This window comes from Actinophytocola sp. NPDC049390, assembly GCF_044466355.1.
GTDB lineage: Bacteria > Actinomycetota > Actinomycetes > Mycobacteriales > Pseudonocardiaceae > Actinophytocola.
Genome location: NZ_JBITMQ010000004.1, coordinates 222579 through 448101 on the forward strand (window position 1 = coordinate 222579; position 225523 = coordinate 448101).

Below are 225523 nucleotides of genomic sequence, written 5' to 3' on the forward strand. Positions count from 1 at the left end.
CCTCAACTGGTTCGACGCCCACCTGCGCTAGTAATGGCACGTGCCCGCGACCTCGTTGTCCCACCTGGAGTTCGACCTCCTGTGGGAGCACCTCGGCTTCACCGAGCAGCCCTACCCGCTGGCCGTCCGCTCGTTCGGCGAGACCGCCGACGAGCGCGCCGCCCTGCGTGACCAGGTGCGACAGTCCCTGCGCGACAGGGGACTCCACGACGGCGCCGAGGTAGCGCCCGCGCTGGAGGAACAGCTCGCCGTGCTGGGCAGGCACACGTTCAGCGTCGACGGGCGGCTGTCGGTCGGCGAGCCGCTGCGGGTGCTCGCCGCGTCGGACGGCGCCCGCGGGGTGCTCGCCGCCCAGTCCGACGACGAGGTCCGGCTCGCCTGGGTGCGGGAGGCGCGGCTCGTGCCCGCGGTGATCGCGCTGGTGCCGGACCGCGCACCGGGACCGGGCGGGACGGCGCGGCTGCCGAAGGACGTGTTCGACGCGGCCGTCGACGAGTTCGCCGTCAGCGGCTACGTCGGGATGGAGCGGGTGCTCGCGAACGGCGGTGTCACCGGCCGCGACCTGCGTGCCGTGGTGACGTTGCTGGAGTCACCGCGTGCCGGTGGCGGTCAGGTCGCCGCGAACAGCGTCGACGCGGTCGGCCGTCGCACGAGGACGCCGGTGCTGAACTGGTTCGACACCGAACCCGGCCGGTACCTCGTGCACAGCGAGGTGACCGGGGACCGGGTCGAGTGGCTGACGATCGCGCCGGCGGACACCGCCAGGATTGAGCAGCGGCTCTCGGAGATGGCGGCTTCGCTGAACCACCCGTGACCGACGTGCCGACGCGTTACTGTGACACCTGCAGCCGATCCGTCATTGGGAGTGCCGTATGACCGAGCCGAGGGCCTTCCCGGGCGCGGCCGCCGGTGCGCTGGTACCGGTCGCCGACAAGGTCGACAAGACGAAGGAACAGGCGCTCGCCGGTTCGCTGACCATCGACATCGACGCCGCGAGGGCGATCCTCGCGCAGCTGAAGCGCCTGCGGGCACGCGCGGGCGAGCTGGTCAGGGACGGCGTCGAGCTGGACATCCCGCTGCGGTTCGGCGACAACTGGGTCGGGCAGATCATGTCGGAGCGCCTGCGCACGGTCGCCGTCGACCGTGACGGCGGGGTCACCCCGGTGCTCCGGGAGTTCCACCGGTTGCTCGACGCCCTCGCGGTCACGGTCGAGCTCGCGGCGGGCCTCTACGAGGCGACCGAGGAACGCGCGATCGACGACCTGCGGCGCGCCGCCCGCCAGTTCGGCGTGACGATCGAGGAGTGACCATGGACCAGGGCATCACGATCGGGGGCTGCTACCCGCCGTTCTGGCCGCGGCCGCCGCTGCCACCGGTCGAGGAGCCGGTGCCGGAGTCACTCGACGAGCAGGTCGAGTGGATGACGTGGTCGCATCCCGAGCTCTACCGGATGGTCCACCAGGGCATCGACACCACCGGTGCGATGGCGGTGTCCGCGACCTGGGCGCGGATGGGCCAGGAGCTGTCCGAGATCGGTGACGAGCTGCAGCGGCTGCTGTTCGCGACCGCCGACGCGTGGCAGGGTGACGCGGCGGAGCTGGCCAAGGAGAGCGTCGCCGGGCTCGCAGAATGGTCCGGCGACACCGGCACCCGTGCGACCGAGGTCTCCGGGTGCGTCACCATCCAGGTCGACAACGTCACCACCGCCCGCAACGACATGCCGCCACCGCCGTACCCGATCCTGTACCCGGCGGAGCTCCCCTCCCAGGTGACCGCGTTCACCACCGGTGACTTCCAGCTGGCGAAGCCGCTCGTGGGCGACCCGCTGATCTACGTGACGCGGGAACGCGAGCTGCACGAGCAGGCCGCGCGGACCATGGAGCGGTTCCAGGCGAACTCGCGGGACGTGTACGCGACACTGCCGCAGTTCGCGCCGCCGTCACTGCGCAACGTGCCGTACCGCCCGCCGCAGGAACCGCCGCCCCCGCCGCAACCACCGCAGCCGCCGGTCCCGACGCCCACCCCGGTGCCACGCGGCCCGGGTGGCGGTCCCGCGTCCGGTGGGCGCGGCACCCCGGGTGGTCCGTCCGGCACGGCGGCCCGCAACCCGACCGCGCCGCTCGCACCGGGTGCCGGCACGGGCGGCGCGGAACCCGCGGCCCGGCCCGCGGCCGCGTCGTCGGCACCGGCCAGACCGGGCGCTGCGGCGCCGGGCATGGCGGGCATGCCGATGGGCGGTGGCGCCGGTGGCCGGGGCGGCGAGGACACCGAACGCAAGAGCAACCCGTACGTCGAGGAGGACCCCGACATCTGGGGTGCCCACGACGAGCGCGTCGTGCCGCCGGTGATCGGGGAGGTCAACCGCCGTGCGTGACCCGGCGTCCGGGTGGATCCAGCTGAACGTGGTCGAGCTGTACCTGTTGTGGACCGCGATGGACCTCGGCCCGACCCCCGAGGTGCTCGACGTGCTGCACGTCGGCCGCACCAAGGCGCGTCGAGCCGAGCTGGTCGACGAGGCGTCCGGTGCGCTCGCCGACCGCGATCTCGGCAGCGTCGAGGCACCGGCTCGCGACCTGGCGGGGATGCTGCGGTCGCTGGGCACCCCGTCCACCTCGCTCGACATGCGGGTCTACGGCACCGGTGCGCCGCTGTTCGCGTTCGCCGCGACCGGTCCGTCCGGCGCCGCGGTCGCCGCACGGGTCGGTGACGAGGTCCGGCTGGGGGCGGTCCGCGCGACCGCGCTCGCGTCGTCGCTGCTCGGCTCGCTGTCCTACCTGCCCGCGGGCACCAACCGCCCGGCGAACGTGAGCGTCGCCGACTACGAGGCCGCGTGCGAGGAAGGCGCGGCCGAGGGCGTCTCCGGGTTCACCCGCGCACTGCACGCGGCGGGTGTCCGCGGGGACGAGGTCACCTCGTTGACCCAGGCGCTGACGACCCGCACCGGCGGCGGCCAGCTCGGCGCCACCGGCCGTGCGCGCGCGTTCAGCCTGGTCAACTGGCTGGACACGCCCGAAGGCCGGTACGCGCTGCGTCGCAACGGCGCCTGGATCACCCTCACCCCCGCCGACACCGGCCGGTTGACCGCGATGGCCGAGGAGATGCTCGCCGACGTGCGGTGATCAGCGGTTGGCGAGACCGTCGATCCGCAGCGTCGTGGACTCGTCCCGGTGGGTCCCGGTGCTGCCGACGTGCTTGTCGCTGATCTCCGTGCCGTTCTTGAGCACGTGGTAGAGCGCCATGCCGTGACCGCGGCCGAGGTCGTAGTCCGTCTTGAGCCATTCGAGGACCACGCCTGCCTTGGTGGTCGCGTCGTAGCCGCGCTGCGCGGCCTCGGCCAGCAGCTCCGCGGGGGTCTTGCCGGTCTTCTTCTCGATGCCGTCGAGGTAGGCCTGGAAGGACATGTCGTGTCTCCTCTGTCGTCGTCGACGGCAGTCTACGACAACTTTTCCTGTCCGGACAACTTTATTTTTCGGTAGTCGCCGCGACGGGTAGTTCGCTCCAGGTACGCGGGTTCGCCCTCACCAGGGCCGCGGCCAACGGCTGCCGAAAGAGCAGGTGCCGGAACGACTGCAGGCCATCCCCGAAGACCTCGGGGGAGGCGATGACGGCGGACGTGGTCGCGAGCGCTTCGGCGCGGATCGGGGCCTCTCCCTCCAGGATGGGCAGCCACTTCCATCGCCCGCATCCCGGGCAGTGCGCGCCGGTGGACTCGCCGTTCAACTCCTCATGTCGCGCCGTGACCGCCACGGACAGCTGTGCCGGGTCGTACCAGGCCTCGTCGGTTACGGACGGGATCAGTTGCATGACCCCGGTTCCGCCGCTCCTGGGCTTGTGGACCTCGCGCAGCTTGACCGCGAAGCGCCCGGAGATCTCGCGGGCCACGTCGGCCGCCAGGCAGACGACGTCGAAGCGCCAGTTGGGCATCCACACGCTCGCCGAAGGGAACTTGCTGCCCTGAATCGTGAGCGGGCCGCTCTGGGGCCGCAGCGGGGTGCCGCACGAACGACACCAACCATCGGGGCCGTACATGGGATCCAGGCCGTAGGACTCCTCGGGCCACGGCCACCCCGGTGTGAAACGACAGAACAGAGCGACCCACCCGTCGTCGGACATGGTCGCCATTATGAGTGCCCTTGGTGCGATTCGAACGCACACTGGACGGGTCCTGAACCCGTTGCCTCTGCCGTTGGGCTACAAGGGCGTGCGGTTCCGGGGATTCGAACCCCGACTGGACTGGCCCTCAGCCAGCTGCCTCTGCCGTTGGGCTAGAACCGCGTGACGCGTACGGGGCTCGAACCCGTGTTTCCGGCTTGAGAGGCCGGCGTCCTACCACTGGACGAACGCGCCGTCGGGTGCCCGCGAGTCGAACGCGGTGTCTCCTGATCCCAAGTCAGGTGGGTTGCCGTCTCCCTCGCACCCGCTGCAAAACCCACTCCCGCACCGCTGTGCAGTGCGCCGATCCCAGCCCCTGCCAGGGATCGACGTGGCACAGCAGCGTGGGCGTGCCTGCCCGCAGCCGCGCGCCGTGGCCCGGGTTGAGCCACGCCCGCAGACCGCGGTACCGCCGCGCGTCCCGGCCCGTGTGCCAGCCGCCGGACGGCGTCCTGCGGTAGGTCACGTAGCCCTCCGGTCGGAGCGGGCCGCGCATCACCTCCTCCTTCCTTCTTCACGCGAGCACCCCTGGCAGGATTTGAACCTGCGACCTCGCCGTTCGTAGCGGCGCGCTCTTTCCAGGCTGAGCTACAGGGGTTTGAAAAAGTCCGGCCGAATTCCGTGGAAATGGCACGGCAAATAAAAGAGCCGCCCGTTCCGGATTTCCGGAGGGCGGCTCCCGCGTGGGCCTACAGGTAGGTCACGATAGGGAGCCTGGTGGCTGAAGTCGCAGCTCAAGCGGTCGTTCGAGGAGCAGCAGGCAGCTGCGGAGGATCCGCTGCGGTCGCCGCTCTACCCGAGTCATGACTACTCCTCTAATCGGTGGTGACACAATGATCGCCGATGGCCGGGTTCGCGTCAACGATTTATTGGAAATCGGCGCTCGGCCCTGCCGAATGCGCTGATTGACGTCCTCGTTACAGTGGCACGAGCGCCACCGACCGACGGGACGGATGATCATGCCGCGGCTAGCTTTCGAGGAGCCGAAGGGCGGTCCGGCGACGGAGTCCGCCAAGCACCGCCGCGAGATCAAGCGCGACAACGTCGTGGTGGTGCTGAAGGCGGCGACCTTCGCGTTGATCATCGCGCTCGTCGGGGCCGGCATCCTGCTCGCGACCGCGGGTGGCGAGGAGCCGAGGGCGGAGGCGCCCTCGGTGCCCGAGATCGAGGCGAGCCACACGCCGTCCGTCACGGGCACCGCGCCGCCGGTGGCGGAGATCCTCGTCCCCGAGGTCCGCAGCGAGACCACCGAGATGAGCGTCCCGCCCACCACGACCACCACCAAGCCGACCCGGCCGGGTAACCGGCCGCCGGACCGGGACGACCAGGCCGTCGTGCTCGGTCGCCCGTGCGACACGCCCGGGGCATACGCGTTCACGGAGCGCTACGAGCCCGCCGTGTGTGTGCAACGTCGCGGCGGCAAGGCGGTCTGGCGTCCACTCTTCGGATAGGTTCAGACCAATCCGGTGTGTAACCGGTCGGCCGCGAAAAGCCACACATTCTCGTGTTTGTCACCCGTTCGGCCTAATTGATGTGGGCGCAGCGCACATTTGACAGCGCATACGTTGCCGGTTTTCCGTTATCGCTTCTCAGTGGGAAGAAAGTAACCGAAAACGTTATTTGACTCGCTGACCCGTGGTGTTTACCGTTCCCCGCGGGGTCCGGGGGTGCGTGTTGCGGCGCCCGATCAAGAGCAGAGGGAACGCCGGAAGGAAAGCGGACCGCGGTGAAGAAGACGTCCATCCGGCGCAGCCGGGCCGTGTCCATCCGGACGCGCGTGCTCACGCTCGCACTGGTGCCGTGCATCGTATTCCTGCTCGCCGGTGTCGCGGGCGCCGGGTATCTGATCTATGACGCGGCGCAGACGCGCAATTACTTCCAGTTAGCCAGCGAAGCACAACGCCAGTCGCTGCCATTGATCGTTTCATTGCAGGAAGAACGCCGCCTCACACTGCGCCGCCTCGCGAGTTTCGGCACCTTCCAGTCGGACCTGATCAAACAGCGCGGCCGCACCGACGCGCTCGCCGGCGCCGCCACCTCGAGCCTCGCCGAGCTGTCGGAGTTCGCGCCGGACTCCGTGACGCGCGCGGTCACCCGGTTCACCGAGCTGATGGGCGAGCTGCCCACGATGCGTGCCCGCGTCGACGGCGGCCAGGTGTCGGTCTCCGAGTCGTTCTCCCTCTACAACGAGATCATCGACCAGTTCATCGACGGCACGAAGGGCCTCGCGCAGTTCGCGCCCGACGCCGAGATCTCGTACCTGCAGCTGGTCGTGGCGCCACTGCTCACCAGCGCGGACCTCATGCAGCGCTCGGACGCCCTCGCCGCGGCGAACCTGGTCGGTGGCGGCCTCACCAACTCCGACTTCGCCGTCTACCAGGGACAGGTCAGCTCGTACCACCTGCAGCTCGAGTCGACCATCCCGCTCTCCGAGCCGGACGTGCAGGCGCAGTACCGGAAGCTGACCGGCTCCCCGTCGTGGCTGCGCCTGATGTCGGTCGAGGAGGTGCTGCTCCGCGGCGACATCAACCTCCCGATCAGCGAGGACCTGTGGCGCTCCGCCGCCAGCGAGGTCGGCGACACGCTGATGACCATGGTGCAGGCGCAGAGCAGGCACACCAACGACCTCGCGCTGTCGAAGGTCAACACCACGCTCGCCCAGTCGATCATCGCCGGTGTGCTGGTGCTCGCGCTCGTGGTCGCGGTGTTCCTGTTCGCGCTGCGGCTGTCACGCAGGCTCATCGAGCGGCTCGTCCGCCTGCGGTCGGAGACCCTCGACCTCGCCGAGAAGGGCCTGCCCGAGCTGGTCGAGAAGGTGCGGACCGGCACCGACGTGAGCGTCGACGACGAGATCAGGCTGCGGGACTACGGCCGGGACGAGATCGGTGAGGTCGCCGACGCGTTCAACAAGGCGCAGCAGACCGCGGTCGCCGCGGCCGTGCAGGAGGCGAAGACCCGCGAGGGCACCAACAAGGTGTTCCTCAACATCGCCCACCGCAGCCAGGTGATCGTGCACCGCCAGCTGAAGACGCTGGACGAGGCCGAGCGCCAGCAGGAGGACCCCGAGCAGCTGGAGCTGCTGTTCCAGCTCGACCACCTGACCACCCGCCAGCGCCGCAACGCCGAGAACCTGATCATCCTCGGTGGCGGCCAGCCGGGCCGGCGCTGGCGCAACCCGGTCAGCCTGGCTGAGATCGTGCGCGGCGCCGCCGCCGAGACCGAGGACTTCGCGCGGGTCAAGACGGCGAAGCTGCCCGCGCTCACCGTGATCGGCCCGGTCGTCGGCGACCTCGTGCACCTGCTCGCGGAGCTGATCGACAACGCCACCACGTTCTCCCCGCCCGCCGCGCGGGTGGACGTGCGCGGCAACGTCGTCGGCCGCGGCGTGGTCCTCGAGATCGAGGACCAGGGTCTCGGTATCGAACCGGCCCGCGCGGACGATCTCAACGACATGCTGGCCAACCCGCCGGACTTCGGCATCATGGCGCTCTCCAGCGAGCCGCGCCTCGGGCTGTTCGTGGTCGCCCGCCTCGCCGCGCGCCACGGGATCTCGGTCGCGTTGCGGGAGTCGGCGTACGGCGGCACGCGGGCCATCGTGTTCGTGCGCAACGAACTGCTCGGCCCCGACTCGTCCGCACCGCGTGACGAGAAGCCGGCCGAACCGCAGGAGCGGCCGGCCGAGCAGAAGACCGAGACGAACCTCCGCCCGCTCGACCTGCCCGCCACCAACGGCGAGCCCGCGGCGAACGGCGCGACGGTCCGCCTGACCATCCCGGGTGCGGTCAGCCTGCCCGACCTGCCGCCGCTGCCGGTGGTGGAGCCGAGACCGGGCGAGGACCTGTTCCGCCCGCAGAAGCCGGTGGACGCCGAGCACGAACCGAGCCAGCCGCTGCGGTCGCCGAGACACGCCGAGCCGGAGACCAGCGAGCCATCGCAGAACGGCGCGCCGACCGGCGGGCCGACCACCGGCCGCCCGCCGCTGCCCAAGCGGAACGCCCACACCGAGCACGAATCGAGCCAGCCGGTCCAGCGCGAGCCCCGGCACGTCGAGCGGAACGGCGCCGTGTCCGACCGGCCGCGGCCCGTCGAGCTGCGCAAGGTCGCGCCGGAGATCAACCGGCCCGCGCCGAGGGACGGCGACACCCGTGCCCAGGCACAACCCCAGGCGCCGGACGTGGTGCAGGGCATGGCGCCGGGCAGGCCGCCCCTGCCGCAGCGCCGTCGGCAGCAGAACCTGGTGCCCCAGCTGCGTGAGGACACGCCGCCCGCCTGGCCGCAGCAGTCGGCGGGCGAGACGGAGCACAATCGGGAGGAGACTCCGGAACAGGCGCGCAGCCGGTTGGCGGCGTTCCAGGCGGGCACGCGGCGAGGTCGGGACGAGCCGCTGCCCGGGGAGATGACGAACGGGAACGACAGTGTGGGGAGCGCACGAAATGGCCAACACCGCGGTGAATGAGCTCGACTGGTTGCTCGACGAGCTGGTCAAGCGAGTAGCGGGCGTGGACCGTGCCGTCGTGCTCTCGGCGGACGGCCTGCTGATCGGCCGGTCCAGCAACCTGTCGACCGGCGACGCCGAGCACCTGTCCGCGGTCGCGTCGGCGTTCCAGAGCCTGGCCCGCGGCACCGGCCGCCACTTCGGCGGCGGTCAGGTGCGGCAGACGCTGGTCGAGATGGACCACGCGTTCCTGTTCGTGACCGCGGCCGGTCACGGCGCCTGCCTGGCGCTGCTCGCGGCGGAGAACGCGGACGTCGGCATGATCGCCTACGAGATGAACATGATGGTCAAGCGCGTCGGCGCGGTGCTCACCGCCAAGCCGCGGGAGTTCATGGAGCGTCCGGTGCCATGACCACGGGGGACGAGGAGTGGTTCGACGAGGCGGCCGGGCCTCTGGTCCGGCCCTATGCGATGACCGGTGGGCGTACCCGGTCGGACACCCTCGGTCTCGACCTGATCACGCTCGTCGTCGCGATGCACACCGCCGACGATGCCGACGTGGAGCCGGAGTACGCGGGCATCCTGTCCGCCTGCCAGTACCCGACCTCGGTGGTCGAGGTGGCCGCGAAGGTGGACCTGCCACTGCAGGTGGTCAAGGTGCTGTTGAGCGACCTCATCACACAACGGCTCATCATGTTCCGCTCGCCCGTCGCCCCCGGTGCCGAGCCCCCAAGCCAACACGTTCTGCAGGCGGTCCTCGATGGCATACGAAAACTCTGACCGGACGGCGAGAGCCACCAAGATCGTGATCGCCGGCGGCTTCGGCGTCGGCAAGACGACGATGGTCGGCTCGGTCAGCGAGATCGCGCCACTGCGCACCGAGGAACTCATTACCGAGGCCTCGGAGGGCGTGGACGACCTGTCGGGCGTCGAGCAGAAGCGCACCACGACGGTCGCGCTGGACTTCGGCCGCATCACGATCAGCCCCGAGCTGATCCTCTACCTGTTCGGCACCCCGGGCCAGGACCGCTTCTGGTTCATGTGGGACGAACTGGCCCGCGGCGCCATCGGCGCGGTGGTGCTGGCGGACACCCGCCGCCTGGACTCCTGCTTCGGCGCGGTCGACTTCTTCGAACGACGAGGGCTGCCGTTCGTGGTCGGCGTCAACTGCTTCGACGGCGCGTACCGCTACGGCACAGAAGAGGTCCGCCAGGCCCTCGACCTGGACAACCACGTCCCGGTCCTCCTGTGCGACGCCCGCGAACGCGAGTCAACCAAACAGGTCCTGATCGCACTGCTGCAACACGCGATGGCAGAAGCCCGCATGGCAGGCACGGCCAGCTGAACCACCCGATCCGGAAAAGGCGCGCTGAAGTCCCAAACCGGGCGCCGGGCGCTAGCCCACACAAGACGACCTGCCTGCCATCCCGGAGACTTACTGGTCGGAATCGGAAGTTCTTCGGGGGCTGAGGCGCGTTCGGGGTTGGCTGGCCGCGTGACCCGGTTCGGTGTCTCGAAAGTGCCCTTCGGGACACCGGGCATGTCTCGAAAATGCCCTTCGAGACGTTCAATGACCCCATGGCGCCCTTCGAGACATCAGCCACGTCCCGAGGGGCACCTTCGAGACATCGGCGCCGGACCCGCCACGCCGACGTCGCCGCCAACCCCCGAAAGACTTCCGAAACCGACCACTTACCCGTCCGGCGAGGACACCTCCACAACGGGGAAAACGATCAAGGTAGAAGCACCAAAAGTCCGCTGACCAGCGGAAACGCTGCACCCAGTACGTAACCTCAACCCCCACCCATTCCCGGGGGCCACCCGCCATGCCAGCCTACCGGCAACCACCGACAAAACCCGGGCGCGGCGGGAAACTGTGGACAACCCACCCACCTGTGGACAAACGAGTGCCGCAGGACGTGCACGCCCCGCGGCACTCCGAGTCAGGTCACTTGCCGAAGCGGTCCTTCGCGTTCCGCATCGCGTCCGAAGCCTTGTCGCGGAGCTCGTCGACCTGGCCGGACGAACCCTCGGCCTGCTGCTGGTCGTCCTGCTGCTCGTTCTGCTGCTTGCCGAACTTGTCCTTGGCCTGGCCCATGAGTCCCTGGGCCTTCTCCTTCGCCTCGTCGAACTTGCTCATGCCGGGCTCCTTCCCTGCGTGGGGTCGATCCGCGCACGGGCTGCCCGGCCTGCTAGCTGGGAAAACCTCGGCTCACCGGATCGTGTTCGGCCGCCGCGACATGACACGCGCCGTAGCCTTCCGCGCGGGTGACGACCCGCCCGCGAGTGATGCGGAGGGCCACTTCCGTGGCGTCGCTTACCGCGGGCACACCCAGGGCGGCGGCCAGCTTGCCGGTGCCGTCGCACACGACGCGTAGCTTCGGCCACGCGTACTCCGGGAACGCCTGCCGCAGGCACCCCGCCAGCTCGGCCACCGCCATCCGCGCCAGCGGGATCAGCTCGCGCGGCGCGCCCGACACCAGCACCGCCGTGACCGTGGCGTCGGCCGGCGCGGCCCGCACCGCGTGCTCCGCGGCCGCCGCCCGGTGCAGGCCCAGCACCGCGACGACGCCGTCTTCCGCGAGCGACACCTCCGCGCCCCGCACCGAATCCCACGCGACGGGCGGTGACCACGGCTCGTCGACCGTCCGCGCCGGTGTCGTGAACGGCAGTGCCTGCCACTCGTCGTCCACGTCGAGGTACGCGAGCTGCGCGCACGCCGCCACCACGTTGAACGGCTCCACGAACCCCGGCGCGGCGGCCGCCAGCCTGCTCGCACCCTGCAACATCGTCAGCACGGTCTCGGCGACCCGCACCAGCCGCCCGTCCGGCCGCAGCCTCTCCAGCGCCAGTCCGAGCAGCACGGCGTCGAGTGCCATCAGCTGCGCGTACGGCTGCCGGGTCAGCTCCTCGGCCACGACCTCCGACAACGCGTCCCTGTCGAGCGCCACCTCCCCGGTCGCGGGCAGCCGCGCGAGCCACGCCCTCGCCAGCGCGGCGAGCGCGTCACCCGTCGTTCGGCCGGGTTGCGCGACCGTCGACGGCGCCCGCTCGGCCAGGTCCGCGAGCACGGCGAAGTACAGCGCGCGCTTGCCGGGGAAGTTGGAGTACACCGCGCCGCGGGTCAGGTCGGCCCGTTCGGCGATGAGGTCGATCTTCGCGTCCCGGTACCCGCGCTCGGCGAACTCCTCCCGCGCGGCGGTCAGGACGAGCGCGCGGTTGCGCTCCTGTGACTCCGCTCTGGAGAGGCGGCTCATGGTTGACAAGATACGCTGATCATTCAGATGATGAGATCATATGATCTGAACATATGGAGTGTGCATGTACGAGATCGACCTCAGCGACCCCGCGGTCATCACCGACCCGTTCACCGCCTACAACCGCGCCCGCGAGGCGGGGCCGGTGGCGCGGCTGAACGTGCCCGGCATGCCGATGTGGGCCCTGACCGGGCACGACGACGCCCGCGCGATGCTCACCGACCCGCGGTTCGCGATCCGGGCGGCGAGCTTCGTCGGCATCCCGGGCGTGCCCGACAGCTACGGGACCTACCTGCGGACGATGTCCGAGATGGACGGCCCGGACCACCTGCGGCTACGGCGCCTCGCCGCGCCCGGGTTCACGGCACGCCGCGCGCAGGACTTCCGGCCCGTCGTCGAACCGATCGTCGACAAGCTCCTCGCGAGCCTGCCGTCCGAGCCCGACCTGCTCCGCGACTTCGCGCGGCCGTTGCCGATGCTCGTCATCTGTGAGCTCGTGGGCATCCCGGAGCCGGACCGCGCCGCGTGGGTCGAGTGGGGCGCGATCGTCGCGTCCGGTGACGGCGCGCGGTTCGGCGAGGCGATCCCCGGCATCATCGAGGGCGCGAAGGCGCTGGTCGCGGCACGGCCGGAGACCGGTGTGGTCGCCGACCTCGTCCGCCAGGAGGACCGGCTGACCGACACGGAACTGGTGTCGCTCGTGTGGCACATCGTGCTCGCGGGCCAGACCCCGGCGAACCTGATCGCGAACGCGGTGGCCGACCTGTGGACCCGGCCCGAGGACCTGGCGGCGCTGCGCGCCGAGCCCGCGCTGTGGCCGGGTGCGGTGGAGGAGCTGATGCGCTGGTGCGGACCGCAGCTGCTGACCGTGCCGAGGTTCGCGGCCGAGGACGTCGACCTGCACGGTGTCCGCGTCGCGGCGGGCGAGATGGTGACCGTCGCGATCGCCGCCGCCAACCGCGACCCGCGTGTGTTCGCCGACCCGGACCGCTTCGACCTCCGGCGCGGCGCGGCGACGCAGATCGGGTTCGGGCACGGGCCCCACTTCTGCCTCGGTGCGGCGCACGCGCGGGTGCAGACGGAGGTGGCGTTGGCCGCGCTCGTGTCCCGCGGACTCACGCTCGCGGGTGAACCGGTGCGGGCGATGGACCCCGGCACGTGGCGTCTCGATGAGCTGCCGGTGCGCATGGGCGTGTGAGCACCGCGGTTTCCGGGTAAGTCGGCCTCCAACCAAACACAGGAGGTCGGACCCCATGATCCTGCGCCGGATCGCGCGTCCGATGCTGGCGGCCGTTTTCGTGTCCGGCGGCATCAACACGCTGCGCAACCCCAAACCCCGCGTCGAAACCGCCGGGCCCGCCGTCGACAAGGTCGCGAACCGGGTCCGGGGCAGGATCCCGGACCGGGCCATGGACCGGGTGCCGGACAAGGTCGTCGACAAGGTCCCCACCGACACGGAGTCACTGGTCAAGATCAACGCGGCCGCACAGGTCGGGGCCGGGATCATGCTCGGCATCGGCAGGTTCCCCCGGCTCGCCGCGCTGGTGCTGGCCGGCAGCACGGTGCCGACGACGCTCGCCGGCCATGCCTTCTGGGAGAAGAGCGACCCGGCGGAGCGGGCTCACCAGCAGGTCCAGTTCCTCAAGAACATGGGTCTGGTCGGCGGTCTCCTCCTCGCGGCGGCCGACACCGGCGGCAAGCCGTCCGCCGCGTGGCGGGCCAAGCACGCGGCCCGCTCCGCCGCGGCCACCGTGCAGGGCACGGTCAGCTCGGTGCTGCCCGGATGACAGCTCAGGTTCGTGGGGGCGGGGGCAGCTGCCAGCGGCGGGTGATGGCCAGGACGCGCAGCACCGTGCCCACCGCGGCGCCCGCGATCGCGGCCGGGACCTGGGGGAGACCCAGCTCCACGGCCACGACGAACACCAGCGCGGACAGCATGGCGACGGAGACGTAGACGTCCTTGCGCACCAGCACGGCCCGCTCACCGGCGAGCACGTCACGCAGGATGCCGCCGCAGGTCGCGGTGAGGATGCCCATCACGACGGCGACCGGCGCCACCACGCCCTCGTCCCGTGCGATCAGGGCGCCGACGACCGCGAACGCGCTGATCCCCAGCGCGTCCAGGAACAGCAGTGTCTGCCTGCGCCGGGGCCCGGCGCCGACGAACCACATCAGCGTCGCGGCGCCCACGCAGACGTAGAGGTAGCCCGGCGCCTGCAGCCAGAAGACGGGCCGGTCGAGCGCGAGGTCGCGCAGCGTGCCGCCACCGATGCCGGCCACCGTGCCGAGCAGGGCCGCCGACACCAGGTCGAGCCGCCGGTCCCGGGCACGGACCGTGCTGCCCATCGCGAACGTCGCGACACCGACGTAGTCCAGAACCGCGGTCAACACCACGTCCGGCAGTCTCACATGGACGGTGCGGGCCGGAAGCATCCCCACCACCCCGTTCGCGCGTCACCAGTACCGAAGCGGTGTCGATACCGTGCTTCGGTGCGGACGGAGGTCGGGCGATGACGGACAGGATGCTGACGGGGCTGGTGTCGGACGAGGCCGCGGCGGCATACGACCGGTTGCACGAGGCCGTGCACCTGCCGGTCGGCGCCGGTCCCGGCCGGTTCGACCCCGACGACAGCCCGGCGCGGGAGCTGCTCGACGCGGGCCTGATCACGTTCGCGGGCCACGGCGACGGCCGCCGCGCCCGCGCGGTGCACCCGTCGATCGCGCTGCGCAGGCTGCTCGACCGGCAGCACCGGCACCTGACCGTGCTGCAGTCCGGCCTGGCCGAGACGTGGCAGCGCTTCGCCGCGCTGGTGTCCCCGGTCAGCGGCCTGACCGACGGCGACCTGGACGGCGAGGACGTCCGCGCCGTGCGCGACCGCGCCGAGATGGCCCGGCTCGCGGCGGGGCTGTACCGGTCACCGCGCAGGTTGCTGCGTGCCACGTTCACCGCCCGCTCCGGCAACGAACCGACGACCGAGGGCCTGCTGCTGCCCCCTCCCGACTCGATCGCGGCGGGTGTGGAGTTCCGCATGCTGTACGACGCGCAGCACGCGGCGGACAACTGGGGTTCCTACAGCATCGAACAGTCCGTGCTGGCCGGCGAGCAGGCGCGGGTGCGTCAGACGGTGCCGCTGAAGATGATGCACGTCGACGACACGGTCGCCCTCGTCACCATCGACCACAGGGGTGCCCGCGGTGCGCTGCACATCGAGTCCCCGGCCCTGCTGAAACTGCTGGCGGAGTGGTTCGACGCGATGTGGTCCGCGCCGGACACGACCCCGATCGGCGGCAAGGTGCCGGACGAGCTGACGCCCGCCCGGCAGAAGGTGCTGACCCTGCTCGCGTCCGGGCTGACCGACGAGTCGATCGCCAACCACACGGGGACGGCCGTCCGCACGGTGCGCAGGCACGTGAGCGCGATCCTGGAGATCCTGCAGGTGGACAGCCGGTTCGCGGCGGGCGTGGCCGCGGTACGCCGCGGCTGGCTATAGCCGGGCGCACCGAGCCGGACTCGCGGGATGGCCGAAAGGGGACATTGACCGCAAGAGCACTCGTGGTGGTGACGCCGTGACCCGATGCTTGCTCCGTGATCGCGGAGGGAGTCAGGATGCGCGGCGTCACCGATTCCGGGTGAGGCTCGGGGCTGCTACTGGTCGCGGCGCCTCCGGCGGGTGAACAGGAGCAGCCCCAGGCCCAGCGCCAGCACCACCACGCCCGCGATGACCATCTCCGTCACCGCCGTCACCGCCGTCACGCCGGTCCGCCCTGCGGCACGGGTGTCACCGGCGCCGTGACCTGGGCGGTCACCGTGTCCGTCGCGTCGAGCGTGGTCCGGCACGTCGTCGACTCGCCCGGTGTCAGGATCGCCGGGAGGCAGTCCATTGTGGACACCTCGTGTAGCGTGACCGGGCGGGTGTTGGGCGCCGTGACCGCGTACGTCACCGTGGGCGCACCGTCCACACCGGACTCGCCGTCGGAGCCGCCCACGCCCGGTGCGCCGTCCGCGTACTCGAAGACCTGTGGTGACGGCGCCGCCGACGCCGTGCCGGCGGAAGTGACGCTGACCACACCGGCGGCGAGCAGCGTCACGAGGGCAGCGGAAACCCTGCGAATCATTGACACACCCAATATGTCCCGAGACCGCTGGTGCCCGAGTCCGACCCCCGACAGTCAGTGACGACGGTGGCCAGCGGTGTGCCGTGCCGTGCGACGTGGACGATCTTGCCACGGTCGTCAAATTCCGAACCGTGTCTTGACAGCGACCGTCCGTTCCGATTGTGTGCTCAGGCCAGGTCGGACTGTAATGCGAATCACCCACGCCGGAAGTCAGGGCGGACAGTAATGGGCAGTGGGGCCCAGGAGACGCGCGAGCGCGACTCCACGAGATGGCGCATCGACAACTGGAACCTGCGGACGAAGGTGGCGGCGGTCCTGCTGCTGCCCGCAATCATCGCGCTCGTGCTCGGTGCGGTCCGCGTGCAGTCGCGACTGGACGAGGCGAACCGGCTGAGCACGATCCGCGACCAGATGGCGGTGCTCGGCGAATCGTTGCGGCTGGCGGATCTCGTCGTCGACGAGATGGTCACCGCGGTGATCAACGACCGGGGTGACCGCCCGCGCCTGCGCACGCAGCGAGCGGCCGTCGACCGGCAGGTGGTCACCGTGCGCGAGGCCGTGGACTTCGCGCGGCTGCCCGCACAGGTCGACCGGACGCTGTCCGACGCGCTCGGCCGGCTCGCCGCGGTGCGCGTCCAGACCAGCAACGACGTCGGTGACCCCGTCACGGACCTCGCCGCCTACCAGGAGGTCGTCAACGGCCTCACCGAACTGGTGCCCGGCGTGGTCGAGGTGGCGCGGAGCGGCGACCTCGACGATCTGTCCACTTCGGTCCGGTCGCTGTTGCTGCTGCGCTCGTCGCTCGCCGCCGAGGAGGCGCTGATCCGGCACACGACCGCGCCCGGCAACCGCGCGATCGCCGCAGCGGCACAACAGTCGGCCGCCGAGGAACGCGTGCTCGGCGAGCAACTGCAGCTCGACCTGCCCGACCGCGCCGCCGCCGACTTCGCCGCCGCGACCGACACCGCGGCCGCCCGCCGCGCCACGCTGCGGCAGGCCGTCGTCGACCCGCGTGCGGTGGACCTGCGGGACCTGCTGCCGAACCTGCGCACCGAGACCGATCGTGTCCGCGAGCTGTCACGGACACTCGTCACCTCGCTCGGTGACACGGTCGCCGCCCGCACCAGCGAGGCCCGTTCCGCCGCCCTGCGGGACGCCGCCATCGTGATCGCCGCGCTGCTCACCGCGCTCGCCGTCGCACTGGTCGTCGCGCGATCGCTGCTGTCGCCGGTCCGGCGGCTGCGGGAGGCAGCGTTGCGCGCCGCCCGCGAACAGCTGCCGAAGACCGTCGAGCGCGTGCGTGCCGGTGAACAGGTCGACTGGACGTCCGTGCAGGCCGTGCCGGTGCGTGGCACCGAGGAGATCGGCCAGCTGGCGCGGGCGTTCGACGACATGCACGCGCAGGCCGTCCGCCTCGCCGGTGAACAGGCCGAGCTGCGCAGGCAGGTCAGCGAGATGTTCATGACGCTGTCCCGCCGCAGCCAGACGCTCGTCGAGTCGCAGCTCGAGGTGATCGAGAACCTGGAGAACGACGAGCAGGACCCGCGCAGGCTCGCCGGGTTGTTCCGGCTCGACCACCTCGCGACCCGCCTGCGCCGCAACGGGGAGAACCTGCAGGTGCTCGCGGGCGGCACCCCCGCGCGCCGCGACACGTCACCGGTCACGGTCGTGGAGCTGTTGCGCGCGGCCACGTCCGAGATCGACGACTACCAGCGCATCACGCTCGCGCACGCCCCGACCGGCTCGGTCCGCGCGTCCGCGGCGGCCGACGTCGTGCACATCCTTTCCGAGCTGCTGGAGAACGCGACCCGCTTCTCGCCGCCGGACCGCAAGGTCGTCCTGTCCGCCGACCGCGGCGCCGACGGCGGCCTGCTGTTCGAGGTCGTCGACGCCGGTCTCGGCATGGCGGCCGACGACATCGCCGCCGCGAACGAACGGCTCGCGGCGACCGACGCCGTCGACCCGGAGACCACCCGCCGCATGGGGCTGTACGTGGTGAGCCGCCTCGCCGCCCGCCACGGCGTGCTGGTCCGGCTGCGGCCCACGTTCGAACGCGCGAACCACGCCGGGATCACCGCCAGCATCCACGTGCCGGGCACGCTGGTCATCGCGGGCACCACACCGGAGAGCATGGCCGCCGCCACCCTCACCGTCGCGGTCCCGGCGCGCAAGGAGATCGCCGCCGCCGCGCCTCCCGAGCTCGCGCCGGAACCCGCCACCTCGAGCTGGTTCGTCGAGGAGACCGTGCCGGAGGAGCCGCCGTCGAACCAGTGGCTCACCCCGGCCGTGCCGGTGCGCGAGCCCGTACCGCAACAACCCGCCACCACGGCGAACGGCCTCCCCGTCCGCACGCCCGGTGCGCGCGCACTGCCCGCCGAACGCCCCAAAACCGCTCCGCGGACCGGCTTCCGGGACCCCGAGGCGATCAGGAGCAACCTCTCCCGGCACTACGACGGCGTGCTCGCCGCGCGCCGTGCCCGTGAGCAGCCCGGGTCGGCGGGATGAACACGGGGCCGAACAAGGATGGGAAAGCACACGAGATGAGTGAAGGCACGACTGCCACCGAGCAGTCGCTCGGCTGGCTGGTTTCCGCGTTCACACAGGAGGTGCCCGGCGTCGCGCACGCGGTGCTGGTGTCCGCGGACGGCCTGCTCGTCGCGGCGAGCGACGCGCTGCCACGGGACCGGGCCGACCAGCTGTCCGCGCTCACCGCGGGGCTCACGAGCCTGACGGTCGGCGCCGCGGACCTGTTCACCGCGGGCCGCGTCGTCCAGTCGGTGATCGAGATGGAGGGCGGGTTCCTGCTGCTGATGAGCGTCGGCGACGGCTCGCACCTCGCGGTGATCGCCGCCGCCGGGTGCGACATCGGGCTCGTCGGGTACGAGATGACGCTGCTCGTCGACCGGGTCGGGCGGATGGTCGACACGCCCGTGCGCGGAGCGCCGGAACAGGGCTGACACGGGTGGGCAGAACCGACGACGGGGAACGGCCGTCGCCAGCGCTCGCGCGGCCGTACTCGTGGACCGAGGGGCGAACCGAGCCGACGGTCGAGATCGCGGTCGAGGCACGGGTGGTGACCACCGCGGCGGGCCGTGACCTGCCGCCGAGGCTGACCAGTGCCGCGTGGACGATCACGCAGCTGTGCCTGCGTCCCCGGTCGGTGGCCGAGCTGGCCGCGTACCTCGCGGTGCCGCTCGGGGTGGTGAAGGTGCTGGTCGCCGACCTGCTTGCCGAGGGGATGGTGCACGTCGAGGCCACCCTCGCCCGCGACGCGGACGACGCGCAGCGGCGCGAGCTGATCGAGAGGGTCCTGAGTGGACTACGGGCGAAGTGAACGGATCACGTCGGCGAAGATCGTGGTGGCCGGCGGTTTCGGGGTCGGGAAGACCACGTTCGTCGGTGCGATGTCGGAGATCACCCCGTTGCGCACCGAGGCGTTGATGACCAGCGCGAGCGTCGGCGTCGACGAGCTGTCGGTGACCCCGAACAAGCTCGCCACCACCGTCGCCATGGACTTCGGCAGGCTGACACTCGCGAGCGATCTCGTGCTGTACGTGTTCGGCACCCCGGGCCAGCGGCGGTTCTGGTTCATGTGGGACGACATCGTGCAGGGCGCGGTCGCCGCGGTGGTGCTGGTGGACACGCGGCGGCTCGCGGACGGGTTCTCCGCCATCGACTACTTCGAGTCGCGCGGCATGCCGTTCCTGGTGGCGGTCAACGAGTTCGACGGCGCCCGCCGCTTCACCACCGACGAGGTGCGCGAGGCGCTGCGGATCGCGCCGGACATCCGGATCGTCACCTGCGACGCCCGTGACGGGAAGTCGGCCACGGGCGTGCTGATCGCCGCGAGCGAGCACGCACTGTCCACTCTGGACGCGCGGCGGCCGGTCCGCCGGTACTGAGAGGTCTGCCATGGTCAACCACTTCGAGATGGGTGTCTGGCTGCTGTTCCTCGCGTACGTCACGTCGTTCACCGGCGCGACGATCGGCCTGGCGTGCACCGTGCGGTCCCGCGCCGCGACGACACCGGCGGTGCGTGTCGCGTGGCTCGTGCTCGCGTCGCTGTCGATCGGCGGGGTCGGCGTGTGGCTGATGCACTTCATCGCGCTGCTCGGGTTCGGCACCCCGGGCAACCCGATCCGGTACGACGTCGGCAGGACGCTGCTGTCGGCGGTGCTCGCGGTGTCGGCCGTGTTCGGGGGCCTGGCGCTGCTGGGGCAGCGGTTCGTGCCGTGGCGGCTCGCGGTCGCCGGGGCGGTCACCGGGCTCGCGGTGGTCCTCATGCACTACACCGGCATGTGGGCGGTGAACGTGCGCGGAACCGTGGACTACCAGCCGGGTCTCGTGGTGCTGTCGGTGATCGTCGCCTTGCTGGCCGCGACCGCCGCGCTGTGGTTCGCCGTGACGGTGGACCGGTTGCCGATGCGGCTGGCCGCGGGCGCGGTCCTCGCGCTGGCGTCGACGGGCATGCACTACACGGGCATGGCGGCGATGACCGTGCGGTTGGACGCGGCGGCACCGGATCCGCGCGGCGTCGAGGTGTTCAGCTTCCTGTTCCCCGTGTTCGTGCTCGCGGCCGCGGCGCTGGCGCTGCCGATCGTCGCGCTGCTGACCGTCAACCCCGACAACGATTCCCCGAGTGTGACGCGATCGGGTGTAACTGTCGCCATACAGGAGCGATGAGAAAACGAAGAGATCTTTCGGTCCCCAGGGGGAGTTCCATGCGGCGTTTGCTCGGTGCGGTTCTGGCTGCGGTGGTGTCGGCGGGGGCGGTGGTGGCGCTCGCGCCCGCCGCGAACGCCGAGGAGCGGGAGTACCCGGTCGTCGGCGGTGAGGTCCGCGACAACGTCGACAGGACGCACAGCCCGCGGATGGCGCAGGAGTTCGACCGCGCGGCGCCCAGGACGATGTCCGCCGCCGCCGACTACGTGCGCGGCATCGACGTGTCGAGGTGGCAGCACCCGAACGAAGGGCCGATCGACTGGTCGCAGGTGGCGGGCAGCGGCGTCCGGTTCGTCGGGATCAAGGCCACCGAGGGCCACTACTACCAGAACAAGTTCTACGCGGGTGACATGAGCGGCGCCCAGGGCGCCGGTATGTACTCGTTCGCGTACCACTTCGCGACGCCGAACGACTCGAGCGGTCTCGTGCAGGCCGACTACTTCCTGAACTTCGCGAACTTCACGCCCAACGGCAAGACGCTGCGGCCCGCGGTCGACCTCGAGTGGAACCCGTACACGTCCACGAACGACTGCTACGACAAGACCCCCGCGCAGCTCGTCGCCTGGATCCAGGAGTTCGTCAACCGCGTCAAGCAGCGCACCGGCCTCGAGCCGATCATCTACACGGCCGCCTCGTGGTGGCAGGAGTGCGTCGGCAACAGCACCGCGTTCGGGGCGCACCCGCTGTGGGTGGCGTCGTGGACGGAAACCCCGGCGCTGCCCGCGGGCTGGTCCAACTGGGACCTGTGGCAGTACAGCGACAAGACCAGCGTCCCCGGCATCACCGGCGACGTCGACGGCAACTACGTCCGCGGCGGTGAGGCCGCGTTGTCCGCGCTGGCGGCGAAGGCGTCCGACCCGGCCGGCTACACCTCGATCGCCCCGACCCGAGTCCTCGACACCCGGAGCGCGATCGGCGTGCCCACCACCACTCCCGTCGGCACCCGCCAGACGGTCACGCTGGACCTGTCGGCCCGCATCCCGGCCACCGCGACGGCCGCGGTCCTCAACGTCACGGCGATCGCGGGTTCCACCACGTTCGTCACCGTGTGGCCCGCCGGTTCCACCAAGCCGATCTCGTCGAACCTCAACCTGGCCGCCGGCGAGGTCCGCCCGAACCTGGTGACCGTGCAGCTCAACGCGGACCGCAGGGTGTCGCTGTACAACAACTACGGCAACACGCACCTGATCGCCGACCTCGCGGGCTGGTACGACACCTCGGGCACCGGCCTCTACACCGCCCTCGCGCCGCAACGCGCGCTGGACACCAGGACGTCCACGGGACCGGTCGGCACCCGCGCCAAGATCACGCTGGACCTGTCGTCGCGCGTCCCCGAGACCGCGACCGCGGTGACGCTGAACCTGACCGGCGTCGGCGCGACGGACTCCACGTTCGTCTCCGCGTACCCGACCGGCACCACGCGGCCCAGCGCGTCGAACCTGAACCTGGCGAACGCGAACGCGACGTCCAACCTGGTCACCGTGCAGCTCGGCACGAACCGGTCGATCGACCTGTACAACCACTACGGCCAGGTCCACCTGATCGCCGACCTGGCCGGCTACTACAGCACCGGCACGGGCGCGAAGTTCGTCGCGCTGTCCCCGATGCGGGTCATCGACACCCGCGTCAACCGCGTCACCTGGGCCGCGGTGAGCGGCGGCGGCGCCGCGTTCACGCTGAACATGGCGGGCCCGATCCCGTCGGGCGCGACAGCGGCGGTGATGAACGTGACGGGCGTCCAGCCGACGCTCGCCACGTACCTCGCCACCTACCCGAAGACCAGCAGCACGCCGACCCGCCCGAGCACGTCGAACGTCCAGCTCGCGAAGGGGCAGATCCTGCCGAACCTCGTGTCGGTGGCGCTGGGCCCCAACCGTGACGTGTGGATGTTCAACAACTCGGGCTCGATCCACGTGATCGCCGACCTGGCGGGCTACTTCGCCCCGTAGGCGCACAATGGAGGCATGACGGAAGAGGGCGGCGAGTCGGTCTGCTGGCTCAACCGCGTGTGCCCGGAGTGTGGCGCGCTCGCCGATGACGAGCCGCCCACTCCGTGCCCGCGTTGCGGCGAGACCATTCCGGCGCCGGAGGACTGACACTCGTTCACGGCGCGGCCAGGTCGTTCACCTGGGACGTCGTGTCGACCGGCGCGACGTCGGGTGAGCCGCCGACCCCCAGGTAGATCCCGAGCGCGACGCCGAGCACGAAAGACACCGCCACCAGCCGCAGCATTCCCGACAGCGAGACGAGGATTCTCATCGGTTCCTCCACGAATTCGTTGGCAGTTCGAGAATGCGCGCGGCGAGAACACGTGGGTACCCGTTTCCCGTTGCCGGAGAAGAAAGAGACGGGAAACGGTGCGGCTACCCCCACGGGCCGCACCGCGGTCAGGACAGCGCGCCGAGCCAGCACTCGGCGGCGGGCCGCTGTCCCGGTTCGGCCGCGCGGGTGGCGAGCACGGACAGCGCGGGCCTGAGCCGGGTACGCGGCAGCGGCTTCGCGCGCACCTCCTCCGGTGTCACGCGGTGGTCGCCGAACAGGAGCCGCAGCGTCAGCAGCGCGACCTTGTACCGGTCGGTGTCCAGCGTGACCTCGCGCGGACCGGCCGGGTCCACCCAGCCCGCCGTGTCCGCAGGCCGCACCGCGGGCGGCCGCCCGGCGAGCCGGAAGCCGTCGCAGTCGATGGCGAACACGCCGGGACCGTCGCGCAGCGTCCACAGCAGGTTCCGCATCGACACGTCGCCGACCATGACGTCGTGGCGGTGCAGCTCGGCGAACAGCTCGAGGTAGCCGACGGCGATGCGCCGCCGCTCCTCCTCGGTCGGCAGCGCCAGGTCCGCCCACATCGCGCGTTTCGGGTACAGCAGGTACTGCAGCTCCAGCAGCCGCCGCCTGCCCGCGATCGTCGTGGTGAACCGGGCGGGCGCCTCCGGCATCAGCAGCCCGACGCACCGGCCGCGGTCGAACACCCGGCCGCTCGGCCACGCCGTCCGCGTCGCGACCGACTGTCGCGCGGGCAGGTCGATGAGCCGCCCCAGCTCGCCCGACAGCACGGTCACCTCGCGGTGGTACAGCTTGAGGAGCGTCCCCGCCGGCCTGCTCAGCCGGAACACCGTGCCCTGCCCGCCTTCCGCGATCCGGTCCGCCGCCACGAGGTCGGCGAGTTGTGCGTCCCCTACCGGGCCCACACCACAACCGCCGTCCGGTCCTCGTCGAACGCGCGGAGGTCGAACTGCAGGTGGTGCAGGAAGGCGACCGGGCCGGGCGGCCGCGCCCACGCCTGCGCCAGGTACGTGCCGACCGGCGACTCCCGCACGGGGATGCCGACCCCGGCGGACGTGACCGCCAGCGCCTCACCCGGACGCAGGACCCCGCGCACCCCGTCGGCGGGGCCACGTGGCGTCGGCAGGCACTCGGTGCCGCCGCCGCGTTTGCCGAACAACGGCACGAACACCCCGTCGGTCAGCATCAGCGCCGGGCTGTCGCCGACCCGCACCGCCCGGTACCGGTGCCCCTGCCCGGTCCAGCCCAACTCGACGGCGGCGACGGTCAGCGTCGTCCGCCTCGTCTCCGGTGCCGGGCCCGCCTCCCGGACCGCCCGGTCGGCGGCACGCAGCGCGCCGACCATGTCCACGACGTCGAGGTCCGCGCCGGGCAGTGCCCACGTCAGGTAGTTGATCGCGTGCCGGACCGCGAGGTGCGCGCCGCGGTGGGCGTGGCTGGCATCGCCGACGCCGTCCGCGACCGCGACGAGCACGAACCGGCCGCCCAGCTCCGCGACGCCCATGGCGTCCTGCCGGACGTGCCCGTTGACCCGGTGCCTGGCGCCGCGGCTGGACGCGGCACGCACCTCGAGCGTGCCGACCCGGGCCGCGTCGGCGACCGTGTCCGGCACGTCGGTCACCCCGTCCAGCCGCCACGGCTCGCCCGTGGTCCGTGACGGCTGGCCGAGCTCACGTGGGCGGAAGACACCCACGTCGCCCCAGACGCGGTCGTCGGTCATCACAGCGCATCGATCCTCAGCGCGGTGAAGCCCGTCACCTGCGTCGGGACCCGCAGCAGCAGGTCGCTGTCGCCCGCGGTGCGCACGACCGAGGTGGTGAGCGCCAGCGCGAACCCGTGCAGCGCGGCCGCCGGGCTGACCCCGCCGTGGCTCATGAACGCCTGGAACGTGCCGATGCGGCCGATGGTCGCGGCGTCCGCGTCGCCGATCCCGAACGCGATGATGTTCGGCCGCGCCGCCCAGTCCGGGTCGACGAGCCGCTCGTACGCCGACGGCCACACCGCGGGGTCGGTGGGATGCCCGTCGGACAGGAAGAACACGGCGGGCCGGTACACCTGGTGCGCGTCGGCCTTGAGCGCGGCGACGTCCTCCTCGATGGTCTCGCGCAGCACCGTGAACGCGGCGCCGAAGTTCGTGCCGGTCTGCGTGGCCAGCCCGACGAGGCGCACCACGTCGCTCGGCCTGCACAGCGGCTGTAACACTTCCGCGCTTCCCGCGAACCCGATGAGACAGAACCTTGTCTTGTCGGCCACCACGGGGTCGGAACCGACGGCGGTGTGCAGTTGCGCCAACCCGTCGTTCAACGCGTCGAGGTGGTCGGCCATCGAATACGACTGGTCGCACACAACGTAAAAAGGCAGTATCTGTTCCGGCATTCTCGCCCTCCTGGAGGGAGAGGATGACGCGCGGACCCGCACCAGATCTGGATCAGAGATGGACTTTCGGCTGTTCGGCCCGTTCGAGGTGTGGCACGACGGCGCCTCGGTGGACCCAGGTGACCTGCAGCAGCGCTACGTACTGGTGATCCTCCTGCTCAACGCCAACCGGGCGGTGACGAGGGACTACCTGCAGGAGTACGTGTGGCGGGGCCAGGAGCAGCCCCGTTCGGACCTGATCACGAGCTACATCGCGCGACTGAGGAAGGTCTTCAGGAACACGCCCGAGGTGGTGATCGACAAAACCCCGACGGGCTACCTGTTGCGGGTCGACCCGGACCTGATCGACCTGAACCGGTTCCGCCGCCTCCGCGAGGAGGCGAGCCGGAGCAACGACGTCACGAAGTTCCACGAGGCACTGGACCTGTGGCGCGGCCGGTTCCTGTCCGACATGGACGTCGACCGGGTCGGCGGCCCGACGGTCGGTCCGTCCGAGGAGGAACGCGTCGACGCGCTGGTCGACCTGGCCGAACTGGAGCTGGCTGCCGGTCAGCACCGCCGGATCCGCGACCGCCTGCGCCCCGTGTGGGAGGAGGACCGCGCCCAGCAGCGGCTCGCGGCCGTGCTCATGCGCGCGCTCGTCCAGGCCGGTGACCACGTGCGCGCGGTCGAGGTGTACCACCAGACCCGCGACGCCCTCGACGAGTACGGCATGGAGGTGTCCCGCGAGCTGCGGGAGATCATGCGCCGTGCCCAGTACGGCGACCGGCTCAGCTCGCTGCCGATGCGCCAGCCGAAGTTCACCGGCCGCGGCGACGAACTGGCGGTCGTGGACTCGGTCGCAAGGTCCGCCGCGGAGGGCGGCCAGTCGGTGCTGTGGATCTCCGGCATGCCCGGCGTCGGCAAGACCGCGCTGGCGATCAACGCCGCCCACCGCCTCGCCGACGTGTTCCCCGACGGCCGCCTGTTCGTCGACCTCACCGGCTTCACCCCGAACGTCGCCCCCGCCACCCCCGGCTCCGCACTCGCCCGGCTGCTCACCGACCTCGGCGTGCCACCGGAGGCCATCCCGGAGTCCACAGCGGCCCGCGCCGACCTGTACCGGACCTCCGTCGACGGCACCCGCACCCTGGTCGTCCTCGACAACGCCGCGTCCGAGGCACAGGTCGAACCGCTGCTCGGCGCCGCCCTCACCCTGGTCACCAGCCGGGAACAGGGCCTGCTGACGGCGACCGACCACATCCGCCTCGAACCCCTGCCCCCGCACGAGGCCGTCGAGCTGTTCCGCAAGCTGGTCCACGCCGACCGCGTGCACGGCCACGTCGACCAGGTCCGCGAGGTCGTCGCGCTGTGCGGGCACGTGCCGCTGCTGGTCCACCTGGTCGCCGCCCAGTTCAACCGGCACACGCGGTGGCCGCTGTCCCACCTGCTCGGCCTGCTCCGCGAGGTGCCCGCGGTCAGCCCGGACACCACGTTCCCGCAGGCCGCGGCCATCGCCTGCACGGTGTCGTACGACCAGCTCACCGAGGAACAACAGACGCTGTTCCGGGTTTTCGCCCTCGCCCCCGGCGCTGACCTGTCCGCACCGGGGGCGGCCGCGCTGATGGGCGTGCGGCGGGCCCGTGGCCTGCTCGAGGACCTGCACCGCATGAGCCTGCTGGAGGAGTCCGCCCCGGAACGCTTCCACATGCTCGACCCGCTCCGCGACTACGTCCTCGCCGCGCACCCGCCACCGGACCCGGTCGCCGCGGTGGACCGCCTGCTCGACTTCTACCTGGCCACCACGGCCACCGCTATCGACACCCTGTTCCCGTACGACCGCGCACGCCAACCCGCGGTCACCGTGACCAGCCCGATCGCTCTCTCGTTCCCCGCCGCCGACGCGGCCAGGGAATGGCTCGACAACGAGCGGCACAACCTCGTCGCGGTCGTGTACCACGCGGCGGATCACGGCAGGCCTGAGCACACGTGGCAACTCGCAGTGCTGCTTTGGCGGTACTTCTACGTCCGCGGCTACCTGCGCGACTGGACGGAGACCCTCCAGTGCGCCGCGAAGGTGCTCGACGGTTCGGCCAACCGCACAGGTCGAGCCCACGTGTTGCTGAGACTGGCGAACGCGCGCTGGCGTTCCGGTGCGCTTGCCGAGGCCAGGGAACTCGCCGAGCAGTCGCTGCCGTTGTGGGTGGAACTAGGCGACGTGAGCGGGGAGGCGGCCACCCTGGTCGTGATCGCGTCCACCGCCAACAAGCTCGGCGACTTCAGCGCAGCCGCCACATACCACGCCGCCGCATTGGAACGGTTCGAACAGATCGGTGACCGGAGCGGTCAGGCGCACACCCTCGACCTCCTCGGGGTCGTGAACGAGCTTCGCGGCGACCTGGCCGCCGCCGAGAACAACCACTTGGAAGCCATCGCTCTGTTGCGCGACCTCGACCACCGACAGGGCCTCGCGCACTCGCTCGACAACCTGGGTTGCGTGCGACAGAGGCTGGGGAGACTCGACGAGGCGTACGCCGACCACCTGGCGGCCCGTGAGCTGGCGATCGAGCTGGGCGACCGCGCGTGCGAGGCGTACGCGCTCAACAACCTCGGCAACGTCCACCGCCTGGCAGGCAGGCTCGACGAGGCCATCTCCTGCCAACAACAGGCCCGTAAGGTCGCGGACTCCGTGGTCGACCCGAACCTGCGCACCCAGCTGTACCTCGATCGCGGTGATACGGCGCGCGTGAGCGGTGACGACAAGGCGGCGCTACACGCTTACCGGGCCGCGCTCGACCTCTCCGCGGGTATGGGGGAGCGAGCGCAGTGTGCACGGGCCAAACACCGCATCGCGCTGGTCCTGCACGAAACCGGACGCCACCACCCTGCTCCGTGGCACGACGCTCTCACCGATTACACCGAACTGGGCCTCCCGGAAGCCAATGAGATCCGGGAGGAACTGGACGAGCTGACGTGCGCCTGCTCAGCGCAGCAACGGTAGGAGCTCGTTCTGTAGGTCGAGGACCTGGGGGAGGCTGCGCCAGCGGTTCAGCGTCCGGTACAGCTCGCGCAGGTCGAGCCGGATCGTGGCCGAGTCGACCACCGCGACGTCGGCGAGCACGTCACGTGCGACGGCGCACGCCTGTTCTGGCGAGCCGTTCACGGCGTGTGCGAGCGTGCACCGCACCCCGAACCGTGCGCGGGCCCGCCGAGCCGACGACGGCACCTCTGTCAGGTGCTGTTCGAGCAGTTCGGCCGACTCGCCGGGCCTGCCGAGGTCGTACAACGACCAACCGCGGACCAGACCCAGGTCGTCGGGCACCGATGCGGGTCCCAGGACCGGACCGGGACTCGGCTCCCTGGTGGCGAGCAGTTCCGCCGCCCTGTCCAGCGCCTTCTCGTACGCACCGACATCCCCCGCCAGCGCGTGCCCCTGCGCCTCGCACCGTGCGGCGAGACCGAGTATGCGCGGACCGGCGAGATGATCACGCTGAGCCAGTTTTGCCAGCTCGATCGTGCGTACCGGGTTGTGCTGGTACAGCGCCACCTCCGCGTGCCGAAACAACGCGAAGCTCGCCAGGTGCGGGTCGCGTTCTCCCGCGAGAGTCACGGCGCGGTCCGTCCACCGCAAGGCGTCGGCTTCCTCGCCGGCCTCCTGGCTCATCCAGCCGGCGTATTCGGCCGCCCGCGCGGCGAGCACCAGCAGATCCGATCGCATCGGCTCGGGGTTGTCGACCGCGAGGGTGCGCAAGGTGTGCAGGTGCGCGATGACCTGCCCGAGCACCAGCGCCGGGCTGGTCATGGTGCCCAACACGTGGTGGTCGTCGAAGGACTTGCGCAGCAACGCGAACGTACGGTCGTCGATCGCGGGCCGACGACCTCGGCCCGGCGCGTAGCCCAGGTCCGCGCCGGCGCCCGCGTGGACCTGGGCTCGTGGTCGTTCCGTGAACCGCAACGTCCCGGCTTCGTCCAGTTCGAGCACCCACACCTCGTCCGGGGGCGGCGCCTCGGTCCGGGTGGGTTCGGGTGACACCGCCGCAGCGAGGGTGCCACCCGTACCCAGCGCCTCGTCACACAACCGGGCGAACATCCGGCCTGCCCGAGCGCGTCCGTTCTCGACCTTGCTGACCTGACTCTTGCTGTATTTGATCCGCCTGGCCAACTCTCCGAGAGACATGCCGCTCGCCATGCGGGAATTCCGCAACAATTCGCCGAACTCGACCACCGATGCCCCTCCCAGCGTCCCCCTCGCCGAGTACACCACCGTCGCGAATCGAGCGCAATGTCGGGAATGCGCCAGGGCTCTCGCCTGGCGCCGGATCCCGTCAGTTGTTCCAGTCGTGTCCCTCGGTCGTCGCGGTGGTGGTGGGCGGCGGGGGCGGGGGGTCCTCGCCGGCGGACGCCGAGGTGGCGCCCAGGAGCGGGACCGCGACGGTGATCGCCGCGGTGCTCGCGAGCAGTGCGATCCGCGTCGTGAAAACGGCAGAGCGAGACCTCGACATGATTCCTCCTGGTGTTTGTCAAGAGCGCCTGACCGGCGCCTGACATGAGAATTCATGAGCGAACTCGGGGCGACAATGTATTGCCTGTTTCCAGGTGTAAGAGGAAACGGGAAACGCTTTATCGGAATTGGCTCATGGGAGGTGCCGGTGCCTTGGGGACGGGGCGAGGAGGGCGTACCGGTTCGCCGGGGTGGCGGGTTCCTCGTCCAGGTAAATCCACGCCGGCTCCCTGAACGCCTTGTGCCGGATGTTGACGACCGTCCTGTGGAAGGACGCCGAGGCGAGACCCGGGTAGCCGTGCGCTACCACGTCTCGGTACAGCGAGTCGCTGACCGCCAGCGCGAAGGTCGCGGTGGGGGTACGCCTCAACGCGGTGCGCAACGAGGTCGAGTCCAGGAGTCGGTGCACGGCGATCGCCGCGTGTCCCACCCAGCCGTTGATGCCGGGCTTCAGCAGTCCCCGGTGCATGGCGACTCGAAGACGCAGGCGGAAATGTCTGCTCGACCTCTCGTTCGTGCGCCGCATGGCGACCGACAGCCCTGTCACGAAGGCCGGTATCGCCGATGACTCGTCCAGTCCCGGCGGTAGCACCAGGAACTGGCCGTCACCCGACCGGTCGATGGAGACGTCCGCCGCGGACAGGCCGGCTCGGTTGCGCGCGTACCGCAGCGCGTGGACGAACCTTTCCTGTGCGTGTTCCGCGTCGGGATTTCCGAACCTGCTGTACTTCTCGACGTCGATGGCAATGCACAAACGCACGGCGGGGTGGACTGCGGCTCTTCTCTTTCGGTGATGTTCGGTCATGAATCAATGCTCATGCCCGAGAATGGCCGATTTCGTTCATTGACCGGAAACTACGGAACCTGACAGGCCATGGCGCGCCGCGGACGTATGCTTTACGCAACTTGCCGGATCCTGACACGAGGGTGGAGCAGCATCGTGAGTGGCGTCCAGGTGCCGGGGCCTGATGAGTTGCCGCCGGGCCCGTTGCGGACGCTGACGGAGGCACTGCACGAGCTCTACCGCGCGGCAGGAGAACCCGGATTGAGGACGATCGCACACGCCGTGGCGGACGACGACCGGTTCCGGGACTCGGTCAGCCACCAGAAGGTGCGAGAGCTTCTGCACGGGATCGGCTCACCCAGGTGGTCCAAGCTCGAACCGGTGGTCCGCGTTCTTGCTGAACGCAGCACGCCGCGGCGTGACCCGGACGAAGAAACGAAACGGTTCAAACACCTCTGGAACTCCGTGGCGTCACACGATGACGACGGAGAGCCCCCGGCGGCTGGCGGGGGCATCAGGATACGTTCGGCCTTCGTCCTTGGTGGTATCACCGGCGAGACGAGTTACCCAGACTTCGAACGAACGGAACTGGAACAGTTCTGCCAGCGGTTGGGTGTGGCACTGGCCAAGGCTGCGGTGGATCTTGTCATTTGTTCTCCGATTCCCGATTCCGCCGACTTTCACGCCTTGCGTGGATATGTCGAGACCGGCGAGAACGGAACGGTGCACATGCACCGACCACACCACCCGGAGGTCGAACAGTATTACGCGCAACTCCATGACGTTCTCGGAGCGGCTGCGGTCAACCGGATCAAGAACTGGTTCTATCCGGGGCCGGCGACCGATGACCGTGACTCCGTGGCACAAGCGTGGGTGTTGTGCCAGTTGATGGCCATGGAACAGGCCGACGTCATCATCGCCGTGGGCGGCAAACCGGGTAAGACGGCGAGCACGATCCTGCACCTGGCAGAGGCGCGCCAGCAGCCTGTTGTGCCTTTCTCATTCCTCGGTGGCGCCGCCGCGCAGGCGTTCCAACGGAGAGACTGGCGGACCAGTTATCCGTGGCTTGATTCGAGTCTTCTCACAGACAAGCACGCCGTCCGTGATGCCGTCACCATTGCCAACCAGATGGTGATGGCGCAGGTGCGTGGGACCGGCCAGCCAAAGGGGCGCCCACACAGCATTTTCATCAGTCGTGCCAGGCCGGACCGGGACTACGCTCGGGCGTTGGATCACTATCTGACCGCGAACGGCCTCGCGGTGCTGTTCGGCGAGCGAGCGTTGCCGCCGGATCGAACGGTCGAGGCGGCGATCGAGGACGCGGTGCGCGGAGCGGACCTGTTCATCGTGCTCTGGAGCCGTTCGTATGCGGCCAGCAGATATTGCTACGACGAGATCGATCTCGCCTTGCGGCAGCACCGCGCGGGTGAGTTGCAGTTGTTGATCATAAACCTGGATGGCTCCGACATCGTGCCCCCCGGGGCGCGAGGGCTGGCATCCCTGCAGGCCAGGACGCCGGAGGACGTCGTCGCTGCGGTGCGTGATGTGCTGAACAGGTAGCTGGAGCCGATGACCGTTCCGCCCGTGGCAGGTTGGACCCGAACCTAGAGGAGGCCTCGCACCTGGGCGGTCAACACGGCGAACGTGCTGCCGGCGTGGGGAAGATCACCGGCGAGGACCATCTCGACAACCTGTTCGACGGGCAACCAGTGCAACACGAGGTCGGCTTCCCCAGGCTCGAGCCTGCGTTCCCCTCCGCTGGTAAGTCCCATGGCCAGGAAGGCGTGGTCCCGGTGGTTCGTCAACGAGTCGGCACAGTTGATGGATCCGAGTGCACGCCAGTCATCGGCGCGGATGCCTGTTTCCTCGGCGAGTTCCCGCTTCGCCGCAGCCCGCGGTGTCCCGTCGAACGTGTCGACACGGCCCGCGGGCAACCGCCACTGCGGCTCCCCGTGCACACAGATCCACTGCCGCGTGACCGCGACCAGCCGTCGATCGTCCACAGCGAGGATGGTCACCGCAGGCTGTGCGACCACGCTGTCGTAGTACCCCCGCGAACCGTCCGGGCGCAGCATGTCGTCTCGCCGCACCTGAAACCACGGTGAAGCGAAAAGCACCTCGGAGGCCAGGGGAGTCCAACCTGGTCCGCCCCATTCAACCAGCACGAGCCCAGTCAACCACGATGGAAAGGGGCCTCCGCCTTCCTGACCAGGTCGCGAGACGAAGATCGACCACTATCTGTCCACAATGGCGACGTAATCGACTCTGACCAGGCAATCCACGTCCAATACATGTCCAGTCCGTGTCCATTCGCGACACTTCCCGGTATGCCTGCCAGCCTTGCCGGCCGCTACTGGCTCCTGCACCCCGTGTGGGGTGACCGGTACGGCATGACGCACATCGCCGCAGGTCCCGACGGCACCCCGGCGTCGGTTCGGGTGCTCTCGCCCGACCCGCCCGCGGTCCGCCGCGCCGACGTCGACCTGCTCACCGGCCTCCGGCACCCGAACCTGGCGACGGTGCGGGACGTCCTCGTCGACGGCCGCGTCGCGATCGCCGCCGACGCCGTGCTCGGCAGGACGCTGCGCCGCGCCCGCCTGACGGCCGACGAGCTGCCACGGGTGGCCGCCGATGTCGCCGCCGCGCTGGCCGCACTGCACGCCCGCGGGGTGTGCCACGGCACCATAGGACCGTCGACGGTCATGGTCGACCGCGACGGTGGCGCCGTGCTGGCCGACGTGGCCGTCGGGCACCTGCTCCGCCTGCCCACCGCCCCGGCCGACGACCACCAGGCGCTGGCCGACCTGCTGGCGGCCGTCTGGCGGAACACACACGGCCGGTGGCGCCGCCCACCGGCGGCGTTGCGGGATGTGTGGGCTGACACCATGGCAAGGGCCCGCGATATGGGATAGGAACGGGCCATGAGCGACGAAATGGCCACGCTGTTGTGGCGTCCGGACCCAGGCCGCGTCGAGGAGAGCAGGATCGCGGGGTTCCGCAGGTGGCTGGCGGCGGAGCGGGGCGTCGAGGTGGCCGACTACCAGGCGCTGTGGGAGTGGTCCACGGGCGATCTGGAGGCGTTCTGGGGCGCGCTGACGGAGTACCTGGGGGTGCGTTTCCACACGCCGCCCGAGCGGGTGCTGGCGTCGGCCGACATGCCGGGCGCCCAGTGGTTCCCCGGCGCGACGCTCAACTACGCCGAACACGCCCTGTCCACCGGCGCCGACGACGACCTGGCGGTGGTCTTCGAGCGTGAGGACGGGGTGTCGGAGCGGCTCACGTACGGCGAGCTGCGTGCCGAGGTGGCCGCGGTGCGCGCGGCCCTGGTCGACCTGGGCGTCAAGCAGGGTGACCGGGTGGTCGCGCTGGCCCCGAACGCGCCCCGGACGCTGGTGGCGTTCCTCGCCGCGGCGTCCCTGGGGGCCACGTGGTCGTCCTGCTCACCGGACTTCGGGGTCAGGGCCGTCGCCGACCGGTTCACCCAGATCGAGCCGGTCGTCCTGTTCGCGGTCGACGGCTACAAGTACAACGGCCGCGCGTTCGACGTCCGCCCGACGATCGCCAAGCTCCAGGCCGAGATCCCCAGCCTGCGCGCCACGGTCCTCATCGACTACCTGTCGTCCGAGGCCGCGGCCCCGGACACGATCCCGTGGCGCCGGTTCGTCCGCCCCGGCGCCGACTTGGCCTTCGACCCCGTGCCCTTCGACCACCCGCTGTGGATCCTGTACTCGAGCGGCACCACGGGCCTGCCGAAGGGCATCGTCCAGGGCCACGGCGGCATCGTCGCCGAGCACCTGAAGCAGCTGGCCCTGCACGCCGACTTCGGCCCCGGTGACCGCTTCTTCTGGTTCACCACCACGGGCTGGATGATGTGGAACTACCTGGTCTCCGGCCTGCTGGTGGGCGCGACGGTGGTCATGTACGACGGCAGCCCCGGACACCCGGACCTGAACACCCTGTGGAGCCTCGCCGCCAGGCACAAGGTCACCTATTTCGGCACGTCAGCCCCGTACATCCAGTCGTGCCTGAAGCAGCACCTGAAGCCCGCGGCCACCCAGGACCTGACCGCGCTGCGAGCGGTGGGCTCCACCGGCGCCCCCCTGAGCCCGGAAGGTTTTCGCTGGATAGCCGACGAGCTCGGCTCGGACATCCAGATCTGCTCGGTATCCGGTGGCACGGACCTCTGCACGGCGTTCGTGGGCTCGGCCCCGGACGTCCCGGTCTGGCTGGGTGAGCTGTCGTGCCGCGCACTGGGCGCGGCGGTCGAGTCGTGGTCCCCGACCGGCGAACCCCTGGTGGACGAGGTGGGCGAACTGGTCATCACGAAGCCGATGCCGTCCATGCCGCTCTACCTGTGGGGCGACGAGGACGGTTCCCGGATGATCGACTCGTACTTCGAGCTGTACCCGGGCACGTGGCGCCACGGCGACTGGATCCGCATCACCCCGAGGGGCTCCGCGGTCATCTACGGTCGCTCGGACTCGACCCTCAACCGAGGCGGTGTCCGCATGGGCACCAGCGAGTTCTACCGCGTGGTCGAGGGCTTCGACGAGGTGGCGGACTCCCTGGTCATCGACACGTCGGCCGACGTCGAGGGCGAGCTGCTGTGCTTCCTGGTCCTGGCCCCGGGCGCGTCGCTGGAGGCGGTCGAACCGTCGTTGCGGAAGGCGCTGCGCTCCGCACTGTCCCCCAGGCACGTCCCCGACCGGTTCATCGTCGTCGACGAGGTGCCGAGGACCCTGAACGGCAAGAAGTGCGAGGTCCCGGTCAAGAAGATCCTGGCAGGCGTGCCCCCCGAGCGAGCCGTCAGCAGAGACGCCCTCGCCAACCCGGACGCCCTGGCAGCGTTCCTCCCCAGCTGACGACCCGGTTTGGAGTCCGCTCGGAGGGCTGTGTAAGGTACTCGCCGAGCGGTACTCCGGGAGGCTTCGCCTAGTCTGGTCTATGGCGCCGCACTGCTAATGCGGTTGGGGGCAACCCCTCCCGGGTTCAAATCCCGGAGCCTCCGCCAACAACTGAACATGCGCCCGTAGCTCAACGGATAGAGCATCTGACTACGGATCAGAAGGTTAGGGGTTCGAATCCCTTCGGGCGCGCATTTTCTGCTGCCAAGCGCTTCGTGGGCCCGGACTTTCGAGTCCGGGCCCGCGCTTTACCCACACAATTCACGTGGTGAGAGGCTGGTCGCGTGAGCCCGGTCAGCAGAGGACGCAAACGCAAGCCGAAGAAGTCGGGACGCAAGACGGTTCGGCGGCCCCCGTCCGTCCGGGACGTCCACCTGCCGGACCTCCCGATCGACGAGGAGGTCGACGAGGAGACCGCCGACCGGTGGGCGTTCGTCATGCCGCACGGCAGCGCCACGATCGACGGTGAGCGGGTCGACTGGCTCGATCCCGCCGACCCGGACGAGCGGTCGCTGCTCATCCAGGCCGAGCATCCGGAGTTCGCGGAGTACCTGGCCGACTCGTCGTGGCACGGTGAGGTGGACGGGACGAACCCGCGGTTCCACCTCACGATGCACGAGGTGATCGCCAACCAGCTGTGGGCCGACGAGCCGCCCGAGGTGTGGCGGGCGGCCAAGCGGCTGCGTGAGAAGGGCATGGAACGGCACGACATCCTGCACGAGCTGGCCGGCGTGATGGCCGAGCACATGCAGCCGACCATGCTCCGGGGCGAACCGTTCGACGAGGACGCCTACCGCCGGGCGCTGGACGGCCTCGCGTCGCCGGGACAGGGATGAGCGTCGCGATGTCCGAGCTGGTCGACCAGGTGCGTGGGTTCGTGTAGTGGGTTGGCGCGGGCCGCGGGCTGACCGAGACGGGACGCATCACCCTGGCCGACGATCGCGTGGGGCCGGCGTTTCTGCCCGGCGCCACCGTTTTTCTCCGAGCCCATGGGTGATGCACTCGTGGACCTGTCGACGTCACTACCATGCACGGGCATGTCGCCCGTGTCCCGTGGTCGGAAGAAGAAAAAGAAGAGTGGTGGCGCGCCGCGTCCTCGTTCCTACGGGAAGGTGCTTCGGGCGGCCAGTGGGCGGCCGCGGTGGTTCGGGCCGGCGATCCAGGGCGTGCTCGACGGGGCTGGGGCGCTCAGCTCAGCGGCCGGCCCGCGGGAAGTGGAGCAGATCACGGCCGAGTTGATCGGGGCCGAGTTGTTCCGTGTGCTCGAAGCGGGAGAGGACGGACTCCGGTTCTCGGTGTGGTTCGAGGAGCTTGTCGGGGCGGCTCAGGCGGTGGACGCGGAGTACGGTTCCCGGCTCCTGTACGGGCTGGCCGCCATCGCATCGCCCGAGCAGGCGGAGGTGTGCCGCAAGGCGCTGCAGGGGATTGCGGATGCGCCGGAGGGGCTGGACGACCTCCTGCACATCTCGGCGACCGGTGAGGTGCTCCGGATGCGGGACGCCTACGGCACCAGGTTCGGGGTGATCGCAGGCTTCTCGTACGGTGACACGCCGTTCGTGTACCTGTTCGACATCGAGGGGGCGGAGGCGGTGCGGCTCGCTTCCGCCGGTGTCTTCGACGACGTCGACCAGGCTGTCGATGCCTGGGCCGCCGAGGTCGGCGAGTCTGCGGACGGGGTGACGCCTCGGCCGGTCGGCGGGCCGGAGGACCTGCTGTGTCTGACCGACCTCGCGATCGGCGACTTCCACGTGTTCGGGGACGAGTCCCGTGTGGTGATGGACAACTGGTTCCGGGCGCAACGCCACATCCGTGACCTCGCGGAACTGCTGCCTCCCCCGGCTCCGCTGTTCGACTTCGACGCCACGCCGATGATCGCCGCGTTCACGGCCTGGTACGAGGATCGGCGCGGTGCGGAACCCGACCCGGACGCCGTGGCCTCGCTGGCGGAGCAGTGGATGGAAGCCGCCCTGCCCGAAACCTGGTACTCGGTGTCCCCGCTGCGGATCCGCACCCAGCGTGCGCTGATCGGCGACTGGTTGCCGGGCGATCCGGTGACGCTTGCCGCGCAGGACCTGCTGCCGGACTTGGCCGCCTGGCTCGCCGAGCGCGCCAAGCTCCCTGACCACCTGCGTGAACAGGTTGTGGCCGCGACGAAGTAGAACTCAGGTCGTGAGCGGGGCCGTGCTGTTGCGGACGATCAGGTCCGTGGCCAGTTCCACTCGGGGGCTGTCTGTTTCCTCGCCTCGGGACAGGCGGAGCAGCATGCGAGCCGCCAGTGTGCCCATCTCCGCCAACGGCTGGCGGACCGTCGTCAGCGGGGGAGACGCCCACCGGGCTTCCGGGAGGTCGTCGAAACCCACCACGCTCACGTCGTCCGGGACGCGCAGTCCCCGTTGCCGCAGGCCCTCGTAGACGCCGAACGCCATCTGGTCGCTCGACGCGAAGATCGCCGTGGGCGGCTCCGGTAGGGACATCAACGCGGTGGCGCCTCGGAAGCCGGACTCGTGGTAGAAGTCGCCCGGTTGGATCAGTTCGTCCGCTACCGGCAGGCCCGCCGCGTCCAGGGCGGCCCGGTAGCCGTCCAGGCGGGCTCGGCTGCACAGCAGCGACGTGGGGCCGGCGATGAAGCCGATCCGGCGATGCCCCAGCGACGTCAGGTGCTCGGTCGCCGCTCGGCCGCCTGCCCAGTTCGTCGCGCCGATCGTCGGGACCTCCAGCGCGGGGCCGCCCGCTGGGTCGATCACTACCGCGGGGACGTTGAGACGACGTAATTCTGCCTGGTGAGAAGGCTGGAGCGTGGACGTCACCAGGATGACGCCGTCCGACTTGCGGGCCCTCAGGTTGTCGAGCCACTGGCGGGTGGCGGCCGAGTGGCGGTGGATCGCGCTCACCACCGTGCCCACCTGGGCCGCGTGGGCGACGTCCTCGACGCCGCGGATGATCTCCACCGCCCACGGGCTGTCCAGGTCGTTGAAGACCAGGTCGACCAACCCCGCGTGCTCGCCGCGGCGCGAGCCACGGCGTTGGTAGCCGTGCTGCGCGAGCAGTGCCTCGATGCGGGCTCGCGTGGTCGGGGACACGTCTGACCTGCCGTTCAGCACCCTCGACACCGTGGGCACCGACACGCCTGCTTCCGCCGCGATGACGTTGATCGTCACCTTGCGTTCTTTCGCCACGTCGCACTCCCCGAAACGTTCCGAAACTTTCGGAATACTACTTGCTGCCCATCCCGGCGAGGCCCGCTATCAGCCACCGGCGTGCCACCAGGTACAGGACGAACACCGGCAGAGCGGTCAACATGACCGCCATCATCATGCCCGGGACATTGATCTGGAACTCCTGCTTGTAGTTGGTCAGGCTGAGCGTGAGCACCCGCATCGACGGGTCCTGCGTCAGCACCAGCGGGAACAGGAACTGGTTCCACGCGCCCAGCGCGGTGTACGTCCCCACCGCCGCGATCGCGCCCTTCGACATCGGGATGACCAGCTGCCACAGGATCCGGAACGGGCCCGCGCCGTCGACCGTCATCGCGTCGTACAGCTCGTTGGACACGTCCCGGAGCGCACCGACGAGCACCAGGATCACCAGCGGCAGACCGAAGGCGACCGTCGGCAGGATGATCGCGGTCAGCGAGTCGTACAGCTGCATCCGGTTGATGATCAGGTACAGCGGGATGATCGTGGCCTGCGCCGGGATCGCGAGGCCGGCCAGGAACACCCGGAACATCGCACCGGAGAACCAGCTCATCGACCGGACGATCGCGTACGCCGCCGGGACGGCGACCACGAGCGTCAATGCCACCGAAGCAGCGGTGACGATCACCGTGTTCAGCAGGTAGCGCAGGAAGCCGCTGTCGAACACCTCCGCCACGTTGGCGAACGTGATCGAACCGGGCAGCGCGAGCGGGCCGCGGTCGAGGAAGCTGTCCCTGGTCTGCAGGCTCCAGGACACCATCGCGTACACGGGCACCCCGACGAGCACGAGCCACACCGTGGCCATCAGGCCCGCGAGGTAGTTCGGCCTGGTCTTCACAGTCCCTCCAAGGTGGACCGCATCTTCGCGAAGCCGGAGAACCGCACGATGAGCAGCGAGATCGTCGTCGCCACGATCACCAGCACGGACGCGATCGCGGACGCGTAACCGAACTCGTAGGACCGGAAGGACCGGAAGTACATCTCCAGCGGCAGCGTGCGCGTCGACGTGCCGGGGCCGCCGTTGGTCAGCAGGAAGATGGTCTCGAAGTACGTCAGCGAGCCCACGATCATGATCGTCGACGACGTGATGACCGTGTTCCGCAGCTGCGGCAGCGTGACGTACCAGAACGAGTACCAGCGGCCCGCACCGTCCACTGTGGCCGCGTCGTACAGCACCTTCGGGATGTTCCTGGCCGCCGCCTGGTACAGCAGGGTGTGGAACGGGATGAACTGCCAGCCCACCACGATCACGATCGCGGTGATCGCGCCGGACGTGGTGCCGAGGATGTTGCGGAACGGCTCCAGTCCGCGGCCGATCCCGACGTACGGGTCGAACATCCGGTTGAACAGCAACGCGATCGCGGCCGTCGACAGCAGCAGCGGCAGGAAGAACAGCGCCGAGAGCACAGCCCGGTTGCGCTGCGGCCCGGCCGCCCACACGCCGAGCAGGATCGACAGCGGCGTCTGCGTGACCCAGAAGAGCCCGGTCAGGAGCAGCGTCGTCGACGTGACGTCCCAGATCGCGTCGTTCTCGAACAGGCGCACCCAGTTGTCCACGCCGACGAAGCCGGGCGTGCCGATGCCGCTCCAGTCCGTCAGCGACAGGTACAGCACCAGCACCAGCGGAAACGCCGCGAACAGGCCGAAGAACACCGCGGCGGGCAGGAGGTACCAGGAGCCGGGGCGGTTCACACGCCGTGTGCGCCGCCGCGCGGGCGCCGGCGCGGACCGCACCGGCGCCCGCGACTCCGTCATGACCGCCATCTACGCCGCGTCCTCGTTCGCCTTGACGAAACCGGCCGCGTCCAGCTCACCGAGGAACACCTTCGACAGCGCGTCGAGCATCGGCTGCGCCTGCGCGCGTTCGATGGCCTGGTCCCAGGACAGCTGGAACGTGGGCGCCTGCGTGACCATGTCGTAGACGACCTTGGCGAACGCCGGGTCGGCCGCCTTGTCCATCCTGTCCTCGAGGCCGGTCACCGCGGGCACGTCGCCCATCTCGAGCCACTGGTCGATGTAGGCGTCCGACGCCATCTCCTGCTTCAGGAACTCCATCGCCGCGTCGACGCTCTTGGAGTCCTTGCTGACCGAGAAGTAGTTGGTCGGGTTGCCGACGATCGCCTTCGGGTCCCCGACCCCGCCCTCGACGGTCGGGAACGTGGTGAAGCCCTGGTCGTTCTTCGCGTACTCCGGCTGGTCGTTGACCTGGTTCGTGTACTCCCACGACCCCATCAGGTGCATGGCCGCCTTGCCCTGCGCGATCAGGGTCGACGCGCCCGCGCCGTCCCAGCGCACCGACGCGAAGCTGTCGCCGAAGCCGCCGCGGTCGACCAGGTCGCGGATCATGTCGATGGACCTCGCGATGGCCGGGTCGCGCCACGCGTTCTGCTCGCCGGCCGCGACCTTCTGGAACACCTCGTACCCGCCGATGCGGTCGACGAGGTACTCCGGCCACACCAATTCGGTCCACGGGTCGCCGCCCGCCAGCGCGAACGGGATGATGCCGTTCGCCTTGGCGCGGTCGACGATCCGGATCATCTCGGTCCACGTCGTCGGCGGCTGCACACCGAGGTCGGCGAAGACCGCCTTGTTGTAGAACAGGATGATCGGCTGCATGCCGCGGGCGGGCACGCCGTAGTACTTGCCGTCGATCGTGCCCGCCTCGAGGACCGACGGCAGGAAGCTGTCCTTCCAGGCCTTGTCCTCCTCGAAGTACGGGGTGAGGTCGACCAGGAGGTCGTCTCGGGCGTAGGTGCGGATGCTGCCGCCGCCCCAGTTGTAGAACACGTCGGGCTTGTTGCCGCTGCCCATGGAGACGTGCAGCTTGTCGGTGTAGCCGTCGTTGGGGGACGCGACGATGCGCGCCTTGACCTCGGAGTTCTTGTTGAACCGGTCGACGGCTCCCTCGTGCGCGACGTTCTGGCTCTCCTCCTGGAGAACCCACACCTGGAAGGTGCCGCCGTCGCCGCCGGAGGTGGAGTCCGTGCCGCACGCGCTGGTGCCGAGAACGCTCGCGCCGACGCCCGCGCCGAGCAGACCGAGGAAGGATCGTCTGGGTAGCCGATGGGGAACCATGGGCGCGCCTTTCAGAAGTGGCCCGCGCGCCGAGGCGGACAGCAGCTCGCCCCAGCGCGATCAACCTGCCGTAAGTTTCGGAGTTCATCCGGTAGTTGGCCGGAGATTACGGCGCGAGTCTCGGCCAGGTCAATACCTTGCTACCGGTACACGTCGCGGATAGCTTGGGGTTCGGTCGGTCTTCGCCGACCGAAACTTTCGGGATTGGAGTGCGCGATGCGCGACGAGCCGTGGCGGGATCCGGCGCGCTCAGTCGACGAGCGGGTCGCTGACCTGGTCGGCCGGATGACGCTGCGCGAGAAGCTGGGCCAGCTGTACGGGGTGTGGCTGGGACAGTCCACGACGGACGACGAGGTCGCGCCGTTCCAGCACGAGCTGGTGGACGACGACCTCGACTGGCCGGAGCTGATCAAGAACGGCCTGGGGCAGCTGACCAGGCCGTTCGGCAGTGCGCCGGTCGAGCCGGCCGAGGGGGCGGAACGGCTCGTACGACTGCAGCACGAGGTCATGGCGGCGGGCCGGTTCGGCATCCCGGCCGTCGTCCACGAGGAGTGCCTGTCGGGTTTCATGACCCACGGCGCCACGATCTACCCGACCGCGCTCGCGTGGGGTGCCGCATGGCACCCGGACCTGGTCGAACAGATGGCCGCGGCGGTCGGCTCGCGCATGCGGGAAGTCGGTGTGCACCAAGGGCTCGCACCCGTGCTCGACGTGACGCGGGACGTGCGCTGGGGCCGCACCGAGGAGACCATCGGCGAGGACCCGCACCTGGTCACCGCCATCGGCACCGCGTACGTGCGGGGCATGCGGTCGGCGGGGATCATGCCGACGCTCAAGCACTTCGTCGGCTACTCGGCCTCGCGCGGCGCCCGCAACTTCGGGCCGGTCGCGGCCGGTCCGCGCGAGGTCGCGGACGTGCTGCTGCCGCCGTTCCTCGCCGCGCTGAAGGAAGGCGCGGAGTCGGTCATGCACTCCTACGCCGACGTCGACGGCGTGCCGCCCGCCGCCGACCACGCACTGCTCACCGGGTTGCTGCGCGAGCGGTGGGGGTTCGAGGGGACGGTCGTCTCGGACTACTTCGCCGTCACGTTCATCGAGAAGCAGCACGGCCTCGCGGCCGACGCGAGTGGCGCGGCGGCCTTGGCGCTCACCGCCGGGGTGGACGTCGAACTGCCGCAGGTGCGGTGTTTCGGCACGCCGTTGCTGGACGCGGTGCTCGCGGGCGTCGTGCCGGAGTCCGTCGTGGACACCGCGGTCACCCGGGTGCTGCGGCAGAAGTGCGTGCTCGGCATGCTCGACCCGGGCTGGCAGCCGACCACGTCGTCCACAGTGGACCTCGATCCGCCACGGGACCGGGCGCTCGCGCGGAAGGTGGCCGAGGAGTCGGTGGTCCTGCTGTCGAACGACGGCGTGCTGCCGCTGCGGGACGGTGTGCAGGTCGCGCTCGTCGGCGCACAGGCCGACACCGACGCGGCCATGCTCGGCTGCTACACGTTCCCGCGCCACATCCCGTCCGCGCCGGACGGCGTCGCCATCCCGACGCTGCGGTCGGTGCTGCGGCACGACGTGTACGCCGCGGACGGTGCGTCGGCGGTCGACGCGGCCCGGGGCGCGGACGTGTGCGTGGTGGCGCTCGGCGACGAGTCCGGCTTGTTCGGCCGTGGCACGTCCGGCGAGGGCACCGACGCCACCGACCTGCGGATACCGGGCCACGAGCTCCTGGACGCCGTGCTGGAGACGGGCACGCCGGTCGTGCTGGTGCTGCTGACCGGACGGCCGTACGCGCTGCGCCAGTACGCCGACCGGTGCGCCGCGATCGTGCAGGCGTTCTTTCCCGGGGAGGAGGGCGGGCCCGCGGTCGCGAACGTGCTGACCGGGCTGGTCACGCCGTCGGGCAGGCTGCCGGTGAGCGTGCCCGCCGACCCGTACGCGTCGCCGTCGGTGTACCTCGGACCGCCGCTGGCCAGGGTGAACGGCAGCAGCTCGGTGGATCCGACGCCTGCCTTCCCGTTCGGGCACGGGCTGTCGTACACGAGTTTCGAGTGGACGGACGTGACGAGCGACGGCCTCTCCGTGGGCGTGACGGTGACCAACACGGGTGACCGGGACGGCGCGGACGTCGTACAGCTGTACGTGCACGACCCGGTCGCGCAGGTCGCCCGGCCCGTGCAGAAGCTCGTCGGGTTCGCGAAGGTGTGGCTGGCGCCGGGCGAGTCGCGGCGGGTCCGGTTCGACGTGCCGCCCGAGGCGACCGCGTTCACCGGGCTCGCGGGGAAGCGGATCGTGGAGCCGGGTGACGTCGAGCTGTGGCTGGGTGCGTCGAGCGCGGACGTGCGGCACATCCTGCCCGCGCGCGTCGAGGGTCCGGAGCGTGAGATTTCTCCCGGCGAGGAGCGTGACACGCGCGTTACGGTGAGTTGATGGAGCTGTCCTGCGCGATCGTGGGCACCGGTGTGATCGCCGGGTTCCACGCGGAAGCACTGGCCGGGCGGGCGCGCATCGTCGCCGCCACCGACATCGACGCCGCCGCGCTCGCCACGTACGCGTCGAAGTGGTCGGTGCCCGCGGTCTACCCGACCCTGGACGAGCTGCTCGACACCGAGAAGCCGGACCTCGCCACGCTGTGCACACCGCCGGGACTGCACGCGCCGCAAGCGATCGCGTGCCTGTCGCGCGGGGTGTCGGTGCTGTGCGAGAAGCCGCCGGTGCTGAGCCTCGCCGAGCTGGACGCGATCGAGGCCGCGACCGGTGACGCGTTCTTCGCGACCGTGTTCCAGCACCGGTTCGGCAGCGGTGCCGCACGGCTGCGCGCGCTCGTCGGCGACCCGCGGCTCGGCCGTCCCACCACGGCCGTGTGCCACACGCTGTGGTTCCGCCCGGACGAGTACTTCGCCGTGCCGTGGCGCGGGAAGTGGGCGATCGAGGGCGGCGGGCCCACGATGGGGCACGGGATCCACCAGTTCGACCTGTTGTTGTCGGTGCTGGGCGAGTGGACCGAGGTCGTGGCGGTCGCGGCCCGGCAGGCGAAACCGACGGCGACCGAGGACCTGTCCGCGGCGATCGTGACGTTCGAGAACGGCACGATCGCGACGGTCGTCAACAGCGTGGTGTCGCCCCGCGAGCAGAGCTACCTGCGGTTCGACTTCGAACACGCGTCGATCGAGCTGGACCACGTGTACGGCTACGCGGACCACAACTGGCGGGTGACGGCCGCACCAGGACACGAGTCGGCGGTGACGGCGGCCTGGTCGGCGGGCCCGACCGGGGTGGCGAGCGGGCACAAGGCGCAGTTCGGGGCGGTGGTGGACGCGCTGTCGGCCGGTGTCGCGCCGCCCGTGACCCTGCCGGAGACGCGCCGGACGGTCGAGCTGATCGCGGCGATCTACGCGTCGGCGTTCACCGGCGCCCGCGTTCGTCGCGGCGAGCTGACCCCGGGCTCGCCGTTCTACCACCGCATGGACGGGACGGGCGCGCCGTGGAACTGACCGACGACGGCGCCGCGCTGACCGCGGTGCACGACGGGGTGTCGCTGTGCCGGTACGTCTACCGGCCGCCGGAGCCCGCGGTGGAGTCGCCGAGGCCGTACTTCCACCCGGTCCGCACCCTGACCGGTGACCTCGTGTCGATCTACCGGCCGCACGACCACGTGTGGCACAAGGGCATCTCGTGGTCGCTGCCGCACGTCGGGTCGCAGAACTTCTGGGGCGGGCCGACCTTCGTGCGCGACAGGGGGTACGTGCAGCTGGACAACAACGGCACGCAGGTGCATCGTGCGTTGTCCGTCGCGGGTGACGTCGTGAGCCAGGAACTGGACTGGGTCACCGCCGAGGGGGCGTTGTGGTTCCGCGAGGAGCGTCGCCTGCGTCTGTCGCTTGTGGACGGTGGGTGGGCGCTGGTGTTCACGACGGCGATGACGAACGTGTCCGGTGCGGAGATTCGCTTCGGCAGCCCGACGACGGCCGGTCGACCCGACGCAGGGTACGGCGGGTTGATGTGGCGTGGGCCGCGGTCGTTCACCGATGGTGAGGTGCTGTTGCCGACCGGTGCCGGTGGCGACGAGTTGATGGGCAGCCGTGCGCCGTGGCTCGCGTACCGGGGACGTCATGACGGGCACGGGCGGACGTCGACGCTGGCGTTCGTGGACGCGCCCGCGAATCCGGGGCATCCGGTGATGTGGTTCGTGCGGGCTACGCCTTTCGCGTGCGTGTGCCCGGCGCCGTTCTTCGCGGCGGAGGTGGCGGTTCCCGCTGGTGAGACGTTGCGGTTGGCGTACGCCGTGGTGGTGGCGGATGGTGCTCCGCAACCGGAGAATCTCGTGTCTCAGGTGGACTTCGGGTAGTTGTCCACAGGTGGGTGGGTTATCCACAGTTTCCCGTCGCGCCCGGGTTTTGTCGGTGGGTCCCGGTAGGCTGGCATGGCGGGTGGCCCCCGGGATCGGGTGGGGGTTGAGGTTACGTACTGGGGGCTTGTTTTCGCTGGTCAGCGGGGGTTTGGGTTGCCTCTGTGTGGGTGGGTGTCGTCGCCGGATCGGGATCCGGTCGCCGACGCCCGCTGCACGGCATCGGCGGATGCACGGCTGACCAGGGCCGTGCTTGTCGCAGGTCGGGAACAACCAGCTTGCCCGTCTGGCCGGTCAGCGCGCCCGGCAGATGCTCGCCGTCAGTCCTCTTCCAGGGTTTGTTGCGCGATGGTGAACGCCGCGTTCGCGGCCGGGGCGCCGGTGTACACGGCCGTGTGCAACAGGATCTCCGCGATCTCTGCCTCCGTCAGGCCGTGGCGGCGGGCCGCGCGGACGTGCATCGGCAGTTCCTCGTGTGCGCGCAGCGCGGTCAGCGTCGCCAGTGTCACCGCACTGCGCGTGCGGCGGTCGAGGCCCGGGCGTGACCACACCGAACCCCACGCGCCCTCGGTGATGTACTCCTGGAACGGCCTGGTGAACTCGGTCGTCGCGGCCTCCGCGCGGTCCACGTGCTCGTCGCCCAGTACCTCGCGGCGTGTTGCCGTGCCGAGGGCCCGGCGGTCCGGGCGCAGGTGGTCGATGATCAGGCCCGTGAACGTCGTCGGCTGTTCGACGTTTCCCAGGTGTGCCGCGTCCGGCACGATCGTGAACCTCGCGCCGGGGATCGCCTCGGCGATGCGGCGGCCGTGGTCCGGTGGGGTGGCCGGGTCGTCGGCGGTCGCGATCACCAGTGTCGGCGCGGTGACCGTCGGCAGAGTGTCCACAATGGACATCTGTTCGATGGCGGTGCAGCAGGACGCGTAGCCCTCGCCGGGGTGGCTCGCCACCATGTCGCGCAGCCACTGGGCCCGTTCCGGGTGAGCCTCCCGGAACGTCGGGGTCACCCACCGTTCGACGGCCGCCCCCGCCAGTGGGGCCATGCCTTCCGTCCGGGCGACCCGCGCGCGTTCCTGCCACATCGACGCGGGGCCCAGCGACGCCGACGTGCAGCACAGGACCAGCCGCTCCAGGCGGTCCGGCGCGTTCTCGGCCAGCCACATGCCGACCATCCCGCCCAGCGACAGGCCCACCAGCGACACCCGGCGCAGGCCCAGGTGGTCCAGCAGTTCAAGCAGGTCCTCGGCCAGTTCCCGCAGCGTGTAGGGGCCGGTGGGCGCCGGGGAGCGGCCGTGGCCGCGGTGGTCGTACCTGATCACCTGGAAACCGGCCGCCACCAACGGTTCCACCTGCGGGTCCCACATGCGCAGATCGCTGCCCAGCGACCCCGACAGCACCACCGGGGTGCCGTCGCCCACGACCTCGTGGTGGACGGTCACGCCAACAGGTCCGTCTCGGTGATGCCGGGGCCCTGACCGGCGCGGATGAACCACTCGGTGCCGAACGCGTACCGGAACGCCTCGTCCGGCAGCGCCAGGAAGAACGAGTCCTCGCTGATCTGGCTCGCGTGCGCGCGCATGGCCTTGCGCTTGTGCTCGGCGTACGCGGTGACGTCGACCGCGCACGTGATCTCCGACTCCGGGGTGCCGAAGTCCGGGCTCATCTCGGGCACCTCGATGCCGGCGCGCTCGGCGTACTCGCGCCGGCCCGCGAGCGCGCGGTCGCGGTTGATCGTGGCCTGGTAGACCTTCGGCGTGCCGGCCAGTTCGGCGGCACGCATGCCGACGCGGTGCACCTGGATGTGGTCGGGGTGGCCGTAGCCGCCGTGGTCGTCGTACACGGTCAGCACGTCCGCGTGCTCCTCGCGCAGGATCGCGGCGAGCTTCGCGGCCGCCTCCTCGACGTCCGCGGTCCAGAACGTGCCGGGGGCGTCATTGGTGGGCTCGCCCATCATCCCCGAGTCGGTGTACCCGAGGAACTCGACGCGGTCGACGCCGAGGACGTCGGCCGCCGCGTGGGTCTCGGCGACGCGCCGCTGCCACAGCTCCTCGGTGTCGTCGAGGAAGCCGTCGGGCACTTCGCCCAGTTCACCGCGGGTGGCGACGACGAGGACGACCCGGTGGCCCGCCTCATGTGCCTTGCGCATCACGCCGCCGCAGGAGATGCACTCGTCGTCGGGGTGGGCGTGGAAAGAAACCAACGTGGCCATGACCTCGAAACTACGCGAGGTGGGTGCCGCGCGGCTTGTGCCGGGGTGGTGTCACTATCCCTGCGTGACCAACCACTTCATTGCCGCCGAGGCCGTCTACTGCGAGGGCTGGGACCCCGAGTCGGGAACGGTCGTGCGGCCACTTCCGGAGTCCGTGGCGCGTGAGCGGGACGCGGCGGGCGAGCAGTACGCCGTGGTGTTGCTGGCCGAGGAGACGCCGCTGGCGCTCGTCGAGGTGTGCTGGCAGGCGCATCACGCGGCGGCCTGGCTGTTCGACGACCACGGCAGGCGCGACCGGTTGGTCGAGCTGCGCCGGTTCCCCACCGCGGACGGGGTGGGCCAGCTCGTGCTGCGGCTCGTCGAGCAGTGGCTGTACCCCACGCCGGACCAGCCCGAGTTCGACGCGGACGCGCCGCGGCTGTCGAGCGAGTACAGCCTGGACGGCGACCGGCACGACTGGAACTGGTCAGACAGTGACGACGCTGACGACGACGCTGACGACGAGGACGTCGAGCTGCTGGAGATCGCGAAGACGTCCCGGCCGATGCCGCGCTTCGGTGACTGGACGACGCTCGCGTACCTGGACGAGCTGCTGGACGCGCCGGTCCGGCTGACGGTCCGCGCGGTCGACGACGCGGGCCCTGACCTCGACGAGCTGCCGTGGCAGCCGCCGGCGCCGATGCGGCCGCTGGGCCTGGACGAGGCGTTCGCGGCAGGCGCCCGGTTCGAGCTGGACGACGACGGCCGCGAGGTGACGGTCGAGGTGGGCGAGGGCGGCAGGCTCTGGCTGACGAGCGGCACCCTGGTCGCGGGCGACCCGGACCCGTGGCTGTTCGAGCAGGAGCCGTACGTCGACGGGGTGGAGCCGGGGGAGTACCCGCTGTTGCTGTCGGTCGTGCGGTTCGCCGACGACGCCGAGCACACCCGGGTGGCGGCGGCGAAGCTGGTGATCAGCGACGCCCCGACGGTCCGCTGGGAGCCCGCGCTGCGCGACGGCGAGGACGTGCGGATGCTCGGCGACGACAGCTACTTCTCGATCAGTGTCGACGGCGGCTTCGTCGCGCTGGTGGACGCCGAGGTGGCGGAGTCGTACGAGGACGTCATCGAGGACGTGGAGCTGGCCGGGCCGGTCACGGACGTGCCGGAGCCGGAGTCGGGCGCGAACCTGCTGGCGGTCGAGACCGGCTGGGGCGACGGCGGGTACCCGGTGTGGGTGGGCCGCGCGGAGTCCGGCGAGGTGACGGCCTTCGTGTTCGACTTCCTCATCCTCCGCCACGCGACACCACTGGCGTGACGCACGGACTGGGCGGCAGCGGGCCTGCCGCCCGGTCACGGTGGAGTCTGTCTCCGGACGAGCCCAGCCAGCTCGGTCGCGACGTCGATGCCGAGGGCGGCGAGCTTGTTCTCGGCCTGTTCCCGCACGTCCGGCGGGAAGAGCGGTTCGTACCAGGGCAGAAGGACCCACATCTCGACGCTCATGTCGAGACGGCCCAGCTCCTTGAGCCGCCAGAGGCCGTAGGACGGCACCGGGTCCAGCGCCAGCCTGCGGGCGGCCTCGACCGGGCCATGGTCGCCCAGCATCCGGCGGAAGTAAGTCGCGTCGTAGCCCAGGTCCGACAGTTGTGCGACGCCGCGCCGCATGTCCGCGCCGAACCGGGCGGCCAGGGGCGCGTTGCTCGTGTCAGCCATGTCGAGTGAGTCGCCGCGATCCGGTCGGGTGTGACCGGCGTTGGCCTCCGGCCCCCGGTTACCAGCCTCCCATGCGGCACCGACAGTTCCCGGGGTGCGAGGGCGGGTTGTCCACAGCGGATCCGGTTGTCCACAGGCGACAGCGCCGAGGCCCGGGACTGTCGGTGGTCGCCCGTACGCTGGTGACCGGGGGCCGGAGGCCGCCCCGGGTCACGCCTTCGGCGCGGTCTCCGCCACCGGCTCGGGTTCCTCCGTCTTCCTGGGCAGCGTCTCCGGCGCCGGGAACCACGCGAACGTGGCCAGCGCGCACAGCGACCCCGTCACCGCGAACGCCGCCGTGTACGACATCCCGTCCGCCAGCAGACCCGCCACGATGGGCCCCAGGACGGCGCCGATGTCGGCCGTCATCTGGAACGTCGCCAGCACCGGCCCGCCGCGGCCGCGCGAGCCGATCACGTCCGCGACCGTCGCCTGCAACGGCGGCGCCAGCAGGCCCGCGCCGAGCCCGGCGACCACTGTCGCGATCAGGAACGTCGGGACGTCCGACGTGAAGCCGACCCACACCGTCCCGCCCGCGGAGACGACCAGGCCCAGCAACACGGTCGGCTTGCGGCCCCACGAGTCGGCCATCCGGCCGGACACCAGCAGCATCAGCACGTTGCCCACCGCGAACACCGCCAGCGCCGTGCCCGCGAACGCGCCGTCCCGCCGCAGCACCTCCTCGACGAACAGCGGCACCAGCGACACCCGGACGCCGAACACCGCCCACCCGTTCGCGAACGACGAACCGAGCGCCGCCACGTAGGAACGGTGCCGCAGCGCCTCCCGCACGGTGAACGGCGACGACTCCGCCGTCACCCGTGCGGCGAGCGTCGAGTTGCGGAGGAACCACCACACGATGAGGACCGCGAGCAGCAACAACAGTGCGTACACGACAAAAGGGGCACGCAGCGAGATCGTCAGCAGCCCACCGCCGAGCAGCGGGCCGGCCACGTTGCCCATCAGGAACCCGGTGCCCCACAGCCCGGACGCCCGCCCGCGCAACGGCGCCGGGGTCAGCCTGATCAGCAGTGCGATGGCCGACACCGTGAACATGGTCGACCCGATGCCGCCGACGGAGCGGAACAGCAGCAACTGCCAGTAGCTCGCGGCGAACGCACACGCGCCGGTCGACACCGCCACGATCGTGATGCCCGTCAGGTACACGCGACGTTCACCGAGCGCGGACACCAGCCGGCCACTCGCCGGGGCGAACACCAACCGGGCGACGGCGAACGCGCTCACCACGATCGACGCTGCCGTCACGCTCACGTCGAAGCTGCGTGCGAACGTCGGCAGTGCGGGCGCCACCAGCCCGAACCCGGCGGCGATGACGAAGTTGGCCGCGACGAGCACCCAGACCTCGCTGGGCAGCCGTTCCTTGCGCGCGGTAACCGCGATCACCCCCATGCGTCTCGTCGTGACCCGATTCGGTCAACCGTGCAGGTCCGCGCTTCATTCCTGAACACGCTCGCATGTCACGGTCGGAGATCGCTCGGATGGTCGCGCCGACCCACCGTGTGAGAAGGGCCCGGAGAAACCCCGGGCCCCTCGTTGTCAGCCGACGTCCCTGCGGCGGAAGCCGGCCAGGCCGATCGCGATCAACGCGGCGGCGACCAGCGTGAGCCACACGATCGGGGTCGCGGTGAACTCCGCGCCGGGCAGCTTCGGCGTGTGCGTGAACGGCGAGACGTTCATCGCCCACTGCGGCAGCTCGAAGATCGGTCCCAGCTGGCCCAGCAACAGGAACACCACCAGCGCGCCCCAGCCCGCCATCACGAGCCCCGGCGCGAGGCCGAACACCAGCACGGTGATGCCGGTCAGCACCCACACCGACGGCAGCTGCACCAGCGCCGCCACCAGCACCCGGCCGATCTCGCCCATGTCGCCGCTCGCCGCGCCGTGCGCGAAGCCGCCGGACAGGCCGACCGTGAACAGCAGCAGCGTGGTCCCCGCCAGCGCGACGACGAGGTGGCTCGCCACCCACCGCAGCCGCGGTACCCGCGTCGCGAGGATCGGCTCGGCCCGCAGCGCGGTCTCCTCCACCCGCAGCCGCATGGCCGAGGAGATCCCGAACGCGGACACGATCACCGCGAGGATGCCCATCTCCGCGGACAGGAACGCGTCGACCAGCCCGCGCTCACCGCCCAGCTTCATGATCATGTCCCGGGCCTGCGGCGTGTCGACGAACTCGCCGACCTGCGACGCGATGCTGCCCAGCACCATGCCGCCGACGACCATGCCGACCAGCCAGCCCACGACGCTGCCGCGCTGCAGCCGCACCGCGAGTGCCAGCGGGCTGGACAGCGACCGGGCAGCCCTGGGCCTGCCGGGACGCTGCGCGAGCAGGCCCGCACCGTGGTCACGGCGCGCGACCAGCGCGTACGCGGCGGCCGCCACCAGCACGGCGAACGCGAGCAGGTACACGAGCACCCACCAGCGGTCACCCGCGAACGGCCGCACCTGCTGTGCCCAGCCGATCGGCGACACCCACGACAGCCACGTCGACGTGTCGGTGCCCGTCGCGTCGCCCGCTGCCCGCAGCAGGTACGCCGCGGCGAGCACGGCGGCCGCGATGCTCCTCGCGGTCCGCGCACCCTCGGTGACCTGCGCGGCGAGCGCCGCCACCGCGGCGAACGCGATCCCGGCACCCGCCCACGACAGGCCGAACGCGAGCGCGCCGTCGGCGGGCAGACCGGTGCCGATGAGGCCGAGCCCGGTCAGCAGCGCCATCACGAGCGAGATGCCGACGGACAGCAGCAGTGCCGCGGTCAGCGCCGCGTACCGGCCGACCACCGTCGCGCCCAGCAGCTCGGAGCGGCCCGCCTCCTCCTCGGCGCGGGTGTGCCGCACCACCGTGAAGATCGCCAGCAGCCCGGCCAGCGCCGCGCCCATGGCGCCGAGCTTGATCAACGACACGGCGCCGAGCGACGTCGGGTCGAACACCCGGCCGTACAGCGCGAGCATGGCGGGCGTGTCGTTGACCGCGTTCGCGGCCCGCACCCGCGACTCGAGCGTCGTGTAGAGGTCCTGCGACGCCGACGACGAGCTGGCCGCCATGATCACGAACAGCAGGATCCAGACGGACGCGATGACCCGGTCCCGGCGCAGCGCGAGCCGCAGCAGCTGCCCCGTGCCCGCGAACCCGTCCCGCTGCCCGGTGGGCGCCGAGATGACGGGACGTTCGGCCACCGTCGCGGTCATTTCGCCACCCCGGCCACGTCGCCCTCGTAGTGGCGGAGGAACAGCTCCTCCAGCGTGGGCGGCTGGCTGGTCAGGCTGCGCACACCGACCTGGGTGAGCCGCTTGAGCACGCCGTCCAGCTCCTTGGTGTCCACGTCGAACCTCACGTGCGTGCCGTCGACCTTGAGGTCGTGCACGCCCGGGTGGTCCGCGATGCCGTTCGGGGCCGCGGCCAGCTCGGCGGAGATCGACGTGCGGGTCAGGTGCCGCAGCTCGGCGAGCGTGCCGGTCTCGACCGTGCGGCCCAGCCGGATGATGCTCACCCGTTCGCACAGCGACTCGACCTCGGCGAGGATGTGACTCGACAGCAGCACCGTCCGGCCGCGCTCCCGCTCCTCGGTGATGCAGTCCTGGAACACGGCCTCCATCAGCGGGTCGAGGCCGGAGGTCGGCTCGTCGAGGATCAGCAGCTCCACGTTGGACGCGAGCGCCGCCACCAGGGCGACCTTCTGCCGGTTGCCCTTCGAGTAGGTGCGGCCCTTCTTCGTCGGGTCCAGGTCGAAGCGTTCGAGGAGGTCCGCCCTGCGTGTCTCGGCGAGGCCGCCGCGCAGCCGGCCGAGCAGGTCGATGACCTCACCACCGGACAGGTTCGGCCACAGCGACACGTCGCCGGGCACGTAGGCCAGCCTGCGGTGCAGCGATGTGGCGTCCGTCCACGGGTTCCCGCCGAGCAGGCGGGTCTCGCCCGCGTCGGCGCGGAGCAGGCCGAGCAGCACCCGGATGGTGGTGGACTTGCCCGCCCCGTTGGGGCCGAGGAAGCCGTGCACCTCCCCGGTGCGCACCGTCAGATCGAGTCCGTCGAGCGCACGTGTCTGGCCGAAGGTCTTGACCAGGCCGGACACGGAAATTGCGGTTGTCATGCCCCTGAACGTAGTGTGGTTTCACAAAGTTGTGAAGTTAAGAAAACGTATAAACCTGATCGGGATCACACGTCCGGAGCGGAAGATGCAGAACGTGAGCAGCACCCCAGAAGACCAGCCCAGTGACGTCGACCGGTTCGTCGAGCGGTTCGCCATGTTGTTGTCCGAAGCGGGGCTGGGGCGCATGCCGTCGCGCGTGTTCGGCGCGCTCATCGTGACCGACGAGGGCAGGCTCACCGCCGGTGAGCTGGCCGAGCGCCTCAAGGTCAGCCCGGCCGCCATCTCGGGCGCCGTCCGCTACCTCGTGCAGGTGGGGCTGATCGTGCGCCGCCGCGATCCCGGTGAGCGCCGCGACCACTACGAGGTCACCGACGACATGTGGTACGAGGCGTACGCCAACCGGGACACGCAGCTGAAGGCGTGGTCGGAGGTCATGTCCGAGGGGGTGGCCGCGGTCGGCACCGACACCAAGGCGGGCTGGCGGCTCGAGACCAGCAGGCGCTTCTTCGACTTCCTCCGTGAGCAGATCCCCGAGATGATGCGGAAATGGCGCGAGTACCAGCAGGACCCGCCCAGGTAGCGTGACGGCCGTGACGAACACCGTGCCGCAGCTTGCCGACGAACTCCTCGAACTCGTCTTCCGCGCCGACCCGCTCTACGCGACGATGCTCGGCGTCCCCGGTTACGGCCGTGACCTGGCCGACCGGACCGTGGCGGCCCAGGAGGAACTGCGGCGCCGCGTCCAGGACATCGCCGCCAGGACGACCGCCGTCGACCCGGCCGGGCTGTCCGCGGACGAGGCCGTGACCAGGGCGATGGTCATTCACCACGCGGGCCAGATGGTCGACGAGATCGACAGCCGCCAGATCGAGTTCGCCATCAGCGACCTGTTCGTCTCGCCCGCCGCCGAGCTGATCATGACGCTGCCGATGGTGCCGCTCGCGACGGCGGAGGCCCGCGACGACTACCTGGCCCGGCTCCGGGCGGTCCCGGCCTACCTCGAGACGGTCGTCCAGCGGCACCGCGACGGCGTGGAGACCGGCCGCGTGCCGGTCGAGCGGCTGGTCCGCAACACCGTCGCGCACCTCGACCGCTACCTCGCCGCCCCCGAGACCGACCCGCTCGCCCGCCAGGAGGCGCCCGCCGAGTTCGCCGCCGCGCGGGAGGAGGTCCTGGCCACCGTCGTGCGCCCGGCGTTCGCCGCGTACCGGCAGGCCATGGCCGACGAGTTCGTGCCGCACGGCAGGCCCGACGACAAGGTGGGCGTCTGCTGGCTGCCCGGCGGCGACGAGCTGTACCGCACACTCGCCCGCGTCCACACCACCACCGACCGCACGCCCGACGACCTGCACCAGACCGGCCTCGACATCACCTCCCGGCTCACCGAGGAGTACGCGGAGATCGGCGCGCGGGTGTTCGGCACCAGCGACCGCGCGGAGATCTTCTCGCGCATGACCAGCGACCCGGCCAGGCGCTGGCGGGACGCGGAGGAGCTGCTCGCCTCCGCGCGCGAAGCCGTGGCCAGGGCGGAAGCCGCCGCGCCCGACTGGTTCGGCCGGCTCGCGTCGCAGCAGTGCAAGATCGAGCCGGTGCCCGCCGCCGACGCGCCCGGCTCGCCCGCCGCGTACTACGTGTGGCCGTCCATGGACGGGCAGCGGCCGGGCATCTACTTCGCCAACACCTACAAGGCGGAGGAGCGCGACCGGTTCGTGTCCGAGGTGACCGCGTTCCACGAGGCCGTGCCGGGGCACCACTTCCAGATCCAGCTCGCGCAGGAACTGACGCACCTGCCGATGTTCCGCCGCGTGGTCAACCCGAACGCGTACGCCGAGGGCTGGGGCCTCTACACCGAGCGGCTGGCCGACGAGATGGGCCTGTACTCGTCCGACACCTACCGGCTCGGCATGCTCGCCATGGACTCCATGCGCGCCGGGCGGCTCGTCGTCGACACCGGCATGCACGCCCTGGGCTGGAGCCGTCAGCAGGCCGTCGACTACCTGCGGGACAACACGCCGATGTCGGGCCTGGAGATCGAAGCCGAGATCGACCGGTACATCGCGTACCCGGGGCAGGCGCTGTCGTACATGGTCGGGCGGCTGGAGATCCAGCGGCTGCGCGCGTACGCCGAGGAGGCCCTGGGCGACCGGTTCGACATCCGCGCGTTCCACGACGTGGTGCTCGGCAATGGCTCGCTGCCGCTGGCCGTGCTCGCCGACGTGGTGACCACGTGGGTGGCGGCAACGCCCTGAAAGACGCTCAGCCGGCGCTGACGGTCTTCAGGATCTCCTGCGTCACCGACGCCTCCAGCGGCGTGGGATCGGAGGGGCCGCCCTCGAGGTCGTTCACCACGACCAGCATGGCGACGCCGTCGGGCTGTCCTTCCGACTCCAGCAGAACACCGATCAGCGCCACCTCACCGGAACTCGCCTGGCAGTCGGGCTTGGTGACGTTCGGCGTGACCTTCGCCGTCAGCATCATCGCGGTCCGGCCCTCGACCGCGGCCTCCGTCGGTTTCGGCAGGTCGACCTTCGCGTCCGTGCCGTAGTAGGTCGACGCGAACGACTTGGCGAAGTCGGTGATCGTGGCCGCGAGGTCGAGGTCCTGGCCGTCCTTGCCCTGCACGTCACCGCTCGCCGCGAACGTGCGGACGTAGCTCGAGCCGTCGCACTCGTAGATGCCGTAGTCGGCGTTGCCGGTGAAGTCGACGTCCAGGCCGCTCTGGCGCGACCGCGCCGACTCCTTCCACTCCGGCGGCACCTGGTAGCTCAGCCCGGAGTCGGCGGTGTTGTCGATGCTGATCCAGTCGTCGTGCGTGGTGCCACCACCGGACGTGGGCGCGGGATCCTCCGACGAGGATCCCGGCGTCGACGGGTCGGACCCCGGCGTGGACGGGGCGGTGGTCTCCGGCTGGGGCTCGGCGGTCTGGGTGTCCTTGCGGTTCACCAGCACGATGGCCACGACCGCGCCGATGATGATCACGATCGCGATCAGGCTGAGGATCATCGGCAACCGGGACCGCTTCGGTGGCGGTGGCGGCGGATAGCCCTGCGCGGGAAACCCACCTGACGGCGGATAACCCTGGGCCGGGAACCCGCCGGTCTGGTAGCCCGGCTGCGGGTACTGCGAGTACGGGTCGGCCGCGGCGTACGGATCGCTGTACGGGTCCGAGCCGTACTGGTTCGCGTAGGGGTCGGTGCCGTATTTGTTTGTGCCCGGATCGGGCCCGAAGGGCTGGGGGTTCCAGCCGCCCTGACCACCGTCGTTCCCCTGCCATCCGGTCACAGCCTGGACGATAGCCGGATACCGTTGTGCGCGGGCGGATTCCCCCGCGAAACGTTCCGCTTTCGCGTCTCACCAAGCGATGGCCGCCGGCCCGGCTATATACCCCCGGTAGTCGGTGAATTACAACCCTGAGTAGAGTGCCGGATCGCCTGATCGACTCTCCTGCCACCGGAATGGGTGGCAGGGCTGAGCCAAGTGTCGTTCGGACGAGAAGGAGTGTCATGGCCAGTCGGTTGAAGCTCGCCCGTGCCGGTGCCGCGGTGGTGGGCGCCTCTGTCGCGTTGATGATGTCCAGCGCCCTTCCCGCGGGCGCGGACCCGGCCAAGGGTGACGTCGACACCAACAACTACGTCGACGGATACGACGTCAACGTCGGCAAGGGAGGACGTGCCGACCTCGACACGAGCCTGATCGGTTTCCGGCTCACCGACGGCACGAAGCTCCGGATGTACTGCGTCGAGATCGACACCAGCATCGACGCCGAGCACTCGATGGTCGAGCAGCCGTGGGACAAGTACCCGAACCCGGACTCGCCGTTCAACAAGAACCGCGACAAGATCAACTGGGTGCTGCACAACGGTTATCCGGTCGTCGGCGCCGACGAGCTGACCGAGATCCTCACCGAGCAGGGCAAGACCCTGAACGACGGGATCGACGAGAAGGAGGCCATCACCGCGACGCAGGCCGCGGTGTGGCACTACAGCGACGACACGAAGCTCAACCGGTCGAACCCGCTGCCGGACGGGCCGGGCGGGGCGAAGGACGACGTCGTCGTGCTGTACGACTACCTGACCGGCGACGCCAACATCGGCAAGGGCGACCAGCCGACCCCGGCCCTCGCGATCGCCCCGGCCGAGAAGTCCGGCGAGGCGGGCACCCGGATCGGCCCGTTCACCGTCAACACGACCGGTGAGATCGACGAGCTGACCGCCAACCTGCCCGAGGGTGTCAAGATCACCGACGTCGACGGCGTCGAGCTGACCGCCGACAAGATCAAGAACAACGCCCAGCTGTACCTCGACGTGCCCGAGGGCACCGAGGCGGGCGAGGCCTCGTTCGAGCTGACCGCCAACGCCAGCGTCGACACCGGCCGCCTGTTCGTCGGCGAGAAGTACAGCGAGAAGAACAAGACGCAGTCGCTGATCGTCGCGACCGCCGAGAAGAGCGAGCTGTCGGCTAAGGCCAAGGGCACGTGGACCGCGGCGACCACGCCGCCGAGCAGCACCACCGAGGCCCCGCCGACGACGACCACCGAGACCGTGCCGACGACCGAGACGACCACGTCGGAGGCCCCGGCCCCGCAGCCGAAGAACACCAGCGGTGACCTGGCCGAGACCGGTGCGTCGGTGTTCACGCCGATCCTGATCGGTGTCGTGCTCCTCGGTGCCGGTGTCGGCGCCCTGCTGTTCCTGCGTCACCGCAAGCGCGCCTGACGCGCACGACGTAGGGTCCGTTGACGGTGGCCGCTCCAGTTTTGCGGAGCGGCCACCATCGGCCGTAGTAGGTTGGACCGAGTGCGTGGAAGGAGGGGTTGTCGTGGGCATTGACTTCGACGCCCTGAAGAACAAGGCGGCGGACCTCGTCGAGCAGCACGGCGACAAGATCGAGTCCGGCGTGGAGAAGGCCGGCGAGTTCGCCAAGAACAAGTTCGGCCATGACGAGCAGGTGGACCAGGTCGTGGACAAGATCCAGGACGCCATCCCGGACAAGCCAAACCAGCAGTGACGACGACGCCGCCCGGCTCGCGCAAGCCGATCATCGTGACATGGCAGGGGACGAACCGGACCAGCCTCGAGTCGGTCCGACTGTTCGTGTCCGACGGCAGGCTGCGTGCGTCCGGGCGGCTCATCGTCGCCAGCGAGACCCCCTACAGCGCCTCCTTCGAGTTCACCGCCGCCCGCAAGGGTGATGTCGGCCGCGGGCTACTGCGCACCACGGCCGCCGATACCGAACGTTCCGTCTCGGTGGGCCGCACCGAGGACGGCATCTGGCTGATCGACGACGGCAACGGCGCGACCGCGCGCAACGAGTTCGAGGGCGCTGTCGATGTCGACGTCGCCGGGTCGGTCACCTTCACCGCGCTGCCTATTCGGCGCCTTGGCCTGCATCGGCGCGCCGGTGAGGTCGAACTTCCGGTTCTGTACGTGTCGATGCCGGACCTGGCGGTCAAGCTGGTCCGCCAGACGTACCGGACGGTGGAGATCACCGACGACGGCGCGGTCATCAACTACACCGACGCCCATCGCAGCGCCGACATCGTCGTCGACAAGGACGGCCTTCCCGTCACGTATCCCGACGTGGCTCAACGCCTCTGAGTTGTCCACAGGTAGGTCGGTTATCCACAGCTGACCGCTTGCGCCCTGGTTCTGTCGGTGGGTACCGGTAGACTGGCATGGCGGGTGGCCCCCGGGATCGGGTGGGGGTTGAGGTTACGTACTGGGGGCCTTGTTTTCGCTGGTCAGCGGGGATTTGGGTGGCCGCTGCGTGGGGTGGTGTTCTCGCCGGACGGGCTGATCTCGGGGAGGATGCAGGCCGTCTTTGTGGGCTTTCGCCCGGCTGGTGCACGGGGTGGGGGCCCGCTTCGCGGGCGGTTCAATGTCCTGAAAGGCGCTTTCGGGACGTTGAGTGTCCCGAAAGGCGCTTTCGGGACATCGGTGGACGTTCGAGCTGCGTCGCTAAGGGGCGTGACGGTTTGATCGGGCGTTTTCGCAGGTCACGGGGTCCGTTGCCTGAGGCCGGGGCAAATGTGTGACAAATTGGTCGAACGCTGGGGGAGGGGTCGTCTCCGGTGTTATTCTGTGTTGCTCGGTCTGCTTTCGGGGTGGCTTTTCCACGGGTGGCGATAGGACATGGATGACGAGGCCTGAGTCGAGCATTGTCGATCCCAGTACGTTCGTGGACGGGCACACCTTCTCCTTTCGTTCCCAGCCCTACCTGCGCGATCTCTTCGAGGCCGTCGCCAGGGGTTCGCTTCCGTTGGTTCTCGTGCTGGGGGCCGGGGTGTCGATGAACGCCAGCCTGCCGTCGTGGCGGGCGTTGATCGATAAGATGACGTCCGCGATCGACGAGGTCGCGTTGCGGAAAATGGCGGTCCGGGACAGTTCCGATCCCATGCGGAAAGCCGAGATAATTCTCAACCTCGTCAAGCAGGGCAATCTCAACGTGCAGGACCACGAGGTCATTCGCGATGCCCTGTACCAGAAGAACTCGCCGGTTGTGCCCGGTCAGTTGGCGAACTCGATCGCGCGGCTCATCTACACGCACCGTGCGCACGTCAAGGTGCTGACCACCAATTTCGACGACATTGTCGAGAAAGCGCTTTACCGGTACTTCGACGAATCGCGGGTCGGTGCCTTCTCCATCGCCCAGGTGGACGACTGGCGTGAATGGGGCCACACCGCCGGGAACATCGGGGTCATGCACCTCCACGGCCTCGTTCGGCAGGGGCGGGACCCGAAGGCGCCGATAATCCTGACCGAATCGCAGTTCCTCAAGTACGGCTCGCGCGTGCGGGCGGCGATATCCGACGTGATCGACGGTGCCTGCACGATCTTCGTCGGGCTGAGCATGTCCGACCCGAACCTGGTCGGTCCGCTCTACCAGAGCGCCGGGACCACGTCACCGCGGTTCGCGCTCGTCGTGCCCACCCAGGAGGTCGACGCCTCGCTCGAGGAGTCCGCCCGGTACGCGATCTCCTCGGCCCGCTACCTCGAGGAGAAGCTCGGCCTGTCGCCGATCTTCCTGAAGTCGTACTCGCAGCTCAACCAGGTCATCTCCGACCTCGCGCTCGCCTCCGTGGAACCCGAGCGCTACCTCGGCGTCGACGACCCCGCCGAGTCGCTCGTGTACGGTCACCGGCTCGACCGCGCGCTGCGGATGTGTTACGCGGCGATCGGCTGCACCACCCACGACTGGGCGCCCGTCGGGCAGGCCGCCGTCGAGTTCAACGAACGCCTCTACCAGGCCCTGAGCATTCCGGGCGGGCCGCTCGACGTCCTCCAGCGGATGAGCGGGCTCTACCGCACCACCAGGCTCGGCGGGCTCGACGGGGAGAACTTCGGGCTGTCGCTGTGGCTGCGGACCCGCGACCAGGTGGCCGCCAAGGAGACCTACTCGCTGTGCATGGTCGGGACCTCGGCCTACACGCACCGCGAGGAGTGGTCCATGCGGCGCGAGATCCCCGTCTCCGCCGGCACCGAGTTCACCGCCGCCCAAGCCGTGTTCCAGGGCAGCGGGCAGGCCGCGAACGTCACGCCGTCACCCAACTCCCGGATGTGGCGCGGGGTCGTGGCGGCGCCGGTGGTGCTGGTGGCGAGCGGCAGCGACAAGAACATCCACGGCGAGCCCGCCGACAGCCTCACCATCGGGGCGATCACGCTGAACTCGACCCACCTGGTGACCGACGACGATGAGGCCGAGGCGGACGACTTCTCCATCATCAAACGGCTCAAGGCGGCGCACTACGACGAAATGACCGCCAGCCTGCAAAAAGCCGCTGAGTTCGTGTTGAACTTAGGCTGACTTCCTCGGCTTCGCCCGTTTGACCCGCACCATCGGCACCGGCCCCGGCACCGAGACGTAAACGCGGCCGCCGACGACTCTCCTCGGTGACTGATCGATTACCGACTCGGTCTGATCGTCGTCGTTCATGGTGGCCAACGTCGCCTCGGAACTCGTCTGCACTGCTCTCATCCCTTCACCAAGCGTCAGGGTTCGAACACACTCGCCGATGTTCCCCATGGCGAATTCCCAATGCTACGGGGTGGTGCTGAACGGTAGCAATCGTCGTTGCCCGCGGGGTCGATTTCTCCACTGATCTTGTTACCACCCTGTAGCGCGATTATGCAGGGAGAGCGCCTATTGCGGTGTCTCCTTCCAGACGTAACAGCCGGCCGCCCGCCGTGCCCAGGTCACGCAGCGTTTCGAACGCTTCCGGATCCGTCAGGTCGATCGGGAATTCCTCCCGGTCCGCGCCCCGCAGATCCTCGAGCTGCTGCCTGCCATCGTGGCCCGCGCGGACCGTCGCCGCCAGGCCGCCCGTCGACGCCAGCGCGCCACGGGCCGCGCCGAGGCGGCCCAGCGCCTCGTCCACCGCCGCCAGCAGCGGGCCCCGGTTGCCCTCACACATGGCGAGCACCAGTTCGGGCCTCGTGGTCATCACGCGGGTGCCGTCGCGGAACGAGCCCGCGGCCAGCGACAGCGCGAGCGAGCCGCCGTCCGCGCCCGTCGACGCCAGCACCGCGGCCAGGATGTGCGGCAGGTGCGAGATCCGCGCGACCGCCGCGTCGTGCTCCCTGGTCGTCGTCGGGACCACCTCCGCACCGCACGCCAGCGCCAGCTCGGCCGCCGCCCGCCACGCGTCACGTGGGACGTCCTCGTCGGTCGTCACCACCCACGCCGCGCCGTCGAACAGCGACTCCTCCGCCGCGTCCCAGCCCGACGCCGACTTGCCCGCCATGGGGTGGCCGCCCGCGTAACGCGCGTTCGGCAGCCGCTTCGCGACCGCGTCCGCCACCGGCTGCTTCACGCTCACCACGTCCGTGAGCAGGCAGTCGGGGGCGTGCGCGGCGACCTCCCGGAGCACGTCGTCCACGGCGGGCAGCGGCACCGCGACCACCACCAGCGCGTCGGAGCGGGCGGCACGGGCCAGCGCCGCGGTCACCGTCGGCTCCACCCTCGGGTCCGTCACCGGTTCGTGGGACGCGCCGAACGCCTCCCACCCCGCTCTCGTCGCCGCCTTCAGGACGGAGCCGCCGATCAGGCCGAGGCCCAGCACACACACAGGTCGCACAGGTCCATCCTTCACCGCAGGGCGTCCAGTGCGAACGCCGCGTACAGCGCCACCCCGTGCGCGAACGCCGACTCGTCGAAGTGGACGCGGTTCGAGTGGTTGGGCGCCGCCTCGTCCGGCGTCACACCGGGCGGGCACGCACCGAGGAACGCCAGCGCACCCGGCACCTGCTGCAGCACGTACGAGAAGTCCTCCGCGGCCATCAGCGGTTCCGGCATCAGCGCGCTGTTCTTCTGGCCGAGAACGGCCCCCGCCAGCTCGAGGACCCGGTTCGCCACCGCGCCGTCGTTGTTCGTGGGCGGGTAGCCGGTGTTGATCTTGAAAGTGGACGTGCAGCCGTGCGCGGCCGCGATGTGCTCGCACACCTTCGGGATCTCCGCCTGCACCATCGCGCGGGTGCGGTCGGAGAGGGTGCGCATCGTGCCCTCCAGCTCCGCGGTCTCCGGGATGATGTTCGACGTCGTGCCCGCCGTGATCCGGCCGACGGTCAGCACCGCCGGGTCGAACACGCTGAACCGGCGCGTCACCATCGTCTGCAGCGCGCCGACCATCGCCGCCGCGGCGGGCACCGGGTCGACGGCGCGGTCGGGCATCGCACCGTGCCCGCCCTTGCCGGTGACCGTGACCGTGTACGCGTCGGCGCTCGCCATCATCGGCCCTGGCCTGCACATCACCACCCCGGACGGCGCCGTGGACGTGATGTGCAGGGCGAACGCCTGCTCCACCGGTCGTCCCGCCGCCTCCAGCACGCCTTCCTCCAGCATGAACCGCGCGCCGTGCTGCCCCTCCTCGCCGGGCTGGAACATGAACACGACCTTGCCCGTCAGCGCGTCCCGCCTGCTGTTCAGCAGCCGGGCGGCGGACACGAGCATCGCCGTGTGCGTGTCGTGACCGCAGGCGTGCATCGTCCCCTCGGTCTCCGAGGCGAACGCGAGCCCGGAGTCCTCCCGCAGCGGCAGCGCGTCCATGTCCCCGCGCAGCAGCACCGTCGGACCCGGCCGGTCGCCGTTCAGCACCGCGATGACCGAGCTGCACGTCGTGCCCGTGCTGACGTGCAGCCCGAGCCCGTCGAGCGCGTGCAGCACCGCGGCCTGCGTCAGCGGCAGGTCGAGACCCACTTCCGGGTGTTTGTGCAGCTGCCTGCGCAGCGCCACCGTCCTCGGCTGGAGTGCGCGGGCGGCCTCGAGCAGGCCGGTGAACCTCGGATCGTCGGTGAGCGTCGCGGGAGTCATCCCATGATGATCGCGCAACACTCCGGCCACTGCTTCTTCCTGCGGCCGAACTTGAGGAATACCGTGTCCCCATGTCCGAGCAGGACCCGGTGACGGGCTTCGCGATCGCCGTCGTTCGCGAAGAAGGCAAGTGGCGGTGCACGGCCATGGCGAGCTCGGCGTTGAGCGAGCTCGACACGGCGATCACCGAGCTGCGCAAGATCAGATCGACCGGGGCGGTGTTCGGCCTGCTCGACGTGGATGACCAGTTCTTCCTCGTCCTGCGGCCGGGACCCGGCGGCGTCCAGCTGCTGCTGTCCGACGCGGCCGCCGCACTCGACTACGACATCGCCGCCGACGCGCTCGACCTGCTCCGTGTCGACCCGCCGGCCGACTACGACGACGACGAGATCTGGCCGGAGGGCGCGCTCGACATCCTCGCCGACATCGGCCTGCCCGCCGCCGAGCTGCAGGTGATCGTCGGCGAGGTCGACCTCTACCCCGACGAGCAGCTGCAGATCATCGCGCAGCGGTGCGGCTTCGCCGACGAGTTCGCCAAGCTCCTCGACACCATGGACACCATCGCCCAGTGAGCAGGCAGGCCCACGAGGACCAGGTCCGCGCCGCACTCGACGTCGCGCGACGCGCGCACGCGACCGGCGACGTGCCGATCGGCGCGCTCGTGCTCGCACCGGACGGCACCGAGCTGGCCGCCGCCTGCAACGCCCGCGAGGCCCTCGGCGACCCCACCGCCCACGCCGAGATCCTCGCGCTGCGCGAGGCGGCCACCCGCCACGGCGACGGCTGGCGCCTCACCGGCTGCACGCTCGTCGTCACGGTGGAGCCGTGCACGATGTGCGCGGGCGCGCTCGTGCTCGCCCGCGTGGCCCGCGTCGTGTTCGGCGCGTGGGAGCCGCGCACGGGTGCGGTCGGGTCCTTGTGGGACGTGGTGCGTGACCGCAGGCTGACGCACCGCCCGGAGGTGGTGGGCGGAGTGCTGGCCGACGAGTGCGCTGCCCTGCTCGACGAGTTCTTCGCCACCCACCGGGCAGGCGGCTAGGCCGACCAGTCCACGGGTGTCACAGTCCCGGTTGCCCAGTCCCGGCGCAGGATCGCGTAGCCGACGGAGTCGTGTAAGTGGTCGGGCCCCGGCCAGGCGTCCCGGTAACGGGCCTCCTTGACGTAGCCGACCTTCGTGAAGACGTGTCGCATGGCGCTGTTGTCCGCCCTTGTTGTCCCTTCGATCCGGTTGGTCGCGTAGTTGGTGAAGACGTGCGAGGTCAGCCACCGCACCGCGGCGGTGCCGACCCCACGCCCGCGTGCCGACGCACGCACGCGTAAGTCGAACAGCGGAGTCCCGTCGTCGAGGTCGAGTAACCGGACGAGCCCCAGCCGCGTCCCGTCGTCGACGATCCAGAAGGCGTCGTCGTACGCCCCACTGGCGACCCGGGCGCGCACGGTTTCGCCGTCGGGCTTCGGCTCGGTGTGGAACGGCCATTCCTCGGCGGTCATGAAGGCGACGACGTCGTCGGCCTCGTGCCGCTGGACCTGGGAGAACTCCATGGCGGCGAAGCTAGCAGCGAGCACCGACAAAAGCCGGGGGGTTTCCGGCCACCCCATCGGGTGAATGTCAGCTGACGTGGGCCGTCACGTCAGTGCCAGGCGCATGCCCACGGTGTGGCGCTCGGGCATCTCCGTGGCACGGCAGATGAACACCCGCCGCCCGCCGACGTCGGTGTACCTGTTGACGGAGATCCGGTGGTCCGGCGGGGTGAAGCCGATCGGTTCGCAGCTGGCGTCGAACCCGGTCGGCAGGCTCACCTGGTACTCGAGGTGCCGGATGCGCAGCAGTTCCGTGGCGCCGAGGACGAACCGTTCGGCGGCGCCGCCGTGCATCAACGGCAGGCATTTGGCGGGCCAGAAACGCGTCATCTCCATCCGGATCACCTGACCCATGCGCACTGGTGAATGAAAGTGCACGATCGACATCAACCTGGCGTCCGAAAGCCACGAGTTCGTGATGCTCCACTGTTTTGTCGGCCGCCCGTCGATCTCGATGGCGTCGGCATTCACCAGCACATTCCTTCGGTACTTCGCGGGCTGGTTCCAATCACTGCCGAGCTGGAACCTGATGAAATACACGTGGTCGCGTTCGGCGACGGCCTCCAGCACGACGACCTCGCGCACGTCCCCGTTCGCCTGAATGTGCACTTTCTGGTGCCAGTTCTCCACCGAGGCCAGCAACCCGTCCCGCGCGGCGGACCCGTTGCCCACCACGAAGTCGCAGTATCTGGCCACGAGGTGCGCGCAGTCCTCGGTCGCCCGCCCGGCCGCCCGCCCCTCGACGAGAAAGACGCCGACCACACCGACCGCGCACACAATGGCGACGACAGTTGCCGTGACGCGAAGTCCCCCATTTCCCGACACGGCCACCAATATCGCGGCAACTGCCACCAACGCGACCCCGGCGAGCGCGAAGACACTCCGCCGCCGGAAAGAGAGGTAATTCGTGAACATGGATTTACCACTCCTCCCCGCCAGCCACCAGGAAAGCGCGACCGCCTGCCGGTGAGCCGGCACGACAGGCGGTCACGGCCAGGATAAGGTAAAAACAACCAACCCGGTTACGTCATTCAGGCGTATTTGCGAAACGATATTCAAGAAAAGGGGGCGGTCCATGGACCCGGTCCCGGGAGCGCGAACCGGCGGTAAAGATTTGGGGCCTGTCCTGCGTCTTGCTTGGTAGGACGGCCATCCACCGGTGGTGGCCGCGGTGAGCAGGAGGGTGGCGGTTGTGGCAGACCCCGTACTGATCGTCATGGTGGCCGCGTGCGCGCAAGGCGTCGTGCGAGTGACCGATGCGGTGGCACGCTGGATCGGGTTGCGGGCCAGGATCGAGCTGGCCCGGATCGCGGCGGCCGCCCCGCCCGGCACGGAGGTCGCCGAACAGGATCGGCGGGGCCGCTGGCTGTTCCGATCACAGCGGCCGTGGAAGGACCCCTCGTGAGTGAGCATGTCGACCGCGCGTCCCGCGTCCCGCCGCGATGGGCGTACATGGAGCCGTACTACCTCAAGTACGCGGATCCGCTGCGGCGATACGTGCGCTACGTGGTCGCGAGCCGGGGACTCTCGGAAGCGGTGGTCGATACGGAAGGCGTGGTACACGAAGCGTTCTTCGCGATGTCCAGGCCGGGCAAGACCATCAACGAGCCGCTTGCGTGGTTGTTCGAGGTCGCCCGCAACCTGGTCAGTGACGTCGCCAGGAGGCACCAGCACCGCCGAGGCGACGGCGATCCGAACGTCCTGCTCGACACGCGGGCGTTCCAGTGGTCGTCCCTGACGCCCCAAACGAGCGCGGAGGAAGGCTACGAGCTGCGGCAGGTGATGGCGGCTCTCCGGGAGCTGCCCGACCGCCAGAAGACGGCACTCTACCTGCACCGCGTCGAAGGGTGGTCCTATGAGGAGATCGCCGGCCTCCTCGGCATCAACCAGTCAACCGTCGGAGTGCACATCCACAAAGGAGGCAAGCGCCTCCGTGAATGGTTCCGCCGCAACGCCAAGGCGATCATCGGCATTGTGTGGACGGGCATAGCAGCGCTCGCCGCCGCCGCGCTGGGCGGAGAGCATGGCCTGGTCGCGGCGTTTGCCTCCGGCCTTCCTGGTCGTCGAGACGAGGAAGCGGAGCGGCGGCAGAAACGGAAGGGCACCGGAGGAAACCAGGTTGCCCGGGGCAAGTCCGAACCAGACTCGCCATCCCCAGCCAGCCCACCACCGGCACGGCGTCGTGGTCAGACGGCAGCATCGTCACGCCGGTCACGGAGGAAGGAAGTCCAGCGCCGCCGACGCCAACGTCCTCACCGACGGTGACCGAAACGCACGAGATGCGAAACGCCGGGTGGGTCATGATCGACTCACCCGGCGTTTCGACTGTTCAGCGCGGTAGCGGTGGGATTTGAACCCACGGAGGGCGTGAACCCTCACGCGCTTTCGAGGCGCGCTCCTTCGGCCGCTCGGACACGCTACCGACGGGAACGATACCGGACCGCTTCCGTGGGCTCGCACGGGGCGGCAGGCCGGCGCGCTGGACCACATCCTGGTCGGGCCGGATCGCGGGACTGGACCACGACGTCGTGCACACGAACGCCGAGTTCGCGAACCAGGTCAGCGACCACGTCCCGCAGGTGGTGCGTCCGACGCTCACCGGATGAGCGATACTGCCGGGGCCTGACGTGGGAGAAACGAGGAGGACGTCATGCCTGACAAGCAGGAGAACGAGGTCAGCCAGGGGAGGCACGCTGCGCCGGAGGGGGCGGAGCGGCACCCGCTGATCAACCTCGACCGAGACCCGACCCCGGGGCGCGCCGACCACGCCCGTCCCGAGGAGGACTGACCGCCGAGTGCGGTCGCGGTTCTCGGCGGCAGCTGAAACGACGAAGGCCCGGCGTCCACGGACACCGGGCCTTTCGTCTGCTCAGAGCGCGGAGGATGCGGGATTTGAACCCGCGAGGGCTTTAACACCCAACACGATTTCCAATCGTGCGCACTAGGCCACTATGCGAATCCTCCGCCGGAGAGGCTACCGGACGTGCTCAGAGGCACCCAAAACGGGTGGTCAGCGGTCACATCCTGGCCGGCGCGACGATTCCCAGCAGGTCGAGGCCGTGGGCGAGAGTGCGGGCCGTGAGCCCGCACAGCGCGAGCCGGTTGCCGCGGACCGGCTCGTCGGCGGACAGCACGGGACACGTGTCGTAGAACGTGGTGAAGGCGCGCGCCACGTCGTACAGGTACCCGCACAGGCGGTGCGGTTCGAGCGTCTCGTTGACCTCGCCGAGCGTGGTGCCGTACCCGTCCAGTGCGAGCACCAGAGCGCGTTCCGCGGGCTGCGGTGGGACGCTCGGGTCGACCGTGGTTTCCAGGTCGCCTGACTTGCGCAGGATGGACCGGACCCGTGCGTGTGCGTACTGCAGGTAGACGCCGGTGTTGCCGCTCAGGGACACCATGCGGTCGGTGTCGAACGTGTAGTCCCTGGTCCGGGACGTCGACAGGTCCGCGTACTTCACCGCGCCGATTCCCGCCAGTTCGGCGATCCGGTCGAGTTCGGCGGGCGGCAGGTCGGGGTTCTTCTCCTCGACGACCACCCGCGCGTGGGCGACCGCGTCGTCCAGCAGGTCCATGAGCCGCACGGTGCCGCCCTCGCGGGTCTTGAACGGCCGTCCGTCCGGGCCGAGGACGGTGCCGAACGGGACGTGCCGGGCCTCGACGTCGTCGGTGAGCCAGCCCGCGCGGCGTGCGGCTTCGAAGATCAGCCGGAAGTGTTGTGCCTGCCGGGAGTCGGTGACGTAGAGCAGGCGGACGGCCGTCAGGTCGCGGATGCGGTACCGGATCGTGGCGAGGTCGGTGGTGTCGTAGCCGTATCCGCCGTCCCGTTTGCGGACCATGAGCGGGACCGGTTTGCCTTCCGGGCCGGTGACCTCCTCGGAGAAGATCACCACCGCGCCTTCGCTCTCCACCGCGAGCCCGCCGGCCTCGAGTTCGGCGATCGTGCCCGCGAGCATGGGGTTGTACTTGGACTCGCCCGCCGAGTCCGCCGGGGTGAGCAGGACGTCGAGCCGGTCGTAGATGTCGCGGAACGCCTTCTCCGACTCGGCGACGATCTCCTGCCAGCGGGCGATCGTGTCCGGGTCGCCCGCCTGCAACCGGACCACGCGGGCACGTGCGCGGTCGGCGAAGTCCTGGTCGGCGTCGAAGGCCTTGCGCGCGGCCTTGTACAGCTCGTCCAGCGCCGACACCGCGGACTGGCCCTCGTCGTGGTGCCACGTGGCGTCCGGGTGCTCGTCCAGGTACTGGATCAGCATGCCGAACTGGGTGCCCCAGTCGCCGAGGTGGTTCTGGCGGACGACCTCCGCGCCCAGGAAGCCCAGCACGCGGGCGAGGCTGTCGCCGATGATCGTGGTGCGGAGGTGCCCGACGTGCATCTCCTTGGCGAAGTTGGGGGCGGAGTAGTCGATGACCGTCCGGCGTCCCCGCTCTGGCTCGCCGACGCCGAGCCGGTCGTCGGCGAGACGTGCGGTGACCTGCTGCCACACGGCACGGTCGGCCACGGTGATGTTCAGGAAACCCGGGCCCGACCGCTCGACCGTGCCGATCACGTCGCCGTCCAGCGCGGTGGTCAGCTCGGCGGCGAGGTCGGCGGGCCTGGCCTTGGCCGTCTTGGCCAGGGCGAGCGCGGCGTTGGACTGGAAGTCCGCATGTTCCGATCGGCGCACAACGGGGTCGGCTCCCGCCAGCTCAGGACGTGCGATCGCGATCGCGTCCGACACGGCACCGGCAATCTGGTCGAGAAGTGATGACACCGTCATGGCGTCACTCTGTCAGGTCCCGTCAACTCGTTTGGCCTGGGCGGCGCGCAAGGTCAGGTAGTGCTGCTCGGGCGTGCTCGTGGTGCGGCTCGCGGCGATGCGGTACTCCTCGGCGGCCGCGCCGTGGTCGCCCGCCATGTCCAGCAGGTGCGCGCGGACGGCGTGCAGGCGGTGGTGGTTCGCTATCCGCTTGTCGGTGGCGACGGCGGTGAGCAGGTCCAGCGCGGCGGCCGGGCCGTGGACCATCGCGAACGCGACCGCGTGGTTGAGCGCGACCATCGGGTTGTCGGACATGCCGCGCAGCACTCCGTAGAGGGCGAGCAGTTGCGGCCAGTCGGTGTCGTCGGCGCTCTCGGCCTCGTCGTGGACGGCGTTGATCGCGGCCTGCACCTGGTACGGGCCGACCGGACCGCGGGGCAGCGCGGCGGAGATCAGCGCGACGCCCTCGGCGATCGCGGTCCGGTCCCAGCGGGTGCGGTCCTGGTCGGTCAGCGGGATCAGCTCGCCGGTCGGACCGGTGCGGGCGTCTCGGCGGGCGTCGGTGAGCAGCATCAACGCCAGGAGACCGGTGACCTCGCTGTCGTCGGGTAGCAGTGCGTGCAGGGCGCGGGTGAGCCGGACCGCCTCGGCGGACAGGTCACCTCGTTGCAGGTCAGGGCCGCTGCTGGCGTAGCCCTCGTTGAAGATCAGGTACAGGACGTGCAGCACGGCCGCGAGCCGGGCGCCGCGGTCGGCGGGGAGCCGGAACGGGATGCCCGACTCCTTGATCCGCAGCTTGGCGCGGCTGATGCGCTGCCCCATCGTCTTCTCGGGGATGAGGAACGCGTGCGCGATCTCCGTGGTGGTGAGGCCACCGACCGCACGCAGGGTGAGCGCGATCGCGTCCGGCGGTTTCAGCGCGGGATGGCAGCACATGAACAGCAGGACGAGCGTGTCGTCCTGGTCGGGCACGTCCGGCGGCGGCTCGGGCGGGTGCTCCTCCTCGCGGCGGCGCCGGGCCTGCTCGCTGCGGAGGTGGTCGAGCACGCGGCGGTGCGCGACCTGGATGAGCCAGCCGCGGGGGTAGTCGGGCAGGCCGTCGCGCGGCCACTGCTCGGCGGCCGCGAGCAGCGCGTCCTGGACGGCGTCCTCCGCGGCGGCGAAGTCGTCGTGCCGGCGCATGAGCGCGCCGAGGACCTGCGGCGCGAGGTCGCGCAGCAGGTCCTCGGTGGTGCTCACGCGTCCTGGGCGGGCGCGGACATGATCTGCCGCACCTCGATCGGGAGGTTGAGCGAGACGCCGCCGGGGCCCGGCGCGGCCGACGCAGCGGCGGCGAGCTCGATCGCGCGGTCGAGGCTCTCGACGTCGACCACCCAGAAACCGGCCAGGAACTCCTTGGACTCGGGGAACGGGCCGTCGGTCACCGCGGGCACGCCGGTCGCCGACGAGCGGACGATCCTGGCCTCCCCGGGATCCGCGAGGCCCTGCGCGTCGACGAACTCACCGTCGGCGACGATCTTCTTGTTGAGGTCGTGCATGAAGTCGATGTGGGCCTTGATGTCGGCCGGGTCCCACGTGTGGATCGGCGGGTGCCCGAGGCCTTCGCTCACCTGCATGAGGAGCATGTACTTCACGGGGTTCTCCTTACGTCTGCGCGCCCGGCTGGCTGCGGTCGCGGGTACGTCGGAGCGCCGACGAGGATTTCTACAGGGCTTGGCCTCCGGCCCCCGGTTTCCACGCTACGGCATGGGACCGACGGTTTCGGCGTGGTCGGGCGGGTTGTGGATGAACCTGTGGACAACCTCGTGAGCTGTGGACAAACCTCGTGGTCACAGCGGTCACGCGACCCGCATTGTCGGTCCCCGCCCGTACGCTGGTGATCGGGGGCCGGTGGCCGTCCTCACCACTCCACGTGGCCGTACGTGACGCCGTTCCGGTACTGCGTCACTCCGGCCGCGGTGTACGGGACGGTGTTGTCCGGCAACGTGGCCGCCCACCGCAGGCCGCCGCACTTGTGCGGTTCCGCGTTCACCGGTTCGCCGCGCCACGACTCGGCCTCGAAGAAGAAGCCCACCCTCGGCGCCTCGCCCGGGCGCTGGACGTGCACGACCGTCGCGAGCCGGGCCGCGTCCACCTCGACCGCGACCTCCTCACGTGCCTCCCGCACGGCCGCCGCCAGCGGTTCCTCGCCCGGCTCGACCTTGCCGCTCGGCAGGTTCCACAGCCCGTCGGCGTACCCCGTGTTCTCCCGCAGCGCCAAGAGGATCCGCGACCCGCGCACGAACAACAGGAACACGTCGAGGGCGACCACCCTCAGGACACCAGATGCCGCGCAGCCGACGTGCCCAGACCGCTCAGCGCCCCGACCCGCACGGGCACCGACGACACCTGCGCCCGCAGGTCCTCCTCCGTGTACCGGTGACAGCCGCGGTGCCAGTTCAGGATGCCCGCCAGCCAGTCCCGCAGCTCATGCACGTACTCGAGCAACGCGCCGCGCGCGTCGGCGGACAGCTCGTCGAGCACCGCGGGCAGTTCGGCGGCCACGACGTGCTCGAACTGCTCCACCCGCGCCCTGAGCAGGTCGTTCACCACCTCGAACGCGCGCTCCTGCGAGCACGACAGGAAGTTCCGCACGACCAGCACCGCGTTGTGCAGCTCGCCCTCGTACTCGATCTCCTTGCGGTAGGAGAACATGTCGTTGATCAGGCACGCCGAGTCCATGGCCGCGTTCTCCAGCGACTGCACCGGCCGCGTGCGGTAGACGTGTTCCGGCAGCACGCCGAGGTGCGCGATCCGCGACAGGCTCTTCGTCATGTCCGAGCCGAACGTGCGCCGCCGCATCTCCACGTAGTCCACCGGGTCGGGGATGCGGTTCAGCCGCTGGTTGTCCAGCTCCCACAGCCAGCTGTCGAGCATGATCACGACCGAGTCGCGGAACATTCGGCGCGCGGGGACCTCCATCGGGCCCGCGGTGCGTGCCCAGAGATCGGCGAGCGCGCGTTCCAACGCGGTCGCCGGAAGGACCGTCGGCACCGTCAGCTCCACCGGCATCAACGCCTTGAGACGTTCGGTGGCGGCACGCGCACTGGCGATGTCACCGCCTCGCCCCCACACGCGTGGGTACAGGTCGTCGCCGTAGGTGCCCCATGCCAGCCACGCGGACGAAAGGTCCAGCGCTTCCGGTGTGGCGGACGGGTGGATGCCCGCGGCGCACAGCGGCAGGTCGTTGTCCCGCAACGCCTGCTCGTCCCACACGCCCTCGGACAGGATGCCCATCGACCGGCACCACGTCACGACGTTCTCGCGGGCGGCGTCGAGGTGCGGCGACAGGTTCAGTTCGAAGGGGACGTACATCTCCGGCAGGTCGTACGACCCGACCGGTTCGAACGGCACGTGGCTGAACGCCCGCGCCCGCTGCGGCGCCGTGCCGGCGAGCGACCGCACGATCCGTGCCGCGGACGTGCCGATCCCGGCGGGCCCGTCGAGCGGCCGGGCGGTCTGGTTCATGTAGCGCGACGAGCGCAGGTGCCATTCGTGGCCGCCGGACTGCCAGTCCTGCAGGCCTTTCACGTACGCGGCCACCCCGGCGGGTTCGGCGCCGTGCTCGGCAAGAAGGGGTGGCACCTCGGTCAGTGCGGTGTGTTCGAACTGGTGCAGCCGCGACGTCAGCAGATCGTTGACCGCGTCGGCGGCCTCCTGGGTGGACAGCCCGAGGAATTTCTCGAACACGAGAATGCCGTTGGAGAGTTCACCTTCGTCGAGCACTTCGCGTTCGTAGGAAAAGATGTCGTTGCGCAGGTGGACGGCGTCGGCGAAGGTGTCGCGCAGCACGGTCAACGCCCGGCTGCCCGCGACGGAAGCGGGCACCTCGGCGCCCACGGCGTGCTCGATCAGGTTCGCCGACCACGGCGCACCACCGACCTTGCGCCGCATCTCGACGTATTCGATCGGATTCGAGACACGCCCCTCACTGATGTTGGCCAGCTCCCACAGAGACTCGTCGAGCAAGTTCTTGGTGCTCTCGACGAACCGCCGCCGAAAATCCGGGGAATGCGAAGGAACAGTACGCCCCCAGAGATCGGCGAGCCCCCGCTCCACCGGATTGGTGGGCTCGTCACCGATCTCCCCGTCAACCGGCATGAACAGGGCAAGCCGCTCCAGGTAGGCGTGCGCGGCAGGCAGGTCCCGAGTCCGCTTGAACAACTCAAGGAAGTGGTCGTCAAAGTAAAAAACCCAGACATACCAGTCCGTGACAAGTTCAAGATCAACCGAAGAACAATCCGGATGCGTATAAGCACACAACAAAGCATAATCATGGGAGTCGAAATCACTCTCATCCCAGATCTTGGCCCCGTTCTGCGGCACATCGATCATGTCCATCTCACGAGCCCAGCCCTTGCTGTGCTCCCGGGCCTGCTCGAGATGCGGATTGATCCGCGCCGGATAAGGCATGTAGAACTCCGGCAATTCGAACGGCTGCATAACGCCCCTTCCGCCGAGAAGACCCACTAGCAGGCAACCAGGACCAATCCCACCCGCCAACCCCCAACCCAAAAGAACACCCATTAGAGAAACCCGATCGCCCAACCAGCCCACCCCAGCAAACAGAGGGTGGCGAGCAACCAAAGCCGAAGCGAAGCGAGGCCCCCGAGGCCCCCCAAACCGACACCCGAAGGGAGGGAAACGTCACCAGGCTGGGTCAGGAACCAACAGCACCGTGGGGGGCTTGGGGGGCTCGGCCCCCCAAAACAACGACGAAGACCGACCCGGCGAGGTTGCGAAGCAACCGAGCAGGGTCGGCCAGAGGTCGAGGGACCCCACGCACCCGTCAGAGCTCGCTTATCCTTGCTGCCTTCCGGCCCTGGGGAGGTTCACGAGATGAACGCCGCATGGGGTCCACGGACAGTGTACCGGGCGGAGTTGGGGGCGAGCCTGTCGGTGTCGGCGGGTATGGTCCTGGCGTGGCGCTCGCCCTTTACCGCAAGTACCGGCCGGCTACCTTCGCCGAGGTCGTCGGGCAGGAACACGTCACCGAACCGCTTCGGACGGCCCTGGCCGCGAAGCGGGTCAACCACGCGTACCTGTTCTCCGGCCCGCGTGGGTGCGGCAAGACGTCGTCCGCGCGGATCCTGGCCCGTTCGCTGAACTGTGAGCAGGGGCCCACCCCCGATCCGTGCGGGGTGTGTGACTCGTGTGTGTCGCTGGCGCCCGAGGGGCCCGGCAACGTCGACGTCGTCGAGCTCGACGCGGCCAGTCACGGTGGTGTGGACGACGCCCGTGAGCTGCGGGACCGGGCTTTCTACGCACCGGCGTCGTCGCGCTACCGGGTGTTCATCATCGACGAGGCGCACATGGTCACCACGCAGGGTTTCAACGCCCTGCTGAAGATCGTGGAGGAGCCGCCGGAGCACCTCATCTTCATCTTCGCGACCACCGAGCCGGACAAGGTGCTGACGACCATCCGGTCCCGCACCCACCACTACCCGTTCCGGCTGATCCCGCCCAGCGCCATGCGTGAGCTGCTGGAACGCAACGTCGCCGCGGAGGGTGCGACGGTCGCCCCGCCGGTGTTTCCGCTGGTCATCCGCGCGGGTGGCGGTTCGGCGCGCGACACCCAGTCGATCCTCGACCAGCTGCTCGCCGGGGCGGGGGCGGACGGGGTCACCTACGACCGGGCGGTCGCGCTGCTCGGGGTCACGGACGTCGCGTTGATCGACGACGTGGTCGACGGGCTCGCCGCCAACGACGCCTCGGCCGTGTACGGGACCGTGGACCGGCTGGTGGAGGCCGGGCACGACCCCCGGCGGTTCGCTTCCGACCTGCTCGACCGCCTGCGGGACCTGGTGTTGTTGCGCGCGGTGCCGGACGCGGGCCAGCGTGGGCTGGTCGCCGCGCCCGGTGACGAGCTGGAGCGCATGCAGGAGCAGGCGCAGCGGCTCGGGCCAGCCACGTTGACGCGGTTCGCGGAGATCGTGCACACGGGGTTGATCGACATGCGGGGTGCCACCGCGCCTCGCCTGCTGCTCGAGCTGTTGTGTGCGCGGATGTTGCTGCCCGGTGCGGTGCCGACCGACGCGGCCGCCGACTCCGCCGTGCTGCAGCGGCTGGAGCGCATCGAGCGGCGGGTCACCGCCGGGCAGACCGCCGCCGCGGCGGAACCGGCGCCCGCCCAGACGCCGCTGCCCGCCGCACCGGCTCCGCCCGCACCGGCCCGGCCCGCGCCGCAGACGCCGCCGGCGGCCGAGTGGCCCGCCGCCCGGACCGCCGAGGCCCCGAGCCAGCCGAGTCCCGCCGCGCCCAGCCAGCCGAGTCCCGCTGACCGGGCGCCGGTCGCGCCACCGCCTCCGGTGACGACCCCGGCGCCCGCGGCCAGTGGGGCGATCGACGCGGCGGCCGTGCGCAGGCTGTGGTCCGAGCTGCTCGGTTCGGTCCGCAGGAACAGCCGCAGCACCGAGGCCATGCTGACCAACGCGACGGTGCAGTCGGTCGAAGGCGACGTCGTCACCATCGCGCACACCGCCGCGCCGCTGGCCCGCAGGCTCGCCGAACCACGGAACGTGGACGCCATCGCCAACGCGCTCAACGAGGTCCTCGGTGGGACGTGGCAGGTCAAGTGCGTGCACGCCGCGCAGAACGCCGCCACACATTCGGTGCAGCAGAAGCCCCGCACCGACCCGCCCACGTTCACGCGGCCGAACCAGCCCGCCGCCGCGCCGCAACAGCAACGGCAGGCGCCCGAGCCTCCGCGGCCCGCCGCACCGCCGCCTCCGCCGCCCGCTGACGAGCCCCCGCCGCCGGAGCCGCCGGACGACGACTACTTCGAGGACGACGGGCGTGCACCGGCGTCTCCCGCGCCCGTGGTGAACCAGGAAGAGGAGATGGTCAAGCTCCTCACAGACAAGCTCGGCGCCCGTCCGATCAACCGTTAGCCCAGGTAGGCGAGGATGCCGGCGGCGATGGCCGCCGCGTACGACGCACGGCCGGCCGGGTCGCTGAACGCGGCGGCCTCGGCGGCGTTGCGCATGTTGCCGCACTCCACGAGCACCGCCGGGCGCTCCGACAGGTTGAGGCCGCCCAGGTCGTCGCGGGGAGACAGGCCCGAGGAGCCGATGTAGCCCGCGGTCGCGAAGCCCTTCGCGACCATCGTGTCCCGCATGGTCGTGGCCAACCGCGTGGACGGCTCGCCCTGCGCCTCGTTCAGCGGCGGCGCCGAGTAGGCGATGTGGAAGCCGTGCGCGGACGTGTCGGTAGAGCCGTCGGCGTGGATGGACACGACGGCCGCGGCCCCCGACTCGTTGCCGATCGCGGCGCGACGGTCGACGCACGGGCCGACGCCGTCGTCGTCCGGCCTGGTCAGCACCACCCGCACGCCCCGCGCGGTGAGGAGGTCGCGGACCCGGACGGCGACGTCCCAGGTGAACGCGTGTTCCGGGTAGCCGGCGTCGGTCGCGGTGCCGGTCGTGTTGCACGCCTTCATCCGGCCGCGGCCCGCGGGCACCTGGCGGTTGATCTCGCCGGGGTTGGCCGCGTTCGCGCCGTTGTGGCCGGGGTCGAGCACCACCACGGGGGCCGGTTTCGCGGGCGGGACCGTCGTCGTGGTGGTGGGCGGGGGAGTGGTCATGGTCGTCGTGGCGGAGGGGGTCGTCGTGGAGGTCGCCAGGGAAGTTGTCGACGGCGTCGCCGAGGTCTGGCCGCCGCACGCGGCGAGCGCCAGCAACCCGATCACCGCGAGTACAGGTCTCCGCACGGCGCTCACCCTGCCACAGGGGCTCGCGACTACGCTGGGAGCAACCGACGAGAGGACGCGACAGTGCAACCCGGTGGCATGCCCGACATGCAGCAGATCCTGCAGCAGGCCCAGAAGATGCAGGAACAGCTCATGTCCGCGCAGGAGGAGCTGGCCAACGCGGAGGCGACGGGCTCGGCGGGCGGTGGTCTCGTCACCGCGATCGTGGCCGGCTCCGGTGAGCTGAAGTCACTGACGATCGACCCGAAGGTCGTCGACCCCGAGGACGTGGAGACGCTGGCCGACCTGGTCGTGGCCGCCGTGCGGGACGCGAGCGGCAAGGCGCAGCAGATGGCCGCCGACGCGATGGGCCCGCTCGCGGGTGGCATGGGCGGGCTCGGCCTGCCCGGTATGTGACCCCATGTACGAGGGACCGGTCCAGGACCTGATCGACGAGCTGGGCAGACTGCCGGGCGTCGGTCCGAAGAGCGCGCAGCGCATCGCGTTCCACCTGCTCGGCGCCGACCCGGCCGACGTGACCCGGCTGCAGACCGCGCTGCAGAAGGTCAAGGAGGGCGTGGTCTTCTGCGACATCTGCGGCAACGTGTCCGAGCAGCCGACCTGCCGGATCTGCCGCGACGCGCGCCGCGACCCGCGGGCGGTGTGCGTGGTCGAGGAGCCGAAGGACGTCCTGGCGATCGAGCGGACCCGCGAGTTCAAGGGCCGCTACCACGTGCTGGGCGGCGCGCTGGACCCGCTGTCCGGCATCGGTCCCGACCAGCTGCGGGTGCGTGAGCTGCTGGCACGGATCGGCTCCGACGACATCACCGAGGTCATCCTGGCCACGGACCCGAACACGGAGGGCGAGGCGACCGCCACCTACCTGGTGCGGATGCTGCGCGACTTCCCCGGCCTCACGGTCACCCGGCTCGCGTCGGGCCTGCCGATGGGCGGTGACCTGGAGTTCGCCGACGAGCTGACGCTGGGCAGGGCGCTGACGGGACGCCGCTCGGTATGACGGGCATCGAGCCGCGGCCGCCGCGCCTCGGCCGCACGACCCTGATCGCGGTCGACGGGCCGTCCGGTTCCGGCAAGACGACCTTCGCGGCGCGACTCGCCCGGGAGCTGGGCGGGGTCGTCGTCAGTACCGACGACTTCGCGACTTGGGACGATCCCGTGTCCTGGTGGCCACGCTTGGTGAACGACGTCCTCATTCCCATAGAAATGGGAAAAACAGCTTGCTACCAAAGGATCGAATGGGCTGACGGCCGTCCGTACCCCGGCTCCTACCGCCGGGTGGAGGTACCGGATCTGCTGGTCATCGAGGGTGTGTCGGCCGGTCGTCAGTCGATCTCCGACACGCTGTCCCACCTGGTGTGGTGTGAGCTTCCCAACGAGACCACTCGACTGGAACGCGCCGTGGCCCGCGACGGCGAGGCGGCGCGAAAATACCTGCTGACCTGGCAGGATTTCGAGCGCGGCTGGTTCGCGGTGGACCAGACCAAAGCCCGTGCTGAAACACTTGTCGACGGATCGGATACCGAAGCGTTACAGATCAGGACTTCACGTCCGAGCACTCGGACGGGATAGGGTCGGCGACCAAAGTGTGAGACTCGAACCCTCTGAGGTGCGTAATGGTCAACCCCCGCACGGTCCGCTTGGCGGCGCTCGGCTTCGCCGCCGCTGTCGCGCTGACCGCGTGCGCTGAATCGCAGCGCGGTTCCGAAGAAGAAGGTGGCGGCCAGACAGGCGGCACGATGACCTTCGCGACCGAAGGTGCGCCGAAGCTGTTCGACCCCTTCTTCGCCACAGACGGTGCCACCTTCCGCACCTCGCAGCAGATCTTCGAGGGTCTGATCGAGTTCAAGCCGGGTACCGCGGACCCCGAGCCGGCCCTCGCCACCAAGTGGGACAGCAGCGAGGACGGCATGACCTGGAACTTCGAGCTCCGCGAGGGCGTGAAGTTCCACGACGGCACCGACTTCAACGCCGAGGCCGTGTGCGCCAACTGGGACCGCTGGTACGGCCAGACGGGTGCGGGCCAGAGCCCGGCCGTCACCGGTTACTGGCAGGACAACTTCGGTGGCTTCTCGGACGGCAAGACGCCGTCGCTGTTCGAGTCGTGCACCGCGGAGAGCCCCACCAAGGCCGTGGTGAAGCTGACTCGCGCCACCTCGAAGTTCCCGGCCATCCTGGGCCTGCCGTCGTTCGCCATGCAGAGCCCGGCGGCCCTGGAGAAGTACAAGGCCGACGAGGTCGTGCAGCAGGGTGACAGCTTCGTCTACCCGGAGTACGCGACGCAGCACCCGACCGGCACCGGTCCCTTCACGTTCTCCAAGTACGACGAGGCCAACGGCACCGTCGAGCTGGTCCGCAACGAGGAGTACTGGGGCGACAAGGCCAAGCTGGACAAGCTGGTCCTGCGCGCCATCCCGGACGAGACCGCCCGCAAGCAGGCGCTGCAGTCCGGTGACGTGGACGGCTACGACCTCCCGTCGCCCGCCGACTGGCAGCAGCTGAAGGACGACGGCTACCAGCTGCTCATCCGCCCGGCCTTCAACGTCTTCTACGTCGGCATCGGCCAGAAGAACGTGCCCGCGCTGCGCGACCTGAAGGTCCGCCAGGCCATCGCCCACGCGATCGACCGCGAGGCGCTGGTCAAGCAGCAGCTGCCCGAGGGCGCCAAGGTCGCCGAGAACTTCTACCCGGACACCGTCGACGGCTGGACCGACGACGTGGAGAAGTACAACTACGACCCGGACAAGGCCAAGCAGCTGCTCGCCGACGCCGGTCAGTCGAACCTGACGGTCAACTTCTACTGGCCGACCGAGGTCACCCGCCCGTACATGCCGAACCCGCAGGACATGTTCGGCCTGATCCGGGGCAACCTGGAGGCCGTCGGCATCAAGCTGAACGTGGTCAGCAAGCCGTGGAACGGTGGCTACCTGGAGGACGTGGACCAGGGCAAGGCCGACCTGTTCCTGCTCGGCTGGAACGGTGACTACAACACGCCGGACAACTTCATCGGCAACTTCTTCTCCGACCCGAACAACCGCTTCGGCACCGGCAACTCGCCGTGGGGCAAGACGCTGGCCCAGGAGATCCAGGACGCGGACTCCGAGCCGGACGCCGAGAAGCGCAAGGGCATGTACGAGGAGCTGAACAAGAAGCTGAAGGCCGAGTACCTCCCGGCCGTGCCGATCTCCCACTCGCCGCCAGCGCTGGTCGTGGCGGAGAACGTGAAGGGGCTCGTGCCGAGTCCGCTCACGGACGAGCGGTTCGACACGGTCAGCCTCGGCTGACAAACGGGAAACTACTTAGGTGCTTCGCTACACGGTTCGGCGGTTGCTGCAGCTTGTGATCGTCGTCGGGGTGCTGTCGCTGCTGCTGTTCGCGTGGCTCCGCTCGCTCCCAGGAGGGCCGGTCTCGGCCCTCCTGGGCGAGCGGGCGACCGAGGCCACCCGGGTCCGGCTCACCGAAGAGCTCGGCCTGGACCAGCCGATCTTCGTCCAGTACTGGAAGTTCGTGGCGCGTGCCGCGTCCGGCGACTTCGGCGTGTCCACGGGCGTGCAGCCCGGGCGCACCGCCACGGAGGTCTTCCTCCAGCGCTTCCCGGCGACGCTGGAGCTGTCGATCCTCGCGATCATCCTCGCGATCGCGATCGGCATCCCGCTCGGTTATCTCGCCGCCCGCCGCAGGGGCGGCCTTCTGGACAACCTCTCCATCGTCGGTTCGCTGGTCGGCGTCGCGGTGCCGGTGTTCTTCCTGGCGTTCGTGCTCAAGCAGGTGCTGGCCGTCGACCTCGGCTGGTTCCCGACGGCCGGGCGCCAGACCGGTGGCATCGACGCCACCCGCGTGACCGGCTTCTTCGTGCTCGACGGGCTCCTGACGCAGGAGTGGGACGCGGCGTGGGACGCGCTGCGACACCTGATCCTGCCCGCGATCGCGCTGTCGAGCATCCCGTTCTCGGTGATCTTCCGGATCACCCGCGCGTCCGTGCTGGACGTCCTCGACGAGGACTTCATCCGGACCGCCGAGTCCAAGGGCCTCACCACGCCGGTCATCCGCCGCCGTCACGTGCTGCGCAACGCCATGCTGCCGGTGGTCACGACCATCGGCCTGCAGACGGGTGCGCTGCTCGCGGGTGCCGTGCTGACCGAGAAGGTGTTCGCGTTCCCCGGCATCGGGCAGGCGCTGGCGCTCGGGTTCGAACGCCGTGACTACCCGGTGCTGCTGTTGCTGATCCTCTGTGCCGCCGGGGTGTTCGTGCTGATCAACCTGCTGGTCGACCTGTCCTACGCGTTGATCGACCCACGCATCCGCACGGCGGGTGGTGCCCGATGATGAGCACGAAGACCAAGATCGACGCGCTCGCCGCGACCGCGGGCAAGGTCGGCGACGACCCGGGCGTGAGCCTGGCCGCGGCCGCGTGGCGGCGGCTGCGCCGCAACCCGGTGTTCATCACCGGTGCGGTGATCATCTCGGCGTTTGTGATTCTCGCGATCCTCTCGCCGTTCATCGCGCCGCACGACCCGGCCGACCCGATGCTGGGCGACCAGGTCGTGAAGGCACGCAACGAGATCCCCGAGTCGCAGCCCGGGCACCCGCTCGGCGGTGACCAGGTCGGCCGCGACCTGCTGTCCCGCCTGCTGGTCGGGGCTCAGCAGACGCTGCTGGTCGGTGTGCTCGCCACGCTGATCGGGCTCACGGGCGGGGTGATACTCGGCACGCTGGCCGGTGCGCTCGGCGGCTGGGTCGACAGCGTGGTCATGCGGGCGGTCGACGTCATGCTGTCGATCCCGGGCCTGCTGCTGGCGGTGTCGATCGGTGCGCTGTTCGCGCAGCCCAACATCTACACGCTGATCGTCGCGGTCGCGACCGTGCAGATACCCATCTTCGCGCGGCTGCTGCGCGGTTCGATGCTCGCGCAGCGGCACAGCGACCACGTGCTGGCCGCCCGTGCGCTCGGCGTGAAACAGCGGGCCATCGTGTTCCGGCACATGCTGCCGAACTCGCTCGGCCCGGTGATCGTGCAGTCCACGCTGGTCCTCGCGATCGCGATCATCGAGGCGGCGGGCCTGTCGTTCCTCGGCCTCGGCAACCCGGACGACCGGGTCCCGGAGTGGGGTCAGATGCTCGGCCGGGCGCAGAACGTCATCGACAGCCACCCCCAGCTCGCCTTCTGGCCGGCCGGCTGCATCATCGTGGTGGCGCTCGGCTTCACGCTCATGGGTGAGTCGCTGCGCGAGGCCCTCGACCCGAAGAGCAGGCGGTAATGGCTCTACTCGAAGTACGTGACCTGCGGGTCGTCTTCCAGCGCAAGGGCGAGGAGCCGTTCACCGCGGTCGACGGTGTCGACTTCGACGTCGAGCCGGGGCAGACCGTGGGCCTGGTGGGCGAGTCCGGCTGCGGCAAGTCGGTCACCGCCATGTCGATCATGGGTCTGCTGCCCAAGCGCGGCAACCGGGTCACCGGCTCGGCGAAGTTCGAGGACACCGAGCTGCTCACGCTGTCCGACCGGCAGATGCGCGACCGGCGCGGCCGCGACCTGGGCATGGTGTTCCAGGACCCGCTGTCGTCGCTGAACCCGGTCATCCCGATCGGTCTGCAGGTCACCGAGGTGCTCGAGCGGCACCGCGACATGTCCCGCCGCAAGGCCTCGGTCGAGGCGGCGGACCTGCTGGACAAGGTCGGCATCCCGGACCCGCGACGGCGGCTCGACGAGTACCCGCACCAGCTGTCCGGCGGCATGCGGCAGCGCGCGCTCATCGCGATCGCGCTGGCGTGCAAACCGCGGTTGCTGATCGCGGACGAGCCGACCACGGCGCTCGACGTGACCATCCAGGCGCAGATCCTGGCGCTGCTGGCCGAGCTGGTGCGCGACACCGGCACCGCGCTGATCATGATCACGCACGACCTGGGTGTGGTCGCGGGCCTGTGCGACGAGGTCAACGTGCTGTACGGCGGCCGCGTGGTCGAGCGCGGCGGACGGCACGACCTGTTCCAGGTGCCCCGCCACCCGTACACGCACGGCCTGCTGCAGTCGATCCCGCGGCTCGACGCGCCCAAGGGCGAGCGGCTCTCGCCGATCCGCGGGTCCGTGGCCGACAACATCCCGTGGACGTCTGGCTGCGCGTTCGCGCCCCGTTGCCCGAACGCGACCGACGTCTGCGTCGAGGTGACACCGGAGATGGTGCCGGACGGGGTGGGTTCCGTGCGGGGCGAGCGGCTGTTGCGCTGCCACAACCCGGTTGCTCAGGAGGTACCCGCGTGACAGCGCCATCGACCCAGCCATTGGTCGAGGTCGACGACATCAAGGTCCACTTCCCGATCAAGCGCGGGATCGTGCTGGACCGGACCATCGGCTACGTGTACGCGGTCGACGGTGTCGACCTGTCGATCAACAAGGGCGAGACGTACGGCCTGGTCGGCGAGTCCGGCTGCGGCAAGTCGACGCTCGGCCGCGCGATGCTCAAGCTGACCGAGCCGACCGGCGGCAAGGTCGTCTTCGACGGCGTGGACCTCTCGGCCATGAAGGGCGAGAAGCTCCGCACCATGCGGCGGCGCATGCAGATGGTCTTCCAGGACCCGATGTCGTCGCTGGACCCGCGCCAGTCGGTCGAGTCGCTGCTCATCGAGGGCATGCGCGCGCACGGGCTCGACAAGAGCAAGGAGTCGACCGGGCGACGTCTGCGTGAGCTGCTGTCGGCCGTCGGCCTGCCCAGCACGGCGCTGCGAAAATACCCGCACGAGTTCTCCGGCGGCCAGCGTCAGCGCATCGGCATCGCCCGCGCGCTGACGGTCGAGCCGGACCTGATCGTCGCGGACGAGCCGGTGTCCGCGCTCGACGTTTCCGTGCAGGCGCAGGTGATCAACCTGCTGGAGGACCTGCAGGAGGAGTTCGGCCTCACGTACCTGGTGATCGCCCACGACCTGGCGGTGGTCCGGCACATCTCCGACCGCGTCGGCGTGATGTACCTCGGTGGCCTGGTCGAGGAGGCGACCTCGGACGACCTGTACGCCGAGCCGCTCCACCCGTACACGCGGGCGCTGCTGTCGGCCGTGCCGGTGCCGGACCCGACGGTCGAGGACCGCCGCGAACGGATCCTCCTGGCCGGTGACCTGCCCTCGCCCGCCCGTCCGCCGAAGGGCTGCCGCTTCCACACCCGCTGCCCGTGGCGGCAGGAGTCTCGTTGTGACACGGAGCGGCCCGCGCTGCGGGAGATCACGCCCGGTCACCGGGTCGCGTGCCACTGGGCGGAGGACATCCGCGACGGCAGGATCCGCCCGCACGAGGTGAAGCCGGAACTGGTGGAGATGGAGTGGGACACCAAGGCCGACGACGCGACGCTGGCCGGCCCCGCCTCCGTCACAGAGACCCTGGGCCCCTGACAACCGCCGCTCCACAAACACCACCCCGCGAGTCGCGCGCGCGGACATAGTGAGTTGTCAGTTTCGTGCAGACGCCGGGGCTGACCGATGTGCATGAAACCGGCAACTCGTTGTGCGCGGGCGCGCGACTCGCGGTGCGTGTGTAACCCGGCGAGTCGCGTGCGCGGACATGGTGAGTTGTTGGTTTCGTGTAGGTGCTGGGCTGGTCGGTGTGCATGAAACCGGCAACTCGTTGTGCGCGGGCGCGCGACTCGCGGTGCGTGTGTGAGCTGGCGAGTCGCGTGTTCGGGCATGGTGAGTTGTTGGTTTTGTGTGGGTGCTGGGCTGGTCGGTGTGCATGAAATCGGCAACTCGTTGTGCGCGGGCGCGCGACTCGCGGTTACAGTGTGATGTTGTTGCGGGCTGGGCCGGACAGCGTTGCCAGGCCCGTTGGGCGGCCGGTGGCGACCATGAGCAGGTCGCCGACCGGGCCGCGTAGCTGGTGTGGGCCGTCGCCCGCCGACCAGTCGCAGTCCGTCGCTTCCAGGCGCATGTGCGCGAACCGCTTGCGGGCGCCGTAGAACCTGCTGGTCAGGATGTGTTCCAGCGAGGCGATCGTCGGCTCGAGCGGCATCGGGCGGGCGAGGCCGAGCGGGCGGGCCACGTCCTGGCCGTGCACGATCGCGTCCAGCAGCGGATCGACCTCCGCCGCTCCCGGGGCCCGGCGTGGCGACCCCGCGGTCTCCCGTAGCTGCGCGATCAGTTCCTGCCTGGTGTGCCTCGCCGCGATGTCGCGTGCCAGGTGGTCCACCATGCGGTTCCAGTCGCCGCGGGCGCGGACCATGCCCGTGAGCACCGTCCGCCACGTGGTGCGGGTGGACGTGGTCAGGTGGGCGGCCACGTGCAGCACGGACCAACCCGCGCACAGGGAGGGTGCCTGCCACTGGTGTTCGTCCAGGCTCTCGAAGAGGTCGGCCAGGCTGAGTCGTTCGTCTCGGGTCCAGTCGAGGATCGTCATGCCATCCCCACGAACGGGAATCGGCCGAATGGACATCTGGTCATGACCAATATCCTGACGGCATGGTGGTCACGGTGCTCGGCTCGTCCGGCCGGACCGGGCGGCACATCGTGCGTTTGCTTGTGCGACAAGGACATCAAGTGCGTGCCGGGGTGCGGGATGGGCGTCGCAAGGAAGCCGTCGACGGGCTCGGTGCCACGCCTGTCGTCGCGGACCTGTGCGTCCAGCCCGACGAGCTGGTGGACGTGTTCACCGGTTCCGACGTCGTGATCAACGCGGCCGGGGCGGCTGATCCCGACCCGGCCGCGGTGGCGCTGATCGACCGGGACGGCGCGACGAAGGCGGTCCGTGCCGCCGAACGGGCCGCCGTCCGCCGCTACGTCCAGCTGTCCGCGCAGTTCGCCGACGCGCCCGACCAGGGCGACCGGCTCGTCCGCTCCATCCTGTACGCCAAGCAGGTCTCCGACGCCGCGCTCCGGCGGTCCACTCTCGTGTGGACGGTCGTGCGGGCGGGCACGCTGACCGACGAACCCGGTACCGGACGGGTCACGATCGCCGGTCACCTGTCCGCGGGCCGGGTGCCGCGCCAGGACGTGGCGGCCGTGATCGCCGCCTGCCTCACCGAGCCACGCAGCGAGAACCGCGGCTTCGACCTCCACAGTGGACGGACGCCCGTGCCGGCCGCTCTTGCCGCGCTCGACCGATAAGCGAGCGGACCGGAGGATGATCTTTTGCGGGGGCGGGTCTCGTCAAGGGGTTGCCGGACCCGCCCCCATTGCTCAGCGCGAGAAGCGGTTGACCGCCGACACGACCGCGCGCAGCGACGCCGTCACGATCGAGCTGTGGACGCCGACCCCCCACAGGGTGCGCTCGCCGATCGAGCACTCCACGTACGCCGCGGCCCGCGCGTCGTCGCCCGCCGTGAGCGCGTGCTCGGTGTAGTCGAGGACCCGCACGTCGAAGCCGACTGACGCCAGCGCGTCGACGAACGCGGCGATCGGGCCGTTGCCGGCGCCGGTGATCTCGTGCCGGTCGCCCTCGACCTCGACGACCGCGGTGATCTCGTCGTGGCCTCGGCCGTCGTCGGAGATCCGGTGCTCACGCAGCACCAGCGGCGCCGAGTGCTCGAGGTACTCGGACGAGAACGTCGACCACATCAGCGACGGCGACACCTCGCCGCCCTCCGAGTCCGTGTACCGCTGCACGACCTGCGAGAACTCGATCTGCAGGCGGCGCGGCAGCTCCAGCTGGTGCTCGGTCTTCATCACGTACGCGACGCCGCCCTTGCCGGACTGCGAGTTCACGCGGATCACGGCCTCGTACGTGCGGCCGACGTCCTTCGGGTCGATCGGCAGGTACGGGACCTCCCACGGGTGGTCCTCCACCGGGTGGCCCGCGCGTTCGGCGGCGTCCTTCAGCGCGTCGAAGCCCTTGTTGATCGCGTCCTGGTGCGAGCCGGAGAACGCGGTGAACACCAGGTCACCGCCCCACGGGTGGCGCTCGCCGACCGGTAGCTGGTTGCAGTACTCGACCGTGCGGCGGATCTCGTCGATGTCGGAGAAGTCGATCTGCGGGTCGATGCCCTGGCTGAACAGGTTCATGCCCAGCGTCACCAGGCACACGTTGCCGGTGCGCTCGCCGTTGCCGAACAGGCAGCCCTCGATACGGTCCGCGCCGGCCTGGTAACCCAGCTCGGCGGCGGCCACGCCGGTGCCGCGGTCGTTGTGCGGGTGCAGCGACAGCACCACCGAGTCACGACGCTCGAGGTTGCGGTTCATCCACTCGATGGAGTCCGCGTACACGTTCGGTGTCGCCATCTCGACGGTCGCGGGCAGGTTGATGATCACCGGGTGGTCGGGCGTCGGCTGCCAGATCTCGGTGATCGCGTTGCACACCTCGGCCGCGTAGGACAGCTCGGTGCCGGTGTAGGACTCGGGGGAGTACTCGAACCGGAAGTCGGTGTCGGAGTACTTGCCCGCCAGCTCGGCCACCATCTCGGCGGCGGAGGTGGCGATCTTCTTGATGCCCTCGCGCTCCTCGCGGAACACCACGCGCCGCTGGAGGATCGAGGTCGAGTTGTAGATGTGGACGATCGCCTTGCGCGCGCCCTGCAGGGCCTCGAAGGTGCGCTCGATCAGCTCGGGGCGGCACTGCGACAGCACCTGGATGCTGACGTCGTCCGGGACGGCGCCGTCGCTGATGATCTCGCGCACGAAGTCGAAGTCGGTCTGCGACGCGGCGGGGAAGCCGACCTCGATCTCCTTGTAGCCCATGCGTACGAGCAGGTCGAACATGCGCCGCTTGCGCGCAGGGGACATCGGGTCGATCAGGGCCTGGTTGCCGTCGCGGAGGTCCACCGCGCACCACTGCGGCGCCGTGGTGATCACCTTGTCCGGCCACGTGCGGTCGGGCAGCGTGATCGGCTCGACGACCTGGGCGAACGGCTTGTACCGGTGGACCGGCATGGACGAGCCGCGCTGCGTGTTCCAGGCGGGCTGGCTGTCGGGCGCGGGCCGGGACGGCATTCGGATGTTGCTGGTCGCGGCACGCTGTACGTCGGGAATGCTCATGATGTCGGGAGGCTCCTGCCTGCGGGTCTATGGACGTACGACCGGCAAGGCTTCGCCCCGCGGCGGGGAGCCGGTCTGGTCAGGCCCCGTCGCGGCAACGAAGGAGGAGAACACGCGCCACGGCCGACAGCCTAGCCACCGAACGTGGCGAACCAGAAGCCGGCCTCTCACATAGTGGGCCGAACGGCCTATCCGATTGCTCCCGCGTCACTGTTTCGTCACACGGGTGCCGGGCAACCCATGAGCCATGACAACTCGTAGATGGAGCCGCACGGGCAGTGGGACCGCTGCGCGCGTCGTCCAGCTCATCGGGGCGGTCTTCGCGCTCATCGAGGTCGTCTACATCCTGCTGCTGCTGTTCGGCGCGAACGCGGGCAACGCATTCTTCCGGTTCATCCAGTCGCTGGCGGAGCCGCTGGCGCTGTTCTGGCCTGGCCTTTTCAACATCGCCAACCGGTCGCTTGAGATCATCGTGAACTACGGCCTCGCCGCCGTGTTCTGGCTGGTCGTGGCGGGGTTGATCGCGCGGGTCGTATCCTGACGACGAACGTGCCAGACTCCCACCATGGCCACCGTGACCCGGTCGAGCGTGGTGGGAGTCCTGGCGGGCGTCGTCCGCTGGGCCGGGCTGCTCTTCGCATTGGTGCTGGTCGTGCACGTCCTGTTGACGGTCGGCCACGCCAACCCCGACAACGGCATCACCGAGTTCTTCTCGGCCGCCGCCGATCCGCTGGCGCTCGCGTTCAAGTCGCTCTTCACGCCGGCGAACGCCGAGTTGCGGGTGCTCGTGAACTACGGGCTCGCGGCGTTGTTCTGGCTGATCGTGTCGTCGGTTTTGTCACGCCTGATCCGTCGGCTTGCGTGACTGAGCCCACGGAGTCGCGCCCGGGCATTCGGTTGTCGGGGTGGCGCCGACCCAGGGGGTCCGGGCTTGTGCCCCTTGGATAGAACGTGTTCTAGTTAGCTCGTGGACACGATTCCCGCTGTCGTCGCTGCCGCGGCTCGTCGGTTCGGGGACGCGGAGGCGCTGGTCGACGGCGCCGTCCGCATGTCGTGGCGCGACGTCGGTGAGCAGGCCGTCGCCACCGCCGGGCTGTTCGCCGCCAACGGGGTTCGGCCCGGGGACCGGGTCGCCATCTGCGCGCCCAACACCCATCACTGGGTCATCGCCGCGTTCGGGTTGTTCGCCGCCGGGGCCACGCTCGTGCCCGTCAACACCCGGTTCACGGCCGCCGAGACCGCCGACATCCTCGACCGGACGCGTGCCAGGGCGCTGGTCGTCGTCGGGGAGTTTCTCGGCCGGGACCGCCTCGCCGAACTCCGCGACGGTGGTCACCGCGTCCCGGACTTCGTCATGACGGTCGACCCCGACCGGCCGTGGCAGCCGGTCGACCACCCCGCGCCGGACGTCGTGACCAGCCCGGACGACGTCAGCGACATCCTCTTCACCTCCGGCACCACCGGCCGCAGCAAGGGCGCCATGAGCGCGCACCGCCAGGCCCTCGGCGTTGCCAGGGCGTGGGCCGAGCTGGGGCAGGTCACGGCCGACGACCGGTACCTCGTCATCAACCCGTTCTTCCACAGCTTCGGCTACAAGGCCGGCATCCTCGTCTGCGCGCTGACCGGCGCCACGATCGTCCCGCAGGCCACCTTCGACGCACGTCAGGCCGCGGCCACCGTGCGGGCCGAGCGCGTCACCGTGATGCCCGGCCCGCCGACGATCTTCCAGACGATGCTCGACCTCCCCGGTGCCGACCTGTCGACCCTGCGCCTCGCCGTCACCGGCGCCGCCGTCGTGCCCGTGCCGCTCGTCGAACGCATGCAGCGCGAGTTCGGCACCGTCCTCACCGCGTACGGGCTCACCGAGGCGGTCGTCGCCACCATGTGCTCGCCCGACGACGACGCGACGACCGTCGCCACCACCTGCGGCAGGCCTGCCGCGGGGTTCGACCTGGCGCTGGGCGACCAGGACGAGATCCTCCTGCGCGGCCCCAACGTCATGCTCGGCTACCTCGACGATCCACAAGCGACAGCGCAGGCGATCGACGCCGACGGCTGGCTGCACACCGGGGACGTCGGCCGCGTCGACGAACGCGGCTACCTCACGGTCACCGACCGCCTCAAGGACATGTACATCAGCGGGGGTTTCAACGTGTACCCCGCCGAGGTCGAGCAGGCGCTGGCCCGGCTGCCAGGTGTCCGGGAGTCCGCCGTCGTCGGGGTGCCGGACGACCGGCTCGGCGAGGTCGGCAAGGCGTTCGTCGTCGGCACCGGGCTGTCCACTGAGGACGTCATCACGCACTGCGCGGGCCTGCTCGCCAACTACAAGGTGCCCCGCCAGGTCGAGTTCACCGACGAACTGCCGCGCAACGCGTCCGGCAAGGTGCTCAAGCGCGTGCTCCGTGCGGCAGGTACTCGAGCGTGAACAGGTTGCCGGCCGGGTCGACGGTCGCGGGCAGCCGCGCGCCGACGACGTTCCCCGGCTCCAGTTCGCAGCGGTACCTCGCCTCGAACGGCGGCACGCCGTCGCCGCTGACGCGCAGGCTCAGCACGTGGACGTCCGCCCGGCCCGGAGCAGCCGCTCGGTGTCCGACTTGTACTCGGCCGCGTCGAACCAGAGCGCGAACCCGCCCGGCAACATGATCAGCAGCAGCGCCAGCTCAGCGGAGCAGCGCCCGCGCCCAGACACTCTCGATCGACGCCTGCGTGCCGCCTTCGGCCGTCCTCTGATCGTCGTCAGGCGGTGATGCCGTCAAGAATCATCTTCAGGTATTGCTCGGCCAGTTGTTCGGGCGACAGGCGACCATCCTGTCGGAACCAGCGGACCGCCACCCACACCGAGTCGCGCAGGAAGCGGTACGTGACCGCCGGGTCGAGGTCGGCGCGGAAGGCGCCCGACTCGATGCCGTCGCGCAGCACGGTGGTCCAGATGCGGCGCACCTCGTCGTCGGCCTTCGACAGGTAGCCGAAGCGAGGGAGCGTCCGCAGGTAGTTGCGTTCGTTCTGCAGCACGGTGATCGCGGCGCGGTGTTCGCCGAGTGAGCGGAACGCCTCGGTGACCAGGCCGCGCAGCGCGGTGACCGGGTCGCCGACCGCGATCTCCCGGTACGTGGCGAGCAGCTCGTCCAGGTAGCTCGACAGCAGCTCGTCGAGGATCGTCTCCTTGGAGTCGAAGTGGTGGTACAGGCTGCCCGACAGCACGCCCGCGGCGTCGCCGATGTGCCGGACCGTCGTGGCCCGGTAGCCGCGTTCCGCGAACAGCTCCGCCGCGATCCGCACCAGGTCGGCACGCCGTGCCGACGGCTTGCCGCGCGTTTCCGCCATCTTCTCCACTCCCGCACCCAAGCGCTAGCTTGGTAGCCTAGCACCGTGGCTGACGCGTACATCGTCGACGCGGTCCGCACGCCGGTCGGCCGGCGTGGCGGCGGGCTCGCGGGCGTCCATCCGGCCGACCTCGGTGCGCACGTGCTGCGCGCGCTCTTCGACAGAACCCCGCTCGACCCGGCTCTTGTCGACGACGTGGTGTTCGGGTGCGTCGACACGATCGGCCCGCAGGCCGGGGACGTCGCGCGGACGTGCTGGCTCGCCGCGGGGCTGCCCGAGGAGGTCCCTGGCGTGACCGTGGACCGGCAGTGCGGGTCGTCGCAGCAGGCCGTGCACTTCGCCGCGCAGGCGGTGATGAGCGGGACCGCGGACGTCGTCGTCGCCGGTGGCGTGCAGAACATGAGCGCGATCCCGATCTCGGCCGCCATGTACGCGGGGCACCAGCACGGGTTCCCGGACCCGTTCTCCACGTCGAAGGGCTGGCGCGCGCGGTACGGCGACCAGGAGATCTCCCAGTTCCGCGGCGCGGAGATGATCGCCGCGAAGTGGGACGTCTCGCGGGCGGACATGGAGGAGTTCGCGCTGCGCAGCCACGTCCGCGCGGTGGCGGCCGTCGACAACGACTGGTTCGCCCGCGAGATCGCGCCGCTGGACGAGCTGGCCGTCGACGAGTGCCCGCGCCGGGACACGTCGCCCGCGAAGATGGCCGGGTTGCCGACCCTGCTGCCCGACGGTCGGCTGACCGCCGCCCTGGCCAGCCAGATCTCCGACGGCGCCGCGGCCCTGCTCGTGGTGTCCGAGCGCGCGCTGACCGAGTACGGGCTCACCCCGCGTGCCCGCGTGCACCACCTCTCGGCGCGCGGCGGTGACCCGGTGGTGATGCTCGACGCGCCGATCGCCGCCACCGACCACGCGCTGCGGCGTGCCGGGATGTCCATCGGGGACATCGACCTGGTGGAGATCAACGAGGCGTTCGCGAGCGTCGTCCTGGCCTGGTTGAAGGAGACCGGCGCCGACCCCGAACGTGTGAACCCGACCGGCGGTGCGATCGCGCTCGGTCACCCGCTCGGCGCGACCGGTGCGCGGCTGATGACCACGCTGCTGTCCAACCTCGAACGCACCGGCGGCCGCTACGGGCTGCAGACCATGTGCGAGGGCGGCGGGCAGGCGAACGTGACGGTCCTGGAGCGCCTGTGACGACCGTGCTGGTGACCGGCGGCGCACGCGGCGTCGGGCTGGGGATCGTGCGCGGGTTCCTCGACGCGGGGCACGACGTGGTGACCTGCAGCCGCCACGAGCCGACCGCCGACCTCGGCGAGGCCGAGTTCATCAGGGCGGACGTGCGTGATCTGTCCCAGGTGGACGCACTGGTGTCGGCCGTGATCAACCGTTACGGGACGCTCGACGTGGTGGTCAACAACGCCGGTGGCGCGCCGCCGGTCGACGCCGCCACCGCGTCCCCCCGCCTGCACGCCAAGATCATCGAGCTGAACCTGGTCGCGCCGCTGCACGTGTCGCAGCGCGCGAACACCGTGATGCAGCAACAGGAAACGGGTGGCGTGATCATCATGATCGGCAGCGTGAGCGGCACCCGGCCGTCGCCGGGCACGGCCGCGTACGGCGCGGCGAAGGCGGGGCTGGCGAACCTCGCGACGTCGCTCGCCGTCGAGTGGGCGCCGAAGGTGCGGGTCAACACGGTCGTGGTGGGGCCGGTCGACACCGAGCGGTCAGAACTGCACTACGGCGACGCCGTTCCGGCGGTCGGCGCGACGATTCCGCTGGGACGCATGGCGGTGCCCGCGGACGTGGCGCAGGCGTGCCTGTGGCTCGCGTCGCCGGGGGCGGCGTACGTCAGCGGCAGCACGGTCACCGTGCACGGCGGCGGCGAACGGCCCGCGTTCCTGGAGGCGGTGGAGCGGTCATGATCTGTGCCGGGCGGGTCGTCGTGATCACCGGCGCGGCGCGCGGGATCGGTGCCGCGCACGCGGAGGAGTTCCGGCGCCAGGGCGCGCACGTGCTCGTCAACGACGTGGACGGCGGCGACCACGACGCGGACGTGTCCACGTGGGACGGTGCGAAGTCGCTGGTGGACCTGGCCGTCGACCGGTACGGGCGGCTGGACGTACTGGTCAACAACGCGGGCATCGTGCGCGACCGGATGCTCGTGTCGACGAGCGAGCAGGAGTGGGACGACGTGGTGCGCGTGCACCTCAAGGCGCACTTCCTGACGATGCGGCACGCGGCCGAGCACTGGCGTGCGCGCGCGAAGGCAGGCGAGCGGGTGGACGCGCGGGTGATCAACACCAGCTCGGGCGCCGGGTTGTTCGGCAGCGTCGGCCAGGCGAACTACTCGGCGGCGAAGGCGGGCATCCTCGGGTTGACGCTGGTGGCGGCGGCCGAGTTGGCGCGGTACGGCGTGACCGTGAACGCGATCGCCCCGTCGGCGCGGACGCGGATGACCGAGGGGCTGTTCCCGGACCTGCCGGGGCCGGAGGACATCGCGCCGCTCGTGGTGTGGCTGGGTTCGGCGGCGTCGGCGGGGGTGACGGGCCGGGTGTTCGAGGTGGCGGCCGGGACGATCACCGTGGTGTCCGGGCACCAGCGTGTGGCCACAGTGGACAGAGGCGGGCGGTGGCCGGTCGAGGAGGTCGGCGCCGCGGTGGCGTCGCTCATCGAGAAGACACCGCCGGAGGTGCCCGTCTACGGCGCGTGAGCGCTGACTCCACGGGCTCAGTTGTCGAACCAGAACACGAGCCGCGTCGGCCGGACCGCGTTCATCGACGAAAGTGCCGCCAGCGTCCGGAAGAACTCGGCGCCGAGGAACGCGCGGTAGGTGGTCCGCACGCCCCTCGCGACGGTCATGCCGCCCTCGCGTCGGTCTTCGAAGGTCTGCGCGTAGTCGAAACCGGCCAGCTCGGCCACCGACAGCCAGGAGTGCGAGTGGAAGTCGGTGTCGCGGCTTTCCGCCAGCAGCGACGAGGACACGTCCGCGGGCAGGCCACGCGGTTCCGCGAGCGGCGGTACCGCCGAGTAGTTCCGCACGCCCGCGAAGAACGCGAACAGGCCGTAGTTGCTCCAGTCGAACGGCCCGGAGCCGTGCCGTTCGGCACCGGGCCACTCGACGCGGCGCCACGTGCCGTCGGAGTCCTGCTGTTCGACGTGCGTGTGGATGTCACACACCATGCCGGAACACCGGGTTGCCCCACTCGCCGGTGAAGGCGATCTCGTCCAGGCCCAGCCTGCGGCGCGGTGCCAGTTCCTTCGCGCGCCGCTCCTCGTCCAGCAGCGCCGGGTCACCGAGTGTGCCCAGCGCGATCACCGTCTGCGGCTCGACGTCTCCCGGCAGCGAGAACACGAGCTTCGCGCCCTCCCTGTTGAAGCCGCCCATCTGGTGCGCGACCAGGCCCTCCGACACCGCCTGCAGCGCCAGGTTCTCCGCCGCCAGCCCGGCCCCGTACTCGGGCATCGGGATGGCGCCCTTCTCGTTCACGGTGACCACGCACAGCAGCACCAGCACGGCCGCCGCGTGCGCCCACCTCTGGTTGCGTCTCGACAGCAGGTCGAACAACCGCGCGTACGTGTCGTCCCCGCGCCTGCCCACCAGGAACCGCGTGGGCTGCGTGTTGCCGTTCGACGGCGCCCACCGCGCGGCCTCCAGCACCGCACGCAGCTGGTCGTCGGCCACCACGCCGCCCGGGTCCAGCGCACGGGGGCTCCACCTGGCCGCCAGCAGCGGGTGGATGGGCACGCTCGTCTCGGCATCCCTGTCAGTCATCAGATGGCGTAACCCCACGAGGTCAGTGCGTATGCCCCGAACCACGAACTGAGCACCGCCAGCGCGCACAGCGCCACCACGAACGTCGACACCCGCCGTTTCGCGAGCGCCAGCGCCACCGGGATCAGCAGCGTGAACGCGGGCACCATCAGCCGCGCCTTCGAGTTCATCAGGCCGTTCGAGGCCAGGTCCATCGCCAGCACCGCGGCCGAGTACGCGATCAGCGGCCACTCGACCTTCCGCACGATCATGACCACCAGCAGCACCAGAGCCGCGACGATCAGCCAGACGGTGACGACCTCGAGCACGGACCGCGCATCGGCCAGCGCGTCCAGCGAGAACCGCAGCGTCGCGGCACCACCGTCGAAGCCGGTGCCCCACCCGCGTTCCTGCAACGCGAACCAGCCGTTCCACTCGCCGGTCCGCACGCCGACCCACGCCAGGTAGCCGAGCAGCCCCGCCGGTGCCAGCGCACCGCCGAGCCACGCCCGCCACGAGCGCGGGTCGCGGATCACCACGAGCAGCGCGGCCAGGCCGACCGCCAGTACCAGCGCCGCTCCCGTGGACCGGACCAGCCCGGCCAACGCGCAGCACACCCCGGCGAGCAGCCACCGCTTCTCCAGCACCCCGACCAGCGCCCACGCGGCGAGCGCGCAGAACATGGCCTCCGAGTACGCCATCGCCAGCACGACCGACATCGGCGACGCCGCGAACAGCGCGACCAGGATCAGCCCGGTGCGGTGCGAGCCGCCGCGGATGTGCCGCCCGAGCCGCGCGAGGCCGTACGAGCAGACGACACCCGAGACGATCGTCACGGTCAACGCCGACGTGACCAGGCCGATCCCGCCCTGCCCGTCGATCGCCGCGAACCACCGGACCACCATCGGGTACCCGGGGAAGAACGCGAGCGGGGTCTCGGCGCTGCGCTGGCCGTACGCGTCGACCAGGCCGTCGGGCACCCCCTCGTAGCCGCCGCCCGCGATCGCGAGGAACCACTGGCCGTCCCACGACCGCAGCGCCTCGGACACCGAGTGGTTGTTGCGCGCCGCCATCCACGTGAGCACCAGCAACCCCAGCTCACGGATGCCGAGGAAGATCAACGCCGGGGCCAGGACCGTGCCCGCTCTCCGGACGGACCAGGCCGGTAGCCGGAACCTGGAGCCCACCGGTTGGCTCTCCGGGACGGAGGACTCCTCCGCCTCGGCGCGCGTCACGTCCGTCGCCGACACCCCGATCCCTTCCCGCCACATCGGCTGGTCATCGACTACAGGGTATTGCGCGCGTTCTCGCACGTGGCGGGTGCCACACAGGCGCCTTAACCGATTCGCCCACTCGGTTAGGCTCGTTCTGACTATCCGAGGAGGTAGCCGACAGTGGCGCTCGTGGTCCAGAAGTACGGCGGTTCATCGCTCGAGTCCGCGGACCGGATCAAACGCGTGGCCGAGCGGATCGTCGCGACCCGCAAAGCAGGCAACGACGTGGTGGTCGTGTGTTCGGCCATGGGGGACACCACCGACGAACTGCTGGACCTGGCACAGAGAGTCAACCCGGTCCCACCGGAACGTGAGATGGACATGCTGCTCACGGCCGGTGAGCGCATCTCCAACGCGCTGGTCGCGATGGCCGTCAGCGCGCTCGGCGCGGAGGCCGTGTCGTTCACCGGCTCGCAGGCAGGCGTGGTCACCGACTCCACGCACGGCCGCGCCCGCATCATCGACGTCACGCCCGGCCGCGTTCAGCAGGCGCTCGACGAGGGCTACATCTGCCTGGTCGCCGGCTTCCAGGGCGTGAGCCAGGACACCAAGGACATCACCACCCTCGGCCGGGGCGGCTCGGACACCACCGCCGTCGCGCTGGCCGCGGCGCTGAACGCGGACGTGTGCGAGATCTACACCGACGTCGACGGCGTGTACACCGCGGACCCGAGGATCGTCGCCGACGCGCGGCGCCTCGACCGGGTGCCGTATGAGGAGATGCTCGAGATGGCGGCGTCGGGGGCGAAGGTCCTGATGCTGCGCTGCGTGGAGTACGCACGCCGCTACGGCGTCACCATCCACGTCCGCTCGTCGTACACCAACAAGCCGGGGACCATCGTGACCGGCTCAGTGGAGGACATTCCCGTGGAACAGGCCATGATCACCGGCGTCGCGCACGACCGCTCGGAGGCGAAGGTCACCGTCGTCGGCGTGCCCGACCAGGCGGGTTTCGCCGCCCGGATCTTCCGGGTCGTCGCGGACGCCGAGATCGACATCGACATGGTGCTGCAGAACGTGTCGAGCACGGTCTCCGGCCGCACCGACATCACGTTCACGCTGTCGAAGGACAACGGCCCGACCGCGGTGTCGGCGCTCGAGAAGATCAAGGAAGAGCTGGGCTTCAAGTCGGTGCTGTACGACGACCACGTCGGCAAGGTGTCGCTGGTCGGCGCGGGCATGCGGTCGCACCCGGGCGTCACGGCCACGTTCTGCGAGGCGCTCGCGAAGTCAGGCGTGAACATCGAGATCATCAACACCTCGGAGATCCGCATCTCGGTGCTGATCAGGGACACGCAGCTCGACGAGGCCGTGCAGGCCATCCACAGTGCTTTCGAGCTCGGCGGCGACGAGGTCGCCCAGGTGTACGCGGGGAGTGGTCGCTGATGGCACCCACACTGGCTCTGGTCGGCGCCACCGGCGCGGTCGGCTCGGTGATGATCGAGATCATGAACGAGCGGGCATCGTTCCCGTTCGGGGACGTGCGGCTGATCGCGTCGCAGCGGTCGGCGGGTCGCAAGCTGACCGTGCGCGGCGAGGAGAAGACGGTCGTCGCGCTGTCCCCGGAGGCGTTCGACGGCGTCGACATCGCGATGTTCGACGTGCCGGACGAGATCTCCGCCGAGTGGGCGCCGATCGCGGCGTCCCGTGGCGCGGTCGTGGTCGACAACTCGGGCGCGTTCCGGATGGACGACGACGTGCCGCTCGTCGTGCCGGAGTGCAACCTCGACAAGATCCACGACCGGCCGCGCGGGATCATCGCGAACCCGAACTGCACGACGCTGTCGATGATGGCGGCGCTGGGCGCGCTGCACCGGTCGTTCGAGCTGACGGAGCTGGTCGTCGCGTCGTACCAGGCGGTGTCCGGTGCGGGCGTGGCCGGTGTTGAGCGGCTGTACGCGGAGCTGGCCGCGGTGGTCGGCAAGGGCGTCGGCGTGCGGCCCGGTGACGTGCGCGAGGCGCTCGAAGCGGCCGGGCTGCCGCTGTCGGAGTCCCCGTTCCCGGCGCCGCTGGCGCTGAACGTGGTCCCGTCGGCCGGGTCCTACAAGGGCGACGGCTGGTACTCCGAGGAGCTGAAGGTCCGCAACGAGTCGCGGAAGATCCTGGGCATCCCGGACCTTCGCGTTTCGGCAACGTGCGTGCGCGTCCCGGTCGTGACCACGCACTCGCTCGCGGTCCACGCGACGTTCGCGGGCGAGGTCACCGTCGAGCAGGCCCGCGAGGTCTTCGAGGCCCAGCCGTCGATCGTGCTGCAGGACGACGCGGAGAACGGCGTCTTCCCGACCCCGGCCGACGTTGTCGGCGGCGACCCGACCTACGTGGGCCGCATCCGCCAGGCGCTGGACTTCCCGAACACGCTGGACTTCTTCGTCTGCGGCGACAACCTCCGCAAGGGCGCCGCCCTCAACACCTACGAAATCGCGGAAGCCCTGGCCCACCCCTAACCCGCGAGTCGCGCCCCAGAACATAGCGAGTCGCGCTCCAGAACATAGCGAGTCGCGCTCCAGAACATAGCGAGTCGCGCTCCCGAACATGCTGAGTTGTGTGTTTCGTGCACATCGCGGTCTGCACGAAACGCACAACTCGGTGTGCGCGGGAGCGCGACTCGCGGTGTTCTGGGGCGCGACTCGCGGGGTTCGTTGATCCGAATGGTTGGTCCGTGTCGGGCAACACGGTCGGGTGCACGGGTTTCCGGTACCTTCAGGCCTTCTGGCTCGGGGACCTGAGATCACCGTGGAGCGACGAGCATGACCGCAACCCGACCACGGGTCCGGTGGGCGATCCTCGATGCACCTCGTGCGGTGCTGCCGTTGTACCTGGGTGTGGAACTGGCGATGGTCGTGCTCGTCGTCGCCTTCCCCGGGCGGGCGCCGACCGACGCGGACTGGGCGCGGTTCCTCGCGCTGCTGGTGGTTTCGTGCCTGCAGACGGAGCTCTCGCTCGGCACCGAGAAGGCGCGCCGGTACCTCGCCGACCGGCCGCACATCAACATGACGTCGGTCTGGATGTTCAGCGGTGCGGCGGTGCTGCCCGCGGCGATGGCGGTGGCGCTGACCGTGATCACCTACCTGCACCTGTGGCTGCGGGTGTGGTGGCCCATCCAGGGCAGGCACGCCTACCGCGTCGCGTTCTCCGCGAGCACCATCCTGCTGGCGGTCATGTCGGTGCAGCCGGTGCTGCGGCTGTTCGGGTCCGGCGACGTGGTCCGCGCCGACTGGCAGGGTGGCCTCGTCCTGCTGGCGATGGCGGTGGCGATCCTCGTGTACACGTCGGTCAACGGCGTGCCCGTGGCGATCGCGGTCAAGGTCCACCACCCGGCGCGGCCGTGGTCGAAGACGCTCGGCACCAAGGCGGAGAACGCGCTCGAACTGGCGACGCTGAGCCTCGGCGGCGCGACCGCGGTCGTGCTCGTGACGCAGCCCGCGCTGGTGGCGCTCATGCTGCTGCCGGTCATCGTGCTGCACCGGAACGTCCTCATGCGACAGTTGGAGGAGAAGGCCGCGCAGGACTCGAAGACGGGGATGCTCACCGCCGAGGAGTGGCAGACGCGGGTGGCGGCAGAGCTGGTGCGCAACGCGCGGACCCGTGAGCCCTTCGCCGTGCTGATGGTCGACCTCGACCGGTTCAAGAAGGTCAACGACACCTACGGCCACGTCGCGGGGGACGTCGTGCTGCGCAGCGTGGCGGAGACGATCACCGACCAGCTGCGCGCGTACGACTCGGTCGGCCGCTGGGGTGGCGAGGAGTTCGTCGTGCTGCTGCCGCAGATCGCCGACGACGGCGCCCGTGACGTGGCGGAACGCGTCCGCACCGCGGTCGGCGACCTGACGGTGACGGTCGTGGTCGGCGACGTCACCCGCGTGATCACCGACCTGTCCGCGTCGGTCGGCGTCGCGTGCTTCCCGGACGCGGCCACCACGGTCGACGGTCTCGTCAACGTGGCGGACGAGCGGATGTACCGGGCGAAGCGCGCGGGCCGCAACACCGTGGTGGGCGGCACGGAATGAAGATCACGCACACCCGGACCGCCCAGGGACGTCTGGCACGCGGAGGTCGACGGCGAGGTCGTGGGCACCGCGGCCCCTGGATCCGGCTGCGGCGAACGATCAACTGACCGCCGGTGCCAGTTCCCGTTGCCGGGCGGCCAGCGCCCATGCCAGGCCCGCGATGAGCACGCCGCCGAACCCCGCCAGCGCGAACCCCCACCCCGGCGACGCGTGGTCCACCACGAACCCCACCAGCGGCGCGCCGACCGCCGATCCCAGCGTGAACGCCGACGACTGCAACCCTGTCGCCTCCCCGCGGACAGCGGCCGGGGCCAGCCGGGCCACCTCCTCGCCCGTGGCGGCGATCGTCGGCGCGCACAGGAACGACGCGGGCACCAGCACCAGCAGGAGCGTCCACCACGTGCCGCCCGCGAGGCCGATCGGGATCGTCAGCAGCCCCAGCCACGCCATCAGCGTCACCTGCCGGACGGACCGCTTCAGCGCCCCGTACACGATGCCGCCGACCGCGGACGCCGCCGACCACACGATCATCACCAGACCCGTCCACGACAGGTCCCTGTTGTGCTCCATCTGCGCCACGATCGCGACCTCGATGCCCGCCAGGATGAACACCGCCCCCGCGCCCACGAGCAGGACACCCACGAGCCGCGGCGTCAGCCACACCCGGCGTGGCACCTTCTCGGCCGCTGCCTTCTCCTCCTCGCTGCGCACCGCCGGGTTCACCACGTACAGCGCGGCGCCGACGAGCACGATCCCGACGGCCATCGCGAGGGTCGCGGTCTGCGTGGAGAACTGCGTCGCGACGAACACCGCCGCCGCCGGGCCCACCATGAACGACAGCTCGGTGGACACCGAGTCCATGGAGTACGCCGTGCGCCGCAGGTCGGCGGGCACGAGCGCGGCGATCGCCTGGCGGCCGACGGACATCGCGGGCAGCACGAGCATGCCGCCGACGAACCCGCACACCAGCAGCACCGGGAACGGCATGAACCGCGCGAACGCCCAGAACGTCGCCTCGCCGACGGTCGTGATCACGAGCATCGGCCGCAGGCCGTACCGGTCGACGACCCGGCCCAGCACCGGCGCTCCGAGCGCGATGCCGATGGTCGCGACCGCGCCGACCGTGCCCGCGGCCCCGTACCCGCGGTCCATGGTGACCGCGACGTGCAGGGTCAGGACCATCCCGGACGCCGTGGCCGGGATGCGGGCGAAGAACACGAGCACCAACAGGGTCCGGACCCCGGGCAGGGCAAGCGTTCGGCGGTACAGCTGCATGGTTGGATGTGACCTCTCGCGAGTGCGGAACGGCAACCAATTTACGGTCGGCCACCGACAGTCCCGAGTTGTCTTGATTCGTTCAAGTAAAGATGCCCCGGCGGGTCACCGCCGCGGCCGGCCAGCAGAACACGCATTCCGCGGCCTCGTGCCTTCGGTGTGCCGGTGCCCTGACCCCGGGGCGCACGCCGACCAAGTCGAAATCCGGCGGTTCCCTTTTCTTACGCGGTCGGCCGGAACAGGTCCACGACATTCGCGCGGGAACGCAACACGAGGCCGGTGCGCAGTGCGCCCGCCGCCTCCGAAAGGGCTTCCCGGAAACGCGTGCCGAGGTTCACGAAACTGACGAAACCGTGGATGAGGTCGTCGTGCTGCCGTTTCACGACCGGCACGCCCGCCTCGCGCAACCGGTCGGCGAACGCGTTGCCCTCGTCGCGCAGCGGGTCGAACCCGGCGGTCGCCACGTACGCGGGCGGCAGCCCCCGCAGGTCGTCGGCGAGCAGCACCGACAGCCGCGGGTCGGCCCGCATCTCGACGTCCGGGCAGTAGTGGTCGAGGAACCACGTCACGTCGTCGTCGCTGAGGAAGAAGCCGTCGGCGAACAGGTCCCGCGACCGGCGCCGCGTCGTTCCGTCGGTGGCGGGGTAGAAGAGCAGCTGGAAGACCGGCCGCGGGCCGTTGCCCAGCGTCTGCAGGCAGACGGACACGGCCAGGTTGGCCCCCGCGCTGTCCCCGCCGACCGCGATCGCCGACGGGTCCGCCCCCAGCGCGTCCGCGTTGCGCGCGGCGTACCGGAACGCGGTGAGCGCGTCCTCCACCGCGGCCGGGAAGTGGTGCTCCGGCGCGAGCCGGTACTCCACCGACAGCACCCTGACCTGCGCGTTGCGCGCCAGGTACCGGCAGGTCGGGTCGTGGGTCTCGATGCTGCCGATGACCCAGCCGCCGCCGTGGAAGTACACGAGCAGCGGCGAGCCCGGCGCGAGGTTCACCGGCTCGTACAGCCGGGCGCGCACGGCCACGCCGGTGTCCGACGGGATGTCGACGTCGCGGGTCCGCACCCCGGTGACACCGGGGCCGACCAGCCCACGCCGCAGCTCGAGCCGCGCACGCGCCGACGCGGCGTCGCCGCCCGCGAGGTTGGTGTCGGTGAGCGCCAGCATCCGCAGCAGCAGCTGGGCGTCGAGCGCCAGCTCGAGCCCGTCCCGCCTGATCGGCGGCCCGGCGAGCACCCGCCGCAACGGTCGCGGCAGCGCGAACACGGCATGCAGTGCCGCACCTTGAACGGGCAGCGGCACCCTGTCCATCACACTCGGCATGTTCGCCTCCCCGGGCGGCTATGCGGTGGAGGCTAGCCAATGAACGTGTCCATGGTCACCCGACGTGCCGAAAGTCCACTACCACGGGTTTCAGCGAAAGACCAGACCGCCGATGTAACTACCAGGAGTGGAGCGGAACGTCGCCGGAATGGTGGATGATCGGGGTGACGGAAGGAGAGCGGTGACTGTCAGCGTGGTGGGCATCGGTGGGTCGTTGCGCACGGACTCGCAGTCCGAGCGCGCACTGCGTATCGCGCTCGACGGGGCGGAGCGCGCGGGCGCCAAGACCACCGTCATCACGGGCGCCGAGCTGGTCCTGCCGTTCTACGACCCGGCCGAGCCCGAGCGCAGCCCGGCCGCGTACCGGCTGGTCGAGGAACTGCGCAACGCCGACGGCGTCGTGCTCGTCTCGCCCGGCTACCACGGCACCGTGTCCGGCCTGGTCAAGAACGCCCTCGACTACGTGGAGGACCTGCGCGACGACGCCAGGCCGTACCTGGACGGCCGAGCCGTCGGCTGCGTCGCCGCCGCCCGCGGCTGGCAGGCCGCCGTCACCACGCTCACGTCGCTGCGGTCGATCGTGCACGCGCTGCGTGGCTGGCCGACCCCGCTCGGCGCCGCCGTGAACTCCGCGCACGTGCTGTTCGGGCCGGACGGCGACTGCTCCGACGAACAGGTCACGGCGACATTGCGCACGATCGGGCGTCAAGTCGTGGAGTTCGCCACAACACGCGTGTGACCAGGAATCCCTCCGGGTACACCACGGTTTCCACAGGTGTACTGAGGAGGTATGACATGACCAAGTCCCCGATCACGAGCCCGCTCGGTGACGCCGAGAAGGAAGCCACCGGCGCAGTGCTCCAGGCGACGCTCGTCGACCTGATCGACCTCTCGCTCATCGCCAAGCAGGCGCACTGGAACGTCGTCGGCCCGAACTTCCGCAGCGCGCACCTGCAGCTCGACGAGCTGGTGGCGGCCGCCCGCCAGTACGTCGACGACGTGGCCGAGCGAGCCAACGCCATCGGCGTCTCGCCGAACGGCAAGGCCAGGACCGTCGTCGAGTCGTCCGGCATCCCGGCCTACCCCGACAACTGGCAGACCGTCGAGGCCACCGTCGCCGCGATCGTCGCGATCCTCGGCGAGGTCATCAAGCGGCTGCGCGAGCGCATCGACGCCACCGACAAGACCGACCTGGTCACCCAGGACCTGCTGATCGAGATCGCCGCCGAACTCGAGAAGCAGCACTGGATGTGGCAGGCCCAGACTGTTCCGCCTCTCCGGAATTAAAAGCGTTGGTCCCGACCCAGCGACTCCCGCGGACCGCGGGCGGTTAGTGGTTGAGTGCCGTCACGTTCCCCTGAGGTAACTGCTGATCGGACCAAGACCATGCACAAAGATCCAAAGGACAGGCCCTAGTCCATCCCCAGGTGGCGGCGGACGAAGTGGATCTCGATCGCCGTCTGCTTGATCGTCTCCGCGACCACCAGTGAGCCGTGACCCGCGTCGTACCGGTACACCTCGTACGGGCTGTCCCGGTCCGCCAGCTTCTCGAGGTAGTTCTCGATCTGGCGGATCGGGCAGCGCGGGTCGTTCTCCCCGGCCACCACCAGCACGGGCGCCCGCACGTTGTCCACGTACGTGATCGGCGAACACTCGACGTAGCGGTCCCGCACCTCGTCGGGTGACCCGCCGAAGAGCGCCCGGTCGAACGCCCGCAGCGGCTCCATCTCGTCCTCGTACGCGGCGAGGTAGTCCGCCACCGGCACCCCGGCCACCCCGGCCGCCCACAGCGCGGGCTGCGTCCCCATCGCCAACAGCGACAGGTACCCGCCCCAGGACGCGCCGTTGACCACGCACTTCGCCGGGTCGGCCAGCCCCTTCGCCACCGCCCACTCGTGCACGGCGGCCACGTCCGCCAGCTCCGTCAGACCAGGCCTGCCCTCGATGGCGTCCCGCCACTTCGAGCCGTAGCCGGACGAGCCGCGGTAGTTGACGTGCACGACCGCGAACCCCGCGTCCAGCCACGCGGCCCGGTAGGCGGAGAACCGGTCCTCGTCGTGCGAGTGCGGGCCGCCGTGCAGTGCGAACACCGTCGGAAGCGGCCCGTCCGGCGCGCTCGCCGGCCGGGAGTACAGGGCGTGCACCTCGCCGCCCTCGCTCGGCACGAACACGTCCATCAGCTCGACCGAGTCCGGCGCGCGGTGGCCGGGCGGCTCCAGCAGCACGCGCTCGGTGCCGTCCGTGTAGAGCGCGCGCACGACGCCCTGCTTCGCGGCGTTGGACCACGAGTACTCGACGGTGTGGTCCGGCCGCACGTCCACCGAACCGATCGTGCCCGGCGGGGTGTTCAGCTTGGTCAGCGCACCGGAGACCAGGTCGTAGCGGTAGAGCGCGTTGCGTGCCTCGTGCGTGTGGACCACGACGACGGCCCTGCCGTCCGGATACCAGTCGCCGGTCAGCTCGCCGGGCAGGTCGATGGCCAGTTCGACCTCGGTGTCCGTCGCGACGTCCCACACCAGCAGCTCGTCGCGGCCGCGCCGTTCGTGCGCGACCAGGAGCCGCTGGTCGCCCTCGACCGGGCTGAAGCCGATCGCGTCGAGGCCCTTGCCCACGCCGTCCCACTTGTCGGCGACCGTCGCGCCGTCGGCGACCGCGAGGACCCGCAGCGCCGGGTGCCGGTTGTCCCCGTGCTCGGAGTGCTCGATGGCGAGCAGCGTCTCGTCACGGGACAGCGCGGCGACCCCGCCGTCGTGCTCGTCGCGGTACACGATCTCGGCCGGACCGCCGTTCTTCGCGACGAACACGGTGGTGCCGTCGTCGTCGGACACCCCGACCGCGGTGACGTTCCTGCCGAGCCCGAGACCGGCCGGGTAGCCGGGCACACTGCCGGCCACCGCGGCCCTCGGCTCCTCGTCGACGGGCCTGCCCGCGAACGACTCGGCCACCCAGCTGCCGAACTCGTCGCCGTCGGAGTCGGAGAACCACCACACCTGCCCGCCGTCCGGGCTGATGGCGCCGGTGTGGGTGCCGTTGGGGCGGTCGGTGACCTTGCGGTGCGTGTCGGTCACGCGGTCCCACGCGTAGATCTCGAACACGCCGCTGGCGTTGGACACGTAGATGTTGCGGTCCGGTGCGTCGTAGGCCCAGTTGGGCAGCGACACGCGGGCGGCGGTGAACCGTGCGCGCCAACGGGCCTCGGCGTCGTCGTCGGCGAACAGTCGGGCGGGAACCTCGGCGGCCGGGTGGTTGCTCACCCCCTGATCCTGCCAAACCCGACCCCGCTTCGGCATCCGACAAGCTGTAGTCACCACATGGTGGGTGAATCGCCGCTCGTGTCCACCGGTATGGAGAAAACCCTTATTGCTCAAGGGAAACAGGTATCCATCGCAGGTCAGCGGGTCTCTAATCATTGTTGTCCACCCCAAACCCCCGAAGGGGAGGAACCTCATGAGTCCAGACAGACCCCATATCGCCGAGATCGCCTCGGTGCGCACGGCGCTCGCCGAGCGCGGCAACCCGTGGCAGGCGGCGGAGACCCGGATGAGCAGGTTGCCGGAGGACTGGCGGGTCGCCCGGCTGGGCGTACCCGTGCCGACGGAGGAGGAGATCGCCGAGCGCGCCGGACAGCCGGAGGCCATGGCGGCGGCAGCGCGGGGCGCCGTCGGCCAGTCCGTCTCCGCGATGGGCGCACCGAGCGCGTCGCTGCCCGCGGCGTTCGACCTGCGCAACGTCGGTGGCCGCTCCTACGTCACGGGCATCCGTGACCAGGGCGGATGTGGTTCGTGCGTGGCGTTCGGGACGCTCGCGTCGATCGAGAGCACGGCGTCGTACACGCGCGGCGCCGCGGGGCTCTCGCTGAACCTGTCCGAGGCGCACCTGTACTTCGTCCACGCGAAGGCACGCGGGTACACCTGCGCGTCCGGGTCGTGGCCGGACGACCTGTTCTCCGACTGCGTGACCAAGGGCGTCACGTTCGAGGACTACTTCCCGTACAGCGACGCGGGCACCGGCACGGTGAACGCGGACTGGCCGAACCGGTTCGCGAAAGCCGTCGGCCTCACGAACCTGACGGGCAACCCGGCCGCCATCAAGCAGCACATCTACAGCTACGGCGGCGTGGTCGCGTGCTTCGTCGTCTACAACGACTTCTTCCACTACCGCAGCGGTGTCTACAAGCACACGACCTCGACGGTCGCCGGTGGCCACTGCGTGGCGCTCATCGGCTGGGACGACGCCGCGGGCTGCTGGATCGGCAAGAACTCGTGGGGCACCGGCTGGGGTGACGGCGGGTACTTCCGCATCGCGTACGGCGACTCCTACATCGAGGACTACCCGGGCACGCGGCCGACGGTGTTCGGCTGCACGTCGGTGACGCTGCGGGCGTGGCTGCCCGCGCAGCGCACGCTGCGCCTGTTCGCCACGGCCAACGACGCCAACGGCTGGGCGTACCTCGAGAACTACGGCTGGGCACACCTCAAGGGCGGCGCCCACACCACGACCAACAAGCTGGCGGAACTGACCCACGCGCGGGGCACGGGTCACCAGGTCAGCCCGTTCATCGACGGCTCGGAACTGAGTTCCGTGCTGGTCGCGGACTGAGAGGACCACGACATGGCAGCACCGGTTGCCCGCAAACCACGCAAGCCGGCCCGCGGCGCCGCCGAGGCGACGCAGGCCCCGCCGACACCGTCCGTGGCTGAACCGGGCCCCGACACGCCACCACCCGTGCCGACGTCGATGATGGCGACGGCGGCGGTGATGACCCAGGACATGCTGGCGCCCATGCCCCCGTCGCTCGACGAACAGGGCGTGGCGATCGGCGACGGTCTCACGGCCGGCTGGGTCTACAACCGCGTGATCTCCCACCTCTGGTCCTACGACGCCGCCACCGGCGTGTGGGTCTGGGTGGACGGCATCGGCTGGAAGCGTCTCTCGCCGGTGTCGGAGCACGGGCACAGCCACATGTGCCTGCTCGCGACCCTGGCGACGGACCGCAACCTGCCCGTGGACTACCACGAGGACGCCGCGGGCCAGATCGACCAGCTCCTGGTGTGATCACCGCATCGGTCGGCGGGACGGTGAACCTGGCGTTGCCGGAGAACCCGACCACCGGCTACCGCTGGCGTTTGACCGGGCCGCTGGAGGTGGTGTCGGACGAGTTCTTCCCGTCCGGCACCACCCCCGGTGCGGCGGGCGAGCGCGTCTTCGTCCTGCGGGTCGTCCGCGCGGGCAGGCACGAGGTGCTGGCCGAGCTGACCCGGCCGTGGGAGGCGCGGGTGAAGGACGTCCGCACCTTCGTGGTGGAGGCGAGTTAGAGATCGGGCTTCGCCGGGTATTCACGGGTATGGGGTATGTCCTGGACCTGCACCGCCCGGTGGCGGGCGACGTCATCGACCTGATCCTGGCCGACCACCGCCTGTTCGAGGAGCTGTTGCGCGCGCTGCGCGACGCGTCGTCGGACCGCGACCAGGTCCGCGCCGCACTGGCCGCCGTGCTCGTGGCGCACGCGGAAGCGGAGGAGAAGTACGTCTACCCGAAGCTGCGCAAGCGCGACGCGGTCGGCGAGGAGGAGGCGGAACACGGCGAGGAGGAACACGCCGAGGGCCACGAGGCACTGCTCAAGGTGCTGGAGCTGAAGGGAACCGGCACGAAGGCGTTCTCGGACGCCGTCGAGGAGCTGTCGGGCACCATCAACCACCACCTCGCGGAGGAGGAGCTGACCATCCTCAACCCGGCCCGCGACGAGGTCGGCCCACAGGTGCGGGCGGAGCTGGGCCGCCAGTTCCTGGCGGAACGGCAGCGCCAGATCGAGGCGGACTGCGGCCACATCGACAACGTGCGGCGCCTGGTCGAGCGAGCGAAGAAGGAAGGACAGCTCGACTAGAGCACACAGAACTCGTTCCCCTCGGGATCGAGCACGAGGACGTGGTCGGGCCGCCCTTCCCACTCGTGGATCCGCACGACGGTGGCCCCGGCCCGCTGGAGCCGCTCAGCCGCGGCGACGGCCCTCGGCCAAGCTGAGGTTCGGGCCCACCCCGTCCGGGTCGTACAGGAAGGCCCCGTCGTCGGCCGGGTCGAGCGGGTACCGCGACTCGTACCCGAGCGCGGTGGCCCAGAACCCGGCGACGACGGCGGGCACCGCACAGTCGACCGTCACGCTCCAGCGAGTAGCCATGCCGGGACGGTATCGCCGGGCACCGACAAAACCGGTTGGCTCACGAGCGCCGCCCTGCGACCCTCCCGCCAGTGGAGACCAGAACACACACCCCGACCACCGGCGTCTATCCGGCGACGGACGACTACGCCCACGCCATCGAGGTACGGCACCCCAGCCGGTTCCTGTTCGTGGCCGGCACGATGGGCCTCGACACGGACGGTGTCCCCGGCCCTTCGCTGACCGAGCAACTGGACCTCATCTGGCGCAACCTGAGGACCATCCTGGCGGCGGCCGACATGACGGTGGACAACATCGTCCGGCTGACGAGCTACCTGCGCGACGCGTCCTACGCCGAGGAGAACGCCCGCGCCAGAACCGAGGCCCTGGGCGGCAGGCGGATCCCGACGACGGCCATCGTCGCGGAGACGCTCACCGAGGACTGGCTCGTGGAGATCGAGATCGTGGCGGCCGCCTGAGCGGGTCCGTCAGCACCGCACGAGCAGCCCCGTCAACGCCGCGCAGGACCGGCGAGCACTGTCGTTACCACCATCGGGATCGGACGGCGACGAGGAAACCCGGCTCACGGAGGTCGAGAAGGACCCGAGCGTCAACAACCCGGCGTTGACGGAGAAGGACGCGGTCGCGGTGGCGCCGGCGGGCAGCGAAGCGATGTCACACACCACGTTCCGGCCGCTGTCCCGGGTGCAGCCGTTCCCGCCTGTCCAGGAGAACCCGTACGCGTAGGTCCCGGCGATCCGGATGCCCGAAGCGTCCGCGGGCCCGTTGTTCGTCACGGAAACGACGTAGGTGACGCGGGAGGTGAGAATTCCCTTGGGCGAGGCGTCGAGCGAAACGGCGATGTCGGCGACCCCTCCGACGGAAATCACCGGCCCGGTCCCCGCGGCGAACGAGTAGTTCCCGCCGACGAACTGGTGCTCGAGCGGGAAGTCGCCCAGCGGCGCGGTCTCCCGGACGCGGAACGTGAATTCGACGGTGGCCCCGGCGCCGGGCGCGAGATCCCCGACGACTCCGCGGTAGCTGGTGGGCGAGTACTCGTAACACGGTGCGCCCGCACAGGAAACCAACTCGAACAACGAGGTGATCGGCGTGACGTCGCCGGTCCGCAACTGCGCGTTGGCCGCGGTGACCGTGAAGTCCCGCGGGTTGAACAACTCCACGGCGACCGTGAACGTGGAGCCGGGCGCGACCTGTGTGGCGCTCGCCGTGGCGGCACTGGGATCAGGAGGAGCGGCGACAGCCACGCCGGGCACCACAAGCCCGGCGAGCACAACGAGAACCGCGACAAGCCCTCTGCGCATACCCGATCCATTCCTCAAGGGACACCACAGCGAGCGTCGCGGCGCCACGCACCCCTGTTACGAGAAATGCCGCCGACCACCCGGAAGGCGCAATGAGGCCTTGACCAGAGACGCATCAGGCCCTGTCCATGCACCGTGGACACAGCCTGACCGCCGTTGGGGTAGTCGACACGCCTGACCCAACTAACGCCACGTTGACGAGTTGGTGGTACCTCGCTCCTTGGACGAGGGGAGTTCTAGCCAGCCCGGCAGGTGCCGGTGCGCTGCTTCGAGAGACACTCGTTGCACTTCTCTCCGCCGATGCCGGGGCCCGTGACGTAGTCACTGGTGGGCCAGTTCGAGCAGTTCGAGCAGAAATGCCAAGTGTCCGATCCCTTACGTTTACGTGCCATCGTTGCATACCTCGGTCAGTCCGATGAAACCCCGATTGATTCGGGTGCACGTGTCATCGACGGGTCTGGGGATGTTGTTACGGCCCTACTGGCGTTGTTAGGTCAAATGACCATTATCTGTCCAGATTTGTCGGGCGGCATATTGCGAGGCAATGCCAGTGGTGGAGAATTGTGGCGGCATCTTGTTTCATCTGGGAAGGCGACGATCCACAGAAGGTCTATCGGTTCGCGCTGTACTTTCGTGCCTCGCCGACGCCGCACGTCGCGAGGCCGGGGACCTGGATAGCGCCGGTTTGCGGGGAGCGCCGCGTGAGATTGTGGGTGACGTAGTCAGGCAGTTTGTCAGGCAGAGACGAATCAGGCCCTGTCCACAATGCACGGACAGGGCCTGACCACCGTCGGGGTGACAGGATTTGAACCTGCGACCCCTTCGTCCCGAACGAAGTGCGCTACCAAGCTGCGCCACACCCCGGTGGTACGGGAGCAAGTCTAGCCGACGTCCGCACCGGCCCCGAAGCGGGCACTGTCCGCGGCTCCGTCCCGCCCAGAACCGCTGGTAGGACGGGGTACGAGGGTCAGAAGAGAGGCCTCCGGCGGGCACGCGAACCGCACCGGGGCATAGGGCGACGTGCCCAGTCCGGCGGACACGTGGAGCCACGTGTGGGCCCCCCAGCGCGACGCGCCGCGTGCCCGTGTCCGGTCCAGTTGGCAGTTGGTCACGATGGCCCCGTACCCGGGCACGCGGAGCTGCCCGCCGTGGGTGTGACCAGCCATGACCAGGTCGTAACCGTCGTCGGCGAAGGAGTCCAGCACCCTCGGTTCCGGCGAGTGCGTGACGCCGAGCCGGAGCGTGGCCGTGCGGTCGGGTTTGCCTGCGATGTCCGAGTACCGGTCGCGGCGGAGGTGCGGGTCGTCCACCCCGGCCACGGCGATGGTCTGTCCGTCCACGGTCAGGAGCCGGCGGACGTGTGTCAGGTCGTGCCACCCGCGTTCGACCAGGGCCGCGCGCAGGTCCCGCCACGGCAGAGGAATCCCGTGGATGCGCTTCTTGGACTTGGTCAGGTACCGCACGGGGTTCTTGGGGCGCGGCGCGTAGTAGTCGTTGCTGCCGAACACGAACACGCCGGGCACGTCGAGCAGCGGCCCGAGCGCGCGGAGCACGCCGGGCACGGCGTTCTGGTGGGCGAGGTTGTCGCCGGTGTTGACGACCAGGTCCGGCGCCAGCTCGGCGAGCGCGGCGACCCAACGCTGCTTGGACGTCTGGTTCGGCGTCATGTGCAGGTCGGAGATGTGCAGGACCTTGAGCGGTCGCGCGCCTTCGGCGAGTACCGGCAGCGTCACCTGCCGGAGCGTCCAGCGCCTGCGTTCGATGCCGGCGGCGTAGGCCAGGGTCGCGGTGCCGACCGCGGTCGCGCCCAGCGCCGCCCGGCCGATGTTGCGCACGAAGTTACCCACCCCCCGAGACTAGATGGGTCCACCGGCCCGCCGGAAACCGCCGTGAAGGGGAACTTGCTGACCAGTAGTGTTCGCGTCATGGCTGACCTCAAGGCACGGCTGCGCGACGATCTGGCCGCGGCCATCAAGTCCCGGGAGACCACCCGCATGGCGGCGTTGCGCATGGCGCTGGCGTCGATCACCACGGAGGAGGTGGCCGGGGACGAGGCCCGCGAGCTGTCCGACGCCGAGGTGCGGAAGGTGCTGACCCGCGAGGTGAAGAAGCGCCGCGAGGCCGCCGAGGCGTTCGAGGGCGCGGGCCGCGCGGAGCAGGCGCAGGCCGAGCGCGACGAGGCCGCCGTGCTCACCGACTACCTGCCGAAGCAGTTGGCCGACGACGAGCTGTCCGCGCTGGTCGCGGAGGCCGTCGCCGAGGTGACCGAGCAGCTGGGCGAGGCGCCGGGGCAGCGGCAGATGGGCCAGGTCATGAAGGCCGCCAACGCGAAGGTGGCCGGGCGCGCGGAGGGTGGCCGGGTCGCGGCCGCCGTGAAGGCGCGCCTGCAGAGCTGAGAGGACACGGAAGCCGGGGCTCGGCGAACGAGCCCCGGCTTCCGCATGTCAGCCGCCTCCTGGACCGGGGCCGGGGTTGCCGCCGCCCCCGCCGCCGCCTCCGCCACCACCGCCGCCGCCTCTGCTGGGTGGTGTCGACGGGGGGCTGGGCGGTGTGCTGGAGCCGCTGCTGGGCGGGGTCGACTCCTGGGTTTGTGCCGGTGGGACGTAACCGGTGCTCACGTAGATCGTGACGGTCTCGCCGGGCAGTGCGGAGCCGCGCGGGCTCTGGTTGACGACCGTGCCCTTCGGGTCGGCGCGGTTGGTCTGGATGACCCGCACCTTGTAGCCCGCGTTCTGCAGGGTCGAGATGGCGTCGGCCTCGCTGTCGCCGACGACGTCCGGCACGTTGGTGCCCGGGCCGCCTTCCATGTACCGCTTGGTGCCCGGCGGCAGGGGCGCCGCGGGGGCCGAGCCGAGGATCTGGCCCATCGCGTCGAACCACGTCCGGGCCGGGGCGCGGCCACCGAAGATCGACCCGTCGCCGCACAGGAACGGTGGCTTGCCGGGCACCGTCGAGTCGCAGATCGGGCGGGGGCGGGGGCCGTCGTTGAACACCATGGTCGACGCCGCCAGTTGCGGGGTGGCGCCGACGAACGCCGCCGACTTGTAGGCCTGCGTGGTGCCGGTCTTGCCGATCATCGGGCGCTTCCAGTTGAACTGGCGCGCCGCGGTCGCCGAGGTGCCGCCGCCGGTGTCGTCCTTGCTCATGCCCTGCGCGAGCGAACGGGCGAGGCCCGGGGCGACGGCCTGCTCGCACGGCTCCTGGTACTCGGCGACGTTGAGCTTCCTGCCGTGGCGGTCCCGCACCTCCAGCAGTGGCGTCGGCGGGCACCACATGCCGTCACTCATGATCGTCGCGGCCACGTTCGCCATCTCCAGCGTGCTGACCGGCGCGGGGCTGAGCGTGAACGACGCGTTGCCCGGGTTGCCCGGCTTGCTGCCGAAGAACTGCGACTGGGTCTGGTTGACGTTCGAGTTCTTCGACGACGGGTCCGGGGTCCGGCCGGTCATGTTGGTGGCCATGGTCTCGCGCAGACCGAGCCTGCTCGCCATGTCGACGACCGGGTCCGTGCTCCCCAGCCGCTCCTCGAGGATGACGAACCCGGTGTTCGGCGAGGTCGCGAGTGCCTGCTGCAGGGTCATCTTCGACGGGTACTTGTCGTTGAAGTTCGACAGGCAGTACCACCGGGTGTTCGGTTTACCGGTGCTCGGGCACCGCTCGGCACCACCGAAGAACTTCCTCGAGGTGTAGGAGGTCGGCGTGTCGATGACGTCGTTGACGCCGCCGCCCTTCTCCAGGAAGGCGGCCGCGGTGAAGATCTTGTACGTCGACCCGGCGCCGAACTTGTTCATCACGCCGTACGGGTAGGGGATCGTGGTCTGGCTCTTGTCGCCGTTGAGGCCGTAGTCGCGGTTGGCGACGAGCGCGACCACCTGGTGCTGCTTCTTGCCGGGGCGCACGATCGCCATCGTGTTCGCGATGCCGGGGACGTTCTTCGGCACCTGCCGCTCGACCGCGGCCTTGGCGATCTTCGTGGCCCGCGCGTCGAACGTGGTCCTGATCTTGTAACCGCCGGAGTACAGCTGGTCCTCGGAGAACATCCCGATCTTCATCAGGTAGTCCTCGACGTACTGGCAGAAGAAGCCGTACTGCGGGCCCGCGCCGACGCAGTTGGCGGCCGGCTTGTTCGGGCCCTTCGGGAGGACGCCGAGCGGCTCCTTCTTCGCCTTCTCCGCGTCCTCCTCGGACAACCGGTTCGTCTCGACCATCGTGTCGATCACCCGGTTGCGGCGCTTGAGCGTCTCCTCCGGCCGCCGCCACGGGTTGTACAGGCTCGGGTTGTTGACCATGCCCGCCAGCAGCGCGGACTGGGTGACGGTCAGCTTGTCCGCGGTCGTGTTGAAGTAGGCGCGCGCGGCCGCCCCGACGCCGAACACCCGGTCGGTGAACTCGACGACGTTGAGGTAGCCGGTGAGGATGTCCTCCTTGGACATCTTCTGCTCGAGCTGGATCGCGAGCCGCGCCTCACGCAGCTTGCGGCTGATGCTCTGCTCCTGGGCGCGCTGCCGCCCGATCTCGTTCTCCGGGTCCGGCTCGACCCCGGCCTGGTCCCGATAGACCACGTTGATCAGGTAGTTCTTGACGTACTGCTGGGTGAGCGTGGACGCGCCCTGCGTGTCGGAGGAGGACGAGTTGCTGATCGCGGCGCGGATGGTGCCCTTCCAGTCCACGCCGTGGTGCTCGTAGAACCGGCGGTCCTCGATCGAGATCACCGCCGCCTTCATCGTCGGCGAGATCTGGTCGGACGTCATCGGCAGCCGGAACTGGTCGTACAGGAGCGCGATGATGTTGCCCTTGGAGTCCTGGATCTCCGTGACCAGGGGCGGGTCGGTCCTGACGAGGTCCGCGGACACGGCGTCGATCGTGTCGCTCGCGCGGTTGGACGCCACCCCGAGCGCCCCGACGATGGGAAACAGCATCCCGGCCATCAGGACACCGGCCAACAGGCAGAGGCCGAACATCTTCAGCAGACCGTCTCCGACTCGCACGGAGGTCAGAGTACGCGGGATCACACTGAGCGCCCGATTGGCCGACGGAGTTATTGACTTTCTGTAACGCCTGTGCACCCGGACGTTCTCGTGGGAACCGGCGGGCCCTAGAGTCCGTCAACGTCTCAAACGACATGAGCCGGGCAGGGCGACCACACGGGTGGCCGGCCGCTGGCGACTCCGGGGCCTAAGGGGGGACCCGGGGGGAGAAGGTCGAGACGAGGTAGGGGCGGGGGTTATGCAGCAGATGGAAAAGGCGGACTGGCGAGTCAACGCGTCATGCCGCGACGAGGACCCCGACGGGCTGTTCGTCCGGGGCAAGGAGCAGCGCAAGGCCAAGCTGGTGTGCATCGCGTGCCCGGTGCGCACGGAATGCCTCGCGGAAGCGCTGGACGGCCGCATCGAGTTCGGTGTGTGGGGCGGGATGACCGAGCGTGAGCGACGGGCTCTGCTCCGTCGCCGCCCGGACGTCACGTCCTGGCACGAGCTGTTGACGGCGGCCAAGCGCCAGCACTCCGACGAGGACGAGGACGTCCGCGTCGGCTAGGCCAGGTCACTGCCGGCCAAGTCGTTCGCCGATCGTGCGCAGGCCCGTGAGGTCGTGCACGTCCGACGGCATGGCCGGCACACTGACCGCCGGCACGTTCGGGTGCGCCTTCGTGAACCTGGCCAGCAACCTGCGTTCGCGTGTCCGCACGGCGACCCGGTCCGCGTGGAGGCGCAGCACGGCCGCCGCGAGCGGGGACGCACCCCGGGACTCCAGCCCGTCGGCCGCCGCGATCGCCTTCGCCGCGGGCAGCCCGGCCAGCACCGGGTGCGTCCGGTTGATCACCAGACCGGCGAGTGGCATCGACTCGGACGCCAGCCGCTCGACGAAGTAGCTCGCCTCGCGCAGCGCGTCCGGCTCCGGCGCGGCCACCACCACGAACGACGTGCCGGACGAGCGGAGCAGCTCGTAGGTCTTGCGTGCCCGCTGCTTGAAGCCGCCGAACATCGAGTCGAAGGCCTGCACGAACGCTGACGCGTCGGCCAGCAGCTGCCCGCCGACGATCGTCGACACGGCCTTCGCGAACAACATCACGCCGGCGCCGACGACCTTGCGGATGCCCCAGCCGCCACCGCGGGCCGGGCCGGACAGCAGGCGGATCATCCGGCCGTCCAGTGCGGTCGACATGCGCTGCGGCGCGTCGAGGAAGTCCAGCGCGGACCGGCTCGGCGGGGTGTCGACGACGATCAGGTCCCACCGGCCCTCACCCGCCAGCTGGCCGAGCTTCTCCATCGCCATGTACTCCTGCGTGCCGGAGAACGACGTGGAGATCGTCTTGTAGAAGGGGTTGGCGAGCACCTCCTGCGCCCGCTTCTCACCCGCGTGCGCCAGCACCATGTCGTCGAACGTGCGGCGCATGTCCAGCATCATCGCCGAGAGCTGGCCGTCCGGTTCGAAGCCGTCGACCTCGACCTCTTTCGGGGTGTTGCCCAGTTCGCGCAGCCCGAGCGCCTGCGCGAGGCGGCGCGCCGGGTCGATGGTCAGCACGACGGTCTTGCGGCCGCGTTCGGCGGCACGTACCGCGATGGCCGCGGCCGTGGTGGTCTTGCCGACGCCACCGGAGCCGCAGCACACGATGACGTGGATGTCGGGGTTGTCGATCAGCTTGTCGACGTCGAGCGCGCCGGTCATCGCACCCCCTGCTCGACCATGGCCTCGGCCAGCTCGTACAGGGCCGCGGTGTCGACACCGTCGTTGCTGTCCGGCAGCTCCACCGCGGGCAGGTCCACCTCGGCGATCTGCTCGCGGGCGTTCTGCTCGGCCAGCACCCGGATCGCGTGCTCCACGGTCTCCTCGACGAGGCCGTCGAGGTCCTCCTCGGACAGGTCCAGCCCGGCGGACGCGAGCCCGTCGCGGACCCGGGAGGCGTCGACGCGGCCGCCCGCGGCGGGGGTCACGGACCTCGCGGGCAGCCGCGGCGGCCGCACGCGGTTCAGGAACACCACACCGGGCCGCAGGTCGGCGCCGTCCAGCTCGGCGACCGCCTCGATCGTCTCGCGGACCGGCATCTCCTCCAGGAGCGTCACCAGGTGCACGGCGGTGTCGCCGGAGTGCAGCAGCCGGACCACGCCGTCGCTCTGCCCCTTGATCGGGCCGACCTTCGCCAGCTCGGCCATGGCCTTGGTGACGTCGAGGAACTTGACGATCCGGCCGGTCGGCGGCGCGTCGAGCACCACCGCGTCGTAGACGTGGCGGCCGTTCTCGTCGGTACGGCCCACGGTCTCCTTGACCTTGCCGGTCAGCAGCACGTCCCGGAGGCCCGGCGCGAGGGTCGTGGCGAACTCGATCGCGCCCATCCTGCGCAGTGTCCGGCCCGCGAAGCCCAGGTTGTAGAACATCGCGAAGTACTCGAGGAGCGCCTCTTCGGCGTCCACGTGCAGCGCGCGGACCTCGCCGCCGCCCGGCGCGGACGCGATCCTGCGCTCCTCGTAGGGCAGCGGGTTCGTGTCGAAGAGCTGCGCGATGCCCTGGCGGCCCTCGACCTCGACCAGCAGCACCCGGCGCCCGCCGGTGGCCAGCGCGAGCGCCAGCGCGGCCGCCACGGTGGTCTTGCCGGTCCCGCCCTTGCCGGTGACCACGTGCAGCCGCGCCCGCGCGACCTGGTCGGTCCATCCGACGACGGGTGTGTTCACGTTTTCAGAGTAAGTGGACACACATGACGGGCGCTCACGAGTCGGGTCAACTAGCGAGCATCATCACGGTCACGGTGACGCCGAGCACGATCACCACACCCCACGCGATGCCCGCCGGGAGCACCAGCAGCACCAGCAGGGCCAGGATCACCAGGACCACGAACGAGATCGCGCCGGCCACCGCGACGTCGGCGCCGGTCGCGCCCCTGCGCTCGCGCACCCGCGCCATCGTGAGCAGCATCAGGACGATCCCGGCGGTCGCCACCAGCGCGCCCGCGATCAGCCGCCAACCCTCCACGCGCCACACCGTACCGGGATGGGCTATAGAGTCGCGGACCATGACCAAGTGGGAGTACGCCACGGTGCCGCTGCTGATCCACGCGACCAAGCAGATCCTCGACCAGTGGGGCGAGGACGGCTGGGAGCTCGTCACCGTCCTGCCAGGGCCGACCGGTGAGCAGATGGTGGCCTACCTGAAGAGGCCGAAGGCATGACCTGGGCGGACCGGCTCAAGGAGCTGGGCATCGAGCTGCCCTCGGTACCGGCGCCCGCCGGTGCGTACGTGCCCGCGATCCGGTCCGGCAACCTCGTCTTCACCGCAGGCCAGGTGCCGTTCGTGGACGGGAAGATCGCCGCGACCGGCAAGGTCGGCCGCGAGGTCAGCCCCGAGGAGGCGAAGGCGCACGCCCGCACGTGCGCGCTGAACGCGCTCGCCGCCGTGCACGACCTGGTCGGCATCGACGCCGTCGTGCGCGTGGTGAAGGTTGTCGGGTTCGTGGCGTCCGCGGAGGGCTTCACCGGCCAGCCCGCGGTGATCAACGGCGCGTCGGAGCTGCTCGGCGAGGTCTTCGGGGACGCGGGCAGGCACGCCCGCTCCGCGGTGGGGGTCGCCGAGCTGCCGCTCGGCGTGCCGGTCGAGGTCGAGTTGACGGTGGAGATCGGGGAGGGCGCATGACCGACGTGGACCGTGACGTGGACCGTGACGCGGCCTGTCACGAGCTGTTGCTCCGGCTGGCCGGACGGCTGCCCGACCGCCAGCTGTGGCGGCTGCGGGACTGGCTCGCGGGTGGCGCCGTCGACGCGCTCGCCCGCGCGCTGCCGCTGACTTTGCTCCGCGAACGGGTTGCGATCACAGCGCGTGAATCAATGCTGCTCAACGCCGCTCTGTTGGATGCCGGAGCCGACGCCGGACGGCTGCACGCGGTGCCCTGGGTAGACCAAATCGACGAAGTCGACTACACATTCACCTCGGAGTCGCCCGAACGGGTTAATGCGGGAGACTCCGAAGCGGTAGTGCTCGGGGCGGTCCTCCACGGACGTCGCGAGTTGGTCGACGTGCGTGGGAGCTGGCGACGACACCGATCCGGGGTGGGACCGGCCACCAGGATCGTGCTCGTCACGGCATCGACGGGCTGCGCTCGGTTGACCGGGGAGCTCCAGCGCGTGCTGCGTGCTCTGGGGACGCACGAACCGGGCGTCGAGGTCATGCCTGAGGGCATCGACCTCCCGCCCTACCACCGTGCGGCACTGGCGGCCTCCGAGCCGCTGCTGCCCGGGGTGATCGTGCACCAGGGCTGACGGGCTCCCCAGCCCAAGGGCCGTCGATGCCGACCAGAGCTGGGAAGGAGCCGACCGTGACACAGGTCGCGAGGGGGGTAGGAGCGGGAGGCGCGAACCGGCCAGGTGTCGCGCTGCCGATCCGAATACATGATCTGTTGCTGACGCTCGCCGGGCGGCTGGACGACGACGCGCTCGGTGACGTGCGGCAGATGCTGGCGTCCGCCGAACTGGACCGCGCGCTCGAGTTCCTGGCCGGATGCCTCGCGGCAGGCCGGATCGTGCTGACCCGTGAGCAGCACGGGGAGCTGGAGGCGCTGTTCGCCGACATGTACCTCGACCCGTCGGTCATCGACCGCGTGATGGTCACCGACCGGGTCGAGGCGGGCAGGCCCCGGTTCGCGTTCGGTGCCGTCGACGGCCGCGACCCGGAGCGCGGTGTCGCCGACGCCGTGCGATCCGTGCTCGGCGTGCTGCCGGACGTGCGGTCGATGTGGTGCGTGTGGCGCCTGACCCCGGCGGGGCCGGCGTCCGGACCAGTTCCGCACCTGCTGGTGCTGGTGGGCATCGGTCCCGGCGGTTTCCCGCCCGCGACCGCCTACCGCGTCGAGGAGGCACTCCGGCGGGCGGGCATCCGCGCGTCGGTCGAGGTCCTGATGGACGGCGTCGAGCCGGGCGAGTACCACCGCGAGGCGATGCGGAGCGCCCGCCAGATCCCTTTTGACGGTCACGGCTCCAACCGCCCCAGGGTGGAGCCGGCCTACGAAGCCCCTCGGATCGAGCCGGCCCGTGCCCGGGTCGAGCCGCCGAGGGTGACGGCGGTGCCCGAGCCGCCGAGGATCGAGATGCCCCGGATCGAGCCGCCGCGTGTCGAACCGCCGCGTGTTGAGCCTCCGCGTGTCGAGCCGCCGCGGGTGGAACCGCCGCGCCTGGCGGCCGCGCCGGAGCCGCCGCGGATGGCGGAACCCGAGCCGCCCCGGCCGGAGCCCGCTCCGGAGCCGCCGCGGCTGTCCGCGGTCCAGCCGGAGCCGCCCCACGTGGCCGCCGTGCCGCTGGAGCGCCCGCGCATGGACCCGCCTGCCGTCGACGCGCCGAGGGTCGACTCGCTGCCGGTCCGCAAGGACCCGCCGTTCGCCGACAAGCCCGCGTTCACCGAGCCGCCGGAGCAGGCGCCGCGCGTCGACCCGCCGACGATGATGACGCCGGCCGCCGGCGGGCTCGAGGACCGGGTGGAGGCCGTGCGCAGCGACCCGTTCGAGCCGCCCGCGCAGCAGTTCGAGCAGGAGCGGCTCCCGGAGGAGCCCGCCGCGCCGCCCGCTCCCGACCTGCCGCCGTCCGCGATCCGCGAGGAGACCCCGACGAACTCGCGCCCGTCGCCGACCCCGCGCCGCCGCGCGGAGCCGCCGAAGGACGAGCAGCAGCAGGAGCCGCCGTCGCGCCCGTCGCTGACGCCGGTGAACGGGGACAAGCACTCGCAGGCGTTCGTGGACGACATCCTCAACACGCAGGAGCGGAACCTGCTCCGTGAGCTGCAGGACGAGCTGGCGCGGCGCGAGCAGCAGGAGCCGCAGAACACCGGTTCGTGGACCGTCGACCGGTCCGGCCGCCACGGCAAGCCCGCGTCGGCCGCCCCGTTCGAGCACCCGAACCAGACCACGGGCCCGATGATCATCAACGGTGTCCCGCCCCACTCGGACGGGCGTTACCCGCCCGCCAACTGATCGGTGACACGGCCGAGCAGCCGCTGAAGGTGCAGCCCACGCCGCACGTCCAGCGGGTGCTCGGCCGTTTTGCCGTCCACGAGGCGCACGAAGTCGTCGAGCAGGACGGCGTACCGCTCGCTCGCGTCGCCGCTGGCGTTGAACGGGAGCACACCGTGCGGCCCGTGCACGGCGAAGTCCGTGATCGCGGGCTGCGCCGGGGTGTGCATCGACAACGTGGCGGTGCTGATCCGGCCGTTCTCGTGGCCCAGCATGACGTGCCAGACCCCGTGCTCCGTGAGTCGTGCCTGCTCGACGCTGTCCACGGGGCCCAACGCGGCGTCGAGCAGGTCGAACACGTGCGGCCCGATGTCGGCGAGCGCCCCGCCGTCGTGCCGCCACCGGGAACGTTCGTACGTCGCGTCCAGCAAGGTGCCGGAGAACCAGCGGGCCAGCCCACCGTCCCACTCACCGACCCGGTGCACCTCGTCGAGCCACCGGCGGGTGCCCAGCCCGTACCTGAACGTGAGCACCATGATCGAGACGACCCCGGCCTGCTCGACGGCCGACACCAACCGCTCGGCGTCCGCCACGGTGGCCGCGACGGGCTTCTCGAGCACGAGATGCTTCCCCGCGGACGCAGCCCGCGCCGCCAACGGCGCCTGGACGCCGGGCGGCACCGCGAAGGCGACGGCGTCGACGTGCTGGAGCATGTCGTCGAAGTCGGCGAACGGCGTCGCGTCCCCGATGGCCGCGACGTCCGCTGCCGCCTCCGGCCGACGCGCCCAGGTCGCGACCAACTCGGTCCGCGGATGGTTCACGATGCCGGGTCCGTGCACCCGGTGCGCCCACTGCCCAGCCCCGGCCAGCCCCATACGCAGCACGTCTTCGCTCATGCGACACATCCTGCCGCGCGTTACTTCCGCTGGCTGTCGAGCCCTGGCGATGGCTCGGTGGCCTCCGGCCCCCGGTTGCCAGCGTAGGCGGTGGGACCGACATCGCCGTTGGCGCGCACGCCGGTTGTCCACAGGCTCGGGGGTTGTCCACAGCCGCCACGTCGGGCGCGGATTCCTGTCGGTCGTGGCCGCTACGCTGGATTTCGGGGGCCGGCGGCCGCCCGGCCGTTTGCCGTGGCCTGCGCCTCATCATGGGGCTGTCGGCCCCTGTCGCCGAAGTAGGCTCCCCTCTGTGCGTGAGCTGCCGAAGGAGTTGACTCTGCCGTCCGGGTTCGTGCCGCCGGAGGTGCCTGATCCGCCGGTCACGCCCAAGGACGCGGCCACCGTCATGCTCGTCCGGGACACGGCTGCCGGGCTCGAGGTGTTCCTGCAGCGCCGGGTGCGTGGCATGGCGTTCGCCGGTGGGATGACCGTTTTCCCCGGCGGCGGTGTCGACAAGCGGGACGCCGACACCTCGATCGCCTGGCACGGCCCCGCGCCGGAGTGGTGGGCCGAGCGGTTCTTCTGCGACGTGGCGCTCGCTCGGGCGCTCGTGTGCGCTGCCGTGCGGGAGACCTTCGAGGAGTCCGGTGTGCTCCTCGCCGGACCCGACGGGGACAGCGTCGTCGCGGACGTGCGGCCCTTCGCCGCGGCCCGGGAGCAGTTGGTCAACCGAGAGCTGTCGTTCGCCGGGTTCCTCACCGAGTCCGGTCTCGTGTTGCGGGCCGACCTGCTGTCGCCGTGGGCGAACTGGCTCACCCCCGAGCAGGAGGCACGCCGGTTCGACACGCGGTTCTTCCTCGCGCGGCTGCCCGAGGGGCAGCGTGCGGACGGCGACACCTCCGAAGCCCAGGACACCCGCTGGCAGCGACCCGGCGACGCGCTCGACGACTGGAAAGCCGGCCGTGCCGGGCTCCTGCCACCGACCTGGACCACGCTCGCCGAGCTGGAGGAGTGCGCGACCGTCGCCGACGCCATGGCCGTCGAGCGGAAGATCACCATGCTCATGCCCAAGGTCGCGCGCGACGGCGACACCCTGCGCATCGTGCTGCCCGGCGACCCGCTCTACGACGAGTCGCCCGCGCACCTCGACGCGCGGCCCGACGACCGGATCGGTCGATGAGCGCGCACCCCGCGTACGGCGAGCTGCGGAAGGTCACCGACACCGCCGCGGTCATGCTCGAGGACAACCCGGGCACGATGACGCTCGAAGGCACCAACACGTGGCTGCTGCGCGGCCCCGGCTCACCGGCGTGCGTCGTCGTCGACCCCGGTTACGAGGACGAGCCGCACCTCACCCGTGTCGCCGAGGCGGCGGGCGAGGTCGCGCTGATCCTGGTGACCCACCACCACCCGGACCACGTGCAGGGCGCGCCCTGGCTCGCACGGCGCGTCGAGGCCCCGATCCGCGCGTTCGACCCGGACCTGTGCGCCGACGCGCCCGCGCTGACCGACGACGAGGTCGTCGACGCCGCCGGGCTGTCCATCCGCGTGCTGCACACACCCGGCCACACCGACGACTCGGTGTGCCTCGCCGTCGACGGCGCGGTGCTCACCGGTGACTCCGTGCTCGGCCGCGGGACCACGGTGATCTCCGACCTCGGCGCGTACCTGGGCACGCTCCGCCGCCTGACCGCGGTGCCGGGTGGCACGATCGCGCTGCCCGGCCACGGCCCGGAGCTGCCGGACCTCGCCGCGACCGCGCGCGAGTACCTTGCCCACCGCGAGGAGCGGCTCGACCAGGTGCGCGCGGCACTGCGCGACCTCGGCGCCGACGCCACCGCACGCCAGATCGTGGAACACGTGTACCGCGACGTGGACGAGTCCCTGTGGGGACCGGCCGAGTGGTCGGTCCGCGCACAGCTGGACTACCTCCGCACCACGGGCGAGGCCCGCTGACGGTTATTTCGGCGGCAGCATAGGCATCACCACGTAGCGGACGGTCGGTTCGGTCGGCTCCACGGCGGAGAAGACGGTCGCGCGCATGCCGGGCTGGATCTCCATGCGGACCTGCTGGCCCGCGAAGCAGCGGAGCGCGTCGGTGAGGAAACGGGACTGGTAGGCCTGCCCGGTGCGGCCGCCATCCACGGTGGCCTTCATCGACTCCTCCGCCTCGCCCGCCTTCACGTCCGCGCCACGCAGGCGGAGCTCGCCGTCGCCCACCTCCACGACCAGGACGCCCCGCGCGTCGGTGTACAGGCCCACGCGCCGCACCGCGCCCGCCAGCGCGTCGGCGTCGGTGGTGATCACCGTGTCCACGTCCGACAGGTGGATCTTCGACTCGTGCAGGAACGAGCCGTCGAGCACCGCGGTCGTGGTCAGCGCACCGCGCCAGCCCAGGCCGAAGCGGTCACGGTCGGCGTGAACCGTCACGTCGCCCGCCGGGAGTTGGCGTGCCAGTTCGCCGAGCAGGCTCGCCGGGACCAGCGCGTCCACCTGCCCCGTGGCGCGCCACGGCAGCGACGCGAGCGCCATCTGGTACCGGTCGGTCGCGACCAGGACCAGCCGGTCGCCCTCGGACCGGATGCGGACGCCGGTGAACATGGGTAACGCGTCGTCCCGCGACGCGGCCAGGACCGTCGTGGCCAGCGCCGACGCGAACAGGTCGCCGTCCACCTCGCCCACCACCGCGGGCTCCTCGCCGACACCCGGGTGGAGGTCGGCGTCCAGCAGCGGCAGGGCGTAGCGGGCGCCGGGCGCGCGGATCGCCAGCTTCGAGCCCTCCACGACCAGCCGGACCTGGTCCTGCTCCAGCGCACGTAACGTGTCCGCCAGGGGCTTGGCCGGCACCAGCACCCGGCCCTCGGTGTGCACGATCGCGTCCCGGCGGACGCGGGCCGCGCGCTCACGGTCGTTGGCCGCGAGCGTGACGCCCTCGGCCGTCGCGGTGAGCAGCAGCCCGGCCAGCACCGGGTCGATCAGCTTGCCGGGAACCAGCTTGACCAGCGCGGATGCCGCGCCGGCCAGCTCTGCGGTGGTGACGGTCAGGTCCATGGCGAACAAGGTAGACCCGACCACCGACAAAAACGGCGAGTCAGCTCACGGCGACCAGTTCGGGCGCCGGCGCGTGCTGCTCGACGACCGTGTGCCGCCGGACGAGGACCAGCCCGGCGATCACCAGGCCCGCGAGGCCGGCGGCGACGAACGCCGACCAGACACCCACGTGCTCGACCAGGTAACCGCTCGTCGACTGGCCTGCCGCGAGCCCGAGCGTCACGGCGGTGACGATCCAGCCGAACGCCTCGGTCGCCGTGCCCTCGGGTGCGACCAGCTCGATCGCGGTCGAGTGCGTGGTGGACTGCGGCGTGATCCACATGCCCGCGACCAGCGACAACAACGCCAGCCAGAGCAGGTTCGACGTGATGGCCAGCGGTATCACGAACAGCGCGAACATGCCCAGCAGGAACGGCAGCCGCAACCCCATCTGCCTCGGCCAGGGGCGCGCCGCGTAGTACACGCCGAAGACCACCGAGGTCAGCGACCACGCGGCCAGCATGACGCCACCGAGCGGTGCGTGCCCGGCGTTCGTCGCGGCCGCCGGGATGGCGACCTCGACGAACCCGACGGTGACGCCGAACCCGAGTGCCGCCAGCGCGACGGTGCGCATGCCGGGGGTGGCAAGCGCGCCGAGCAGGTGCCCGCCGCTGCTCGGCGCGGGCCGCACGGACCGCACCGCGGACGTGAGCGCGAAGCCGACCCCGCCGACCACCATGCACGCCGCGCTGAACACGAGCCCCGTGCCCGACCACGGCGCCGCCACCAGGATGCCGGCGAGCGCGGGGCCGAGGATGAAGAAGACCTCGAGGCTGATGGCCTCGTAGGCGAACGCGGCGTGCCGGATCGGGCCCGCCGGGACGAGGTGGGTCCACAGGGCGCGGGACGCGGAACCGACCATGGGCTCCGTGAGGCCGATGAGCCAGCCCATCGCGACCAGCGCCGGCCCGGTCTGCCCGGACTCGATGGTCACGATGACGGCGGTGACGGTCATCACGAACAGGCCCGACGCGACCAGCAGCGGCCTCGTCGGGCCGAGCCGGTCCATGATCCGGCCCTGCGCGACGGCGCCGATCGCGACGCCGATGAGCGAACCCGCGGAGACGAACCCGGCCACCGCGAACGAGCCGGACTCGCGCTGCACGTACAGGAGCAGGGAGAGGCCGACCATGGCGATCGGCATCCTGGCCAGCAGAGAGGTGAGTACGGGACCACGCGCGCCTGGCGTGGTCAGGGCAGCGCGGAAGTCGGCGAGACCGGCGGAGTGGGACACACGTACCAGTATGCCAAGATTGGTACGTACGTACCAATTGATTTTGGATGTCACGGTTGGGTAACGACCCGTGGGAACCGCACAACGGGTGGGTAGTCCAGTCAGTCCTCGTATATGAAAGGTTTCCTGTCGCAGGCGGTAAGGATTCGCGGCGACCAGGCGTTCAACTGAACAAGCTCCCTCCGGCAGACATGGGTCGGGGCCTAATGGTTCGGAGGGCGGGGAGCGTGGGCCGTCGGGGGATGGTTCACGCGAAGTGAGGAGCCGGTGCGCCGCGTCGGGGGCGGCGCCCGGCTCCTCCGCTGTCTACGGGAAGCCCACCCGACAAACACCGCGAGTCGCGCTCACGAACACACCGAGTTGTGTGTTTCGTGCTGATCGCGGATGTGCACGAAACCGACAACTCAGTGTGCGTGAGGACGCGACTCGCGGTGTTTGAGAGCGCGACTCGCGGGTGGTGCGGGCGATGCCGATAGGCCCGGCACCTGGTCGGCGCGGGCCCTGTCAGGCGTTGTTCACCTGGCGCGGCGGGCCAGGCGTTCCGGGTCGAGGATCAGCACGCTCTTGCCCTCGAGTCGCAGCCAGCCGCGGTGTGCGAAGTCGGCCAGCGCCTTGTTGACCGTCTCGCGGGAGGCGCCGACGTACTGGGCGATCTCCTCCTGCGTGAGGTCGTGCATGACGCGCAGCAAACCCGCCTCCTGGCTGCCGAAACGCTGCGCGAACTGCAGCAACGCCTTGGCCACCCGGCCGGGCACGTCCGTGAAGATCAGGTCCGCCAGCATTCCGTTCGTGCGGCGCAGGCGGCGGGCGATGACGCGCAGGAGCTGCTCCGCGATCTCCGGGCGGGTGGCGATCCACTGCCGCAGCGCGGGGCGGTCCATGGTGCGCGCGACGACCTCGGTGACGGTCGTCGCCGTCGACGTGCGGGGGCCCGGGTCGAAGATGGACAGCTCGCCGAACATGTCGGCGGGGCCCATGATGCCCAGGAGGTTCTCGCGGCCGTCCGGTGACTTGCGGCCGAGCTTCACCTTGCCCGACTGGATGATGTACAGACGGTCACCGGGCTCGCCCTCCGCGAAGATCACGTGCCCACGCGGAAACTCCACGGTCTCCAGCGTCTGAGCGAGCGCTTCCGCGGCAGCCGGTTCGACACCCTGGAAGATGCCGGCCCTGGCAAGGGTCTCGTCCACCTCGCGTCCCTCCCAATCAGACTCGTGCAGTGAACAGCGGCAACGGCGCCCTGATCACTACTGGGAGTGTAGAGCGTGTGCGGTGGATCACCTCGGAGGGCGTACCACCGGTATGTCGTTCAGCCGATTTTCTTGGGGAGGTCGGCCCGCGAGATCCGCACGGTCGGCGCGTTCATCACCTTCTTGGCGCGGGCGCTCAGCTTGCCCTTGCGACGCAGCCGGAACAGCTCCAGCGCGCGGCCGATGCCGTGGCCGTACAGGGCGCGGACCTCTTCGGGCCTCGGGTTGTCGAGGAACGCCTCGACCTCGTCCTCCTGCACGGCGACATGCCGCAGCCGCGCCTCCACCCGCTCCATGAACAGGGCGAAGAACATCACGACGATCGGGACGGCGAACACGAACCAGACAGCCATAGTGTGTAGATCCTCGCTCAGTTCGGGTCGGGCGACGCGGACCGGGTCCGGCGTGTCCCTCACTTGATGGACGTCCATGGCACGGATGTGGTTGTGCGGCGGCCCGTAGGCTAGCGGGGTGCCGCCCGCCACTCGACAGCTACCCCGTGCAGCGACTCCCAAAACCCCGCCGCCCACCGCGCTCGTCCGCCGCGCCCGGCGCATGACCCGGGTGCTGGCCGAGGCGTTCCCCGACGCGCACTGCGAGCTGGACTTCACCAACCCGCTCGAGTTGGCCGTCGCCACGATCCTGTCCGCGCAGAGCACGGACGCCCGGGTCAACCTGACCACGCCCGCCCTGTTCAAGCGGTACCGGACCGCCGCCGACTACGCGGGCGCCGACCGGCTGGAGCTGGAGGAGCTGATCCGGCCGACCGGCTTCTACCGGAACAAGACGACCTCGCTGATCGGCCTCGGCACCGCGCTCGTCGAGCGCTTCGACGGCGAGGTGCCGAACAAGCTGGACGACCTGGTCACCCTGCCGGGTGTCGGCCGCAAGACGGCCAACGTGATCCTCGGCAACGCGTTCGGCGTCCCCGGCATCACGGTCGACACGCACTTCGGCCGCCTGGTCCGCCGCTGGGAGTGGACCGAGGAGGACGACCCGGTCAAGGTCGAGCACGAGATCGGCGCGCTGGTCCCCAAGAAGGACTGGACGATGCTGTCCCACTGGGTGATCTTCCACGGCCGCCGCGTGTGCCACGCCCGCAAGCCGGCGTGCGGCGCGTGCGTGCTCGCCAAGGACTGCCCGTCGTTCGGCACCGGCCCGACGGGGTTCGAGGAGGCGGTCAAGCTCGTCAAGGGGCCGGAGGCGCCGCACCTCGTCGACATGGCCGAACGCGTCCGCAACGGGTACAAGCCGGGGCGCGCGTAGATGGGCAACGGAGTGCGCTGGTCGATCGCGGCGGTGATCCTGATGATCGCCGGTGTGGTCGCGATCTGGCCGCGCTCCGAACCCGAACCGGCGCCGCCCCAGGACACCACGCAGGCCGCCCCCGACCTGTCGCAGGCACGGGCCAAGGCCGCGTTACCGGCATGTGCCGAAGGCGCCGAAGGTCCCGCTGACCTGCGCGGGATCACCGTCCAGTGCCTCGCGGACGGCACCACGCTCGACGTGGCGACCGCGCTCGACGGGCCCGTGCTGGTGAACATGTGGGCCACCTGGTGCCAGCCGTGCAAGACCGAGCTGCCGGTGCTCGACGCGTACGCGAAGGAGCCCGGCGCCATCCCGGTCGTCACGCTCGGCGTCCAGTCCCGGCCCGGTGACGCGCTCGAGCTGCTCACCGCGCTGAAGGTGAAGCTGCCGAGCCTGCTCGACGAGGACGGCAGGGCCATGCGAAAGCTCCGCACTGTCGGCCTGCCCGCCTCGTACCTGGTCGAGAACGGCACGATCACGTTGATCGAGAACCCGCGGGTGTTCGAGTCGGTCGACCAGGTCAGACAGGCAGTGGCGGACGGCGTGGCGCATGGCTGACCACGGGCCGCTCGTCGATCCGGCGACCACCCCGGCGTGGCTGCGTTCGGTCGTCGAGGCCAGCGGTGACCTCGACCCGGAGATGTTCCGGCGGATCTCGCCGCCGACGGAGGACGCCCGCGACGCCGCCGTGCTGATCCTCCTGGGCGAGCACGAGACGCGCGGGCCGGACGTGCTGCTGCAGCTGCGGGCCGACCGCGGTGGCGCGCACTCCGGCCAGGTCGCGTTCCCCGGCGGGTCGAGCGAGCCGGAGGACGACGGCCCGGTCGAGACCGCGCTGCGTGAGGCCGTCGAGGAGACCGGGCTGGACCCGTCCGGCGTGCGGCCGGTCGCGCTCCTGCCGCAGCTGCACATCCCGGTGTCCGGCTTCCACGTGACGCCCGTGATCGCGCACTGGGAGAAGCCGAGCCGGGTCTGGGCGGTCGACCCGGCGGAGAGCGCCGCGGTCGCGCGGGCGCCGATCGCGGACCTGGCCGACCCCGCTAACCGGTTCATGTGCAGGCACCCGTCGGGGTTCTTCGGGCCGGCGTTCGCGTTGCCGGGGATGCTCGTGTGGGGCTTCACCGCCGCGTTGATGACGTTGTTGATCCAGCTCGGCGGCTGGGAGAAGCCGTGGGACGGATCCGACATACGCGACCTTGACGCCGCTTGGCGTTCAGTGAGGCAAGCCGTCGGGGAGGTATGAACGGGTGAACTGGGTCGACCTGGTCGTGATCTTGCTCGCCGTCCTGGCGGCGATCTCGGGCGCGCGGCAGGGCGTGATCACCGCGCTGCCCGCGTTCATCGGCGTGCTGCTCGGCGCGATCGCCGGCATCAAGATCGCGCCGCTCGTCGTGAAGTACATCGAGTCGACGCCGACCAGGGTCGCGTTCGCCGTGGCGATCTTCGTGCTGCTGGTGGCGCTGGGCGAGACGCTCGGCGTGTGGCTGGGCCGCAGCCTGCGCGAGCGGATCAAGTCGCCCAAGCTCGCCGGGGTCGACAACGCGCTCGGCGCGATCGTGCAGGGCGCCGTGGTGTTCGTCGTGGCGTGGCTGATCGCGTTGCCGCTGGTCACCGTGGGCGGGCTGCCGGACCTCGCGTCCGCGATCCGCAACTCGACCGTGCTCGGCGGCGTCGACAAGGTCATGCCGCAGGCCGCGCAGGACCTGCCCGACGAGCTGCGGCGGCTGCTCGACGTGTCCGGCTTCCCCGAGGTCGTCGACCCGTTCGACCGGACCCCCAACCGCGAGGTCGCGCCGCCCGACCCGGCGCTGCAGAACAGCGCGGTCGTGCAGAACGTGCGGCCCAGCGTCCTGAAGATCCACGCCCGTGCCCCCTCCTGCTCGCGGGCGCTCGAAGGCACCGGGTTCGTGATCGCGCCGGAGCGGATGATGACCAACGCGCACGTCGTCGCGGGCACGTCCGAGGTCGCGGTGGAGACCGACGACGGGCCGCTCGACGCGCGGGTCGTGCTGTACGACCCGGACACCGACGTCGCCGTGCTGTCCGTGCCCGGCCTGGCCGCGCCGGTGCTGCCGTTCGCCGGTCAGCCCGCCGTCTCCGGCCAGGACGGGATCGTGCTCGGCTACCCGCTCGACGGGCCCTACCGCGCGTCGCCCGCCCGCGTGCGTGACCAGATCACGCTGACCGGGCCGGACATCTACGACGCGCGGCAGGTCGAGCGCGAGGTGTTCACGCTGCGCGCGCTGGTGCAGAGCGGCAACTCGGGTGGACCTCTGGTCGACACGCGGGGCCGCGTGATCGGCGTGATCTTCGGTGCGGCCACGGACCGGTCCGAGACCGGCTTCGCCCTCACCGCCGCCGAGGTGGCGGACGAGGTCGAAGCGGCCCCGGGCCTGTCGCGTGCGGTCGGCACCGGGAACTGCGCCGCCTAGCCTGCCGGGCAGTGCGTGCCGGGCCGCGGGAGTTCGCGGTCCAGCACGTAGTCCGTGAACACGGCGCGCGTGCAGTCGGTGCGGTTCATGACGCCGTGACCGGCGCCGTCGTAGGTGAGCAGGACGCTGTCGTCGAGCTGGCGGTGGACGTCCCGCGCCCACTCGTGGCTGGTCGCCGGGTCGTGCAGTGAGTTCATGACGAGGATCGGCGGCGCGTCGTCGGCGTCGGTGCGGTGCTGCGGGTTCGGCGTCTCCGCCGGCCACGCCGAGCACAGCGACACGAGCGTCCACGCGAAGTGCGTGCGCATCGTCGGCGCGACGGCGTTCTGCCTGCGCCACAACGACAACCACTCGCCCTGCGAGGAGAACCGGACACGGTGGTCGGCGCAGAACGCGCCCACCGGGAACGGGGCCGTGTCCGCCGTCGTCCGTGCCCCGGTCAGCCCCTTCAGCTGCTCGGCGAGGCCTGCCCAGTCCGGGCCGTAGAACTTGTTCAGCGTGTTCTGGTTGAGGGCCATCGGCGGCACCGGCAGGTCACCGCGCACGGACTTCTCCCACAGGTCGCGATACACCTGACCCACGTCCTGGCCGTGCAGCGCACACGTGGCGTCGTCCGCGCACCAGTCCGCGAAGGCGGTGAACGCGTCCTCGCCCGCCGCGACCTGCGTCGTGATGAACGTCGACGACGTGAGGCCGTGGTTGAAGACGCTGTCGAGGACGATGCCGCGCACCCGGTGCGGGAAGTTCTCGGCATACATCTGACCTGCCAACGTGCCGTAGGAACGGCCGTACAGGGTCACTTTCCGTTCGCCGAGCGCGGCACGCAGCACGTCGATGTCCCGGGCGACGCTCACGCTGTCCACGTGGTCGAGCAGCGGACCGGTGTGCGCACGGCAGCTGTCGCCGAGTGCCCGCGCGTAGGTCCGGACGTCCGCGAGCCGCGCCCCTGCCTCGGGCACCACGTTCGGCAGGTTCATGACCAGGTCCGTGTCACACGTGACCGGGTGGCTGCGGTTGGTGCCACGCGGATCGAAGCTGACCACGTCGAACCGCTCCGCCACCTCGGCGGGCACCACGTTTCCCCTGAGCAACCGGCTCACGCCGGAATCGCCCGGGCCGCCCGGCATGAACACGAGCGTGCCCTGACGCTCACCCGTCGCCCGCTGCCGGGCGACCGCCACGTCGATCATGCCGGTTTCCGGGTGCGCGTAGTCGATCGGCACGGTGATCGTCGCGCACTCGACGGGACTGCCCGGTTCGCAGGCCTGCCAGTCGGGACGCGGCGCGGCGGTGGCGGTACCGGTCACGAGTCCCGTCAGCAGCACGGCGGACAGCAGCACTGTCACACGTTTCATGCGGCGAGTCTCTCGCCGCATGAAACGACGCCGGTTCCGGGAGAACCCTGAGATGTGCCCTGGACTATCGGGCGAGGAACGCGACGAGCGCGCGGTTCGTCGCGACGGGAGCCTCCTGCTGCGGGAAGTGGCCGACGCCGTCGAACGTCGTCGTCCGCACCGGCCGTGTCGCCCACGCCGGCGACTCCGCCAGTGTGCGGGGCAGCACACACGGGTCGACCGCACCCGCGAGCTGCAGGACGGGCACGGTCACCTTGCGCTGCATGGCTTCCGCGAACCGGCGGCCCTCGCCGCGCAGCTGGGAGCGGCCTGCCCAGCGGTAGTACTCGAGCGCGCTGTGCGCGACCCCGCGGACCATCATCGCCGAGCGGTGCCGCTCGACGGCCGCCACGAAGTCCGGCGTCTCCGTCCACTGTGGACCTGACCAGCGGCGCGTCAGCTCCTCGACGGTCGCCGCGTTGTCGCGGGTCAGCCACCGTTCCGGCGCGATCGGCACCTGCGCGCGGAACACGTGCCCGAGCGCGCGGGCCTGGTTGGTCGCCTTGCGGTGCAACACCGTCCTGCGCATCTCCCTGCGCAGCGCCATCGGGTGCGCGGCCGCGATCGACGTGACCGACCGGACCAACCGGGGGTGCAGTGCGGCGACGGTCCACGCGAGCATGCCGCCCCACGCGTGCCCGACCAGGTGCGCACGTGGTTCGCCCAGTGCCTTGATCAGGCCGCCGACGTCGCCCGCGAGCGTCCAGCCGTCGTAGCCGCGGGGCGGCTTGTCGGAGTCGCCGTAGCCGCGCAGGTCGACCGCGACCGTGCGGTAACCGGCGTCCGCGAGCGCGCCCAGCTGGTGCCGCCACGACCACCAGAACCCGGTGAACCCGTGCAGCAGCAACACGAGCGGGCCCTCGCCCGCCTCCGCCACGTGCAGGCGGATGCCGTTCGCGTGGACGTCACGGTGCACCCACGGCCCGTCGAGGCGCACTGTCGACGGGTCGGGGCGCACGATGGTGCTCGTGCCGTTCAAGGACGGCTGGGTTCCAGCTCGCCGCGCTCGTCGTCACCCCGGCTGCGCAGCGCGGCGATCGTGTCCTTCGCGGAGTCGATCGTCCGCTGCGGCGCGCGGATCCGCTTGAACTTGCGCACGCCGACCAGCACGAGCAGGCCGACGACGAGGAGGAAGAGCCCGAACGTGATGAGGAAGCCCGCCCACGGGTGGTCTTCCCAGTCGACGAGGTCGTTGAGCCCGAGCGCGAACGCGACGAACAGGAACGGGATGGAGAGCAGCAGCACGACCAGCGCGACGATCAGCGAGACGCTGCCGGTGAGGCCCTTCTTGACCTCACGGCCGACCTCGGCCTTCGCCAGCTCGAGCTCGCCTCTGATGAGCGTCGACAGGTGGGTCGTCGCGTCCTTGACCAGCCCACCGATCGACTGGTCTCCCGGCGTGCTCGCGTCGTCCGAGAGCGGGATCGACGGGACCCTCGGCAGCCCCGCCCCGTTTCCGTGGCTGTTCTCGTGCGCTCTGGTCACCGCGTCATCGTGCCATGACCGGATCAAAGAAGCTGGCCGGGCGGGGTCAACCCGCCGAATGAGCCTTGCTCCGGCGCATCAGGAGTACCGCGGCGAGCAGCGACGCCACCATCGACGCGACCAGCACGGCGCCCTTCGCCAGCTCCATGTCGGGCCCGTCGAGGGCCAGGTCGGCGATCAACAGGCTCACGGTGAACCCGACCCCGCCGAGCGTCGCGACCGCGACGAGGTCGCGTTTGCCCAGCTCGGAAGGCAGCCGTGCGACGCCCAGCCGCACCGCCAGCAGTGCGAAGCCGACGATGCCGACGAGCTTGCCGACCACCAGCCCGACGATCACGGCCAGCGCGAGCCGGTCGGTGAACAGGCTGCCGAGCGCGTCGCCGTCGATCGGGATGCCCGCGGCGAACAGCGCGAACACCGGCACCGCCAGTCCCGCGGACCACGGCTGCAGCCGGTGCTCCAGCCGCAGGCACGGCGACTCCTCCTCGCCCGGGTCGGTGCGCACGCGGGTCAGCAGCGCCAGCGCGACCCCCGCGATCGTGGCGTGCACCCCGCACGAGTGCACCGCGATCCAGGTGCCGACGACGACCGGCACGTACACCCACGCCGTGCGGACCCGCATGCGCTGCAGGAACCAGTAGAGGACGAGCAGGGCCACCGCAGCGGCCGCGGCGAGGAGGTCGAACGAGCCCGTGAACACGATCGCGATCACCAGGATCGCGCCCAGGTCGTCCACCACCGCGAGGCTCAACAGGAACAGCCGGGCGCTGCTCGGCAACCCCGACGCGGTCAGCGCCAGCACCCCGAGCGCGAACGCGATGTCGGTGGCGACGGGGATCGCCCACGCCTGTCCCATGCGCTCGTCGCCCCACGCGACCCCGACGGCGACCAGGGCGGGCACGACCATGCCGCCGATCGCCGCGATCACCGGCAGCAACGCGTTCTTGAGCCGCGACAGCTCGCCGACCACCAGCTCGCGCTTCAACTCCAGGCCCGCGACGAAGAAGAACAGTGCGAGCAGCCCGTCCTTGGCCCAGTCACCGACAGTGAGGTTCAGGTGCAGGAAATGCGGGCCGAGTTCGGTGTCGCGCACGGTGAAGTAGACGTCCGCCCACGGCCCGTTGGCGGCGATGAGCGCGATCGCGGTGGCCGCGAGCAGGATGAACCCGCCCACGGTTTCGGTACGGAGGTAGCGGCCGAACTCAGTCACGGTTCTCCAGGGGTCGGCTGATCATGGACTTGCCGACCAGACTTCCCGGCGCTCCACAGTCGACTCTAACCACCGACAGTGACACCGAACAGCACCCCGACCAGATATGTGACGAGCATCGTCAAGGCGCCGACCCCGACATTCCGGACGATCGCGCGCGCGACGTTCGCGTTGCCGAGCCGCGCGCTGACCGCACCGGTGAGCACCAGTCCGGCGATCACCGCCACGGCGCACGCCCACACCCGGAAGCTCACGGACGGCACCGAGATCGCCAGCAACGGCAACAACCCACCGATCGTGAACGCGACGAGCGACGCCCATGCCGCGTGCCAGGGACTGGTGAGGTCGTCCGGGTCGATGCCCAGTTCGGCCTGTGCGTGGGCCTCGAGGGCGTTGTTCTCGGTCAGCTCGCGCGCGACCTCGGCGGCGAGCCCGGGGGAGAGGCCGCGCTCCTCGTAGATCTCGGCGAGCTCGAGTTCCTCTTCCTCGGGCATGGTCTCGAGTTCGTACCTCTCGAGTCTGAGCGCGGCCTGCTCGGTGTCCCGCTGCGTGGAGACGGAGACGTACTCACCGCCCGCCATCGACAGCGCACCGGCGACCAGACTCGCCACCCCGGCGACGAGGATCGCCGACCGGTCGGTCGTCGCCCCCGCGACGCCGACGGCCACGCCGGCCACCGACACGATCCCGTCGTTCGCGCCGAGCACACCCGCCCGCAGCCAGTTGAGCCGCTCGCCGAGGCTGGAGCGGTGCTGCTCGCCTGGATGGGTCACAGACACGGCCATATTGAACCCTGGTCACGGCCGCTCCGCAGGAGGTTGTCCACAGCCCGCCCGGTTGTCCACAGTCAAGATCGACAACCCGGCCGCTGTCGGTGGGCACCGGTAGGCTGGCAAGGCGGGTGGCCCCCGGGATCGGGTGGGGGCTGGGCGTCGCGCGCGCGAGCTTTCGGTGCTTGCCGGTGACAGCACGGTGGGCCGCGACCCGGAGGTCACGGCCCACTCGCTGGCTTAGCTCACTCGTCCGAGCCGGCGCCCTTCAGGCCCGTCGAGATCAGGTCCATCACCGACGAGTCGGCCAGCGTGGTCACGTCGCCGATCTCGCGGTTCTCCGCCACGTCGCGCAGCAGGCGGCGCATGATCTTGCCGGACCGCGTCTTCGGCAGCTCCGGCACGACCATGATCTGCCGCGGCTTGGCGATCGGGCCGATCTCCTTCGCCACGTGGTCGCGCAGCGCCTTGATCGCGTCCGTGCCCTTCGCCTCGTCCTCCGCGACTCCGCCGCGCAGGATCACGAACGCCACGATGCCTTGCCCCGTCGTCGCGTCCGACGCGCCGACGACCGCGGCCTCGGCCACCGTCGGGTGCGACACCAGTGCCGACTCGACCTCGGTCGTCGAGATCCGGTGACCGGACACGTTCATCACGTCGTCGACCCGGCCGAGCAGCCAGACGTCGCCGTCGTCGTCGTACTTGGCGCCGTCGCCCGCGAAGTAGTAGCCCTGCTCGGCGAACCGCGACCAGTACGTGTCCCGGTACCGCTCGTCGTCGCCCCAGATGCCGCGCAGCATCGACGGCCACGGCTTGTCGAGCACCAGGTACCCGCCGCCGCCCGCGGCGACCTCGTTGCCCTGGTCGTCGACGACCTTCGCCGAGATGCCCGGCAGCGCGCGCTGCGCGGAACCCGGCTTCGCGGCCGTCACGCCCGGCAGCGGGGAGATCATGATCGCGCCCGTCTCCGTCTGCCACCACGTGTCGACGACCGGCGTCCGGTTGCCGCCGATGGTCTCGCGGTACCAGATCCACGCCTCCGGGTTGATCGGCTCACCGACCGAGCCCAGCACCCGCAGCGACGACAGGTCGTACTTCGCCGGGATGTCCTTGCCCCACTTCATGAACGTGCGGATCAGCGTCGGCGCCGTGTAGTAGATGGTGACGCCGTACTTCTGCACGATCTCCCAGTGACGGCCCTCGTGCGGCGTGTTGGGCGTGCCCTCGTACACGACCTCCGTCGCACCGTTCGCCAACGGTCCGTACACGATGTAGCTGTGTCCGGTCACCCAGCCGATGTCGGCGGTGCACCAGTAGACGTCACTCTCCGGCTTCAGGTCGAAGACGTTCCTGTGCGTGTACGCGGTCTGGGCCAGGTAGCCGCCGGACGTGTGCAGGATGCCCTTCGGCTTACCGGTCGTGCCCGAGGTGTAGAGGATGTACAGCGGGTGCTCGGAGTCGAACGCCTCGGGCGTGTGCTGGTCGGACTGCCCTTCGACGGTGTCGTGCCACCAGATGTCGCGGCCCTCGGTCCACTCGACGTCGGTCTCGGTGCGCCGGACCACCAGCACGTGCTCGACCGACGGGGTCTGCGCGACCGCCTCGTCCACCGCGGCCTTCAGCGGTGCCGGCTTGCCGCGCCGGTACTGGCCGTCGGCGGTGATCACGAGCTTGGCCTGCGCGTCGTCGATCCGCGACCGCAGCGCCTCCGAGGAGAAGCCGCCGAAGACGACGCTGTGGGTGAGGCCGAGACGCGCGCACGCGAGCATCGAGAAGATCGCCTCGGGCAGCATCGGCATGTAGATCGCGACCCGGTCGCCCGTCTTGAGACCGAGCGAGAGCAGGGCGTTCGCGGCCTTCGACACCTCACGCAGCAGGTCGGCGTAGGTGATGGTGCGGCCGTCGCCCGGCTCGCCCTCCCAGTGGATCGCGACGCGGTCGCCGTTGCCCGCCTCGACGTGGCGATCGACACAGTTGTACGCGACGTTCAGCTTGCCGCCGACGAACCACTTCGCGAACGGCGCGTTCGACCAGTCCAGGACCTGGTTCCACGGGGTCTCCCAGGCCAGCTGCTCCGCCTCCGCGGCCCAGAACGCCTCGCGGTCGGCGTCTGCCTGCTCGTACAGGCCGGCCTTGGCGTTCGCCTGCTGCGCGAACTCGTCGCTCGGCGGGAAGGTCCTGCTCTCCGTGAGCAGGTTGTCCAGCGTCTGGCCCTGGCCGGACTGCTCGGTCATGATGCGGATCCTCCTCGACCCAGGGAACTGCGTGTCTGCGGTGAACGGTAGTGCTCTATCACGCCTGGCAACAGCACGTACAGAGGTCCAGACCAATGAACTGGCGGTTCCCGGACGGATGTCACCCGGTAGGGTCCGTTCACGTGACAGACCCCCTGGCGCCGCTGCTGGAACTACCCGGCGTCGACGAGGCGGTGGCCGCCGCACGCGAGGCGGTCGACGCGGTCCACGCACACCCGGCGAACCGGCGCGGCTGGCCCGCCACCGCGGCCGAGGCCTCGGTGCGTGCCGCACGCGCGTCCGCCGCCCTCGACGGCGGCGCCGCCGACATCCCGTCGACCGGAGAGGTCACGGACCCGCACCTCGCGGGCGCGCTGCGTATCGGCGAGTCCATCGGGCCGATCCTCGCGGTGTGGCAGCGGGCCCCGATGCAGGCCCTGGCCCGGCTGCACGTCCTGGCCGCGGCCGACCTGGTCGACGACGAGTCGCTCGGCCGCCCGCGCGCGGCCCGCTGGATCTCGAAGCGGCTGGACATCCTGGCGGAGATCGTCGCGGGCGGCACGTCGGTGCCGGGCCCGGTGCTGACCGCCGTCGTGCACGGCGAGCTGCTCGCGCTGTCCCCGTTCGACAGCGCGAACGGTGTGGTCGCCCGTGCCGCCGCGCGCCTGACGATGATCGCGACCGGACTCGACCCGAAGGGCCTGATCGTGCCCGAGGTCTTCTACCTGCGCCGGTCCGACCGCTACGCGGCCGCGGCCGCCGCGTTCGCGAAGGGCGGCGAAGGTCTCACCGAGTGGCTGCTGTTCTCGTGCGAGGCCATCGAGGCGGGCGCGCGCGAGGCGACGAGCATCGCGGAAGCGGCGCTACCGGCCTGACCTGCGCCTTCAGCGGTTCTCGAGTGAGCCTGTGTCGTCGGCGCGGACCCTGGGAGGTGCGAGTCCCCCCTTCCTCGCCGAGTGGGTTCCCCCCTCACGGTGGGCCGAGATACCTAGCGTCTCGGCCCACCTTTCATGTGTGATGCGGGCATGCCGACCACCTGCTCAACCCGAAGGTCGGCGTGTTCTACATGAGCCTGCTGCCCCAGTTCCTGTGGCTCGACCGCGTGACGGCCACCGTCCTGATCGGTCTGGGCATCGAGCTGGTGACCGACAGCCGGTGATCAGATCGCGGCCGTGTCCAGCTTGGTCAGGGCTTGGCGGACGTGGCCGTCGGTGGCGGCCAGGACCGCCGCCGCGCGTTCCGGGTCCACGCCCGACAGCAGGTGCACCAGGGCCACCTTCAGGTCCCCGTGCGCCTCGTCCAGCGCGGTCGCGCACTCCTGCTTGCTCACGCCGGTGGCCTCCTGCAGGATCCGCAGGGTTCGCCCGCGCAGCTTGGCGTTCGTGGCGCGCATGCTGACCATGAGGTTCGAGTAGGTGCGGCCGAGCTTGACCATGACGGCCGTCGAGAACGCCGTCAGCACGAGCTTCTGCGCGGTCCCCGCCTTCATGCGGGTCGACCCGGCGACCACCTCGGGGCCGGTGTCGACCTCGATCAGCACGTCGATGTCCAGCAGGCCGGTCGCGTGCGGGTTGGAGAACACGAGACCGGTGTGCGCGCCGACCTCGCGGGCGGCACGCAGCGCACCCAGCACGTACGGGGTGCGTCCGGACGCCGTCAGGCCCAGCACGAAGTCGCCGGCCGAGGCCGACGCGGCGAGTTCCGCCGCGCCCGCCTCGTCGTCGTCCTCGGCGTCCTCGACCGCGTGGATCAGGGCGTGGCTGCCGCCCGCGTGGTGCACGACGAACCACTCCGCCGGCGCGTTGAACGTCGGCACCAGCTCGGCCGCGTCGACGGTCGCCAGCCTGCCGGACGTGCCGGCACCCACGTAGTGCACGCGGTGCCCGTCCCGCAGCGCCTCGGTCGCGAAGTCGACGGCGGTGGCCAGCGCGGGCAGTGCGGCGGCCACGGCGTCGGGGACCAGGCGATCCTCGGCGTTGATCGACCGCAACAGATCGAGGGTCGGCAGCTGGTCAAGATCCGTCGTCCGCGGGTTGCGCCGTTCCGTCGGCGATTCGACGTGCACGGCCTGTCGCGGCACAGTCATGTCCCTGCCTCCCCCAACACGGTCATTTACCGGTCTCCCGCGCCTTGCGGCGACCGTCGTGGCGGGTTTCCAGACGGTGCGAACCCACCGCGTCCCTGGTGTCGTCGAGGGCCTTCATCGAGTCGGACAAGTGGCGCTGCGCGACCCCGATGAAGAGGCAGTCGATGACCGTCAACTGCGCGATCCGGCTTGCCATGGCGCCGGACCGGAACGTCGTCTCCCGCGCCGCCGTGGTGAGCACGAGGTCCGCGACCTCGCTGATCGGCGCGGTGGGGAAGTTGGTCAGCGCGACCGTCGTGGCACCGGCGCGCCGTGCCTCGCGCAGGGCCTCGACGGTGTCGGCCGTCGCGCCCGTGTGCGAGATGCCGACGGCGACGTCGCCGCGCCCGAGCACGGCGGCGGAGGTCAGCATGATGTGCGTGTCGCTCCAGGCGAAGCTGATGCGCCCGATGCGGTGCAGCTTCTGCTGCAGGTCAGCGGCGACGAAGGCGCTCGCGCCGACGCCGTAGACGTCGACCCGGCCGGCCGAGGCCAGCGCCGCGACGACCTTCTCCAGCACCTCGGCGTCGAGCTGCGCGGCCGTCTCCTCGACGGCACGCGCGTCGGCGAAGGTGACCTTGCCGACGACCGTCGCGATGTCGTCGTCGGGGGCGATCTCGCCGCCCAGGTCCCGCTCGGCGCGGGCCTCGGAACGGGCGGTGTCCGCGGCCAGCGCGATGCGCAGCTCGGGATAGCCGCCGACGCCGATGGCCTTGCAGAACCGGGTGACGGTCGTCTCGCTCGTCCCGGCCGCCTCGGCGACCTCGGTGATGCTGCGGCGGGCGACGGAAGCCGGGCTGTCGAGGACGACCTTCGCCACGCGCTGTTCGGCGCGGGCCAGACCGGGCAGGAGAGACCGGATCCGGACCAGCGGACTTGACTCAGTGTGTTGTGTGGTCATGGCACTCGCGCTCACGTGGGAAACTTACTAACAGGCATGTGGAACGACAAGGCGGCAGCCGTCGTCTGTAGACAACGCTACCCGGACCTGGTCGAAACTTCAGGTGCGGTTGTGTGCGTGCAACATCCCAGTCGACGTTTGACGGCACCTTGTTAGCGTTTCAACCAGTTTTTCATCCTCATCGTGATCTGAGCTGCCAGCCTTCCGACTGAAGCTTGTGGGGTTCTTTCTCACCGTTGAGGAGCACACGACCACTTTCCGTGACCATGATGCGGTCAAGGTTGACGCCGCGCCCGGTGTAGCGGGCGTCGGTGACGTATCGCCAGCGCAGCGTGATCTCCGCTGCGTGCGGTAGCCGAGCCTCGACCCGCCACCATGCGCGGTGGCCGTTCCCGGAGAGCGATTCGACTGGTTCGCCCGGTGCACCGCGGCCCTGGACGGACAACGGCACCGCCGACCAGGTCACCCCATCGGTGGTTGCCTCGAATACCAGCCGATCCGTGCTCTCCGTGTCCACAAAGGCATCGAAGTTCACCCGAAAGGGTTCCTGTGGTCGAAGCGTTACCGTCGTCAACCACGCAGCGGACGCGTCCTCGTTGCCCGCGTACCAGGCGTCCCGTCCGTGCCGCGGCTTGACGGCGAGTGCCTTCGCCAGCCCGCCGGACAGTGTCTCCCTGGCGATGTTGATGGACCCCCAGCTGCGGCTCGGGTGCACGCGGTTCGTGAGCAGGATCGCGAACGACCGCGACGCCGGGTCGATGACCACGTCCGTGCCGGTGTAGCCGGTGTGCCCGGCTGTCCGCGGACCGGCCAAACCGCCCATGTACCACATCTGGTTCAGCTCGAACCCGAAACCGTGGTCGTCCCCTGGGAAGGCCTCGTTGTGGTTCGCCAGCATCGCGGTGACCGTCTCCGGCCGCATGATGCGGTGGCCGCGGTAGGTGCCCCCGTTGAGGATCGTCTGCGCGAGGATCGCCATGTCGCGGGCCGTGGAGAACACGCCGGCGTGCCCGGCGACCCCACCGAGCGACCACGCGTTCTCATCGTGCACCGAGCCGCGGACCATGCCGCGTGGCGGCGACGTCTGGTACTCCGTGGCCGCGACCCGGTCCAGCTTCGACGCGGGCGGGTTGTAGCCGGTGTCCACCATGCCCAGCGGCCCCGTGATCCGCTCGGCCACCACCTCGTCCAGCTTCTTGCCGGTCAGCCGCTCGACCAGCACGCCGAGCGTGATCAGGTTCAGGTCCGAGTACTCGTAGTTCGTGCCCGGGGTCGTGCGCGGCGCGACGTCCATGACCGCCTTGATCCGCGACGGGATGTCCGAGTACCGCGACCACAGCGGCAACCACGACACCAGGCCCGACGTGTGCGTCAGCAGCTGCGCGACGGTGATCGACTCCTTGCCGTTCACGCCGAACTCCGGCAGGTAGGTCGCCACCGGCTCGTGCGGGTCGACCTGGCCCTGCTCGACCAGCTGCATCACGGCGACCGACGTGAACAGCTTCGACACCGACGCCATGTCGAAGATCGTGTCGGGGCGCATCGGGACCTTCTGGTCCTCGGGCAGCTCCGTGCCCGCGCCGTCGGCGTACCGGACCGCGTACCCGGTGGTCTCGTGGCTGACCACGACCCCGTCGTGCGCGAGAAGGCTGACCGCGCCCGAGTACAGCGGCACGGTCAGCTTCGGGTTGTAGTTCTTCCTCGTCCACTCGTCGATCCTGGCGACGGCGGCGTCGATCGGCGCCGCGTCCAGCCCCGCGGACGCGGGAGACCCGCTCCGCAGGACCGTGTGCGGCGACGCGTACCCGGGTAAGGGCACGTCGAAGCGGCCGGTGACCGCGCCACGCGACTCGGCGACACCCACCCCCGAACCGGCCGTCATGGCGACGGCCAGAGCGAGGACGGTGACGCGACGAATGACTCCGGACATGGCCACCCCTTGTAGGTCGTCACCGGTAGATCAGGTACTGCTCCCGCAGCCTGTCGAACGCGGCCAGCTCGCCGCGCCACGCGCCGATCACCTGGTCGACCGTGGCGCCCGCGTCGACCATCGTGCGGAGCCGGGCCGAGCCGGAGAGCTTGTCGATGAAGTTGTCCGGCCGCCAGCCGAAGACGTCCGGGTGCACCTGCTTGGCCGTGACCAGCATGGTGATGGCCGTCCTGATCGGCTCGAACCGGTGCTCGTCGGTGATGTGCAGCTGCACGCCACCGCACACCTTGCCGACCCACTTGGAGAACGTCGGCGAGAAGTAGTGCTCGCGGAACCGCACCCCCGGCAGCCGGGCCTGGTTGAGCGCCTCGGCCCAGTGCCAGTCGACGCCGGGCGCGCCGATGATCTCGAACGGCCGCGTCGTGCCCCGGCCCTCGGAGAACACCGTGCCCTCGAACAGGCAGGTGCCCGGGTAGGCGAACGCGGTGTACGGCGTCGGCACGTTCGGGCTCGGCAGCACCCATTCCAGGCCCGTGTCGGTGAACAGGTCGTCCCGCCGCCAGCCCTTGAGCCGCACGACCTCCAGGCTCTGAAGCCGCGCACCCGCGTCCGCGGGCAGGAACTCGGCGTCGAAGAACCTGGCCAGCTCGCCCGCGGTCATCCCGTGCTGCTGGACGATCGGCTTGCGGCCGACGCCGGAGGCGAACGCCGGGTCGAGCATGGGGCCGTACGCCGTGCCGCCCACCGGGTTGGGCCGGTCCAGCACCATGAAGTCGATGCCGGTCATCACGGCCGCCTGCATGGCCGTGTACATCGACCAGATGTAGGTGTAGAAGCGCGCGCCGATGTCCGCGATGTCGAACACCAGCAGGTCGATGCCCGCCTTGCGGAACTGGTCGGCCACCCGCGCCGCGGTCAGCGTGTAGGTGTCGTACACCGGCACCTGTGTGCGTGGGTCGAGGTAGTCGCCCTCCGAACCGCCCGCCTGCGCCGTGCCGCGGAAGCCGTGCTCCGGCCCGAACACCGCGGTCGGCCGCATGCCCAGGTCGACCATCGAGTCGACGACGTGCTTCTGGTCGCGCAGGACACCGGTCGGGTTGGTCAGGATGCCGACCTTGCGGCCCGCGAACCGGCGCCAGCCGTCCTCGGCCAGCGACTCCGCGCCGGTCGTGACGCCCCGGCGGTGGCGCTCGTCCGCGCTCGCCGTGGCGGCGCTCGCACCCAGCACCGGCGCCGCCAGGGCCGACGCCATCAGGAAGTTCCGGCGGTCCATACCGCGTCTCTCCTTGCTCACCAGGTCAGTCCGTGGTCGAAGGGGTAGAGGATGTCCGAGGTGCCGCCGACGGGGATGTCCACCGGCAGCTTGCCCGCCGGCGAGATCTCGCCGGTGAGCACCTTCGCGAGCGACTCCATCGCGTGCGCGCGCCAGCCGTACGTGGCGACCCACGTCTGGGCGTCGACGTAACCGGCGTCGTACGGGATCTGGGAGGCGACCGCGACGACCGGCTTGCCGGTCGCGATGAGCGCGTTCACCAGGTTCCGCTGCGCGGTCCGGTCCTTGAGGTTGTTGGTCAGCACGACGACCAGGTCGGACGTGTTGGCCGCCGCCACCGCGTTCGCGATGGTCGTCGCGTTCGGGTTCGTGCCCGTCGCCCGTGCCGTGGCCGTGGCGCCGCGCCGGTTGAGGCTGTCGGCGAGCCACTGGGGGCTGCGGGCGTCGCCGTGGCCGGTGACCAGCACCTTGCCCGGGTTCCCCGACAGCGGCAGCAGGTTCGCGTCGTTGCGCACGACCGTGGTCGTCCGGTCGCTGATCTGCTGGATGGTGTCGATGTGCTCAGGCGTGCCGACGATGCCGGGCACCTTGCTCTCGTCCACGAACGGCGAGGTGACGATGCCGCGCTCGAGCTTGAGCATCAGGATCCGCAGCACGCTCTGGTCGATCCGCTTCTCGGTCAGCCGCCCGCTCTCCACGGCCGCCTTGAGCGAGTCGATCGCCAGCTGCAGGTTCGGCGGCATGAGGAGCTGGTCGACGCCCGCTTCCAGTGCCCGGACGGGGATCTCCTCCGGCGGGAACACGTTCGCGCCGCCCATGCCGAGCGCGTCGGTGACGATCACACCCTTGTACTTCAGCTCGCCACGCAGCAGGCCGGTAAGGATCGGCCTCGACAGCGTCGCCGGGACGCCGGAGTCGTCGAGGCTCGGCACCGTGATGTGCGCGGTCATGATCGAGTCGACGCCCGCCTCGATGGCGGCGCGGAACGGCGGCATGTCGATGGCCCGCCACTCGGCCTCGGTGCGGTCGATGTTCGGCAGGACGTGGTGGCTGTCGGTGGCCGCGTCGCCGTGGCCGGGGAAGTGCTTGGCCGAGGAGGACACGGTCTGGTTGGGCCGGCCGCCGTTCTGGTAGCCCTTGACCTCGGCCGCGACCAGCTCGCTCGCCAGCTCCGGCCGCGACGAGAACGACCGGGCGCCGATCACCGGGTTGTCGGGGTTGGAGTTGACGTCCGCGACCGGCGCGAAGTTCTGGTTGATGCCCATGGCCCGCAGCTCGCGGCCGTTGAGGGTGGCGACGGTCTTGGCGTCGGCGGCACTGCGGCCCGCGCCGACGGCCATGCTGGCGGGGAACTCGGTGGCTGGCGACTCGAGGCGGGTGACGTTGCCGCCCTCCTGGTCGATGGCCACGATGAGCGGGATCCGCGTGTTGTGGCTGGTCGCGGCGCGCTGCAGACCGTTCGAGAACGCCGCCATCTGCGCCGGGTTGTCCACGTTGTCGGTCGAGCTGTTGTTGAAGTAGATGACGCCGCCGACGCCGAACTTCTCGACCACCTGCGCCGGGGTGTCGACGCCGTAGTTCGCCTGGTTGGTGGGGTGGGCCTCGTCAGCGCTCTTGCCCCACACGGAGACCACGAACAGCTGGGCGATCTTCTGGTCGAGCGACATGCCGCGCATCTGGGCGCGCGCGAGCGCCTCGGCGGCGGCCTCGCTGTTCACCTGGGGCGCGGCGGAGCCGGTCACGGCGTTCGCGGGTTGCACACCGCTAACCATGGCGGTGGTCGCGACCGCCGCCAACGCGACGGACAGGCCTCGTCGGGCGGACGTTCTGGACAGAGACACAGCGGCCTCCTTGGCCGGCGGGGCGGGACAATCCGTAACCTCTTAACCGATAGCTGACAGCATCGGTAAGTTACCCACGAGACGATCCCGTGGGCAAGCAGGTGTTCGGCCTAACCTAGCCCGCCGCACCGACAAAAGCGTGGTGCGCCTCTTTCCCCAGAAAAAGAAACTGGGCGATCCCCGTCCGCTTGTGAAAAGCGGACTGGGATCGCCCAATTGCCGGCACGAGCGACTCGGGTTACCAAGCGTGCAACAGTGTCGTACCTACCTGGCCTCGGCGTCCGGCGTCCCGGTACGCAGTCCCTTGACGACATGCCTCCCGCGGCTCGCTGCGCGTGGGTGCCCGGTGCTCGTGCACGGAGCTCTACCGGGGTGGACCAGGCTTCTCTTCCGCCTGGCCCCTGGCCGATCCGAACTCCGCACCTCCCTTTGTACCCAGTGGTCAAGGTCACTTCAAGACCACGTTGGGGTGCACCGTTCAAGACCTCGGCAGTGGTCGACGGACACTCATTGTGAGCGTATTCTGCGGGCCCGATAAACGATTGGTGACGTGGTCTGTACCGCCGGTCGGGTGGCCATTCCGGAAATGCCTCACCGCTTCCTTCTGCGGTGGATGCCGTACCACGTGGCACCCGCGGTGGCGATCGCGCCGAGGCTGATCGCGGTGACCGCGACGGCCGTGCCGGACGGCTGGAACCGCGACCGCAGTGACACCGGCTTGGTGAACTCGAGGACCGGCCAGCCCCGCTCGAGCGCCAGCGCGCGCAGCCCCCGGTCGGGGTTGACGACGGTCGGGTGGCCGACCACCTCCAGCATCGGCAGGTCCGTGATCGAGTCGGAGTAGGCGTGGCTCGCGGCGAGGTCGTAGCCCTGCGCCGCGGCCAGCTCCTTCATCGCGGTCGCCTTGTTGTCGCCGTAGCAGTAGAAGTCGATCTCGCCGGTGTACTTGCCGTTCGCCTCGACCATGCGTGTGCCGAGGCTGTGCGTCGCGCCGATCATGTCCGCGATGGGCGTGACGATCTCCGCGCCGGACGCCGACACGACGACGATGTCCCGGCCTTCCTCCCGGTGCTCGGTGACGAGCTCGGTGGCCTCCGCGTAGACCAGCGGATCGACGATGTCGTGCAGCGTCTCCTCGACGATCGCGCGGACCTGCTGCACGTCCCAGCCCGTGCACAGCGCGGTGAGGTGCGCGCGGATGCGCTCCACCTGGTCGGCGTCCGCGCCGGAGACGGCGAACACGAACTGCGCGTAGGCCCCCTTCAGCACGGCGCGCCGGTTGATGAGGCCGTTGCGGAAGAACGGCCTGCTGAAGGCCAGGGTGCTGGACTTGGCGATGATCGTCTTGTCGAGGTCGAAGAACGCCGCGGCGCGCAGGTCGGTCACTGTGCCCAGCATAGGAGGGCAACCTCACGTTCAAGGGTTGCCGCAGGTCGTGTGTGTTGGAACGGACTCGTTGCGGCACTTCGAGCAAGTTGCAACCACGAGTCGGACGTAACGGGATACAGTGGTGACATCCGGCGTCATGCCGGACTGGTTCAGTCCGACCCCCCGGGGCTGAACCTCTGACGACCCCCGTCCCTCCCCCCTGGCGGGGGTCGTCCCTTCTCTCCACATCCCCGTTCGTCAGGCGTTGCGGCCGCGTGTGCCCAAACCGCGAAACCTTACGCCACCACACCGACGTCAACGGCCGTGGAACGGCCCTTGACGGCGACTTGTCCACAGCCTGTCCGGTTGTCCACATGTTGATCTTGCCGCGTTGTCGGACTCCCGTGGCCCGGCCATCGTGGATCTCGGCCCGGGCAGCTCCGCCCGGCGAGGACCCGAGGGGGGACCGTGAGCACGAACCTGCCGATCGCCTTCGTGGCGGACGAGCGCCTGCTGGACGACCTGCTGAGGCTGGCCGCCGCGGCGGGCTGCGACCTGGAACGCGTACCGGACGCGACCGCCGCACGCCGTCGCTGGCCGACGGCACCGCTGGTCCTCCTCGACGCGACCGGCGTGGCCGAGTGCGTGGGGGAGTCGTTCCCACGGCGGGACTCCGTCGTCGTCGTGGTCCCGGACCCGGAACCCCAGGAGCTGTGGAAACTGGCGATGGAGGTCGGCGCGGAGCACCTGATCACGCTCCCCGGTGCCGAACCGTGGCTGGTGAGCGCACTGGCCGACGCGGCGGAAGGGCCGCCGAGCAACGCGGGCAAGGTCCTGGCGGTTCTGGGCGCCCGGGGCGGCGCGGGTGCCTCGGTCTTCGCGACCGCGGTGAGCCTGACCGCGCTGGGGAAGGGTGACAACTCCCTCCTCGTCGACTGCGATCCCCGGGGCGGCGGCATCGACGTACTGCTGGGCGACGAGCACGCCGACGGCCTCCGCTGGCCGGACATGCACATCAGCGCAGGCCGGGTGGCCGCGTCCGCTCTGCACATGGCCCTGCCGACGCGACGCAAGGGCAACGCCCGCCTGGCCCTGCTGTCCGGTGCCCGCGAGGGCGAGGGCCCGCCTCCGGACGCGGTCGCCGCGGTGGTGGAAGCCGGCCGACGCACGGGCGAGGTGGTGGTCTGTGACATCCCGAGAGAACTCGGCATGGCCGCGTGGGCGGCGATCGACCGGTCCGACCTCGCGGTCATCGTCGTCCCGGCCGACGTGCGGTCCTGCGTCACGGGAAAGCAACTGGCACTCGAGTTGCGGGCCAGGGGAGTCCACGCGCGGGTGGTGGTCCGCGGTCCGTCCCCGGGCGGCCTGCGGCCGCAGGACGTCCAGGACGCGGTGGGCCTGCCCATTCTGACGGCGATGGACGCGGAACGACGCCTGGACAAATCCCTTGACCTCGGCGTGTTCGCCCCGAGAGCCAAGGGGCCACTGACCGCGGCAGCCCGCGAAACCCTCGTGGCGCTGGCGGCCCGCCCGCCGAAAACCCACCCGTACCAAGGCGCGGCGCGGGCCGCCTGAAGCCGGAGCCCTCCGGCGGCCCCTGAACTCCCTCGCCGCGGCATCCGCACTCTGCCCAGGGCGAGGGACGGCCGGTGCCGGACCGGTTTCCCCGACCCGGTCCGGCACCAGGTCCCGAACGTCCCGGCGACCAGCCGGGACCGGCCCACCGCTCGTCCCACCGGGCGGTGCGGGCCGGTGAACGCCTGGCCGGGGGACCAAGACCCCGGCCAGGCACCACCCACACCTCCGCCCGCTCGGACAGCAGGCGGGGACGGCCGGTGCCGGCCACCACGAAGGAGCACACATGTCCAGCCCTGAACTCGTCGAGCGCGTCCGCGGTCGCCTCGCCTCCAGTGGCACCACGATCACCGGTGCCGAGGTCGCCCGCGCCGTCCGCGAGGAGAGCGGTGTCGCGGGCCACGACGACATCCTCGTCGCCACCGACCGCATGACCCAGGAGTTCGTCGGCGCGGGCCCGCTCGAGCCGCTCCTCCGGGCACCCGGCACCACCGACGTCCTGGTCACCGCCCCCGACCAGGTCTGGTGCGACGGCGACGGCGGCCTCCGCCGGACCGACATCCGGTTCCCGGACGAGGACTCCGTCCGCCGCCTCGCACAACGGCTCGCGCTGGCCTGCGGCCGCCGCCTCGACGACGCCCAGCCGTTCGTCGACGCGTGGTTGCCGGCGCGCGTCCGGCTCCACGCCGTGCTCCCACCCATCGCCGCGGGCGGCACCTGCATCTCGTTGCGGGTACTCCGCCCGGCGGGGCACGACCTCGCCTCGCTCCGTGCCCTCGGCACCTTCGACGACACCGTCCACCGCACGCTCGAGGCCATCGTCGACGCACGGCTCGCGTTCGTCATCACCGGTGGTACCGGAGCGGGCAAGACCACGTTGCTGAACGCACTCCTCGGCGAGGTCTCACCGCGGGAACGGATCGTCTGCGTCGAGGACGCGGGCGAACTGTCCCCCGAACACCCGCAGTTCGTCCGCCTGATCGCACGCCCGCCGAACGTCGAGGGCGCGGGCGAGGTCACCCTCGCCGACCTCGTCCGCCAGAGCCTGCGGATGCGTCCCGACCGCCTCGTCGTCGGCGAGGTGCGCGGCGCCGAGGTGTGTGACCTGCTGGGCGCGCTGAACACGGGGCACGACGGCGGAGCGGGCACCGTCCACGCCAACTCGCCTGCCGAGGTGCCCGCCCGCATGGAGGCGCTGGCCGCGCTCGGCGGCCTGCCGCGGTCGGCACTGCACAGCCAGCTGGCCGCCGCGTTCCACGTCGTGCTGCACATGGCACGCGAACAGGACGGCACCCGGCGGCTGACGGACGTCGGCGTGTTCGACCGCGACGGCGACACCGTCCGCGTCGTCCACGACCGCACCCGGCTCAAGACCCTCCTGGCGGCACGGGGAGTGGAAGCACCGTGGTGACCCTCCTGCTGATGGGCCTCGCGCTGCTGTGCTGGCCCGACAACCGGGCAGCGCGTCGTCTGCGCTTCCTCACCGGCTCAACCCACCGCAAGCGTTTGCGTGCGCCGCGTCCGACTGCGGCCGTCCTCATCGCCGCGGCGGTGGTGGCGGGGTGGTCGGCGGCGGGGCTTGGTGGTGCGGCGGCAGCCGGGCTTCTCGCGGCGACGGTGCGCCGTCAGCTCCGCACCCGCACCGAGCACCGGGAGTCGCTGGCCGCCGTCGACGGCCTCGCGGAGGCGCTGCGCACGCTCGTCGCCGGGCTCCGTTCGGGCGCCCACCCGGCCACGGCGGCGGACGCGGCGGCCGCCGACGCCCTACCGCCGACGGCCGACACCATGCGTGCGATCGCGGCCGCGGCCCGGTTGGACGGCGACATGTCGACAGCGCTGGCGGGGTCGCGAACACCGGCCCTGTCCGCGGCGCTCGCCCGGGTCGCGGCGGCCTGGCGGCTCGCGCAGCGACACGGCCTGCCCCTGGCCGACGTGCTCGACGCCGTTCGCCGCGACCTCGAACAACGCGCCAGGTACACCCGCCAGGTGCTGGCCAGGATGGCCGGTCCGAAGTCCAGCGCGACCGCGTTGTCCCTGCTGCCCGTTCTGGGCATCGTGCTGGGCGAGGCCATGGGCGCGAACCCGCTGCGGATGCTCACCGGTACCGGGCTCGGTCAGGTGCTGCTCCTCGCCGGTGCGACGCTGCTGTGCACCGGCATCGTCTGGTCCGGTCGGATCACGAGCCGGGTGGCGATCCGGTGAACGGCCACAGCATCGCGCTCCTGCTGCTGGCCGCGGCCGTCGAGCTGACCTCGGACGCGGACGTCGCCCGGCTGCGGCTGGAGCAGCTGACCGGCAGACCACGCCGCCGCGTCTGGACGCGGCTGACACCGCCGAAGCCGCCACCGCCGGTACTGGCCGCGATGAGCGGCGTGCTGGTGACGGTGGTGGCGGGGCCGGCGGCGGGCGCCGTTGTCGCGGTGGGGGTCTGGTGGTTCCTGCGCCGCGCGAGAAGACCGCCGGCCGCCGATCCGATGACCGTCGCCGCCACCTGGGACCTGCTGGCCGCGTGCCTGCGCGCGGGCCTGCCGGTGCCGACCGCGATGACCGTGGTCGCCGACGAGCTGCCGGCCGAAGCGGCGCGGGCGCTGCGCTCGTCCGCGGACCTGCTGGCGCTCGGCGCGGACCCGGCGACGGCGTGGGAACCCGCGACCAGCTGCCCGGACACCGCGCCGCTGGCACGGGGTGCTCGTCGGACCACCCAGTCCGGCACCGCGCTGGCGGACCTGGTCACCGACCTGGCCGCGAAGGTGCGGACCGCGGCGGCGGACAACGCGGAGGCGACGGCCCAGCGGGCAGGTGTCCTGATCACCGCTCCGCTCGGTCTGTGCTTCCTGCCCGCATTCGTCTGCCTCGGCGTGGCACCGGTGATCGCCGGCCTCGCCGGACAGATGTCCCTGTGAAACATCCACACAGACAAGTAAGGAGAAGGACCATGTTCCTCCGACCCCGCTACGTCTTCCTCGAAGACGACACCGGCATGTCCACCGTCGAGTACACCGTGGGCATCCTCGTCGCCGTGACGATGGCGTTGGTCCTGTGGGGCGTCGTCAAGAGCGGCTCCGTCTCGGACGGGTTCACCGAGTTGATCGACCGTGCGCTCACCGTCAAAGGCTGATGCCCGCCCACCGACGGACCCGGCGACGGCTCGGCGACCGCGGCGGCGTCACGGTCGAGACCGCGATCGCGATCTCGGCGTTCGTCCTGGTCCTCGGCATGGCACTGGGCGGCACGTCGGCGATGGCGGACCAGGTCCGGTGCGTCGACGCGGCACGGGAGGCCGCCCGCCTGACCGCGAGAGGTGAGCAGGACCAGGCGCGAGCGGCGGCCGAACGCATCGCTCCACAGAACGCGGAGGTGACGATCACGATGACCGGCGAACACATCGAGGTACACGTCAACGCGACACCGGTGGGTGGTCTGCTCCCCGGCCTCCGGTTACACGCGTCGGCCTTCGCGGTGCGCGAGCCGGACGGGTGAGCCGCCACCGCGGGCGCCCCGACCGCGGACGGCGCCCGGCCCGGCGTTCTTCGGCCCGCGGTGCTTCGGTCCGGCGTGGTCACCCGTCGTGGCACGGGTGCGACGAGCGGTCCTCGGATCGGGGAGCGGCGTCGATCTGGGTCCTCGGCGGGATCGCCGTTCTCGTGGCGGTGATGACCGCCGTGCTGTGGTTCGCCTCGGCGGTTGTCGCTCGTCACCAGGCCGAAGGGGCCGCTGACCTGGCTGCGCTCGCCGCCGCGGTGACGGTCGCCGACGGGGAACGGGCCGCGTGCGCGGAGGCGCGGTGGGTCGTCGAGCGGATGGGTGGCGTGCTGCGGTCGTGCCGTCTGTCCGGTTGGGACGCGCTCGTCGAGGTGGTTGTGGCGTTCGGACCGTTCGGTTCAGCGGCAGGACGGGCACGTGCCGGACCTGTCGAGTTCAACGGCTGACGCGAGTTCAACGGTCGTCCACGCACGGTGAGCGGCAACACCAGGCCGTGGAGAGTGGTCTGGACCGCCGCTGAGCGAGCCGGCGGCGTTCAGTCGCTCGTCAGCCGCGGTTCGTTTCATCGTGCGTGGACGACCAGTTGTCGACTGCAAGTTTCTTTCCGCCGTTGGTGTGCCGTTAAGTAATCCGTAGGGCACTCGCCGCACCGGGCGCCCAAAACAACGAGAGGCAAGAGCTCGTCATGTTGGACATGGATACGTCGGATAGTTGGCGCAGGGCCTTCCGCGTCGAACTCCGTGCGCAGGCCGTCGGCCTCGCGTGGCGCGGTTGGCCGGTGTTGCCAGGCACCTATCTGGCGGGCTCGCAGTGGGCGGGCCGTGACGGCATCGAGAGCGTCGGCCCCGTGCCGGTGCACGCCGACTGGCAGGAGCGCATCGGCACGAAGCCGGAGCAGGTCGCGACCTGGTGGACCGGCAGGCCCTACAGCGTGCTGCTCGCCACCGGCGTGACGCTCGACGCGATCGAGGTGCCCGGTCACCTCGGCCGTGGCGCGGCCCGGATGCTGCGCACGGTCGGGCTGCCGGTACCGATCATCGCGACGCCGGACGACCGCTGGACCTTCCTGGTCCGTACCGGGCAGAAGCTCGCCCGGCCACTTGTCGAGCAGGGCGACGTCGTGCTGCACGCGGCGGGCAGCTTCGTGCCGCTGCCGCCGACGCCGGTCCAGCACGGAGTCGTGCACTGGCGCGTCCGTCCCGAGGTTTGCGGCTGGCAGATGCCCGCGGCGAGCCTCGTGCAGGACGCGCTGATGGACGCGATCGTCGACGCGACGACCTTCGTCCGCGACGGTCGGCTCGTCGCCGCGGACTGAACAGGGTCCGCGGCCGGGGTCCGAACCCCCGGAAGCCATGCCGGAACGCACCCATCCGGCACACCAGCGGTGGCATTGCGCGTCTGCGCGGCTCCACCGCAACCAACCCGCCCCGACTCGGCGCTGCTCCCGCACCTACAGCGGCCGAACGGGACGGGCAGCATGCCGGGCGCTCGCAGGAGGAGCAGGTCTCCCGCGTCGCGACCGACACCCAGGGAAGGCGGTAACCCGCACCGCCGTCGGCAACACCTGGCCCGAAGGGTGACCGCCACCTCGTGGAGGGGACTGCCTCCCCGTACCTCCAGGGGGTGGACGGAAACCCTGCCGACATCCCGAAAGGCCGCGACGACCCGAGCGGTAGCAGACCGCTCCTCGCGCGCCCGGCTAACTCAGAGCGCCGGGGCTGGCATTGGCCGCCCCGGCGCTCTGTCGTATGTGGACTGTCACGACGCCTTGGACTCGGGGGTCGCGTCGGCCACCGCGTTCAGCACCGTGGTGAGCACGCGGATCGCGCCGTCCTTGTGCAGGGGTTCGTTTCCGTTGCCGCACTTGGGGGATTGCACGCACGACGGGCATCCCGACGGGCACTCGCACGCGGCGATCGCGTCCCTCGTCGCTGTCAGCCACGGGATCAGCGCGGCGTGGGCCCGGTCCGCGAAGCCCGCGCCACCGGGGTGTCCGTCGTGGACGAACACCGTCGGCTCACCCGTGTCCGGGTGCAGCGCCGTCGACACGCCACCGATGTCCCAGCGGTCGCACGTCGCGAACAGGGGGAGCAGGCCGATCGCCGCGTGTTCCGCCGCGTGCAGGGCGCCGGGGGTCTCGTGCTTCGTCAGACCCGCGTCGGCGAGCAGGTCGTCGGTCAGGGTGTACCAGACCGCTCTGGTGTTCAGGGTTTGCTCCGGCAGGTCCAGTGGGACCTGGTCCAGCACCTGACCCGACGGCAGCTTGCGCAGGTACGCCACCACGTGCGACGTCACCGCCACCTCGCCCAGGTTCACCGTGACGCCCGCGCGATACCGGGCCTGCTCCGCCACCGACAGCACCGAGATGTCGATCTGCTCCCTCGGCGACGTCGACCACTCCGGGTCCTCGCGGTGCACCATCGCGAGCCCCGTCTCCAGGTCCAGGTCGTCCACGACGTATGACGTGCCCTGGTGCAGGTACACCGCTCCCTGGTGGACGGTCGTGAACGCGGCCCCCGGGTCGACGGTCCCCAGCATGCGGCCCGAGTCCGCCTCGACGACCGCCACCTGTTCGCCGCCCGAGCCGCGGATGTCGACCGACGCGTGGGGCCGCTCGCGGGACGTCCAGAACCAGCCCGTCGGGCGTTTGCGCAGGACGCCGTCGGTCGTCAGGTCGTCCAGGACCCGCCTGGCGACCGGGCCACCGAAGTCGGCCAGGCACTTCTCGGTGAGCGGCAGCTCCATCGCCGCGCACACGAGCTGCGGCGCCAGCACGTACGGGTTACCGGGGTCGATCACCGTCGACTCCACCGGCTTGTCCAGCATCGCCGACGGGTTGTGCACGAGATAGGTGTCGAGCGGGTTGTCCTGCGCGACGAACACCACCAGCGCGCTGTCGCCCGCGCGGCCCGCCCGGCCCGCCTGCTGCCAGAACGACGCCAGCGTGCCCGGGTACCCGGCCACCACCACCGCGTCCAGGCCCGCGATGTCGACGCCCAGCTCCAGCGCGTTGGTGCTGGCCACGCCCAGCAGCGTGCCGTCGGCCAGCGACTTCTCCAGCGCCCGCCGCTCCTCCGGCAAGAAGCCCGCCCGGTACGCGGCGACTCGGGCAGGCAGGGACGGGTCGACGTCGGCGAGCGCCTGCCGCGCCGACAACGCGGTCAGCTCCGCGCCGCGCCGGGACCGCACGAACGCCAGCGTCCTGGCGCCCTCCACCACCAGGTCCGTCATGATCCGCGCGGTCTCGGCGCCCGCCGAGCGGCGGACCGGCGCACCGTTCTCGCCCGCCAGCTCGGGCAGGAGCGGCGGCTCCCACAGGGCCACCGTCCGCGCGCCCTGCGGCGACCGGTCGTCCGTCACCGCCACGCACGGCACCCCTGCCAGCCGCGACGCGGACGCGGCCGGGTCGGACACGGTCGCCGACGCCAGCACGAACACGGGGTCGGCGCCGTACTTCGCCGCCACCCGCCGCAGCCGCCGGAGCAGCAGCGCCACGTGCGAACCGAAGACACCGCGGTAGCCGTGGCACTCGTCCACCACCACGTACGCCAGCCTGCGGAAGAACGACGCCCACCGCGCGTGCGACGGCAGGACGCCCCGGTGCAGCATGTCCGGGTTGGTGAACACCCAGCGCGCGTGCGCCCGCACCCAGTCGCGCTCGGGCATCGGCGTGTCCCCGTCGTACGCGGCGGGCCGCGCGTCGTCCACGCCCAGCTCGCGGACGGCCCGCAGCTGGTCGGCGCCCAGCGCCTTGGTCGGCGACAGGTACAGCGCGGTCGCGCGGCGGTTCTCGGACAGGGCGCTCAGCACGGGCAGCTGGTAGGCGAGCGACTTGCCGGACGCCGTGCCGGTGGCGATCACGACGTGCCTGCCTTCACGGGCGTGCGTCGCCGCCTCGACCTGGTGCGCCCACGGCCGCTCGACACCGCCCCCGGCGAGGGCGGTGCGGAGCGCGTCGGGGACCCACGACGGCCAGTCGGCCGTCGTCGCCGGGCGTTCCGGCAGTTCGCGGACGTGCCGCAGCGGGTTCTCGCCGAGCGGCACACCGGCCAGCACGCGGTCGAGCAGGAGGCGACTCACGGGAGCAAGGGAAGCACACGGCACCGACAGGGAAACGCGACGCGTCCACCCGGTGTGGACGGCAGGCACCGGCGGCCCACGCACAAGGGCCGAACGGGGGGTTTCGTCCGCGAGCCGGCACCGGAATTCGCCACTTTTCTGTATCGATGCTCTTGATCGATCATGAATCCGGAGTATCCGCAGTTGGGAGGCCACCCCGCGAACGCGGTCAGTCCAACCAATAGACTCCGCCGGTCCCATCAAATACCCCCTGGTGGCGCACCCGTCCTCACCGGACGATTGCGGCGGTCCTCGGCGATCGCGAAAAGCGCCACGTCAGGCAGATCCAGGAGGACAGATGTCCTGGCAAGTACTAGCGGCGGAAGGCGGTCCAACGCTGACCGGCGGTGATCGCGGCATCGTCGTCGTGGTCGCCGTGATCGCTCTCGCCGCCCTGGCCGTTGGTTACGTGCTGCTCAAGGAGGTCCTGGCCGCGGGCCAGGGCACCACCAAGATGCAGGACATCGCCAAGGCCGTGCAGGAAGGCGCGGGCGCGTACCTGAGGCGGCAGCGGAACACGCTGACGATCTTCGGTGCGATCGTTTTCGTTCTGTTGTTCTTCCTCCCGGCCGACGGCTGGGGCGAGCGCATCGGGCGATCACTGTTCTTCGTCATCGGCGCGGCGTTCTCGTTCGCCATCGGCTACCTCGGCATGTGGCTCGCCACGCAGGCGAACCTGCGCGTCGCGGCCGCGGCCCGCGAGCAGGGCGGCCGTGAGACCGCCATGCGGGTCGCGTTCCGCACCGGTGGCGTCGTCGGCATGTCGACCGTCGGCCTCGGCCTGTTCGGTGCCGCGATCGTGGTGCTGGTCTACGCGGGTGACGCACCCAAGGTCCTCGAGGGCTTCGGCTTCGGCGCCGCGCTGATCGCGATGTTCATGCGTGTCGGCGGCGGCATCTTCACCAAGGCCGCCGACGTGGGCGCCGACCTGGTCGGCAAGGTCGAGCAGAACATCCCCGAGGACGACCCCCGCAACGCCGCGACCATCGCCGACAACGTCGGTGACAACGTGGGTGACTGCGCCGGCATGGCCGCGGACCTGTTCGAGTCCTACGCGGTGACCCTGGTCGCCGCGCTGATCCTGGGTTCCACCGCGTTCGGCGCGCAGGGTCTGCTGTTCCCGCTGATCGTGCCCGCGCTGGGCATCGTCACCGCGGTCATCGGCGTGTACATCACGCGGGCGCGGGCCGGGGAGAGCGGCCTGACCGCGATCAACCGGTCGTTCTACATCTCCGCGATCATCTCGGCGATCCTGTGCACCATCGCGGCGTTCGTCTTCCTGCCGTCCTCGTTCTCCGAGCTGGACGGCCCGACCGAGCCCGCCCTGGCAGGCAACCCGGCCGTCATCGCCACCGTCGCGGTGATCATCGGCATCGTCCTCGCCGGCATCATCCTCTGGCTGACCGGCTACTTCACGGGCACCGACTACAAGCCGGTCAAGGACGTGGGCAACACGTCGCTGACCGGTGCGGCCACCGTGATCCTGTCCGGCATCTCGGTCGGTTTCGAGTCCGCGGTGTACACGGCGGTCGTGATCGCTGCGTCCGTCTACGGCGCGTTCCTGCTGTCCGGTTCGCTGTTCGTGGCGCTGTTCGCGGTCGCGCTGGCCGGTTGCGGTCTGCTCACCACCGTCGGCGTCATCGTCGCGATGGACACCTTCGGCCCGGTCTCCGACAACGCGCAGGGCATCGCCGAGATGTCCGGTGACGTCGACGGCGAGGGCGCGGCGATCCTGACCGAGCTCGACGCGGTCGGCAACACCACGAAGGCCATCACGAAGGGCATCGCGATCGCGACGGCGGTGCTCGCCGCGACCGCGCTGTTCGGCTCCTACCTGACCGCGATCACCGAGAAGCTGGCCGAGATCGGCGAGAGCACCGCCGACGTCGCGTCGTTCAGCCTGTCGATCGTCAGCCCGAACGTGCTGATCGGTGTGATCATCGGTGCCGCGGTCGTGTTCATGTTCTCGGGTCTCGCGGTCAACGCGGTGTCCCGGGCCGCGGGCGCGGTGGTGTACGAGGTGCGCCGCCAGTTCCACGCCAACCCCGGCATCATGGACGGCACCGTCCGCCCGGAGTACGGCCGCGTCGTGGACATCTGCACCCGCGACTCGCTGCGTGAGCTGGCCACCCCCGGCCTGCTCGCGGTGCTCGCCCCGATCGCCGTCGGCTTCGGCCTGGGCACCGGCCCGCTGGCCGGCTACCTGGCGGGCGCGATCGCGACCGGCACCCTGATGGCCGTGTTCCTGGCCAACTCGGGTGGCGCGTGGGACAACGCGAAGAAGCTGGTCGAGGACGGCAACCACGGCGGCAAGGGCTCCGAGGCCCACGCGGCCACCGTCATCGGTGACACCGTCGGTGACCCGTTCAAGGACACCGCGGGCCCGGCGATCAACCCGCTGATCAAGGTGATGAACCTGGTCTCGCTGCTGATCGCCCCGGCGATCGTGACGCTGTCGATCGGCGAGAGCGAGAACGGCGTGCTGCGCGCCGTGTTCGCGATCGTCGCGATCGTGCTGATCGTCGCGGCGGTGTTCGTGTCCAAGCGGCGCGGCACCGCGATCGCGGAGAACCCGGCGGAGACCGTCAGCAACGGCGCCGCCTGACCGAGGTGACGACGAACGGCCCGCTCCCGGTGCGATCCGGGGGCGGGCCGTTCGCGTGCCGCAGCCGTCCGGTCACCGAACGCGTGGATCACCCTTTCCGAGATCGAACGCATGTTCTATCCTTGGCCGGGTGGCGCAGCTCTCGTTCTACTCCGCGGAGGCCAACCGGCCACAGGTCGCTGACCTCGCCGGCCTGCTGTGCTGCGGCGGTCAGCTCGCCGAGTTCGCCAGGACGGCGGCCCGGCTGACCGTCCGCGTGGACGAGCCGTGGCGGGCGCGGCTGGTGGTGCGCGCACTGGCCGAACGGGGGATCGACGGCACGCACATGGCGACCGAGCAGGGCGAGCACGGGGTGCGCACCGCCTTCCGGTCCGACCTGCTGCCGCTGGCCGAGGAGTGGACGAAGGAAGGCGAGAAGTTCGCCCCGACCGGACTGGCGCTCGCCGGCGGCGCGTTACGCCTGTGGGTGCTCGCGGCGGGCACCTGGCTCGCGGGGAGCTACCTCCTCGGGCTCGACCCGGAGGCGCCGCGCATCTACGACACGGTCAGAGGCGCGCTGAGCGCCGCCGGACTGCCCGCTACCCTGCATGGCGGCGGGGACGGGGCCCCGGGTCTGCGGATTTCCGGTCGGCGGCGGCTTGGCAGGCTCGCTGAACTGGTCGGCACGCCACCGTCCGTGACGGCCGAAAACGACTGGCCAGCGGTATCCGGGGTGCGTCAGAGCGCCTAGGCGTGCTACCCAGGTAACAGTTCGTGCCTTTGCGGCGACAAGTGTTCGATGTTCGCTTCGGGAAACTTCGCGAAGTGTGCTGCAAGGCACCTGGGGGTAGGTATCACGGTGTGCAACGTGCACACTAGCGAGCTGAGAACAAGCTCGGACTAGAGAGCGGGACGGCGTTGGCAGGTTCGAACGGGACCAAGAAGAACGGGTCGGCTGGGGCCGAGCCGCGGCGGCTGGTGATTGTGGAGTCACCGGCCAAGGCGCGGAAGATCGCCTCCTACCTCGGCCGGAACTTCGTCGTGGAGTCCTCGCGCGGCCACATCCGGGACCTGCCGCGCAAGGCGGCCGAGGTGCCGGCGAAGTACAAGGGCGAGTCGTGGTCGAACCTCGGCGTCAACGTCGACAACGGCTTCGAACCGATCTACATCGTCACGCCGGACAAGAAGTCGACCGTCACCGAGCTGAAGGAAGCGCTGAAGACCGTCGACGAGCTCTACCTCGCGACAGACGGTGACCGCGAGGGCGAGGCCATCGCTTGGCACCTGCTCGAGGCGCTCAAGCCGAAGGTGCCGGTCAGCCGGATGGTCTTCCACGAGATCACCGAGTCGGCGATCCGCGCCGCCGCCCAGAACACCCGCCCGCTCGACCAGGACCTGGTCGACGCGCAGGAGACCCGCCGCATCCTCGACCGCCTGTACGGCTACGAGGTCAGCCCGGTGCTGTGGAAGAAGATCACGCGTGGTCTGTCCGCGGGCCGCGTGCAGTCGGTCGCCACCCGCATCGTCGTGGACCGCGAGCGGGAGCGGATGAAGTTCGTCACCGCCTCGTACTGGGACATCTCCGCGAAGCTCGACGCGGGCGAGGAGGCCGAGCCGCGCAACTTCGGTGCGCGCCTGGTCGCCGTGGACGGCAGCAAGCTCGCCACCGGCCGCGACTTCGGTCCGGACGGGCAGCTCAAGAACAAGGTCCTGCGCCTGGACGAGGCCGACGCCCGCCGGCTCGCCGACGCGCTGACCGGCTCCGAGATGCGGGTCGCCTCCGTCGAGGAGAAGCCCTACACCCGCCGCCCGTACGCGCCGTTCATGACCTCCACGCTGCAGCAGGAGGCCGGCCGCAAGCTGCGCTTCGGCTCCGACCGCACGATGCGGGTCGCGCAGCGGCTGTACGAGAACGGCTACATCACCTACATGCGTACCGACTCCACGACGCTGTCCGAGACGGCGATCGCGGCGGCCCGTGCGCAGGCCCGTGAGCTGTACGGCGACGCGTACGTCTCGCCGCAGCCGCGCCAGTACACCCGCAAGGTGAAGAACGCGCAGGAGGCGCACGAGGCCATCCGCCCGGCCGGTGAGGTGTTCCGCACGCCGGGCCAGGTCGCGGGTGAGCTGGAGTCCGACGAGTTCCGCCTGTACGAGCTGATCTGGCAGCGCACGGTCGCCTCCCAGATGGCCGACGCGCGCGGCACCACCATGAGCGTCCGGATCGTCGGCACCGCCGCGTCGGGCGAGGAGTGCACGTTCGCCGCGTCCGGCCGCACGATCACGTTCCCCGGCTTCCTCCGCGCCTACGTCGAGACCGTGGACACCGAGGAGGGCGGCGAGGCCGACGACGCCGAGCGCAGGCTGCCGCACCTGGTCAAGGACCAGGGTGTCACCGCGACCGAGCTGAACCCGGACGGCCACACCACCTCGCCGCCGCCCCGGTACACCGAGCCGAGCCTGGTCAAGGCCCTCGAGGAGCTGGGCATCGGCCGCCCGTCGACGTACGCGTCGATCATCAACACCATCCAGGACCGCGGCTACGTGTGGAAGAAAGGGTCCGCGCTGGTGCCGTCCTGGATCGCGTTCTCGGTGGTCGGGCTGCTCGAACGGCACTTCGGCAGGCTCGTGGACTACGACTTCACGGCCGCCATGGAAGACGAGCTGGACCGCATCGCCGCCGGTGAGCAGCAGCGCACCACGTGGCTGTCCGGCTTCTACTTCGGCGGTGACGTCGGCCCGGAGGGCTCGGTCGCGCACACCGGCGGGCTGAAGAAGCTGGTCGGCTCGGGCGTCGACACGATCGACGCCCGCGAGATCAACTCGATCCCGCTGTTCACCGACGAGCAGAACCGCTCGATCGTCGTCCGCGTCGGCCGCTACGGCCCCTACCTGGAGCGCGACGGCGACGGCCCCGACGGCGCGGAGAACCCGCAGCGGGCGAACCTGCCGGAGGACCTGCCGCCGGACGAGCTGACGATCGAGATCGCCGAGAAGCTGTTCGCGACCCCGGTCGAGGGCCGCTCGCTGGGCACGGACCCCGTGACCGGGCACGAGATCGTCGCGAAGGAGGGCCGCTTCGGTCCGTACGTGACCGAGGTGCTGCCCGAGCCCGAGGACGCCAAGGCGAAGAAGGCGAAGCCGCGTACCGGTTCGCTGTTCAAGTCGATGTCCATCGAGTCGGTCACGCTCGACGACGCGCTCAAGCTGCTGTCGCTGCCGAGGGTCGTCGGCACGGACCCGAACAGCGGCGAGGAGATCACCGCGCAGAACGGCCGTTACGGCGCGTACCTGAAGAAGGGCACGGACTCCCGGTCGCTGCCCGACGAGCCGTCGATCTTCACGGTCACGCTCGACGAGGCGCTCAAGCTGTACGCGGAGCCGAAGCGCCGCGGTCGCCAGGCCGCGGCGGCCGCTCCGCCGCTCAAGGAGCTTGGCAACGACCCGGTGTCCGGCAAGCCGATGGTGGTCAAGGACGGCCGGTTCGGCCCGTACGTCACCGACGGCGAGTTCAACGCGTCGCTGCGCAAGACGGACAGCGTCGACACGTTGACCGACGAACGGGCGGCGGAGCTGCTGGCGGAGAAGCGCGCGAAGGGCCCGGCGCCCAAGCGCACGACCCGCAAGAGCACGACCACCAAGACGGCGGCCAAGAAGGCACCCGCGAAAAAGGCCCCGGCGAAGCCCAAGTCGTAGTTGGATACCGTCCCGACCACTGAAACGGGTGAGGGGGACGGATGAACGACACCGGTGGGACGGCGGTGACAACGCCACCGCGGGGGTTCGACCGGCGGGCGGTCGAGGCGTGGTTCCGGTGGCGGGGGCTGCCGCTGGTGGTGCGCAGCGACGAGCGCGGGTCGCGGTTGCTGCAGCGTGCCGTGCCCGCGCTGGTGTTCGTGATGATCATCGATCCGCTGGTCACGGTCGTCACCAGATTGCTGGACGTGCCCGCGGCCGAGCTCGAGCGGCGCATGGCGAACACCGCGTACGTGTTCGTGCTGCTCGCGGTGGTCGTGGCGGCCGTGGTGGTGCCGTTCGTCGCGGGCTGGCTCGCGTCGCGCTGGATGCGGGTGCTGTCGCGGCGGGGCCGGTGGGTGCTGGCCAGGGTCGTGTTGGTGCTGAACGTGGTCGTGCTGCCGCTGGGCGAGGTGTGGGCCGGACTGCGGTCGCAGCTGTGGCTGTCGATCACGATCACCGTCGGCGTGACGTTGCTCATGTTGTTCGCCGTCTGGGTCGGTGCCGGTGCGATCGTCGCGTGGGGGCTGCGCAAGGCCATCGCCGAACTGGGCACGGTCGGCCGGATGGCCACGAAGGCCCTGCCGCTGCTCGTGCTGGTGATCATCTTCGCGTTCTTCTCGACCGAGATGTGGCAGATCGCCGACGGGCTCCCGCGCTGGCGCCTGTGGCTCGTCGTGGCGGCGTTCGCGGTGCTCGCGGTGCTGTTCATGGTGGTCCGGCTCGACGAGGAACTCCGGGTCATGATCGACAAGGTGGCGGCCGAGAAGCTCGGCAACATCGCGGGCCTGCTGTCGGGTACGCCGCTCGCGAGCGCCGTCGACGGTCCGCCGATCACCCCGCTCCCGCTTGGCCGCAGGGAACGGGTGAACATCACACTCGTGCTGTTCGTCGCACAGCTGCTCCAGATCCTCGTGCTCAGCGTGCTCGTGTTCTGCCTGCTCATCGCGCTCGGCGCGCTCGCCATCAACGGCACGGTGATCGACTCGTGGCTGGGAGGAGGCGCCTCGAAGCTCCAGGGCACGCTGTTCGGCATCGCTCTGCCGCTGCCACGGGCCCTCGTGCACGTGTCGCTGTTCCTCGCCGCGTTCTCCGGCCTGTACTTCGCCGCCTCCGCCGCGACCGACGACAACTACCGCGTGGCCTTCTTCGAACCGCTCTTGGACGACGTTCGCGTCTCCCTCGCCGCGCGTCAGGTTTATCTCGCTCGGCGGGGAGAAGACTCCTAGTCTGGTAGGCAGATGCGGTACGTCACCGACAGGTAGCGCAGGGAGTGGACGACATGGCGAGCTGGAATCACGACGGCACCCAGGACCCCGGGCCGCCGCCGCTGATGTCAGATCCGCTGTCCGGCCTGGTGACCGGCGGTAAGTACGAAGCGGAGGCCGTTCGGGTGCGCGTGGTGGAGCCCGCCGCGCCCGACATCGACAAGGTCCGCGAGGCGATGGCGTCGGTGCTCGACGAGGACTCCGAGCTGATGATCGGGCTGCCCCCGATGCCCGAGAACGCGCAGGCCCCGGTCACGCAGAACACGGGTGCCAACGACCCGGACGCCGGTGACGGCGGTGGGGGCGTCGGTCCCACCGCAGAGGCGGCACCCACGCCCGCGCCGCCTCCTCCGGCGCCGCCGACGCCCCCCGCGGGCATCCCGGCGGCACGCATCCCGCTGCAGCGGGGCACGCCGCCGCGGCCGCAGCGGAAGGGAACGTTCTCGCCGGGCATCGCCGCGGTCGGGCTGCTACTCCTCGTGATCGGAGTGCTCGTCATCGTGATGCTGGCCAGCCTGATCGACACGATCTCGTCGTTGTTCAGCTGAAACCCTCAGCACTCTCAGCTTGACCGCGTTACCTTACGCGCGCGGCCGAGTGGGCGGCTGTGCGCGTGACCCGGTTACCCTGGTTGCGCGGGCAGGTTGGAGATGGGGTGGCTGGCATCATCGGGGGCGCGAGCACGGAACGGGACGGCGGCACCAGGCCGCTGGCCGAGTCGAACGCTTCCATGACACACCGTGCGCGGAGCGTGCTGGCGATCAGGGGCTTCCGCAGACTGTGGGGCGTCACCTACCTGTGCAGCATCGGTGACTGGCTGTCACTGCTCGCGCTGACCAGTCTGGTCACCAAGATGACCGACGGCTACTCGGCGCAGAGCTTCGCCTTCGCCGGGGTCGTGCTCACCCAGCTGCTGCCCGGCCTGCTGTTCGCCCCGCTCGGCGGCCTGCTCGCGGACCGGTTCGACCGCCGCAAGATCATGGTCATCTGCGACGTCCTGCGATGCGCCCTCTTCGTGTCGATCGCGGTCGTGGGCACCCCGCTGTGGCTGTTCGTCGCGAACTTCCTCATCGGCTGCTGCTCGATGATGTGGATCCCGTCGAAGGACGCGGCGGTGCCCAACCTGCTGCGCCGCTCCGACCAGGTCGAGACCGCGGCGCAGCTCGGCCTCGTCATGACGTACGGCATCTCCGTCATCACCGGCGCGGGCCTCTACGCGATCATCACCGGCATCACCACGAACCTCAACATCCAGCCGGACCCCGAGGGGCTCGGCATGGCGAAGATCATCGTGGTCGTCATCGGCGCGCTGTACCTGACCAGCGCGATCCTCGTCGCCACCCGCATCCCCGAGCTGTCCAGCCGGGACACCCCGCTCGCCGAGGCACGCAAGGCGGAGAAGAAGGCCGCCGAGGAGTCGGGCGAGAAACTCGGGTTCGGTGCGATGCTCCGCGACGCGGCCCGGTTCGTGCGCACGACCCCGCTGGTCCGCGGCCTGCTCATCGGCATGATCGGCGCGTTCGCCGCCGCCGGTGCGCTGATCGGGTCGGCGAACCTGTACGCGAGCAGCCTCCGCGGCGGCGCGTCGACGTTCGGCCTGCTGTTCGTGGCGATGTTCATCGGCCTCGCCACCGGCATGGCCGGCTCGCCGAAGCTCGCGCGGCGGCTGCCGCACAACCGGCTGTTCGGCATCGCGATCGTCCTGGCGGGCATCGTGATGTGCCTGGTGGCGCTGTCGCCGCACCTGTTCGTCTCGTTGATCACCGTGATGGTCGTCGGCGCGTGCGCCGGTGCGGCGTTCCTGACCGGCGTGACGATCATCGGCACGCAGATCGAGGACGCGATCCGCGGCCGCATCAACGCGATCTACCAGTCGCTGATGAAGATCATCCTGGCGGGCGCGATGGCGCTGACGCCGCTGCTCGTCGGCCTGGTCCGGCCGCACACCGTGATCGTGTGGGGCCGCGAGATGACCATCGACGGCACGCGGCCAGTGCTGCTGGGCGCCGGCCTGATCGCCGCGCTGGTCGGCGTGATCGCGTACCGGCAGATGGACGACCGCCGCACCGAGCCGATCCTCGCCGACCTGCTGAACGCGATCCGCCGCAAGCCGCGCCGGTCGACCGGTCTGCTGATCGCGGTGGAGGGCGACGTCGCGGTCGACACCTCGGTGCAGGCGCACCTGCTCGCCGACTGGCTCAAGCGGCCGGGCGCCAAGGAGGTCCTGCTCGCCACCGACCCGACGCTCGACGACGAGCGGCTGCAGACGGTGCTGTCCGGCGCGCAGCTGACCGGTGCCCGGGCGCACGCCCTGGTCGCGGCGGCCGTGCGCGCCGACATCGTGGAGCGGCAGATCCGGCCGGCGCTGGACCGCGGCGCGCTCGTGGTGATGGAGCGGTTCGTCGACAGCCCGCTCGCGCACCTGTCCGTCGTGGCCGGGCTCGACCCGGCCGAGCTGGAGGGCCTCGCCGACTGGGCGACCGCCCGGCTGCGCCCGGACGTCACGATCCTGCTGGACCGCGACCCGAGCACGCTCGACCCGAACAAGCCGAGGCGGTCGTCGACGACCGACCACTGGCAGGTGCAGCGGGTGCTGACCGAGATGGCGTCGGCGGACCCGGACCGGTACGTGGTGGTGGACGCGGACGGCTCGCCGGAGCAGGTGGCGGTGCGGGTGCGGATCGCCGTGCAGACCGCGGTGGCCGGGCGCAGGATGGCGCGCCTGCTGCCGGGCGATAGCCTCGCTCCGGTGGAGGCCCGGGCGATCCGGGCCACGTAGTCCGTTCTGGTCGGAGGCGCGCTGTGGGCTCCGTGTGGTCGCAGGTGGTCGGGCAGCCGGAAGCCGTGGGGGTGCTGACGGCGTCGGCGTCGGCCGCGGCGTCGATCGTGGACGGCACGTTCGGCGGCGGCCCGACGTCGGCGGTGGCGCACGCGTGGCTGTTCACCGGCCCTCCCGGCTCCGGCCGTTCCGTGGCGGCGAAGGCGTTCGCGGCCGCGTTGCAATGTGAGACGGGCACGGGCTGCGGTTCGTGCTCCGGCTGCCGGACGACGATGGCGGGCACCCACGCGGACGTGCACGTCGTCGTGCCGGAAGGCCTGTCGATCTCGGTCGCGGAGATGCGGTCGCTGGTCCAGGTCGCGGCGAAGCGGCCGACCGGTGCGCGCTGGCAGGTCGTCATCATCACCGACGCGGACCGGCTGACCGAGGGCGCGGCGAACGCGCTGCTGAAGGCGGTGGAGGAACCGCCGGAGCGCACCGTGTTCCTGCTGGCGGCGCCGTCGGACCACCCGGAGGACGTCCCGGTGACCATCCGGTCCCGGTGCCGCCACCTGGGCCTGCGCACCCCGTCGGCGGCCGCGATCGCGGAGGTGCTCCAGTCCCGCGACGGCGTCCCCGCCGACATGGCGACGTGGGCGGCGTCCGTGTGCGGCGGGCACGTGGGGCGGGCACGCCGCCTGGCGACGGACGAGGCGGCCCGCACGCGCCGCGACTCGGTGCTGCGGATCCCGCTGAACCTGCGCCGCCTGGCGGACGTCTTCGACTGCGCGGACGACCTGGTGAAAGCCGCCGAGGCGGACGCGAACGAGGTCAGCGGCGCCCGCGACGAGGCCGAGAAGGAAGCGCTGAAGACCGCCATGGGCCACGGCGGCACCGGCAAGGGCGCGGCGACGGCCACCCGGGGCAGCGCGGCGGCCCTGAAGGAGTTGGAGCGCCGCCAGAAGAGCCGCGCGACGAGGACTCAGCGTGATGCGATCGACCTGGCGCTGGTCGACCTGGCCGGGTTCTACCGGGACGTGCTGGTGGCGTCGTCGGGCAGCGGCGCGACGCTCAACCACCCTGACCGGGAGCGAGACGCCCGGCAGGCTGCGGGCGCGTGGACGCAGGAGTCGACGCTGCGGCGCCTGGAGGCCGTGCTGGCGTGCCGCGAGGCGATGGAGCTGAACGTGAAGCCTCGGATCGCGATCGAGGCGATGCTGACGGCGCTGCATTTCGGCTGAGGGGCGGCCTCCGGCCCCCGGGTTCCAGCGTATCGGCGGGGTACGACAGTTCCGGCGAAGTTATCCACAGGTTGCCGTTCCCGCTGGTCCGGGTTGCCCTGGGTAGAGGCCACTGATCAGCAGGTAAGCAGCTGTGGACCCGTTGTGGACGCACCTGTGGACAACCTCGCCGCCTGTGGACAACTCGCGATCACTCGACCGTCAGTGTCGTACCCATGTCGTAGCGTGGTTCGAGGGGGCCGGAGGCCAAGCCGGCCCGCCAGGGGCCAGCTCAGCCGCGGGTCACTTGTCGGTTTCGTCGCTCTTGTCGGGCTCTTTCTCGTTGGCCTTCGAGTCGCTGGGCGCGGCCTCGGTGCCTTCGTCGTCGGCGGAATCCGTGGGCTCCGTGTCAGCTGCCTGCATCTCGGTCGCATCGCTGTCGGCCACCTCCGCCTCGGCTTCCGGTGCGGCGGACGGCTCATCTTTCGGCGTCGGCGGGTCGTCGCCGTCAGGCACGTCGTCGCGCGGGCCCGCCGCCGCGACTGGCCTCGGCGAGCGCAGCGTCGGCAGTGCCGCCACGATGACCACGCCGATCAACAGCATGGCCGTCCCGGTCCAGAACATCGGGATCGTCTTGTACGCCATCGTCGTGTAGGCCAGTTCCATCGGCGCCTTGCCCTGCGGCTTCGGCGTGGGCGGCGGCACGGGCTGCTCCGACGTCCGGCACACGACCCCACCCGTCGGCGCGTAGGCCCGCGCGATCTGCTCGCCCAGCGCGACCTGCGCCAGCGCCGACGGCAGGTTCGGCAGCCCGAGCGCCTGCGTCGGCAGCACCTGCACGTCCAGCATCCGCGCCGTGGCACCCAGCTGGAAACCCTTGAACGGCGAGGTCATCGCCGTGCCGCGCTGGTCGAGCTGCGCCACGCCGAGCCGGATGACACCCAGGTCGATGCGGTGCAGCGCGTCGGTCGCCTTCTGCCCGTTCGCGAGCAGGTCACCGATGATCGGCAGCGTCTCCGCGCCCTGCCCGACCGGGATACCGATCGGGATGTCGAACCTGGGGTTGGCCGCGTCGAGCTTCCCGAGCACCTTGCCGCCCTGCTCGACCGCCAGCACCGGCGCCGTGTACTTCACCGTCGACGTCTTCTCGTCGCCCGTCGACGTGACCTGCAGCGTCGGCTGGCTGACCACGCGGATCGTCAGTTCGAACGGCGTGCCCGCGAGCAGCTTCAGCGCGGCGACCTGCATCGTCGACGTCGACTGCACCGCCTTGTTCGGCGAGCCGGGGATGTCGACGAGCCGGACCACCGACCGCGCGGACAACGTGTTCGGCAGGCTGACCAGCGAACCCCTGCCGTCGGCGGCAGCCTTGCCCGACAGCGCACCGCCCAGGGTGGAGAGCGGCCCGGGGAGCTGCTTGATCCCGTCGATCAGGGCCTTGTCGGCGTTCGCGTCGAGCTTCGGAGCGTCGAACACGCCGGTCAGGTCCGGCGTCGACGGCAGCGTGGGGATCGCGTTGAGCAGCGAGAGGCTCGCGATCTCGGTGGAGGCGTCGGAGATGGTCTCGATGCACGGGCCCGCCGTGTCGCTCCACCTGGCGTGCACCTGCCCCTGGAGCGCCCCGGCGCGCACGAGCGTGTCGAGCGGCGACGACGGCAGCGCCAGCCCGTTGTGGACGGGCTGCGGGTTGTCCGGCGACGCGGTCTGCGACAGCGCGCCCGGCGCCTGCGGGCTGCCACCCTGGATGGCGAGCCCACCGGGCGCGGCCTGCGCGATCGACCGCTCGAACGACAGGTACGCCTCGGAGTTGACCTGCGCGGACGCGAGCCCGAACCCGAGCTCGGCCGCCGACTGCTTGGGCAGCTTGTCCTCCATGCCGGGCACGATCGCCTTCGTCGGCGTCGAGTTCGGCAGGATCCGCACGATCCCGAGCCCGGTCCCGGCGTCACCGACCGCGTGCCACGGCGGCACCGGCCCGACAGGCGACGACATCCCCGGCGACTCCGGATCAGTCGGTGTGGGCATCGGCGTGGTGGGCTGAGCCGCGGCGGGCACGGCGGCAAGCCCGAGGACCACAGCGGCAAGCCCCACCGCCGTCGCGACCTGCGACCGTCCGCGCATCGGCGTCCTCCTCGACTGCGACCAGCGCTCCACCAGCAACTACGTAACGAGGGAGGTGGTGTGCGGGTGACGCTGGGGTGCCGGTTACACTATGGGCACCACGCCGCCTTAGCTCAGTCGGCCAGAGCGGCTCACTCGTAATGAGCAGGTCAAGGGTTCGATTCCCTTAGGCGGCTCCAGGTCAGGAGCCTGTTGGCCCCAGATCCGCCCCATTCGTGGGGCCGGATCTGGGGCCAGTGGTGTTTTACGCTGGCCCCATGACCAGCGCTTCTAAGTCTCAACGCAAGCCTCGCGGCGAGATCGAACGCCTCCGCAGCGGCTCACTCCGCGTGAGGGTCTACGCCGGTGTTGACCCCGTGAGCGGCAAGCGCCACCGCCTTGAGGAGATCGTTCCGGCAGGCCCCCACGCCGAGGCCGACGCCGAGAAGGCGCTCACACGCCTCCTGGCTCAGCGCGACGAGCAGCGCAACGCGCGGACCCGCGCCACGGTCAACCAGCTCCTCGACAAGTACTTCGCCCTGACGCGCGTGCAGGAGACCACGAAGGTGAACTACGAGTCGCTCGCGCGGCTCCACATCCGTCCGCTGCTCGGCACGGTGCCGCTAACCAAGATCAACGGCGAGACGCTCGACTCGTTCTACAACGTGCTCCGCAAGTGCCGTGCGCGCTGTCAGGGCCGGAAGTACATCGAGCACCGCACCGAGCGGCCCCACGAGTGCAACGAGAAGTGCAAGCCCCACGAGTGCAAGGGGCTCTCTGACGGCTCGCTACGGAAGATCCACGCGGTGTTGTCCGGCGCTGGCAAGCGGGCCGTCCGCTGGGGCTGGCTGGGCGTGAACCCGTTCAGCCAGGCTGATCCGCTCCCAGCCGCTCGTCCCAACCCGCAGCCCCCAACTGCCGACCAGGCCGCCAAAATCGCCACAGAGGCATGGAAGGACCTCGACTGGGGCATGTTGGTGTGGCTCGCCATGGTGACTGGTGCTCGTCGAGGCGAGCTGTGCGCGCTGACGTGGGATCGTGTCACACTCAAGCCGGGTGCCGGTGTCCTGGTGATCAAGTCGAGCATCGCGCAGCGAGGCGGCCGGACGTGGGAGAAGGACACCAAGACCCACCAGCAACGTCGCATAACCATCGATGACGCGACGGTGAGCCTCCTTCTGGCGTATAAGCGTCACTGCGCCCAGCGTGCAGGCCTCGGCGACGAGATGCCAGGCAAGGCCCGAATCTTCTCGAATACCCCGGACGGAAGCACCTGGCTCAAACCGGACTCGGTAAGCCAGCGCTACGCGCGTATGTGTGCCCGCAAGCCACTCAAATGGGACATGAATATCCATCAGCTACGCCACTATTCCGCGACGGAGCTGATCTCTGCAGGAGTTGATGTGACAACCGTAGGTGGCCGTCTCGGTCACGGAGGCGGCGGATCCACGACTCTGCGATTTTACAGTGCGTGGGTTGCCGAAGCGGATCAGCGCGCTGCCGGAGTCCTATCGGCCCGCCTGCCAGAGCTACCTATGGGATTGCGCCCGGAACAGGAGCTTCGTGCAGGTATTGAGCTAGCAGATGATGCTCTCTATCAGCGGATCGCGATAGATCTTCGCGGCGCGATCTCGTGCGGTCTCCTAAAGGTAGGTGACCGCTTGCCCACCATCGCCGAATTGTCGACACGATACGCTGTAAGTCTAAATACCGCGCAAAGGGCAATTAAAAGTCTTGAGCAAGCCGGCCTGGTGGTAGTAAGCCGGGGAAGACGTGCGACGGTAGCCCCTGTAGGCACAGAGAACAGTGCAAACGTGACCCGGTTGAGCGAACGTCGACAGACGGCCCTCTCTTAACGATTGAGGAAGTTGCGGTTCACCTCGTATAGATAGAACAGTTCGGCTTGTTTCAATTCCTTGCGCGCTCTCCGACGACTTTCGGCTGCCGCGATTACCGATTGACCTGCCACGCCAGCTGCGCCAAACGCGGTTGCGACCCAATTGCTCACTGATGTGAATTGATCTACAGCGACGCCTATAAATGCGCCTGCGCCAAGCGTCGCCACAGTTCTTATATCCGCTCCTAACGTCCTCGATATCTCTCGCACCAGCTGGTGATCGGCGAACTCCTCCTGGAGTCGAAGAATTTCTGGCTGCACCTCCCGCATGTAGAGATCGTCGACTTCTGTCGATGATTCCCTGTCGAAACTGCGGAACCGCAGCATCTCAGAGAAGGACGACACGGCTCGTCTGTAGCGAATAAGGGGTCCGCGGAGATCCTTCCGAAGATCTATCAGTTCGTCGGTTGGTGCCTGTGGAAACGCTGGCAGCCTCGCTATAAATCCGCTGCCAGCCACCGCCTCACGTCCATGTCGAAGATGGAGTGTATCCATCTCGATGCGGCCTTCGTCGACCATAGCGCGGGCTAGGCTGCCGACCTGGTCATCAAGCAGCACCCTGGTTTGTGGGTCTTCGAGACGCTCTTTGAGCAATGCAAGCCAACGCTCAAGGGCGGCGTCCAGATCGCCTTCGGCAGTGAATCCCGATGATGAAAGTTTGACAATGCCACTGTTGATAGCAGGCAGCAGGCTCTCGCCTCCCGACTGAGAAAACATCTCGTCAGCAGACCTACGTAACTCAGCCATTGGAGCGCGGAGGCCGTGGGTGCTTACTCCGAGTTCTTCCAACGTCGACGTATTGGACATCGCTGACAAAGTCGATAATAACGCGCGCCAGTTCGCGGGGAGAGGTCTGTCACCTGTAATTTGCGCTATGGTTTCGTCGTCGAGAGTTCCAAGAAGATCGAGCATGTTCCCGTCGCTGGACGCAAGATTGAGAAAGCCTGCCATCATCACGGCGTTAACGCTAATTAGTTCAATCTCGTCGGCGTAAAGTAGAGATGCGCGAACCAAATCCACGTCATGAGCAAGGGAAAGGGAACCGCCATCCGTGTTTGGTCCTGTGATAATTGTGAGGCTGAGTTTCCCTGGACTTTTGTAGTTCCACCGTGCCGGATCTTTCGGTACGCGTGAGAGCCGATTGAGTTTACTTTTCTTGCTAGGCTTACTTTTCACTTGCGGTTCCTCAGTCTGTTGAGCGAGCAACTACTGGGGGCAGTGCTGGCATCGAAGTAACCAGGCGTCGCGCATGGCTCATGGCGCTGGTCGACCTGTGTGCGCCCTTGTCGAGCGCTGAACGCAGCCAGTTGAGGCCTTTTCGTTCGGTAACGGAGTAGCCAATTCCGAATGACTCAAGTGTGCCTTCACGGACGATGACAAGACCGATGCGATCTAGACGATCTAGCAAGTTATATGCCGATGTCTCGACATCTTTTCTGAATCCGCGCACGCCATGCTTCTTCAATTCTTCCCAACTGTTGTTACCGCCTCGGGTCAAGCTGCGGAACTCCTCCCGTGTCTCCCTGTCCCAGAGCCGACGAGGATCCTGTTTCAGGATACCGTCAAGATAAGCTTGTACTTTGCTCGCAACCGAAGCGGCCAACACGGGCTCTTTTGGTGCACGGAGGTAGGAGGTGCAAGCTTGGAACTGCTCGCGGTATTCGCTCCAGTCCGCTCCTAGGGCAGTGACGAGCCTCCTCATTTTGTTCTCGTCATCCAAGATATCGATATCAGGGGATGCAATCACTGGAACCTTTATGGAACTCAACGCTTGTGCAACAGGAGCCATCCCGTCCTTGCCGTTGGTTGGAACAAACAGGATGTCGCTTGGGTTTACCGGCAGCGGTTCGTCTTCGTGAGCGGCGTCCAGTGCTGCAGAGTAGAACGTGCAGTCACGGTCGTGTTCGACCAATACCACCCGCTGGTGAAACAGCCCGTCCAGCACATGACTGTATCGCAGCACGGGATCTGACCATATGCGTGATATCTCTTCAGTGCTCAGCTGATATGCATCGTTGCGGCCATTGACCCGCGTGAGTCTTACAACTGAAACCGGAGATTTACTCTCAAGCAGGCCGACTAAGATATTGCGGTCATGAGTGGCTAGGATAACTTGCACGCCCGAATCGCGGGTGATATCGCCAATCAAGCGGCCAAATATAGTTGCTTGTGGTGGATGCAAGAACGCCTCGGGCTCGTCAATAATGATTATGGGGTGAGTGGCCGTTAGGATTGGGAATAGCTTGCCGAGCAGTGATCGCATACCGTGGCCCTGCCCGTCCAGCTTAGGTAATTTGTCGAGAGCCTCACGGTAGGATAGTGGATCATCGTTATACCCAGGTGGGGAGATATCGTCGGGTGGAGTCCCTAGTCGTAGAGTGATGTTCTTCCCAAGCGTGTCGACTGTGATGTGTTGGTTGAATACCTTTATGCAGAGTTCGTCGACCTTCTCCCGCAGAGCCATATTGCGTTCTAGGTAGTGAAGAGGATGGGTAGGGGGATCGTCGGGGCGGTCTCGCATGCCCGTTGAGAAGCCGTGTCCCAGTTCGCCAGCGTTCGCCACGTAGACGAGAAAGGGGTAAATGTTCCCGAGATGACCATTTCGCGTGGTTATCCAGGCTTGACGGAGTTGTTCTTCCGTCATCGGTACCGTGCCTGAGCGAACATATCCTTCCGGCATGTGCGGGTTGATGGCGTTGGGCTTTCGGTGTTCACAATTATTGTGCACCCACTTTATAAACTGTTGAGCATCTTCTCCTTTTGCAACTTCAAGGCGAGTGAGTATCCTATGTTCGTCTACCTGAATCGGTGGCTGCGTGACGTTCTGTAACCATCCATTGATCTGTTTCAACAATGTGGTTTTTCCGGTGTTGTTTCCCCCGACGATCGCAGTCACTGTGCCCGGGCTCAGCTGGATTGGTGGTTGATCGCCAGCTAGTTCGATAGACGAGATGTAGAATCCCGACTCTGATCGAGGTTGAATGTCTAGTTCTGACATCTAAGTTGTTGTCCAATCGTTGTCTATGCGCTACTTGTCGCAATGAGACCATCGTGCAGCAGTTCGCGGCATTACACCGTCCGCTCAGGTCTGGATCCGATGATGACGGAAGCGGTCGTAGGCTGCCGACGTGACTGATGAGCACGGAGCTTGGACGACCTACGGTGAGCGACTGATCTACGACAACCAGTGGGTGAAGTTGGGGCTTGCCGATGTTCAGGCTCCGAACGGTGAGCGGTGGGAGTACCACGTTGTCCACCTGGCACGTATCGCCATCGGGCTGATCGTTGACGAGCGTGACCGCGTGCTGATGCTGTGGCGGTATCGGTTCCCAACTGATCAGTGGGGCTACGAGCTGCTCGGTGGGCTCGTCGAGGAAGGCGAGGATCCTGCCGACACCGCTCGCCGTGAGGTTGAGGAGGAGACCGGCTATCGGCCGGTCGGCGAGCCGGAACACCTCGTCAGCTTCGAGCCGTTGCCGGGCCAGGTGACGGCTGACACTGCTGTCTACCTGTGGCGCAAGGTCGAGAAGGTCGGCGAGCCGACCGATACTGAGGAGGTCGGCCGTCTGGAGTGGGTGCCTCTGAGTCGTGTGCTGGAGTTCGTGAAGCGTCGTGAGGTGCTCGGTGCGGGGGCGCTCGTGCCGCTGCTCTACTACCTCGCCTCACGCGGCGTGGCTGCCGGTGGGCAGGATGAGACGATTGAGCCTGCCTAGCTGCCGGTCGGACTTGATCTGCATCGCCAGTCGCTTTGCTTGACGGGCGTGCGCCTGCGCGGCCTCGCGGTCGCCTGCTGCCGCGTAGGCGTACGCCAGGTCGACGAGCATGACGGTTCTGGCGCGGGTGAAGTCGCGCGGGAGCCGGGGTAGGGCGTGGCTGAGCTGGTCGATCGCGTCTGGTTCGCCGAGGCGGCTCATGGCGTTGCCGCGCCAGCGGTCGAGGTGTGCGCCTGCGAGGAACAGGAACGGGAGTTCCGGGTTCACGGGGTCGTTGGGCAGTAACGCGTCAGCTTCGTCGAACGCCCGTAGCGCGTCGTCGCGGCGTCCGGCTGCTGCGAGGCCCTCGCCGTGTGCTGCCGTGAGCCACGTGCGCAGTAGGGCCGGGGCGGAGTGGGCCACGAGTGCGCGGGCTTGGTCGAGCTGCTCCACGGCCGCGTTGACCTCGCCGATGTCGATCAGGATGAACGCCTGCTGCGCCATCGCGTGCGCCAAGAGCTGCGGCGAGCCTGCCTCACGTGCTCCGGCCTTCGCGCGCTCGTGGTGGTCCCACGCCTGGCGGATGGCGTTGCGGTCGAGGGCCTCCCACCCTGCCAGCGCTGCCGCTTCCGTGAGGACTCCGGCGAGCGCCTCGCGCTGGCCGCGCATCGTGCTGTAGCCGAGCAGCCGTTCGATCTGGGCTATCTGGCTCCGCAACTCGTCGAGCACCGTGATGCCTCCGAACTGGCGGTCGACGTGCCGCGCGTTCTCCACCTGCTGACGGAACAGTGCGACCGTCCCGGCATCGACGGAACGCGCGATCGTGAGCCGTGATCGGAGTTCCTCTACCTCGCCGTCGTCGAGTTCTGGCGGGAATCCGAGTTCCTCGTTCGTGAGGCCGTAGATATCTCGGAACAGGCGTTGGTATGTCGGGCTGACGGCTGTTCTGCCGTTCTCCCAAACGGAGAGTTTCGTCTTCAAGCTAGCTTCGCTCATGATCGGCATGCCGAGCATTTGTGCACGTTGGAGCATCATCGTGATGACGTCCTGTGCGGAGTAGCCGCGCTGGCGGCGAGCCTCTTGCAGCTTGGTTGCTGGCATCCGAACGGTCCCCCGATTATCCCCTCTGGCCTGCGGAGTTAATTCAAGTTATCTCCAGTCTGGTTAACCGCAGCCAGCTGTTTAACGGCTCGGATTCGCCGTTTCCTTGAGGCATGAACGCACGCCGAAACACCACCTCGCTGGCACCTGAGATGCCAGCGTCGGACCGGGAGCCCTTACTTCTCGCGGTTCGCACGCTCGATCACGGTCGCCAGGTTCGCGGACATCTCTTCGAGGCGCTTGGTGATCTCGTGGAGCTGGTCCTCGATCGCGGCCAGCCTGGCGGGCACGCTGTCGCCGGCCAGGTCCACGGGGTCGTTCGGCGCTGGTGGGGTGAGTCCCAGCAGTACCGCGGCCAGGTGCCGCGGGTGCCAGCCGAGGGCCACCGAGAGCGCTTCGAGGGTGCGGCCGCTGCGCCTGCGCTGGACCGTGTTGTTCCGGATCTCGCGCACGATCGACAGCGCGATGTTCGACCGCTCCGACAGCTCGCGCTGATTCAGCCCGAGTTCCGTCAGGCGCTCGTTGATCGCCTTCGCGACTGCCGACCAGTCTTCCGACACGTATTCCTCCGCGCTCCGCCTCAACATCGACATTAGCGGGGCTGCCCCATTTCGCGGGCGCCACTTCGCCCGCGATTGGGCCATTCGTGTCTTCAATAGTGCCGATATCGGCACTTCATCATCCTTTCTTCAACACTTCTTAGGGAACCAATCATGAGCACAACTCTGCCGAATGCCGGGGGACCGGCGTTCTACACAGTCCGAGAAGCAGCGGCGATCCTCCGCTGCAACAAGAACACGCTGTACCGCGCGATTCACGAGGGCGCGTTTCCTGCGGTGCAGATTCGTACGCGGTTCGTCGTGCCCGCTGCCGCTGTCGAGCGGCTCGCCGAGCAGGCGATCGAGACCGGCACCTGCGTGGACGTGGCGCAGATGACCGCCGAGCGCCGCACCTCCCGCGAGGTGCTCCGGACCACCGGAGGTGCGTGGTGATGACCTCCGATGATCGCTCCCGGTTCGTGGGTATCGCGTGGCGGCTGGACCGTCTGCGGTGGGTGCCGAGTGATGTCCTGGCCGACCTGGTGATGAAGGACGGCGAATGCGTGTGGGCGTTCACCGACGGCGACCCGCCCGAGCTGACCGGCAACGAGTCGATCGACCGGGAGCTGGCCGCCCGGCTGTGCGCGGGATGCCCCGTGCAAGACGAATGCCTGGAACTCGAGTTGCGCACGGCCGGGGAGCAGACCGCCGGTGTCTGGGGCTCGCTCAACGAGCGGGACCGGCGTGCGCTCTACCCGTACTGGCGACAGCGCGGCGAACGCGCCGAGCCGCTCGACCACCACGACTTCCCCGAGGGGGGTGAGCAGCCGTGACCGAGATCAGCCTGACACCGACACAGATCCTCGCCGGAGTAGGCGTGCTGCTCGTCTTCCTGTGGGTGTGGCGGGCGAGCGTGCGCCGCGCCAAGGCCGCTCGCGATGCCGCGCGGAGTGGTGCGCGGTTGCTGTCGCTGGCCGGGCGGGTGCTGTTCACCGCTGGGTTGATCGTGGCGGTCCAGTGGGTGGTGATCACGCATCCCGGTAACCCGTGGCTGCTGCTCGCGGTCCTAGGGTTCCCGGCGCTGTTCGCCTCCTACGCGCTGACCCGCGCGCTCACCGTCACGACTGTGGACAGTCGGAGGGACCGGCGATGACCCAGGACAGGAGGGGAGGGGTGGCCGCTGCCGGGCGGCCACCCGCCGGTCCCCAAGACGCCCGGCACATCCTGTTGACCCGTGCGCAGCGGCTGGCGCAGGACGCGGCCGAGGCCGCCGAGCTGCGCGCCTACCAGACCGACCCGGACGTGATCGCGCTCCGCGTCGAGCGCGTCCGGTCGCAGGTGGACCGGCTGTGCTGGGCCGGGATCGTGTGTGGGCTGGCGTTCACCATGACCAACGTCCAGACCTTCGCCGCTGCCGGAGCTGCCGCGTGGTCGCTGCCGTGGCTGGCCGCGTGGCTGCTTGACCCCACGGTGTCGGTCGTGTTGCTGGCGATCCTGCGCGCCGAGCAGGTCACCGCCCGCTACCAGGTCTCAACGGGGCCGTGGGTGCGGCGGGCGAAGTGGTTCACGCTCGCCGCCACGTACGTGATGAACACGTGGGCCTCGTTCGCGGCCGGGTCGCTGTCGGGGATCGTGCTGCACTCGGTGCCGCCGCTGGTGGTGTTCGTCGCCGCCGAGGCCGTGACTGACCTGCGCGACAAGCTCACCGAGGCCGTGAACGCCGCGTTCACGGAGGCCGTTCACCGGGCCGGGCCGGTCGTTCATGAACGTCCACGAACGACACGGCGGTCCTTTGCGGACTACCTCGCCGACGCACGCCGCGCGTGGACGCCCGGCGTCGAGGTGACGCCTGCGTGGGTCCGTGAGGTCACGAGCTGCTCGCGTGGCCTGTCCTCACGTGTGGCCGCCGCGCTCGCGGAGGAGGTGCGTTCATGAACGAGAACGCGATGCCCGTACCTGCCGAGTCCCGTGAGGTTATGGACGTCGGGCCGGTGTACGACGCGGAGCTGGTCGACGAGTCGCAGCCGTTCTACTCCCAACCGCGCCTTGGCCGCTTCTGGTCGTGGTGGCTGCGGTCGCCGCGTGTGCCGGTCTGGTTGAAAGACCGAGGCCAGGCCCGGCAGGCAGTGAAGGACGCGGTCGTGGCGGTGGGGCGGTCGCCGTGGCGGTACCTGCGCGCGGTCGTGCGCGGGCTGGTGGCCGCTGTCCGCTGGTGGCGTCGGTGGGTGACCGTGCGGGACTACCGCGAGGCCGCCGAGTCGTCGGAGAAGCTCGCGGACAAGTTCACCGAGATCCGCGCACTCACGCTGTTCCGCTGGAAGGTGACTGGCGCTCTCACCGTCGCGACGATGGTCGCGCTGGCGCTGGTGGAGCTGCTCTACGGTGCCCGCGGATTGTGGTCCGCGGCCGTGCTGGTGTCGCTCGCTTTGGCGGTCCTGGGCCGTCGGCGGGATGGGTCGCCGGGCCGTAAGGCCGTGCTGGCCGGGCCACGCACGTTGACGTGGACGATGGACCCGCAAGTCCTGGTCGACGCGTTCCGGGACGCGAAGCTGGTCGGCAAGGACGAGACACTCCGGCTGGTCGAGCGCGCGACACGCGTCGGTGACGGGTGGGCGATCACGGTCGACCTTCCCGCGACCCGCAAGGCCGCCGACGTGATCAAGAACCGGGAAGCGCTCGCCTCAGCTTTGGCGGTCGACGAGGTCCAGTTGATCGTGGAGCGGGTGCGCGGCAACGGCGGCCACGCCGGACGGGTGTCGATGTGGGTCGCCGACGCCGACCCCTACGCGACCCCACCCTTGCGGACACCGCTGCTGGCCGTGGCGCGGTGGGACGCGTGGCGGCCGGTCCCGTTCGGCCGCGACGCACGCGACCGCAAGATCGACCTCCCCCTGGTGTGGACGTCCCTGCTCGTGGGCGCGATCCCGCGTCAGGGCAAGACGTTCGCCGCCCGGCTCGCGGCAGCCGGCCTGATCCTCGACCCCCACACCCGGCTGTATGTGGCCGACTTCAAGGCCGGGAAGGACTGGGACGCCGCCGCGAAGGTGGCGCACCGGTTCATGTCCGGCGACGAAACCTCACACGTGCTCGCGCTGGTCGGCTGGCTGGTCGAGCTGGTCGGCGAGGTGCAGGGCCGCTACCGGCGCATGCGCGACCTCGACGACACCATCTGCCCGGAATCGAAGATCACTCCGGCGATGTCCCGCGACACGGCGCTGAACATGCCGATCACGGCCGTGTTCCTCGACGAGGTGCAAGTGCCGCTAGAGGACCGGACACCGGTCGAGGTCGAGGGCAAGAAGCTCACGGCAGGCGAGTACGTGGGTGAGCTGCTCACCTGGCTGGCGAAGAAAGGACCGGCGGCCGGGATCGTGCTCGTGCTCGCCACCCAACGGCCAGACTCCAAGACCATCCCGAGTGGACTCAGGGCCGTGCTCGGGTCGAGGTTCGCGCTGCGGGTCATGGACTGGCGCGACAGCAACATCGTCCTCGGCGAGCAGATGAACACGCGCGGGTATGACAGCAGCCGCCTGCTCGCCTCGCACAAGGGTGTGGGCATCCTCCGACCGGACGGCGAGACCCAAGCCGGGGCGGATGTGCTGGCGCTGACCGTGCGCACCTACTACATGCCGAACGAGGACTGGCACGAACTGTGCCGACGCGGGCGCGCGCTCCGCGAGGCAGCCGGAACACTCACCGGGCACGCGGCCGGACAGGACACCGCGCCCGAGTTGGATCACGTGAGCGTGGTGCGGGCAATCGGTACCGGCCAGCGTCCGGCCGAGCTTCGGCCGGTGCTGCCGGAGCCGCTCGCGTCCGTGGTCGCCTACCTCGGCGAGGACCTCGACGAGCGCGAGTTCATCCCCACCGCCGAACTCGTCGAGGCACTCGACGTCGAGCCGAACTCGTTCGGCCGGGCCATGGCCGACCTCGGCTGCCCGTCCACACGCGACCGGATCACCGGAGAAGACGGGCAACCACGCCGGGTGCGTGGGTACCACACTGCGAGTATTCGCGCAGCAATCACTCGTAGGACCGAAGATCAATCCTGAACGGTGAGCCCGGCGAGGCGGGCTGCCACCCTCGCGACAACGCAAGCCGGATAGCGCGAGCCACCACGCCAGGCCGAACCGGGCCGGAGGGCAGCGCGAGCCAGTTGTCGGGACGAGCCCAAGGCAGCGACACCACCAGCGTTGACCCTGGTTGCTCCGTGCGCTCGACCGCGAACGTCAGCGGCGACCAGCCCAGCGCCTGGCAATAAGTGGGCTTGCGGCGCACGGTCCACCGGTACACCACGTCATCGACGGTGATCCGCCGAGCACCCTTTCGCGTGAGCGCCACGTGTCCCCCTGAACTCTGACGTTGCAGAGACGATAGGCCACGACGCGCCTCGGAGACGACGCGTATTCGGAGCAGGGACACCACGCTGCCGTCCCGAGAGCCGGATGCCGTCCCACCCGCTGTGACAGCACCGGATGACCTCTTACCTGCGGAAACATCGATGGGGACGGCTGGGACGGCATACCCGGACGCCGTCCCAGCCGTCCGGAACAGGCCCGATGCGGGCCTCGGAAGACGGAGTTGCCGTGCCGTCCCGTCAGGCCGTCGACGAACTCGGCTCGCCCGTCTGAGTCGACGCGGTGTCGGGGGTGAACCTGGCGAGGTACACCGCAAGCTCCTCATGCCCGCAGCCCATGAAATCGGCCAACTCGACCACCGAAGCCGGAGACAACTCCGCCACCCCATCCGGATGCCGGTTCAGCTTGTTCCGCGCCCACTGCCGCATCGGCCAGAAGGTCCGGTTCTCACTGTCCACCAACGCACGCAGATCGATCCGCACGACCAGATTCGCCAGGAACAAGTTCACCCGCTGCAACGCATGGGTCAACAACGTCGGCGCGGGAACCCCAAGACCCTGACACAGCTCCAACAACCGCAGCACTGTTAGCACCCGCAAGCCATGCTCATACGCCAACAGGGTTCGGTCACCGATCTTGGACGGCAACCGGGTCACGAACTGGGTACGCGACCAGCCTTTCGCCTCACGTACGCGACGCAACTCATCACCAAGCGCCCTCGCGATGGCTGCCGTCGTCTGTTCGTCCAGGACGTCGAGGGGACGATTCTCCGAGTCGGTTGCGTCCATTGTCAGCAGGCAGGGACACTCGGCGCAGGGTCGTCGGCCGCGAGCGCTGCGTCCATCCGTTCGAGCGCCTCGGTGCCGAGCTGTACGAAGGCTCGCAGCGCCTCACGATGCATCACGAAGTCGAACGACCGGTTCGGCGGCCAACCACAGACGATCTCCACCTGATCGGGGTTGAGCACCGAGAGCGCCAGCGGGCACCCGTCCTTGACGATCACGTACGCGTTCACGAACAGACTCGTCCCGAGCATCACGCCTCCTCGGACGTGGATGAGGCGGCGCGTTCCTGACGCTCACGCCGCGCCGCGCGGGCACGAATAGCCTCCGCTGCCGTCGTCACGCTGTCGGCAAGTGCCTGTTCCTCAGCGATGCTGATTGGCTCGGCTCGACCGGCGTCCGCGTCGTAGTGCTTCAGCACGTACTGCCCGAGGTGATAGTTCAGCGTGCTCAATTCGTGCATCAGCCGCCCGTCAAGGTGCGCGGCCTCGTCGGGCGGCGGAACCCTGCTGTCCACCGTCGACGGCAGAGCGCGAAGGGGCGTGCGCTCGCCGCCACCCCGTTCCATTCGGTCAGCACCCATCGTGTCGCCTCTCCATGAAAGCCTGCCCCGATGTCTTCGGGGGCCGGAACGTGTCAGACTGAAATCAGTCTTCGGTCGGCACAATGTCGGCGGAATGACACGCGGGTGCCACAAAGGTGACATGCGGAGGCGACGGATGGAGTCCTGGAAAGCGGCGTCGGTGGGACGCGGCGTGCCTGGTCGTCCTGCTCGCACGCTCCTCGAACAACTGATTCGAGATGAACGAGGCGAGACCTTCGAAGAATTCGTCGCCTACGCCGAGGACTACGCGCGGCGTCATCGTCTACCCGGAACGTTGAGCTTGCGACACCTGCTGCGGCTGGCATCCGGTAGGAAGGCGGACGGTAGTCCGGTCGGAAAGCCACGACCGGCGACGGCGAACCTGCTGGAAAGCATCTTCGGCGTGCCGGTCGACGAGTTGCTCTCAGCGCCGAGGAGTGGGCCTGCGGACGAGGAGACGATCGAACTTCGCCAGCGCCTTAACGCGGCTCGTCATGTCGATCTCGCCGTCATCGACTTGTTGCGGGAACAACTCGATTCGCTACGCAGGCTCGACCGGCAGATGGGCGCGATCGTCGCTTACGGCGAGGTGCGGGAGAAGGTTGAGCAGGTGCGCCAACTCCACTCCTACAGCCTCGCTCCGGGCGTGCGTACCGAACTGGCTCGCTTGCTCGCCGAACTTGGCGCGCTTGCGGGCTGGGAGGCGCTGGACCGCTACGAGATCGGCCAGGCATGGGAACACCATGAACTGGCGAAGCGGGCAGCGCGCGAGGCAGAGTCCAACGGACTCCTCGCGCATGCGACTGCGCAACAGGCGCTCGTCCTCGCCGACCTCGGCGAGGTGCGGCCAGCTCTGGATCAGCTCGAACAAGCCCGGTCATTGGTCGAGCGTGCGGCACCGGCTGTGCTTCGCGCGTGGCTGGCCGCCGCCCATGGTGAGGGGTTGGCTGCCGCCGGTCGACGAGACGAGGCGTTGCGTGCGTTCGACGAGGCTGGGACGTTGCTGCCTGCTGACCCGGTTGACCCCTCGTTGCCGTTCCTGTTCCTGGCCGGTGCGCACCTGGACCGCTGGCGGGGGCACGCGCTCGCACGCCTCGGCGACGCTGAGGCGCTCGGCGTGCTCACGAGCGCCCTGCAACGGCTCGATCCCACCTTCACACGAGCGGCGACCGCGCTCCGGGTCGACTTGGCGTCGGCGTTGCTCCGGGATGGTCAGTCAGGCGAAGCGTGGTCGCATGTGCGGCGCGCGGAGCGCCTTGCGAACGAGATCGGCTCGGCGAGGCAGCGACGCAGGATTCAGTCACTGTCCGTGACGGTAGAGGTAGAGTCGTAGCCGCGTACGGGCACCGCGTCGACCCCCTCCGGCGTGGGGCGGATTGTGGGGCGAGTCGGCTGAGATCGATGGGTCTGGGTGGACATCGGGTCATCGGGCGAAGTCGAAAACGCCTGGTAGAGACCAGGTTGTATAACGATCTGGTTACTCGTAATGAGCAGGTCAAGGGTTCGATTCCCTTAGGCGGCTCCAGGCGTGACGCAGGTCAGGCCCCGATCCACGTGGACGGGGCCTGATTCATGTCCGGGCGCTAGACCTGCTCGCGGGCGTACTGGTTGAGGTAGTAGCACTGCGTGCAGCGGTGTGCCTCGATGACGTACTTCGGGCGGCCCATGAGTCGGGCGCCGCCGAAGATGCCTCGTTCCAGTTCGCCCTGTACCCACGCGGTGAATCCCCGGGCGGACTGGCCGCTGTCCATGATGAAGCCGGGCTCCAATGCGGCCGCGCCACACGCCGCGCACTTGTTCTGCATACGGCGGAAACTAACAGCGGACGGACCCGCGTGCGGGCTGTTCAGGCCAGATGCGCGAACTCCCGTCGCCACGTGCCGTACCAGTCGGCGAACCAAGGGTGGACCGTCGACAGCGGCACGATCGAGCGGACCGTCTCCGCGTAGTACGTGCGCTGCTTCTCCGGGCGGGGATGGGTGTCCAGCCGCTGCACGTTGCTGGCCCGGTCCGCGAGTTTCACCAGCAGCGCGTCGACAGGGGCCGTGCGGAGACGTGCGAGGTACGCGTCGCGGTCGTCGCCCTTGGTCACCCAGTCGACCAGCGTCGCGACCTCGTCGCCGAAGGTGTCGCGGACCTCTGCCGTCGTGCAGGCGGTGTCCTCGACGACGTCGTGCAGGACCGCGGCGTGCAGGAGCGCCGGGTCGGCCACCTCCGCGCCGTACGCCAGAAACGCCGTGGCCTCCTTCAGGTGTTCGACGTACGGTTCACCCGCCGGCCTGGTCTGGCCGGCGTGCCAGCGGACCGCGAACGCGACCGCCTCGTCGAGACCGGGCGGCCAGTCGTCGGCGGCCGAGAACGTGCGCAGCATGCGTCGAGCCTAGGTCAGGGGAGTAGTCGATGAGCGGTGTTCAGCGGTCTGTGGGCGCGTACGGGCCGCCGCGGCGCCTGCCGCACTTCGTGCTGCGGCGGATGCTCGACGCGGTGTCACCCGGCACCATGCCCGACGAGCCCGTCGCCGCGTTGGAGCGGCGGGTCGCCGAGCTGCTCGGCAAGCCGCGCGCGCTGTTCTTCCCCACCGGCACCATGGCCCAGCAGGTCGCGCTGCGCATCCACGCCGAGCGCACGGGCAGGCACGCCTTCACCGCGCACCCCGCCAACCACCTCGACCTGTGGGAGCAGCGCGGGTACGCCGTCGTCCACGGGCTGCGATACCAGCCCGCGGGCGAGCAGTACCGGCTGCTGACCCGTGCTGACCTCGACGAGGTCAAGGAACCGGTCGGTGCGCTGCTGATCGAGCTGCCCCAGCGGGAGATCGGCGGCTTCCTGCCCACCTGGGAAGAACTGTCCGCGCAGGTCGCCTGGGCACGTGACCAGGGCGCCGCGGTGCACCTCGACGGCGCCCGGATCTGGGAGTCCCAACCGTTCTACGACCGGCCGCATGCCGAGATCGCCGGGCTGTTCGACACCGTCTACGTGTCCCTCTACAAGGGACTCGAAGGTGTCCGGGGCGCGGTGCTCGCCGGGGACGAGGCCACGATCGAGTACGCCGACGTGTGGCGTCGCAGGCTCGGCGGCGCGATTCCGGACGCCTGGCCGCTCGCGCTCGCCGCCATGGTGGGGCTCGACGAGGTCCTGCCGAGGATGGCAGCCTTCCGCGACCACGCCGTCGCGATCGCCGTCGCGCTCACCGAACGGGGCGTGGTCCAGGTGCTGCCCGACCCGCCGCACACGCCGATGTGCCATGTCCTGCTGCCGGTGCCGCCCGCGGCGGCGGAGGCGGCGGGCCACATGCTCACCGACGAAATGGGTGTGGTCCTGTTCCGCCGTGTGGGTGCCGAGTCGTGGCCGGATCGGTGTCGCGTGGAGTTCACGGTCGGTGAGCACACGATGGGGTTCTCGCCGGACGAGGTGGTCGCCCTGTTCGTGGACGTCGTGCGTCGTGCCTCGTGAGCGGCCCATTACGGTAGCCGGGTGCCCCTGTTCTCCTTCGAAGGCAAGTCGCCGGCCGTTCACCCGGACGCGTGGATCGCGCCGACTGCCACGCTCGTCGGTGACGTGACGGTCGAGGCCGGTGCGTCCGTCTGGTACGGCGTGGTGATCCGCGCGGACTTCGGTGCGATCGTGATCCGCGAGGGCGCGAACGTGCAGGACAACTCCGTCATCCACGTCGGCAACGGCGTGTGCGAGGTCGGGCCCGGTGCCACCATCGGGCACCTGTGCCTCGTGCACGACTGCACCATCGGCGCGGAAGCCCTGGTGGGCAACGGTTCCACCGTGCTCGACGGTGCCGTGATCGGGTCGCGTGCGCTGATCGCGGCCGGGTCGACCGTCGCACCCGGAACCGAGGTGCCCGGCGAGACGGTGGCGGTCGGGTCGCCCGCGAGGAAGTTCCTGCCGCTCGCCGGCACCGCCAAGATGTGGGTGGACCACAACCAGGAGATCTACCGCGATCTCGCGCGCAGGCACCGGGACGGCGTCGAGCCCGTCTAGCCGGGCAGCGTGTACGGGACCGTGGTCGTGAGGCGCACGAAGCCGAGCTTCTCGAGAATGGGGCGGCTCGTCGGCAGCGCGTCCGTGCGCAGGTAGCGGTAGCCGCGTTCGGCGGCGAGCCTCGTGCGGAGGCTCACGAGCGCGCGGTAGATGCCCTTGCCGCGCCACTCGGGGAGCGTGCCGCCACCCCACAGGCTCGCGAAATCGGTGCCCACGTGGAAGTCGACGCGGGCCGCGCACACCGCCTCGTCGCCCGCCAGCGCGAGCACGGGTGCGACCGCACCGGACGGGATCCGCTCTCGCATGCTGTCGATCATCGGGCCGTGGTCGCCGCCGAACACCTTGTCGTGCACGGCTTTCACCTGTCGCAGACCGTCCTCATCGGACACCGTGACGAGCCGGATGCCCTCCGGTGCCGGGATTTCGGGCACGTCGGCGACGTCCGCGACCATCAACGCCTCCTCCTCGCCGGGTATGAGACCGGCCTTGAGCAGGCGCTCCGGCAGGTCGTCGGGGCGGTCGTAGGCGTAGTACTTCCACTCGAAGTCACGGTCGTGTGCGCGGAAGTACCCGATCTGCTCGGCGATCACGTCGTCCGCGGTCGTCTCGTCCAGATCGGACCACTCGACACCGGACCAGCCGTCCTGGTCGGCGCTGAGGCAGCGGATGACGGACCCGGCGCGCTCGAACCGCCCGCCGTCGAGCGTCGGTCGCACGACATTGCGCAGCTGTGCGTCGAATGCCGCGAGCGCGGCCGCCTGTTCCATGGCGCGTAGTGGAACACCGGCGGACGCCGGCGGGCAACCGGGTTACCGGCGGGCGATGGCCAGCAGGTGCGCCGTGGCGCCGAGAAGCGCGGGCTCGCGTTCCGTGCGTTCGAGCAGTTCGAGCAGGACCGCGCGCTTGTCCGGGTCCGCCAGCCGGTCGGTGACGTCGGGGATCCAGTACGCCATGCCCTCGACGGGCAGGAGGTCGACGAGTGTGAGGCCCGCGTCGGCCACCTCGCTCACGATCTCCTCGGGGCGGTGGAAGTAGCAGGTGGTGAACCCGTACGGAACGTGCTGGGTGCCACGGCGCGTGCCGGAGGTGAGGTCCTCGCGCAGCATCGGGGTGAAACCGGGGACGTCGACCAGGCCCGCGAGCATGCCCTCGAACATCGGCGACCAACGGCTGATCGCGGCCGCGATCACCAGGTCCCTGCTGACGCGCGCGGCCTCGCTGAGCGCGCGCACGCGGTCGGCGCGGTCGAGCAGGTGGTAGAGCGGGCCGAGGAGCAGCACGGCGTCGTGGCTCGCGTCGGGTTCGGCCAGCCCGCGGGCGTCACCCTCGACCGCGTCGATGCCCTTGGCCCGTGCGGTGGCGACGTGGCGTGGCACCGGGTCGACGAGCCGGACGCGGTGACCCTCCTCGGCGAGCCACGTCGCGTAGACGCCGGAGGCACCGCCGACGTCGAGGACGCTCGCCTTCTCGGGTAGGTGGCGGCGCAGCAGGACCTTGGTGCGCAACAGTTCCAGGGAATCGACGAGGCGGGTGTCCTCGCCGCCGCGTTCGTAGTACTCGAGGATGTCGGCGTCCATGCCGGAGGACGGTAACGCCGGTGTGCGGCAGTTCGCACTTGAGTTTGACGTTACGTCAGTTCCTAGCGTCCGTGTCATGGCACCGAAGAAGAAACAGACGTTCCAGGTCACGCTGGAGCTGCCCGCGGGTGACGCGCCGATGGTGGACCTCGGCAAGATGCTGGGGCAGACCGGCGTGAACCTGGTGGAGGTCAAGCGTTCCTACGACGCGAGCACGTCCGGGCAGCGCGGCGACGTGGTGCCGGTCGTGGTCACGGTCTTCGAGGACCGGTCGTTCGTACTGCGCACGAAGACGCCGCCGACCGCGTTCCTCATCAAGAAGGCGTTGGGCGGCAAGGGGTCTCCGCGTCCGGGGCACGAGCGTGCCGGTTCGCTGACCCGCGAGCAGCTGCGTGCGATCGCGGAACGCAAACTGCCCGACCTGAACACCGCGGACGTCGAGGCGGCCATGCGGATCATCGCGGGCACGGCCCGCTCCATGGGGGTGTCCATAGTGGAATGAAGGTCGTTCCTCCGTTCCGGGCGCTCGATCCCGCACTGGCGGCGGCGGAGCGGCTGCTGGCCGATGCGCGTCTGTCTACTGTGGTCGCGGCATTGCCGGACGAGCACGTCGCCGCGGCGCGGTTGAACGACGTGCTGGCCGAATGCGGTGCCGGGCCCCGCCTGCGGGCGGTCGGCGGGGAGTGGCGCGTGGTGTACGTCGCCGCCGCCCGCCGCGACACGGAGCTGGTGGTCGCGGCGGGCGGGCTGGCGTCACTCGTCGCGGTGGCGGGGTGGCGACGGCTGAAGTGCTGCGACACGTGCGGCACCCCGTTCGTCGACCGCACGAACGGTTGCACACGCCGGTGGTGCACCCCGCATCGGCCGCGCGCGTGAGTTGTCCACAGGTGCTCCGGTTGTCCACAGCCGACCGCTGTCGGACCGGTTCCGTCGGTGGGTACCGGTAGGCTGGCATGGCGGGTGGCCCCCGGGAATGGGTGGGGGTTGAGGTTACGCACCGGGGGCCGGGCGCTGTCGCGTTTTCGCAGGTCAACGGGTTGTTGGTGGGAAGGTCGTTGGGGACGGCGGTTCTGGTCGGTACCGTCCGTGTGCGTGTCCTGTTACGTCTGCGACAAGCACCAGACCGGTGACGGGGTCGTCGCCGGTGACGAGCTGATGGTGCTCGCGCACGTGCTCCCCGACGCCCCCGGCAACGATGGCGCCCCCGTCTACCTCGGCCACCTGGTCGTCGAACCCCGCCGCCACGTCCCCGGCCTCGCCGACCTCACCCCCGACGAGGCGGCAGCCCTCGGTCGGTGGGCCGCCCGGGCCGCGCGGGCCCTTCACGCCGAGCACGTCTACTCGTCGATCGTCGGTCACCAGGTCGACCACCTCCACCTGCACCTCGTCCCCCGCTACCCGGGCACGCCGCGCGAGTTCTGGTGGCCGCGGCTCGACGAGTGGCCGGCCGCCCCACTGGGCGGGAACGCCGAGGTCACCCAGCTGGTGGGAGAGATACGGGCGCGGCTCGATGTGCCCGGCGGCGGCAGATAGTGTCGTTGCCGGCACCGAACACGATGGAGGCACCCATGCACCAGCCGGCGATCCCGCACCTTGCCGCCGCCGATCCCGAACTCGCCCAGCTCGTCGAAGGCGAAGCTCAGCGCCAGTTCGAGAAGGTGCGCCTCATCGCGTCGGAGAACTACGTCTCCACCGCGGTGCTCGAGGCCACCGGCTCCGTGCTGACCAACAAGTACTCCGAGGGCTACGCGGGCAAGCGCTACTACGAGGGCCAGCAGTTCATCGACCAGGTCGAGACGCTCGCCATCGAGCGCGCCAAGGGCCTCTTCGGCGTCGACCACGCCAACGTGCAGCCCTACTCCGGCTCCCCGGCCAACCTCGCGGTCTACCTCGCGACGGTCGAGCCGGGCGACACCGTCATGGGCATGGCGCTCCCCGCCGGCGGCCACCTCACGCACGGCTGGTCCGTGTCCGCCACCGGGAAGTGGTTCCGCGCCGTCCAGTACGGCGTGCGGAAGGACACCGGCCGCGTCGACATGGACGAGGTGCGGGACCTCGCGCGTGCCGAGCGGCCGAAGCTGATCTTCTGTGGTGGCACGGCCATCCCGCGCACCATCGACTTCCCGGCGTTCGCGGAGATCGCCAAGGAGGTCGGCGCGGTCCTGGTCGCCGACATCGCGCACATCGCGGGGCTCGTCGCCGGTGGTGCGCACCCGTCGCCGGTGGGGCACGCGCAGATCATCTCCACCACCACGCACAAGACGCTGCGTGGTCCGCGTGGCGCGATGCTGATGTCCGACGCCGAGTACGCCAAGGCGCTCGACAAGGCCGTCTTCCCAGGTCTGCAGGGCGGCCCGCACAACCACACCACCGCGGGCATCGCCGTCGCGCTCGCCGAGGCCGCGCGGCCGGAGTTCCGCGAGTACGCCGCCGGTGTGGTCGCCAACGCCAAGGCGCTCGCCGAGGCGCTGATGGGTCGCGGCTTCGACCTCGTGTCCGGTGGCACCGACAACCACCTGATCCTGATGGACGTCACCGGCAAGGGCACCGCGGGCAAGCCGCTCGCGAAGGCGCTCGACCGGGCCGGGATCGAGCTGAACTACAACACCGTGCCGTTCGACCCGCGCAAGCCGTTCGACCCGTCCGGTCTGCGGCTGGGCACCGGCGCCATCACCACCCGCGGCCTCGGCACCGAGCAGATGCCGCAGATCGCCGAGTGGATCGACCGGACCGCGACGGCCGCCAACGAGGGCGACGAGACCGCCATCGCGGCCATCGCCGCCGAGGTCAAGGAACTGCTGTCGGGCTACCCGATGCCCGGCTGGGCCTAGCCGCGACTGTGAGGAACGGGCCCTCCAGCACCGTGCTGGAGGGCCCGTTCCTCACAGTCAGGCCTTCGTGAACCGCGGCGCGCTGGACGGGCTCTCGTTGTGGGACCGGTCCAGTGCCGTCACCACGTAGGTGTACCGCTCGCCCGGCACGGCCGTGGTGTCCGTGAACGACTGCAGCGTGCCGCTTGTCGCCCGTACGGAACCCACCAGGTTCGCCGCGTCCGCGAGGTCACAGCGGCCCACGAGGTCGTGCCCGTCGAGCCGGTAGACGCCGTACGACGTCGCCCCGTTCGCGACCCACCGGACGCGCACCCCGTCCGCCGTCCGCCTCGCGTCCGCCATCAGCGGCGCCGAGGGACCACGCGCCACCAGCCGGTCCGCGGTCGGTGCGAACGCGGGCCGCGAGTAGTGGTCGTTCTTGACGATCGTCATGTGCTGCAACCGGTTCGCGCGTACCTGTGCGGCCGAGAAGTAGATGTCGCCTTCCACTTCCGGGTGGTCCTGGTTGAACGTGAGCTGGCGGCTCATCTCGTTCGGGTCGTGCCACGCCGGACCCTGCGCCGGGGCCGCGACCTTGTAGTTGGCGTGCCCGATGTACAGGTTCACGTCCGTGCCCGCCACGATGTCCGACCACCACGGCACGAGCTTCGCGTAGTCGGCGACGGTGAAGCCGATGTTCCAGTACACCTGCGGCGTGATGTAGTCGATCCACTCCTCGCGCACCCACTTGACGGTGTCCGCGTACAGGTCGTCGTAGGTCTCCACGCCGCCCTGCGTCGGCGAGCCCGCCGGGTCGGTCGACGCGTTGCGCCAGATCGCGAACGGGCTGATGCCGAACTGCACCCACGGCTTCACCGAGCGGATCTCGGCGGACAGCTCGGAGATCAGCAGGTCCACGTTGCGGCGTCGCCAGTCTTCGAGCGAGAGCCCGTCGCCGTACTCGGCGTATTCGGCGGCGTCGTCGAAGACCTGGTTCGCGACCGGGTACGGGTAGAAGTAGTCGTCGAAGTGGACGGCGTCCATGTCGTACTTGCGGACCGCGTCCATGATCGCGTCGATCGTGAACTCCCGGACCTCCGGGATGCCCGGGTTGTAGTACAGCTTGCCGCCGTAGGGCAGCACCCAGTCCGGGTGCACGCGTGCCGGGTGGGTCGGCACGAGCGCGTTGACGTCGGTCCCCATGGACACGCGGTACGGGTTGAACCAGCCGTGGAACTCGAGGTTGCGCTTGTGCGCCTCCTCGACGGCGAACGCCAGCGGGTCGTAGCCGGGGTCCTGGCCCTGCGTGCCGGTCAGCCAGTGCGACCACGGCTCGTACGGCGACGGCCAGAACGCGTCGGCGGTCGGCCGGACCTGCACGACCACCGTGTTGAGTCCCAGCGCGGCGGCTTCGTCGTACCAGCGGATCAGCTCCGCCTTCTGCTGGTCGGCGGTCAGCCCGCGGGCGGACGGCCAGTCGATGTTGGCGACGCTCGCGAGCCACTCGGCTCGCAGCTGCTGTTTCGGGGTCGCGGGGCTGGGCGCGCACTCCGTGACGGGTGCGGCGGTCGCGACGGGGGCCGCCGCGGCGAGTGACAACGCGGTGGCGGCGGCGAGGACCACGCTCATCAGTCGGTGAGGTCGTAACGGCATTGGAGCAGTGTGTCGCCTGCGCCACACCTCTGCCAACGGTGAGAAGGTAACGAGTCGTACTCATTGCCCGCCGGATTCTTACCGCCGCGTACGTCCGGCATGTCCGCTTGCCGAGGTTTGCCCAGGTCAGCGTGAGTATCGTGGGATCGGTGTCACAGCTATTTCGTTTGCTAAGGAGTTGGCCTGGGTGCATGCTTGTATCGACCAACTAATTGGGTGATGCAAGCAACGGAGGACGGGTCGTGGTCGCTGCGGGGATCGGCGCCGAACCGGCCGAGCTGACCGAGGAGCAGCTCGAAGCGGGCCGGCGGCTCGCCGGGGCGTTCTTCGGCATCGGCAAGCAGCAGGCCGCGCTCGGGCACCGGATGAGCAAGGCCGGCGGCGTCGACCGGTCGACCGTCATGCTGCTGAAGACACTCGTACACCAGGGGCCGAGCAGGTCCAGCGCGCTGGCGGCGGCGATCCACTCGGATCCGTCGACGGTCAGCAGGCAGATCGCCGCGATGGTGCGGGACGGTCTGGTGGAGCGGATGGCCGATCCCGAGGACGGCAGGGCCAGCGTGCTCGTGCCCACCGAGGCAGGAAAGGCGCTCCTGGAAGAGCAGCGCAAGCGGCTGGGGCTCGCGCTCGCTCGCGTCGTACAGGAGTGGGCGCCAGACGACGTGGACAGGTTCCTCGAGCTGCTCGAACGGTTCGTCACGGACCACGAGCGCCACCTGCCCGAGATGATCAACGAATGCGTGGCGTTCGCCGCGCGTTCCGAAGGGGAGAAGTAGATGTCCGAGTCAACCTCGCGCAGTGTGCCCGAGGTGCAGGGGGAGCGGAGCGGCGTCCTGTCGCACCGCCAGATCATGACGATCCTCGCCGGGCTCCTGCTCGGCATGCTGCTGGCCGCGCTGGACATGACGATCATGGGCTCGGCGACCAAGACGATCGCCGACCAGCTGCACGGCCAGACCATCCAGGCGTGGGTCACCACCGCCTACCTGATCACGTCGACGATCTCGACGCCGTTGTACGGCAAGCTGTCGGACATCCTCGGCCGCAAGCCGATGTACCTGACCGCGATCACGCTGTTCCTGGCCGGCTCGGTGCTGTCGGCGCTGGCCACCTCGATGTATGAGCTGGCCGCGTTCCGCGCGGTCCAGGGCCTCGGCGCCGGTGGCCTGATGTCGCTCGCGCTCGCGATCCTCGCCGACCTGGTCTCGCCGCGGGAACGCAGCAAGTACCAGGGCTACTTCATGGCGGTCTGGGGCACGTCCAGCGTGCTCGGGCCGGTGGTCGGCGGGTTCTTCGCCGGCGCGGACACCATCTTCGGCTTCGACGGCTGGCGCTGGGTGTTCCTCGTGAACCTGCCGGTCGGCATCGTCGCGCTGTTCGTGGTCGCCCGGTACCTGAACGTCCCGCACACCAGGGTGAACCACCGCGTCGACTACTGGGGCGCGGCCGCGCTCACCGTCGCGCTGGTGCCGCTGCTGATCGTGGCCGAGCAGGGCCGTGAGTGGGGCTGGAACTCCGGCGCCGCGTGGGCGATGTACGGGATCGGTGCCGTCGGCCTGGTCGCGTTCGTGTTCGTGGAGCGGCTGATGGGCGACGAGGCGCTGCTGCCGCTGCGGTTGTTCCGCAGGCCGGTGTTCTCGCTGACCAACGTCATCAACTTCGTGATGGGCATCGGCATGTTCGGCATGATGATGTCGCTGCCGCTGTACCTGCAGATCGTGAAGGGCGCGTCGCCGACCGAGTCGGGCCTGCAGACCCTGCCGATGACCGCGGGAATCCTCGTGGCGTCGATGGGTTCCGGCATCCTGATCTCGAAGACGGGCCGGTACAAGCGGTTCCCGATCGCGGGGTTGCTGATCGTGTCGGTGTCGATGTTCCTGTTCGCGCAGATCGGCGTGGACACACCGCTCGTGACCACGATGCTGATCATGGGCCTGGCGGGCCTCGGACTCGGCCTGTGCATGCAGACCCTGATCCTGGCGATCCAGAACGACGTGCCCGCCAAGGACATGGGCGTCGCGACCTCGTCGGCGACGTTCTTCCGGTCCATCGGCGGCACGGTCGGCACCGCGGTGTTCCTGTCGATCCTGTTCAGCGTCACGTTGTCGAACCTGCCGGTGTTCCCCGGCGCGGGCGGCGCGGTGGACCTGAACGACACGTCGTTCCTCGCGACGCTGCCGCCCGAGCAGGCCCGCCCGATCCTGGAGGCCTTCTCGACCGGTGTGGACACCGTGTTCACGGTCGGCGGGATCGTGGTCTTCGTGGCCTTCGTGCTGATGTGGTTCCTGAAGGAGATCCCGCTGTCCGACAAGTCGGGCATCCAGCGGGTGGCGGACGACGAGGCGGCCGCGGCCGCACCGGCGATCGCGCACTGACCGGGGGAGGTGAGGGCCCCGCGTACCCAGGGGGTGCGTGGGGCCCGTCCCGTCCGGCCGTCTAGTGGTGCGGGTACACCCCGCCTGCCTCGCGCAGCCGCTCGTAGGAGCGGGCGATCTCCTTCTCCGCCTCGTCGCGGCCCACCCAGGTGGCGCCCTCGACGCTCTTGCCCGGCTCCAGGTCCTTGTAGACCTCGAAGAAGTGCTGGATCTCCAGCCGGTGGTACTCGGCGAGGTGGTGGATGTCGCGCAGGTGCTCGGTGCGCGGGTCCTCGGCGGGCACGCACAGGACCTTGTCGTCGCCGCCCTTCTCGTCGGTCATGCGGAACATGCCGATGGCCCTGGCCTTGATCAGGCAGCCGGGGAACGTCGGCTCCTGGACGAGCACCAGCGCGTCGAGCGGGTCGCCGTCCTCGCCAAGGGTGTTCTCCACGAAGCCGTAGTCGGCCGGGTACTGGGTCGCCGTGAACAGGGTCCTGTCCAGGCGGATCCGGCCGGTCGCGTGATCCAGTTCGTACTTGTTGCGCACGCCTTTGGGGATTTCGATCGTGACGTCGAACTCCACTGTTTTCCTCGCTCAAATCGGCTCGTGTCGGGGTGCCATCTAGTGTGGACCACTGCTGGTTACCGATTGGGGAGGGCACGTGCCGCAGTCCGGGGATGGGGACCTCTGGCCGACGACCGACGACGACACCCGGCCGCCGGCGTCCAAGGACGCCGAAACCCACGAGATGCCCGTCCCTGACCAGCAGAAACAAGACGAGGAGAAGCCGTCGGCGGAGGCCGTGGAAGCCGACGCTCCCGACGACGAGGAGCCCGCCCCGGCCGAGCCGGAGGGTGACGAACCGCACGCGAAACCCGAGCCACAGATCACCCGACCGATGTCGCGGCCAGTCGAGGAGAGACAAACGGAGCCCGACAGATCCCCGGCATGGCCGTCCGTCGAGAGCGGCACCGACGAGAACCAGCAGACCACCGCGACGAGCTACACCAAGCCCGAACGTCCCGAGCCCACCGGCCAGGAGAACGCGAAGACCGCCGTCGTGCGCCCGGTCGAGGCCCCCGGCGACAGCGAGCCCGCGGACCCGGAAGACGAGAAGGACGAGCCCGGCACGCTCGACGCCGAGCCCGCGTCCCCGGCCCCTGAGAACGAAGAAGCGTCGCCCTCGCGCGAGAGCGGGGACAAGACACGGCCTGACGAGGCTCCGGGCTCGCTCTTCCGTGAGCCCGAGAGCAAAACCCGGCTGACCGCCCGACCTCCGGCGCTGTGGCCCGGCGACGCGGACAGCAAGGAAACCCCTGCCCGCCCCGGTGACGCGCCGACGAGTTTCATGCGGCCCGTCCAGCCGAAACGCGGCCCCGAGGAGCCCGGGCCGGGCTTCCGCCGCCAGCCGGACACCAGGCAAGAGAACGCTCCCACGAGCTTCCTGCGTCCGGACAGCAAGCCCAGCGCGTCCCGGCCCCCGAACTTCGTCCGCCCCAGCACCACCCGGGACGACGCGACGAGCTTCATCCCCCGCGACGCCGGCGGCGCGCCCGTCTTCTCGCGCCCCGAAACCCCCACCACGTTCCTCCGGCGGGACAACCCACCGAGCTTCAGCCGCAACAGCGACAGCGCGACGTGGCCACCGCCGGAGCCGCCCCGTGCCGCGCCCAAGCGCGTCGGTCCGGAACCGGAACCGGAACCCGCGGAGCCGGCCGCGAACAAGTCCCGGAAACCACTGCTCATCGCGGCCATCTCGGTCGTGGCCGTCGTCGCGATCGCCTCGGGGGTCGTCTTCGGCGTACCCGGTCTGTCCGACAAGCTCGGCCTCACCGGCGAGGACCCCGTCGCCATCGACCCGCCGCCCCGGCCGATCAGCTACACCCCGTCGCTCCACGGTCCGGACACGGCCGCACCCGCACCCACGCAGCAGGGGATCGAGCAGGCACTGGCGGGCCCGATGTCCGACGCGGCGCTCGGCAACGTCAACGGTGTCGTCATCGACCCGGCGACCGGCGAGACGCTGTACGAGAAGAACGCCGACGGCGCGATCACCCCCGCGTCCACCGGCAAGATCCTCACCGCCGCGGCCGCGCTGCTGAGCCTCGACCCCACGAGTCAGCTGGTGACCAAGGTCGTGGCGGGTGACCAGCCCGGCGAGGTGATCATCGTCGGCGGCGGCGACCCGACGATCTCCTCCCTCGAGGTCGGCGAGGAGTCGATCTACCCGGGCGCCGCGCACCTGTCCGAGCTGGTGGACCAGGTCAAGGACAGCGGCGCGCAGGTCCAGACCGTCTACATCGACCAGAGCCGCTACGCGCCGCCGGGCCTGGCGCCGAGCTGGCTGCCCGCCGACGTCGGCCTCGGCTACATCGCGCCGATCGTGCCCGCCATGCTCGACGGCGACCGGCAGACCGACCCGGCGGAGAACTACTCGCCGCGCACCACCGACCCCGGCCGCACACTGGTCGACGCGTTCGCCAACCGCATGGGCGCGTCCCCTGGCGCGTCCACCGAGAAGAAGGCACCCGAGAACGCGGAGGTGCTCGGCGAGATCCGCTCCGCGCCCGTCACCCAGCTCGTCGACAACATGCTGAACCGCTCGGAGAACACGCTCGCCGACGTCCTCGCCCACGAGGTCGCGATCACGGCGGGCGAGGAACCGAACTTCGACGGCGCCAGCAAGGCCATGCTCGACGTCCTGCGCGAGAACGGGTTCAACGTCGACGGCGTGGTGCTGCGCGACGGCAGCGGCATGTCCGAGGAGAACAAGATGACCGCGCGGCTGCTCGCCGAGGTCCTCGCGGTCGCGGCGGGCCCGGACGGCAAGGACCCGCGCACCGCCAAGCTGCGCCCGCTGCTCGGCGGCCTGCCCGTCGCGGGCGGCAGCGGCACGCTCGCCGACCGGTACACCGAGGGCGACGCCGTCGCGGGCAAGGGCTGGGTGCGGGCCAAGACCGGTTCGCTGACGGGGATCAACTCGCTCGCGGGCATCGTGCTCGACAAGGACAACAAGCCGTTGGTGTTCGCGTTCCTGACGAGCGGCACAGTGGCCACTTCGGCCCGTCCCGCACTGGACGCCGTAACCGCCGCGTTGCGCGGTTGTGGCTGTCAGTAGTGCCGTCGACACGGACGTTTCATGCCGCGTCAGGTAGCGTCGAAGGCATGAGCGCTGCGGCGGCTGACCAGCAGAACGGGACCCGGTCCCCGGTGGACTGGGGCATCGCTGTGACCACCGCACAGAAGCTGATCAAACCGGGTCCTTCCGTGCCGATGGAGGAGGCTGAGCGGTCCGTCGCGCAGCTTCGTGGCGCCACCGACGCCGCCGAGACGCACGTCCGCGAGCTGACCGGCCTCGGGCTCGACCTGCCGCTGCACCCCGGTGACGTCGTCGACCGTCGCCGCTGGGTCGAGGCGGCCGCGGAAGGACTCGCCGCGCTGACCGACGGTGCCCTGCCCGCGGGGCAGAACCGGCCTATGGGCGGCGTTCTGGCGGGCAGTGCGGGTGTGCAAGCGGGCATGGTGCTGGCGTTCCTGGGTGGCCGCGTGCTCGGTCAGTACGACCCGTTCGGCGGTGACCCACAGGGCGGCAGGCTGCTGCTCGTGGCGCCCAACATCATGGCCGCGCAGCGCGCGTTGGACGTGCCGGCCGAGGACTTCCAGATGTGGGTGTGCCTGCACGAGTGCACGCACCGCCTGCAGTTCACGGCCGTGCCGTGGCTGCGTGGGTACTTCGCGGGCGAGGTCTCGAGGTTCCTGTCCGGACTGGACGAGACGGCGACCGGTGCGTTCACGCGGCTGCCCGAGATCATCAAGCAGATCCGGCGCCGCGCCGACGACTCCGAGTCCGGCAGCCCCGGGCCCGTCGGTCTCATGGAGATCCTGCAGACGCCGCAGCAGCGCGAGGTGTTCGACCGGCTCATCGCGCTGTCGACGCTGCTGGAGGGCCACGCGGACCACGTCATGGACGCGGTCGGCCCGTCCGTGGTGCCGAGCGTGGCGACGATCCGCGCCCGGTTCACCCAGCGGCGCCGGGGCGGCGGCGTGCTCGACCGGCTCCTGCGCTCGCTGCTCGGTGTGGACGCGAAGGTCAAGCAGTACGCGGCGGGCGCCGCGTTCACCAGGTACGTCGTGGACGAGGTCGGCATGACCGGTTTCAACCGCGTGTGGGAGTCGCCGGAGACGGTGCCGCTGCGGTCGGAGATCGCCGACCCGGCGGCGTGGGTGCGGCGCGTCCACGGGCGGTGAGCCGTTTCGAGCCGGTTGCCCGCACGCGGCAGGCGGTGCGGCAGCTGCTCGACAAGGCCGGTCCACTCACCGATGTCGCGGTGGCGGTGTCAGGTGGCGCGGACTCCCTGGCGCTGGCGGCCGCCACGGCGTACGTCGCGTCCCGGCGTGCGCTGACCGTCCACGGGCTGATCGTCGACCACCAGCTGCAGGCGGGTTCCGCCGAGGTCGCGTCGGCCGCGGCGAAACAGTTGCACGGTCTGGGGATCGACGACGTCGGCGTGCTGACGGTGTCGGTGACCGGCCGCGGCGGCCCGGAGGCGGCGGCGCGCTCGGCCCGGTACCAGGCGCTGCGCGCGGCGGGCTTTCCGTTGGTACTGCTGGGACACACACAGGACGACCAGGCCGAGACGGTGCTGCTGGGCCTCGGCCGCGGCTCGGGCCCGCGGTCGATCGCGGGCATGCGCGACCTCGATCCCCCGTGGGGACGCCCGTTTTTGTCGGTGCCCCGTGCTACCACTGTCGCAGCGTGCGCGGAGCTGGGTCTGACCGTGTGGGAGGACCCCCACAACGTCGATCCGGCCTACACGAGGGTCCGGCTGAGGAGGGAGGTGCTGCCGCTGCTGGAGGACGTGCTGCGGGGTGGGGTGGCGCCCGCGCTGGCACGGACCGCGGCGCAGCTGCGTGACGACACTGAGGCCTTGGACACACTCGCGGCCCGGCTCCTGGAGTCGGCGCGCACCGAGGGGGAGCTGGCGGTGCCGGTTCTGGCGGCGGAGCCGGCGGCGCTGCGGCGCAGGGTGGCGCGCCAGTGGCTCCTCGATGCCGGCGTGCCCGAACTGACCGACGCACACCTGCGATCGGTGGACGCGTTGATCGGTGAGTGGCGGGGTCAGGGCGCCGTGTGGTTGCCGGGCAACTTTGCCGTGAGCCGGGCCCGTGGCAGGCTTCGGGTAACCGCGTGGGAGCCAGGAGAGGGGACCGGGTGTACGGCGACGACATCGCCTCCGTCTTGATCACCGAGCAGCAGATCCAGGACAAGATCAAAGAACTCGCGAAGCAGGTGGCCGACGACTACCCGGAGCGCGGTGACCGCTCCGACCTGCTGTTGGTCGGCGTGCTGAAGGGCGCGGTCATGTTCATGACCGACTTCGCCCGCGCGCTGCCGGTGCCGGTGCAGATGGAGTTCATGGCGGTCAGTTCCTACGGGTCGGCGACGTCGTCGTCCGGCGTGGTCCGCATCCTCAAGGACCTCGACCGCGACATCGCGAACCGGCACGTGGTGATCGTCGAGGACATCATCGACTCGGGCCTGACCCTGAGCTGGCTGCTGAAGAACCTGGCGTCCCGCAACCCGGCGTCGCTGGAGGTCTGCACCCTGCTCCGCAAACCGGACGCCGTGAAGGTCGAGGTCCCGGTGAAGTACGTGGGCTTCGAGATCCCGAACGAGTTCGTCGTCGGCTACGGCCTGGACTACGCGGAGCGGTACCGCGACCTCCCGTACATCGGCACGCTGGACCCCAAGGTCTACTCGTCGTGACGACGTTCCTGACCCCGGTGGCCCTGGACTTCGTGTGGGAGTCGCTGGACGCCGGCGAGTTGCCGTACCCACTGGCGGCCAGGTCGCACGGCGAGACGGTGGACCACCGCGGCCTGCTCCGGCGCCAGACCTTCGAGGCCCTGCGCGACCAGCACCTGATGGACACCCGAGGCCGCCTGTCCCCGGAGATCGAGGACTGGCTGATGCTGCTCGCCCGCGGCACCCACAGCGTCGACGCCGTGTTCGAGGGCAGGACAGCCCTGGCGGCAGGCGACGGCCACCGAGCACTGCTGGCCACCCAGACCGACGAAGGCCTGACCCTGACCAGGATCGACCCGACATCGGTCGTGTCGTCGACGGTGGCGCTGCTGCCCCCGTGCCACCGGGGTGCGGAGAAGTCGATCACGATCCCCGCCGCCGACCTGACCGCGCTGGCCCAGGGTCGCGCGGCAGGCGGCACAGCGGCGGACCGTCAGGTGCTGAAGGCCCTGTCCGAGCAACCGAAGCTGAGGGCGGGCCAACTGGCCGTCAACACCAGAACGCCGATGGGCACCCGCAGGCGTTCACAGGTCGTCTCGTGGTTCGACACCCCATCGGGCCGCTACCTGACCTACACGAGCACGGGCCGGGACTGCACGGACTGGGTGACCATCGCCCCGGCCGACCCCGCCACACTGCGCCACCACCTGGGCGAACTACTGACCAGGCTCACGGCAGGCCGATAGCGCCCCCGCCGCAGGTGGCTGGTGGCCCTTTGTACTGATTGCGTCCCCGTGTGTGATCCGCGTGCGTTAATCTCAACAGCGGTCACGCGCCCGCGCGGGAGGGGCGTGCGCGTCGAGTAACCAGGGGAGCGCAGAGGTGTACGAGGCAATCGGCGGCGCGGTCAGCGCCTTCAGCAACGCCGCGGCGAGCGGCCAGGTCACCATCGAAGCAGAAGCCGCAGCCGACGCACTGGCAAAACTCGGCAAGGTCAAGGACCAGCTCACCGAGTTGCTCCAGTCCGACCACGGCAAGACAGACGTGCAGCTGGGAGCAAACCCCGTCGGTCAGGCCATGTCGCGCAAATCGGTGGGCCGCTACGACGGCGACGACTCGTTCATCGCGGCTTTGCGAATCCTCCTGAGTCAGACAGAGAAGGCGGAGACGGCGCTCAACCAGTGCATCCGCAACTACGTCGACACCGATGACTTCCAGGCGGCCACGTACAACAGGACGAACTAGTGTTTTCTGCGCGTTCGCGAGCCGTGGCCACCGTTCTCGGCGTGGTCGTGCTCGTCGGCCTGGCCGGGTGCAACAGCGCGATGGCGGGGGACCCGAAGTCCACGGCGACCGAGTCGCAGACCTCCGAAGAGCCGACGACCGAAACGACCTCGGAGCCCGAGGAGCCTGACTACTCGCTCGCTCGGCTCTGTGAGCTGATTTCACCGGAAGAGGCTCAAGAGCTGGGCGGGTCGGCGGAAGGCGAAGAGGGCAACGCCATCAACGACGGCCACGCCGTCTGCAAGTGGTCCGAAGCGATGAGTCTGATCGTCGGATTCCAGGAGGGGGTCAGCTCAACCGACCCGGACACCGGTCCGGGGATCAAGAACACGCCAACCACGATCGACGGACTGCCGGCGATGCAGTCTCTGCAGACGGATCCTGCCGTGATCTGCGAGGTCATGGTTGATCTGCCGAGCGGAAAGATGTTCACCTCGAGTGCGGCGGTGCTGTCCGCGGGCGAGGGCAAATACGACCCGTGTCAGGTGGCGACCGAGCTGTCGAACCTGATCATTCCCAGGGTGAAGGACCAGTAAGGGGGGACCACCACATGGCACCGAACAACGAACAGCAACCGCACTACGACACGCATCAGTACTCGGGTGATCAGGCTGCCGATGTCCGGCGGGTCATGAACCACATGCCCGACGAGGACCGGTCGACGACGCAGGAGATCCAGCAGTCGATCAACGAGAACAGGACCGCTGAGCTGGCGCCCGAGGTGCGGATGGGGGACGACCGCGCCATCGGGGACCCCCCGCACTGGGACGGGTACAGCAGCACGGCCCTGCACCAGGCCGCCACCGTGGACAACGACCCGACCACGGCCGACAACCTCGGTCGCGCGTTCAACGACGGCGGCAACAACCTGGCCGAGGCGGCCAACGCCCTCTACGAAGCCGTGAACGCGCTCGACGGCGCCTGGTCCGGCGTCGCGGCGGACTCGGCCAAGGCAGCGCTCTCGCCCCTCGCCCAGGCGGCTGGTGTCGCGGGGCAGACCGCGCAGATGATGGGCGTCCAGATGTCGCAGCAGTCCATGGCGGCGACCGAGGTGCGCAAGCTGCCGCCGCCGAAGGAGTTCAACAGCGACCAGTCGCTCAACGCGATGCTCGCTGGTGGGCCCGCTGCCATGCAGGCCGACATGAAAGCCCAGAAGGACGCCGCCGACGCGGTCAAGCGGGAGCAGGTCTCCTACCTGAACGCCTACACGCAAGCCCTGTCCGCCGTCGACGAACAGACGCCGTCCTTCGTGCCGCCCAAGGAGCGGATCGGCGGCGGTGGTGGCGGCGGGGGTGGCTTCTCCGGCGGCTCCGTCTCGATCCCCGGCACGAACGACCCCTCCCTCTACAGCCGCGGTGACACGACCACCGGCGCGCCGACGGGCCCGCACACCGGCGGCATCGCGCCGGGCTCGGGGCACGGCTTCTTCGACAACGACGGCTCGACCGACCAGTCCGGCTACGCCCCGGTCCCCGGTGGCCTCGGCACCGGCACCTCCGGCTACAACCCCGGAACGCCGCCGCCGACCTCGTTCGGGCCGGGTGGTCCGCCGGTCGGCGGTACGCCGTCCGCGAACGTGCCGGGTGCGGGGGCCGGTGGGTTCGGCGCCGGGTTCGGCAGCTTCGGCGGTGGCGCGGGCGGCGCCGGTGGCGCGGCGGGCGGCTCCGGGGCGGGCAACGCGAACCCGGCCGGGCCGAGGGGTATGACGCCCAGCGGCATGACCGCCGCGGGTGGTCGCGGTGGCGCGGGCGGCGGCATGGCCGGTGCTCCGCGCGGCAAGGGCGACCGCGAGGAGGACCAGGAGCACGACCGTCCCGCGTACCTCGTCGAGGGCGACCCGGAGAGCACCTTCGGCAGCGACCAGCTGACCGCGCCCGCGGTCATCGGCGGGGACGACGAGTGACGTGCGGCAGCAGGAACGGCTGATCAGCCCCATCGCCCTCGACTTCCTGTGGGAGGCCCTGGACGCGGGTGAACCGCCATACCCGCTCGAGATCCAGGCGCATGGCGCGACGGTCGACAGTCGCGCCATGCTGCGGCGGCGGATCCGGGAGGACCTGGTCGCGGAGCAGCTCCTCGACCGGTCCGGCCGGCTCGAGCCGCAGTTCGAGGAGTGGTTGCTGGCGCTCGCGAACCCCGAACTGAGCATCGACTCGGTGTTCCTGCCCGACACCGGCGCGGAGTCGGTGGCGGCGATCGCCGCGGGCGGGCGTGGGTCGGCGGTGCTGGCGGTGCAGCAGAGGAACGGTCTGCGGCTGCGATCGGTCCCGCGTGACGGGCTGGTGTCCGCGATCGTCGGGATGCTGCCGCCCGCGCGGCGCGGCACCGAGATCTCGATCTCGCTCCCGTCGAACGAGCTGGCCGTGGCGGGCGCCCGGAACGCGCCTGCCGGCCGGACGAGCGACCAGGAGACCCGCAAGGCGCTGGCCAAGCTGAACGCCATGCCGAACCAGCGCGGCGGGCAGATCGCCGCGAACAGCCGCACCGACATGCGTGGCCGCCGCCGCAGCCCGGTGCTGTCGTGGTTCGACAACGAGTCGGGTCGGTACCTGACGCAGACGAAGAACGACTGGGTGACGATCGCACCGGCGGACGCGGCCACCCTGCGTCACCGCATCGGCGAGATGGTGGCGTCCGTCACCGGCTGACCAGCGCATACAGCTCGGGAACCGATTCGGCCCGTCCGCCGTTGGACCTGGGTAGGCACCTCTCTCGCACTTCGCGGAGTGGGTGCCCACCCATGGGCGGTACCCTGGTTGGACCGGAGTGCCTCGTCCGGCCAGGTATCACATGCTGTCAGGGAGGGTCGGGCCGCGCCGCGGCCGTAAGTTGATGGACCGCAAGCGCCTGCTTCGCAACCCGCTGGTGTGGATCCTGGTGGTGTTGCTGCTCTACTTCTTGATCAGCATGCTGTTCGACGACACCCGCGGCTATACCGAGGTCCCGACCTCGAAGGCCGTCACGCAGGTGACGAGCGGCAACGTCGAGAAGGCGGAGCTGGAAGACAAGGAACAGCGCCTCAAGCTGACTCTGAAGGACCCGATCGACCAGGACGGTCAGAAGGTCACCCAGATCATCACGCAGTTCCCGGCCGCCGCGACGGGCGACATCTACCGGCAGCTCGAGGACCAGGTCGAGAACAAGACCGAGTTCAACACCACGGTCACGCAGGAGAACTTCCTCACCCAGATCCTGATCTTCCTGATCCCGCTGGGGCTGCTGCTCCTGCTGCTCATGTGGATGATGAACAACGTCCAGGGCGGCGGGAACCGGGTGATGAACTTCGGCAAGTCGCGCGCCAAGCAGCTGCCGAAGGACATGCCGAAGACGACGTTCGCGGACGTCGCGGGCGCGGACGAGGCCGTCGAAGAGCTGTACGAGATCAAGGACTTCCTGCAGAACCCGGGCCGCTACCAGGCGCTGGGCGCGAAGATCCCGAAGGGCGTGCTGCTGTACGGCCCGCCCGGCACCGGTAAGACGCTGCTGGCCCGCGCGGTCGCGGGTGAGGCGGGCGTCCCGTTCTACTCGATCTCCGGCTCGGACTTCGTCGAGATGTTCGTGGGTGTCGGCGCGAGCCGTGTCCGCGACCTGTTCGAGCAGGCGAAGCAGAACGCTCCCTGCATCATCTTCGTCGACGAGATCGACGCGGTCGGCCGCCAGCGTGGCGCCGGCCTCGGCGGTGGTCACGACGAACGCGAGCAGACGCTGAACCAGCTGCTCGTCGAGATGGACGGGTTCGACGCGCGCGGCGGCATCATCCTGATCGCCGCCACCAACCGCCCGGACATCCTCGACCCGGCGCTGCTGCGCCCCGGCCGGTTCGACCGGCAGATCCCGGTCTCCGCGCCGGACCTGATGGGCCGCAAGAAGATCCTCGAGGTGCACTCGAAGGGCAAGCCGCTCGACCCGGACGTCGACCTGCACAGCCTCGCGAAGCGCACCGTCGGCATGTCCGGCGCCGACCTCGCCAACGTCATCAACGAGGCCGCGCTGCTCACCGCGCGCACGAACGGCACCACGATCAACGGTGTCGCGCTGGAGGAGTCGGTCGACCGGGTGATCGGCGGCCCGGCACGCAAGAGCCGGATCATCTCCGAGAAGGAGAAGAAGATCACCGCCTACCACGAGGGCGGGCACGCGCTCGCCGCGTGGGCCATGCCGGACCTGGAGCCGGTCTACAAGCTGACGATCCTGCCGCGCGGCAGAACCGGCGGGCACGCGCTCGTCGTCCCCGAGGACGACAAGCAGCTCATGACCCGCTCCGAGATGATCGCCCGGCTGGTGTTCGCGCTCGGCGGCCGCTCCGCCGAGGAACTGGTGTTCCACGAGCCGACCACCGGCGCGTCGTCGGACATCGAGCAGGCCACCAAGATCGCCAAGGCGATGGTGACCGAGTACGGCATGTCCGCCCGGCTCGGCGCGGTCAAGTACGGCAAGGACGACGGTGACCCGTTCCTGGGCCGCTCGATGGGCCACGCGCCGGACTACTCCCTCGAGGTCGCGCACGAGATCGACGAGGAGGTGCGCAAGCTCATCGAGGCCGCGCACACCGAGGCGTGGGACGTGCTCAACACTTACCGCGACATCCTCGACAACCTCGTGATGGAGCTGCTCGAGAAGGAGACGCTGCAGCGCAAGGACCTGGAGCGGATCTTCTCCGGCGTCGAGAAGCGGCCGAGGATCACGGCGTTCAACGAGTTCGGCGGCCGCACGCCGTCGGACAAGCCGCCGATCAAGACCCCCGGCGAGCTGGCGAAGGAACGTGGCGAGCCGTGGCCGCCGGTCCAGGAGGAGGCGCCCACGCCGGTGCGCACCGCCCCCGGTGGTGCGGACCTGCCCGGCGGTCCGCCGCGGCCGAACCCGGAGCCCCCGGGCGGCAACGGCGCGGGCCCCAACGGCCTGCCGCAGCCCAGTCCTCGGCCCGGTGGTTACGGCCAGCCGTACCCGCCGCCGGGCAGCTCGGGCCCGCCGAACTACGGCGCCCCGCCCGGGTGGACGCCCGCGACCCAGCCGCCCGGCAACAACCAGCCGTGGCGCCCGTCGTGGGATCAGCCGCAGCCGGGCCCGTCCGACCAGCAACGACCCGATGGCTCCGAACGCCGTGACGACCGGCGTGACGATCGCCGTGACGGTCCCGAATGGGATAGTGGTCGCTGAGACGCGGTCCTAGGTGGACCCGTACGGCGACCGGAGGCGAGCTGTGACGTCTAACGGGTCCCGCAGGGGCCCGCTGTACACCGGCGGGTCGGTGTTCGACCAGGAACGGGCCGAGAAGGCGGTCCGGGAGCTGCTGATCGCGTGCGGCGAGAACCCGGACCGCGAAGGCCTGCAGGACACCCCGGCCCGCGTGGCCAGGGCGTACCTGGAGATGTTCGCGGGCCTGTACACCGACCCCGACGTGGTGCTCGACCGGACGTTCGACGAGTGCCACGACGAACTGGTGCTGGTCACCGACATCCCCATGTACTCGACGTGCGAGCACCACCTGGTGCCGTTCCACGGCGTGGCGCACGTCGGCTACATCCCGAACGAGCAGGGCAAGGTCACCGGCCTGTCCAAGCTGGCACGGCTGGTCGACCTGTACGCGAAGCGCCCGCAGGTGCAGGAGCGGCTCACGTCGCAGATCGCCGACGCCATCGAGAAGAAGCTCGAACCCCGCGGCGCGATCGTGGTGGTCGAGGCCGAGCACCTGTGCATGGCGATGCGCGGCATCCGCAAACCGGGTGCCCGCACCACGACGTCGGCGGTGCGCGGCCTGTTCCGTTCGTCGTCGACGTCCCGGTCCGAGGCGCTCGCCCTGATCAACGGGCGCATCCGGTGATCACCGCGCTGCCCGACCCCGGCCGTTGCGCGGTGATGGGCGTCCTGAACGTCACCCCGGACTCGTTCTCCGACGGTGGCCGCTACCTGAACCTCGACGACGCGCTCGCCCACGGCCTCGAGATGTGGTCCGACGGCGCCGACCTGGTGGACGTGGGCGGCGAGTCGACCCGTCCCGGCGCGGACCGCGTCGACCCGGACGTGGAGATCTCCCGTGTCCGCCCGGTGATCCGTGACCTGGCGTCGACCGGCGTCGCGGTGTCCGTGGACACGACCCGGGCGCGGGTCGCGGCGGCGGCGATCGAGGCGGGCGCGGCCATCGTGAACGACGTGTCCGGCGGCCTGGCCGACCCGGACATGGCACGTGTGGTCGCGGAGGCCGGCGTGCCGTGGATCCTGATGCACTGGCGCGGCTACTCGAAGGACATGTACGCGCTCGCGAAGTACGACGACGTGGTCACCGACGTGCGCGACGAGCTGTCGGCCCGCGTGGACGCCGCGTTGGCGGCAGGAGTGTCGTCGGACGCACTGGTGTTGGACCCGGGGCTGGGGTTCGCGAAGAAGGGCGACCACAACTGGGCGCTGCTGCGTCGCCTGGACGTGCTGCTGGCGCTGGGCTTCCCGGTGCTGGTCGGCGCGTCCCGCAAACGTTTTCTGGGCACGTTGCTGGCGGACAAGGACGGTGTCCCCCGGTCGCCCGACGGCCGCGAGGACGCGACCGCGGCGATCTCGGCGCTGGTGGCGAGGGCGGGCGCGTGGGGCGTCCGGGTACACGACGTCCGGCGTTCGCTGGACGCGGTGAAGGTGGTTGAGGCACTTGGCTGACCGGATCACGCTGACAGGCCTGCGCGTACGCGGCCACCACGGCGTCTTCGACCACGAGAAACGCGACGGCCAGGACTTCGTGGTCGACGTGACCGTGTGGCTGGAACTGGCGCAGGCCGCGGCGACCGACGACCTGAAGCACACCCTGGACTACGGTGCGCTGGCCTCGCGCGTGGCCGCGATCGTCGGCGGTGAACCGCGCGACCTGATCGAAACGGTCGGCACGGAGGTCGCGGAGGACGTCATGCGCTGGGACGAGCGCCTGCACGCGGTGGAGGTCACGATCCACAAGCCGGACGCCCCGATCCCGCTGACGTTCGCCGACGTGGCGGTCACGGTCCGCCGGTCCCGGAAGCGCATGGGATGACCCGCGCGGTCCTGTCGCTGGGCTCCAACATGGGCGATCGGCTGGCGTTCCTGCGACTGGCGGTCGAGGGTTTCGCGGACGTGCTGGAGAAGGCGTCCCCGGTGTACGAGACGGCGCCGTGGGGCGTGACTGACCAGCCGGACTTCCTGAACGCGGTGCTGGTGGTCTCGTCTCCGGACGTCGACGAGTGGGGCTGGCTGCGCAGGGGACAGGCCCTGGAGGCGGCAGCGAACCGGGTCCGTGACCAACGCTGGGGCCCACGCACACTGGACGTGGACGTGATCACGGTGGACGGGGTGACAAGCGACCACCCCGACCTGCTGCTCCCACACCCCGGCACCCCGACAAGGGCGACGGTGCTGATCCCGTGGCTGGCGATAGAGCCGAACGCGGAACTCCCAGGCCACGGCCGAGCAACCGACCTACTGGCCGCACTCCCCGAAACCGACCGAGCAGCAGTCCACGAACGCAAAGACCTAAACCTAACCCACCCCACCTGACACCCCGCGAGTCGCGCTCCCGCACACATCGAGTAGTCAGTTTCGTGCATATATCGGCCAGCCCGACACCTGCACGAACCCGACAACTCACCCTGCCCGAGAACGCGACTCGCGTACCGAGACACGGCGAGTCGCGTTCCCAGACACGGCGAGTCGCGCTCCCGCGCACATCGAGTTGTTGGTTTGGTGCATGTCGGCGGGCGTGGCATCAGCACGAACCCGACAACTCATCATGTCTGAGAGCGCGACTCGCGTACCGAGACATCGCGAGTCGCGTTCCCAGACATGGCGAGTCGCGCTCCCGCGCACATCGAGTTGTCAGTTTCGTGCATGTCGGCGGGCGTGGCACCTGCACGAACCCGACAACTCACGATGTCCGAGAGCGCGACTCGCGATGCCCAGGGCACGCGAGTCGCGTTCTCGGGCGTATCGAGTTGTCGGATTCGTGCACGTGCCGTCTGCATGAGACCGACAACTCGGCATGTCCGGGCGCGCGACTCGCGGTGTTTGAGAGCGTGACTCGCTATGCGCGGGGGCGCGACTCGCGGGGGTGGGGTTCTGTGCGTAGGGCTGCGGACAGCCACTTCGCGTTTGGGACCTGGGCTGGCCACTGCGGCCAGCCGTTGATCGTCGCCATCAGTTGCCAGTAGCGCTCTGCGCGGGCGTCCGTGCCCTGTTCGATGCGGGTTGCCGCGTCCTCGCGGGACGTGCCGAACGCCTCGACGATCTCCGCGGCCAGTTCCTGTGCGGTCGCCGCCGTCGGTTCCTCGCCCGCCTCACGGGCCGCCGCGGCACGAGTCGACCACGACAGCCACTGCTCCTTCGCCTTCGCGGTCGGTTCGCCGACCGGCTCGCCCGCCTCCCTCGCCGCGACCGAGGCCTCGCTCATCGCGCGGATGCTGGCGCGGAAGTCCTTGTCCCGCACCAGTTCCGCCAGCTCGATCCACGCCTCCAGCTGCTCCGGGCTCGGGTCGTCCGGCAGCACGGGTTTCGCGGAGCGCATGCCCGTTTCGAAGTCCGGGTGCATGTCCAGGCCGGCCGTCACCTCGTCCCAGAAGTCGTCGATCAGCGCGGCGCGTTCCTCGTCGGTCATCGTCGCCAGGTTCTTCATCAGTCTCACCTCGTCCAGTTCGGCGTCGGTTCTCGCGATCGCGCGGAGGACGGCCCGCCGCAGGCGCAGTACCCGGATCTGCTCGTCGAGCAGTTTCACGTGCCTGCGGGCCAGGTCGGCGACCGACGACCGCCCGGCGAGTGCCGCCGACGCGTCCGGCAGGCCGAGCCCGAGCTCACGCAACGTGCGCAGCAGCTCGAGCCGCGCCAGCGACTCGCCGTCGTACAGGCGGTAGCCCGCGTGCGTGCGCTCCGCGGGTGGCAACAGCCCCTCGTCGGAGTAGAAGCGGATCGTCCGCGTGGTCAGGCCGGTCCGCCTGGCCAGCTCGCCGATCGTCAAGAACCCCATGTCCGCCATGCTGAACCTTCCACCTACTGGAGAGTCAATTCTCGCCGGTACCGTGGCGTCATGCACTTCACCCGGGCTCGCGATCTGGCCGCAGCCGGGCTCGTCACGGCCGCGCTGGTCCACCTGCTCGTGCGTGTCCTCTATGGACAGATGCCCGCGATACCGACCTTCGCGGGCGTCACGCTGCTCGTGCTGGCCGTCATCGAGGCGGTGCTCGGGTTCTCGCTCCGCACCCGCATCCGCAACCCGCGTGAGGGCAGGCCGCTGCAGCCCTTGACCGCCGCGCGGGCCGTCGCGCTCGCCAAAGCGTCGTCGCTCCTCGGCGCGATCATGCTCGGGGCGTGGGTCGGGCTGGGGGTCTACGTGCTCCCGAGGCGTGCGGAGATCACGGCCGCGGCCGCCGATTTCCGCAGCACGGTCGTCGGTGTGACCTGTTCCGCACTCTTGATCGCGGCCGCTTTGTGGCTCGAGTGGTGCTGCCGCACGCCGCGTGACCAGGACAATCAGCCACCCGAGCGGCATTCCGGCTCGCCGGGCTGACATCCTTTGCGAATCGTAATGGTCTCGTCCTTATAACGGACCGGTACGGTGTGTGCCATGAACGCCCGCCGAGACTCCTCCGACGAGCCAGAGGCCGGCTCGTCCGGTGGGCGTGTGCTTCTCGCCGGCGCCGTGCTCTTCGCTCTCGCGGCGACCGGTCTGCTCGTGCTCACCGACGAGGAGCGGTGGCTGCGCCTCGGCATCGTCGCCGCGTTGTGGGCCGCGCTCGGCGGCGCGTTCCTCGCTGCGAAGTACCGCAGACAGGTCACCGACCAGCGCGAGGCGGCCACCGAGCGGCAGCGGATCTACGAGCTGGAGCTCGAACGCGAGGTCGCCGCACGCCGCGAGTACGAACTGGAGGTCGCGGCCGAGGCGAAGCGGCAGGCCGAGGAGGACTCGCGCGACGACATCGCGGTGCTGCGCGACGAGCTGCAGAAGATGCGCCAGACCCTCGAGAGCCTGCTGGGCGGCGAGTTCCTCGTCGAGCGGTACGCGCTGCGTGCCGAGTCGACCCGCATGCGCTCGATCGGCGACGACCGGTCGATCGCGGTGAACGGTGACGTCAAGCGCCTGCCCGCGGCGCGGTCACCGCAGCCCGACATCGTCGTCCCGCCGGTCGTGCGCGAGGCCGAGACCGACCTGATCGAGCGGATCCGCGAGGTCCACCAGAAGCCCCAGCCGCCGCGCTCGGCGCCGAAGACCGCGGACTCCCGCCCGCCGTCGGTGCCGCACAATCCGGAACGCCCGCCCCGCGCCGACTGGCCGACCCCCGAACCGGTGAAGCCGGCGAAGCGTCCTGACCGGGGGAAGCCCGCCGCGGCGAAGCAGCCGCAGGAGGCGCAGACACGGTTCGTGGAACACCCGGCGGAGGTGTCCGACCGCTGGTTCGTGCCGGACGGTCTCGCCGACTCCGGTCCGATCCCGACACAGGCAGCCGTACAACGCCGCGCCGAACAGCCGCGCAGGTCCGAGCCCCGTCGTCCGGCAGACCCGCCACCCGCGCGCCGGGCCACGGCCGGGTGGGACGACGGCGAGCCGGAGTGGGGCCCGTCGTGGGAGGCGCGGCGCGAGGAGCCCGCGGCACCGGTGGACGGCGCACCGGTCGGCGGCGCCGCGGAGCAGACCTCGTGGCTCGCGCAGTACAACCAGCCGGAGCCCGAGCCGACGTACTCGAGCCGCGCGTACGTGCCGCCGGTCCAGCCGCAGCCGGAGAGCACCTCGGAGCCGGCGCTGACCGACCGTCCGAGCAGGCGCAACGCCGAGTTCCGGGAGGAGGCGCCGACCGGTCGCCGCCGCCGGTCCGAGCCGACCGAGGAGCCGGGCGGCGGGCGCAGGCGCCGTGCCGAGGGGCAGCCGTCGTGGCAGGAGTCCATGAGCAGGCCGGAGGAGTCGGGCGGGTCGCACTCGGCAGGCCGGTCGGTGAGCGAGCTGCTCGCCAACCACGGACTCGACTCGAGTCCCCGCCGCAGGCGCCGCCGCGAGGACTGAACGTCGCTGCCCCTGGAGGACCTCGCGGACGCGATGGTCCGGTTCGAGCTGCTCACAAAGGGCCTCTGACCTGCGAAAACGTGGCGCCCAGTGCGTAACCTCAAGCCCCACCCGATCCCGGGGGCCACCCGCCTTGCCAGCCTACCGGGTGGGGGTGACAGGTTTGGGGGGATCGGGGTCGGCTGTGGATAACCGGGTGCGTTGTGGACAACCGGAGGTTGTCAGGTCACCCGGGTGTGGCGGGCAGCCTTTAGGGTGACCCCGTGCACGAAGCCCGGCCGCCGCATCGGCATACACCGCGTCGGCAGACCGTCTTGTTGCCGGTCGCCGGGTTGGTCGTCCTCGCGGGCTGTGGTCTCACGCTGCTCGCCCTGTCGACCGCGCGGGTCGGTCTGCTGGCCGAGCTGGTCGGGATCGTCGCCGCGTTGGTGCCCGTCGGGTCGATCGTGGCCGCGTTGCTGTGGATCGACCGGTGGGAGCCGGAGCCCGCGCGCATGCTGTGGCTCGCGTTCGGGTGGGGCGCGAGCGTCGCGGCGATCACCGCGCTGCTGGTCAACAACACCGCCGCCGCCGTCGGGGACGCCCTGCTCGGGCACGGCAGTGGCGACAAGGTCAGCGCGATCATCTCCGCGCCGCTGTTCGAGGAGGCACTGAAGGGTGTCTTCGTCCTCGGCATCATGTACTTCCTGCGCGACGAGTTCGACGGCGTGATCGACGGCGTCGTCTACGCGGGCTTCGTCGCGGCCGGGTTCGCGTTCACCGAGAACATCTACTACTTCGGCCGCGCGTTCGCCGACCACGGGTTCGGCGACCCGGGCACGGGCGGCGTGGTCACGGCGTTCATCCTGCGCGGGGTCCTCTCCCCGTTCACGCACCCGCTGTTCACGGCCATGATCGGCATCGGGATCGGGGTCGCCGCGCGGACGTCGAGCCGCTGGCTGCGCATCGGGGCGCCGCTCGCCGGTTACCTCGTCGCCGTCCTGCTGCACGCGCTCTGGAACGCGGCCGCCACGCTCGGCACGCCGCAGACGTTCCTCAACGTCTACTTCCTGGTCATGGTGCCGATCTTCATCTCCGGCGTGTTCCTCGTCAGCTGGCACCGCCGCCGCGAGCAGCGGATCGTCGCGCGTGCGCTGCCCGCGATGGTCGACCGCGGCTGGGTCGACCCCGGCAACGTGAAGCGGCTCGTCACGCTCACCGCCCGCCGCGACTGGCGGGTCCGGACGGGACGCAAGCAAGGCCGCTCCGCGTCGCGGGCGGTGGCCGCGTACCAGGCGGCGGTCACCGAGCTGGCGTTCCTGTGGCACGCCGTCCACCTCGGACTCGCGGGCCACGACGCACACGAACGTGAGGCACGTCTCGTCACGGTCCTGCACGCCGCCAAGGCCGACCTGCCCACCAGAACCCCGTCGCGGTGAAGTTACGCTTTCGCCGGGAGATGTTCAGGGAGGCGGTATGAACCGGCCCGCGCGCCTTGCCGTCGGGGTGGTCTCCACCGGCCGCGTCGGTGCGGTGCTCGGTGCGGCGCTCGCGCGTGCCGGTCACGCGGTCATCGCCGCGTCCGGGGTCTCCCGCGACTCCGTCCGGCGCGCCGAGGAGCTGCTGCCCGGCGTGCCACTGCTCCCACCCGACGACGTGGTCCGCGCCGCCGACCTGGTGCTCCTCGCACTGCCCGACGACGCCCTGCCCGGCATGGTCCGCGGGCTCGCCGTCGCCGGTGCGCTGCGGCCGGGGCAGATCGTCGTCCACACCTGCGGCGCCCACGGCGTCGACGTCCTCGCCCCCGCTCAGGAACAGGGCGCGCTGCCGCTCGCGTTGCACCCGGTGATGACGTTCACCGGCCGTGCCGAGGACCTCGAACGCCTCACGACCTGCTGTTTCGGGGTCACCGCCGGTGACTCCGACGAGGCGGCCTGGAGCGTCGGCGAGGCACTGGTCGTCGAGATGGGCGCCGAGCCGGTCCGTGTTCCGGACGCGGCCCGCCCGCTGTACCACACGGCGCTGGCCCACGGCGCGAACCACCTGGTCACGCTGGTCGCCGAGGCCGCCGACCTGCTGCGCGGCGCCGGTGTCGACAACCCAGAGCGGATGCTCGGCCCGCTGCTGTCCGCCGCGCTCGACAACGCGCTGCGCCACGGCGACCGCGCGCTGACCGGGCCCGTCGCCCGCGGTGACGCGGGCACCGTGCGGGCGCACCTGCGGGTGCTGACCGAGAACGCCCCCGACATGCTGCCCGCCTACCGCGCGCTCGCCGCGCGGACCGCGGAACGGGCCGAGGAGAGCGGGCTGCTGCGCCCCGACCTCGCCCCGGACGTGTTCGCCGCGCTGGAGCGAGAGGATCGCCGATGACGCCGAGGTTCACCCCCGGCCAACTGCACGTCCACAGTGGACTCAACGACATGGTGGCGACCGCGCGCGCGTTGCGTGCCGTCGGCCGCAAGATCGCGCTGGTGCCCACCATGGGCGCCCTGCACGACGGGCACCGCCAGCTCATGCGAACCGCGCGGCGGCTACCGGGCTGCGTGCTCGCCACGTCGATCTTCGTCAACTCGCTGCAGTTCGGGCCGAACGAGGACTACGACCGCTACCCGCGCCCCCTCGACGACGACCTGAAGGTCTGCGAGGAAGAACGCGTCGAGCTGGTGTTCACGCCCTCGCGCGAGGAGATGTACCCGGGCGGCCCGGAGATCACCATCGACCCCGGCCCACTGGGTGGTGAGCTGGAGGGCGCGTCCCGGCCGGGTCACTTCGCGGGCGTCCTGACCGTGGTGGCCAAGCTGTTCACGATCATCCGGCCCGACTACGCGGTGTTCGGCGAGAAGGACTACCAGCAGCTCACGCTGATCAGGAAGCTGGAGCGCGACCTCAACCTCGACGTGCGGATCATCGGCGTGCCGGTGGTGCGGGACGCCGACGGGCTCGCTCGCTCGTCCCGCAACGCCTACCTGTCCGACGACCAGCGCAGCGCGGCGGTCACGCTGTCCGGCGCGCTCGCCGCGGGCGCCAGGGTCAGCGCGGGTGGCGCCGAGGTCGTGCTGGAGTCCGCGCGGGCCGTGCTCGACAAGGAGCCGCTCGTCGACGTCGACTACCTGGAGCTGCGTGGCGCCGACCTCGGTCCGGCGCCGGAACGGGGCGAGGCCCGGCTGCTGGTGGCGGCCAGGGTCGGCACGACGCGGCTCATCGACAACACGGCTGTGTTCCTTGGTCAGGGGGAGGACTGACATGTTCCGCACGATGCTGAAGTCCAAGATCCACCGGGCGACCGTGACGCAGGCAGACCTGCACTACGTCGGCTCGGTGACCGTCGACCAGGACCTGATGGAGGCGGCAGACCTGCTCGAGGGTGAGCAGGTGACGATCGTCGACGTCACCAACGGCGCCAGACTCGAGACCTACGTCATCACCGGTGAGCAGGGCAGCGGCGTCATCGGCATCAACGGCGCGGCCGCGCACCTCGTGCACCCCGGCGACATCGTCATCCTCATCGCCTACGGGCTGATGGACAACGCCGAGGCAGCCGCGTACCGGCCGCGCGTGGTGTTCGTGGACGAGACCAACAAGGTCGTCGACAAGGGCTCGGTGCCCGCGTACGTGCCGGACGGCCACGGTCTGACGAGCGGCGCGACCACCGACACCGCGGAGACCGCCGACGCTGCGATGCTCGACGCGTTGCTCCAGTCGGAGAGCTGACCCGGTGCTGCTCGCGATCGACGTCGGCAACACCAACATCGCGCTGGGTCTGTACGCGGGCAAGGAACTCGTCCGCGACTGGCGCATGCGCACCGACCCGCAGATGACCGCCGACGAGCTGGCGCTGACCATGCGCGGGCTGCTCGGTGACCACGCCGACGAGATCACGGGCGTGTCCGCGCTTTCGACGGTGCCCGCGGTGTTGCGTGAGCTGCGGGTCATGCTGGGCCGCTACTACCGCGCGGTGCCGAGGGTGATCGTCGAGCCGGGCGTGAAGACCGGGGTGCCGCTGCTGGTCGACAACCCGAAGGAGGTCGGCGCCGACCGCGTGATCAACACGCTCGCGGCCCACCACCTGCACGAGACGACGTGCGTGGTCGTCGACTTCGGCACGTCCACCAACATCGACGTGATCTCCGCGAAGGGCGAGTTCCTCGGCGGCGTGTTCGCGCCGGGCATCGAGATCTCGGTCGACGCGCTCGCGTCCCGGGCCGCCGCGCTGCGCAAGGTCGAGCTGGTCCGCCCGAAGTCCGTGATCGGCAAGAACACCGTCGAGTGCCTGCAGTCGGGGATCATGTACGGCTTCACCGCCCAGGTCGACGGCCTGGTGCGCCGCATCGTCGACGAACTGCACCGCACCGCCCACCCGGGGGACGTCACGGTCATGGCGACCGGTGGCCTCGCGCCGCTCGTGGTGGACGAGTCCGAGACGATCACCGACCACCGCCCCGACCTGACGCTGCTCGGGCTGCGCCTGGTCTTCGAACGCAACACGAGGTGACCGTGGACATCCGCACCGCCCGCGCCGAGGACGACGCGGCGTTACTGGAGATCGACTTCGCGACGTGGAACCAGGCCGTGTCGCCCGCGCCGGTGCCGACACGGGAAAACCGCACGTCGTTCTTCGACGACCGCACGGAGCGCGAGAACTACCTGGTCGCCGAGGTGGACGGCAAGGTCAGCGGTTACGTGCTGGTGCACCAGAACATCCCGCTCGAGTCGCACCGGCACGTGCTGGGCATCAACGGGCTGGCGGTCGACCCGGCCGCGCAGGGCCGCGGGGTCGGCCGGGCGCTGGTCGAGGCCGCGGTGGCGGAGGCTGGCAGGCGTGGCGCGTCGAAGGTGACGTTGCGTGTGCTCGGTGAGAACCCGGGTGCGCGACGCCTGTACGAGCGGTGCGGGTTCGTCGTCGAGGGCGTCCTGCGCGGCGAGTTCGAACTGGACGGACAGCTCGTCGACGACGTGCTCATGGCGCGGTATCTCTGAGCGATCTCTGAGCGCCGCGGCCTCCGGCCCCCGGAATCCACGCTACCGCCGCGCACCGACCACGACCGGCCGGGCGAGCGCGACCTGTGGACAACGAGGCCACCTGTGGACCACCGCCCTCGAAAGCCCGCTCGGCGGGCCGTGACCGTCGGTGCCATGCCGTAGCGTGGAAACCGGGGGCCGGAGGCCGGCCCTCTCGCCGCCGCGTGGCGCGTACCACCTTCTGCGGGAACCGGCGCGTCAGTTCGGCACGCCGAGCGCGCCCGTTCGTCTGCCATACCACCCGAACTAACGCGCGCGACACACGCCGTACCCTGTTCTACCGTGACCGACGAAACGCAGGAACCGCAGTCCGACGACCTTCCTGAGCAGCTTCGGGTCCGTCGCGAGAAGCGGGCCCGCCTGCTTGCCGACGGCATCGATCCATATCCCGTCGAACTGCCCCGCACTCACTCACTCGGGCAGATTCGCGAGAAGTATTCAGACCTCGCGCCGGACACCTCGACCGGAGATGTGGTCGGCGTCACTGGTCGCGTCATCTTTCTGCGCAATACGGGCAAGCTCTGTTTCGCGACGCTGCAGGAGGGCGACGGCACCGAACTGCAGGCGATGCTCAGCCTGAACAAGGTCGGCGAAGACGCGCTTTCCGCGTGGAAGGCCACCGCCGACATCGGTGATCACGTTTTCGTGCGTGGCGAGGTAATCACGTCTCGCCGCGGCGAGCTGTCCGTTCTCGCCGACGAGTGGCGAATCGCGGCCAAGGCGCTGCGGCCCCTGCCGGTCGCGCACAAGGACCTGAACGAGGAAACCCGCATTCGGCAGCGGTACGTCGATCTGATCCTGCGTCCGCAGGCCCGCGAAACGGTCCGCACCCGCGCCGGTGTGGTCCGCGCTTTGCGGGAGAGTTTCCACCACCGCGGATTCACCGAGGTCGAGACGCCGATGCTGCAGACGCAGCACGGCGGTGCCACCGCGCGTCCGTTCGTCACACACTCGAACGCGATGAGCATGGACCTCTACCTGCGTATCGCGCCGGAGCTGTTCCTGAAGCGCTGCGTGGTCGGCGGTATCGAGAAGGTCTTCGAGATCAACCGCAACTTCCGCAACGAGGGCAGCGATTCATCGCATTCCCCCGAGTTCGCGATGCTCGAGTTCTACGCCGCCTACGAGACCTACGACTCGATGGCCGTGCTGACCCGCGAGCTGGTCCAGGAGTCCGCGCGCGCAGCGCTCGGTACCGAGGTCGTCACGCTGGCGAACGGCGAGGAGTACGACCTGTCCGGCGAGTGGACCAGCCTGTCGATGTACCCGTCGCTGTCCGAGGCGCTGGGCAGCGAGGTCACCCCGGAAACGCCCGCCGAGCTGCTGCACAAGCACGCCGACGACCTCGGTCTCGAGGTGGATCCGAAGCTCGGCCACGGCAAGATGGTCGAGGAGCTGTGGGAGCACCTGGTCGGCGACAAGCTTTACGCCCCGACGTTCGTGCGTGATTTCCCGGTCGAGACGTCGCCTCTCACCCGGCAGCACCGCAGCATCGAGGGTGTCGCCGAGAAATGGGATCTCTATGTCCGGGGATTCGAGCTCGCCACCGGATACTCCGAGCTCGTCGACCCGGTCGTGGAACGTGAACGACTCACCGAACAGGCCGGTCTGCGGGCAGGTGGTGACGACGAGGCGATGCGTCTCGACGAGGACTTCCTGCGGGCTCTCGAGTACGGAATGCCCCCGAGTGGCGGCGTCGGAATGGGTATCGACCGGTTGCTCATGGCGCTCACCGGCCTCGGCATACGCGAGACGATCCTGTTTCCGCTGGTGCGCCCAGAATGAGCAAGTCGCGGCGCGGGAACCACTAACCTAATCACGGATTTGCGTTAAGCTGGTTAGTGAGAGTATTCGTATATGTGCTCACGCACGTTCGCTCGGTCCCGCGTCGCAAACCTGAGGAGGGCGCAGATGGCGCAGAAGGTCACGGTTAGCCTGGTCGACGACCTCGATGGTTCTGAGGCGGGGGAGACCGTCGAGTTCGGTTTGGACGGGGCGTTCTACGAGATCGACCTCTCCGAGGACAATGCCGAGCGGTTGCGGGACGCGCTCTCCGAATTCGTCGAGCACGCGCGCCGGTCCGGTGGCCGTAAGCGCACGGGCAGGCTGGTCGCCGCCGGCCGCGCGCCGCGCACCGCCTCCGCGGACCGGGAACAGAACCAGGCAATGCGTGAGTGGGCCCGTAAGCAGGGCATGAACATCTCGGATCGCGGCCGAATCCCGAAGGAAGTAGCTGAGGCGTACAACGCTCAGGCCTGAGATTCACACAATCGTGCGGCGCCGGTTCCTCGATTAGGCGGGAACCGGTGCCGTAATCGCTTCGGCCGGTCGCACCGCGACCGCGATCCACACCGCCGTGCCGAGCGTCGCGACACCGGCCAGCGCCATCGCCACACCGACGGGCACGACCTCGGTCAGCCCGCCGAACACCAGCGGCCCGACACCCTGCAACGTCATCAGCCCGGTGGACAGCAGCCCGAACGCCTGCCCGGTCGAGTCGTCGGGCAGCGCGTCACGGAACCGTCCCTGCAGCCCGACCCCGAACGCGAACCCCGAGCCGAGCACGACCATCAGCGCTCCGGCGACCAGCGGGTTCACGTCGAACGCGAACGGGACCAGCGGCAGCCCGAGCAGCGCGACCAGCAGCGGCACGGCCCTTTCCCTGGTCCGCGGCGCGAACACCCTGGTCACGACGAGGTTGCCGACGAACATCCCGGCGGGGATGCACGCGAGCACCACGCCCGCCGCGCCGTCGGGGAAGCCTTCGAGCGCGGCGTACGGGATGAGCAGGCTCTCCCCGCCGATCACGAACGCGGGCGGCAGCCAGTTCGCGAACAGCAGTCGCCGCACGGCCGGGTCGACCAGCAGCTCACGTGCGCCGTGGAAGCTCTGCCTGACCAGCGAGCGCTCGCTCTGCCTGCCGGGTGCCGGCAGGTCCGGCAACGCCAGCCGTGCCCACAGCGCGGCGACCGCGTGGCAGGTCGCGGTCACGAGCAGCGCGGTCTCGGGCCCCATGAACGCGACCGCCAGCCCGCCGCCTGCCATCCCGATGATCTGCGCGGCCGACGAGACCAGCTGGAACAGGCCGCGTCCGACGACGAACGCGTCGCCGGACAGGGCGTCGGCGGTCAGCCGCCCGGCGGTCCCGTTGAACACCGGCGCGAGGCACCCGATGCCGGCGACCAGCAGCAGGCTCGCCCACACGGGCATGCCGCCGAGCGCCAGCAGGGCGGCCGCGACGGCTTCCAGCGAGTAGCCGGTGACGATCAACAGCCGCGGCCGGATCAGGTCGGGGAGGGCGCCGATGACCAGCCCGCCGACGACCTGGGGGAGGAACGAGGCCCCGAACGTCATCGCGCCGAGCAGCGCCGACCCGGTGGCCGTGAAGACCAGCACGGACAGGGCGACCGTGCGCAGGGTGTCGGCACCGATCGCGAGGGCCCTGGTGAGGAACACCGTGCGGTAGACGGGCACGGCCAGGACCTGACGGAAGGTGGCTCTTTCGTTCACGGCCACAGGTTCCGCCGGTCGATCGTTCTCCCACCACTCTTTCGTGCAGGGGCGTAAGGTCACAGCGTGCTGAGGTTCGTGGTCGGCCGCGACGACCTGCTGAACAGCCGTTTCGCGTTGTCGCCGGTGACCGAGCTGGAGAACGTGCTGCGCAAGCTGTCGGGCCGCAAACGCACGTCGCTGCCGCCCGCGTGGTCGGCACGCCTGATGCCCGCCTTCCACCGCCTGCGCCGCGAGACGGCACTGGACGCGTTGCTGGCACTCCAGAGCGAGCGCTATGGCGCCGCGTTCGTGGTGCAACCGCCGACGAGCATGGCGCAGACGATCGAGGACGACCTGGCCGCGCTCAGGGCGACGCCGCTGGCGCAGGCACGCAAGGAGATCGCCGACTGCCTGGCCCGGCGCCCGGCCACCGACCCGCGCGTGCTCGCGGTGCTCGAGGACGAGAACGTGTCCGCGATCCTGGCCGACGTGCTGGAGGAGGCGTGGCACGAGCTGATCGCGCCGGACTGGCCCGCGTTGCGTGCCGTGCTGGAACGCGACGTGGTCTACCGCGCGGGACTGCTCAGCACGGGCGGGTGGCAGGCGGCGTTCGCGGGGTTGCACAAGCGCCTGGCGTGGCGGGACGGCGCGCTGGAGCTGAGCCGGTTCGTGGCGGGCACCTACCATCTGGACGGCGCCGGGTTGCTGCTCGTGCCCGCGGTGTTCGTGTGGCCGAACATCGGCGCGTACACGGACCCGCCGTGGCCGACGGCGCTGGTGTACCCGGCGCGGGGCACGGCCGCGCTGTGGGAGCCGGGGCCCGCGACGCCGCCGGACGCGCTGGCGTCGCTGCTGGGACGGTCACGTGCGCGGCTGCTGGTGGCGCTGTCGGACCCGGCGAGCACGACACAGCTGGCGACGTCGCTCGGCATGGCGACCGGTGCGGTGGGTGACCACCTGGCGGTGTTGCGCAACGCGGGCCTGGTCACCAGGGCCCGCTCGGGCCGTGCTGTGCTCTACCGGAGAACCCCGCTGGGCGACGCCCTGGCAGGCGGCACACCCTGAGCGAGCGCACCGCCGCAAACCGACTCTGACCTGCGAAAACTCCGCGTCCAGTGCGTAACCTCAACCCCCACCCGTTCCCGGGGGCCACCCGCCATGCCAGTCTACCGGTGCCTACCGACAGGCACCCGGATGTCGATCTTGCCTGTGGATAACCGGACGGGTTGTGGACAACCGTCGCTCAGTTCTTCGGGCACGCACGGGGGCATGTCTCGCACACGCC

Annotated in this window: 227 protein-coding genes, 10 tRNA genes, 1 other RNA gene and 1 pseudogene (2 of these 239 only partly in view); 139 read left to right on the forward strand and 100 right to left on the reverse strand. The window is 70.1% G+C overall.

Annotated elements, in window-relative coordinates; translation table 11 throughout:
* The 5 genes in view from ACIBVP_RS14845 to ACIBVP_RS14865 are tightly spaced (at most 58 nt apart) and all read left to right on the forward strand, a layout consistent with a single transcriptional unit that may run on beyond the window.
* On the forward strand, positions 1-31 hold the 3' end of the coding sequence (locus ACIBVP_RS14845; RefSeq protein WP_396106652.1) for a dienelactone hydrolase family protein. Its footprint begins 593 nt before the window's first position; 31 of the gene's 624 nt are visible here — the last part of the coding sequence; its start codon lies off the left edge, out of view; the stop codon is at positions 29-31.
* 9 nt (positions 32-40) lie between these two features.
* Positions 41-814, forward strand: a complete 774-nt coding sequence (locus ACIBVP_RS14850; protein WP_396106653.1) for an ESX secretion-associated protein EspG — start codon at positions 41-43, stop codon at positions 812-814.
* A 58-nt stretch (positions 815-872) separates the two neighbouring features.
* On the forward strand, positions 873-1307 hold the full coding sequence (locus ACIBVP_RS14855; protein ID WP_396106654.1) for a hypothetical protein: 435 nt from the start codon (positions 873-875) through the stop codon (positions 1305-1307).
* Positions 1308-1309: 2 nt separating this feature from the next.
* Positions 1310-2374, forward strand: a complete 1065-nt coding sequence (locus tag ACIBVP_RS14860; protein WP_396106655.1) for a PPE domain-containing protein — start codon at positions 1310-1312, stop codon at positions 2372-2374.
* Positions 2367-3119, forward strand: a complete 753-nt coding sequence (locus ACIBVP_RS14865; protein ID WP_396106656.1) for an ESX secretion-associated protein EspG — start codon at positions 2367-2369, stop codon at positions 3117-3119. The genes ACIBVP_RS14860 and ACIBVP_RS14865 overlap by 8 nt, the downstream gene beginning before the upstream one ends.
* On the opposite strand, the gene ACIBVP_RS14870 is transcribed toward ACIBVP_RS14865, so the two are convergent.
* The 7 genes from ACIBVP_RS14870 to ACIBVP_RS14900 all read right to left on the reverse strand — a co-directional run bounded on the left by ACIBVP_RS14870 (position 3120) and on the right by ACIBVP_RS14900 (position 4750).
* Positions 3120-3401: a DUF4287 domain-containing protein gene (locus ACIBVP_RS14870; RefSeq protein WP_396106657.1), complete on the reverse strand. Its 282-nt coding sequence runs from the start codon at positions 3399-3401 to the stop codon at positions 3120-3122.
* A gap of 61 nt (positions 3402-3462) precedes the next feature.
* The gene (locus ACIBVP_RS14875) at positions 3463-4113 is read right to left on the reverse strand and encodes a hypothetical protein (RefSeq protein ID WP_396106658.1); all 651 of its coding nucleotides are present in this window, start codon (positions 4111-4113) and stop codon (positions 3463-3465) included.
* Between the two features lie 15 nt (positions 4114-4128).
* Positions 4129-4201: transfer RNA gene (locus ACIBVP_RS14880), tRNA-Leu, on the reverse strand.
* 1 nt (position 4202) lies between these two features.
* Positions 4203-4275, reverse strand: a tRNA-Leu gene (locus ACIBVP_RS14885).
* Between the two features lies 1 nt (position 4276).
* A tRNA-Glu gene (locus ACIBVP_RS14890) sits at positions 4277-4347 on the reverse strand.
* A 43-nt stretch (positions 4348-4390) separates the two neighbouring features.
* Entirely contained in the window at positions 4391-4648 is a 258-nt protein-coding gene (locus ACIBVP_RS14895; protein WP_396106659.1) for a hypothetical protein, read from the reverse strand.
* 27 nt (positions 4649-4675) lie between these two features.
* Positions 4676-4750, reverse strand: a tRNA-Arg gene (locus tag ACIBVP_RS14900).
* A 361-nt stretch (positions 4751-5111) separates the two neighbouring features.
* Here ACIBVP_RS14900 and ACIBVP_RS14905 point away from each other — a divergent pair.
* From ACIBVP_RS14905 to ACIBVP_RS14925, 5 genes are all read left to right on the forward strand, one after another.
* Positions 5112-5603, forward strand: coding sequence for a hypothetical protein (locus ACIBVP_RS14905; protein WP_396106660.1), 492 nt, complete (start codon positions 5112-5114; stop codon positions 5601-5603).
* Between the two features lie 275 nt (positions 5604-5878).
* Positions 5879-8608 (forward strand): nitrate- and nitrite sensing domain-containing protein, encoded by a 2730-nt coding sequence (locus ACIBVP_RS14910; protein ID WP_396106661.1) that lies wholly within the window; start codon positions 5879-5881, stop codon positions 8606-8608.
* Entirely contained in the window at positions 8586-8999 is a 414-nt protein-coding gene (locus ACIBVP_RS14915) for a roadblock/LC7 domain-containing protein (protein ID WP_396106662.1), read from the forward strand. Before ACIBVP_RS14910 ends, ACIBVP_RS14915 begins: the two co-directional genes overlap by 23 nt.
* A complete protein-coding gene (locus ACIBVP_RS14920; protein WP_396106663.1) occupies positions 8996-9367 on the forward strand; it encodes a DUF742 domain-containing protein in 372 nt (123 codons plus the stop codon). Before ACIBVP_RS14915 ends, ACIBVP_RS14920 begins: the two co-directional genes overlap by 4 nt.
* Complete coding sequence (locus ACIBVP_RS14925) at positions 9348-9932, forward strand: GTP-binding protein (RefSeq protein ID WP_396106664.1); 585 nt, start codon at positions 9348-9350, stop codon at positions 9930-9932. Before ACIBVP_RS14920 ends, ACIBVP_RS14925 begins: the two co-directional genes overlap by 20 nt.
* Positions 9933-10535: 603 nt before the next feature.
* Here ACIBVP_RS14925 and ACIBVP_RS14930 read toward each other — a convergent pair.
* Positions 10536-10727 (reverse strand): CsbD family protein, encoded by a 192-nt coding sequence (locus ACIBVP_RS14930; RefSeq protein ID WP_396106665.1) that lies wholly within the window; start codon positions 10725-10727, stop codon positions 10536-10538.
* A 52-nt stretch (positions 10728-10779) separates the two neighbouring features.
* Complete coding sequence (locus ACIBVP_RS14935) at positions 10780-11844, reverse strand: TetR/AcrR family transcriptional regulator (RefSeq protein WP_396106666.1); 1065 nt, start codon at positions 11842-11844, stop codon at positions 10780-10782.
* Positions 11845-11908: 64 nt separating this feature from the next.
* Between ACIBVP_RS14935 and ACIBVP_RS14940 the strand changes: the two genes are divergently transcribed.
* Positions 11909-13042 carry a cytochrome P450 gene (locus ACIBVP_RS14940; RefSeq protein WP_396106667.1) on the forward strand — a complete coding sequence of 378 codons (1134 nt, stop codon included), beginning with the start codon at positions 11909-11911 and terminating at the stop codon, positions 13040-13042.
* A gap of 55 nt (positions 13043-13097) precedes the next feature.
* Positions 13098-13631 (forward strand): DoxX family protein, encoded by a 534-nt coding sequence (locus tag ACIBVP_RS14945; protein WP_396106668.1) that lies wholly within the window; start codon positions 13098-13100, stop codon positions 13629-13631.
* 4 nt (positions 13632-13635) lie between these two features.
* On the opposite strand, the gene ACIBVP_RS14950 is transcribed toward ACIBVP_RS14945, so the two are convergent.
* Positions 13636-14238, reverse strand: a complete 603-nt coding sequence (locus tag ACIBVP_RS14950) for a trimeric intracellular cation channel family protein (RefSeq protein WP_396106669.1) — start codon at positions 14236-14238, stop codon at positions 13636-13638.
* 116 nt (positions 14239-14354) lie between these two features.
* Between ACIBVP_RS14950 and ACIBVP_RS14955 the strand changes: the two genes are divergently transcribed.
* Positions 14355-15335, forward strand: a complete 981-nt coding sequence (locus ACIBVP_RS14955; protein ID WP_396106670.1) for a LuxR C-terminal-related transcriptional regulator — start codon at positions 14355-14357, stop codon at positions 15333-15335.
* A gap of 155 nt (positions 15336-15490) precedes the next feature.
* Here ACIBVP_RS14955 and ACIBVP_RS14960 read toward each other — a convergent pair whose 3' ends face one another.
* Both ACIBVP_RS14960 and ACIBVP_RS14965 read right to left on the reverse strand, forming a co-directional pair.
* The gene (locus tag ACIBVP_RS14960) at positions 15491-15598 is read right to left on the reverse strand and encodes an LPXTG cell wall anchor domain-containing protein (protein WP_396106671.1); all 108 of its coding nucleotides are present in this window, start codon (positions 15596-15598) and stop codon (positions 15491-15493) included.
* Positions 15595-15960, reverse strand: a complete 366-nt coding sequence (locus ACIBVP_RS14965) for a hypothetical protein (protein ID WP_396106672.1) — start codon at positions 15958-15960, stop codon at positions 15595-15597. The genes ACIBVP_RS14960 and ACIBVP_RS14965 overlap by 4 nt, the downstream gene beginning before the upstream one ends.
* Positions 15961-16185: 225 nt before the next feature.
* Between ACIBVP_RS14965 and ACIBVP_RS14970 the strand changes: the two genes are divergently transcribed.
* The 7 genes from ACIBVP_RS14970 to ACIBVP_RS15000 are packed head-to-tail and all read left to right on the forward strand — an operon-like array spanning position 16186 to position 22778.
* Positions 16186-18465: an ATP-binding protein gene (locus ACIBVP_RS14970; protein WP_396106673.1), complete on the forward strand. Its 2280-nt coding sequence runs from the start codon at positions 16186-16188 to the stop codon at positions 18463-18465.
* Positions 18466-18500: 35 nt separating this feature from the next.
* Complete coding sequence (locus ACIBVP_RS14975) at positions 18501-18917, forward strand: roadblock/LC7 domain-containing protein (RefSeq protein WP_396106674.1); 417 nt, start codon at positions 18501-18503, stop codon at positions 18915-18917.
* Between the two features lie 5 nt (positions 18918-18922).
* Entirely contained in the window at positions 18923-19294 is a 372-nt protein-coding gene (locus tag ACIBVP_RS14980) for a DUF742 domain-containing protein (RefSeq protein WP_396106675.1), read from the forward strand.
* Positions 19275-19862 carry a GTP-binding protein gene (locus ACIBVP_RS14985; RefSeq protein ID WP_396106676.1) on the forward strand — a complete coding sequence of 196 codons (588 nt, stop codon included), beginning with the start codon at positions 19275-19277 and terminating at the stop codon, positions 19860-19862. The genes ACIBVP_RS14980 and ACIBVP_RS14985 overlap by 20 nt, the downstream gene beginning before the upstream one ends.
* A 10-nt stretch (positions 19863-19872) precedes the next feature.
* A complete protein-coding gene (locus ACIBVP_RS14990; RefSeq protein ID WP_396106677.1) occupies positions 19873-20643 on the forward strand; it encodes an MHYT domain-containing protein in 771 nt (256 codons plus the stop codon).
* Between the two features lie 38 nt (positions 20644-20681).
* A complete protein-coding gene (locus ACIBVP_RS14995) occupies positions 20682-22631 on the forward strand; it encodes a GH25 family lysozyme (RefSeq protein ID WP_396106678.1) in 1950 nt (649 codons plus the stop codon).
* Positions 22632-22646: 15 nt separating this feature from the next.
* Complete coding sequence (locus ACIBVP_RS15000) at positions 22647-22778, forward strand: hypothetical protein (RefSeq protein ID WP_396106679.1); 132 nt, start codon at positions 22647-22649, stop codon at positions 22776-22778.
* 7 nt (positions 22779-22785) lie between these two features.
* On the opposite strand, the gene ACIBVP_RS15005 is transcribed toward ACIBVP_RS15000, so the two are convergent.
* The 4 genes from ACIBVP_RS15005 to ACIBVP_RS15020 form a co-directional block, all read right to left on the reverse strand.
* Positions 22786-22941, reverse strand: a complete 156-nt coding sequence (locus ACIBVP_RS15005; RefSeq protein WP_396106680.1) for a hypothetical protein — start codon at positions 22939-22941, stop codon at positions 22786-22788.
* A gap of 128 nt (positions 22942-23069) precedes the next feature.
* The gene (locus ACIBVP_RS15010; RefSeq protein ID WP_396106681.1) at positions 23070-23870 is read right to left on the reverse strand and encodes a hypothetical protein; all 801 of its coding nucleotides are present in this window, start codon (positions 23868-23870) and stop codon (positions 23070-23072) included.
* Positions 23858-24685, reverse strand: a complete 828-nt coding sequence (locus tag ACIBVP_RS15015) for a protein phosphatase 2C domain-containing protein (RefSeq protein ID WP_396106682.1) — start codon at positions 24683-24685, stop codon at positions 23858-23860. Before ACIBVP_RS15015 ends, ACIBVP_RS15010 begins: the two co-directional genes overlap by 13 nt.
* Entirely contained in the window at positions 24685-25341 is a 657-nt protein-coding gene (locus ACIBVP_RS15020) for a VWA domain-containing protein (protein ID WP_396106683.1), read from the reverse strand. The genes ACIBVP_RS15015 and ACIBVP_RS15020 overlap by 1 nt, the downstream gene beginning before the upstream one ends.
* Positions 25342-25399: 58 nt before the next feature.
* Here ACIBVP_RS15020 and ACIBVP_RS15025 point away from each other — a divergent pair, with 58 nt between their 5' ends.
* Positions 25400-28321: a tetratricopeptide repeat protein gene (locus ACIBVP_RS15025; protein ID WP_396106684.1), complete on the forward strand. Its 2922-nt coding sequence runs from the start codon at positions 25400-25402 to the stop codon at positions 28319-28321.
* On the opposite strand, the gene ACIBVP_RS15030 is transcribed toward ACIBVP_RS15025, so the two are convergent.
* The 3 genes from ACIBVP_RS15030 to ACIBVP_RS15040 form a co-directional block, all read right to left on the reverse strand.
* Complete coding sequence (locus ACIBVP_RS15030; protein ID WP_396106685.1) at positions 28304-29584, reverse strand: multiprotein-bridging factor 1 family protein; 1281 nt, start codon at positions 29582-29584, stop codon at positions 28304-28306. The genes ACIBVP_RS15025 and ACIBVP_RS15030 overlap by 18 nt on opposite strands.
* A gap of 61 nt (positions 29585-29645) precedes the next feature.
* Positions 29646-29822 carry a hypothetical protein gene (locus tag ACIBVP_RS15035; RefSeq protein WP_396106686.1) on the reverse strand — a complete coding sequence of 59 codons (177 nt, stop codon included), beginning with the start codon at positions 29820-29822 and terminating at the stop codon, positions 29646-29648.
* A 132-nt stretch (positions 29823-29954) separates the two neighbouring features.
* A complete protein-coding gene (locus ACIBVP_RS15040) occupies positions 29955-30581 on the reverse strand; it encodes a hypothetical protein (protein WP_396106687.1) in 627 nt (208 codons plus the stop codon).
* Between the two features lie 180 nt (positions 30582-30761).
* On the opposite strand from ACIBVP_RS15040, the gene ACIBVP_RS15045 reads away from it, so the two are divergent.
* Positions 30762-32165 carry a toll/interleukin-1 receptor domain-containing protein gene (locus tag ACIBVP_RS15045; RefSeq protein ID WP_396106688.1) on the forward strand — a complete coding sequence of 468 codons (1404 nt, stop codon included), beginning with the start codon at positions 30762-30764 and terminating at the stop codon, positions 32163-32165.
* Between the two features lie 44 nt (positions 32166-32209).
* Here the strand turns inward: ACIBVP_RS15045 and ACIBVP_RS15050 are convergent, their stop codons facing one another.
* The gene (locus tag ACIBVP_RS15050) at positions 32210-32695 is read right to left on the reverse strand and encodes an NUDIX domain-containing protein (RefSeq protein ID WP_396106689.1); all 486 of its coding nucleotides are present in this window, start codon (positions 32693-32695) and stop codon (positions 32210-32212) included.
* 237 nt (positions 32696-32932) lie between these two features.
* Here ACIBVP_RS15050 and ACIBVP_RS15055 point away from each other — a divergent pair, with 237 nt between their 5' ends.
* The 6 genes from ACIBVP_RS15055 to ACIBVP_RS15080 all read left to right on the forward strand — a co-directional run bounded on the left by ACIBVP_RS15055 (position 32933) and on the right by ACIBVP_RS15080 (position 37668).
* Positions 32933-33517 (forward strand): hypothetical protein, encoded by a 585-nt coding sequence (locus ACIBVP_RS15055; protein WP_396106690.1) that lies wholly within the window; start codon positions 32933-32935, stop codon positions 33515-33517.
* A 9-nt stretch (positions 33518-33526) separates the two neighbouring features.
* Complete coding sequence (locus ACIBVP_RS15060) at positions 33527-35467, forward strand: acetoacetate--CoA ligase (RefSeq protein ID WP_396106691.1); 1941 nt, start codon at positions 33527-33529, stop codon at positions 35465-35467.
* A 59-nt stretch (positions 35468-35526) separates the two neighbouring features.
* A tRNA-Ser gene (locus ACIBVP_RS15065) sits at positions 35527-35616 on the forward strand.
* Positions 35617-35628: 12 nt separating this feature from the next.
* A tRNA-Arg gene (locus ACIBVP_RS15070) sits at positions 35629-35701 on the forward strand.
* A 92-nt stretch (positions 35702-35793) separates the two neighbouring features.
* Complete coding sequence (locus ACIBVP_RS15075) at positions 35794-36345, forward strand: DUF1841 family protein (RefSeq protein ID WP_396106692.1); 552 nt, start codon at positions 35794-35796, stop codon at positions 36343-36345.
* 330 nt (positions 36346-36675) lie between these two features.
* A complete protein-coding gene (locus ACIBVP_RS15080) occupies positions 36676-37668 on the forward strand; it encodes a hypothetical protein (RefSeq protein WP_396106693.1) in 993 nt (330 codons plus the stop codon).
* 3 nt (positions 37669-37671) lie between these two features.
* On the opposite strand, the gene ACIBVP_RS15085 is transcribed toward ACIBVP_RS15080, so the two are convergent.
* Genes ACIBVP_RS15085 through ACIBVP_RS15100 form a run of 4 tightly spaced genes read right to left on the reverse strand, consistent with a single transcriptional unit; the run spans position 37672 to position 41778 of the window.
* Positions 37672-38685 carry a LacI family DNA-binding transcriptional regulator gene (locus tag ACIBVP_RS15085; protein WP_396106694.1) on the reverse strand — a complete coding sequence of 338 codons (1014 nt, stop codon included), beginning with the start codon at positions 38683-38685 and terminating at the stop codon, positions 37672-37674.
* A gap of 37 nt (positions 38686-38722) precedes the next feature.
* A complete protein-coding gene (locus ACIBVP_RS15090) occupies positions 38723-39541 on the reverse strand; it encodes a carbohydrate ABC transporter permease (RefSeq protein ID WP_396106695.1) in 819 nt (272 codons plus the stop codon).
* Positions 39538-40467 carry a carbohydrate ABC transporter permease gene (locus ACIBVP_RS15095; RefSeq protein ID WP_396106696.1) on the reverse strand — a complete coding sequence of 310 codons (930 nt, stop codon included), beginning with the start codon at positions 40465-40467 and terminating at the stop codon, positions 39538-39540. The genes ACIBVP_RS15090 and ACIBVP_RS15095 overlap by 4 nt, the downstream gene beginning before the upstream one ends.
* Positions 40468-41778, reverse strand: a complete 1311-nt coding sequence (locus tag ACIBVP_RS15100; protein WP_396106697.1) for an ABC transporter substrate-binding protein — start codon at positions 41776-41778, stop codon at positions 40468-40470.
* A 216-nt stretch (positions 41779-41994) separates the two neighbouring features.
* On the opposite strand from ACIBVP_RS15100, the gene ACIBVP_RS15105 reads away from it, so the two are divergent.
* Genes ACIBVP_RS15105 through ACIBVP_RS15115 form a run of 3 tightly spaced genes read left to right on the forward strand, consistent with a single transcriptional unit; the run spans position 41995 to position 46117 of the window.
* Complete coding sequence (locus ACIBVP_RS15105) at positions 41995-44199, forward strand: glycoside hydrolase family 3 N-terminal domain-containing protein (RefSeq protein ID WP_396106698.1); 2205 nt, start codon at positions 41995-41997, stop codon at positions 44197-44199.
* The gene (locus ACIBVP_RS15110) at positions 44199-45263 is read left to right on the forward strand and encodes a Gfo/Idh/MocA family protein (protein ID WP_396106699.1); all 1065 of its coding nucleotides are present in this window, start codon (positions 44199-44201) and stop codon (positions 45261-45263) included. Before ACIBVP_RS15105 ends, ACIBVP_RS15110 begins: the two co-directional genes overlap by 1 nt.
* Positions 45254-46117, forward strand: a complete 864-nt coding sequence (locus ACIBVP_RS15115; protein ID WP_396106700.1) for a PmoA family protein — start codon at positions 45254-45256, stop codon at positions 46115-46117. Before ACIBVP_RS15110 ends, ACIBVP_RS15115 begins: the two co-directional genes overlap by 10 nt.
* A gap of 320 nt (positions 46118-46437) precedes the next feature.
* On the opposite strand, the gene pcaC is transcribed toward ACIBVP_RS15115, so the two are convergent.
* From pcaC to ACIBVP_RS15130, 3 genes and pseudogenes are all read right to left on the reverse strand, one after another.
* Complete coding sequence (gene pcaC, locus ACIBVP_RS15120; RefSeq protein WP_396106930.1) at positions 46438-46809, reverse strand: 4-carboxymuconolactone decarboxylase; 372 nt, start codon at positions 46807-46809, stop codon at positions 46438-46440.
* A 6-nt stretch (positions 46810-46815) separates the two neighbouring features.
* Positions 46816-47607 (reverse strand): annotated as a pseudogene (gene pcaD, locus ACIBVP_RS15125) (3-oxoadipate enol-lactonase); the annotation flags it as partial.
* A complete protein-coding gene (locus tag ACIBVP_RS15130) occupies positions 47550-48323 on the reverse strand; it encodes a PIG-L family deacetylase (RefSeq protein WP_396106701.1) in 774 nt (257 codons plus the stop codon). The pseudogene pcaD and the gene ACIBVP_RS15130, both read right to left, overlap by 58 nt.
* A gap of 64 nt (positions 48324-48387) precedes the next feature.
* Here ACIBVP_RS15130 and ACIBVP_RS15135 point away from each other — a divergent pair, with 64 nt between their 5' ends.
* Positions 48388-49617, forward strand: a complete 1230-nt coding sequence (locus ACIBVP_RS15135) for a DUF4241 domain-containing protein (RefSeq protein WP_396106702.1) — start codon at positions 48388-48390, stop codon at positions 49615-49617.
* Between the two features lie 35 nt (positions 49618-49652).
* On the opposite strand, the gene ACIBVP_RS15140 is transcribed toward ACIBVP_RS15135, so the two are convergent.
* From ACIBVP_RS15140 to ACIBVP_RS15155, 4 genes are all read right to left on the reverse strand, one after another.
* A complete protein-coding gene (locus tag ACIBVP_RS15140) occupies positions 49653-50012 on the reverse strand; it encodes a hypothetical protein (RefSeq protein WP_396106703.1) in 360 nt (119 codons plus the stop codon).
* A 210-nt stretch (positions 50013-50222) separates the two neighbouring features.
* Positions 50223-51461, reverse strand: coding sequence for an MFS transporter (locus ACIBVP_RS15145; RefSeq protein ID WP_396106704.1), 1239 nt, complete (start codon positions 51459-51461; stop codon positions 50223-50225).
* A 147-nt stretch (positions 51462-51608) separates the two neighbouring features.
* Entirely contained in the window at positions 51609-53255 is a 1647-nt protein-coding gene (locus ACIBVP_RS15150; RefSeq protein WP_396106705.1) for an ABC transporter permease, read from the reverse strand.
* A complete protein-coding gene (locus tag ACIBVP_RS15155) occupies positions 53252-54154 on the reverse strand; it encodes an ATP-binding cassette domain-containing protein (RefSeq protein WP_396106706.1) in 903 nt (300 codons plus the stop codon). Before ACIBVP_RS15155 ends, ACIBVP_RS15150 begins: the two co-directional genes overlap by 4 nt.
* 85 nt (positions 54155-54239) lie before the next feature.
* Between ACIBVP_RS15155 and ACIBVP_RS15160 the strand changes: the two genes are divergently transcribed.
* Together ACIBVP_RS15160 and ACIBVP_RS15165 are read left to right on the forward strand one after the other, a co-directional pair.
* Positions 54240-54734 (forward strand): GbsR/MarR family transcriptional regulator, encoded by a 495-nt coding sequence (locus tag ACIBVP_RS15160; RefSeq protein ID WP_396106707.1) that lies wholly within the window; start codon positions 54240-54242, stop codon positions 54732-54734.
* Positions 54735-54744: 10 nt separating this feature from the next.
* On the forward strand, positions 54745-56403 hold the full coding sequence (locus tag ACIBVP_RS15165) for a DUF885 domain-containing protein (RefSeq protein WP_396106708.1): 1659 nt from the start codon (positions 54745-54747) through the stop codon (positions 56401-56403).
* A 7-nt stretch (positions 56404-56410) separates the two neighbouring features.
* Here ACIBVP_RS15165 and ACIBVP_RS15170 read toward each other — a convergent pair whose 3' ends face one another.
* Complete coding sequence (locus ACIBVP_RS15170; RefSeq protein WP_396106709.1) at positions 56411-57436, reverse strand: hypothetical protein; 1026 nt, start codon at positions 57434-57436, stop codon at positions 56411-56413.
* A gap of 221 nt (positions 57437-57657) precedes the next feature.
* Between ACIBVP_RS15170 and ACIBVP_RS15175 the strand changes: the two genes are divergently transcribed.
* The 4 genes from ACIBVP_RS15175 (at position 57658) to ACIBVP_RS15190 (ending at position 61957) form a co-directional block, all read left to right on the forward strand.
* The gene (locus tag ACIBVP_RS15175) at positions 57658-58869 is read left to right on the forward strand and encodes a Cys-Gln thioester bond-forming surface protein (RefSeq protein WP_396106710.1); all 1212 of its coding nucleotides are present in this window, start codon (positions 57658-57660) and stop codon (positions 58867-58869) included.
* A gap of 103 nt (positions 58870-58972) precedes the next feature.
* Complete coding sequence (locus ACIBVP_RS15180) at positions 58973-59161, forward strand: antitoxin (protein ID WP_396106711.1); 189 nt, start codon at positions 58973-58975, stop codon at positions 59159-59161.
* A 35-nt stretch (positions 59162-59196) separates the two neighbouring features.
* Positions 59197-59751, forward strand: a complete 555-nt coding sequence (locus ACIBVP_RS15185; RefSeq protein WP_396106712.1) for a putative glycolipid-binding domain-containing protein — start codon at positions 59197-59199, stop codon at positions 59749-59751.
* Between the two features lie 538 nt (positions 59752-60289).
* Positions 60290-61957, forward strand: coding sequence for an SIR2 family protein (locus ACIBVP_RS15190; RefSeq protein WP_396106713.1), 1668 nt, complete (start codon positions 60290-60292; stop codon positions 61955-61957).
* A 319-nt stretch (positions 61958-62276) separates the two neighbouring features.
* Here the strand turns inward: ACIBVP_RS15190 and ACIBVP_RS15195 are convergent, their stop codons facing one another.
* A complete protein-coding gene (locus ACIBVP_RS15195; protein WP_396106714.1) occupies positions 62277-63227 on the reverse strand; it encodes a prephenate dehydrogenase in 951 nt (316 codons plus the stop codon).
* 11 nt (positions 63228-63238) lie between these two features.
* Positions 63239-64459 (reverse strand): M20 family metallopeptidase, encoded by a 1221-nt coding sequence (locus ACIBVP_RS15200; protein WP_396106715.1) that lies wholly within the window; start codon positions 64457-64459, stop codon positions 63239-63241.
* Between the two features lie 71 nt (positions 64460-64530).
* Between ACIBVP_RS15200 and ACIBVP_RS15205 the strand changes: the two genes are divergently transcribed.
* Together ACIBVP_RS15205 and ACIBVP_RS15210 are read left to right on the forward strand one after the other, a co-directional pair.
* Positions 64531-65031, forward strand: coding sequence for a tRNA adenosine deaminase-associated protein (locus ACIBVP_RS15205; protein ID WP_396106716.1), 501 nt, complete (start codon positions 64531-64533; stop codon positions 65029-65031).
* Positions 65028-65498 carry a nucleoside deaminase gene (locus ACIBVP_RS15210; RefSeq protein ID WP_396106717.1) on the forward strand — a complete coding sequence of 157 codons (471 nt, stop codon included), beginning with the start codon at positions 65028-65030 and terminating at the stop codon, positions 65496-65498. Before ACIBVP_RS15205 ends, ACIBVP_RS15210 begins: the two co-directional genes overlap by 4 nt.
* Here ACIBVP_RS15210 and ACIBVP_RS15215 read toward each other — a convergent pair.
* On the reverse strand, positions 65495-66001 hold the full coding sequence (locus ACIBVP_RS15215; protein WP_396106718.1) for a GNAT family N-acetyltransferase: 507 nt from the start codon (positions 65999-66001) through the stop codon (positions 65495-65497). The genes ACIBVP_RS15210 and ACIBVP_RS15215 overlap by 4 nt on opposite strands.
* An 84-nt stretch (positions 66002-66085) precedes the next feature.
* Positions 66086-67018 (reverse strand): hypothetical protein, encoded by a 933-nt coding sequence (locus tag ACIBVP_RS15220; RefSeq protein ID WP_396106719.1) that lies wholly within the window; start codon positions 67016-67018, stop codon positions 66086-66088.
* Positions 67019-67232: 214 nt separating this feature from the next.
* On the opposite strand from ACIBVP_RS15220, the gene ACIBVP_RS15225 reads away from it, so the two are divergent.
* Together ACIBVP_RS15225 and ACIBVP_RS15230 are read left to right on the forward strand one after the other, a co-directional pair.
* A complete protein-coding gene (locus tag ACIBVP_RS15225; protein ID WP_396106720.1) occupies positions 67233-67445 on the forward strand; it encodes a hypothetical protein in 213 nt (70 codons plus the stop codon).
* Positions 67442-68305: an RNA polymerase sigma factor gene (locus tag ACIBVP_RS15230; RefSeq protein WP_396106721.1), complete on the forward strand. Its 864-nt coding sequence runs from the start codon at positions 67442-67444 to the stop codon at positions 68303-68305. Before ACIBVP_RS15225 ends, ACIBVP_RS15230 begins: the two co-directional genes overlap by 4 nt.
* A gap of 70 nt (positions 68306-68375) precedes the next feature.
* On the opposite strand, the gene ACIBVP_RS15235 is transcribed toward ACIBVP_RS15230, so the two are convergent.
* A tRNA-Ser gene (locus tag ACIBVP_RS15235) sits at positions 68376-68462 on the reverse strand.
* A gap of 228 nt (positions 68463-68690) precedes the next feature.
* Between ACIBVP_RS15235 and ACIBVP_RS15240 the strand changes: the two genes are divergently transcribed.
* Positions 68691-68828 carry a hypothetical protein gene (locus tag ACIBVP_RS15240; protein WP_396106722.1) on the forward strand — a complete coding sequence of 46 codons (138 nt, stop codon included), beginning with the start codon at positions 68691-68693 and terminating at the stop codon, positions 68826-68828.
* Between the two features lie 89 nt (positions 68829-68917).
* Here ACIBVP_RS15240 and ACIBVP_RS15245 read toward each other — a convergent pair.
* The 7 genes from ACIBVP_RS15245 to ffs all read right to left on the reverse strand — a co-directional run bounded on the left by ACIBVP_RS15245 (position 68918) and on the right by ffs (position 75677).
* Positions 68918-69004, reverse strand: a tRNA-Ser gene (locus tag ACIBVP_RS15245).
* A 53-nt stretch (positions 69005-69057) separates the two neighbouring features.
* Positions 69058-70791, reverse strand: coding sequence for an arginine--tRNA ligase (gene argS / locus ACIBVP_RS15250; RefSeq protein WP_396106931.1), 1734 nt, complete (start codon positions 70789-70791; stop codon positions 69058-69060).
* Positions 70792-70809: 18 nt separating this feature from the next.
* On the reverse strand, positions 70810-71958 hold the full coding sequence (locus ACIBVP_RS15255) for an RNA polymerase sigma factor (protein ID WP_396106932.1): 1149 nt from the start codon (positions 71956-71958) through the stop codon (positions 70810-70812).
* A gap of 53 nt (positions 71959-72011) precedes the next feature.
* Positions 72012-72401, reverse strand: a complete 390-nt coding sequence (locus ACIBVP_RS15260) for a YciI family protein (RefSeq protein ID WP_396106933.1) — start codon at positions 72399-72401, stop codon at positions 72012-72014.
* Positions 72402-72676: 275 nt separating this feature from the next.
* Positions 72677-73087 carry an NUDIX domain-containing protein gene (locus ACIBVP_RS15265; protein ID WP_396106723.1) on the reverse strand — a complete coding sequence of 137 codons (411 nt, stop codon included), beginning with the start codon at positions 73085-73087 and terminating at the stop codon, positions 72677-72679.
* Between the two features lie 2 nt (positions 73088-73089).
* The gene (locus ACIBVP_RS15270; protein WP_396106724.1) at positions 73090-75258 is read right to left on the reverse strand and encodes a germacradienol/geosmin synthase; all 2169 of its coding nucleotides are present in this window, start codon (positions 75256-75258) and stop codon (positions 73090-73092) included.
* A 324-nt stretch (positions 75259-75582) separates the two neighbouring features.
* An RNA gene (gene ffs / locus ACIBVP_RS15275) (signal recognition particle sRNA small type) lies at positions 75583-75677 on the reverse strand.
* A 60-nt stretch (positions 75678-75737) separates the two neighbouring features.
* On the opposite strand from ffs, the gene ACIBVP_RS15280 reads away from it, so the two are divergent.
* A complete protein-coding gene (locus ACIBVP_RS15280; protein WP_396106725.1) occupies positions 75738-77705 on the forward strand; it encodes a DNA polymerase III subunit gamma and tau in 1968 nt (655 codons plus the stop codon).
* On the opposite strand, the gene ACIBVP_RS15285 is transcribed toward ACIBVP_RS15280, so the two are convergent.
* The gene (locus ACIBVP_RS15285) at positions 77702-78532 is read right to left on the reverse strand and encodes an N-acetylmuramoyl-L-alanine amidase (RefSeq protein WP_396106726.1); all 831 of its coding nucleotides are present in this window, start codon (positions 78530-78532) and stop codon (positions 77702-77704) included. The genes ACIBVP_RS15280 and ACIBVP_RS15285 overlap by 4 nt on opposite strands.
* 78 nt (positions 78533-78610) lie before the next feature.
* Here ACIBVP_RS15285 and ACIBVP_RS15290 point away from each other — a divergent pair, with 78 nt between their 5' ends.
* Genes ACIBVP_RS15290 through ACIBVP_RS15325 form a run of 8 tightly spaced genes read left to right on the forward strand, consistent with a single transcriptional unit; the run spans position 78611 to position 85894 of the window.
* Positions 78611-78919: a YbaB/EbfC family nucleoid-associated protein gene (locus ACIBVP_RS15290; protein WP_396106934.1), complete on the forward strand. Its 309-nt coding sequence runs from the start codon at positions 78611-78613 to the stop codon at positions 78917-78919.
* Positions 78920-78923: 4 nt separating this feature from the next.
* On the forward strand, positions 78924-79520 hold the full coding sequence (recR, locus tag ACIBVP_RS15295) for a recombination mediator RecR (protein WP_396106727.1): 597 nt from the start codon (positions 78924-78926) through the stop codon (positions 79518-79520).
* Entirely contained in the window at positions 79517-80092 is a 576-nt protein-coding gene (locus ACIBVP_RS15300) for a uridine kinase (protein WP_396106728.1), read from the forward strand. Before recR ends, ACIBVP_RS15300 begins: the two co-directional genes overlap by 4 nt.
* Positions 80093-80136: 44 nt before the next feature.
* Positions 80137-81804 carry an ABC transporter substrate-binding protein gene (locus ACIBVP_RS15305; RefSeq protein ID WP_396106729.1) on the forward strand — a complete coding sequence of 556 codons (1668 nt, stop codon included), beginning with the start codon at positions 80137-80139 and terminating at the stop codon, positions 81802-81804.
* A 19-nt stretch (positions 81805-81823) separates the two neighbouring features.
* Complete coding sequence (locus ACIBVP_RS15310; protein WP_396106730.1) at positions 81824-82846, forward strand: ABC transporter permease; 1023 nt, start codon at positions 81824-81826, stop codon at positions 82844-82846.
* Positions 82843-83778 carry an ABC transporter permease gene (locus ACIBVP_RS15315; protein ID WP_396106731.1) on the forward strand — a complete coding sequence of 312 codons (936 nt, stop codon included), beginning with the start codon at positions 82843-82845 and terminating at the stop codon, positions 83776-83778. The genes ACIBVP_RS15310 and ACIBVP_RS15315 overlap by 4 nt, the downstream gene beginning before the upstream one ends.
* Positions 83778-84776 carry an ABC transporter ATP-binding protein gene (locus ACIBVP_RS15320; RefSeq protein WP_396106732.1) on the forward strand — a complete coding sequence of 333 codons (999 nt, stop codon included), beginning with the start codon at positions 83778-83780 and terminating at the stop codon, positions 84774-84776. The genes ACIBVP_RS15315 and ACIBVP_RS15320 overlap by 1 nt, the downstream gene beginning before the upstream one ends.
* Positions 84773-85894, forward strand: a complete 1122-nt coding sequence (locus ACIBVP_RS15325) for an ABC transporter ATP-binding protein (protein WP_396106733.1) — start codon at positions 84773-84775, stop codon at positions 85892-85894. The genes ACIBVP_RS15320 and ACIBVP_RS15325 overlap by 4 nt, the downstream gene beginning before the upstream one ends.
* Before the next feature lie 379 nt (positions 85895-86273).
* Here the strand turns inward: ACIBVP_RS15325 and ACIBVP_RS15330 are convergent, their stop codons facing one another.
* Positions 86274-86891, reverse strand: coding sequence for a maleylpyruvate isomerase family mycothiol-dependent enzyme (locus ACIBVP_RS15330; protein ID WP_396106734.1), 618 nt, complete (start codon positions 86889-86891; stop codon positions 86274-86276).
* Positions 86892-86953: 62 nt separating this feature from the next.
* Here ACIBVP_RS15330 and ACIBVP_RS15335 point away from each other — a divergent pair, with 62 nt between their 5' ends.
* Positions 86954-87598, forward strand: coding sequence for an NAD(P)H-binding protein (locus ACIBVP_RS15335; protein ID WP_396106735.1), 645 nt, complete (start codon positions 86954-86956; stop codon positions 87596-87598).
* Positions 87599-87670: 72 nt separating this feature from the next.
* Here the strand turns inward: ACIBVP_RS15335 and leuA are convergent, their stop codons facing one another.
* A complete protein-coding gene (gene leuA / locus ACIBVP_RS15340; protein ID WP_396106736.1) occupies positions 87671-89461 on the reverse strand; it encodes a 2-isopropylmalate synthase in 1791 nt (596 codons plus the stop codon).
* 247 nt (positions 89462-89708) lie between these two features.
* Between leuA and ACIBVP_RS15345 the strand changes: the two genes are divergently transcribed.
* The 3 genes from ACIBVP_RS15345 to ACIBVP_RS15355 all read left to right on the forward strand — a co-directional run bounded on the left by ACIBVP_RS15345 (position 89709) and on the right by ACIBVP_RS15355 (position 91886).
* The gene (locus ACIBVP_RS15345) at positions 89709-90002 is read left to right on the forward strand and encodes a hypothetical protein (RefSeq protein WP_396106737.1); all 294 of its coding nucleotides are present in this window, start codon (positions 89709-89711) and stop codon (positions 90000-90002) included.
* Positions 90003-90026: 24 nt separating this feature from the next.
* Entirely contained in the window at positions 90027-90326 is a 300-nt protein-coding gene (locus ACIBVP_RS15350; RefSeq protein WP_396106738.1) for a hypothetical protein, read from the forward strand.
* Between the two features lie 102 nt (positions 90327-90428).
* Complete coding sequence (locus ACIBVP_RS15355; protein WP_396106739.1) at positions 90429-91886, forward strand: FadD3 family acyl-CoA ligase; 1458 nt, start codon at positions 90429-90431, stop codon at positions 91884-91886.
* Here ACIBVP_RS15355 and ACIBVP_RS15360 read toward each other — a convergent pair.
* Genes ACIBVP_RS15360 through ACIBVP_RS15370 form a run of 3 tightly spaced genes read right to left on the reverse strand, consistent with a single transcriptional unit; the run spans position 91849 to position 92785 of the window.
* Complete coding sequence (locus tag ACIBVP_RS15360; protein WP_396106740.1) at positions 91849-92013, reverse strand: hypothetical protein; 165 nt, start codon at positions 92011-92013, stop codon at positions 91849-91851. The genes ACIBVP_RS15355 and ACIBVP_RS15360 overlap by 38 nt on opposite strands.
* The gene (locus ACIBVP_RS15365; protein ID WP_396106741.1) at positions 92007-92150 is read right to left on the reverse strand and encodes a hypothetical protein; all 144 of its coding nucleotides are present in this window, start codon (positions 92148-92150) and stop codon (positions 92007-92009) included. Before ACIBVP_RS15365 ends, ACIBVP_RS15360 begins: the two co-directional genes overlap by 7 nt.
* A 47-nt stretch (positions 92151-92197) precedes the next feature.
* Positions 92198-92785, reverse strand: a complete 588-nt coding sequence (locus tag ACIBVP_RS15370; RefSeq protein WP_396106742.1) for a TetR/AcrR family transcriptional regulator — start codon at positions 92783-92785, stop codon at positions 92198-92200.
* Positions 92786-92830: 45 nt separating this feature from the next.
* Between ACIBVP_RS15370 and ACIBVP_RS15375 the strand changes: the two genes are divergently transcribed.
* Genes ACIBVP_RS15375 through ACIBVP_RS15385 form a run of 3 tightly spaced genes read left to right on the forward strand, consistent with a single transcriptional unit; the run spans position 92831 to position 95498 of the window.
* The gene (locus ACIBVP_RS15375; RefSeq protein ID WP_396106743.1) at positions 92831-93982 is read left to right on the forward strand and encodes an acetyl-CoA C-acetyltransferase; all 1152 of its coding nucleotides are present in this window, start codon (positions 92831-92833) and stop codon (positions 93980-93982) included.
* Positions 93979-94710, forward strand: coding sequence for an SDR family oxidoreductase (locus ACIBVP_RS15380; RefSeq protein WP_396106744.1), 732 nt, complete (start codon positions 93979-93981; stop codon positions 94708-94710). Before ACIBVP_RS15375 ends, ACIBVP_RS15380 begins: the two co-directional genes overlap by 4 nt.
* Positions 94707-95498, forward strand: a complete 792-nt coding sequence (locus ACIBVP_RS15385) for an SDR family NAD(P)-dependent oxidoreductase (RefSeq protein WP_396106745.1) — start codon at positions 94707-94709, stop codon at positions 95496-95498. The genes ACIBVP_RS15380 and ACIBVP_RS15385 overlap by 4 nt, the downstream gene beginning before the upstream one ends.
* A gap of 17 nt (positions 95499-95515) precedes the next feature.
* On the opposite strand, the gene ACIBVP_RS15390 is transcribed toward ACIBVP_RS15385, so the two are convergent.
* From ACIBVP_RS15390 to ACIBVP_RS15400, 3 genes are read right to left on the reverse strand one after another with little or no spacing between them, the layout of a single operon-like run.
* On the reverse strand, positions 95516-95968 hold the full coding sequence (locus ACIBVP_RS15390; RefSeq protein WP_396106746.1) for a hypothetical protein: 453 nt from the start codon (positions 95966-95968) through the stop codon (positions 95516-95518).
* Complete coding sequence (locus tag ACIBVP_RS15395; RefSeq protein WP_396106747.1) at positions 95958-96560, reverse strand: nitroreductase family protein; 603 nt, start codon at positions 96558-96560, stop codon at positions 95958-95960. Before ACIBVP_RS15395 ends, ACIBVP_RS15390 begins: the two co-directional genes overlap by 11 nt.
* Positions 96560-97810, reverse strand: coding sequence for a hypothetical protein (locus tag ACIBVP_RS15400; protein ID WP_396106748.1), 1251 nt, complete (start codon positions 97808-97810; stop codon positions 96560-96562). The genes ACIBVP_RS15395 and ACIBVP_RS15400 overlap by 1 nt, the downstream gene beginning before the upstream one ends.
* Before the next feature lie 123 nt (positions 97811-97933).
* Here ACIBVP_RS15400 and ACIBVP_RS15405 point away from each other — a divergent pair, with 123 nt between their 5' ends.
* The 3 genes from ACIBVP_RS15405 to ACIBVP_RS15415 all read left to right on the forward strand — a co-directional run bounded on the left by ACIBVP_RS15405 (position 97934) and on the right by ACIBVP_RS15415 (position 101820).
* Positions 97934-99199, forward strand: coding sequence for an aspartate kinase (locus ACIBVP_RS15405; RefSeq protein WP_396106749.1), 1266 nt, complete (start codon positions 97934-97936; stop codon positions 99197-99199).
* The gene (locus tag ACIBVP_RS15410) at positions 99199-100257 is read left to right on the forward strand and encodes an aspartate-semialdehyde dehydrogenase (protein ID WP_396106750.1); all 1059 of its coding nucleotides are present in this window, start codon (positions 99199-99201) and stop codon (positions 100255-100257) included. The genes ACIBVP_RS15405 and ACIBVP_RS15410 overlap by 1 nt, the downstream gene beginning before the upstream one ends.
* Positions 100258-100560: 303 nt before the next feature.
* A complete protein-coding gene (locus tag ACIBVP_RS15415) occupies positions 100561-101820 on the forward strand; it encodes a GGDEF domain-containing protein (RefSeq protein WP_396106751.1) in 1260 nt (419 codons plus the stop codon).
* Positions 101821-101919: 99 nt separating this feature from the next.
* Here ACIBVP_RS15415 and ACIBVP_RS15420 read toward each other — a convergent pair whose 3' ends face one another.
* A complete protein-coding gene (locus tag ACIBVP_RS15420) occupies positions 101920-103095 on the reverse strand; it encodes an MFS transporter (RefSeq protein WP_396106752.1) in 1176 nt (391 codons plus the stop codon).
* A 221-nt stretch (positions 103096-103316) separates the two neighbouring features.
* Positions 103317-104411, reverse strand: coding sequence for an alpha/beta hydrolase (locus tag ACIBVP_RS15425; RefSeq protein ID WP_396106753.1), 1095 nt, complete (start codon positions 104409-104411; stop codon positions 103317-103319).
* 181 nt (positions 104412-104592) lie between these two features.
* Here ACIBVP_RS15425 and ACIBVP_RS15430 point away from each other — a divergent pair, with 181 nt between their 5' ends.
* Positions 104593-105150, forward strand: a complete 558-nt coding sequence (locus ACIBVP_RS15430) for an NADPH-dependent FMN reductase (protein WP_396106754.1) — start codon at positions 104593-104595, stop codon at positions 105148-105150.
* A gap of 56 nt (positions 105151-105206) precedes the next feature.
* Positions 105207-105698, forward strand: a complete 492-nt coding sequence (locus ACIBVP_RS15435; protein ID WP_396106755.1) for a Dps family protein — start codon at positions 105207-105209, stop codon at positions 105696-105698.
* 125 nt (positions 105699-105823) lie between these two features.
* Here the strand turns inward: ACIBVP_RS15435 and ACIBVP_RS15440 are convergent, their stop codons facing one another.
* Positions 105824-107701: a prolyl oligopeptidase family serine peptidase gene (locus tag ACIBVP_RS15440; protein ID WP_396106756.1), complete on the reverse strand. Its 1878-nt coding sequence runs from the start codon at positions 107699-107701 to the stop codon at positions 105824-105826.
* Between the two features lie 157 nt (positions 107702-107858).
* On the opposite strand from ACIBVP_RS15440, the gene ACIBVP_RS15445 reads away from it, so the two are divergent.
* From ACIBVP_RS15445 to ACIBVP_RS15460, 4 genes are read left to right on the forward strand one after another with little or no spacing between them, the layout of a single operon-like run.
* On the forward strand, positions 107859-109010 hold the full coding sequence (locus tag ACIBVP_RS15445) for a C1 family peptidase (protein WP_396106757.1): 1152 nt from the start codon (positions 107859-107861) through the stop codon (positions 109008-109010).
* Positions 109011-109022: 12 nt separating this feature from the next.
* Positions 109023-109466 (forward strand): hypothetical protein, encoded by a 444-nt coding sequence (locus ACIBVP_RS15450; RefSeq protein ID WP_396106758.1) that lies wholly within the window; start codon positions 109023-109025, stop codon positions 109464-109466.
* Positions 109463-109726, forward strand: coding sequence for a protease inhibitor I42 family protein (locus ACIBVP_RS15455; RefSeq protein ID WP_396106759.1), 264 nt, complete (start codon positions 109463-109465; stop codon positions 109724-109726). Before ACIBVP_RS15450 ends, ACIBVP_RS15455 begins: the two co-directional genes overlap by 4 nt.
* Positions 109727-109755: 29 nt before the next feature.
* Entirely contained in the window at positions 109756-110295 is a 540-nt protein-coding gene (locus ACIBVP_RS15460; RefSeq protein WP_396106760.1) for a hemerythrin domain-containing protein, read from the forward strand.
* Here the strand turns inward: ACIBVP_RS15460 and ACIBVP_RS15465 are convergent.
* Both ACIBVP_RS15465 and ACIBVP_RS15470 read right to left on the reverse strand, forming a co-directional pair.
* Positions 110292-110372 (reverse strand): hypothetical protein, encoded by an 81-nt coding sequence (locus tag ACIBVP_RS15465; RefSeq protein ID WP_396106935.1) that lies wholly within the window; start codon positions 110370-110372, stop codon positions 110292-110294. The two genes, ACIBVP_RS15460 and ACIBVP_RS15465, sit on opposite strands and share 4 nt — an antisense overlap.
* 28 nt (positions 110373-110400) lie before the next feature.
* Positions 110401-110586 (reverse strand): VOC family protein, encoded by a 186-nt coding sequence (locus ACIBVP_RS15470; protein WP_396106942.1) that lies wholly within the window; start codon positions 110584-110586, stop codon positions 110401-110403.
* Between the two features lie 71 nt (positions 110587-110657).
* On the opposite strand from ACIBVP_RS15470, the gene ACIBVP_RS15475 reads away from it, so the two are divergent.
* Positions 110658-111044, forward strand: coding sequence for a RidA family protein (locus ACIBVP_RS15475; RefSeq protein WP_396106761.1), 387 nt, complete (start codon positions 110658-110660; stop codon positions 111042-111044).
* Between the two features lie 9 nt (positions 111045-111053).
* Here the strand turns inward: ACIBVP_RS15475 and ACIBVP_RS15480 are convergent, their stop codons facing one another.
* From ACIBVP_RS15480 to ACIBVP_RS15490, 3 genes are all read right to left on the reverse strand, one after another.
* Positions 111054-111887, reverse strand: a complete 834-nt coding sequence (locus tag ACIBVP_RS15480; protein WP_396106762.1) for a hypothetical protein — start codon at positions 111885-111887, stop codon at positions 111054-111056.
* A gap of 790 nt (positions 111888-112677) precedes the next feature.
* Positions 112678-112751, reverse strand: a tRNA-Pro gene (locus ACIBVP_RS15485).
* Between the two features lie 17 nt (positions 112752-112768).
* Positions 112769-113734, reverse strand: coding sequence for a metallophosphoesterase (locus tag ACIBVP_RS15490; RefSeq protein ID WP_396106763.1), 966 nt, complete (start codon positions 113732-113734; stop codon positions 112769-112771).
* Positions 113735-113812: 78 nt separating this feature from the next.
* On the opposite strand from ACIBVP_RS15490, the gene ACIBVP_RS15495 reads away from it, so the two are divergent.
* Positions 113813-114283 carry a GatB/YqeY domain-containing protein gene (locus ACIBVP_RS15495; RefSeq protein WP_396106764.1) on the forward strand — a complete coding sequence of 157 codons (471 nt, stop codon included), beginning with the start codon at positions 113813-113815 and terminating at the stop codon, positions 114281-114283.
* 48 nt (positions 114284-114331) lie between these two features.
* Here ACIBVP_RS15495 and ACIBVP_RS15500 read toward each other — a convergent pair whose 3' ends face one another.
* Positions 114332-116875, reverse strand: coding sequence for a penicillin-binding protein (locus ACIBVP_RS15500; RefSeq protein ID WP_396106765.1), 2544 nt, complete (start codon positions 116873-116875; stop codon positions 114332-114334).
* 238 nt (positions 116876-117113) lie between these two features.
* On the opposite strand from ACIBVP_RS15500, the gene ACIBVP_RS15505 reads away from it, so the two are divergent.
* A complete protein-coding gene (locus ACIBVP_RS15505) occupies positions 117114-117422 on the forward strand; it encodes a WhiB family transcriptional regulator (RefSeq protein ID WP_396106766.1) in 309 nt (102 codons plus the stop codon).
* 6 nt (positions 117423-117428) lie between these two features.
* Here the strand turns inward: ACIBVP_RS15505 and ACIBVP_RS15510 are convergent, their stop codons facing one another.
* The 3 genes from ACIBVP_RS15510 to ACIBVP_RS15520 are packed head-to-tail and all read right to left on the reverse strand — an operon-like array spanning position 117429 to position 119852.
* Positions 117429-118553: an ArsA family ATPase gene (locus ACIBVP_RS15510; protein WP_396106767.1), complete on the reverse strand. Its 1125-nt coding sequence runs from the start codon at positions 118551-118553 to the stop codon at positions 117429-117431.
* Positions 118550-119554: an ArsA-related P-loop ATPase gene (locus tag ACIBVP_RS15515; RefSeq protein ID WP_396106768.1), complete on the reverse strand. Its 1005-nt coding sequence runs from the start codon at positions 119552-119554 to the stop codon at positions 118550-118552. Before ACIBVP_RS15515 ends, ACIBVP_RS15510 begins: the two co-directional genes overlap by 4 nt.
* 46 nt (positions 119555-119600) lie before the next feature.
* Positions 119601-119852 carry a hypothetical protein gene (locus ACIBVP_RS15520; protein WP_396106769.1) on the reverse strand — a complete coding sequence of 84 codons (252 nt, stop codon included), beginning with the start codon at positions 119850-119852 and terminating at the stop codon, positions 119601-119603.
* 40 nt (positions 119853-119892) lie between these two features.
* On the opposite strand from ACIBVP_RS15520, the gene ACIBVP_RS15525 reads away from it, so the two are divergent.
* Genes ACIBVP_RS15525 through ACIBVP_RS15540 form a run of 4 tightly spaced genes read left to right on the forward strand, consistent with a single transcriptional unit; the run spans position 119893 to position 122832 of the window.
* On the forward strand, positions 119893-120048 hold the full coding sequence (locus ACIBVP_RS15525) for a hypothetical protein (RefSeq protein WP_396106770.1): 156 nt from the start codon (positions 119893-119895) through the stop codon (positions 120046-120048).
* Entirely contained in the window at positions 120045-120509 is a 465-nt protein-coding gene (locus ACIBVP_RS15530) for a RidA family protein (protein WP_396106771.1), read from the forward strand. Before ACIBVP_RS15525 ends, ACIBVP_RS15530 begins: the two co-directional genes overlap by 4 nt.
* Positions 120506-121132: a hypothetical protein gene (locus ACIBVP_RS15535; protein ID WP_396106772.1), complete on the forward strand. Its 627-nt coding sequence runs from the start codon at positions 120506-120508 to the stop codon at positions 121130-121132. The genes ACIBVP_RS15530 and ACIBVP_RS15535 overlap by 4 nt, the downstream gene beginning before the upstream one ends.
* A 56-nt stretch (positions 121133-121188) precedes the next feature.
* On the forward strand, positions 121189-122832 hold the full coding sequence (locus ACIBVP_RS15540; RefSeq protein WP_396106773.1) for a hypothetical protein: 1644 nt from the start codon (positions 121189-121191) through the stop codon (positions 122830-122832).
* On the opposite strand, the gene ACIBVP_RS15545 is transcribed toward ACIBVP_RS15540, so the two are convergent.
* A complete protein-coding gene (locus ACIBVP_RS15545; RefSeq protein WP_396106774.1) occupies positions 122814-123707 on the reverse strand; it encodes a Gfo/Idh/MocA family protein in 894 nt (297 codons plus the stop codon). The genes ACIBVP_RS15540 and ACIBVP_RS15545 overlap by 19 nt on opposite strands.
* Before the next feature lie 301 nt (positions 123708-124008).
* On the opposite strand from ACIBVP_RS15545, the gene ACIBVP_RS15550 reads away from it, so the two are divergent.
* Both ACIBVP_RS15550 and ACIBVP_RS15555 read left to right on the forward strand, forming a co-directional pair.
* On the forward strand, positions 124009-124869 hold the full coding sequence (locus ACIBVP_RS15550; protein ID WP_396106936.1) for an NUDIX hydrolase: 861 nt from the start codon (positions 124009-124011) through the stop codon (positions 124867-124869).
* Positions 124866-125645 (forward strand): MBL fold metallo-hydrolase, encoded by a 780-nt coding sequence (locus ACIBVP_RS15555; protein ID WP_396106775.1) that lies wholly within the window; start codon positions 124866-124868, stop codon positions 125643-125645. The genes ACIBVP_RS15550 and ACIBVP_RS15555 overlap by 4 nt, the downstream gene beginning before the upstream one ends.
* 3 nt (positions 125646-125648) lie before the next feature.
* Here ACIBVP_RS15555 and dnaN read toward each other — a convergent pair whose 3' ends face one another.
* The 4 genes from dnaN to ACIBVP_RS15575 form a co-directional block, all read right to left on the reverse strand.
* Positions 125649-126740 carry a DNA polymerase III subunit beta gene (gene dnaN, locus ACIBVP_RS15560; RefSeq protein WP_396106776.1) on the reverse strand — a complete coding sequence of 364 codons (1092 nt, stop codon included), beginning with the start codon at positions 126738-126740 and terminating at the stop codon, positions 125649-125651.
* Between the two features lie 40 nt (positions 126741-126780).
* Complete coding sequence (locus tag ACIBVP_RS15565) at positions 126781-128013, reverse strand: MFS transporter (RefSeq protein ID WP_396106777.1); 1233 nt, start codon at positions 128011-128013, stop codon at positions 126781-126783.
* 515 nt (positions 128014-128528) lie between these two features.
* Entirely contained in the window at positions 128529-129203 is a 675-nt protein-coding gene (locus ACIBVP_RS15570; RefSeq protein WP_184811270.1) for a Crp/Fnr family transcriptional regulator, read from the reverse strand.
* Between the two features lie 119 nt (positions 129204-129322).
* The gene (locus ACIBVP_RS15575) at positions 129323-129616 is read right to left on the reverse strand and encodes a hypothetical protein (protein ID WP_396106778.1); all 294 of its coding nucleotides are present in this window, start codon (positions 129614-129616) and stop codon (positions 129323-129325) included.
* A 202-nt stretch (positions 129617-129818) separates the two neighbouring features.
* Between ACIBVP_RS15575 and nth the strand changes: the two genes are divergently transcribed.
* The 4 genes from nth to ACIBVP_RS15595 are packed head-to-tail and all read left to right on the forward strand — an operon-like array spanning position 129819 to position 133003.
* Positions 129819-130529 carry an endonuclease III gene (nth, locus tag ACIBVP_RS15580; protein ID WP_396106779.1) on the forward strand — a complete coding sequence of 237 codons (711 nt, stop codon included), beginning with the start codon at positions 129819-129821 and terminating at the stop codon, positions 130527-130529.
* A complete protein-coding gene (locus ACIBVP_RS15585; protein WP_396106780.1) occupies positions 130530-131129 on the forward strand; it encodes a redoxin domain-containing protein in 600 nt (199 codons plus the stop codon).
* Positions 131122-131814 carry an NUDIX hydrolase gene (locus ACIBVP_RS15590; protein WP_396106781.1) on the forward strand — a complete coding sequence of 231 codons (693 nt, stop codon included), beginning with the start codon at positions 131122-131124 and terminating at the stop codon, positions 131812-131814. The genes ACIBVP_RS15585 and ACIBVP_RS15590 overlap by 8 nt, the downstream gene beginning before the upstream one ends.
* Before the next feature lie 4 nt (positions 131815-131818).
* Positions 131819-133003, forward strand: coding sequence for a MarP family serine protease (locus ACIBVP_RS15595; RefSeq protein WP_396106782.1), 1185 nt, complete (start codon positions 131819-131821; stop codon positions 133001-133003).
* Here ACIBVP_RS15595 and ACIBVP_RS15600 read toward each other — a convergent pair.
* The 6 genes from ACIBVP_RS15600 to acs form a co-directional block, all read right to left on the reverse strand.
* Positions 133000-134358, reverse strand: coding sequence for an alpha/beta hydrolase (locus ACIBVP_RS15600; RefSeq protein WP_396106783.1), 1359 nt, complete (start codon positions 134356-134358; stop codon positions 133000-133002). The genes ACIBVP_RS15595 and ACIBVP_RS15600 overlap by 4 nt on opposite strands.
* Positions 134359-134422: 64 nt before the next feature.
* Complete coding sequence (locus tag ACIBVP_RS15605) at positions 134423-135376, reverse strand: alpha/beta fold hydrolase (RefSeq protein WP_396106784.1); 954 nt, start codon at positions 135374-135376, stop codon at positions 134423-134425.
* On the reverse strand, positions 135373-135882 hold the full coding sequence (locus ACIBVP_RS15610; protein WP_396106785.1) for a phage holin family protein: 510 nt from the start codon (positions 135880-135882) through the stop codon (positions 135373-135375). Before ACIBVP_RS15610 ends, ACIBVP_RS15605 begins: the two co-directional genes overlap by 4 nt.
* Positions 135883-135928: 46 nt before the next feature.
* On the reverse strand, positions 135929-137092 hold the full coding sequence (gene nhaA, locus ACIBVP_RS15615) for a Na+/H+ antiporter NhaA (RefSeq protein WP_396106786.1): 1164 nt from the start codon (positions 137090-137092) through the stop codon (positions 135929-135931).
* A 65-nt stretch (positions 137093-137157) separates the two neighbouring features.
* A complete protein-coding gene (locus tag ACIBVP_RS15620) occupies positions 137158-137871 on the reverse strand; it encodes a VIT family protein (RefSeq protein ID WP_396106787.1) in 714 nt (237 codons plus the stop codon).
* Between the two features lie 236 nt (positions 137872-138107).
* Entirely contained in the window at positions 138108-140096 is a 1989-nt protein-coding gene (acs, locus tag ACIBVP_RS15625; RefSeq protein ID WP_396106788.1) for an acetate--CoA ligase, read from the reverse strand.
* Between the two features lie 143 nt (positions 140097-140239).
* On the opposite strand from acs, the gene ACIBVP_RS15630 reads away from it, so the two are divergent.
* Positions 140240-140971 carry an oxidoreductase gene (locus tag ACIBVP_RS15630; protein WP_396106789.1) on the forward strand — a complete coding sequence of 244 codons (732 nt, stop codon included), beginning with the start codon at positions 140240-140242 and terminating at the stop codon, positions 140969-140971.
* A gap of 284 nt (positions 140972-141255) precedes the next feature.
* Here the strand turns inward: ACIBVP_RS15630 and ACIBVP_RS15635 are convergent, their stop codons facing one another.
* The 6 genes from ACIBVP_RS15635 to ACIBVP_RS15660 all read right to left on the reverse strand — a co-directional run bounded on the left by ACIBVP_RS15635 (position 141256) and on the right by ACIBVP_RS15660 (position 149564).
* Positions 141256-142182 carry an N-acetylmuramic acid 6-phosphate etherase gene (locus ACIBVP_RS15635; RefSeq protein ID WP_396106790.1) on the reverse strand — a complete coding sequence of 309 codons (927 nt, stop codon included), beginning with the start codon at positions 142180-142182 and terminating at the stop codon, positions 141256-141258.
* Between the two features lie 22 nt (positions 142183-142204).
* Complete coding sequence (locus ACIBVP_RS15640; protein WP_396106791.1) at positions 142205-143122, reverse strand: MurR/RpiR family transcriptional regulator; 918 nt, start codon at positions 143120-143122, stop codon at positions 142205-142207.
* Between the two features lie 178 nt (positions 143123-143300).
* Entirely contained in the window at positions 143301-145052 is a 1752-nt protein-coding gene (locus ACIBVP_RS15645) for a serine hydrolase (protein WP_396106792.1), read from the reverse strand.
* Between the two features lie 19 nt (positions 145053-145071).
* Entirely contained in the window at positions 145072-146325 is a 1254-nt protein-coding gene (locus tag ACIBVP_RS15650; protein WP_396106793.1) for an exo-beta-N-acetylmuramidase NamZ domain-containing protein, read from the reverse strand.
* A gap of 17 nt (positions 146326-146342) precedes the next feature.
* Complete coding sequence (locus ACIBVP_RS15655; RefSeq protein ID WP_396106937.1) at positions 146343-148097, reverse strand: glycoside hydrolase family 3 protein; 1755 nt, start codon at positions 148095-148097, stop codon at positions 146343-146345.
* Between the two features lie 660 nt (positions 148098-148757).
* The gene (locus tag ACIBVP_RS15660; protein ID WP_396106794.1) at positions 148758-149564 is read right to left on the reverse strand and encodes an HAD-IB family hydrolase; all 807 of its coding nucleotides are present in this window, start codon (positions 149562-149564) and stop codon (positions 148758-148760) included.
* A 438-nt stretch (positions 149565-150002) separates the two neighbouring features.
* On the opposite strand from ACIBVP_RS15660, the gene ssd reads away from it, so the two are divergent.
* From ssd to ACIBVP_RS15700, 8 genes are all read left to right on the forward strand, one after another.
* Positions 150003-151109 (forward strand): septum site-determining protein Ssd, encoded by a 1107-nt coding sequence (gene ssd / locus ACIBVP_RS15665; RefSeq protein WP_396106795.1) that lies wholly within the window; start codon positions 150003-150005, stop codon positions 151107-151109.
* 286 nt (positions 151110-151395) lie between these two features.
* The gene (locus ACIBVP_RS15670; protein WP_396106796.1) at positions 151396-152520 is read left to right on the forward strand and encodes a TadA family conjugal transfer-associated ATPase; all 1125 of its coding nucleotides are present in this window, start codon (positions 151396-151398) and stop codon (positions 152518-152520) included.
* Positions 152514-153311, forward strand: coding sequence for a type II secretion system F family protein (locus ACIBVP_RS15675; protein WP_396106797.1), 798 nt, complete (start codon positions 152514-152516; stop codon positions 153309-153311). The genes ACIBVP_RS15670 and ACIBVP_RS15675 overlap by 7 nt, the downstream gene beginning before the upstream one ends.
* A complete protein-coding gene (locus tag ACIBVP_RS15680; RefSeq protein WP_396106798.1) occupies positions 153308-154012 on the forward strand; it encodes a type II secretion system F family protein in 705 nt (234 codons plus the stop codon). The genes ACIBVP_RS15675 and ACIBVP_RS15680 overlap by 4 nt, the downstream gene beginning before the upstream one ends.
* Before the next feature lie 32 nt (positions 154013-154044).
* Complete coding sequence (locus tag ACIBVP_RS15685; RefSeq protein ID WP_396106799.1) at positions 154045-154227, forward strand: DUF4244 domain-containing protein; 183 nt, start codon at positions 154045-154047, stop codon at positions 154225-154227.
* Positions 154227-154589 carry a TadE family type IV pilus minor pilin gene (locus ACIBVP_RS15690; RefSeq protein WP_396106800.1) on the forward strand — a complete coding sequence of 121 codons (363 nt, stop codon included), beginning with the start codon at positions 154227-154229 and terminating at the stop codon, positions 154587-154589. Before ACIBVP_RS15685 ends, ACIBVP_RS15690 begins: the two co-directional genes overlap by 1 nt.
* A gap of 173 nt (positions 154590-154762) precedes the next feature.
* Entirely contained in the window at positions 154763-155038 is a 276-nt protein-coding gene (locus tag ACIBVP_RS15695) for an Rv3654c family TadE-like protein (protein ID WP_396106801.1), read from the forward strand.
* Positions 155039-155277: 239 nt separating this feature from the next.
* Entirely contained in the window at positions 155278-155907 is a 630-nt protein-coding gene (locus ACIBVP_RS15700; protein WP_396106802.1) for a bifunctional DNA primase/polymerase, read from the forward strand.
* A gap of 443 nt (positions 155908-156350) precedes the next feature.
* On the opposite strand, the gene ACIBVP_RS15705 is transcribed toward ACIBVP_RS15700, so the two are convergent.
* Positions 156351-158672: a DEAD/DEAH box helicase gene (locus ACIBVP_RS15705; protein ID WP_396106803.1), complete on the reverse strand. Its 2322-nt coding sequence runs from the start codon at positions 158670-158672 to the stop codon at positions 156351-156353.
* A 337-nt stretch (positions 158673-159009) separates the two neighbouring features.
* Here ACIBVP_RS15705 and ACIBVP_RS15710 point away from each other — a divergent pair, with 337 nt between their 5' ends.
* The 7 genes from ACIBVP_RS15710 (at position 159010) to ACIBVP_RS15740 (ending at position 170297) form a co-directional block, all read left to right on the forward strand.
* The gene (locus ACIBVP_RS15710) at positions 159010-161316 is read left to right on the forward strand and encodes a sodium-translocating pyrophosphatase (RefSeq protein ID WP_396106804.1); all 2307 of its coding nucleotides are present in this window, start codon (positions 159010-159012) and stop codon (positions 161314-161316) included.
* 130 nt (positions 161317-161446) lie between these two features.
* Positions 161447-162046 carry a hypothetical protein gene (locus ACIBVP_RS15715; protein ID WP_396106805.1) on the forward strand — a complete coding sequence of 200 codons (600 nt, stop codon included), beginning with the start codon at positions 161447-161449 and terminating at the stop codon, positions 162044-162046.
* A gap of 167 nt (positions 162047-162213) precedes the next feature.
* On the forward strand, positions 162214-164991 hold the full coding sequence (topA, locus tag ACIBVP_RS15720; protein ID WP_396106806.1) for a type I DNA topoisomerase: 2778 nt from the start codon (positions 162214-162216) through the stop codon (positions 164989-164991).
* A gap of 41 nt (positions 164992-165032) precedes the next feature.
* The gene (locus tag ACIBVP_RS15725; RefSeq protein ID WP_396106807.1) at positions 165033-166259 is read left to right on the forward strand and encodes a hypothetical protein; all 1227 of its coding nucleotides are present in this window, start codon (positions 165033-165035) and stop codon (positions 166257-166259) included.
* A gap of 53 nt (positions 166260-166312) precedes the next feature.
* Positions 166313-166846, forward strand: coding sequence for a hypothetical protein (locus ACIBVP_RS15730; RefSeq protein ID WP_396106808.1), 534 nt, complete (start codon positions 166313-166315; stop codon positions 166844-166846).
* A gap of 182 nt (positions 166847-167028) precedes the next feature.
* A complete protein-coding gene (locus tag ACIBVP_RS15735; RefSeq protein WP_396106938.1) occupies positions 167029-169077 on the forward strand; it encodes a bifunctional MFS transporter/dTMP kinase in 2049 nt (682 codons plus the stop codon).
* Positions 169078-169100: 23 nt separating this feature from the next.
* Entirely contained in the window at positions 169101-170297 is a 1197-nt protein-coding gene (locus ACIBVP_RS15740) for a DNA polymerase III subunit delta' (protein ID WP_396106809.1), read from the forward strand.
* 282 nt (positions 170298-170579) lie between these two features.
* Here ACIBVP_RS15740 and ACIBVP_RS15745 read toward each other — a convergent pair whose 3' ends face one another.
* Complete coding sequence (locus ACIBVP_RS15745; RefSeq protein ID WP_396106810.1) at positions 170580-172397, reverse strand: hypothetical protein; 1818 nt, start codon at positions 172395-172397, stop codon at positions 170580-170582.
* A gap of 102 nt (positions 172398-172499) precedes the next feature.
* Here ACIBVP_RS15745 and ACIBVP_RS15750 point away from each other — a divergent pair.
* Together ACIBVP_RS15750 and ACIBVP_RS15755 are read left to right on the forward strand one after the other, a co-directional pair.
* Positions 172500-172576 (forward strand) — tRNA-Thr (locus ACIBVP_RS15750).
* A 78-nt stretch (positions 172577-172654) separates the two neighbouring features.
* Entirely contained in the window at positions 172655-174232 is a 1578-nt protein-coding gene (locus tag ACIBVP_RS15755) for a tyrosine-type recombinase/integrase (protein ID WP_396106811.1), read from the forward strand.
* Here ACIBVP_RS15755 and ACIBVP_RS15760 read toward each other — a convergent pair.
* Positions 174229-175449 carry a hypothetical protein gene (locus ACIBVP_RS15760; protein WP_396106812.1) on the reverse strand — a complete coding sequence of 407 codons (1221 nt, stop codon included), beginning with the start codon at positions 175447-175449 and terminating at the stop codon, positions 174229-174231. The two genes, ACIBVP_RS15755 and ACIBVP_RS15760, sit on opposite strands and share 4 nt — an antisense overlap.
* Positions 175450-175459: 10 nt before the next feature.
* Entirely contained in the window at positions 175460-177271 is a 1812-nt protein-coding gene (locus tag ACIBVP_RS15765) for an ATP-dependent nuclease (RefSeq protein ID WP_396106813.1), read from the reverse strand.
* Positions 177272-177401: 130 nt separating this feature from the next.
* On the opposite strand from ACIBVP_RS15765, the gene ACIBVP_RS15770 reads away from it, so the two are divergent.
* Positions 177402-177986 (forward strand): NUDIX hydrolase, encoded by a 585-nt coding sequence (locus ACIBVP_RS15770; RefSeq protein ID WP_396106814.1) that lies wholly within the window; start codon positions 177402-177404, stop codon positions 177984-177986.
* Here the strand turns inward: ACIBVP_RS15770 and ACIBVP_RS15775 are convergent.
* Both ACIBVP_RS15775 and ACIBVP_RS15780 read right to left on the reverse strand, forming a co-directional pair.
* Positions 177936-179066 carry a tetratricopeptide repeat protein gene (locus ACIBVP_RS15775; RefSeq protein WP_396106815.1) on the reverse strand — a complete coding sequence of 377 codons (1131 nt, stop codon included), beginning with the start codon at positions 179064-179066 and terminating at the stop codon, positions 177936-177938. The genes ACIBVP_RS15770 and ACIBVP_RS15775 overlap by 51 nt on opposite strands.
* A gap of 176 nt (positions 179067-179242) precedes the next feature.
* Complete coding sequence (locus ACIBVP_RS15780; protein WP_396106816.1) at positions 179243-179626, reverse strand: XRE family transcriptional regulator; 384 nt, start codon at positions 179624-179626, stop codon at positions 179243-179245.
* Positions 179627-179779: 153 nt separating this feature from the next.
* Between ACIBVP_RS15780 and ACIBVP_RS15785 the strand changes: the two genes are divergently transcribed.
* Genes ACIBVP_RS15785 through ACIBVP_RS15805 form a run of 5 tightly spaced genes read left to right on the forward strand, consistent with a single transcriptional unit; the run spans position 179780 to position 183657 of the window.
* Entirely contained in the window at positions 179780-180058 is a 279-nt protein-coding gene (locus tag ACIBVP_RS15785; protein WP_396106817.1) for a helix-turn-helix domain-containing protein, read from the forward strand.
* Complete coding sequence (locus ACIBVP_RS15790) at positions 180058-180438, forward strand: WhiB family transcriptional regulator (RefSeq protein WP_396106818.1); 381 nt, start codon at positions 180058-180060, stop codon at positions 180436-180438. The genes ACIBVP_RS15785 and ACIBVP_RS15790 overlap by 1 nt, the downstream gene beginning before the upstream one ends.
* Positions 180435-180758, forward strand: coding sequence for a hypothetical protein (locus ACIBVP_RS15795; RefSeq protein WP_396106819.1), 324 nt, complete (start codon positions 180435-180437; stop codon positions 180756-180758). The genes ACIBVP_RS15790 and ACIBVP_RS15795 overlap by 4 nt, the downstream gene beginning before the upstream one ends.
* Positions 180755-181540, forward strand: a complete 786-nt coding sequence (locus ACIBVP_RS15800; protein WP_396106820.1) for a hypothetical protein — start codon at positions 180755-180757, stop codon at positions 181538-181540. The genes ACIBVP_RS15795 and ACIBVP_RS15800 overlap by 4 nt, the downstream gene beginning before the upstream one ends.
* The gene (locus ACIBVP_RS15805; protein WP_396106821.1) at positions 181537-183657 is read left to right on the forward strand and encodes a cell division protein FtsK; all 2121 of its coding nucleotides are present in this window, start codon (positions 181537-181539) and stop codon (positions 183655-183657) included. Before ACIBVP_RS15800 ends, ACIBVP_RS15805 begins: the two co-directional genes overlap by 4 nt.
* 545 nt (positions 183658-184202) lie before the next feature.
* Here ACIBVP_RS15805 and ACIBVP_RS15810 read toward each other — a convergent pair.
* From ACIBVP_RS15810 to ACIBVP_RS15820, 3 genes are read right to left on the reverse strand one after another with little or no spacing between them, the layout of a single operon-like run.
* A complete protein-coding gene (locus tag ACIBVP_RS15810; RefSeq protein WP_396106822.1) occupies positions 184203-184751 on the reverse strand; it encodes a helix-turn-helix domain-containing protein in 549 nt (182 codons plus the stop codon).
* A 2-nt stretch (positions 184752-184753) separates the two neighbouring features.
* Positions 184754-184978: a hypothetical protein gene (locus ACIBVP_RS15815; protein WP_396106823.1), complete on the reverse strand. Its 225-nt coding sequence runs from the start codon at positions 184976-184978 to the stop codon at positions 184754-184756.
* Between the two features lie 20 nt (positions 184979-184998).
* Positions 184999-185328, reverse strand: coding sequence for a hypothetical protein (locus tag ACIBVP_RS15820; RefSeq protein WP_396106824.1), 330 nt, complete (start codon positions 185326-185328; stop codon positions 184999-185001).
* 136 nt (positions 185329-185464) lie between these two features.
* Here ACIBVP_RS15820 and ACIBVP_RS15825 point away from each other — a divergent pair, with 136 nt between their 5' ends.
* Positions 185465-186661, forward strand: coding sequence for a hypothetical protein (locus ACIBVP_RS15825; protein WP_396106825.1), 1197 nt, complete (start codon positions 185465-185467; stop codon positions 186659-186661).
* A gap of 250 nt (positions 186662-186911) precedes the next feature.
* Here ACIBVP_RS15825 and ACIBVP_RS15830 read toward each other — a convergent pair whose 3' ends face one another.
* Both ACIBVP_RS15830 and ACIBVP_RS15835 read right to left on the reverse strand, forming a co-directional pair.
* A complete protein-coding gene (locus ACIBVP_RS15830) occupies positions 186912-187133 on the reverse strand; it encodes a hypothetical protein (protein ID WP_396106826.1) in 222 nt (73 codons plus the stop codon).
* Between the two features lie 41 nt (positions 187134-187174).
* Positions 187175-187699 (reverse strand): HD domain-containing protein, encoded by a 525-nt coding sequence (locus ACIBVP_RS15835; protein ID WP_396106827.1) that lies wholly within the window; start codon positions 187697-187699, stop codon positions 187175-187177.
* Between the two features lie 29 nt (positions 187700-187728).
* On the opposite strand from ACIBVP_RS15835, the gene ACIBVP_RS15840 reads away from it, so the two are divergent.
* On the forward strand, positions 187729-188781 hold the full coding sequence (locus ACIBVP_RS15840; protein ID WP_396106828.1) for a threonine aldolase family protein: 1053 nt from the start codon (positions 187729-187731) through the stop codon (positions 188779-188781).
* 21 nt (positions 188782-188802) lie between these two features.
* Positions 188803-189321, forward strand: a complete 519-nt coding sequence (locus ACIBVP_RS15845) for a gamma carbonic anhydrase family protein (RefSeq protein ID WP_396106829.1) — start codon at positions 188803-188805, stop codon at positions 189319-189321.
* On the opposite strand, the gene ACIBVP_RS15850 is transcribed toward ACIBVP_RS15845, so the two are convergent.
* Together ACIBVP_RS15850 and ACIBVP_RS15855 are read right to left on the reverse strand one after the other, a co-directional pair.
* Positions 189318-190088, reverse strand: coding sequence for a GNAT family N-acetyltransferase (locus ACIBVP_RS15850; protein ID WP_396106830.1), 771 nt, complete (start codon positions 190086-190088; stop codon positions 189318-189320). The two genes, ACIBVP_RS15845 and ACIBVP_RS15850, sit on opposite strands and share 4 nt — an antisense overlap.
* A 42-nt stretch (positions 190089-190130) precedes the next feature.
* On the reverse strand, positions 190131-190898 hold the full coding sequence (locus tag ACIBVP_RS15855) for a class I SAM-dependent methyltransferase (RefSeq protein WP_396106831.1): 768 nt from the start codon (positions 190896-190898) through the stop codon (positions 190131-190133).
* 76 nt (positions 190899-190974) lie between these two features.
* Between ACIBVP_RS15855 and ACIBVP_RS15860 the strand changes: the two genes are divergently transcribed.
* The 4 genes from ACIBVP_RS15860 (at position 190975) to glyA (ending at position 193729) form a co-directional block, all read left to right on the forward strand.
* Complete coding sequence (locus tag ACIBVP_RS15860; protein ID WP_396106832.1) at positions 190975-191400, forward strand: uL11 family ribosomal protein; 426 nt, start codon at positions 190975-190977, stop codon at positions 191398-191400.
* Entirely contained in the window at positions 191397-191774 is a 378-nt protein-coding gene (locus ACIBVP_RS15865) for a hypothetical protein (RefSeq protein WP_396106833.1), read from the forward strand. Before ACIBVP_RS15860 ends, ACIBVP_RS15865 begins: the two co-directional genes overlap by 4 nt.
* Before the next feature lie 216 nt (positions 191775-191990).
* Complete coding sequence (locus ACIBVP_RS15870) at positions 191991-192431, forward strand: HIT family protein (protein ID WP_396106834.1); 441 nt, start codon at positions 191991-191993, stop codon at positions 192429-192431.
* 35 nt (positions 192432-192466) lie between these two features.
* Positions 192467-193729: a serine hydroxymethyltransferase gene (gene glyA / locus ACIBVP_RS15875; protein WP_396106835.1), complete on the forward strand. Its 1263-nt coding sequence runs from the start codon at positions 192467-192469 to the stop codon at positions 193727-193729.
* Positions 193730-193786: 57 nt separating this feature from the next.
* Here the strand turns inward: glyA and ACIBVP_RS15880 are convergent, their stop codons facing one another.
* Positions 193787-195361 (reverse strand): family 10 glycosylhydrolase, encoded by a 1575-nt coding sequence (locus ACIBVP_RS15880; RefSeq protein WP_396106836.1) that lies wholly within the window; start codon positions 195359-195361, stop codon positions 193787-193789.
* 242 nt (positions 195362-195603) lie between these two features.
* Here ACIBVP_RS15880 and ACIBVP_RS15885 point away from each other — a divergent pair, with 242 nt between their 5' ends.
* Entirely contained in the window at positions 195604-196137 is a 534-nt protein-coding gene (locus ACIBVP_RS15885; protein WP_396106837.1) for a MarR family winged helix-turn-helix transcriptional regulator, read from the forward strand.
* Positions 196138-197736: an MDR family MFS transporter gene (locus ACIBVP_RS15890; protein WP_396106838.1), complete on the forward strand. Its 1599-nt coding sequence runs from the start codon at positions 196138-196140 to the stop codon at positions 197734-197736.
* A gap of 61 nt (positions 197737-197797) precedes the next feature.
* On the opposite strand, the gene ACIBVP_RS15895 is transcribed toward ACIBVP_RS15890, so the two are convergent.
* Positions 197798-198301: an inorganic diphosphatase gene (locus ACIBVP_RS15895; protein ID WP_396106839.1), complete on the reverse strand. Its 504-nt coding sequence runs from the start codon at positions 198299-198301 to the stop codon at positions 197798-197800.
* 79 nt (positions 198302-198380) lie between these two features.
* On the opposite strand from ACIBVP_RS15895, the gene dacB reads away from it, so the two are divergent.
* The 14 genes from dacB (at position 198381) to folK (ending at position 212261) form a co-directional block, all read left to right on the forward strand.
* Positions 198381-200837 carry a D-alanyl-D-alanine carboxypeptidase/D-alanyl-D-alanine-endopeptidase gene (gene dacB, locus ACIBVP_RS15900; RefSeq protein ID WP_396106840.1) on the forward strand — a complete coding sequence of 819 codons (2457 nt, stop codon included), beginning with the start codon at positions 198381-198383 and terminating at the stop codon, positions 200835-200837.
* Between the two features lie 47 nt (positions 200838-200884).
* Positions 200885-201967, forward strand: a complete 1083-nt coding sequence (locus ACIBVP_RS15905) for a zinc-dependent metalloprotease (protein WP_396106841.1) — start codon at positions 200885-200887, stop codon at positions 201965-201967.
* Positions 201964-202962 carry a tRNA lysidine(34) synthetase TilS gene (tilS, locus tag ACIBVP_RS15910; RefSeq protein ID WP_396106842.1) on the forward strand — a complete coding sequence of 333 codons (999 nt, stop codon included), beginning with the start codon at positions 201964-201966 and terminating at the stop codon, positions 202960-202962. Before ACIBVP_RS15905 ends, tilS begins: the two co-directional genes overlap by 4 nt.
* Positions 202932-203486: a hypoxanthine phosphoribosyltransferase gene (gene hpt / locus ACIBVP_RS15915; protein WP_396106843.1), complete on the forward strand. Its 555-nt coding sequence runs from the start codon at positions 202932-202934 to the stop codon at positions 203484-203486. The genes tilS and hpt overlap by 31 nt, the downstream gene beginning before the upstream one ends.
* Positions 203483-204211, forward strand: coding sequence for an ESX secretion-associated protein EspG (locus ACIBVP_RS15920; RefSeq protein ID WP_396106844.1), 729 nt, complete (start codon positions 203483-203485; stop codon positions 204209-204211). The genes hpt and ACIBVP_RS15920 overlap by 4 nt, the downstream gene beginning before the upstream one ends.
* Positions 204212-204347: 136 nt before the next feature.
* Complete coding sequence (locus tag ACIBVP_RS15925) at positions 204348-204710, forward strand: hypothetical protein (RefSeq protein ID WP_396106845.1); 363 nt, start codon at positions 204348-204350, stop codon at positions 204708-204710.
* 41 nt (positions 204711-204751) lie between these two features.
* Positions 204752-205285 carry a DUF3558 domain-containing protein gene (locus ACIBVP_RS15930; RefSeq protein ID WP_396106846.1) on the forward strand — a complete coding sequence of 178 codons (534 nt, stop codon included), beginning with the start codon at positions 204752-204754 and terminating at the stop codon, positions 205283-205285.
* Positions 205286-205299: 14 nt separating this feature from the next.
* Positions 205300-206652: a hypothetical protein gene (locus ACIBVP_RS15935; protein WP_396106847.1), complete on the forward strand. Its 1353-nt coding sequence runs from the start codon at positions 205300-205302 to the stop codon at positions 206650-206652.
* Between the two features lies 1 nt (position 206653).
* Positions 206654-207397, forward strand: coding sequence for an ESX secretion-associated protein EspG (locus ACIBVP_RS15940; RefSeq protein ID WP_396106848.1), 744 nt, complete (start codon positions 206654-206656; stop codon positions 207395-207397).
* Positions 207398-207581: 184 nt separating this feature from the next.
* Positions 207582-209906 carry an ATP-dependent zinc metalloprotease FtsH gene (gene ftsH / locus ACIBVP_RS15945; RefSeq protein ID WP_396106849.1) on the forward strand — a complete coding sequence of 775 codons (2325 nt, stop codon included), beginning with the start codon at positions 207582-207584 and terminating at the stop codon, positions 209904-209906.
* A gap of 43 nt (positions 209907-209949) precedes the next feature.
* Positions 209950-210570 (forward strand): GTP cyclohydrolase I FolE, encoded by a 621-nt coding sequence (folE, locus tag ACIBVP_RS15950; protein WP_396106850.1) that lies wholly within the window; start codon positions 209950-209952, stop codon positions 210568-210570.
* Positions 210571-210605: 35 nt separating this feature from the next.
* Positions 210606-211394 carry a dihydropteroate synthase gene (folP, locus tag ACIBVP_RS15955; protein WP_396106939.1) on the forward strand — a complete coding sequence of 263 codons (789 nt, stop codon included), beginning with the start codon at positions 210606-210608 and terminating at the stop codon, positions 211392-211394.
* A complete protein-coding gene (gene folB, locus ACIBVP_RS15960; RefSeq protein ID WP_396106851.1) occupies positions 211387-211761 on the forward strand; it encodes a dihydroneopterin aldolase in 375 nt (124 codons plus the stop codon). The genes folP and folB overlap by 8 nt, the downstream gene beginning before the upstream one ends.
* Positions 211758-212261 (forward strand): 2-amino-4-hydroxy-6-hydroxymethyldihydropteridine diphosphokinase, encoded by a 504-nt coding sequence (gene folK, locus ACIBVP_RS15965; protein ID WP_396106852.1) that lies wholly within the window; start codon positions 211758-211760, stop codon positions 212259-212261. Before folB ends, folK begins: the two co-directional genes overlap by 4 nt.
* A 523-nt stretch (positions 212262-212784) precedes the next feature.
* Here the strand turns inward: folK and ACIBVP_RS15970 are convergent.
* Positions 212785-213729 carry a MerR family transcriptional regulator gene (locus ACIBVP_RS15970; RefSeq protein WP_396106853.1) on the reverse strand — a complete coding sequence of 315 codons (945 nt, stop codon included), beginning with the start codon at positions 213727-213729 and terminating at the stop codon, positions 212785-212787.
* Between the two features lie 51 nt (positions 213730-213780).
* On the opposite strand from ACIBVP_RS15970, the gene ACIBVP_RS15975 reads away from it, so the two are divergent.
* From ACIBVP_RS15975 to ACIBVP_RS16020, 10 genes are all read left to right on the forward strand, one after another.
* Positions 213781-214260, forward strand: a complete 480-nt coding sequence (locus ACIBVP_RS15975; protein ID WP_396106854.1) for a DUF3180 domain-containing protein — start codon at positions 213781-213783, stop codon at positions 214258-214260.
* Between the two features lie 57 nt (positions 214261-214317).
* Complete coding sequence (locus ACIBVP_RS15980) at positions 214318-215748, forward strand: DUF6779 domain-containing protein (protein WP_396106855.1); 1431 nt, start codon at positions 214318-214320, stop codon at positions 215746-215748.
* Positions 215749-216011: 263 nt separating this feature from the next.
* Positions 216012-217166 carry a PrsW family intramembrane metalloprotease gene (locus ACIBVP_RS15985; RefSeq protein ID WP_396106856.1) on the forward strand — a complete coding sequence of 385 codons (1155 nt, stop codon included), beginning with the start codon at positions 216012-216014 and terminating at the stop codon, positions 217164-217166.
* A gap of 37 nt (positions 217167-217203) precedes the next feature.
* Positions 217204-218097, forward strand: a complete 894-nt coding sequence (locus ACIBVP_RS15990) for a Rossmann-like and DUF2520 domain-containing protein (protein ID WP_396106857.1) — start codon at positions 217204-217206, stop codon at positions 218095-218097.
* Positions 218094-218969, forward strand: a complete 876-nt coding sequence (gene panC / locus ACIBVP_RS15995; RefSeq protein WP_396106858.1) for a pantoate--beta-alanine ligase — start codon at positions 218094-218096, stop codon at positions 218967-218969. Before ACIBVP_RS15990 ends, panC begins: the two co-directional genes overlap by 4 nt.
* A 1-nt stretch (position 218970) precedes the next feature.
* The gene (gene panD, locus ACIBVP_RS16000; protein ID WP_396106859.1) at positions 218971-219438 is read left to right on the forward strand and encodes an aspartate 1-decarboxylase; all 468 of its coding nucleotides are present in this window, start codon (positions 218971-218973) and stop codon (positions 219436-219438) included.
* 4 nt (positions 219439-219442) lie between these two features.
* Positions 219443-220219, forward strand: a complete 777-nt coding sequence (locus ACIBVP_RS16005; protein ID WP_396106860.1) for a type III pantothenate kinase — start codon at positions 219443-219445, stop codon at positions 220217-220219.
* Positions 220216-220704 (forward strand): GNAT family N-acetyltransferase, encoded by a 489-nt coding sequence (locus ACIBVP_RS16010; protein ID WP_396106861.1) that lies wholly within the window; start codon positions 220216-220218, stop codon positions 220702-220704. Before ACIBVP_RS16005 ends, ACIBVP_RS16010 begins: the two co-directional genes overlap by 4 nt.
* Positions 220705-221028: 324 nt before the next feature.
* Complete coding sequence (lysS, locus tag ACIBVP_RS16015; RefSeq protein WP_396106862.1) at positions 221029-222531, forward strand: lysine--tRNA ligase; 1503 nt, start codon at positions 221029-221031, stop codon at positions 222529-222531.
* Between the two features lie 126 nt (positions 222532-222657).
* Positions 222658-223005, forward strand: a complete 348-nt coding sequence (locus ACIBVP_RS16020; RefSeq protein ID WP_396106863.1) for an Lsr2 family protein — start codon at positions 222658-222660, stop codon at positions 223003-223005.
* A gap of 33 nt (positions 223006-223038) precedes the next feature.
* Here the strand turns inward: ACIBVP_RS16020 and ACIBVP_RS16025 are convergent, their stop codons facing one another.
* Positions 223039-224256, reverse strand: a complete 1218-nt coding sequence (locus ACIBVP_RS16025) for an MFS transporter (RefSeq protein WP_396106864.1) — start codon at positions 224254-224256, stop codon at positions 223039-223041.
* Positions 224257-224322: 66 nt separating this feature from the next.
* Here ACIBVP_RS16025 and ACIBVP_RS16030 point away from each other — a divergent pair, with 66 nt between their 5' ends.
* Positions 224323-225303 (forward strand): DUF5937 family protein, encoded by a 981-nt coding sequence (locus ACIBVP_RS16030; protein WP_396106865.1) that lies wholly within the window; start codon positions 224323-224325, stop codon positions 225301-225303.
* 178 nt (positions 225304-225481) lie between these two features.
* On the opposite strand, the gene ACIBVP_RS16035 is transcribed toward ACIBVP_RS16030, so the two are convergent.
* Positions 225482-225523, reverse strand: partial view of a (2Fe-2S)-binding protein gene (locus tag ACIBVP_RS16035; RefSeq protein WP_396106866.1) — the 3' end only. The gene runs 792 nt beyond the window's last position; the window shows 42 of its 834 coding nt (coding positions 793-834); the start codon falls outside the window, past its right edge; its stop codon occupies positions 225482-225484.

Coding starts and splice junctions, on each gene's coding strand:
- ACIBVP_RS15370 (WP_396106742.1), bottom strand. CDS start 92,785: ATGGCGGAAACGCGCGGCAAGCCGTCGGCACGGCGTGCCGACCTGGTG.
- ACIBVP_RS15415 (WP_396106751.1), top strand. CDS start 100,561: ATGACCGCAACCCGACCACGGGTCCGGTGGGCGATCCTCGATGCACCT.
- ACIBVP_RS15400 (WP_396106748.1), bottom strand. CDS start 97,810: ATGTGGCGGGAAGGGATCGGGGTGTCGGCGACGGACGTGACGCGCGCC.
- ACIBVP_RS14915 (WP_396106662.1), top strand. CDS start 8,586: ATGGCCAACACCGCGGTGAATGAGCTCGACTGGTTGCTCGACGAGCTG.
- ACIBVP_RS15110 (WP_396106699.1), top strand. CDS start 44,199: ATGGAGCTGTCCTGCGCGATCGTGGGCACCGGTGTGATCGCCGGGTTC.
- ACIBVP_RS15385 (WP_396106745.1), top strand. CDS start 94,707: ATGATCTGTGCCGGGCGGGTCGTCGTGATCACCGGCGCGGCGCGCGGG.
- ACIBVP_RS15530 (WP_396106771.1), top strand. CDS start 120,045: ATGACCTGGGCGGACCGGCTCAAGGAGCTGGGCATCGAGCTGCCCTCG.
- folP (WP_396106939.1), top strand. CDS start 210,606: ATGGGCGTCCTGAACGTCACCCCGGACTCGTTCTCCGACGGTGGCCGC.
- ACIBVP_RS15850 (WP_396106830.1), bottom strand. CDS start 190,088: ATGGAACAGGCGGCCGCGCTCGCGGCATTCGACGCACAGCTGCGCAAT.
- ACIBVP_RS15555 (WP_396106775.1), top strand. CDS start 124,866: ATGAGCGCGCACCCCGCGTACGGCGAGCTGCGGAAGGTCACCGACACC.
- ACIBVP_RS15545 (WP_396106774.1), bottom strand. CDS start 123,707: ATGAGCGAAGACGTGCTGCGTATGGGGCTGGCCGGGGCTGGGCAGTGG.
- ACIBVP_RS15865 (WP_396106833.1), top strand. CDS start 191,397: ATGAAGGTCGTTCCTCCGTTCCGGGCGCTCGATCCCGCACTGGCGGCG.
- ACIBVP_RS15020 (WP_396106683.1), bottom strand. CDS start 25,341: ATGCCGGAACAGATACTGCCTTTTTACGTTGTGTGCGACCAGTCGTAT.
- panD (WP_396106859.1), top strand. CDS start 218,971: ATGTTCCGCACGATGCTGAAGTCCAAGATCCACCGGGCGACCGTGACG.
- ACIBVP_RS15055 (WP_396106690.1), top strand. CDS start 32,933: ATGCCTGCCAGCCTTGCCGGCCGCTACTGGCTCCTGCACCCCGTGTGG.
- acs (WP_396106788.1), bottom strand. CDS start 140,096: ATGACCGAGCAGTCCGGCCAGGGCCAGACGCTGGACAACCTGCTCACG.
- ACIBVP_RS14920 (WP_396106663.1), top strand. CDS start 8,996: ATGACCACGGGGGACGAGGAGTGGTTCGACGAGGCGGCCGGGCCTCTG.
- ACIBVP_RS15970 (WP_396106853.1), bottom strand. CDS start 213,729: ATGGCGGACATGGGGTTCTTGACGATCGGCGAGCTGGCCAGGCGGACC.
- ACIBVP_RS15700 (WP_396106802.1), top strand. CDS start 155,278: ATGTTGGACATGGATACGTCGGATAGTTGGCGCAGGGCCTTCCGCGTC.
- ACIBVP_RS15755 (WP_396106811.1), top strand. CDS start 172,655: ATGACCAGCGCTTCTAAGTCTCAACGCAAGCCTCGCGGCGAGATCGAA.
- ACIBVP_RS14905 (WP_396106660.1), top strand. CDS start 5,112: ATGCCGCGGCTAGCTTTCGAGGAGCCGAAGGGCGGTCCGGCGACGGAG.
- ACIBVP_RS14925 (WP_396106664.1), top strand. CDS start 9,348: ATGGCATACGAAAACTCTGACCGGACGGCGAGAGCCACCAAGATCGTG.
- ACIBVP_RS15785 (WP_396106817.1), top strand. CDS start 179,780: ATGAGCACAACTCTGCCGAATGCCGGGGGACCGGCGTTCTACACAGTC.
- ACIBVP_RS15395 (WP_396106747.1), bottom strand. CDS start 96,560: ATGACTGACAGGGATGCCGAGACGAGCGTGCCCATCCACCCGCTGCTG.
- ACIBVP_RS15330 (WP_396106734.1), bottom strand. CDS start 86,891: ATGACGATCCTCGACTGGACCCGAGACGAACGACTCAGCCTGGCCGAC.
- ACIBVP_RS15035 (WP_396106686.1), bottom strand. CDS start 29,822: ATGTCGAGGTCTCGCTCTGCCGTTTTCACGACGCGGATCGCACTGCTC.
- ACIBVP_RS14875 (WP_396106658.1), bottom strand. CDS start 4,113: ATGTCCGACGACGGGTGGGTCGCTCTGTTCTGTCGTTTCACACCGGGG.
- ACIBVP_RS15315 (WP_396106731.1), top strand. CDS start 82,843: ATGATGAGCACGAAGACCAAGATCGACGCGCTCGCCGCGACCGCGGGC.
- ACIBVP_RS15445 (WP_396106757.1), top strand. CDS start 107,859: ATGAGTCCAGACAGACCCCATATCGCCGAGATCGCCTCGGTGCGCACG.
- ACIBVP_RS15990 (WP_396106857.1), top strand. CDS start 217,204: ATGAACCGGCCCGCGCGCCTTGCCGTCGGGGTGGTCTCCACCGGCCGC.
- ACIBVP_RS15635 (WP_396106790.1), bottom strand. CDS start 142,182: ATGACTGTGCCGCGACAGGCCGTGCACGTCGAATCGCCGACGGAACGG.
- ACIBVP_RS15905 (WP_396106841.1), top strand. CDS start 200,885: ATGAGCGCTGCGGCGGCTGACCAGCAGAACGGGACCCGGTCCCCGGTG.
- ACIBVP_RS15300 (WP_396106728.1), top strand. CDS start 79,517: ATGACGGGCATCGAGCCGCGGCCGCCGCGCCTCGGCCGCACGACCCTG.
- ACIBVP_RS15975 (WP_396106854.1), top strand. CDS start 213,781: ATGCACTTCACCCGGGCTCGCGATCTGGCCGCAGCCGGGCTCGTCACG.
- ACIBVP_RS16020 (WP_396106863.1), top strand. CDS start 222,658: ATGGCGCAGAAGGTCACGGTTAGCCTGGTCGACGACCTCGATGGTTCT.
- ACIBVP_RS14955 (WP_396106670.1), top strand. CDS start 14,355: ATGACGGACAGGATGCTGACGGGGCTGGTGTCGGACGAGGCCGCGGCG.
- ACIBVP_RS15880 (WP_396106836.1), bottom strand. CDS start 195,361: ATGCCGTTACGACCTCACCGACTGATGAGCGTGGTCCTCGCCGCCGCC.
- ACIBVP_RS15640 (WP_396106791.1), bottom strand. CDS start 143,122: ATGACCACACAACACACTGAGTCAAGTCCGCTGGTCCGGATCCGGTCT.
- ACIBVP_RS15765 (WP_396106813.1), bottom strand. CDS start 177,271: ATGTCAGAACTAGACATTCAACCTCGATCAGAGTCGGGATTCTACATC.
- glyA (WP_396106835.1), top strand. CDS start 192,467: ATGCACCAGCCGGCGATCCCGCACCTTGCCGCCGCCGATCCCGAACTC.
- ACIBVP_RS15830 (WP_396106826.1), bottom strand. CDS start 187,133: ATGCAGAACAAGTGCGCGGCGTGTGGCGCGGCCGCATTGGAGCCCGGC.
- ACIBVP_RS15440 (WP_396106756.1), bottom strand. CDS start 107,701: ATGCCGAAGCGGGGTCGGGTTTGGCAGGATCAGGGGGTGAGCAACCAC.
- ACIBVP_RS15745 (WP_396106810.1), bottom strand. CDS start 172,397: ATGCGCGGACGGTCGCAGGTCGCGACGGCGGTGGGGCTTGCCGCTGTG.
- ACIBVP_RS15535 (WP_396106772.1), top strand. CDS start 120,506: ATGACCGACGTGGACCGTGACGTGGACCGTGACGCGGCCTGTCACGAG.
- ACIBVP_RS15825 (WP_396106825.1), top strand. CDS start 185,465: ATGGAGTCCTGGAAAGCGGCGTCGGTGGGACGCGGCGTGCCTGGTCGT.
- ACIBVP_RS14965 (WP_396106672.1), bottom strand. CDS start 15,960: ATGATTCGCAGGGTTTCCGCTGCCCTCGTGACGCTGCTCGCCGCCGGT.
- ACIBVP_RS15685 (WP_396106799.1), top strand. CDS start 154,045: ATGTTCCTCCGACCCCGCTACGTCTTCCTCGAAGACGACACCGGCATG.
- ACIBVP_RS15575 (WP_396106778.1), bottom strand. CDS start 129,616: ATGGCTGTCTGGTTCGTGTTCGCCGTCCCGATCGTCGTGATGTTCTTC.
- ACIBVP_RS15095 (WP_396106696.1), bottom strand. CDS start 40,467: ATGGCGGTCATGACGGAGTCGCGGGCGCCGGTGCGGTCCGCGCCGGCG.
- ACIBVP_RS14945 (WP_396106668.1), top strand. CDS start 13,098: ATGATCCTGCGCCGGATCGCGCGTCCGATGCTGGCGGCCGTTTTCGTG.
- ACIBVP_RS15155 (WP_396106706.1), bottom strand. CDS start 54,154: ATGACAACCGCAATTTCCGTGTCCGGCCTGGTCAAGACCTTCGGCCAG.
- ACIBVP_RS14860 (WP_396106655.1), top strand. CDS start 1,310: ATGGACCAGGGCATCACGATCGGGGGCTGCTACCCGCCGTTCTGGCCG.
- ACIBVP_RS15145 (WP_396106704.1), bottom strand. CDS start 51,461: ATGGGGGTGATCGCGGTTACCGCGCGCAAGGAACGGCTGCCCAGCGAG.
- nth (WP_396106779.1), top strand. CDS start 129,819: ATGACCCGGGTGCTGGCCGAGGCGTTCCCCGACGCGCACTGCGAGCTG.
- ACIBVP_RS15175 (WP_396106710.1), top strand. CDS start 57,658: ATGGCCAGTCGGTTGAAGCTCGCCCGTGCCGGTGCCGCGGTGGTGGGC.
- ACIBVP_RS15130 (WP_396106701.1), bottom strand. CDS start 48,323: ATGGCCACGTTGGTTTCTTTCCACGCCCACCCCGACGACGAGTGCATC.
- ACIBVP_RS15655 (WP_396106937.1), bottom strand. CDS start 148,097: ATGGTTAGCGGTGTGCAACCCGCGAACGCCGTGACCGGCTCCGCCGCG.
- ACIBVP_RS15160 (WP_396106707.1), top strand. CDS start 54,240: ATGCAGAACGTGAGCAGCACCCCAGAAGACCAGCCCAGTGACGTCGAC.
- ACIBVP_RS15510 (WP_396106767.1), bottom strand. CDS start 118,553: ATGACCGGCGCGCTCGACGTCGACAAGCTGATCGACAACCCCGACATC.
- ACIBVP_RS15240 (WP_396106722.1), top strand. CDS start 68,691: ATGCCTGACAAGCAGGAGAACGAGGTCAGCCAGGGGAGGCACGCTGCG.
- ACIBVP_RS15140 (WP_396106703.1), bottom strand. CDS start 50,012: ATGGCTGACACGAGCAACGCGCCCCTGGCCGCCCGGTTCGGCGCGGAC.
- ACIBVP_RS15980 (WP_396106855.1), top strand. CDS start 214,318: ATGAACGCCCGCCGAGACTCCTCCGACGAGCCAGAGGCCGGCTCGTCC.
- folK (WP_396106852.1), top strand. CDS start 211,758: ATGACCCGCGCGGTCCTGTCGCTGGGCTCCAACATGGGCGATCGGCTG.
- ftsH (WP_396106849.1), top strand. CDS start 207,582: ATGGACCGCAAGCGCCTGCTTCGCAACCCGCTGGTGTGGATCCTGGTG.
- ACIBVP_RS15410 (WP_396106750.1), top strand. CDS start 99,199: ATGGCACCCACACTGGCTCTGGTCGGCGCCACCGGCGCGGTCGGCTCG.
- ACIBVP_RS15100 (WP_396106697.1), bottom strand. CDS start 41,778: ATGGTTCCCCATCGGCTACCCAGACGATCCTTCCTCGGTCTGCTCGGC.
- ACIBVP_RS15800 (WP_396106820.1), top strand. CDS start 180,755: ATGACCCAGGACAGGAGGGGAGGGGTGGCCGCTGCCGGGCGGCCACCC.
- ACIBVP_RS15890 (WP_396106838.1), top strand. CDS start 196,138: ATGTCCGAGTCAACCTCGCGCAGTGTGCCCGAGGTGCAGGGGGAGCGG.
- ACIBVP_RS14870 (WP_396106657.1), bottom strand. CDS start 3,401: ATGTCCTTCCAGGCCTACCTCGACGGCATCGAGAAGAAGACCGGCAAG.
- ACIBVP_RS15835 (WP_396106827.1), bottom strand. CDS start 187,699: ATGCTGCGCACGTTCTCGGCCGCCGACGACTGGCCGCCCGGTCTCGAC.
- ACIBVP_RS15525 (WP_396106770.1), top strand. CDS start 119,893: ATGACCAAGTGGGAGTACGCCACGGTGCCGCTGCTGATCCACGCGACC.
- ACIBVP_RS15840 (WP_396106828.1), top strand. CDS start 187,729: ATGAGCGGTGTTCAGCGGTCTGTGGGCGCGTACGGGCCGCCGCGGCGC.
- ACIBVP_RS15670 (WP_396106796.1), top strand. CDS start 151,396: ATGTCCAGCCCTGAACTCGTCGAGCGCGTCCGCGGTCGCCTCGCCTCC.
- ACIBVP_RS15695 (WP_396106801.1), top strand. CDS start 154,763: ATGACCGCCGTGCTGTGGTTCGCCTCGGCGGTTGTCGCTCGTCACCAG.
- ACIBVP_RS15775 (WP_396106815.1), bottom strand. CDS start 179,066: ATGCCAGCAACCAAGCTGCAAGAGGCTCGCCGCCAGCGCGGCTACTCC.
- ACIBVP_RS15735 (WP_396106938.1), top strand. CDS start 167,029: ATGACACACCGTGCGCGGAGCGTGCTGGCGATCAGGGGCTTCCGCAGA.
- ACIBVP_RS15215 (WP_396106718.1), bottom strand. CDS start 66,001: ATGGAGTTCTCCCAGGTCCAGCGGCACGAGGCCGACGACGTCGTCGCC.
- ACIBVP_RS15105 (WP_396106698.1), top strand. CDS start 41,995: ATGCGCGACGAGCCGTGGCGGGATCCGGCGCGCTCAGTCGACGAGCGG.
- ACIBVP_RS15290 (WP_396106934.1), top strand. CDS start 78,611: ATGCAGCAGATCCTGCAGCAGGCCCAGAAGATGCAGGAACAGCTCATG.
- ACIBVP_RS15450 (WP_396106758.1), top strand. CDS start 109,023: ATGGCAGCACCGGTTGCCCGCAAACCACGCAAGCCGGCCCGCGGCGCC.
- ACIBVP_RS15460 (WP_396106760.1), top strand. CDS start 109,756: ATGGGGTATGTCCTGGACCTGCACCGCCCGGTGGCGGGCGACGTCATC.
- ACIBVP_RS15270 (WP_396106724.1), bottom strand. CDS start 75,258: ATGCAGCCGTTCGAATTGCCGGAGTTCTACATGCCTTATCCGGCGCGG.
- ACIBVP_RS14995 (WP_396106678.1), top strand. CDS start 20,682: ATGCGGCGTTTGCTCGGTGCGGTTCTGGCTGCGGTGGTGTCGGCGGGG.
- ACIBVP_RS15005 (WP_396106680.1), bottom strand. CDS start 22,941: ATGAGAATCCTCGTCTCGCTGTCGGGAATGCTGCGGCTGGTGGCGGTG.
- ACIBVP_RS15190 (WP_396106713.1), top strand. CDS start 60,290: ATGACGAGGCCTGAGTCGAGCATTGTCGATCCCAGTACGTTCGTGGAC.
- ACIBVP_RS15000 (WP_396106679.1), top strand. CDS start 22,647: ATGACGGAAGAGGGCGGCGAGTCGGTCTGCTGGCTCAACCGCGTGTGC.
- ACIBVP_RS14940 (WP_396106667.1), top strand. CDS start 11,909: ATGTACGAGATCGACCTCAGCGACCCCGCGGTCATCACCGACCCGTTC.
- ACIBVP_RS15650 (WP_396106793.1), bottom strand. CDS start 146,325: ATGGACCGCCGGAACTTCCTGATGGCGTCGGCCCTGGCGGCGCCGGTG.
- ACIBVP_RS15935 (WP_396106847.1), top strand. CDS start 205,300: ATGGCACCGAACAACGAACAGCAACCGCACTACGACACGCATCAGTAC.
- panC (WP_396106858.1), top strand. CDS start 218,094: ATGACGCCGAGGTTCACCCCCGGCCAACTGCACGTCCACAGTGGACTC.
- ACIBVP_RS14895 (WP_396106659.1), bottom strand. CDS start 4,648: ATGCGCGGCCCGCTCCGACCGGAGGGCTACGTGACCTACCGCAGGACG.
- ACIBVP_RS15725 (WP_396106807.1), top strand. CDS start 165,033: ATGAACGACACCGGTGGGACGGCGGTGACAACGCCACCGCGGGGGTTC.
- ACIBVP_RS15585 (WP_396106780.1), top strand. CDS start 130,530: ATGGGCAACGGAGTGCGCTGGTCGATCGCGGCGGTGATCCTGATGATC.
- ACIBVP_RS15730 (WP_396106808.1), top strand. CDS start 166,313: ATGGCGAGCTGGAATCACGACGGCACCCAGGACCCCGGGCCGCCGCCG.
- ACIBVP_RS14935 (WP_396106666.1), bottom strand. CDS start 11,844: ATGAGCCGCCTCTCCAGAGCGGAGTCACAGGAGCGCAACCGCGCGCTC.
- ACIBVP_RS15150 (WP_396106705.1), bottom strand. CDS start 53,255: ATGACCGCGACGGTGGCCGAACGTCCCGTCATCTCGGCGCCCACCGGG.
- ACIBVP_RS15710 (WP_396106804.1), top strand. CDS start 159,010: ATGTCCTGGCAAGTACTAGCGGCGGAAGGCGGTCCAACGCTGACCGGC.
- leuA (WP_396106736.1), bottom strand. CDS start 89,461: ATGAGCATTCCCGACGTACAGCGTGCCGCGACCAGCAACATCCGAATG.
- ACIBVP_RS15660 (WP_396106794.1), bottom strand. CDS start 149,564: ATGCTGGGCACAGTGACCGACCTGCGCGCCGCGGCGTTCTTCGACCTC.
- ACIBVP_RS15600 (WP_396106783.1), bottom strand. CDS start 134,358: ATGAAACGTGTGACAGTGCTGCTGTCCGCCGTGCTGCTGACGGGACTC.
- ACIBVP_RS15205 (WP_396106716.1), top strand. CDS start 64,531: ATGTCCGAGCAGGACCCGGTGACGGGCTTCGCGATCGCCGTCGTTCGC.
- ACIBVP_RS15590 (WP_396106781.1), top strand. CDS start 131,122: ATGGCTGACCACGGGCCGCTCGTCGATCCGGCGACCACCCCGGCGTGG.
- ACIBVP_RS15425 (WP_396106753.1), bottom strand. CDS start 104,411: ATGCCGAGTGTGATGGACAGGGTGCCGCTGCCCGTTCAAGGTGCGGCA.
- dnaN (WP_396106776.1), bottom strand. CDS start 126,740: ATGGACCTGACCGTCACCACCGCAGAGCTGGCCGGCGCGGCATCCGCG.
- ACIBVP_RS15305 (WP_396106729.1), top strand. CDS start 80,137: ATGGTCAACCCCCGCACGGTCCGCTTGGCGGCGCTCGGCTTCGCCGCC.
- ACIBVP_RS15345 (WP_396106737.1), top strand. CDS start 89,709: ATGACAACTCGTAGATGGAGCCGCACGGGCAGTGGGACCGCTGCGCGC.
- ACIBVP_RS14930 (WP_396106665.1), bottom strand. CDS start 10,727: ATGAGCAAGTTCGACGAGGCGAAGGAGAAGGCCCAGGGACTCATGGGC.
- ACIBVP_RS15390 (WP_396106746.1), bottom strand. CDS start 95,968: ATGGTGTGTGACATCCACACGCACGTCGAACAGCAGGACTCCGACGGC.
- ACIBVP_RS15805 (WP_396106821.1), top strand. CDS start 181,537: ATGAACGAGAACGCGATGCCCGTACCTGCCGAGTCCCGTGAGGTTATG.
- ACIBVP_RS15790 (WP_396106818.1), top strand. CDS start 180,058: ATGACCTCCGATGATCGCTCCCGGTTCGTGGGTATCGCGTGGCGGCTG.
- ACIBVP_RS15255 (WP_396106932.1), bottom strand. CDS start 71,958: ATGCGCCGGCACGACGACTTCGCCGCCGCGGAGGACGCCGTCCAGGAC.
- ACIBVP_RS15505 (WP_396106766.1), top strand. CDS start 117,114: ATGCAGCAGATGGAAAAGGCGGACTGGCGAGTCAACGCGTCATGCCGC.
- recR (WP_396106727.1), top strand. CDS start 78,924: ATGTACGAGGGACCGGTCCAGGACCTGATCGACGAGCTGGGCAGACTG.
- ACIBVP_RS15025 (WP_396106684.1), top strand. CDS start 25,400: ATGGACTTTCGGCTGTTCGGCCCGTTCGAGGTGTGGCACGACGGCGCC.
- ACIBVP_RS15260 (WP_396106933.1), bottom strand. CDS start 72,401: ATGCTCCTCATGCAGGTGAGCGAAGGCCTCGGGCACCCGCCGATCCAC.
- ACIBVP_RS15200 (WP_396106715.1), bottom strand. CDS start 64,459: ATGACTCCCGCGACGCTCACCGACGATCCGAGGTTCACCGGCCTGCTC.
- ACIBVP_RS15645 (WP_396106792.1), bottom strand. CDS start 145,052: ATGTCCGGAGTCATTCGTCGCGTCACCGTCCTCGCTCTGGCCGTCGCC.
- ACIBVP_RS15855 (WP_396106831.1), bottom strand. CDS start 190,898: ATGGACGCCGACATCCTCGAGTACTACGAACGCGGCGGCGAGGACACC.
- ACIBVP_RS15860 (WP_396106832.1), top strand. CDS start 190,975: ATGGCACCGAAGAAGAAACAGACGTTCCAGGTCACGCTGGAGCTGCCC.
- ACIBVP_RS15690 (WP_396106800.1), top strand. CDS start 154,227: ATGCCCGCCCACCGACGGACCCGGCGACGGCTCGGCGACCGCGGCGGC.
- ACIBVP_RS14970 (WP_396106673.1), top strand. CDS start 16,186: ATGGGCAGTGGGGCCCAGGAGACGCGCGAGCGCGACTCCACGAGATGG.
- ACIBVP_RS15335 (WP_396106735.1), top strand. CDS start 86,954: ATGGTGGTCACGGTGCTCGGCTCGTCCGGCCGGACCGGGCGGCACATC.
- ACIBVP_RS15320 (WP_396106732.1), top strand. CDS start 83,778: ATGGCTCTACTCGAAGTACGTGACCTGCGGGTCGTCTTCCAGCGCAAG.
- ACIBVP_RS15820 (WP_396106824.1), bottom strand. CDS start 185,328: ATGGGTGCTGACCGAATGGAACGGGGTGGCGGCGAGCGCACGCCCCTT.
- ACIBVP_RS15470 (WP_396106942.1), bottom strand. CDS start 110,586: ATGGCTACTCGCTGGAGCGTGACGGTCGACTGTGCGGTGCCCGCCGTC.
- ACIBVP_RS15495 (WP_396106764.1), top strand. CDS start 113,813: ATGGCTGACCTCAAGGCACGGCTGCGCGACGATCTGGCCGCGGCCATC.
- ACIBVP_RS15420 (WP_396106752.1), bottom strand. CDS start 103,095: ATGCAGCTGTACCGCCGAACGCTTGCCCTGCCCGGGGTCCGGACCCTG.
- ACIBVP_RS15480 (WP_396106762.1), bottom strand. CDS start 111,887: ATGCGCAGAGGGCTTGTCGCGGTTCTCGTTGTGCTCGCCGGGCTTGTG.
- ACIBVP_RS14975 (WP_396106674.1), top strand. CDS start 18,501: ATGAGTGAAGGCACGACTGCCACCGAGCAGTCGCTCGGCTGGCTGGTT.
- ACIBVP_RS15810 (WP_396106822.1), bottom strand. CDS start 184,751: ATGGACGCAACCGACTCGGAGAATCGTCCCCTCGACGTCCTGGACGAA.
- ACIBVP_RS15350 (WP_396106738.1), top strand. CDS start 90,027: ATGGCCACCGTGACCCGGTCGAGCGTGGTGGGAGTCCTGGCGGGCGTC.
- ACIBVP_RS15060 (WP_396106691.1), top strand. CDS start 33,527: ATGAGCGACGAAATGGCCACGCTGTTGTGGCGTCCGGACCCAGGCCGC.
- ACIBVP_RS14855 (WP_396106654.1), top strand. CDS start 873: ATGACCGAGCCGAGGGCCTTCCCGGGCGCGGCCGCCGGTGCGCTGGTA.
- ACIBVP_RS15435 (WP_396106755.1), top strand. CDS start 105,207: ATGACCAAGTCCCCGATCACGAGCCCGCTCGGTGACGCCGAGAAGGAA.
- ACIBVP_RS14990 (WP_396106677.1), top strand. CDS start 19,873: ATGGTCAACCACTTCGAGATGGGTGTCTGGCTGCTGTTCCTCGCGTAC.
- ACIBVP_RS15015 (WP_396106682.1), bottom strand. CDS start 24,685: ATGACCGACGACCGCGTCTGGGGCGACGTGGGTGTCTTCCGCCCACGT.